This is a genomic window from Aliiroseovarius sediminilitoris (assembly GCF_900109955.1).
Lineage (GTDB): Bacteria > Pseudomonadota > Alphaproteobacteria > Rhodobacterales > Rhodobacteraceae > Aliiroseovarius > Aliiroseovarius sediminilitoris.
Genome location: NZ_FOJB01000001.1, coordinates 1,926,652 through 2,153,014 on the forward strand (window position 1 = coordinate 1,926,652; position 226,363 = coordinate 2,153,014).

Sequence of the window (226,363 nt, forward strand, 5' to 3'; positions counted from 1 at the left end):
GCGATCATATTCATGCTTTGCCCAATAACTATGTTAAACCTGCGTGTAAAATCAGATAATCCACGATTAACAGCCACAAGTCCATTCACAATGACGATTGACAGGTCGGTTCCGGGCAGAGCTGCCCTGCGCCCCATGCCTTGACGTCTTTCTGCCACGGTTTACCACTTTTTCACTGGTTTAAGCAATATTTTGCCGATTTTGCTTGAACACGTTAAGCACCGAAAATCTTTGCTTGGCCCGCGATTCGAGTTGTGCCATAAACTCGACAAGCCTGGGGAAGAGGCTAAAACACTTGTTAACCTGATTGGACAACGATCCATTTCAGGCGCAGAAACAGGCAAGCGACGGGACACGCTGAGACATGACTATCGACAATTCGGTCGGATCCAAATCCATTATCACACGCCGTGGGTTGTTGGGCGCATTTGCCGCCACAGCAGTAACCGCAGCGCCAATGTATGCAAATGCCGCGGGTTTCCTTCGCGGTGGGGGCGATGTCCGAAGGCTCGCCATGTATTCCGGGCGCACAGGCGAAACGCTCAACATGATCTATTGGATCGAAGGCGACTACATCAAAGATGCCTTGAAAGAGATCAATCATTTCATGCGCGACTGGCGCACAGATCAAGCGGTCAATATCGACACCCGCACGGTGGATATCATGGCAGCCGCGCATAGCCTTCTGGACACGAAGGAACCCTATATGATGTTGTCGGGTTATCGGTCGCCGAAAACAAACGCGATGTTGCGGGCCAAGTCCAGAGGTGTGGCGAAAAACTCGCTGCACATGAAAGGTCAGGCGGCTGACCTGCGCCTGAAATCCCGATCGGTCAACCAGATGTTCAAAGCCGCGCGTTCCTTCAGTGGCGGTGGCGTCGGCAAATATTCGGGGTCGAACTTCGTCCATATGGATAGTGGCGTGGTGCGCAGCTGGGGCCGATAGCGCCGCAGGTATTCTGACAAATCCGACCAACATGAAAAAGGCCCCCGTTCCGAGGGCCTTTTCTGTTTCTGTCGTCCAGCCCTACTTTTTCCTGGACAAGAGCCGACCCGGCTCATTGGTTTCCAGATAGGCCTCCTGCTCGGGTGTCAGGTCTATACAGTCATAACCTGTCACCATCGGGCGCACATGGGACCGGAATCCATGCCCAACCGTCAGAAGATAGACGTGGGTGATGACAAAGGCTGCGATCACGTAGGCGGCCAGCAAATGCACATTCGCGATGATGTATAGCGCGAAAGACGACGCCGCATCCGCTGCCCATAAATTATAAGTCAGATACAGTAATCCCGACCCCCAGACCGCCGGAAACACTACGACTTTCAACGCGAAATAGGTCAGTGCCTGAAGCGGATTGTGTTTGCGCCAGAAGACCTTGCGATAGGGCGGCTCTTCCCCACGAAAGACACCATAGGCATAGAAGCGTGCCATCTGAAGCAACCCTTCGAGCTGCGGCACAAACTGCCGCCATGTGCCCGTGGTAAACAGCCAGAACGTCGCGAATATCCAGACCGCCAGCAACACCAATGCGGCAATGGTGTGCAACATCACCGCAGGGCCGAAAGGCAGAAGTGAATGCACCCCGTTCAGACCAAAACCAGTGAACAGGAGAATCACGATCATCACCATCTGGGTCCAGTGCCACAGACGTTCGAAACGGGGGTAAACCTTGACGACGCGTCTAACCATGATCTGTGCCTCCTTGACGGCCACCGATGAGGCGCAGAACGATGTGCAACCCCACACCCAGAATTGTCAACGCCACCAGCGCCATGCCCAACATCCCGATGGCGGATCGCGGATTGGTGCCGGGCATATAGACCGCAGCGATCCCATCCAGCCGCCCGTTCTGCGCGTGACAGGCTGCGCAATCCAGCGCGTCCCTTGCGGGTGCAACCATATGGGTGATCGGCCAATACATCTCGGTATCGACAAAATCGAAACTTCCGGAATAGTCTTGCCCTGCCGCTTTCATGCCAGCCTCGATCGCCTTGGGCCAATCAAAGTTTGTCCAAAACGCAGTGTCAGTGGTCGGCCCCCAGACATGGGAATAAGCCAGTTTGTTGCTGCCTGTATCGTAGGCCTGCCGCCCCTCCATCCGCTTGAAGGGCCAGATTCGGCTGTCCACCCCGCCGGGCGTGCCGTTGATACGGTTCACTTCGACAATGGTCTTTGGGTTGATCTCTTCCCCGGTCGCGTATTCCACATGGCCGTTGAACCATGCGTAATACGGCACAACATTTTCACCCCATTTGAAATCACCCTTGGTGGACAGATAGGTGTCCAGCTCTTTGCCATCCGACTGGATGAAATTCGCCTCGTGCATCGGTTTGCCATCGGCGCCCATGCGGCCTGCGGTCGACCAGTCCCAATAGGTCTTGGTGGCGACACCTCCGCGCGCAAATTCGGGGATGTGACAGCTTTGGCACGCGAGCTTGTCTGTGTGATCGTTCAGCTTCACGCCCTTGATGTTCAGCGGATGCGGATCGCTGTCATGGCAGCTTTCACAGGTCGCGGCAGTGCGCACAGCCCCCGGCTTTCCACGCCCGGTGGCGTCCTTGGCCACCGTATCATAGCGCGACCCGGCCCAGTTGTGCCTGTCCTCGACATGACAGGTAGAGCACGTGAAGTTCAGACCGTCGGGCGACATGTGGACATCAACCTCGGTCGATGGGGCATAAAGCGCCGAACTCAGATCGCCGTGTTTCACGTTGTCCCCGCCCCCGCCATAGAAATGGCAGTTGCCGCAATTGTCGCGCCCCGGCATCCCGACGGACTGCGCAGCTTTTGCCAGATCAACCGGCCAGGCCGCGGCGCCTGTAATGGTGCTGGTGCCAGGCTTCACCGGGTCCAAGGGCGGGTGCCCGGCCCCGGTGGCCGATTTGGTGTATTGACCCGAGCGGTCGTGGCACACCAGACAATCGGGCACTGCGCCCGCCTCTACGGATGTCGTTGACATATCATCCCAACCGTAGCCCGCATGACACGAGGTGCAGCGCGGCTCGTTCCCGGCCACGTTGCCACAGAATGCGTTGATCACCTTGGATTTCCCCTGCGTTTGCCCGCTGTCGCTTTCATAGGTCCATTCAAAATGGATTGAATGCATGATCTGGTTGTCAGCTTCCGTATGGCAACTGACACAGGCCTCGGTCACCTCCGGCCCCGAGCTGAAAGATTTTTTCAGGATGTCGAACTTCATGTGATCCGCCGTCGCGCTGGAAATCGACCTGGCCGGTGCGGGTGGCGGAGTTGGCGCTGCGGCCTGATCCTCGGCGGCGGCTGACCCGCCTGTCCCGGCGATCAGCCCAAGCGTAAGGATCGTTGCAAGAAATCTCTTCACGGCTCTGTCCTCCTCTGCTCCGGTTCGCGCGGCGGAGGAATACATTCTGATATTACGATATGTATCTGAGTCGGCGAAACACACCTAATGTCAAAACGCCGCACCGACGACGCCATATGATTGACCCCGACCCCGGGCTTTGCCATCGTCTGTCGACTTGATACAAGGTGTCCATGAAACCCTTTCTGATCCTGCAACTCCGCCCGGAAACCGATGCGTCTGATGATGAATTTCGGGCATTTTTGGCCAAGGGCGGGTTGGAACACGACCAGGTGCGTCGCATACGTTTGGATCAGCAAAACATCCCGGCCGACCTGAACCTTGACGATTTTTCCGGGGTAATTGTCGGTGGTGGGCCGGGTTGCGTATCCGATGCGCCTGACAAGAAAACCCCGGCCGAGGCGCGGATTGAATTCGAATGCCTATCCCTGATGCCGCAGATCACTGCAAAGGACACCCCGTTTCTGGGCTGCTGCTATGGGATTGGCATTCTTGGCCAGCATCTGGAACCGGGTTCCGTGTCAAAAGACAAATACGGCGAACCCGTCAGCGCCAGCACGTGTGACGTGACGAAAGACGGGCGCACCGATCCCCTGCTCGACGGCATTCCAGACAGGTTCGAAGCCTTTGTCGGCCATAAAGAGGCGATGCAACACCTTCCGGAGGGTTGCCGCCAGTTGGTCTCATCCCCTCGCTGCCCGTTTCAGATGATCCGATACGGACAGAGTGTCTATGCCACGCAGTTCCACCCCGAAGCCGACGCGCACAGCTTTGAAACCCGCATCGGCATCTACAAACATCACGGCTATTTCCCCCCCGAAGAAGCCGAGGCCCTGGTGGATATGGTGCACGCAGCCAACGTGCACGCGCCTGCCCAAATCTTGCGAAATTTCGTGACACGATATCGGGCTTGACCCCGTCAACCACATCGTCTGTTTTTCAGGATAAAGAATTGGCGCACCCGAGAGGATTCGAACCTCTGGCCTCTGCCTTCGGAGGGCAGCGCTCTATCCAGCTGAGCTACGGGTGCCAGTGACACAAGGTCTGGGCGGGATATAGGCCATCACCCTGCCCCTCGCAACATGAAAAGGAGCGTGCGCCTCACCATCCAAAGTTGCGCGCCATCATTAGATTGTCGCAAAAACACGAGCCTTTTGCTTTCTTTCAAGCATTACTCCTAAATGCCGATGAGTGCTGAGCACTTGCGCAAGCCTTCCGCGTTTACAGAATAAAATCATAGCCATACAGGACATCAACACCCAGCACCATAACTTCAAAATCTGGCAGCGCATCACCATCGACGTCGGCTCTGACCAAAGAATGTGGGCCTGCATCCTCAACCCAGACCGAGTTTGCCTGTGCGCCGTTCTTTGAGAAAACAAACTTTTGATCGCCAGGTACATTTACTCGGGCGTCTATCTGAGCCAGGTGAAGATCATCTTCGCCACTGTCAAACTGGAGGATCTGGTCACGATCTGACCCTATAGCACTGTCGCTGATGTTTCTGAAAATGAACGTATCTCGGTCAAGATCGACACCGGCATAGAGCAAATCACGTCCTTCACCGCCGTCCAGAACGTCACGACCTTTTTCCCCCTTCAGGATGTCATCGCTCAACCCGCCGAACAGCTTATCGTGCTGTGATCCACCAAAGAGCTTATCGTTGCCATCCCCACCATAGAGTAGGTCGTTGTGAATGCCGCCGAAAAGCTCGTCTTCGTCAGCACCACCCGACAACAAATCATTCTGGTGTCCACCATAGAGTTTATCATTGCCTGATTTCCCGTGCAGGACATCGTTGCCGTTGTTGCCCTTTAGGACATTTCCCTGCTCATTTCCGAACAATGAATCCTTGGCTTTACCACCCGAAACATTCTCTATGCCCGATATCGTGTCCTGGCCAAATCCGGTGTTTTGTGGGCTGCTTTGATCCAATTTCACAAACGCCTTCTTTGCACCGGTGAACATGAGCCAATCAGTCCCGCTGCCGCCGTCTATGCGGTCGTTGCCTGATGAGGCATAGATTATGTCATTCCCCGCGCCTGCGAAGATTCTATCATATCCGGCCTTATCATAGATCTTGTCGTTCCCAGCGTTGCCAGTCAGCGTATTGGATACGTTGTTTCCAATGATCGTATCGTCCCCCTGCCCGCCGATTGCATTCTCGATGACCGTACCGACCGCCAACGTCAGGTTGCCCTTCAATCCACCGACTCCCGAGAATGTCGGCTTTGCTTTAACAGACGAGGAGGGCGTCAAGTTGATGGATTGATCGAAGGACCATCCGGAAAAATCTAGCGTATCTATGCCCCCACCGTCAGCAATCGTATAGGCATTGGTATCCGCATAGATCGACATTCGTGACAGGATCGGATCGTCACTTTGTGAGATCGTCGTATTGAATCCGTAGGTGGTGTTGCCCTTGAACGCGTTTGACGTTCCGAACGATGTCCCATTGTAGGACTGACCGCCATACATGCGATCAAGGGCCAGCAGGTCGGCGGCCATATAGGTTTGCAGATAGGCGAAATCGGCATTTACGTTAAAATTCACGGCCTGCGAGAAATATGACATGACACTGTTTTGCCAACTGTCATTGGTGAACCTGGCGTTCTGAGGATAGGTGCCACCTCCGTTGTACAGGCCCTGATGCCCCAGCCCCAGGGTATGACCAATTTCATGCAGAAACGTCTGCATCACATAATTGTTTTCACTGCTTGATCCGCTGATCCAGTATTTGCTGACATTCACATAACCATAGTCGACGAAACCGCCACCATCGCTGTCCACGGCACCTGCAAAGGCACCGGCGTATTCGTCGCCGAAAACAATATCTGCATTGCCGTAGGAAGAGGTTTCCTGAAAGTTTATTCCTGTTGCATTCGACAAATAGTCAAACGCGTCACGCACCAGCTCTCGTCGCCCGATTGAAATGCCATTGCCGTCGTACCAGTTCGAACCGACCGAATAGGTTATCGTCCCAAACTGAGCATCATTGCCGCCTGACGTCAGGTTCCATTTCTGGGGGGCGAAACCCGATTCACGCCAAAATCCGTTTGATAAAAATCCAGCCAATACACTCAGAGACTTGTAGACCATACCTAACTCATTCTTTTGGTTTTGGTTCAGGTCACGGGGACCTTATCAAGACAGGGAATCGCCCGCAGACAAATCGCGGACCCTTTTGAACACTAAAATTCGTCGAGAATAAGACTTAACCCACCCGCGCCATTCAAGCCAGATCAAAACCGGAAATGGACGACACCATGGCGGTTTGCCTTCGCGTTTATCATTGCGCTGTGTGAAACAACAAAGGCGAAACAAAAAAGCGCCCGCAATTGCAGGCGCTTTTGTCTTCATAAAGCAGAGAAGCCGAATTAACGCTTCGAGAACTGGAAGCTCTTACGGGCCTTGGCTTTACCGTATTTCTTGCGTTCCACAACGCGCGAGTCGCGGGTCAGGAAGCCGGCGGCTTTCAGGGCGCCACGCAGGCTGGGTTCGTAAAGCTGAAGCGCTTTCGAAATCCCGTGCTTTACGGCACCAGCTTGTCCGGACAGGCCACCGCCTTTTACGGTGGCAACCACGTCAAACTCGCCTTCAACACCAGCGATTTGCTCGGGCTGGCGCACGATCAGCTGAAGAACGGGACGCGCGAAATACTTGTCCATGTCCTTGCCGTTCACGGTGACTTTGCCAGACCCCGGCTTGATCCAGACGCGGGCAACCGCGTCTTTACGCTTGCCGGTGGCATAGGAACGGCCAAGGTCGTCACGAACAGGTTCCCGAGGCGCAGCAATCTCGACCACGGCTTCAGTGCCCTCGGCAACTTCGTTCAGGTCTTCGAGTGTTTTGATTTCTTCAGCCATGATCAGCCCTCACGCGTGTTTTTGGAGTTCATGGATTTGACATCCAGCACTTCGGGGCTTTGCGCCTCGTGGGGGTGCTCGGCACCGGCATAGACGCGCAGATTGGTCATCTGCTTGCGGCTCAGCGGACCGCCCGGCAGCATACGCTGCACGGCTTTGGTCAGCAGACGCTCGGGATGGGCACCCTCAAGTATCTGGCCTGCTGTGCGGGATTTGATGCCGCCCGGATAACCGGTGTGCCAGTAGTGCACTTTGTCGGTGCGCTTCTTGCCGGTCATTTGAACTTTATCGGCATTGATCACGATGACATTGTCACCCATGTCCATATGCGGTGTGAACGAGGCTTTGTGTTTGCCACGAAGACGCGTTGCGATGATCGACGCAAGACGACCCAGCACGACGCCTTCAGCGTCGATGATGATCCATTTCTTGTCGATATCTGCAGGCGTTGCAGAGAAGGTTTTCATTGATTCAGCCCTGATTGGGTTTCGGATGGGCTGGTTTTAGTGATTTTAGCCCGGCGGTCAAGCGAAGTTATTCGCTAAAATACACGCCTAAACAAAGGGTTAGAATTATGGTAATATATTACCCCACAAAAAACGCCCCGTTCCCGCCTATTCTGGTCGGCAAACCTCGCCCCGTGCGATTGCTTGCCCTGTGCGCAATACAAGACCAGCGACCATAAGAACCAGAAAAATCAGGATCAAAACCCCCAGGGTTTGGTGTCCACGCGATCCATCCAATTGCGAAAAGCGGAAGGACGCGATCGAGAGCGCGGCCAGCGGAAAGCTCAAGGCCCACCAGCTGAGCGCAAAGGGAAGTTTGGTCAGTTTCGACACCTGTGCGACCACCAGTATTGCAAAGATATAGCCCGCATTCAGCAATATGCGCGCAAAGCCATCGACTGTCCCGGTCATGCTGACATAGGCCAGAAATGCGACGGCGGGCGGTGCGATCAGGATCACCATCGTCGGAAAAAGCCGGGCCGCCATGGGGTCGTGGAAGATCAATCGGTTCATAACCAATGTCAGCAATACGATCCAAAAGATGATACCGCCGGAAAAAAACAGCCACGAAGTTTCGATATACCCGATGCGGGCACCAAGGATGGGCACAATCACGTTGCCGACGGCAGGAATGAACCACGCCGGAGTCAGGTGTCCGACCTGAAAACTGCGATGACTGATCCAGCCCGTCACGACCGCAATGGTCAGAACGCCCTGTCCCGCCACACCGGCGAGCCAGATCCAGGTGGCCAGTGTTTCATCATAGGGAAAGATCGCTGTCGCCACCAAAAGCAGCGATACCGTGATCGTCGGGAAGAAGGCAATTTTCACCGGGTGATGCCATTCCTCGGCGACCATCGCCGGATAACGCAGGGCCTTGGCGACGTAGATCCCCGCAATCACCAGAAAAACCGCGATTGCGATCAGTAAAACAAGGGATGACGCCTGGGCCAGCCACGGTGCCGCCGGGGCGCCCGCATGCAGGGTCAGCGCCAATCCGACCAGCCCCATGACAATCGCAAAGAAGGTAACGGGAAACTGGGCGAGCCGACTGTGTTCGGCTGGAGGCGTGATGGGATCCGGGTCGCTGGAAATATGTTGGGACATAGGGGCCTCGTCGCTTGGGTTCGTTTTTGGTGCGCCAATCCCCGCCGCCGGTCAAGTCCGTTCCGGCGGGATCGAATAGGTCAAGCTGGCGCGGGCAACAGGCGCGTCGTTGCCCTCTGAGTGGATCAACACATCCCCGACCGCCAGAACCCGTCCCAGTTTGTGTAAACGTGCGTGGGCGACAAGACTGGTGTTGGCCGCGGGTTTGCGCATGAAATCAATCGAGCAATTGGTAGTGACGGCCAGCGCCTTTGGTCCGATCATCGCAAGGATCGCCAGATAGATCGACACATCCGCCAATGCAAACATCGTCGGCCCCGACACCGTGCCACCGGGACGCAGATGTTTGTCGCCGATCCGGGTGCGCACTGTGATCTGCATCGGAGCGACATCTGCGATCTCGAAATCCGGCGCGACTTGGGGAAACGCTTCCTCCAGGAAGGATTGAAGCTGGTCGCGCGACATTTTCAACTGCATGGTTTCCCCTCGTGATTTTCCCGCCTATCGTGGGCCAGAATATTGAGGGAGGACAAGATGGCAGACCCACTATTGATCCGTGAGGACGCAGCGTCAGTTGCACGTTTGACCCTGAACAACCCCGGTGCGTTGAACGCGTTGTCGGATGCGATGCTGGCTGCGCTGAAAGCCGAGTTCGAGGCGTTGGCGCAGGACGACACGATCCGCGCCGTGGTGATCGCTGGTGCAGGCAAAGTGTTCTGCGCAGGTCATGACTTGAAAGAGATGACTGCCGGGCGGCAAGCCGAAGACGGTGGGGCTGCCTATTTCAATGACTTGTTCGATCGCTGCGCCGAGGTCATGTGCATGATCCCCCGCCTGCCCCAACCGGTCATTGCCGAGGCCCATGGCATCGCAACAGCGGCCGGTTGTCAGTTGCTGGCGACCTGCGACATGGCCGTGGCGGCCGAGGGCACGCGGTTTGGGGTGAATGGCGTCAATATCGGGCTGTTTTGCTCGACCCCCATGGTGGCGCTGACCCGCAACGTGCCGCGCAAGGTCGCGTTTGAAATGCTGACCACGGGCGAATTCATCGACGCTGCGCGCGCACGCGAGATCGGGCTGGTAAACCGCGTCGTCCCGCACGAAAACTTGCGCGCGGCCACAGATGAACTGGCACAATCCGTGGCTTCGAAGCTGGGCGCTGCGGTCAAGATCGGCAAAGCGGGGTTTTATGATCAGGCCGATATGTCACTGGAGGCGGCCTATGCGTTTGCGGGTGGGGCGATGGTTGAAAACATGATGCTGCGCGACACCGAAGAAGGGATCAGCGCCTTCATCGAAAAACGCAAGCCAGACTGGGACCGGTCCCGCTAGCCCCATTCCACGAGGTCATATCATGCCATACCTGATCCTGTTCTTCGCCGTGCTTGCCGAAACCATCGGCACAACCGCGCTGCAAGCCAGCCAGCAATTCAGCCGGTTCTGGCCATCCGTGACCGTCGTCGTCGCCTATGGCATCAGCTTCGTCCTGTTGGGATGGGCGTTGAAATACATGGCGGTCGGTGTGGCCTATGCGATCTGGTCCGGGTTGGGCATCGTGCTCATCGCCTGTATTGGCTACGCGCTGTTTGGGCAGAGGCTCGACCTGCCTGCGCTGATCGGTCTGGCAATGATCCTTGGTGGTATCCTGATCATCCACCTGTTCTCGCAGTCCGCCCAACATTGACACCGCGCCAGTTGCGGCGAGAAAATTAGCAAGAGTTGCTTTTTTGGTGGCGTTCAAACGCCAACCGGGCTATGCGCGCCCCTAACTTCTCATACGTTTGATACGTTCTCCCCTTAAGGTGGCCCTATGGACCTGCGCAATATCGCGATCATCGCACACGTTGACCACGGCAAGACGACCCTTGTTGACGAGCTTTTGAAACAATCCGGCGCGTTCCGGGAAAATCAGGCCGTGGCGGAACGCGCCATGGATTCAAATGACCTGGAGCGTGAGCGCGGCATCACCATTTTCGCCAAACCCACCTCGGTCGAATGGAAAGGCACGCGGATCAACATCGTTGACACGCCCGGCCACGCCGATTTCGGCGGCGAGGTAGAACGGATCCTGTCCATGGTGGACGGTGTTGTGTTGCTGGTTGACGCCGCCGAAGGCCCAATGCCGCAAACAAAATTCGTGACCTCGAAAGCACTCGCCTTGGGCCTGCGCCCCATCGTGGTTCTGAACAAGGTCGACAAGCCGGATGCCGAACCCGATCGTGCTCTGGATGAATGCTTCGATTTGTTCGCCAATCTGGGTGCCGATGATGACCAGCTCGACTTCCCGCACATGTACGCCTCGGGTCGAAACGGCTGGGCGGATGCCGAGTTGGACGGGCCGCGCAAGGATCTGCACGCGCTCTTTAACCTGATCGTGAACCACGTCCCTGCCCCGCGTCAGCTGGCCCATCAGGACGAAGACTTCACCATGCTCGCCACAACGCTGGGTGCTGACCCGTTCGTCGGTCGATTGCTGACCGGACGTGTGGAAACCGGACGTCTCAAGGTTGGTGCGACCGTGCAAGCCCTGTCGCGCATCGGCCAAAAGATCGAGCAGTTTCGCGTCACCCGTATTCAGGCCTTCCGCGGCCTGGGGCAACAGGACATCGACGAAGCCCTTGCGGGCGACATCGTATCGCTCGCGGGCATGTCAAAGGCCACCGTGGCAGACACGATCTGTGCGCTGGCGGTCGATACACCGCTGGATGCCCAGCCTATCGACCCGCCCACCATTACCGTCACCTTCGGCATCAACGACAGCCCACTGGCGGGCCGCGAAGGCAAGAAGGTGCAATCGCGTGTCATCCGCGAACGCCTGATGAAAGAGGCTGAAAGCAACGTTGCCATCAAGATCGCAGACACCCCCGGCGGTGAAGCCTTCGAAGTCTCGGGCCGTGGCGAATTGCAGATGGGCGTTCTGATCGAAAACATGCGCCGCGAAGGGTTCGAGCTGTCGATCTCGCGCCCGCAGGTGATCATGCGTGAAGTCGATGGTGAGACGATGGAACCCATCGAAGAAGTCACCGTTGACGTGGATGATGAATACTCCGGCGTCGTGATCGAAAAACTGACCGGATCGCGCAAAGGCGAAATGACCGAGATGAAGCCCGCAGGCGCAGGCAAGACCCGGATCATCGCCCATGTGCCGTCGCGTGGTCTGATCGGCTATCACGGCGAGTTTCTGACCGACACGCGCGGCACCGGGGTTCTGAACCGCGTGTTCCACGGCTGGGCGCCCCATAAGGGCTCCATTCCAGGCCGTCGCGCAGGTGTCCTGATCTCGATGGAGAACGGCACATCCGTTGCCTATGCGCTTTGGAACCTTGAAGATCGCGGACGCATGTTCATCGGCGCGCAGGAGAATGTGTATCAGGGCATGATCATCGGCGAACACAGCCGCGAAAACGATCTTGAGGTAAACCCACTGAAAGGCAAGAAGCTGACCAACGTGCGCGCCTCGGGCACGGATGAGGCCGTGCGCCTGACCACCCCGATCACCATGTCGCTGGAAGAAGCCATCGCCTATATCGACAATGATGAATTGGTCGAAGTGACGCCGAACTCGATCCGCCTTCGCAAACGGTATCTGGACCCGCACGAGCGGAAACGGCAGGCGCGGTCGTCAGATCAGTAACGACCAACGTCCCATCCTGAAACCGCCCGGCGAACCCGCCGGACCGCGCCGACCCGCCCCGTCAAACCAAAGGTTTGTGACGACAGGGCGGCGGCGCGATTGCCATCTGCTTCGATAACACTCATAAGCTCGAAGAACCGCTTTCGTCGATCCCACGCCCTTTCCCGGAACTCTTTGACCATCCAAGCGACCGTGCTGCCCGCAATCGCAAAAAGCGGTATGATCAGGGAAATCGATGTTAGAGTTTCATTCGTCCGTTTCAACCACCAACAATTCGCGCTCTGACGCCCCGCGCGCGTGGCTCAACGCCTCTTGATATTCGGGCGAGCGATAGCATCCTTCGGCGGCCTCGACGCTTGGGAATTTCGCCACCACATTGCGTGGACGGTCCTTGCCCTCCAGTTGCACATAGCGCCCGCCGCGCGCGATGAAATGGCCGCCGTGTTTCGCAATCGCAGGCCCGGCAAGGGCGGCGTATTTGCCATAGGCCTCTTCATCCGTAACGGTCACATGGGCAATCCAAAGGGCGGGCATCGTGTCTCTCCTGCAATATAAAAAGGCCGCGTAAGTCAGCAGACGATACGCGGCCGATCAGATTTTGCAATGGGGCCTGTCAGCCCGCGATGGCAGCTTCGGCTGCGGCCACAGCGGCTGCGGCACCCGAGAAGTCCAGCCCCCCGCCCTGCGCCAGTTCTGGGCGACCACCGCCACCCTTGCCGCCAAGTGCAGGCACAGCCGCTTTCACAAGGTCAACCGCCGACACACGGTCAGTCATATCCGGCGTCACCCCTGCGGCCACGGCGACCTTGCCGTCATTGTCCGAAATGATCAGAACTGCACCTGATCCAAGCGCATCTTTCTGTTCATTCACAAGCGTTTGCAGGTCTTTCCCGGCGACACCCGTTATGGTCATTGCAAGGAACTTCACGCCACCGATATCCTTGGCCTCCGCCCCTGCCCCCGCGACCTTCGCCAACTCGCGTTTCAACGCTGAAATCTCATTGTTCAGCGCCTTGCGGTCGTCCAACAACGCCTTGACGCGGTCCACAACCTCGTCCGGCTTGGCTTTCAACATGCCTTGCAGCTCCGAGGCGCGCGCGGCTTCTGCTTCGATATAGGCAACAGCAGCCTTGCCGGTCAGTGCTTCGATCCGGCGAATGCCCGCCGCGCTCGCGCCTTCGGACAGGATCACGCATACGCCAATATCACCGGTCTGGCGGACATGAGTGCCACCGCACAGCTCGATGGAATAGGTCTGGCCATCAGTGCCCTTGCCGGTGGGCGAATGACCCATCGAGACGACGCGCACTTCGTCGCCATATTTCTCGCCAAACAGCGCCTGCGCGCCAATCTCGCGCGCGTCATCCGGCGTCATGATCCGTGTTTCGACAGGCGCGTTCTGGCGAATATAGGTGTTCACCTCGCGGGCGATGTTGCTTAACTCCTGCGCCGAAACCGCCTTGTTGTGGCTGAAATCAAAGCGCAAACGATCCGGCGCATTTAACGACCCGCGTTGCGCAACGTGATCACCCAGCTCGTTTCGCAGGGCTTCATGCAGCAGGTGCGTGGCCGAGTGGTTGGCGCGGATCGCCGTGCGGCGCAGGTGTTCAACCGCCAGTTCGGCGCCCTGCCCCGTGGCAATCTCGCCCTCATCCACCTTGGCGAAATGGATGAACACATCCGCGACCTTTTTGGTCTCGGTGATATGGGCCGACCCGGTGTCAGTGCGGATCAGGCCGGTATCGCCCACCTGACCGCCAGCCTCGGCATAAAACGGCGTCTGGTTCACGACAATCTGAACCTCGTCCCCGGATGTGGCCCGATCCGTCAATGCGCCGTCCGCGACAAGTGCCAGAACCTGCCCCTCGGCATGTTCGGTGTCATAGCCCAGAAATTCAGTCACGCCATGCTGTTCGGCCAGATCAAACCAGATGGTCGCATCCGCTGCTTCACCTGACCCCGACCATGCGGCCCGCGCACGCGCTTTTTGCTCTTCCATCGCGGCGTCAAAACCGGCCTGATCCACGCCACGTCCCTTTTCCCGCAGCGCATCCTGCGTCAGATCCAAGGGGAACCCATAGGTGTCATAGAGTTTGAATGCAGTTTCGCCGGGCAGTTCCGCACCTTCGGGCAGGCCTGACACCTCGTCATCCAGCAGTTTCAAACCGCGGTCGAGTGTCTTCTTGAACCGGGTTTCTTCGTTCAGAAGCGTTTCTTCGATCATTGTCTGGGCGCGGCCAAGTTCGGGATAGGCCTGACCCATCTGCGCCACCAATTCGGGCACAAGACGGTGCATTACCGGGTCTTGCGCGCCCAGCAGATGGGCGTGGCGCATCGCGCGGCGCATGATCCGGCGCAGCACATAGCCACGCCCTTCGTTCGAGGGCATCACACCGTCCGCCATCAAAAATGACGTCGAGCGCAAGTGGTCCGCAATCACCCGATGATGCACATTCTGATCGCCATAGGGGGCCACGTTCGTGACATGTGCCGATGCTTCGATCAGCGCTTTGAACAGGTCGGTGTCATAGTTGTCATGGCTGCCTTGTAGCAGCGCGCCGATCCGTTCCAACCCCATGCCGGTGTCGATGGACTGCATGTCCAGCGCCTTCATTGAGCCATCTTCGAACTGTTCATTCTGCATGAAAACGATGTTCCAGATTTCAATGAACCGGTCGCCGTCTTCTTCTGCGCTGCCCGGAGGGCCACCCCAAATGTGATCGCCGTGATCATAGAAAATTTCGGTGCACGGCCCACAGGGACCGGTCGGCCCCATCTGCCAGAAATTGTCGGCCGTATCGATGCGAATGATCCGGTCCTCGGGCACGCCGACCTTTTTCCAGATCCCAAAGGCCTCATCGTCCGTGTGATAGACCGTGGTCAACAGGCGTTTTGGGTCAATCCCAAATTCCCTTGTGATCAGGTTCCACGCAAAGGGGATCGCTTCATCTTTGAAGTAATCTCCGAAACTGAAATTGCCCAGCATTTCGAAAAACGTGTGGTGGCGGGCTGTGTAACCGACATTGTCCAGATCATTATGTTTGCCGCCTGCGCGCACACATTTCTGTGCCGTAGTGGCGCGGGTATAGTCGCGGGTCTCAAGCCCCGTAAACAGGTTCTTGAACTGCACCATGCCCGAATTGACGAACATCAGCGTCGGATCGTTGCGCGGCACAAGGGGCGAGCTGTCCACAACCGTGTGCCCGTTATCTTCGAAATATTTCAAAAAGGTGGAGCGGATGTCGTTAAGGCTGGCCATGATATCTTATCTCTGAATGGGCGTTCACATTCATTTACCTTTGCCAGCCCCCCCTGTCCACAGCCACCGACGCCCAAAAAGAAAAGGCCGGGTTCAGCCCGGCCTTCCCAATATCATGTAGACGAGATCACGCTTCCAAAAGCCCGTCGTCGTCATCATCTTTTTCCGCTTCCGGCATGTCGAAATCCAACCCGTGGGCGGCGCGGATCTTGTCTTCGATCTCAAGCGCGGTGCGGTTGTTTTCGCGCAGATAGGTCTTGGCGTTTTCCCGCCCCTGACCGATCCGTTCGTCACCATAGCTGAACCAGGCGCCGGACTTCTCGACCACGCCAGCTTTCACCCCAAGATCAAGAAGCTCGCCCATTTTCGAGATGCCTTCGCCATACATGATGTCGAATTCAACCTGCTTGAACGGCGGGGCCACCTTGTTCTTGACGACCTTGACGCGGGTTGCGTTGCCGACCACCTCGTCCCGGTCCTTGATCGCGCCGATCCGGCGGATGTCCAGCCGAACCGAGCTGTAGAATTTCAGTGCGTTGCCGCCCGATGTGGTTTCCGGGCTGCCGAACATGACACCGATCTTCATGCGGATCTGGTTTATGAAGATCACTGTGCATTTCGAACGCGAGATCGAGCCGGTCAGTTTGCGCATCGCCTGGCTCATCAACCGGGCTTGCACGCCGACATTGCTGTCGCCCATATCGCCTTCCAATTCGGACCGGGGCGTCAGCGCGGCGACCGAATCGACGACCACCATGCTCACCGCGCCCGACCGCACAAGCGTGTCGACAATCTCAAGCGCCTGTTCGCCCGTATCGGGTTGGCTGATCAGCAGTTCATCCAGATCAACGCCAAGTTTCTTGGCATATTGCGGGTCCAGAGCGTGCTCGGCATCCACGAAGGCACACACACCACCTTTTTTCTGTTCCTCGGCGACACAATGGAGCGTCAACGTGGTCTTGCCCGAGCTTTCGGGGCCGTAAATCTCGACAATGCGGCCTTTTGGCAGCCCGCCGATCCCCAGCGCAATATCCAGCCCCAGCGATCCGGTCGAGGTTGAAGCGATCTCGGCGACGGGATTGTCCGACCCCAGCTTCATGATCGACCCTTTGCCAAATTGTCGTTCGATCTGCGCCAGCGCGCTGTCGAGCGCCTTCTGTTTGTCACCGTCACGTTTCATATCAAAGATATCCGCCGTTGCCATTTGTTATCATCCCTTATTTCACACCCGCGAACGGGCGGCAATCATGCTCGTGTTCTGCTCTTGTTCTCATATGCCGTTATGAGCACAAAATAAGAACATTTCAAGTTATGTTTTCATTATTAAGTTTGACGGGGAATGGTAAGCAAAGGGTTAACGATCAATTTTCAGGTGCGGACAGAGTTGGACACCCTGTCTGTTATGTCGGCATCAGTGCAGTTGTCTTTGCACCGTCGCGGTCAGATCGGTCAGAGAGAACGGCTTGGGCAAAAACACGGAATTGGGAATGCGTGACTGATGTTCAGATACCGAATCTTCAGCGTAACCTGATACGAACACAACCTTCACACCCGGCCGATCCTCCAGCGCCTTTGCCACCCAAGTCGGGCCATCCATACCGGGCATGATGACATCGGTGACAAAGACATCAACCGACAATGTCGTGTCTTCCAGTGTTTTCAGGGCTTCCTCGGCATTCTCGGCCTCCAGCACCGTGAACCCCCTCATTCGCAAAGCACGCGACGCGAAGGCGCGCACCGGAGCTTCGTCTTCCACCAGCAAGACGATGTTATCTTTTACGTCGTCCAGGTCGTGAGTGGGTTTGGGAATGGATGCGGTCACGGGCGTCGGGGGCTGCTTTATTGATTGACCCAGAAAACCATCGCTGGCTTGGGACGGTCGGATCGGCCCCTTCAGGGTCACGGTCTCAGCAGCCAGAACGATCTGATCATCAACCGTCAGGGCATCCAACGTGGCCTGAATCTGATCGTCGCCCTGATCATCAATGGCATCCACCTGATCTGCTGAAACCTCTTCACCCGGCACGTCTTGCTCGTCGCTCTCCTGACACACCGGGAAATACAGCGTGAAAGTCGATCCGGCACCGGGGATTGAATCGACAAAGATAAACCCGCCCATCTGCTTCACGATGCCATAGGCCATCGACAGCCCAAGACCGGTGCCTTTACCTGCCCCTTTCGTGGTGAAGAACGGCTCGAATATCTTGCTGAGCTTGTCGGCGGGAATGCCCGTGCCCTGGTCGATCACACGGATCGTGACATAATCGCCAGCCGGCACGGTTGCCCGGTCGCGGTGCATCGCCTGCTCCACTGTGACATTTCGGGTTTCGACACGGATTTCGCCACCATCCTGCATGGCGTCGCGGGCGTTGACCACAAGGTTCATGATCACCTGATCCAATTGGCGGCGGTCGGCACGGATCGGCATCAGATTGCGGTCGTGATCCAGATCGAGCGACACTTTCTCGCCGACCAGACGGTTGAGCAGATGTGTCAGATCCGAAAGAGACTCGGTCAGGGCCAATTTTTCGGGGCACAAGGTTTGCTTGCGCGAAAAGGCCAGCAATTGGCGCACAAGTGCCGCGGCGCGATTGGCATTCTGATGGATTTGCGACAGGTCTGAATATTCAGGATCGTTTTCATCGCGACCCAGCAACAGAAGATCACAATGCCCCGAAATGGCCGTCAGCAAATTGTTGAAATCATGCGCCACACCACCAGCCAGCTGTCCGATCGCTTCCATTTTCTGGCTCTGAACGAACTGCGCCTCGAGCGTCTTCAGCTCGGTCGCGTCTTGCAACACGGCGACCAGCGCACGGCCCGCCTCATCCGCGACCTGCCCCAGAGAGATTTGCAGGAACACATCCTCATCCGGTTTCACCGCGCGCACGACCTCAGCCCGCCCGAGATGCCGCCCGGCATGCGCCTCACGCAGCCATTCGGACACCGGGCGCCCCAATCCTTCGACCTGATCTGCCAGTTGCGTGCCGATGGCGTTTTCATCGCCCAAGAGCCCGCGCGCGCGACGATTGGCCATGATGATCGCACCCGTTGTGTCCAACTTGATCAACGGCACTGGCAGGCTTTCGATAAAGGCCCATTCTTCATTGGTAATGGCGGGACCGGCCGGTGGCGGAAGAAGATAGATCTCCCGCCTGCCGGCGCTGATCTCCAACTCGCAAACAAACGCGGGCACAGGACCATTCTTGGCCGAAACCTGCATCACCGCCCCTGCCTTTAGGGGCAATTCCGTAAACACGCGGTCCAGAGTGGTTTCGCGGCCGCCCAACAAGCGGCGAGCGGATTCATTCATAAACAGAATGGTGCCGGATTTCGACACGATCATCATTGGAAGGCTGATATGTTCGCCGGTGCGCCCGCCCTGTCCGCGTTCGCCAAATTCTTCCAACCGCCACAGGAACCCGCTGCCGGCAAGTGTGTGCACCGAAAGCCGCACATGTCCGCGCCTCAAGACGACATCTTCGCAGGCCGCCCCCTTGGCCTGGGCTTTGTTTTGCAACCGAAACAGAACCGAAGCAGGCGCTGCAAACATGTCGTTCACAGTGCTGGCCAAGGTCGCCCCGAGCTGTTGTCCGAAAGCCGCGGTCGCGGCGACATTCTGATAGCGGATCATCCCGTCGGCATCGGTTGCAAAAGTGGCCGCGCCGTCACGATCGGCAAACCGCTTCACGGTTCGAAACATCGTTCTTTGCTGGCGGTGGTGATGCGCAGTCAACACCGTGACGGTCAACGCGAGTGACAGAAAGGTCAGCCCGATCAGCAACAGGGTCAACCCCGCCACCGGCAAGCTAACGAACCAGGCCGCACCGACAGAAAGCACCGCAAGAGAGAGCAAGTATCCGACCCGCTGCGATAAGCGCAGGGCGATTTCGGTCAATGGATTGGACGACAAGTCAGCGTACGACACAGAGATCCCCTTTTTCAGAATCGGCCCCCCGGTTATTGCCCGTGGTCGGTTAAGCGCCGATTAATGAGATCTAGGTTAACAACCTGTGATTGTCTTTGCCAAGCCCTACATTCGCTTTAGTCGCGCAACATAGAACCCATCGCCGCCGTCGAGAGGCGAAAACTGGGCTTCGAGGTCGATGGCGAAGCCGGACTGTTCTGCTATGAACCAATTCACTTGCGCCCGGTTCTCAGCATCCAGTAGCGAACAGGTCGCATAGGCAATCGCCCCGTCGGGTGCAGTTTGGGTCGGAAGCTGCGACAAAACCGTCTGCTGGGTATCCAAGAGGCCGGCGAACCTTTCACGCGTCATCAGCCATTTTCCCTGCGGTGCACGACGCCATGATCCGCTACCGGAACAGGGCGCGTCGGCAAACACCAGATCGAACGTCCCGAAATCACCCAGCCTGTCCGGTGTGGCAATCTGGATTTGGCATCCCGCCCGCTTAGCCCGCGCCGGAATATCCTTCATCCGTGCAGGCGAAATGTCGTGCGCCACGACTTCGGCCCCGAGAGCGGCCAGCGCCAACGCTTTCCCGCCGCCACCCGCGCAGAAATCCAGAACGCGCAGACCCGGTGCGATCTGCAAGGCCTCGACCACGGCTTGCGAGGCGGCGTCCTGAAGCTCTACCAACCCATCAAGGAAGGCGCGTGAGCTATTGATATTGCGGTGATTTTCCAAAACTTCCAACGCCGTCGAAGCAAGCGGGTGCGGGCGCGTCACGATCCCATCCTCCGCCAATTGGCTCTGCGCCTGATCCAAGTTTGCGCGGGCACTGTTGACCCGTAGGAAGACGGGCGCGCGGTGGCGCAGCGCCTCCAGCACGTCATCTGACCTGTCACCAAGACTTTGATCGAAGTGGGGCAGCATCCAGTCCGGACAATCAAGGCGCGCGGCGCGCGAGAGGTCGCCGCCGGACACGCGTTCCTGATCGGCCAGAACTGCGGGGGCGTGGCCTACACCTGTGAACAGCGTGTCGGGGTCGATCCCCTGTCCCCGCAAAAGACCGATCATGACCGCACGACCCGTCATTCCGCCACCCAAACCAGCCGAAGAACGCAACCGCCGAAGCGCGTCAAACACGTGGTCACGGATCGCCGCGCGGTCTTTCGACCCTGCAAAACGATGCCCCCGCGCCCAGCCGGTCAGGGCTTGTTCCGCCGGAGTGCCAGAAAGATGGATATCAAGGATGTCGATGGCCGCTGCGACGCGGGCGCCGGGCGTCACCGCCCTGCTCCGAAAACATTAACAAAGCGCCACAACCTCATGATATTCCTATCCAATACGATAGTTTGGACTTTCGCGAGTGATCTGCACATCATGCACGTGGCTTTCTTTCAGACCTGCCCCGGTGATCTTCACGAATTGACAGTTCTTGCGCATCTCGGCCACGGTGGCGCAACCGGTGTACCCCATCGCCGCCCGCAAACCGCCGACCAATTGGTGAATGACAGCCCCGGCACTACCTTTATACGGCACCTGGCCTTCGATGCCTTCCGGCACCAGCTTGTCGGACGCTGCGTCCTTCTGGAAATAGCGATCGGCCGAGCCGCGCGCCATAGCGCCCAGCGATCCCATCCCGCGATAGGCTTTGAACGAGCGGCCCTGATACAAGATCACCTCGCCGGGGCTTTCATCGGTGCCCGCGATCATCGAACCGACCATCGCGCAGCTTGCGCCCGCGGCGATGGCCTTGGCGAAATCGCCCGAAAACTTGATGCCGCCATCGGCGATCACCGGCACGTCCCCCGCCGCCGCCGCGCAATCCCCGATCGCAGTCAGTTGGGGCACACCGACACCAGCAACCATCCGCGTCGTGCAGATGGACCCCGGACCGATCCCCACCTTCACCGCGTCGGCACCTGCGTCGATCAGGGCGCGGGTGGCCGCCCCGGTTGCGACGTTGCCTGCAATGACCTGAACGCTGTTCGACTGCGCCTTGATCCGCTTCACCGCCTCGATCACCCCTTCGGAATGGCCATGCGCCGTATCCACGACGACGATATCCACGCCTGCGTCAATCAGGGCTTCGGAGCGCGCAAAGCCACTGTCGCCGACCGAACTGGCCGCCGCAACCCGCAAGCGACCAAGGTCATCTTTGCAGGCCGTAGGGTTCAACACCGCTTGCTCGGTGTCTTTCAAGGTCAGAAGCCCGGTCAGCTTGCCTTCGCCATTCGTCACCAACAGCTTTTCGATCCGGCGGGCTTTCATCAGGCTTTTCGCCTCTTCCAACTCGGCTGGTTCTTGCAACATGGCAAGGTTGTCGGACGTCATCATCACCTTTACCGGTGTGTTGTCATCGGTGGCAAAGCGCATGTCGCGATTGGTGACGATCCCCACCACGCGGCCCTTTTCGTCGACCACGGGAAAACCTGTGACGCGATACCGGTCCTGCAACAGTTTGGCGTCGGCCAGCGTCTGGTCGGGCGTCAGCGTGATCGGATTATAGACGATGCCGCTTTCAAACCGCTTCACGCGGCGCACCTGCTCGGCCTGTTGGTCGAGGTCGAGGTTCTTGTGAATGACGCCCATGCCGCCGGCCTGCGCCATGGCGATGGCCATGCGGGCCTCGGTCACGGTGTCCATGGCCGAGCTGAGCAGCGGGATGTTCATGGCAATCGACCGCGTCACGAATGTCGTCGTGTTTGCGGTGGACGGCAGCACATTGCTGGCGGCCGGAACCAGAAGGACGTCGTCGAAAGTGAGCGCCTCGCGAATCTCCATGGGCTTTCTCCTCGGGAGTGTTCGTTTGGCACGTCCCTATCTCATGGAGCGGGCGGTTTGGAAAGGGGAACGCCCGACATTTCTGCGCTTTGCCGGAAAAATCGCGATTGTCCACCAATGAGACAACGTTTGACAACCCAACGCGGGCAAGAAAAGCTTGCTTCAACACTGTCAGCAGGTGGATCGGAGACAGGCCAATGAATGATCAGAACCGCGGGGCTGCGTTTCGCGTCCTGCACCAAAAGGGAAATCCGTTTATTCTGGCCAATGCCTGGGACATTGGCAGCGCCAAAATGCTCGCGGGTTTTGGGGCGCAGGCCATTGGCACCTCGTCCGCCGCGCATGCCTTCACTCTGGGGCGTCCCGATATGGGTCATGTCAGCCGGGAGGAGGCATTGGCCCATGCGCAGGATCTGGTCGCCGCCGTGACCATTCCGGTGTCCGGCGATTTCGAAAACGGCTTTGGCGATGATCCCGACACTTGCGCCGAAACCGTGCGCCTGTCTTACCAGGCGGGACTGGCGGGTATCTCGATCGAGGATACCGCCTTGCCCGCAGCCACGCCATATGATCGCCCGTTTGCCATCGAACGGATCAAGGCCGCCGCCGCCGCCGCCCGCGCCCTGCCCGGCGATTTCATCCTTGTGGCGCGGGCCGATGGGGTGATGAACGGGCAGTATGATCTGGAAGAAGCGCTAGCCCGGATTGCCGGGTACGAAGCTTCTGGGGCGGATTGCGTCTATGTCCCCTTTCCCGGCACGTTGGCGGATCAGGCGCTGGTCTGTGCGGCCACAAAGCTGCCGGTCAATGCGCTGGCGGCAGGACCAATGTCGCAGGCTGGTCGCGCCGATCTGGCACAGGCGGGTGTGGCGCGTATATCGCTTGGATCAGCGCTGGCTCGCGTGACCCACCGTGTCATCCACGACGCGGCGCAGGCCATGTTTGAAACCGGGGATTTTTCGATGTTGGGCACGGGGATGCCGGGCAGCGAGGTCGATGCGCTGTTGCAATCCTGACGGCTGCTAGATCCGCGTCACATCGGCGTCATAGATCCAGCGGAACCGATTGAACACCTGTTGCGGGGCCAGTCGTCCGGCCAGCCGCAATGCCCCGTGCCCCACGCGCCGCGCAAGCGGGTTGGCATAGTGGTAATTGCGGGCGTTCTTGCCCGCCGCCGCCACGATCTTCTCGCAGCGGTCGCGGCGCAGAGACTGATAACGTTGCGGTCCCGCGTCCAGCCCGTCGCGATCCAGACAGGCCGCAAGCACCCACGCATCTTCGATTGCCATAACCGCGCCCTGCGCCATGAAGGGCAAGGTCGGGTGGGCCGCATCCCCCAGAAGTGCGCAATGGCCATAGTGCCAGTTCAACGCCACCGGATGGCGGAACAATCCCCACAGATGCGCCGTCTCGACCCGCTCCAGAAGCGCTTGGGCATCGTCGCAGAAGCCGCTGAACGCCGCACGCAGGTTGTCGGGGTCATCGTGATGGTTCCACCCCTCGTCTGCCCATGCGCTGCGCTCTTCGACTGCGACAAGGTTCACCATCGTGCCATTGCGCAACGGATAAGTCACCAAATGCCGTCCGGGGCCCATGAACACCGTCGCCTCGGCGGGTTCCCTGCCGGTCGCGGGCACAGTCGCGCGCCACGCCACCTGCCCGGTGAAGAAGGGCGCGCGAGCCCCGTTCATTGCGCTGTGGACGACGGATCGCAACCCATCGGCACCGATAAGAAACGCCATCTCCTGCGCCGGTTCGCCTGTGACTTTCACGCGCGCCGTGGTCAGGCTGGGTGTGACGCGCTCGACCCGCGTCCCGCACTGGATTGCCACCCCGGCATCGCGCGCGGCTTCCGCCAGAAGATCAATCAGATCGGCGCGATGAAACAGCAAGAAGCTCGCGCCCGGAGCCACTTTCTCGAAGTTGAAATCAATCACTTCGTGACCCGAGACACCATCGCGCAGCCAGACCCCGGTGCCCCGCACGGCACGGGCACGGGCCGCGTCGCCCAGACCCAGCGCATCCAGAACGCGCACGCCATTGGGACTGATTTGCAGCCCTGCGCCCACCTCGGTTATCTCAGGGGCTTGCTCCAACACGGTGACGTTCGCGCCGCGTTGCGCCAAGGCCACGGCCGCCGTCAGCCCGCCGATCCCTGCTCCAAGGATGGTGACGTTCTGTCCTGCGATCATAGCGTTGTGCTCCTCGGCGGATATTGATCCATTTCACAGTCCGGCTGGTTTGGTGTCATAGCACATGACGACAAGGCAAAAGAAAAGGCGCCGGGTTCTCCAGCGCCTTTTGTCATGGTTCAGGGCGTCATGCCACGCGACAAGTGCGCCCATCCCGTTATTTTCAGCGGTCCGCGGCTTAATCGTCGCGGTGGACTTTTTCGCGACGTTCGTGGCGTTCCTGCGCCTCAAGGCTCAGGGTGGCGATCGGGCGTGCATCCAGACGTTTCAATGAAATCGGCTCGCCCGTTTCCGAACAGTAGCCATATTCGCCTTCTTCAATCCGGCGCAAAGCCTGATCGATCTTGCCAACCAGCTTGCGCGACCGATCCCGTGTACGAAGCTCCAATGCCCGATCTGTTTCTTCCGACGCACGATCCGCGATGTCTGGGATGTTCCGAGTGTTGTCTTGCAAGCCTTCCAGCGTATGGCGGCTTTCGTCCAACAACTCTTCTTTCCAGGCCAGAAGCTTGCGACGGAAATACTCCGTCTGACGCTCATTCATAAACGGTTCGTCTTCGGCAGGACTGTAATCGTCGGGCAGGAAAGTCTCTGCTTTCATACCAACTCCCTCAACTTACCGGACTATAACTACCTAACAACCTTGTTGCCCCACAGGAGTCCGGCTTCTTGTGGCGCTCGTTTACACCCGCTTTTGCCAGATGTCACTAGGCAATGAACGCGATTGGACAAGGTTTTCCCTTATAACGAGCAAGCAACTGAAATATAACAAAAACACTCGGATTAACGTTCTTGCGTGCGACAGGTGTGTGCAGACAGCGTTGGGATCGGCCCGGATCAGGCTTCGGGGAGGTATCCGCACCCTTGCCAAAACCCGACGGTCAAGTTACTTCGCCCGGTAATTGTTCAGACCTGACCGCAAGGGATAGCAGCATGACAAAACGCTTCGAAGGCACCGAAAGCTATGTGGCGACCGACGATCTGAAGGTCGCTGTGAATGCTGCCGTCACGTTGCAACGCCCGCTTCTGGTCAAGGGCGAACCCGGCACCGGCAAGACGGAACTGGCGATGCAAGTCGCAGGCGCACTTGGCGCACGGATGATCGAATGGAACATCAAGTCCACCACCAAGGCTCAGCAGGGTTTGTATGAATACGATGCCGTCAGCCGGTTGCGTGACAGCCAGCTGGGTGATGAGCGTGTGCATGACGTGCGCAACTACATCAAACGCGGCAAGTTGTGGGAGGCGTTCGACGCCGATGAACGCGTTGTCCTTCTGATTGACGAGATTGACAAGGCCGATATCGAGTTTCCCAACGACCTTCTGCAAGAGCTTGATAAGATGGAGTTTCACGTCTATGAGACGGGTGAAACGATCCGCGCCAGGCATCGCCCGATCATCATCATCACCTCGAACAACGAAAAGGAACTGCCGGACGCCTTCCTGCGCCGCTGCTTTTTTCATTATATCCGGTTCCCGGACGCCGACACGCTGGCGAAAATCGTCGAAGTGCACCACCCCGGCATCAAACCCCGCCTGCTGACCGAAGCGCTGACTCAGTTTTATGAAATTCGCGAGCAACCGGGGCTGAAGAAGAAGCCTTCGACCTCGGAAGTGTTGGACTGGCTGAAACTGCTCTTGGCCGAGGATATTGATCCCGAAACGCTGAAACGCGATGGGGCGTCCGCGCTACCGACGTTGCACGGCGCGCTGTTGAAGAACGAACAGGACGTGCATCTGTTTGAACGGCTGGCTTTCATGGCCCGTCGCGACGGGCGTGGCGGACGTCAATAAGGCCACATGATCTTGACATTCAGTCCATATGGTCCTATCTTCTGATCAACACGACAGGAGATGCACCATGCACGCCGCCCCACAACCCATCACCCCGCCTCCGGCCCGTCCGACCTCGGACCATGCGGCTGTGGCGTTGAAGGCCTTTGGCCGCATTGCCGAGGCTTGGGATTTGAAACTGGATGACGCCGCCGCGCTGGCGGATATGTCCACATCCACATGGAAGCGCGCGCGCAATCCCGGTTTCAAGGGCGACCTGACGCGCGACCAGATGCTGCGCTTGTCGGCCCTCGTGGGCATCTACAAATCCCTGCACCTCTATTTCGACGAGACGATTGCCGATCAGTGGATCACCCTTGCCAACACCGGTCCTCTGTTTGACGGCGCCCGTCCCATCGACACAATGATCGCCGATGGGCTGCCGCAATTCCTGCGCGTGCGAAACTATGTCGATGCACTGCGGGGTGGAATGTGAGCGACCCCCTTCCGCTGCGATCGGTCAGCGACCGCGCACTGGTCCGTCTGATCCCCGCCACCTATCACAAACCGCCGGTTTTGCGCGGATTGGTCGATGGCGACGACGAAATGACCCTGTTGGCCGAAGTCGAAGCCATGACCTCGGCCCGCCACATCGCCGAGCGCGGGCGCGATATGGGCGTCAACCGGTTGGAACTGGCATGGGAACGCCGCGCCGCCGATCTTCGCATCTATGGCCTGAGCCATGTGAACGCGGCGTTCACCTATCGCCGGGCGGGGGGCAATCGGTTCAACGACGAGACCCGCGGTGCATGGTATTGCAGTTGGAGCGCGATGACCTCGTTGGCCGAGGTCGGTTATCACTATACCCGCGAGCTGACCCATATCGGCCTGTTCGATACCAAAGTGCGCTATGTCGAGCTGCTGGCTGACTTCATCGGCGACTTCCCTGATCTGACCGGCCAGCCCGGCCACCCCGCCCTGCATGAAGACCCGGCGCGGGGCTATCCGCGTGGGCAGGAGCTGGCCAATCACCTGCGCGCCGACGGGCATCGGGCATTGGTCTATCCGTCCGTGCGTCATCCCGGCGGCACTTGCCTTGTCGCATTCGATGCAGCCGCCGTGCAAAACGTCCGCCCCGGCGCCAAGTGGGAGATTACGTGGTCCGGCAGCCCGGATTTCGACGTGATCGGGCTATAGCGAACGATTCGCGACCCTCACGCATTTTCACCAGATTCTCCTAGTGCCGGATGAGATGCACCGCACAAGATATTGTTTTTCCTCATGGTCATGCAGTAAAACCGCCCCAATTCACGCCATTTCCCTTGGTCAAACCATGACCGCCCCATAAACTCTGACCCTTGCCTGGGGGGGCATAAATGCGGGTGTGATGGTGTTGTTATGGGAGACAATGCGCACATTTCCGTTCGGCCATTGACGCCGTCTGATAGGAACGCGTGGGCACGCCTGTGGGAAGGCTACCTGCGCTACTATGAGACCGAAGTCGCCCCGGAGGTTTATGAAATCACCTTCGCCCGGCTTCTGTCAGAGGATCCGAACGAGTTCCACGGGCTGTTGGCCTGCGTGGGGAACCAGCCCGTGGGTCTGGTGCATTACCTGTTCCATCGTCACGCGTGGAAAATTGAAAACGTCTGTTACCTGCAAGACCTCTATGCCGACCCGTCGGTTCGCGGCACGGGCGTCGGGCGCGCATTGATCGAAGCGGTCTATGCCGACGCCGATCAGGCCGGTGCGCCATCCGTCTATTGGCTGACGCAAGATTTCAACCACACGGCCCGCAAGCTGTATGACCGGATTGGCGTCAAAACGCCCTTCATCCGATATGGGAGGGCGTAAAAATGAGATTGATGACCCTTGCGTCCATGCTGGCCGCGCTCACCTTCAGCGGTTGCTCGGTTCCAATGTCCCCGAACACCCCGCAGGAGGAGGTCGCAACCCGCCGGGTCGCGCTGCCCCCGGCCCTGCCGCCGATGAAAGCCTTCGGCAGCACCCATATCACCCGTCCCACCCGTGCCAACAGCGTGATCGCCGGTGATTTTCTGGACCTGTCTTTCCAGTTGGAAAGCGGGCGGCCCCTGCCTGTGCTGACAAGGTTTGAAGGACCTGTCACCCTGCGGGTCACGGGCGATGCCCCTTCCTACATGATGGCGGACCTCAGCCGCTTGCTGGCCCGGCTGCGGATCGAGGCGGGGATCAATATTCATCAGGTGATGGCCGGTGATGCGGCCTCGATCACGCTTGAGGTCATTCCGAAACGGCAATTGCAGCGCCTTGTACCGCATGCCGCATGCTTTGTGGCACCCAATGTGTCTGGCTGGCAGGAATACAAAGCAGCGCGTGGCACCGCAAAGCTGGACTGGGCAAAACTGCGCAGCCGCACCCGAATGGCCGTGTTCCTGCCAGGCGATGTCAGCCCGCAAGAACTGCGCGACTGCCTGCATGAAGAGGTCGCACAGGCGCTCGGGCCGGTGAACGACTTGTATCGCCTGCATGACAGCGTCTTCAACGACGACAATTTCCAGACCGTCCTGACCGGGTTCGATATGCTGATCCTACGCGCCTATTACGCCCCCGAACTGGCGTCAGGGATGAGCCGAGGGGACGTGGCCGCCCGTTTGCCGGCCATTCTGGCCCGGCTGAACCCTGCGGGTGGGTCCGGTATGCCGCGCATCGGCGGCCAGTCGCCTGCGGCATGGAAAGATGCCATTGAGACGGCGCTGGGCAAAGGACAATCAACAACCCGCCGACGTGACGCGGCCATCACTGCCGTCGCCATCGCCCGCAAAATGGGCTGGCGCGACACCCGGTTGGCGTTCAGCTTGTTCGCCTATGGTCGCCTGCACATGCGCCAAAGCAGCAAGGACGCGTTTGCTGCATTTCGCGAGGCCGAAGCGATCTATCGTGCCAATCCCGAAACTGCGCTTCAAGCTGCCCATATGGGGGTGCAACTGGCTGCCTATGCCTTGTCCGCCGGACAGGCGGACGAGGCGATCACCATTGTGAACACCCATATCGCTCCTGTGAAACAAGCCGAAAACGCCGCCCTTCTGGCCACCTTGATGATGATCAAGGCCGAAGCGCTTGACCTTGCGGGCCGCCCCCGCGAGGCACAGCTTGTCAGGCTCGACAGTCTGGGCTGGGCGCGTTATGGCTTCGGCTCGAACGAGCAGGTCGGCGCGCGGCTCAGCGAAATCGCTGCCATATCGCCGGGCTAGATGGAATGGGGGCACTCACCGACGGCCCTTCGCAAGGGATAAACGCTTATGCTGGTCATCGCAGCACTTCTTCTTGGGGCATTGATTGGCGGTTTGCGCGCCCGCAAACGTGGCGGCAATCGGATGGACATCGCGCAATATGCGACCGTGTATGCCATCGCCTTTGGCTTAATCGCGCTATTCGCCTCGATCATCATCAGCCGCTAGGTCTGCGCGATGTTCCTGCCCTTCTTTGAAAACCTCCGCGCCAACAAGGTGCCGGTCTCTCTGCGCGAGTTTCTTGCGTTTTTAGAGGCGATGAAAGCCGGGCTTGTCACCTATGACATCGAAGGGTTTTATTACCTCGCCCGCGTCGCGATGGTGAAGGACGAACGCAACCTTGACAAGTTTGATCTCGCTTTTTCACAAACATTCGAAGGGCTTGAAGCGATCTCTTCAGAGGAAATTCTGGAAGCCGTCAACATCCCGCAGGAATGGCTTGAAAAAATGGCCGAGAAATTCCTGACCGATGAAGAAAAGGCCCAGATCGAGGCTCTGGGCGGGTTCGACAAGTTGATGGAGACGCTGAAAGAGCGTCTGAAGGAACAGGAAGGGCGCCATCAGGGTGGTAACAAGTGGATCGGCACCGCCGGCACCTCGCCTTACGGGGCCTATGGTTACAACCCGGAAGGCGTGCGCATCGGGCAGGACAAATCCCGCCACCAACGCGCAGTGAAGGTCTGGGACAAGCGCGAGTTTCGCAATCTGGACGATTCTGTTGAACTGGGCACACGCAACATCAAGGTTGCCTTGAAACGCCTGCGCAACTGGGCGCGCGACGGGGCACATGAAGAACTTGACCTTGACGGCACCATTCGCGCCACCGCCGAACACGGCTATCTTGACGTGAAAACCCGGCCCGAACGACACAATGCGGTGAAGGTCCTTCTGTTTCTGGATGTTGGCGGATCAATGGACCCGCATATCAAGGTCGTCGAGGAGCTTTTCTCTGCCGCCCGCGCCGAATTCAAGCATCTGGAATATTACTATTTCCACAACTGCCTTTATGAAGGTGTGTGGCGCGACAATGCGCGGCGTTGGACCGATCAGATCCCGACATGGGAGGTGCTGCGCACCTATGGTTCGGACTACAAATGCATTTTCGTCGGTGATGCCTCGATGAGCCCGTATGAGATTGCCTATCGTGGCGGGGCAAACGAGCATTGGAATGATGAACCCGGTCAGGTCTGGCTGGAACGCGCCCGCGAGCAATGGCCCGAAAATCTGTGGATCAATCCGCTGCCCGAGCATCACTGGCGCTATACCCAGTCGGTGCAGATGATCAGTCAGGTTTTCGAGGGCCGCATGGTCCCAATGACGCTTGAGGGAATTGAGCGCGGGATGAAAGAATTGGGCCGCTAAGCGACGGAAGTCCTGCGCCCACGCGTTCAAGACCCAACCGGCAAGGAAACCGCAATGTTTTCATTTATCAAACGCATCTGGGGCGCGGCCCCAATTGCGACGCTTATTCTGGCGGTCGCTTTGGTCATGAGCGTCTTTTTTGCCGTCCGAACAACCGCCAGCTGGATTTACTGGAACGATCCCGCCCATATCGACCAACCGATCGAAGGATGGATGACCGCCAGATACGTTGCCTATTCGTGGGATGTTCCGCGAAAGGTGATGTTTGAGGCATTGCAACTGGGCCAGCCGGGTGATGGCCCAAGCAGTCTGCGCCGACTTGCGGAGGCGCGCGGTATCCCGTTGGACGTTATGATCGCCGATCTGGAAGCCGCCATTGCCGCGCACCGCGCATCCCAAGCTGACAGCGCAACCGGTGGCCGCCAATGATCACCACCGACGCCATCTTTGCCCTGCTGTTGGACTATGGCCCTGTCGTGGTCTTCCTCTCGGCCTTTCTGTCATGTCTCGCGCTTCCCATCCCCACCTCTCTGATGATGCTGGCAGGCGGCGCGTTTGCGGCGGCGGGGGATCTTTCGCTGGTATATGTCATGCTTTCTGCCTTTGTGGGCGCGGTCATAGGGGATCAGACAGGCTATGCGATTGGGCGATATGGTGGGGCAAGCGCTTTGCAGTGGCTGGCACGCACGCCTGCAAAACGAACCATATTGGAAAGGGCGCGCGCCTTCGTGGACAAATACGGCGGCACTGGCGTTTTTCTGTCGACATGGGCCGTTGCGCCCTTGGGGCCCTGGGTCAATTTCGTGGCTGGCGCAACCGGACTGGGTTGGGTGCGATTTGCCGTTTGGGATATTCTCGGGGAAACGATCTGGGTCAGCCTTTATGTCGGGCTGGGCTATGGGTTTGCATCCCGCATCGAAAGTCTGGCTGCCCTTCTTGGCAATATCGCTGGGCTTTTGGTCGCTGTGATCGTCGCGGTGGTGATGTTGGTCTGGATTCGCGCTGTCCTGAAAGCGAAAGACGCGCAAGAGGCGCTGAAATCTGACGCGTTGTCGCGTTAATCCCTTTCCAGCGGATAAAACAGCACCCATATAAAGCCTATGTTGAAGCTGATCCCCATTCTTCTGCCCATTGCATATGGCCTGCTGCTCTACCACTTCTCGGTCTGGCGCACGCATCGCGAGTTGGACGCACAATCCACGCGGTTGGCGGACCCAAAGCTGAAAGCGTTGACCGACCGAATGGCCGCCGCGTTGGATATCGCGGACATCCCGGTTCACATCTATGAGATTGATCCGGTCAACGGATTGGCCGCGCCGGACGGGCGAATTTTCATCACGCGCGGGTTCTTCAACGAGTATCGGCAGGGGCGAGTCAGTGCCGAGGAAATGGCCAGCGTGATCGCCCATGAGCTGGGTCATGTGGCGCTGGGACACGCGCGCAAGCGGATGATCGATTTTTCCGGCCAGAACGCCTTGCGCACCGTGTTGTCGATGATGATCTCGCGGTTCCTGCCCGGCGCCGGGGTTTATATCGCACGGTTTCTGACACGGCTGGTGGCGGCGGGCCTGAGCCGGGGCGATGAATACGAGGCGGACGCCTATGCGACCGCGCTGTTGATCAAGGCCGGGATCGGGTCGGAGCCTCAGAAGACCTTGTTTGGCAAGCTGGATGCGCTGACCAAAAACCGTGCGGGCGTCATGCCGGCGTGGTTGATGAGCCACCCGAAAACCGCCGAACGGATCGCCGCGATTGAAAAGAACGAAGCAAAATGGGTGCGGTGAGGCAGTAAGGGGCGTCGCCCCTCTGCGCGTGCGCGCATTCACCCCAGGATATTTTTGGCCAGAAGAAACGCCGGTCAGAGCCGTGTTTCGAGCGCTTTGCCCAATCTTGGCAGACGTGCTTTTTTCATTAGCCGACGGATTGTCCAGTCTTCGCCGGACAGGGTGCAGGCTTGTGTCAGTACACGTGCGGCCACGCGGCAAATCCCATCTGGGTTTTCATCAAGAAACGCGCACAGAAAAGGGTCGGGGCTTTCGCGTCGCAGGCCTTCTTCAGCCAGCGTGTGTCGTGGAAAATCGGCATTGTTCGTGGTCAGAAGCACGTCGGCATGCCCTGCGATGGCGGCGGCCAGCACATGGATGTCGTTTTCGTCGGGCAGCCACAGGCGTCTGAGATCGCCATCATTGGGAAGGACACTGGCGTTCGGCCAACGGTCGCGCAACAGCGCGATTTCAGCGCGGGCGACGGTGTCCTGATCGGGGCCGAGTTTGCCAGCGGCGCGCGCCCACTCTTCCAGGATGCGCGGTGACCAGAGCGGGGTGAAGAACCCCTCTTTCGCCGCACCAATCACCATTTCGCGCATCACGGTCGGGTACAGCACGCAGGCGTCGATCAGCACTTTCATGGCAAGAGGCGGAAAAACAGCGCCTTGAGGTAGCCGCTTTCGGCCAGGTGCGGGTGCATCGGGTGATCAGCCCCTGCAAAGCCGGTGTGGATCAACTGGCTGTTGCGCCCTGCCCGGCCGATGCCCCGGATCGACGCGGCACGGAACTTGTCGATCGTCGCGGCGTGCGAGCAAGAACAGAGGCCAAGATAGCCACCGGGAGCCACCAAGGGGGCTGCAAGACGTGCCAATCGTTCATAGGCGCGCAGGCCAGGTTCCAGAGCTTTCCTTGAAGGCGCAAAGGCGGGCGGGTCGCAGATCACAACATCAAACTGCTGATCTTCTTCGGCCAGTGCGGCCAACATTTCGAAGGCGTCGCCCTGCGCCGTTGTAAAACGATCCTCGGCGCCCATCTGGCGCGCGCCCTCTTCCGCCAGGGCCAGCGCGGGTGCAGATCCATCGACCGCCACGGCTTGTGTCGCCCCTGCCGCAAGCGCGGCCAGTGAAAACCCGCCAACATGCGAGAACACATCCAACACCCGAGCTTCGCGGGACAGGCCAGCCGCGAAGGCGTGATTGGGGCGCTGGTCAAAGAACAGCCCGGTTTTCTGTCCGCCGGTCAGATCGGCCATATAGATCGCCCCGTTCATCGGCACCGCCACCGGGGCATCGGGCACCCGCCCCAGCAGCACGACATTCTGGTCATCCAAACCTTCCAGCCCGCGCGCCCGGCCAGAGGCGTTTTTCAGGATGGTCGTCACCCCAGTCACCTGCGCCATTGCGGCGGCCAGGTCGTCCAGCAGAACCTCGGCCCAGGCGGCATTGGGTTGGATCACGGCGATGTCGCCAAAACGGTCGATGATCACACCCGGCAGCCCGTCGGCCTCGGCATGGATCAGGCGATAGAAAGGGGCGTCAAAAAGGGTTTTGCGGTGGGCCAAGGCCGCCGCCAGACGCGCTGCCAGCCATGTGCGGTCAATCACCGCGCCCGGGTCGCGGTCGAGCATTCGGGCGATGATCCGCGAGTTGGTGTTTACAGCAACGGTACCGAGCGGGTCGCGGGCTGCGTCTTCCAATCGTGCGATCGCGCCTGCTTCGATCTTTTTCGTCCGCCGATCCGTCACCAATTCATTGTCAAACACCCACGGCGCACCGTGGCGAATGGCACGTGCGTTGGCTTTGGGTTTCAAACGGATCGTGACGCGATCTGCGCCGTCGGTGGCATCTGCCATGGATCGGTCTTTCAGTTGGTCAGTTTTGCCCTGACTAGCCCCTGCGTTCACGCTTTGAAAGCCTCAAAGCCGATGCGTGCATCAAATCGCACCGGATAAAGGTTGTTAGCGCTATCATTTCCTGTTAGAAGCCCCTGAACCCAACCATCTGTGCCATACTGCAAAGATGAGGAACAGGAACGCAGCCATGACCCTGAACAGCGATCTTCTAAAGGTAACCGAGCGGATCATCACCCGATCCAACGACACGCGGCAAGCTTATCTGGATAAAATCAACCGCGCGGCTGAGGACGGACCCCGGCGCGCGCATCTGAGTTGTTCCGGGCAGGCGCACGCCTATGCCGGGGCCGGACCTGACCAGGATCGACTGGCCGAGGGTCGCGCGCCCAATCTTGGCATCGTCACGGCCTATAATGACATGCTGTCCGCTCACGCGCCTTTCGCGACCTATCCTGACCTGATCAAACAGATCGCGCGCGACGAAGGTGCGACGGCGCAGGTCGCCGGCGGCGTACCTGCCATGTGCGATGGCGTCACGCAGGGCGAAACCGGGATGGAGTTGAGCCTGTTTTCACGTGATGTGATCGCGCTGGCCTCGTCCGTGGCGCTGAGTCACAACACTTTCGATGCGGCCCTCTTCCTTGGCGTCTGTGACAAGATCGTCCCGGGACTGGTCATTGCCGCGGCGAGTTTCGGGCATATCCCGGCGGTGTTCCTGCCGGCCGGGCCGATGACATCAGGCCTGTCAAACGACGAAAAGGCCAAGGTGCGCACACAATTCGCCACCGGCGAGGTCGGACGCAAGGAACTGATGGCGGCCGAGATGGCGGCCTATCACGGCCCCGGCACTTGCACCTTTTATGGCACCGCCAACACCAACCAGATGCTGATGGAGTTCATGGGGCTGCACCTGCCAGGCGCGTCCTTTGTCACGCCGCATACCGACCTGCGGGACGCGTTGACCGCCGAAGGCACACGCCGGGCGCTGGCGATCAGCAAGGACGGAAGCGCAGGCTTTACCCCTGCGGGTCACGTTCTGGATGAAAAGGCGTTCGTAAACGGGCTTGTTGGGCTGATGGCAACCGGCGGCTCAACCAACCTTGTCCTACACCTGCCTGCCATGGCGCGGGCGGCGGGCATTATTCTGACACTTGAAGACTTCGCCGATATCTCGGCCATTGTTCCCCTGATGGCGCGGGTCTATCCGAACGGGCTGGCCGATGTGAACCATTTCCACGCCGCGGGTGGCCTTGGTTACATGATTGGCGAGTTGCTGGAGGCCGGGCTGTTGCACCCCGATGCCAAGACCATCATGGGCGATCTGACCGCCTATACGCAGGACCCGAAACTGGATGGCAACCGGGTCCGTTGGGAACCCGGCCCGCGTGAAAGCCTGAACGACAAGATCCTGCGCCCGGCCTCCGACCCGTTCCAGAAAACCGGTGGGTTGGTGCAATTGTCCGGCAATATGGGTCAGGGCGTGATCAAGGTATCGGCGGTCGATCCGAAACACCACCTGATCGAAGCGCCTGCCCGCGTGTTCCACGATCAGGACAGCGTCAAAGCCGCCTTCAAGGCAGGCGAGCTTGAGGGCGACATGATCGTGGTCGTCCGCTTCCAAGGGCCGCGCGCCAACGGCATGCCGGAACTGCACGGGCTGACCCCGACCCTGTCGGTCTTGCAGCAGCGCGGCCAACGGGTGGCGCTTGTCACGGATGGCCGGATGTCTGGTGCGTCTGGCAAGGTGCCTGCCGCCATTCACGTGGCCCCGGAGGCCGCCGATGGTGGTCCGATCGCGCGTATTCGCGATGGCGATATCATCCGTCTGGACGCGGACAAGGGCACGCTTGAAGTTATCACCGAAGGTGCCATGGACCGGCCCGCCGTTCAGGTCGATCTAAGCGCCAACACAGACGGCATGGGCCGTGAACTTTTTGAAACCTTCCGTCGCGCGGCGCGGCCCGCAACCGAAGGTGCCAGCACCCTGTCCTGGAGGAGACAACCATGACCCCGCAAGAGGCAAGCATTGCCGCCGAAAAAATTTGCCGTTTGGCCCCGGTTGTGCCGGTTCTGGTCGTCGATCAGGTCGCCCATGCCGCGCCCTTGGCGCAAGCTCTGGTCGCAGGCGGGTTGCCCGCGCTTGAGGTGACATTGCGCACCGATGCCGCCCTTGAGGTGATCGCGGAAATGTCCCGCGTCGACGGTGGCGCTGTTGGCGCAGGTACGCTGCTGACGTCGAAAGATGTGGAAAACGCCAAGGCAGCGGGCGCGACTTTCGGCGTATCCCCCGGCGCGACGGACCGTTTGCTGGATGCGTGTGAGGCCAACGACCTGCCGCTTCTGCCCGGTGCAGCATCGGCGTCTGAAGCCATGCGCCTTTTGGAACGTGGCTATACGGTGCAGAAATTCTTTCCCGCTGAAGCTGCGGGTGGCGCGCCGTTTCTGAAATCGCTTGCCTCGCCTCTGCCCCAGATCCGGTTTTGCCCCACCGGGGGGGTCAGTCTGAAAAATGCTATGGATTACCTGTCGCTTCCCAATACGCTCTGCGTCGGCGGGTCATGGGTGGCGCCCGGTGATCTGGTGATGGTGGGCGACTGGGACCGGATCACTGAACTGGCGAAAGAAGCCGCGCAACTTGGTGCCTGAGACATGCGGCGAGCCGAGGTGCAGATACATGCGCCTCGGTTGCCAAACATCTAAAGCCATTTCAGGTATCTGAACATCGCGATCTCGACGACCAGAAGCACTGCGATTGCTCCGCTGAAGATCCAGAACGCATTGTCGTTCGCGACCCCCGGCATGCCGCCGACATTGATGCCCAGCAACCCGGTCAGAAAGGACAGAGGCAGAAAGACTGCCGAAATCACCGCCAGCACGTAGAGGGTGCGATTGGTTTTCTCGGCAAATTCGTTGGCAATGTCATCCTTGATGACAAGCGCGCGTTCTTTGACTTGATCCAGCTCTTCGACATAACCGATCACGCGATCCGTGGTCTCGCGAAAACTCGTGCGCCAGGTATCCCCCGCCCAGACTGGCGGGTCAGACAACAACTCGCCCATCGCGGTGCGCTGTGGGGCAAGATACCTGCGCAGGATCACGGTCCTTTGGCGCAGATCAGCAACGGATTTGCGTGTAGCAGACGTGTCATAGGTCTCCAGGTTGCTTTCGATATCGTCGATCTGGTCCTCGATTGCATCAATGGTCGGCCCGATGCGTTCATTCACACGCGCGATCAGCCGCAAATAGGTCTCGGCGATGGTCGCGGGTCCGGTGCCGTGATCCACAAGTGCTGCCAGAACGTCGCGAACGCTTTGCAGCCGTTGATCGCGCAACGTGATCACCCGCGTCCCATCGGACCAAATGCGAAGCGCAATCATGTCCTCGGACCTTTGTCCGGCGTTCAGGTTCATTCCCCGAATGACGGTGGTCAGACCGGTTTTTCCACGAAACACGCGCGGCCGGGTTTCTTCCGCCAACAATGCCTCGGCGGTGGCCGGGGACAAGCCACTTTGGTCACGCAACCAGGCCTGCGCCCTGTCACTGGCGCGATCCAGATGGATCCAGATCACGTCGTCTTCGGGGGTCCAGCTTTCAACCGTCTGCCAATCCGCGAAGGTCCCACTGCCGTCACCACGCAGAGTGACGGCGAAAACCAGCCCGTCTTCTTCGGGCGCGTCGGTGGTTTGGATTTCATATTCACTCATGTCTCATTACCCGTGCTCCGTCCGCGTCAGATGATTTCATCCTCGTCGAATAATGGATCATCCTCAAGCTGGGCGGAAATGGCTGTCATCTTGTCATCCGCATCCTTGCTGTCTTCGAACCGGGCAACATGGAACAACGCGTCGCCTTCATTCACAATCGGCAGCACGGCACGCCCGACAATGATGCCCGGCAAGGTCGCGACAACATCGGCTTCCACTTCGCCAAACGGGTCCGAGACAACCGCCAGAACATCACCTTGATTGACCGTGTCGCCCTCGGATTTATAGGTGCGCAAAAGCCCGCCCTGCCCGGCCCGTATCCAGCGGCTTGAGGTGCAAAAGGCCGGATCGGCCTTGGTTTTCGAAACGCCTCGTCGGCTGATCATCCCCTGATCCAGAAGCACACGCAGTATGCCCATCACACCAGCGCGGACCGACATTTCGTCAAAACGCAAGGCCTCGCCCGCTTCATACAGCAATACATCGACGCCCGTCTCTTTCGCTGCCGCCCGCAAAGACCCGTCGCGCAAAGGGGACCGGAGCACAACCGGGGCACCGAACAGACGGGCCAAGCGACGCGTCTCGGAATTGTCGGGCGAAATACGGATTTGCGGCAAGTTGGTCCGATGCGCCGCGGCCGAGTGCAGATCAATCCCAAGGTCGCAGCGCGACACGATCTTGCGCAGGAATATATCTGCCAGCCGCGATGCCAGCGACCCGGTGTCAGACCCCGGAAAGCTGCGGTTCAGGTCACGCCGATCCGGCAGATACCGGGATCGGATCAGAAAACCGGGGGCGTTCACAATCGGGACGCAGATCAGGGTGCCGCGCAAGGTTTGCAGGTTCTTGATCGTCAAAAGGCGGCGCACAATCTCAACGCCTATCACCTCGTCGCCATGAATGCCCGCGCTGACAAAGATCGTGGGGCCGGGTTTGCGGCCATGGATGACATGGGCCGACATCGTGACCGGCGTGTGATCCGACAAGACGCTGACCGGCAGGTCGATGGTCCGGCGGCTGCCCGGTGCCACATCAACCCCGCCCAGACGAAACGGTTCGCGGCCCGGCATTAGCCTTTGCCCTTGGTCCGGGTCGAGCCGCGCTTGATGTCTTTCTCAAGAAACTCGATGATCTTTCCTGCCACGTCGATGCCGGTGGCCTTCTCGACCCCTTCCAGACCGGGGGTGGAGTTTACTTCCATCACCACCGCCCCGTGATTGGCGCGCAGCATATCGACGCCACAGACATTCAGCCCCATCGACTTTGCCGCCCGCACCGCGGTTGATCGTTCCTCGGGCGAGATCTTGATCGCCTCGGCGCTGCCGCCGCGGTGCAAGTTCGACCGGAAATCATCGGCAGCACCCGTGCGCTTCATCGCGGCTATCACCCGACCGCCGACCACCAGCGCCCGAATATCCGTGCCACCGGCTTCCTTGATGAACTCCTGCACCAAGATATTCACCTTGGCACCGCGAAACGCCTCGATCACGGATTTGGCCGAGCGGTTGGTGTCGGCCAGAACCACACCGATACCCTGCGTGCCTTCCAGCAGTTTCACAACCAGCGGCGCGCCTCCGGCCAGTTTCAACACCTCGTCCGTCTGTTTCGGGTCATGGGCAAAGGTCGTGACCGGCAGGCCGATCCCGTCCCGCGCCAAAAGCTGCATCGAGCGCAGCTTGTCGCGCGACCGCCCAATCGCCACGGATTCGTTCAGGGGGTAGACGCCCATCATCTCGAACTGGCGCAGCACGGCCAGCCCGTAGAACGTCACGGACGCGCCGATCCTTGGGATCACCGCATCATAGTGGCGCAGCTTTTCGCCGTTGTAATACACTTCAGGCCGCCGCGATGCGATGTTCATGTAACAGCGAAGCGTGTCGATGATATCCAACTCGTGCCCGCGCTGCTCGGCGGCCTCTTTCAAGCGCTGGTGGGAATACAAACCTGCATTGCGGGCCAACATGGCAATTTTCATTCTTCTTCTCCTGTGTGCAGGTCGGGGATGGGCACCGGTCCGGGTGTTACTTCGCGCGGAAGTGCGGCCATGACGGCAATCGGCGCACCGGCCAGATAGGACCGCCGCGGATCCACCAGCATTCTGTGCCTGCGGATCGCGCTGCGCCCAAGGATCACATCAAACTCCATCTTCTCACGATTGGCCAGCGAAACGTCGATCAGCCAGTGCCGCTTGCCGATCACCAGCGTCGTGCGCACGACCAGCCGCCGTTCGGGCACGCCCCCGGTGTTCTTGATATCACGCTCTTCCAGAATGGGCGCACAGATACGGCGTGTGGTGCGGCGGTTTTTCAACGGGATCATGAACTCGACCCACGGGGCACCATCACGGTCAAACACATTCTGATCCACCGCGTGAAGCGCCGATGTGCGCGCGCCGGTGTCCACCTTGGCGGGCAGATCAAAGATACCGAATTGAGGGAGTGAGATATGTTCGCGCCAGCCAATGATCTGCTGCGGGTGAGCCGTTCTAGGCTTTGTCATGCGTGTTGTCCAAGCGTGTCATCATTGGCCCGCCGATAATTGGTGAAAGAGTTCGTGCCCATGACCACAAAGAATACATCCATGTCAATCAACACATAGCCTTTTTCGAACAGACACCTCGACAGGTGCCGAATGTCATTTTCATACAGCCTGCGCCGTCTGGCCATTTGACGCAGCAACTTGGCCGATATGCGATACCGCCCGCCGGGTTTGCCCCCGAATTGGCGACTATAGAGATCGGCCAATTGGGTGGCCGTCTCGTCAATCCAATCTGCCTGATCCATTATATTGCCCTATCAAGGCAAATAATACTTGTCTATGGAAAGATTTCTTTGGCCTTAGACACCATATTGACCAGCGTCGATTTGCAAGGACATGCTTGCGCCCTGCCCTTGCAAATCAGATATTCGCGCTATCCCAACACCGAGGTCACGGCGCGCAGGGTCGCGGCAACCACCGTGTCTGCCTCGTCACGGGTCAGGCAGAAGGGCGGAGCAAAGCCCAAGATGTCACCCTGCGGCATGGCGCGGGCAATGACCTTGCTCTGCTCTAGCAGCTTGGCTGAGATTTGCGGGCCGATCTTGTCGGCGGCGTCAAAGAAGTTGCGGCTGTCCTTGTCTTCGACAAATTCGACCGCGCAGAGCATCCCCTCGCCCCGAATATCGCCCACATGGGCATGATCCGACAGGGCGTCTTTCATCCCTTGCTGCAAATACTTGCCCACCTTACCCGCGTTCTCAATCAGGTTCAGATCATCAATCAGCTTCAGGTTCGCAACCCCCGCCGCCGCGCCGATCGGATGGGCGGAATAAGTCCAGCCATGGCCGATCGGGCCGTTCTCGTCCGTGCCTTGCTCCAGCACTTTCCAAACCCGGTCGGACACGATGGACCCGGACAGCGGCGCATAGGCCGATGTCAGCCCTTTCGCGATGGTGATGATGTCCGGCGTCATGCCGTAATGGTCCGACCCGAACATGGTGCCCAGCCGTCCAAACCCGGTCACGACCTCGTCGGCGATCAACAGGATGTCGTGTTTTTTCAAAACCGCCTGAATGGCCGCCCAATAGCCTTCGGGTGGCGGGACGATGCCGCCCGTGCCCAGAACCGGTTCGCCGATGAAACCGGCGATGGTGCCCGCTCCTTCGCGGTCGATCAGCGCCTCAAGCTCGGCCACGCAATGGGCGACGAAATCGGCCTCGCTCTGGTCCAAGTCATCGCGACGGAAATAATACGGCGCTTCGGTATGAATCACCTGCGCCAGCGGCAGGTCGAATTTTTTGTGAAACAGTTCAAGCCCTGTCAACGATCCGGTAACGAGCCCTGACCCGTGATAGCCCCGCCAGCGCGAAATGATCTTCTTCTTCTCGGGCCGTCCAAGGATATTGTTGTAATACCACAGCAATTTCACGTTGGTCTCGTTTGCATCCGAGCCGCCCAGCCCGAAATAGACCTTCGACATATTTGCAGGCGCGCGGTCCAGGATCATCTTGGCCAGCGTGATCGACGCCTCGGTGCCGTGACCCACATAGGAGTGGTAATAGGCCAGCTCGCGCGCCTGATCAGCGATGGCATCCGCGATCTCGGGCCGGCCATAGCCGGCATTCACACAATACAGACCGGCAAACGCGTCCAGCAGCTTGTGGCCGTCACGATCCTCGATATGGACGCCAGATGCGGTGCGAATTACGCGGGTCGGGCTTTCGCCGCGCGCGTGTTGGGCCAGATGGGTCGAGGGATGGAAGAAGTTTTCGCGATCCCACGCGTCAAGTTGGTCATTGTGAAGCATCGCTTACCTCAATCGTTCAGGCGGCGCGCCGCCGGGTTTACAGACGATAGGAGCTTTGGCGCATGGACCCTTGGCGTCTTGCGGCGTTGGGTCGGGCGGGTCAGCTCCGCTCAGCCCCAGCAGCAGCGCGCAATGCCTTTATTGCTTGGGTCAGAATCGGAATACCGCAAGACCGGTGCGAAATCCAGTGCTCTCAGCGGTCGGCCACACCGATCACAGCAACGCAATCCCCGGACTTGACCAGACCCGGATGATGGCGGCTGATCAATATGCCGTCACGTCGGGCGTGGTAGTCAACCGGCAACTGGCCGGTGCGGTCCAGCGACCAGCGGCGGGCCACGACATCACCCTTTCGAACCGGATCGCCCAGGTCGATCATCGCTTCGTAAAGTCCATCGCCTTCACTGAACAGGAAGCAATTATCATCTGGCATCGTCAGGGTCACGGTGTCGTCAATCTGCATCTCGCCTTGCAGAATGCCGCAATGGATCAACACGTTACGCACGCCCTTTTTGGCAATGGCATTGGAGCGCGCGGTGGAGGTGCCCCCGCCGCCCAGTTCCGTCGTGACCAGAACCTTGCCCATATCCTCGACCGCGGTGTCATACATGCCGACATTGTCAATTTCGAGCAATTGAACCGAATATGGCGCGTTGAACGCCTGCATGGCACGCACGCAGTCGGCCTCAAGCACCTTGTCGTCCAGAATATGCACCGCAGCGAAGGGCAGGAAATCCAGCGTCTTGCCGCCGGAGTGGAAATCAACCGCGATATCGGCCATCGGCAGCAGAACGCGCTGGAAATAATCGGCAATCTTCTCGGTGGGCGTGCCGTCCGGGCGGCCGGGGAAAGACCGGTTCATGTTGCCCTTGTCGATGGGCGACGTGCGGGTGCCGGCGCGAAAGGCAGGATAATTGAAGGCAGGCACGATGATCACCCGCCCCGTGATTTCTTCAGCTTTCAGGGTCACGGTCAGTTCTTGCAAAGCAATCGGCCCTTCATATTCGTCGCCATGATTGGCCCCGGTCAAAAGCGCCGTGGGACCGGGGCCGTTCTGAATGACCGTGATCGGGATCATGATCGACCCCCAGGCGCTGTCATCGCGGCTGTAAGGCAGTCTGAGAAATCCGTGATGTTCGCCGTCCTGATCCAGCGGAATGGTGGGCGTGATCGGGTTCTTGATCATGGCCTAATCCTTCACAAACATCTTGCGCGGCACATTGGACAGGCATTCAGGTCCGTCCATACCAATGCGTATGCTTTCGGTGATTTCGAACCCCCAATCGTCCATCCACAGTCCGGTCATGAAGTGGAACGTCATGTTTTCCTCAAGCACCGTCTTGTCGCCGGGGCGCAGCGACATGGTGCGTTCGCCCCAGTCGGGCGGATAGGACAGACCGATGGGATAGCCGGTGCGGTTGTCCTTTTCGATCCCGTATGTCTTCAGCACATCAAAGAAAGCCAGCGCGATATCTTCACAGGTATTTCCGGCGCGCGCCTTCTCCAAACCGGCCTCCATCCCCTCAAGCACTGCCTTCTCGGCGTCAAGAAATATCTGCGTGGGTTTGCCCAGAAACACGGTGCGCGACAGCGGGCAGTGATAGCGGTGGACGACGCCTGCGATCTCGAAAAACGTGCCTTCGCCGGATTTCATCGGCTGATCGTCCCAGGTCAGATGCGGGGCGGCTGCATCCGCGCCGGACGGCAGCAGAGGCACGATGGCCGGATAATCGCCCCCATACCCCAGCGTATCGTCATGGCGCAGCCCGGCGTCATAGATCTCGGCCACCAGATCGCATTTGCGCAGACCGGGTTCGACCTTGTCGAATATCCGCTGGTGCATCTTTCCAACGATCTGCCCGGCCTGGCGCATAAAGGTGATCTCGGCCTCGGACTTCACCGCGCGTTGCCAGTTCACCAAGGCTGTGGCGTCGGTGAATTGCGCGTTGGGCAGGTGCATTTGCAGTGACGCAAAGGCGGCGGCGGTGAACCAGTAATTGTCCATCTCGACCCCGATGCGGCCGTGGCCAAGCCCGCGATCCGCCAGTTGGGCGGAAAGGTAGTCCATCGGATGACGCTCGGTGGATTGCACGTAATGATCGGGGTATCCGATGATATTGTCCGGCGACATATGGCAGGTGCGCAGCGCGCCTGCTGCGTCCTGACCACGTCCGAACCAGATCGGCGCGCCGTCCATCGTGACAATCACGCATTGGTGGACATAGAACGACCAGCCATCATAACCCGTCAGCCAGTTCATATTCGACGGATCGGTGACGATCAACAGATCAAGCTCACGTCGCGCCATCTCGCGTCGCGTCTTTGCCAGCCGGTCCTGATATTCGTCCCGCGTGAAAAAGAGTTTCGGTGCCACCATCCCGTTCATCCCCGGCAATTGCTTCAAGGCAGTCCTGCCTACCTGACGCAAGGATGTGATTCTTGGCAAGCGTTGTGATGAAGGATCTGTGCCGCAGGTGCCCGAGGTCGCGCTGGTGACGGGCTACCACCGCCCAGACAGGCTGCACCACAGCAAAGCGCCGCGGCGGGAAAATTCGGACTGGCCCAATGTTCCGTCCAAGACCGAATGAGGGGATTTCTGCGCCTGACGCAAGATCGCAGGACTTCGCCACGCGCTGCGCAACGCGGCGTTGCCGCCCTTGCCCAGCACGGTATGCGCGTGTTCAAGCGCTTGAAGCCCGGTCTCGGACAATTCGCGGATCGTGTCCACGTCAGGCAGGACATGCCCCCGGCCCGCCGCCTTCAGCGCCGGTTGAGACATCAGCCAATTGGCAATGCCCAATGCCTCGCCCAACCCCTCCAATGCATGATCCTTTGCGTGATTACCTTCGAAATCGGTCAACCCTGTGGCTTGTCCTGCCGCCAGCATCAACGCCCCCGAGGTGCTGCGCGAATAAGCGCGGATCTGGTCGGTGTGGCGACGCGGCTCGCCCTGCGCATCGCCTTCGCGCGCCTCAAGCATCGTCAGCAAAGGCGCTGCGCGCACATCGCCCCAAATGACCAGCTGCGACAGCGGCGTTGCAACATCGTGTTTCGGTGCCTCGCGCCCCTCAACCGCCGCTTCGATCACGTCGCGCCAGAATTGCAGACGGATCATTGCGACCATCGGCTCCTGCGACATGTAAGGCGCGCGCGCGATCTCCAGATTGAACGCATAGAGTGGAAACAGGCGTTTGCGTTCCTTTACATCGCCCGTCATTGTGGCCATGAACCGGTCGGGGTCGCCCTTCTGCACCATTTCGGCGCAGGCGGCGATGGGATCGTGCGGGGCATCGGTCATGCAGGCTTGGCCCCGTCACGCAAGAGCTTCCAGGTGATGGCATCCAACAGCGCCTGGAACGACGCATCGACGATGTTAGGGCTGACCCCCACGGTCGACCAGCGGTGGCCGTCACGGTCTTCGCTGTCTATGATCACGCGTGTCTGCGCCTCGGTCCCGCCCTGAGTGATGCGCACCTTGAAATCAACCAGATGCAGGTCGTCGATGATGTCCTGATAGGGGCCAAGATCCTTCGCCAGCGCCTTTGCCAGCGCGTTCACCGGGCCGCGATCGGTGCCGGACGCGTCCATGCTTTCCGACACGGACAGCTTCTTTTCATCGCCGATTTTTACCACCACGATAGCCTCAGACAGGCTGACCGTCTGGTTGCGTTTGTTCTTGCGCCGCTCGATCGTGACCTTGTAGCGCTTCACTTCGAAAAATCTCGGCAACTGTCCCAGCACGTCGCGCGCGACCAGCTCGAACGAGGCTTGTGCACTGTCATAGGCATAACCCTGATCTTCACGTTCCTTCACCCGGTTCAGGATGTCGCCCAAGCGCGGGTCGTCCGGCGCGACGTCAATCCCGGCATCGGCCAGCCGCGCGCGCAGGTTCGATTGGCCCGCTTGGTTGGACATCGGCACGATACGGGCATTGCCGACGGTTTCTGGCGGGATGTGTTCATAGGTCGTCGGGTCTTTCAGAATGGCAGACGCGTGCAACCCCGCCTTATGTGCAAAGGCGGACGAGCCGACAAAGGGCGACGCTTTATTCGGGACGCGGTTCAGGATGTCATCCAGCTTGCGAGATATGCGGGTCAGGCCTTGAAGGGCATCCCGTTTGACGCCGGTTTCAAACTGGCTGGCATAGGGTTCTTTCAGCAAGAGCACCGGGATCAGCGTCGTCAGATTGGCGTTGCCGCAACGCTCGCCCAGCCCGTTCAGCGTGCCTTGAACCTGCCGTGCGCCCGCGTCGATGGCGGCCAGAGAGCATGCCACCGCGTTGCCGGTGTCGTCATGGGTGTGGATGCCCAGATGATCGCCGGGAAGACCTGCCGCGATCACCGCTTTGGTGATCTGGTGCACTTCGTGCGGCAGCGTGCCGCCATTGGTGTCACACAGCACGATCCAGCGCGCGCCTGCGTCAAAAGCGGCTTTCAGGCACTTCAACGCATAGTCGGGGTTGGCCTTGTAGCCGTCAAAGAAATGTTCCGCATCGTAAAGCGCCTCGCGCCCCTGCGCGACCAGATGAGCGACCGAAGCGCGGATGTTTTCCACGTTCTCGTCCAGTTCGATCCCCAACGCGGTGGTGACGTGGAAATCATGGCTTTTGCCCACCAGACAGACCGCAGGCGTGCCCGCGTTCATCACGCCCGCCAGCACCTCGTCATTCTCGGCCGAGCGCCCTGCCCGTTTGGTCATCCCAAACGCGGTGAAGGTCGCACGGGTCTTGGGGGCGGCGGCGAAAAAGTCACTGTCAGTCGGGTTCGCGCCGGGCCAGCCGCCTTCGATATAGTCGACGCCAAGGCTGTCCAACGCGGTTGCGATCTGCTGTTTCTCAGTGAGCGAGAACTGCACGCCTTGGGTTTGCTGGCCGTCACGAAGCGTGGTGTCGTAGAGGTAGAGGCGTTCGGTCATAGTCCTGCCCCCCCGGCCGTGGCGCTTGCGGCACGGCCAGCGCCCGATTGCATTTGACACACCGGGTCGCCTGCGGCCCGGTTCGCCCCCGCCCCGCCCCCCAGGGCGGGGGCGAAGACACCCCCACCCTCGGGTCGTGGGCGAACCTGTGTTTTGCTTTGAAGTGAAGGCATCACAGGCCCTCCAGCTTGGAGGGGTCGAAGTCGGCGGTGAATTCGTAGTCGACCTTGTCCGGCCCGATCATGATCTTAACGCCGGCTGCTTCTAGATTAGCCTTGATGGAATCCGCTTTCGCCCAGTCTTTTGCGGTGCGAGCGGATTGCAACTCAGCAATCATACTGTTCAGCAGGACCTCGTCGACTGCCTCCTTGATGTATGCCATTGTGTTCAATCGGCCTACGTCGAGATCAGTAAATCCCATGAAGCGGACATTCGCGAAGAAGCGCCGCATTGCCTCCGAGTCCTTCTCGGCAAACATTTCCGCTTCCTTGCGGAGTTGCTTCAAGCGCAGCATGGCCTCATGCGTGTTCAGATCATCGCCAAGGGCGTCAAGTAACTGCTGATCGACAAGATCGGCTATTTCGTCGTCTTCAAGTTTTTTGCTTAACCCTTGTCGCTCTAGTTTGTGCCAATGGCGCAAATGGGACTCCGCCTCCGCCCGCTTCTTTTCCGTCCAATCCATCGGCTTGCGATAATGCGTGCCAAGGAACACAAACCGGATCACCTCGCCCGGCACGCCTTGTTCCAACAGATCATGCACGGTGAAGAAATTGCCCAACGACTTGGACATCTTCTTGCCCTCGACCTGCAACATCTCGTTGTGCAGCCAGTAGTTCGCAAACCCGGCGTCGGGATGGGCGCATTTCGACTGGGCAATCTCGTTCTCATGGTGCGGGAACTGCAAATCGTTGCCGCCGCCGTGGATGTCGAAGGTCGCCCCCAACAATTCATAGCTCATGGCCGAGCATTCGATATGCCAACCCGGACGGCCCCGACCCCAGGGGCTGTCCCACCCCGGCAGATCATCGGTCGAGGGCTTCCACAGCACGAAATCCATCGGGTTGCGCTTATAGGGTGCAACCTCGACCCGAGCACCGGCGATCATGTCATCGACGGACCGGCCAGACAGACGACCATAGTTCTTGTAGCTCTCGACCGCGAACAGCACATGCCCTTCGGCCTCATAAGCGTGGCCCTTGGCGATCAGATCCTCGATCATGGCGATCATCGGCCCGATGAACTCGGTCGCGCGAGGCATTTCGTCCGGGTCCAGCGCGCCCAACGCCCGCATATCGTTCAGATACCAGCCGATGGTCTCATCCGACCGCTCGTGCACCAGCTCTTCCAAGCTGCCTTCGGCACCCGCTTCCTTGCGGGCCAGTGCGGTTGCGTTGATCTTGTCATCCACGTCGGTGAAGTTGCGCACATAGGTCACGTGATCCGGCCCATAGACATGGCGCAGCAGGCGATAGAGCACATCAAACACCACCACGGGGCGCGCATTGCCCAGATGGGCGCGGTCATAGACGGTCGGCCCGCAGACATACATGCGGACATCATCGCGGTTGATCGGCTCGAAGGGCCGCTTCTTCCGTTGCATTGTATCGTGGAGTTGAATTTTAACTTCCATTATGTCCTCGTGCGTCCGCGCAAGCGTCATCCCGCGGCGGGCTTAGCAACTTCCTGACATGTATGGAATAGAAGAACGGCCCGCCTGTGTGTCTCAGCAGGGAATGCAGCAGATAATGTTGATGCTTTTCCGTTTCATGCGACACACGCTAACACCCTTCCCCGCGCCTGCCAAGCGGGTTATCGTGCGCCCATGACACGTGACGCTGTGAACAACATCTGCAAGACCCTGCCCGGCGCGGACTGGTCCGAACCGTTCGGACCCGGCCATGACGTGTGGAAAGTGGGCGGCAAGATCTTCGCGGCCATGGGGGCTGTGACCGAAGGTGTGTCGGTCAAGACCCCTGATATTGAGACCGCCGCGATGCTGATCGAGGCCGGAGTGGGCATCAAAGCCCCTTATTTCCATCGGTCTTGGGTGCTGTTGCCATTGGATGTGGGGCAGGACGAGCTGACCCACCGCATTCACCGATCCTATGCGCTGATCCGGGCGAGCCTGACCAAGAAAACCCAGGCCGCTCTCGCGCCGTTTGATCCTGACACCTAGGCCGTTGCGGCGTTGGTTTTCGCTGCCAACACGCCTTGGGTCCACATCTGAATGATCTTATAAATGATCGGCAATATGATGAGTGTGGCGGCGACCAGACTTGCACCCGCAACAATCCGCAAGATGTCGCTGCTTGTGACCACGGCACCCAGTTGCATGAGGCTGGAAAATGCTGCCAGAGGGAAGGTGAACGCGCCCCAAAGCGGGCTGAACCCGGCCTTCAACAGCCAACGCGCACACCCGATCAACCCGCTCAGGATGATTATGGACATAACGCTGAACACCAAGGCCATCTGCGTCTCTCCCAACAGATAAGCGCCGGTGCCCAACACGCTTGCCGGGACCAGGTGGATGGCCAACAGCGGACGCAGCGGGCCGGGGATGCGGGTGCGCAGAAACTGGGCGGCACTGGCACCCCAGACAATCGCGGCGACAAAGAACCCGCCCCAGAACGCAATGGTGGCAAAACCGGTCCAGCCAAGCGGCACGGCGGCCAGCGGGATCAGCACGAAACCGGCAAAGATCAGGTGCCAGACGGGCGTTACAATCCGTGTCTCGACCGGTCCGGTGATCAGCTTGTAGATGACCCGGCCGGCAAGCATTACATGCGCCGCAAAGGTCAAAAGAAGCATCGCCCCCGCCAAAACCAGCGAGAACGGTTCAATGGTGGCAGCAAGCAGATAACCGGTCAACACCATGGCCGCCAGACCCGCACGGCCCGGCAACACACGCAGATCCTCGGAAAAAATGCCGGTGCGCTGCATGAATTTCATGGCATAAGCCGCTAGGCTGAAAAGATAAAGCAAGGTCAGGGCACCCAGCATAATCTCTCCGATCGCGGCGGGAGCAGCCAGTATATCGGCGGCACGCCGCCACGCCAAACCAAGCCCGAATGCCCCCATGATCGGAGTGAACACCGCAGGCGGCATCCGTTGAAACATCCGGGTCTTCGGCGGCAGGGGCGGAGGTGGCGGAAAATACGGGGCTTTGGCCATCGGGGAATCCTTGAAGCGCAATCCTTGAACACAACTTGGCTCATTTAACCCGAGTGGCCACACAACGAAAGCCCTGCTGTCTTGTCGGATTGCCGCATGTCGCGACGTTGGTCGCGATCCGCCCAGAACTTTCGGGATCAGGCGGTGGTTGCCGCGCGCGCGGTCCGCAGGTTTTCAGCCAGTGCAAGACGCAGAAGCGAGGCCTCGGACCCTACCCCAAGAAATGTCACACCAAGATCAGCGTAATAGCCGAAATTGGCGTGGTCATAATGCAGAATACCCGCCGCTTTACCGGCCGCTTGGATGCGCTCCACCGTATGTGCAATCGCCTCTTTCACGTCCGTGTGGCCGGGATTGCCGCGATGGCCCATGTCAGCCGACAGATCAGCCGGTCCGATAAAGACGCAGTCAACCCCGTCCGTGCCTGCGATTTCATCAATATTTTCAACGGCAAGGCGGGTTTCGGCCTGCACGATCAGACATGTTTCGTCATTCGCGTTTGTCAGATATTCGTCGACCTGCCCAAAACGTGCAACCCGTGCGACCCCCGACCCCATGCCGCGTCGCCCCTCTGGCGCATAGCGTGTGGCTGCCACCAGACTTGCCGCTTGCTCGCCGGTGTCGACCAACGGCACCAGAAGGCTTTGCGCGCCCAGATCCATCACCTGCTTGATCACCCAGTCTTCCCCAATCGGCACCCTCACGATAGGCGAGATGTCGAACTGCCCAAGCACGCGCAATTGCGTTTGAATAAGGACGGGATCATAAGGCGCATGTTCACCGTCGATCAGCGCCCAATCATAACCGGTGCCGCCAACAAGCTCTGTCGCAGACGGACTGCCGAGGTTCAGCCAAAGACCAACCTGCATGTTGCCCGCGCCAAGCGCGCGTTTCAGCTTGTTTTCAGGCGCTTTCATCGCGACCTCCAATTGCTTAACATGTAAACAACCAGAGATTAGTCGACCGGTTGACGCCAATCAAGCAATAGGATGCGCACAGTGGTGCCAATCCCACTGCGTCCACCATTTAATTAAGATAGTCAGATCGTTGCAGCCCGTATTTTGCCATCTTCTCGTTCAGGGTCCGGCGGGGCAGGCACAGCTCGTCCATCACCCCGACGATCGAGCCTTTATGGCGGCGCATCGTGTTGTCGATCAGCATCCGCTCAAACGCTTCAACGTATTCTTTCAACGGCTTGCCCTCGGTCGTCATGACCGGCTGCACCTCGTCATGGTCCGACATCAGAAGCGACGAGATCGTGCCAGTGCCGCGCCGCGACTGCAACACGGCCCGTTCGGCGATGTTGATCAACTGACGGATATTGCCGGGCCATGGCGCTTGCAGAAGCTGGGCGGCTTCCTGGGCGCTGACCGTCGGGGCAGCGCATCCGTATTCGTCGGCGAACTGGTCCGCAAAGCCGGTGAAAAGCATCAGGATATCTTCGCCCCGTTGCCGCAGGGGTGGCAGGGTGATCTTCATCGCCGCCAGACGATAGAACAGATCCGGGCGCAGGCAATCCTCGCAGGTCTTACCCTGTTCTTGCAGATTGCAGATCGCGACAACACGCGTTTCAGCGGGCGTCCCCTGATCGTTCATCCATGTTAAAAGGCGGGCCTGTAGACCCATCGGCAATGCCTCGATGTCTTCGAGAACGAGAGTGCCACCGCGCGCTTCCTCGACCAAGGGCTGCGGGCCGCCGTCTTCCATCGGGCCGAACAGGCGACGGGTCAGATCGTCTTCTTCCTGCCCTGCGCAAGTGGCAACGACAAATTTCTTGCCGGCCTTCGCGCCGACAGCGTGCAGCGCATGGGCCACCAATGTCTTGCCGGTGCCGGTTTCGCCTTCGATCAGCACATGACCGTCCGACTGCCCGATATCCAGAATATCCTCGCGCAAACGCGACATGACCGGCGATGCGCCGATCAGCTTTTTCATGATGGTCGAACCATCGGACAATTCCCGGCGCAGCGCGCGGGCATCCATGGCCAACCGGCGCTTATGCGTGGCCTTCTTGGCCAGGTTGGTCAGTTGATCCGGGTTGAATGGTTTTTCAAGGAAATCGAAGGCCCCCACCCGCATCGCTTCGACCGCCATCGGCACATCACCATGACCGGTGATCATGATCACGGGCAACGAGCTGTCGAGGCTCATCAGTTTTTTCAGGAACCCCATGCCGTCAATGCCGGGCATCTTGATGTCCGAAATGATGACCCCGGGATAATCTTGCCCGATCACCTTCAAGGCGTCCTCGGCAGACGGAAAGGTCTCCGTCTCGAAACCGGACAGGGACAACCATTGGGAGATGGATTGTCTCATGTCCTGTTCGTCGTCGACGATCGCGATTTTCATTGCCTGCGCCATGGCAGCCTCCTGATACATTCTCGGCACTGTCGCCCCTATTCGGCGGCTTCAACGTCCATTTCTTCGTCATCCAGAACCGGCAGTTCAACCTCGAAAACGGCGCCGCCATCCTGGCCGTTGCGTGCCGTCAGACGACCGCCCAGATCGGTCACGATGCCGGACGAAATCGCCAGTCCAAGCCCGACGCCGTCGCCCGGCGCCTTGGTGGTATAGAAAGGCTCGAACAGGTTATCCAGGTCTTCCACTCCGTTTCCGTTATCGCGCACCGTGATCAACACATAATCGCCCCGGCTGACGATGATATCAACCTGCGGCAAATCAACGGTTTTTGTTGCGTCCAGCGCATTGCGCAGCAAATTGATCAACACTTGCTCCAGACGCAAGCGATCTCCCATTACCATAACAGGTTCGCGCGGAATATTGCGCGTGATGCGCACTTCGCGGCTTTTTAGCTGTGGCTCCATCATCGACAGGGCTGTCGAGACACTGTCGCGCACGTCCATCGGCTCGAACGCGTCGCCGCCCTTGCGGGCATAGCTTTTCAGCTGCCGCGTGATGGCGCCCATCCGCTCGATCAGGTCATCAATACGCTGGAAACTGGACAAGGCTTCATCAGGGCGTTTGCGTTGCAGCAAAAGTTTCGCCCCGGCCAGATAGGTCTTCATGGCTGCCAGTGGCTGGTTCAACTCGTGGCTGACGGCCGCTGACATCTCGCCCAAAGCGGCCAGCTTCGAGCTTTGTGCCAGCGTCTGTTCGGCCACTTGCAGGTTTTCCTCGGCGCGTTTGCGTTCGGCGATCTCGCGTTGCAAGGCAAGGTTCAACTGCCGCAAATCCGCCGATTCCTGCGCAAACAGCACCGAACGGAACTGTGCACGGCGGCTGATCAGGTAAAACAACAGCGACAGAAGCATCGCAAAGGCCATGATTTCAAGCGCCAGAACTGCGTTCACCTTCTCGCGCACCGACGCGTAGGACGTGAAAGAAGCGATCCGCCATCCCTGAAAGGGCACCCGGCTCTCATGGCGCATCACCTCTTCGCCCAGAAACAGGACGTCCGATGGTAGACCCGACCAGTCCGCCGCGTCGCGCACGCTGCGCCGGATCGCGTCGGTGGCGGATACGGTGGCCAGCGCTTCGCCTTCCGGTTTGCCGCGCCAGCGGGGTTCCGTGGCCAGGATCACGTTGCCTTCGCTGTCGGTGACAAGCACCGCATCCGAGATGCCCGACCAACTGCTTTCGAACTTGCGCAGGTCCACATTCACGACAATCACCCCGATCACGCCATCGCTGTCTTCGATCTTGCGGGAATAGGAAAACTCATACGACCCGGCCTCGGTCTGCACCGTTGTAAAGACAGTTTCCGAGCTTCTGAGTGCCTCAACAAAATAAGGGTTTGTGCGGTGTTGCGACCCCAGTGCTTCGCGTGTGGTGGCGGCAACGGCGCGCCCGCCACCGTCCAACAGCATCAGCGACGCGGCCTCGATTTCGTCGCGATAGGAAATCAGTCGGGCGGTGCTTTGCGAATAATCGGCGGAATTCAAAGCATTGATCAGCGCCGGATCACGCGACAGCAACAGAGGCACGACCGAGTTGCGCTGCAATTCGCTGAGCAGGTTGCCCGAATACAGCGCCACCCGAAGCTCAGCCCGGTTTCGCGTCGTTTCCGTGTAACGCTCGGTCAGCAGACGGTTTGAAAAGAAGACCACAAAAACAGCAAGCGAAATCAACGCAACAAGCACAAGGCGCGCGCGAAGACTGACCCCCGGACGCGGGGGCGGGACTGGACGTTTCTTAAGATCGACCATGGGTCAAAGATAGGTCCGCAAGACCGGCTTCGCAATCACGCAGCGACGACGCTGTCCACCAACGAGCGGAACATCGCCACGCCATCGGTGCCGCCGTGTTTTTCGTCCACGCAGCGTTCCGGGTGCGGCATCATGCCAAGCACGCGACGGTTCTTGGACATCACCCCGGCTATATCCCCGGTCGAACCGTTGGGGTTGTCGACATAGGTAAACGCAATCCGGTCTTCATCCCGCAACTGTGCCAGCTTTTCATCCGTGACGTTGTAATTGCCATCATGGTGGGCGATCGGAACGGTGATTTCCTGCCCTTTTTCATAGCCCGACAGGAAGTCGCAATTCGTGGTTTCCACTTTCAAACCAATGGGTTTGCAGATGAATTTGAGGTTTCCATTGCGCATCAGTGCACCGGGCAGAATACCAGTTTCGGTCAGCACCTGAAAGCCGTTGCAAATGCCGACGGCATAGCCGCCACGCTCGGTATGTTTGATCAGAGACCGCGTGATGGGTGATTGCGCCGCAATCGCACCGCAACGCAGGTAATCTCCGAAGGAAAACCCACCGGGAATGCCCACTATATCCAGATCACCCGGCAGGTCCGTTTCCTTGTGCCAGATCATCGACACCTTTGCGCCCGCCCGCTCAAACGCCACCGCCAGATCGCGGTCGCAGTTGGAACCCGGAAAAACGATGACGCCCGCCTTCATCACAGCACCTTGATAGCGTAATTTTCGATGACTGTGTTGGCCAGCAGTTTTTCGCACATCTTCCTGACATCCTCTTCCGAGGCGCCATCGGCCAGGTCCAACTCGATCACCTTGCCCTGGCGCACGCTTTCCACGCCCGAAAAGCCCAGATTGCCAAGCGCGTGGCGCACGGCCTCGCCCTGCGGGTCCAGAACGCCGGTTTTCAGCATCACATCAACACGTACTTTCATCGGGGCTAATCCTCAGTTGATCAGGGTCGGTTTGGTGGGGGTGTGGGTCACGTTGGACGGCATGACACCCAGGCGACGCGCCACTTCGGTATAGGCGTCAGCCAGGTTGCCAAGGTCGCGCCGGAACACGTCCTTGTCCAGCTTCTGACCGGTTTCCATGTCCCAAAGGCGGCAACTGTCGGGGCTGATTTCATCGGCCACGATCAAACGCGGAAAATCACCCTCGTAAACGCGGCCCATCTCGATCTTGAAATCGACCAGTTTGATGCCGACGCCATACATGACGCCCGACAGATAATCATTCACGCGCAGCGCCATCGAGACGATCTCGTCCATCTCCTGCTGGCTGGCCCAACCAAACGCGGCGATGTATTCCTCGGGGACCAGCGGATCACCCAAGCTGTCATCTTTATAGGAGAACTCGACGATCGGTCGGGGCAGCGGTGTGCCCTCTTCCAGCCCCAGACGTTTGGCCATGGACCCTGCGGCGACGTTGCGCACGATGATCTCAAGCGGCACGATTTCGACGGCGCGCACAAGCTGTTCGCGCATGTTCAGCCGTTTGATGAAGTGATTGGGAATGCCAAGCTGCGTCAGCCCGGTCATGAAGAACTCGGACAGGCGGTTGTTCAGGACACCCTTGCCGTCGATCACGTCTTTCTTTTCGGCATTGAACGCGGTCGCATCGTCTTTGAAATATTGCACGATTGTGCCCGGCTCGGTGCCCTCATACAGGATCTTTGCCTTGCCTTCATAGAGTTTCTTGCGCCGTGCCATAAGACCTCCGTCGGTCAGTGCGGGATGCAGCCATTGGCGGACCCCCTGCCCGCGCGACTCCCGCTGATGCCCGCCCTATACGTGAAAGCCCGACGCTGGGCAAGAATATCGCCGATATGGTACAATTTCCCGGATTTGAGAGCGCTAGCGGGGTTGCGATAACGGCTTCTCGTTGGCATATCAGTATCGACAAGCGCCATTCGGCCTGCCGAGGGCACAGGACCATGAACAAGGGAACGCCATGACCACCTTTGATGACCGCGAGAACGCCTTCGAAGCCAAATTTGCCCATGATGAAGAGATGATTTTCAAGGCAGAAGCGCGGGCGAACAAAAAGCTGGGCCTGTGGGCCGCCGAGAAAATGGGCAAAACCGGCGATGAAGCCGACGCCTATGCCCGCGAAGTGATCAAGTCAGATTTCGAAGAAGCCGGCCACGAAGATGTGGTGCGCAAGGTCACGGGTGATCTGAGCACGGTCAGCGCCGATGAAGTCCGCGCCAAACGGGCCGAGCTTCTGGCCATCGCCAAAGCCGAGTTGGTCACTGAGGTCTGATCGCCGCTTTCAGACGACAAAAGACCCAAGATTACAGGCGCAGCTTTTCCGGCTGCGCTTTTTTTCACGATGACGGGGTGCGGATCAAAGGATTGCCATCGACCCACTGCGGAAACGACGCAAGATTGATGCCTTTCGCCACGCATTGGGTTTGCGCCTGAACGCAATCCGTGGCAGGTAGCGGCAATACTATTTTTTCTATCTCCGGAGCCCCCGATGACGGACCTGCTGACCCAACTGATGACGGAACGCGATTGGCTGATGGCCGATGGCGCGACCGGAACCACTCTGTTCAACATGGGCCTGACCTCCGGCGATGCGCCCGAGTTGTGGAATGTCGACAAACCCGACAATATTCGCGCGCTTTATAAAGGCGCAGTGGATGCGGGGTCGGACATTTTCCTGACCAACTCGTTTGGTGGCAATGCCTCACGGCTGAAACTGCACGATGCCCAAAGCCGGGTGCGCGAACTGAACCGCGCCGCCGCCGAACTGGGCCGCGAGGTCGCCGACGCCTCGGGCCGCAAGGTGGTCGTGGCCGGGTCCGTTGGCCCGACCGGTGATATCATGGAGCCGATGGGCAGCCTGACCTTCGACAGCGCGGTCGAGATGTTTCATGAACAGGCCGAAGGCCTGAAAGAAGGCGGCGCGGATGTGCTTTGGGTCGAAACCATCTCGGCGCCCGAGGAATACAAGGCCGCCGCCCGTGCCGCCGAACTGGCCGACATGCCATGGTGCGGCACGATGAGCTTCGACACCGCTGGGCGCACCATGATGGGCATCACGTCGGCTGATCTGGCGAAAATGGTGGAAACACTCGGCAAGCCGCCGCTGGCTTTTGGGGCGAACTGCGGTGTCGGCGCGGCAGACTTGCTGCGCACCGTTTTGGGCTTTGCCGCGCAAGGCAGCGAACGACCGATCATCGCCAAGGGCAATGCGGGCATCCCGAAATATGTGGACGGCCATATTCACTATGATGGCACCCCGGAATTGATGGCGGATTATGCAGTTCTGGCCCGCGATTGTGGCGCCACGATCATTGGCGGATGCTGTGGCACAACGCCCGATCACCTGCGCGCCATGCGCGACGCGTTGGAGACCCGCCCGCGAAGCGACAGCCGCCCGACGCTGGAACAGATCGCAGCCGCGCTTGGCGGGTTCTCGTCTGCCTCTGATGGCACTGGCGACGACGCGGGACCGAAACGCGACCGCCGGTCTCGTCGCCGCCGCAGTTAAGCATATCTGGCTAGATCGTCCCGAAAACGAGGGTGCAACCGCCCTCGTTTTCTGTTGGCCATCTGGGTGCATCCTGTCAGAACAGAGACAGTTGATCCCCGGCTTTCGGCGGCACCGAAAACAGATCACAGCGCAGCTTTTGCAAGTCTTTGGACAGATCAAGCCGCCTGCGTGCAATGTCGAACCGACAGCGCAACAGATCAGAAAATGTGCCCTTCCCAACCATCCGAGAACCAAATTCCGAATCATAGTCATCACCGCCGCGCATCTCGCGCATCCGGCCCATCACGCGGGCGGCGCGGTCTGGCACCTGCTCAGTCAGCCAATCCTGAAACAGTTCTGACACCTCACCGGGCAGACGCAGCAGAATATAGCTTGCCGCCCCTGCACCCGCGTCCTTTGCCGCGCTCAGAATCGCTTCAAGTTCGTGGTCTGTCAGGCCGGGCACAACCGGCGCGACCATGACGCGCACAGGAATCCCGGCGGCAGACAAGCGTTCGATCATCTGCAACCGTCTTTTCGGGCTGGGCACCCGTGGTTCCATCTTGCGCGACAGCGCCGCATCCATCGTGGTGACGGAAACGCCCACATGGGTCAGCCCGGCCTGCGCCAGTTCTGCCAGCAAATCAATGTCGCGTTCGATCAGGGTGCCCTTGGTGACGATTGTAACCGGATGGCGAAACCGCGACAGAACCTCCAACACCCCGCGCATGATGCGATACCGCGCCTCAATCGGTTGATAGGGATCGGTATTGGTCCCAATCGCGATCGGGGCCACGTCATAACGCCGGCGTGACAATTCCTGCTCCAGCTGTCTTGGCGCATTTGGGCGGGCGATCAGGTGTGTTTCAAAATCCAGCCCGGCGGAATACCCCAGATAGGCGTGGGTTGGCCGGGCGAAGCAATAGATGCACCCATGTTCGCAGCCGCGATACGGGTTGATCGACCGGTCAAAGCTGATATCGGGCGATGTGTTGCGGGTGATCACACTGCGCGGGTTTTCGATGGCCACATGGGTCTGGATCGTGCGCGGCACCTCTTGCTGCCACCCGTCATCCACACCCACACGCTGATACGGCTCGAACCTGCCGGTGTCGTTGCTGACCGCGCCCCGCCCGCGCCTTGCCTCGGCCCTGATTTTGTTATCGCCGTCTGAAACCATGCCTCATCATAAGAACATATCGGGAACATATGAAGCAGATTCACCATTTCGTCGCGGATTATTCATTTGCCATCAGGTCGGTCAAAGGGCACTCAGTGTCGCAATCGGTCCAGACCAAACGTGCGAAATCGTCGCATGTGGGATTTGAAGACCACGAGTTTTAGCTAGGGAACGGCAGACATGTCCGACCAAGAAGACGATATCATCCTGAGCGAGTTGAACGACGAAGAGCTTGTCCAGCAGATGCATGACGACCTGTATGACGGTCTTGCGGAAGAAATCACCGAAGGCGTCAACATCCTGCTCGAGCGCGGTTGGGAACCCTACAAGGTTCTGACCGAAGCATTGGTGGCAGGCATGACCATTGTCGGGCATGACTTCCGCGATGGCATCCTGTTTGTGCCCGAAGTGCTTCTGGCCGCCAACGCGATGAAGGCTGGCATGGCCATTCTGAAACCTCTTTTGATCGCCACCGGCGCGCCGCGCATGGGCAAGATGGTCATCGGCACCGTGAAGGGCGACATCCACGACATCGGCAAGAACCTTGTGTCGATGATGATGGAAGGCGCTGGCTTCGAGGTTGTCGATCTGGGCATCAACAATGCGGTCGAAAGCTATCTTGAGGCGCTGGAAGCCGAACAGGCAGACATCCTTGGCATGTCGGCCCTGCTGACCACCACGATGCCTTATATGAAGGTCGTGATCGACACGATGATCGAAAAAGGCATTCGCGACGACTATACCATTCTGGTCGGTGGTGCGCCCCTGAACGAGGAATTCGGCAAGGCGATTGGTGCGGACAGCTATTGCCGTGATGCCGCAGTCGCGGTCGAGACGGCCAAAGACTATATGCTGCGCAAACATAACCAGCTTGCTGCGGGCTGACCTTGTCCGATAAATTCTAACAAGGCCCTGCCCCAACGGCGGGGCCTTTTCATTTGCCACACCAGCCCCCAGATATGAGAGCATGAGTAAAACACGGTTCTTTTTCCTGATCGCCTTGGTGATCCTGTCTGGCGGGTTGACGATCTTGGTCGGCAGCCTGGCGGTGACATCCGGCAAACTGGATGGGCAGGTGGCCATGGCAGTGTTGCCGCTGGTCATGCTGGCCTCGATCGGGATCCGTGCCTTGTCGGGACGGAACGGATCATGAAGCCAAGCGACGAAGAACTCACCCGCAACGGGTTGGCGCCCACGGATGCCTCGGCCAAGGTCCTGATCCTGGCCTGCGGTGCGCTGGCGAACGAAATTCTGGCCCTGATCCGCCTGAACGGCTGGGATCATATGAGCCTGACCTGCCTGCCCGCGATCCTGCACAACACGCCGGATAAAATCCCTGGCGCTGTGCGCGCCGCGGTCGAAAAACACGGCGCTGATTTCGACCAGATCTTTCTGGCCTATGCCGATTGCGGCACCGGCGGCGAATTGGCCACCCTGTGTGACGAAATGGGGATCGAGATGATCCGGGGGCCGCATTGCTATAGCTTCTTTGAAGGCAATGATGCTTTTGCGGCCCGCGCCGAGGATGAAATCGACGTGTTTTACCTGACCGATTTTCTGGCGCGCGGGTTTGAGAGTTTCGTGATCAAACCGCTGGGTCTGGACCGCCACCCGGAACTGCGGGACATGTATTTTGGGCATTACACGCGGCTGATTTATCTGGCGCAAACCGACAATCCCGATCTTGACCGTATGGCCGAAGCGGCAGCGGAACGGATTGGCTTGAAATATGAACGAAAGTTCACCGGATTTGGCGATCTGGCCGCGGCCCTGAAGCCCCTGGCGTGATCAGACCGCGTCGGCGGCTTGCATCCGAATACGCTCGACCATCGCGCGCAGACCGTTTGAACGCTGCGATGACAGGTGTTCGTTCAGGCCCAACCGCGCAAGTTCGGCAGGCGCGTCGACCTTGCCGACCTCGGTCACGGGCAAACCATTGTAAAGCGCTGCCAGAACCGCGATCAGGCCCTTTACGATCATCGCATCGCTGTCGCCGTGGAAACGGTAAATGCCGCCATCAATTTCAGGATGCAACCAGACCTGACTGGCGCAACCTTCGACCTTGGTGGACGGTGCTTTCAGCGCGTCCTCCATCGGCGGCAGTGCTTTTCCCATGTCGATGACCATCGCATAGCGGTCTTCCCACTCGTCCAGAAACGCAAAATCCTCGACAATTTCTTCAAAGGCGGGGCTGGCCATAGGGTTGGTCCTTCTTCTTCGTTGTCCATCAGTTAGGGCGATCTGCGTCAAAGGTCCAGACCCCCACAGGGTTCGCAGTGTTCTCTTTTCAAAACCCTGCACATGGGCTAACCCTTTGGACAGAAGAAGAGGAGCGACCATGACCCTGCGCCGTTTTGCCCTGCCCGCCGTGACGACCAGCCTTGTTCTGGGGCTGACCGCCTGTGGCAGCACATCGAACCTGAACCCTGTCAACTGGTTCCGGTCGGATGGCGTCAAGGCTGTGGCCGTCATCCCGGAAGGCGGGTTCCTTGAGGATCAGGAGTATCGCGGTTTGGTGACTGACGTGGTGGAACTGCAAGTGCTGCGCAGCACCGGCGGCGCCATCATTCAGGCCAAAGGTCTGCCCCCCCGACTTGGCTATTGGGATGCAGAATTGGTGCCGGAGAATTTCGAGCGTCCGGTCGATGGCGTCCTGACCTATATGTTCCGCATCAGCGAGCCGCCATATCGCACGAATACCGGACGCCCCAAACAGCGCGAAGTGCTGGTCGGACAGTTTGTGTCCAATACCAAGCTGCAAGGGGTCCGCATGATCCGTGTGGTCGGTGAACGCAACAGCCGGTCTTCCAGCCGCTAGGCCAGAATGACAGGGTGACGAGGTCGCTCAGACCTCGAACACCTCGACCCGTTGACCTTTGGCGGCCAGCGCCAGCTTGCCCTCGCACAGGCGCAGCGCGTCGTTGCCAAACACGTCTGCCCGCCAGCCGCGCAGCGCTTGGACATCGCGTCTACCGGCCGCCAGTGCATCCAGATCAGCCGCCGACGCGATAAGTTTCTGCGCCACTTTTTCCTGCTCGCAACGCGCTTTCAGCAGCACGCGCAATAAGTCGGCCAACGCCGGGTTCACTTGCAGCTTGTCGCGGGCCTTGTCGGACGCTTTCGGCAAATCTTCCTGCGCCATTTCAAGCCCAGCGGTGACTGCCTGCAATATCCCCTCGGCAATCTCGCCCTTGCGGGCTTCGCGCAAAAGCAAACGTGACCGCCCCAGATCCTGCATGTTGCGCGGCTTGGTCGAGGCCAGTTCAAGCAACGCATCATCCTTCATCACTCGATTACGGGGGACGTTGCGGGACTGGGCATAAGCCTCGCGAAAGCGGGCAAGTTCCTTGGCAATACCCAGAAAGCGTGAAGAATTGGTGCGGGTTTTCAGGCGCATCCACGCCTCTTCCGGGTGGATCGTATAGGTCGCGGGGTCTGTCAATATGGCCAATTCCTCTTCGACCCACGGCCCGCGCCCGCTTTTCTTCAGCTCTGCGGCCAGGTATTCGTAAATCTGGCGCAGGTGCGTGACATCCCCGATGGCATAGTTCTTCTGTGCATCTGTCAGAGGGCGGCGGGACCAGTCGGTGAAGCGGCTGGATTTGTCCATTGGCGCGCGCGCGATCTTGCGCACCAATGTTTCATACCCCGCCTGATCGCCGAAGCCGCAGACCATTGCGGCCACCTGCGTGTCAAACAGCGGTTTGGGAAACACGCCCGCCTCGACAAAGAAAATCTCAAGATCCTGCCGGGCAGCATGAAACACCTTCACCACATTTTCGTCGCGGAAGAGGTCGTAGAGCGGTTCGAGCGACAACCCCTCGACCAGCGGATCCACCAGCACGGCATCTTCGTCCGCATCGCCGGGAACTGCCAGTTGCACAAGACAAAGCTTCGAATAATAGGTGCGTTCGCGCAGAAATTCCGTATCGACCGTGACGTAAGCGTGTTTGGCGGCGCGGATGCAGAACTCGGCCAGCGCCTCGGTCGTTGTAATCGTAATCATACAGAGTCTTTCTGCTCGTTTCCGTGTGCCGTCCGGCATTTTGACGGGTTTACGGTGAAACCGTGAAAAAGGGAAGCCTTGGGCGACAAGGGCGCATCAGGGCAGGATGATCGGCGTGCGGTCGTCACATGCGAAGCGGCGCAGGACGGCTGGATAAAGCAGGTGTTCCTGCACCAGAACCCGAGCGGCCAACGTATCAGCAGTGTCATCGGGTTCGATGGGGACGCGGGCTTGCCCAAGGATCGGTCCGCCATCCAGTTCTGCCGTCACTTCATGCACCGAACAACCCGCTTCGGTATCGCCTGCGCCAATCGCGCGCTGATGGGTGTGAAGCCCCCTGTATTTGGGCAAAAGCGAGGGGTGGATGTTCAGACAGCGCCCGGACCATTTGTCGGTAAAACCCGCAGTCAGAATACGCATGAACCCGGCCAGACAGATGATGTCCGGGTGCGCCTGTTCCAAGACATTGTTCAGCGCGGTTTCGAAACCTTCGCGGTCGCCCTTGAAGTTTCGGTGGTCCACCACGGCGGTTGGAATGCCAAGCGCACGCGCTTTTTCAAGCCCGCCAGCTTCAACCACGTTCGACAAAACCAGACAGGGACGCGCCGGGTGATCGCCGGTCATCGAATTCGCCAATGTGACCATATTTGATCCACTGCCGGAAATCAGAATTGCGACCCGCTTATGCGCCCCGTCTTTCATGGTCACAGAAGCGACCCAATATAGCTGACACCCGTGCCCGACCGGATGCGGCCCAATTGGGTGACACGCTCGCCCGCGTTTGTCAGCCGCTCGGTCACGGCGGCGGCCTGTGTTGCGTCAACGACCAGCACCATGCCCTGCCCCGAATTGAAGGTCTTGAGCAGTTCTGCCTGATCCATCCCGCCGGTTGCCGCCAGCCATTTGAAGACGGGCGGCAAGTCCCATGTATCCAGATCGACCAGCGCGCCCAGCCCATCGGGTAGAATGCGCGGCAGGTTTTCAGTCAAGCCGCCGCCGGTGATGTGGGCCAGCGCATGAACGCCCCCTGCCCGCACGGCCTCCAACGCCTGACGCACGTAAAGGCGCGTGGGGGCCAGCAAGGCCTCGCCCAGCGTGACCGAGCTGTCCCACGGGCAGTCCGCCTCCCAACCAAGGCCCGAGACCTCGACCAGCTTGCGCACCAGCGAATAACCGTTCGAATGCACCCCATCCGACGCCAAGCCCAGCAACACGTCACCTTCCTTGACGCCTTTCGGTAAGTCCTCACCGCGCTCCATCGCACCGACCGAAAAGCCGGCCAAATCAAAATCGCCATCTTCATACATGCCGGGCATTTCAGCGGTTTCGCCCCCGATCAGGGCACAACCGGACAACTCGCACCCCTTGGCGATGCCTTCGATGATCCGCGCGGCCTTGTCGGTTTCCAGACGTCCTGTCGCAAAGTAATCAAGGAAGAACAGCGGCTCAGCGCCCTGACACACAAGGTCATTCACGCACATGGCGACCAGATCAATCCCGATCGTGTCCACATTGCCGGTGTCAATCGCGATGCGCAGCTTGGTGCCTACCCCGTCGGTGGCGGACACCAGAACCGGGTCTGTGAACCCAGCGCCCTTCAGGTCAAACAGCGCGCCAAATCCGCCCAGCCCGGCCATGACGCCCGGACGATTGGTGCGTTTGGCAGCCGGTTTGATCCGTTCGACCAGCGCGTTGCCCGCGTCAATATCCACGCCTGCGTCCGCGTATGTAATACCTTTGGATGCGTCGCTCATCTGGTCCCCCGATTGACCTGCATAAAAACTGCGCTTGCGATAGCTCAAGGGGGGCAAAGAGTCCACGCCTCGCTTGACGCCGCGCACCAGTTTGCTAGCAAGGGCGCACGATGAGAATACAGTGGGCCTGTAGCTCAACGGTTAGAGCAGAGCGCTCATAACGCTTTGGTTGGGGGTTCAAATCCCTCCGGGCCTACCACAACACCGGATCGATGCGATTGCGCATGAAAGGATTTCTTCATGCCCCAGCCAAAGAGCAATGATTGTTCGATCAACACCGCTCTCTGGCAGTTGCATTGCAGCCGTATGGCGCAGCACATGGGGTGTGACGCGCTTCAATCTGAATGTTGAACGGTAGTGTCCAGAGTCTTTCAAACTTTTGGCTCATGCGAAGACGACTCCTTGAGTTTGATCCGCGAATAGCAGTGTCATGTTCATGTACTTTCGGGTTGCCCATTATGTTCCGGCGATATGGCGCAGGCGGGCGGCGGCCAAGTTTAGGCAGAGGCCTTCCTGGTATTTGGTGACGTAGTTGAGTGCCTCGCCCAAAGGTGCGTTGGTGAAGCGTGGGCACGGTGGGCTGTCCGCCAGACTTCAAACGCCGCGATCAATGGGGCTGATCGGTCTTGCCGTGCGACCAGACGTTCCTCGGCGGTCAGACCCCGGATATCCATCATCTGTCACATCGCGATTGTAGAACGTCGCGCAGTTCTGGCCGATGGGTGGCGTATTGCTGTCTGCAAACGATGCCAATACTGTTGCGTGGATCGAATGCACATGCATCGCGCAACGTGCTTGTAAGCACAATCGATGGATCGCCCCATGCAGTCCCCACGCGGTTGGGCCGGGCGCGTGCGGACGGTGCTACGCTGTTGGGTCTCCAGCATCCAGAAGAGGAAGGTCAGAGGCACGGATGCACGCGACATGCACCGGTTGGGGGTCATCTGAAATTGGGTGCTCGCAGTGTTCACGGCCAGACTGAAGTGATTTGCCACGCCTCCGTGCATGTTCAAACGCTCAGTCCAACGAAATGCCGCCGCCACGTCCACGCGCTGTTGCCAGCGCTCGATATCTGGAACGGGTTTGGGGTGCCCACGGGCCATGCTTCAGTTCACTTCTTGGTCCTTGTTGCAGGTCATCGGACAGAACGGGACTTGTCGTGCCTGTTTGCAACATCTGAAGACGGCTATCGCGGCAAGACGAACTCCACCTTCAACCCCCCCAGATCAGCGCTGTCACCCAATCGAAGGTGGCCGCCGTGACCCCGTGCAATGTCACTGGCGATGGCCAACCCCAATCCGACGCCCGACCCTTTGTCCTGATTGCGCGCCTTGTCCAGGCGGGCAAAGGGTTTCAGGGCTTCCTCGCGCGCTTGGGGCGGAATACCTGGCCCGTCATCTTCGATCACGAACCGCAAATCGCCGCGCCCGGTGACAAGTGACAACCGCACCTGCGACCCGTAGCGTGTGGCGTTGCCCAGCAGGTTTTCCAACGCCCGCTCAAGCGCAGCGCGACGTACGGGATAGGTTCCGGGATCGGCCAACTCGCCCAACACGACATTCTGTCCTGCGCGCGCCGCGTTGTCGGCCAGATGCCGGGTCAGCGCCGCCAGATCAACCGGTTCCGGATCATCCTCCAGCGCATCGGAGCGCGCGAAGCTCAGGAATCGGTCAACCAGACGTTCCATGTCTTCGACATCCCGCTCCAGATCCTCGCGGCTTTCATCGTCGATCATTGCCAGCCCAAGTCGCAGCCGGGTCAGAGGGGTGCGCAGATCGTGGCTGACGCCAGACAGCATCAGCGTGCGCTGTTCGATCTGTCGCTCGATGCGCGACCGCATATCCAGAAACGCCTTACCCGCCGATCGCACCTCGGTTGCGCCTGCCAGCTTATAGGGCACCACCTGGCCCTTGCCGAACGCCTCGGCGACCTTGGCCAGTTGACGGATCGGGCGCAGCTGGTTGCGCAGGAAAAGATAGGCAATCAGCGTCATCAGAATGCCGGTCGCCACCATCAACACCAACAACTGGTGCGGGTTCGACGCCGACACCCGGTCGCGCGAAAACCCGACCCGCATCGGCCCATGATCGGTGATGACGCCGACAATCACCCCAGCATGTTCGGATGCCAAATCCACGCCCGTCAGGTCCGGCACGCCTGCATGCAGCGTCTTTGCCACCCAAGGCCCGGTGAAGTCTGTCAGCCGGATTGTCGTATCCACCGGCGCGCCGGGAAGCTCGATCCACATCGCCAGCGGGTCAATCACCCTCTCGACACTCTGACGCGCCGCTTTTGGCGTAGTGGCCCGGTTTACTTCGGTCAAAAGATAATCCAGCTCCAGCACCAGCGCCGATGTCATTTGCACCGTGATCCGATTGAAATGCCGCTGAATGAAGACCACGGACACCACCAGTTGCAATGTCACAATTGGCACGATCAGGATCAGCGCTGCCCGCCCATACAGTCCGCGCGGCATGAATTGCTTCAGCCAGCCGAAATCGAGAAATCTGTTCTTGGGCAATTGAACCATAGCCAGACCCTATGACGCAGCGACCTGCTTGCCAAGCAACCACCGCGCGGCATTACTTTCGGTGAGGATTCGCGAGATACGGAGGCCCCCTTGGCAAACAGGATCGACGCGTCAGACCGTCCGCCCGCAGGTGTGATGATCCCACTGGACCCCGGCATCCGGCGCATCATCGCGCCGAACCCGTCGCCGATGACCTATTGGGGCACCAACAGCTTTGTGCTGGGCGAAGGCGATGTCGCGGTGATAGATCCCGGCCCCGCCGACCCTGAACATATGGAGGCGCTGCTCTCCAGCCTCCAGCGTGGCGAACGGATCACGCAGATACTCGTGACCCATGCGCATCTGGACCATTCGCCCTTGGCACGCCCCCTGTCCGAGGCCACCGGCGCCCCCGTCATCGCGTTTGGAGATGCACAAGCGGGGCGAAGCGCGGTCATGCAAGACCTCGTCGCACGCGGCCTGACCTCGGGCGGAGAAGGTGTTGACGCAACGTTCAAACCCGACATCACTGTGGAAGATGGCGAGCTGTTCCAAGCAGGCGGGATGGAAATCGAAGCCATCTGGACCCCCGGCCACTTTGCCAATCACCTGAGCTTTGCATGGCAAGATGCTGTTTTTACAGGGGATCACGTAATGGGTTGGGCCAGCTCTCTGGTTTCACCCCCAGATGGCGACCTGACGGCCTTCATGGCATCCTGCACCAAACTCGCCGCGCGGGATGACCGCATCCTCTACCCGGCACATGGCGCGGTCATCACCGACCCCGCCGCGCGCCTGGCCTGGCTGATCGCGCACAGACAATCGCGTGAAACGGAAATCCTGGCCGCCCTGTCTGACGGACGACCGGCGACAGTCGCCACACTGACCCGCGCGATCTATGTGGAGACCCCCCCGGCCCTGATCCCAGCCGCTGAGCGCAACGTTTTCGCCCACCTGATAGACCTTGCGACCCGCGAAATCGTCGAGGCAGAACCCCGCCTTGAAGCCAACGCGGTATTTCGGCGAATTGGCTGAAAAAAACACTAATCCCTCTTGCGGCCCTGAATCGCACTTGCTATATCGCCCCTCGTGTTCCGGCGTAGCTCAGCGGTAGAGCAGTTGACTGTTAATCAATTGGTCGTAGGTTCGATCCCTACCGCCGGAGCCAATTAAACCAATAAAAGCAGCTACTTACCGAGACCGCCAATGGCGGTCTTTGTAGTTCATGAATGCTGCGTAAGTTGGGCGTAAGACCTCCCGATAGGTCCGCAACTGCGTAAGCTCCTGATTCATCATGCAAACAAAAAGCGACCCGCTGCACATGCACCCGGGCCGCTCTACAGGTCACGGGGAAAGGAGTTACCCCGCCCTGACTGCGGTTGTTGCGCTTAACGAGGAACTGAACCGCTATGCCTCGGGCGGCTGGCGAGACCGCTCCCCGTGCGCCACTCCAGCCACGGGGGTTATGGGTTTTCACCGCCGCCTGTCAGGCGGCTTTTTGCAGTTCTCGCACATGCGGACTCCTATTACGTCTTCACTCCAGAAGGGACTGGCGCAACTCATGCAGACACGCCAGCCGACTCGACGGACGATGCGCGGCGGGTCGTGGTCATGGTCGAGCACGGGTTCCCGCCGTTTGCCGCCGTCCCACTTCCAAGGTGTCGGTTCTTCAAGCCGCTCCCCCATCAGCACCACCTTGGCGCGCTGCTTACGCTCGCGCTTGCCGGTGCTACCCCCTTGGCTCGGTGCGGCCTGCGGCTGTAGCGGCGGCTTTTCGGGGGCTACGGGCTGCTTTGCCTGCCATGCCACCAGCCATGTTGGTGCCTCATCCGTCACCGTCCCGCCTGCCAAGTTCCGTCTCGTTCCCACTTGGCCAGACAATCGATGGGGAAGTCCTTCGCCAGCACCCCGTCAGCCATCTCATCAAGGCACTTCGCCTCGAAGGTCGCGAACGAACCGAACAGGCGGACGAATGGCGAGGGTCGCGGCAGTCGAGCCTCTTCCAGACGCCGAACCCGGCCAAGGAGACCCCGGACGCTCACGCCTCGCCCCGCAGCACTTTCAGCGCCGCGCCCAACTCCAAGGCGCGGGCGAAGTTCGCGTCACTGCGGGCTTGCCGATCTTCCGCTTCCTCCGCGCTCCGCTCCCGCATCGCCGTCAGGTCGTCCGCCTTCACCGAATAGTCGGGGTCGCGGATGGTGCTTTCGTTGCGGAAGTATCGCCCCGCATGGAAGGTGAGGTTGCGGTAGTCATCGTGGTCATAGCTCCGCACCCGTCGCGGCGGTGGATCGTCCCACGAGCGGCCACTAAACGGCAGTTCTGCGGGGTCGCGTCTCATCGCACCTCCAACTTCGCTAGGAGCGCGTCGACCTCGGGCCAGAAGTCGCGGTTCGCCTCGTCGTTGCGCAAGCCGGTCAAGACAGCGAGGGCACGACTGACCACGGCAGCGGCATCGGCAGGGTCGGCCCCGTCCAAGCGCTCGGTCAGCGCCTTGTCGAACAGTGCGACGAACTCGGCGCCGCTGTAGGTCATCAGGTAGGGCGTGCCGACCTCGGGCGGGTTGCGTAGCAGGGTGTCAACGGCCTCGCGATAAAGCTCGCTGGTGGTCACGCAGACCATTCGCCCGTTGAGCGTCACCATGCAGAACGCGGCCTCGTCGCGCAGCGGGCCGATGGCAGCATATCGCCCGTCACCTGTGGAAACGATCTCCATCAGTTCACCGCCTTCGCTTCGAGTTGAATAATGCGTTGCTCCAATTCCTCGGTGGCTCGCACCGAGGACAGGGTGCCAATGGCGGAGACGATTTGCTGCGCCACCTCCGGGCTGACCTTCCCTGTGGCTACCGCATCCAGCACCTTCTCGACCTGGGCGCTAATCGGCAACGAGGGGTCGAAGTCGAACTTGACCCGTCCGCTGTCGGCACGGAGCGGGGCGACGACCCGCGAAAGGACGAGCTGGGCGGCAGCGCTGTCACCGTCCCTCGCCTTGGCGATCATCACGTCCAAAATCTCGCCCGCGCTGTCTTGAAGCATCTTGGCGATCTTGGTGCGCGCGGTGCCAAACTCAGCCTTCCGACCTGAGGGGTTGGGACTCGCCATCCCTTTGTGCCAGTTCGGGTTGCCCATCTTCGGCTTGGCGGGAACATGGTTCTTCAACCAGTCCGGTTGCTCCGCATCGGTCTTCTGGTCACTTTGTTGGCTCATGGATCAATGTGCCTCTCTGACGGTTCACGCGTGTTTCTTGTAGACAGCGGCGCTGGCATTGCGCGCGGCGCGAACCTCGCGGGGCGTGACCTTTCCGACGATGCGGGAGACGCCCGCTTTGTCCTGCTTGATGATCGGCACGGTGCCGACCGCGCGTTCCATCTCACGAAGGATCAGCCCACCCCGGTTCTCGAGGTGCGTCCGGGCGGCCGTGAGCGCCTTCAGCCGCTTGCTGGCCTCCGGTTTCCGCTGCTCGTTGTAGGCGCGGAGGAAGACGGCGTGCAGCTCGCGCGTCAAGCCCGAGAGCATGGGCGGTGCGCCCAGCACCGCGGACAAAACTTCGTCGTCCTTCTCCGCCAGCGCCTGCTCCATCAGCTTCACGCGGTCCTTGCTTGCCTTCATGTGCGCCCGCACCTCGCCGCTGACCGCCTTGCTTGCCTGCTCCTTCACGGACGCGGACAGGTCGCTTTCCAGCGACTTGATGGTCGTGGTGAACCGGGCAATGGTGCTGTCGAACCGCTGCGTCACAGCGGCCAGCTTGCCCGCCGCATGGTCGTCGGTGCGGAGCAATGCAGCTTCCGGGGTCAGCGTCGGGTCGGCAAACGCCGCCGCGCGCACCTCGTGGATGCTGGTAAGGTAGGAATACGCGCCCTCAAACGCCTCGACCGCCGGGGCGATGAAAGGCGCGGTGTCGGCGTCCACGCCATCCAGCTTCATCACGGTTTCGGGGTGAAGGTCGATGGAGACGCGGGTGTCAATCTCGGTTGCCATTTTGTCCTCGGATAGAGAGTGAAACTTATGCTTGCAGTTTCAGGGTAGGACTTTCGCAAATAGGTCCGCTAGGATTTTGTTTTGCGATCAATTAGTTGCATCAAGTCTGCGCCGCACAGACGGGCTGACCGCACATCAAGCGTTCGTCCTTGCGCGGTCGTTCTGAACTATCGTATGGGTTGTGTAGGGGCTTTGGACAAAAGGTGAACGAAATGGATATGGTGCAAGAGCTGCTGGCAGAGATTGACGAGGGCAACACGCTGCTGGCGACCTTTGAGGATGGCGAATACGCGGTATGGGTGGACTATGGCCACAAGACCAGCACAGCGCCCTACGAGGGCGTGACGCAGGATGAGCTTGACGCTGTGGTTAAGCAGTTCCCCGACAAGGTGACGATCCGCCACCTAGCGGGCTGACAGGTCCAGCAATTCGCGCAAAGGCGGGCCATTGGTCCGCCTTTTTGCTGGCCGGGGGCAGTTTGCCGTTGCGCTGCCCCCGAGACGTGTCGTGCTTAGGGGGTCGTTCAGAACATAGGGGGAACCGATGAACGACATGACAATGACCACACGGCAGGCCCGCCGCGTCCGTCCTGCCGGACCGAAACCGCTGCCGCTCTACCTGCGCACCGAGTGGCGCAGCGACATGCCAGCACCGGCCCCGGTGGATGGTGCTGCGCTGCTGGCGCAGGCACGGGCCGGGCGCATACGCGCGCTGGCCGCGTGCAAGCCCGCCCGCAGGTTGGCGGCGCTCAAGCCAGTGGAGGCGGTATGGGCAAGCCCGAGCTTCCGGGCGCGGATCGAGGCCATACAGGCGCGGCGCGCACTAGCAGCGTAGCGCGGCTGTCCTGGCGCTGTAGCAAGGGGGGCGGGGCAACTCGCCCCCTTTGCATTGGCGGGGTGTTGGTGCCACTGTAGCGGCGGCTCTGTGTGCGCACTACATCGTGTTATTAGGCATGGAAAATTGCGCACATATGGACTACTTATTGATCGATGTGCAATTTCGGACCTTTCGATGACAGAAGACGCATTGGTGACAACGGACCGCAAGCCGGTGGGCTGGTATGAAGAGGTAATACCTGTCCGCGGCTGTCGGCTCTCGTTGGAGAACATTAAGGACGTCTATCGCGACCTTCACGCCATCAACAGGAAGTTTGGCGAGCAGGTAATTTCGACATTACCGCGCGAACCGGACTTGACCGATGAGCAGTGGGAGGCGCGGAAGGCTTTTCTCCTTGATGATGCGTTTTGCCTCACCATCACTGTGAACGGCTTGCGGGATCAGCAGCTATATGGCGAATCCGCAGCGGTCTTTGACGACCCGAACCTTCCGAAGCCCATTAAGTCCATCTTCTTCACCAACGCCACCGCCTTCAAACGACACGCCAGCGGCAACGAGCCAGTAAACCGTATCTCGGTCTTTTTGGACTTCGGCAAACCGGAGGTGTTTGACCCGAACCCGCTGGTATCAGCAGCCACAGCCAACGAGGGCAACGTAACGGTCATTGCGCAGGACATTACCTTCTTCAACGCGGTTCAGAAGGCCGTTGAGAAGAAGGTGACTACGCACAAAACTTGGTATGGCGCGATTCACCGGAACTTCGCGTATGACATTGGCATGTGGCTCATCGCGCTGCCGGTGTCGCTCTACTTCTCTGCCTACTACATGGATCAGCTAATACCGATTGGCGGGAAGTTTGAGCTGTTTCGCTGGCCGCTGTTCATCTACTTTGTGGGCCTCTCGCTAATCCTCTACCGGGCACTGACGGCCTACGCGAAGTGGGCTTTTCCCGTGAACGTTCTCGAGGAGAATAAGGATCGCGCGCTAAAGCACCGCCTCGCCTTGGGCGGGTTTGCGTCATGGCTGTTCTACAAGGTCGCCAGCACGGTCTATGGCATCATTGTGGGGTAGTTCTTACGCACGCCGTGCCGCTCGGTATAACCACATACCAGACCCATGCAGTTCCCGCCGCTTCCGCCAGATGCGCCCTTGAGTGTTGGTAAAGCGTAAGGCGGGCTGGCCCCGGCGTAAGGCACCAATACCCGCATAGGGGGCCTTTCTCACGGCGAGGACAGCTTAAAGCCGGGAATCGTAGCCTATCGTAGCCGCGAGAAATCGGGCTTTTGCCCCAATTGTAGCCACATGATACCTAATAAAAACAGCCACTTGCCGGAATCGTAGCCATTGTAGCCGTAGCCGCAGGGGCGTTTGCGAAAATGGTAGCGATTGTAGCGTAGCCCCCAAACACACTTAATCGGATGTATTTTTAGTAAGAGCTAATTGCGCTACCGAGGTAAACAGACGTTTAATCGCGGCTGCGTGGCGAGATGCGGGAAAGTGGCTACAGTGGCTACGTTTCCCGAAAGCGGCCCGTAACCCCTTGGCGCATATAGAAATGCACCGTAGCCAGCAAACGGCTACGGTGCGGCTACAGTTGCTACGGTTGGCGGGCCTTTGCGCTGCCCGTGGTCATGCCCATTCCTTCATCACCTGCGGCGCGACCATAATGAAGCGCTTTTTGCTGCCGATGGCTTGGATAACCCGGATGCGTCCATGGTCCTCCAACAGCTCCACCGCCGCGTCCAGTTTGGCGCGAACCCTCAGCGGACCCGGACCCTTCTGCTGAACCGTGCGGACGGTGATGCCGGAATCCACCAAGCTCTTGTCCATCCGCAATTGCTGCGTCAGGTATTCTTCCAACTTCTCCGCGTTCCGCACCTCCTCGGTCATTTCAGCCACCTGTCCAAAGCGCACCGCCTCGTCCAGATACCAGCGCATCAGGGCGCAGGCATCGACCATTGCTTCCTCGGTGATTGCCGGTTCAGGGGCACCGCTGAAGGTGTGGTAACAGCAGGCCAGCCGCGCCGCGTTCTCCGCCGCCTTGCTCGCCACGTCTGGAATCCGCGCGTATTCCTCGTCACCGCCCATCCGTTCCTCCACCTCGTCGTGAAAGAACATCCATGTCCGGTGCGCCCTCTCATCGAGGGAGATGTATTGCGTCACCAGTCGGTCAAACTCGTCAAACACCGCTGGCGCGGCAAGGAGTGCGGTGACGCGGGCGTGGAAGGCACGGAGGGCGGGCATGTCGCTTGGCGGGTCGCTGTAGAACCGCGTGCCGCGTGTGGAGGTGGGCTGGCTGAACAGGAACCGGGCGAAATACCCGATGCCCCGCGCGAGGCCCCCGGCGCGCTGGACAAAGTGATCCAGAACGGCGGGTTGGACTTGCAGACCCATCGTGGCGCACAAGCGTTCAACGTGAATGCTGTCGCGCCCAATCCGGTCCTGGCTGATTGGTCCGCCATCCCACATCACGTTCACCTGCGCCAAGTTGCCCTGCACGCTCTCAGCTTTCATGCTGTGGGAACCGAAGATCACTCCGGCCTCAGACGTGATGACAGCGGCGATGGGATAGCTCTGCAATGCCCTGCTCAGTGCCTCCGGGGTATCGTCGCCCCGGAGCATCCGGGCCACCCGAGGCTCGGTGGGCTTGTCCAGCGGGTTCTTCCCCGCCGCCTCCCAAGCCTCAAGCGCCGCCTCGAAAAGCACCTTCTCGTCACGAGCCTCGCGCATCTGCTGGGCTTCCCATTCCCGCAGCGGTTCCATGAACAGCTTGTCGATCAGGGTTTTGCGCTCACCCGACTCTGCGACGGTGAGCAGGTAGAGCGAAGCTGGACCGCGAAGCACGGCGTCACGCTGGACCCCGAAGCGCGTTTGCACGGCGGCTGACACCACCGACAAGGCGCAGGCCGCAACCATCGCCATAGGCGCTTGCGCGTATGCCTGCACCTCGCGCACGGCGTCCGCAATGACGGGCGGCAAGCGGTGAACCGGGTATTCCTCCGGTTGCACCCCCTTCCACAGAGGCCGGGGGTTCCAGCCAATGCCGTTCTTCATAAAGTCGTTCATCGCCTCAGGGGTCAACTTAACCATGTCGCACCCCCGGCATATCCATGTGCATGGCGTCGTTGCCGATACCGGCGTTATTTCCCATACTCATTGCATGAGCTCCTTATCCTGCTCGGTGGGGTTCATTGTCCACTGTCTTTTCAGCGGTCGGGTGCCCCCAGCATCCGGCCGCTTTTCATGGTGGTTCTTACGCATGTCTTTTCGCGTGGCGGGCGCACGCAAACGCGCCCGCAGTTTGAGTCCGTTAGGGTTGCTGAACATTGTATGCACCCTCAGACGGTCGGCCGAAGCCACGGCGGGGTGACATGCGAGGTGCGCGCGGGGATGCTGGTGCGCGCACGGCTCTGCGAATGGCGCGCCACGGCGCTGTATTCAGCGGTCGAGGCGAATGTGCGCTCCGTCAGCCATGCGTCAATGTCACCGCGACGGTAACGCACAGCGGCATTCTTGCCGTCTCCGAGCTTGATGAACTTGGGTCCGCGTTTAAGGTGACGGTTGAGCTTCATGGTGCTCTCCGCGTAGCCGCAGAGGGGCGCAGCTTCCGCCGTCGTCAGCATATCGTCGGGGTGAGAAGCGGACGCAGGTTTTTCACCGCCGTTGGGTTTTGAGTGGGACATTTCTGTATCTCCCGCGAATGTCGATCCGCGGAGAACCCAGAGCGGTGGTGGGGTGCCCAGCTCCCAATTCGGGAGCCTGTTGAGTGGACAACCCGCACCATATTGATTAGCGCGGGCCGTTAATTTTAGTTAGCACGCTTTCGCGCGGCAATGTTGGATAATTTACTCGGCGGCGTGCCTCGCAATATCGCGGTCCTCAACCAACTTGCAAATGGCCTGATATGCCGCGTTCAAGCAACGCGTCAGGTCCATGTAATTGTAGGTCTTGTTCCCGCCGGGAACGTCAAAGCCATACTCACCAGTCGTGAGGGTTGCTTTGAAAAGGTCTGCAAGTTCCTCGGCTTGATCGTCATTAAGAATGTACACGGGGTTCATAACCCATCTCCTTGCGATAAATGCTGGAGCGCACGATAAATCGCTGTGTCAGAGATGATGCGTCTTGTGGGGACCAGCGGGAACCTAGAGACACGGACCGCGCAGGGCGGAGAGCTTCAGCGTGCATGTCCGAAAATACATCGGTCGATGGCTGCGTCAAGCCACAGAATTCGCTGCATCGAAATTCGGGCTAGACCGATCTTTCGCTAAGTGACTGATTCATTGAAGTGAAAATTTTACTATCGGGGGGCACAGGCCGCGCTACAGGGGCAAGCCGCGCACGCCGCCACCCTACCCCTGGCAGGCCCCGAGCCATGCACACAGCCGGCATTTTTTGGGGGTATACGGGGCGACTATGCGCGCTGCATGTCCACCACGTTCTCGCTCGCCGCCTTAGCCGCCGCAATCCGCCCCTGCTCTTCAATCCAGCCCGCCACCTGTTGAACCTCGGGGTAAAGCCATCGAAGATCGGTCAGGTCCAAATAGCTATTTGCGCCAACATCCCGTTGGTCGGGCTTGTGACCGATCAACAGGTCACCGCGAAACCGCTCTATGCGACAGGCTTTGACCGAGGTTTCGCTAAAGGTGCGACGCATGTCATGGAGTGAAAGGTGAAGCCCCGCCACCTCGCTCACCTTTTTCATCGTCGCGCGAGGGTCCGTCACGTGACCGGTCCTACCCCGGCTCGGGAATACAAAGTCGCCATTCGTCATCCGCCGCCGCTCTTTCAGCAGTGCAATCGCCTGCGTCGGCATCGGCAGATTAATCGGCTTGCCCTGTTTCCGGTCCTTGAGGTGCCAGTAGCACCGCGCCGGGTCGCTTTCGAAATGCACTCTATCCCAAGTCAATCCCGCCCCCTCGTTCTTCCTTCCTCCGCATAGGAGGCTGAAAATTACCAGATCAACTGCGGACAGCGTGTCGCTATGCGTCGTCTTCTGCCGCAGCTCTTGCAACATGTTCCAGACCGCTCCAAGGCGATCCACCGGGATATACCGATCCGTCCTGTCGCCCTCGGGTGCCCAACGCTTATTCTTGCCGCGACCATTCAAGACCTGCACCGGGTTTGTGGTAATCAACTGCGTCCCGTCCGGCAGCGTATAGTCCTCGATGGCGAAGTTGATGAGGGTGCGCAAAACGACCATCGCGGCATTGGCGGTAGATGGCGCGGGCTTCTTGCCGTGCAGGCCACCCCGCTTCAACTCGGCGTGACGCTCTTTCACCATGTCGCGGTTGATGGAGGCAATGGGCTTGTCCGCCCAATCAGCAAATACCTTGGTGACGTAGTAGTTGATCCACTTGACCGTGGTGGGTTTCAGGTTGCCGATGGCCAGATATTCCTTGGCCACAGCGCCAAGTGTCACCATCTCAACCTCGTGCTTCTTCTTCAGTTCGTTCGGGTCAACGCCGTCTTGGAAGAGCTTGCGGTAGTCATCCGCGCGTATCTGCGCTTCTTCCAATGTCAGGCCGCCCTTAACCCCATAGTTCCCGATGGTGACGCGCCTGTCCTTCGTGGTCCCGCGCACCCGGCCCTGGCAGATGTAGCTGTATACCCCGCCTTTCGTGATCCGCAGGCCAAGGCCGCGCGTGCTGGTATCCCAATACAACGTGTCCCGCTCGGGGTCGGGTCGCAGCTTCTCAAGGGCAGTTCTGGTGAATTTCATTTTGGGCATCGTTGAACCTCGCGTAAGACTGACGTAAGACTTTTCAGCTAACTTGCGCTAACCTACGCTAACGTCCAATTGATGTAAACGAGCTTCAAGCACCTGTTTTTAAAGGAACTTGTATACTTACGCAAACCACCGATAACCACTGCTAACCACAATTACGCTTTCCTGTTAATCAATTGGTCGTAGGTTCGATCCCTACCGCCGGAGCCATTTTCCCCTTGAAAGTGGTGAAATATTAATAAAATAGGCGGCATGACCCTCCTCTCGGTACACATCTGAGTACACAAGGAGCACACATGGGGCTAATCTTGAAGTATGTAAGGCAACTAAAATCAGGCAGTTGGGAATATCGACGATGAGTTCCCAAGGCGGCAGCAGGGGTTATCACCCAGCGTGAGTTCAAACGCGTTCTCGGAGATTGCGAACGGGAAGCTCTCAAGGCCTATCCTGAGTTTCGTCCACAGGTCGAACGGGTGATTGAGCAGGCTCAGCGTCAATCGCGTAAAAAACAGCCGCAGACCGTGGTGAACTGACAGCGCGAGCGGCACTTGAAGTGGCCGATGAAAGAGTTGCCTCCCTAGTGGAACGAGCTTACGCCTCCGACGAGCTGGGTGTACGGGACGCTGTCGCCCGTCGACTTCGAAAACAGACAACAAAACGTCAACAAAGAAGGTGTCTGGAAAACTAGGGGCACCTCACCTCTTCCTCACCTCGACGCGGCAACCGGAAAAGGGCATACATCGTCACTGCAAAGCGAATGATTTCCGGAAGCTTCTTGAAATAACTGACCAGGGCAACGAATGTGACATTCAGAACGGTGAAATGACCGCCCTGCCCGGCACGGGTAGATTTTCGTTTACGATGCCCGACAGCAGCCTCAGTCGCTCAGTCTTACATTTTCCGATGATGCTGTAACGGCACTCGACGAAAAGTCGCTGTTCACCAAGATCTGATTTGCGCCGACGGTGATCACCACGAGGGCGAATAATGCTGCCAAAAACGCTTTCATCCTACGCCTCCTTGCCCTGCTGGATTTCGGCCTCGCGCACCTCGTCGACCCACAGACTGTGGTGTTCGCGGGCCCATTGCTCTTCAACGTCGCCGCTGCCCATGGCGTCAAATGCACCCTCCATCCCGATCGAACCGATATAGATATGAGCAAAAATGATGGAGAGCAGCACGAAGCTGACGACCGCGTGCCAAAGCTGAGCGTATTGCATTTCTTCTTGAGGCGTCAGCGGATAGGGTAGACGGTCCTGCCCGAACCAGTTGGGAACACCCCAATCGTTCAGCTTTGCAAAGGTAGCGCCGAACAAATTGAACTCGAACGGAAACAGCAGCGATAGACCTGAAAGCGAAATCGATGCACCCAAGATGATCGTGGACCAGAAGATCAGCTTTTGCCCCGCATTGAATTTCTTGGCCGGAGGATGTCCGCCGCCGACGATGCCACCCCCTTCCGCCATCCATTTCAGATCGGTGCGGTCCGGCAGATTGTGGGCCACCCAGAAGACAAAGATGATGACCAGCGCCGCGATGAACGCCCAAGATATATTGTTATGCACCCATTTGGTGCCAATCGCGAGGGTCGAGAACGCGTCGTGCCCGAAGGCTGGTATCAACACTTTGCGCCCGAACAGAGAGATCAGGCCAGTCAAACCAAGGATGAGGAAAGAACCCGCCAGCAGCCAATGCCCGAACCGCTCAACACCGGAAAACCGGGTGATCGTGCGGCCGCTCTTTTCGCCGTCAATTCGGATACGTCCACGAAACAGGTAGAACAGCGCCAGCAGCAGCAGCGTGACCCCCAAAAGGCCCGCGCCATAGGTTAACAGCGGCCCTTCGCGAAACTTCAGCCACCACATGCCGCCATCCTGAATCAGAGTCTTTGCGGCAGGTCCGCGTGTCTGTGTCGTTATGTCCGCCGTGCTATAGCGCAGCGCGCGCCACAGGTCAGGGTCAGATTGCCCACCGAGCGTCCCAAGCGGGGCGGTGATCGGCGCGGCAGAGTCCGGGTCACCCGTGACGGAACGGCGGAATGTGTCGTCCACCTTCTGGTCGGCCTGACGGCGCAGGATGTCGGCCAATGTCTGCGCCCCGCCTGTTTCGGCGCGCGGATTGTCCACAGCCTCTTGTGCCGACACGGGCGTCAGCAGGCCAAAAACCAGGACAAAAACGGCGAATAGACGAAGCATTTGGACGATCCTTACCTTGTGTCGCAAAAGACAGGCGGCCCGGTCAGGACCGCCCGTTCAACGCAGGGAATGCGGGCGGGTTTATCCGCCGCTTCCCAATCGTGGTCCGGCCTGACCTTTCCTGCCATAGGCCGTACCCCAACCCCAGGCGCCTGCGCCAAAACCACGGGCGACGATCCGTTCGCGATAGATGCTGGACACGGTGTCACCATCGCCCGCCAGCAGGGCCTTGGTGGAACACATCTCGGCGCAGATCGGCAATTTGCCTTCAGCGATCCGGTTGCGGCCATATTTGGCGAACTCGGCAGCCGAGTTATTTTCCTCGGGGCCACCGGCGCAGAAGGTGCATTTGTCCATCTTGCCCCGCGACCCGAAATTCCCCGCTTGGGGGAACTGCGGTGCGCCGAACGGGCATGCATAGAAACAATAACCGCAACCGATGCACAGATCTTTGGAATGCAGCACGATCCCGTCTTCCGTCTGATAGAACACATCAACCGGACAAACTGCCATGCAGGGCGCGTCCGAGCAGTGCATGCAGGCCACGGAAATCGAGCGTTCGCCCGGCTTGCCGTCGTTGATCGTGACCACCTTGCGGCGATTGATACCCCACGGCACTTCGTTTTCGTTCTTGCAGGCGGTGACACAGGCGTTGCATTCGATGCAGCGTTCGGCGTCAACGAGGAACTTTGCTCTTGCCATTTCTCTTCTCCCTTACGCTGACCAGATTTTGCAGAGGGTCGCTTTGGTCTCTTGCATCTGGGTTACGCTGTCATAGCCATAGGTCTGGGCGACGTTGGTGGATTCCCCCAAAACATAAGGATCGGCCCCCTCGGGGTATTTGTCGCGCAGATCCTTGCCCTCTAGATGGCCACCAAAATGGAACGGCATAAAGGCGACGCCTTCTCCGACCCGTTCAGTGACCATTGCCATCACCTTGACTTTGCCGCCCTCGGGCCCTTCGACCCAGACTTGTTCGCCATCACGGACGCCCAGATTGTTGGCATCGCGGAGGTTGATTTCGACGAACATATCCTGCTGCAATTCCGCCAACCACCGGTTCGAACGGGATTCGTCGCCCCCGCCCTCGTATTCGACCAAACGGCCCGACGTCAGGATGATCGGATAATCCTGCGAGAAATCGTTCTTCTGGATCGATTCGTACATCGTCGGCACGCGCCAGAATTTCTTGTCCTCATATGTCGGATAGTCGGCCACCAGATCGCGGCGGTTGGTATACAACGGTTCGCGGTGCAGTGGCACCGGATCGGGGAAGGTCCAGACCACGGTGCGGGCCTTGGCGTTGCCGAAGGGCGCACAGCCATGCTTGATGGCCACCCGCTGGATGCCGCCCGACAGGTCGGTTTTCCAGTTCACGCCACCGGATTTGGACTGGTAATCCGACGGCATATCGCCCTGCTGAGATGTCTCGCCAACTTCCTCGGTAGTGCCGCCGTCATCCGCCGGTTCCGCCGCCAATGGTGCCCCGTCCGGGAAGCCGGCAACCCGGTCGATGCTGGCGCGTTCCACGTCCGTCAGATCGCCGTCCCAGCCCAGATCACGCAGCATCTGCATGGTGAACTCGGGATAGCCGTCCTTGATTTCGGACCCCGCGGAATAGACGCCTTCTGCCAGAAGGTTGTCGCCGTCACGTTCCACCCCGAACCGGGCGCGGAAGGTCAGGCCGCCTTCGGCCACCGGGATCGACATATCGTACAGAACCGGCGTGCCGGGATGGTTCATCTCGGCGGTGCCCCAGCAGGGCCAAGGCAGTCCATAGACATCACCATCCGCTGGGCCGCCCACGGCGCGCAGCGAGGTTTTGTCGAACGTGTGCTGATTGGCCATGTGCATCTTCAACCGCTCGGGGCTTTGACCGGTATAGCCGATGGTCCACATGCCGCGGTTGAACTCGCGGGTGATGTCCTCGACATTAGGCTCGCCTCCGTCGTCAATCGCGATATTTCGGAACATCCTGTCATGGAAACCGAATTTCTCGGCAAACTTCGCGAGGATCGTATGATCGGGCAGCGATTCAAACAGTGGCGCAACTGTCTGTTCACGCCATTGCAGCGATCGGTTGGAGGCCGTCACCGAGCCACGCGTCTCGAATTGCGTGCTGGCTGGCAGCAGATAGACGCCATCGGTGCGGTCATGCAACACGGCCGAGACGGTCGGATACGGATCGACGACGACAAGCATGTCAAGCTTCTCCATCGCGGTCTTCATCTCTTTCATGCGAGTCTGCGAGTTCGGCGCATGGCCCCAAAGCACCATCGCGCGGGTATTGTCGGGCTGGTCAAGGTTGGCCTTGTCCTCCAGCACCCCGTCGATCCAACGGCTGACAGGAATGCCCGTCAGGTTCATCATCTTGGTGTCGCCGAACGTCGCATCGGAAAACTGTCCCTTGAGCCAGTCAAGATCTTCTTCCCAAACACGTGCCCAATGCGCCCACGAGCCATCCGACAAGCCGTAATAGCCTGGCAGTGTATCAGCCAGAACCCCAAGATCCGTGGCCCCCTGCACATTGTCATGGCCGCGGAAAATATTGGTGCCACCACCCGGGCGGCCCATATTTCCAAGGGCCAGTTGCAGGATACAATAGGCGCGGGTGTTGTTATTGCCGTTGCTGTGCTGCGTGCCACCCATGCACCAGATCACGGTGCCGGGACGGTTGTTGGCCAAGGTGCGCGCAACCCGCTCCAACTGCTCACCGGGAGCGCCAGTTACACGCTCGACCTCTTCCGGTGTCCAGCGTTTCACTTCGTCGCGGATCTGGTCCATGCCCCAGGCACGGGTGCGAATGAATTCCTGATCCTCCCATTTGTTCTCGAAGATATGCCACAGAATGCCCCAGATCAGCGCCACGTCGGAGCCGGGCCGGAAGCGCACATATTCGTCGGCATGTGCCGCCGTGCGGGTAAAGCGCGGATCACACACGATCACCGGCGCGTTGTTTTCCTCTTTCGCCTTGAGGATATGCAGAAGCGAAACGGGATGCGCCTCGGCAGGGTTGCTGCCGATCAGAAAGATTGCCTTGGAGTTATGAATGTCATTATAGCTGTTGGTCATGGCGCCGTAGCCCCATGTGTTCGCCACACCGGCCACCGTGGTCGAATGGCAGATCCGCGCCTGGTGATCGACGTTGTTGGTGCCCCAGTAGGCGGCGAACTTGCGAAACAGATAGGCTTGTTCGTTGCTGTGCTTGGCAGACCCCAGCCAATACACCGAATCCGGCCCGCTTTCTTCGCGGATCTTCATCATGCCATCGCCGATTTCATTGATCGCCTGTTCCCAACTCAGCCGGACCCATTCGCCATTTTCTTTCTTCATGGGGTATTTCAGGCGACGTTCACCATGGGCATGTTCGCGCACCGATGCGCCCTTGGCGCAATGCGCGCCGAGATTGAACGGGCTGTCGAAGCCGGGCTCCTGCCCGATCCAGACGCCATTATCCACCTCGGCAATGACCGTGCATCCGACCGAGCAATGGGTGCAGACTGTTTTCTTGATCTCAATCGCCCGTTCCGCTGCGGTTTGTGCCGTAGCCTGCGTGACGGTGCCGCCAGTTGCAGCAACAGCCGCCAGCCCGCCAATTGCAAGTCCCGAGCCGCGCAAGAAAGTGCGGCGGTCAACGGTGGTGGTTGCAGCACGTGTGATTGACGGTCTTGCGGAACGCCGCGCGCTGCCATTTGTTTTTTTTCTAAGCATCATTGTTCTCCCTGGTTCTGCGCTGCAGACGTCTTGGTCCCAGTCTCATTCGCCCTGCCAAGTGGTGGCGGGGCGGGTCGCGCGGCTTTAGAAGCGGGTGCTTTTCAGATACGCGCGGGTATGTTCGGTGTCCTGCATCACTTGCGATGACAGATCGACTTCGGCAGGCGCTGCCTGCGCGGCGGTGGTGCCGCTGGCGACGGCGACCGCCCCCGGCACGGCGGTGCCGGCAATCTTCAGGAAATTCCGACGCGTTGTGCCTTGCTTTGTATCAGCCATTTGAATGTGTTCCCTCCCTGTTGTCGTCTCAAGGCAGCCCCCGGCCACCCTTATATCGACAGGCCGTCAGCCTGCCATCATGCGAAATGCTTCCTGCTCTATGCTCAGAAACTCTGAACCGACGGCTCCAATCGAAGCATAAAACACCGACCCCTTGGCACCTTGTAAATCCGCAAAGAAATACGTGGCCCATGGCCCGATATGTGTGTTGTAGAAATCTTTCTGGCGCTGCAATGGTGTCGCATTGCCGAAGCGCCCGACGATCATGCCACCCATCATCTCCATCAACGAGGCGATGTTGTCTTCCGGCTCAAACGTGTTCTGTGCCCGGGTGATCCCAAGGGCAGCCATGTCGGCGCGCAGATTGGCGAGTGGTTTCTCGTTCAGAAAACCGGTCATGTAATAACTGGCATAAGGCAACAGCTCACCACGCCCAAGGCCGATGAACAACGCGTTGTATTCCCTGCTTGCCGCTTTGGGTTTCGTAACTTTCGCAACCCGCGCAAGCCCCTCAATCGCCTGACCCAGTGGGGACGCATCCCCTGTCAGCCCCGCAGTCTGCTCCAACAGCATCTCATCCGGCGGGCCCGCCAACATAACGCCGAGATAATTGTAGAGGTCAGCGCGCAACCGGTCCTCTTCGATTGTCTCGGGATGAGTTTGTGCCAGGGTCATACGTCATGTCCGTCGAAATGAAATACCATTCTGCGCGGCGTGGGGTGGTCAGTCTTCTGTCCCTGATCTTCCGCAACGTCTGGGGCCGTAGCTTCAACCCCATCTGCCAGAACGTCCTTGCCAATATCTTCGGCCAGTTTGTCTTCTTTGCCAAGTGGTTTCACGTCGTCTTCTGCCGCGTCCCCCTCAGCTTCGTCCTGACGCGCCGCGTCAAGCACATGCGCAAGCAGTCCTTTACCCACCTGATATGTGGTCTGAAGCGGTGCGCTGCCGTAGCTTCCGGTCAGATAATCATCGTCGTAGTCATTCAGCCCGTCCACGCAAGCCAGCACCGGATTGCTACGCCACAGCTTGCGCAGTGCGCGCTTGCGGATACGTTCAGGGACGGCCTTGGCCATAAAGGCGGCAAAGTCGTCGCCCTCGGACATAGTGTCGGGATCAGGCAGACCCAACTCCAACAGAATATCCTCGTCGCTTTTCTCTTCCAAGGCGCTGCGCTGCTCGGCCTCAATCGCTGCCTGCCTCTCGGCCGCGATGGCTTCCGCCTCAGCCTCGACAGCGGCGCGGCGACGGTCCCAGAATGTCGCGTTTCGGCTCAATTCATGGACTCCCTTCGGCGGCGTGGCGAGCGGTAGACATCGCTGTCCTGCACGATGCGCGGATCACCGATGCCGTCCTGATCACCATCCACGTTCATATTCTTGCGCTTGCGTTTCACAAATTCTTCTTCTTCGTGGTGGCGGTTCACGAAATCTGCGACCCAGGCCAACATGCCTTCGGGCATAGGCACTTTTTCCACCAGAACCTCAGAGGAATCACAATAATCCTGCGCCTCATAGGGCGATGCCGTGGCAAGCGACAGCTTCCACGGGGTCTCCGGCGATGTCTCATCCGGGCTAAGTATCACGTAGATGGAGGGTTGGCGCGCTTGCAATTCATGCACGTAAGCCTCGGTATCCGAAACAAAAAGCTCCAGCGGCACGGTTGCGGCGTGATAGTCTGTCACCTGACCTTCGGTGCGCAGAACCTTCCACCGCGCAGGCCCTGCACCCGGCAACACATCAACCGCCCGCCAGGCCCATTTCGCCCACCGCGTCACACCGGGCGTTTTCCGCATCACAACCCCAAGCGGGATGGATTGGGAATTGGGAAAGATGAAGGACAAACTGGCACCTGTTGATTACGACGTTATCTCGAGTCTCAATCAGTCTACTGAAACGACGAGAAAAATAAAGTACGTTGTCGGCTTTGGGCAGCCACGCAACCTTGTTTCGGCCAACGCTCTGACCAAGACCAACTGCGCCGACACATCGCTGTTACGGTCCTTTCCCACCGATCTTCGGAAATGATCGCCGAATTTGGTCACACCGCCTTTCATCCGGCGCCGTTCCATCCTACCAATACATGGGTGAGGGGTCGAAATGAAAAAAACACTGCTGATCTGTGATTGTCTGGGCACGCAAAATATTGACGGCGACGCATTGGGCGCGGCGACGGGATTAGAATGCTCGCGCATGCACACTGCACTGTGTCAGGCGCAAGCCGACCTGGCCGCCAAGGCGATGGCCAAGGGCGGTGTGATGATTGCCTGCCAGCAGGAAGCCAGCCGCTTCGCAGACCTGGCCGAAGATATTGGTGCGCCCATCCCCGACTTTGTCGATATACGCGACCGAGCGGGCTGGACCGCAGACGCCGCGCACACGACCGCAAAAATGGCAGCCCTTGTGGCCGACGCAGCACTCGTGATGCCCCAGCCCAAGACCGTCGATGTCGTCTCGCAGGGCACTTGCCTTATATTGGGCGCACCGGATGCGGCCTTTGGTGCCGCTGAGAAACTGGCCGATATTCTGGCGGTGACGGTGCTTGTCTCGCAACCGGCGGACATGCCCGTGACGACCCGCTATGACAGTTGCGTCGGGCAGTTGCGCCGGGTCGCAGGCACGCTGGGCCAGTTTGAGGTGACGATTGACGCGTTCCAGCAGGTCTTGCCGGGCGGGCGCGGTACACCCGCGCTGACGGCACCACGCGACGGCGCGCAGTCAGGCTGTGACCTGATTCTTGACCTGACTGGTGATACGCCCCTGTTTCCCGCCCCGGACAAGCGCGATGGCTATGTGCGCGCCGACCCGGACAGCCTGCCGGCGGTCGCCGATGCCATTCTTGCCGCCAGCCAGATGGTCGGCACGTTTGAAAAACCGCTCCATGTACGACTGGAGCCGTCTCTTTGCGCGCATTCCCGCGCCGAGAAACCTGCCTGCTCCAACTGTTTGAATGTCTGCCCCACGGGTGCAATCCTGCCTGCCGGCGAACATGTAAGCGTCGATCCGTTGATCTGCGCCGGTTGTGGCGCTTGTTCAGCGGTCTGTCCCTCCGGGGCGATCACCTATGACGCGCCGCCGCTTGATCATGTGTTTCGCCGCATCTACACGCTGGCCACGACCTACCGTAAGGCTGGCGGGCAGACCGGAACGCTTCTCGTGCACGACGGCCACGGTGCCGAAATGATCCGCCTTGCCGCTCGGTTTGGCAAGGGGCTGCCCGCCCATGTGATCCCGCTGGAAATCGACGCTTTGGCGATGTTCGGTCATGCCGAGATGCTCGCGGCCCTGGCCAGCGGTTTTGCCGGGGTGGATATCCTGCTGGCCCCGAAAAGCGATCGCGATGTATTGCAGACGCAGGTCGATCTGACCGCAGCCATCTGGTCAGGCGATCACGTCGCACTGCTGGATATCACAGACCCCGATAGGCTGTCGGATCACCTGTTTGACCGCAATGTCCCCACCACACAGCTTGCCGCGCCGATCCTGCCGCAAGGATCACGCCGCCAGATTACCCGGCTGGCCGCAAAGACGCTGCAACCCCAAGCAGAAATCACCCCCCTGCCCGCCCACGCACCTTATGGCGCTGTGATCGTTGACACCGATGCCTGCACACTGTGTCTGGCGTGCGCCTCGCTCTGCCCATCCGGCGCATTGGTGGACAACCCAGACAAGCCACAATTGCGCTTTCAGGAAGATGCCTGCCTGCAATGCGGTCTGTGCGCCAATGTTTGCCCCGAAAACGCCATCACTTTGCAACCGCAGCTTAACCTGACCGACGCGGCGCTATCGCAGGTGGTCTTGCACGAGGAAGAGCCGTTCGCCTGCGTCGAATGCGGTAGCCTGTTCGGCGTCAAATCCACTGTTGAGCGGATCGTTGAAAAGCTGGCGGGCAACCACGCAATGTTTGCCAACCCCGCCGCTGCGCGGATGATCCAGATGTGCGAAAATTGCCGCGTGCAGGCACAATTCCATTCGCAAGACAATCCATTCACTGGCGGCGAACGACCTGCCGTGCGCACGACCGAAGACTACTTTTCCAAACGCAAGGATCACTAGACCGGACAGGCGCGGCGGTGATGAACAACCCTGAAAAGGAGATGAAGATGAGCGAAGATTTCAACATGTCGATGCGCAAATTCCTGAAACAGGTCGGCGTGACCTCGCAGCAGGCCATCGAAGAAGCGGCCCGCAAGGCGGGTGGCACGGACGGCAAAACCTTCGAAGCGCGGATGGTGCTGACAATCGACGGTCTGGATCTGGAACACGTCGTCACCGGCACGATCAAGGGGTGAGCCGAACATGACGCTTTGTCGTGAGGATGTGTTGGCTGCGCTGAACACGCTGACCGATCCGGTCAGTGGTGGCTCGCTGGTCGAGGCCGGGTTGATCAAGGCACTGACTGTCGAAGACGGCGTGGTGCGCTTTGTGCTGGAGGTAAGCGGCAGCCATGCCGCCGCCTATACAAAAGTGAAGGACCAGGCCGAAGCGAAGGTGCAAGCCCTGCCCGGAGTTGAAAAACTATCCGTTGTGATGACGGCGCATAGCGCACCCGCTGCTCCGCCCGATCTGGGTCTTGGGCGACGTTCTGAGCCAACAGGACCTGAGAAAGTACCGGGTGTGGACCGGATCATCGCAATCGCATCCGGCAAGGGCGGCGTGGGCAAGTCCACCGTTGCCGCCAACCTGGCCTGTGCGCTGGCGGCAGAAGGGCGACGCGTCGGTCTGCTGGATGCTGATGTCTATGGCCCCTCGCAACCGCGGATGCTGGGGGTGTCGGGACGTCCGTCTTCACCCGATGGCAAGACCATTCTGCCAATGCGCAATTTCGGCGTCACGATGATGTCCATCGGACTGATGACAAACGACGATCAGGCTGTGGTCTGGCGTGGACCGATGCTGATGGGCGCGCTTCAGCAGATGCTGACGCAAGTTCAATGGGGTGCATTGGATGTGCTGATTGTCGATTTGCCGCCCGGCACTGGCGATGTGCAGATGACACTGGCACAAAAGGCGCAGCTTGACGGCGCGATCATCGTTTCGACCCCGCAGGATGTGGCGCTGCTGGATGCGCGCAAGGGAATTGATATGTTCAACCAGTTGGGCACATCCATCATCGGGATGATCGAAAACATGTCGACCCATATCTGTTCGAAATGCGGCCATGAAGAACACACGTTCGGCCATGGCGGGGTTGCAACCGAAGCGGCCAAACTTGGCGTGCCATTGCTGGCGGAAATTCCACTGCATCTGGATATCAGGCTGGCCGCAGATGGCGGCGCGCCGATCGTGGTGTCCAAGCCGGACAGCCCGCAGGCGGCGGCGTTCCGCGAGGTTGCGCAGAAGCTGGTCGCAGCCGGTCACGCATGACACGGCCTGTCTTTCCCCCCTTGTTCTCTGGCGTTGATGCAGATGGTTCAGACCCGTTCGCACTGGCCTGCGCGCAGGCGGTTGGGGTGTGCGACGCGGGGTTGGTTACGTATGATCTGGCCCATGACCGCCTGCGCGCGGCGATGGTTTTCGCGCCCGAGGTTCCGCTGGGCAACGCAGCCTGCATGTTGCCGCTTTGCGGGATCGGGTTCCAGAACGCCCTTGGCGCGCTTGCCCCACCCGAAGTCGCAGTGCATCTGGGCTGGAGCGGGGAGATATACCTGAATGGCGCGCGCTGTGGCGCGCTGAACATGGCGGCGTCCGCACCGGACCCCGATGCGGTGCCCGACTGGCTGGTGGTCGGGCTGTCACTGGACCTTTGGCCCGCGTCGGAGGAAACCGGGCTGACACCGGACATCACCGCGCTTTATGCCGAGGGCTGCACCGATGTGGACGCCGTGACCCTGCTTGAGGCATGGGTGCGCCATACGTTGGTGGCGTTGAATACCTGGGCCGAAGATGGTCCCGCGCGCCTGCATCAGGACTGGATTGGCGTGGCCTATGGGCGCAACACCGAAATATCCGTCGCCGGGCAACGCGGCACGTTCGTCGGCCTTGACGAAAACCTCGGCCTGCTGTTGAAAACCGACGGCCAATCCCATCTGATCCCCCTGACCGCCCTGTTAACGGAGCCCGCATGAAACTTGCCCGCGCAATCCATTTTGACGAAAGCGATACCCGTGTTTTCCATAATCCCGCCAGGACCGGCGAATGGTGCATCTCCGGCGGGTTCGAATTTTCCAACTGGTCCGAGGCTGATCTAGTCGGCAAGGCCCGTCAGGCGTTTGCCAATGGCTGGTTGGGGTGCGAAACATTTGGCCGCGTCAGCTTTGTCGCTGTCACCCAGATCGAGTCCGGCGAACGCGACACCCTGGCCGACCGTCTGGCCCAGCACTTTGTCGATGTTTACGGCGCACCGTCGCTTGAGACCGCACGCGAAGTCGCCATCGAAGAACTTTCACAGATGGCGGATCTGTGTGACGAACATGCGGCCAACACCTTGCTGACCGTTGCGCGCGATTTGACGGAAGCGGGCGTGCGCGAAACCTATCGTGTGATTGAAGCTCAGGACGCCGGGCTTGAGCAATTTGCGATCCACGGCGCACTGGACGATCCGCAATCCTAGACCGTTCGGCGCCCGAAACCGGGCAGTCCCTTACCGATCATTCCCACGCCACCAAAGCTGTTTCATTTGCCTTCCGCGCAGTGGCCTGGATGATCGACCTTTTGTTCGGGGCCGTGGTTTGCGCGCGCGGCTTTCGGTTGCGCACTGGCGTGATCGTCATGTGACAACGATAATGTGGGATGGTGTGGGATGGTGTGGGATATGCGTTGCCGCCCGCTGACCGCAGGTCATCTGTGTGACACTGACGCCACAATGTTTCAACAGACAACACAATTGTGAAATATTTATTCGCCACTCATCGTTCATAATCTGTTAACATGTGAATACCGAAAGGTCTCTGGTGGGAAAAATGGTGCGTCATATTCAGGCGCAAACCTCAGCAACTGGAGTGGGGAAATGGTATATAAGTCACAGAATAAACAGATTAAAACACCAAAACGTGTCGTTCGTTATCTTCGACAGCAAACACCGCCGAAAACCGACAGAACAAAGACCGAGGAACCGGAAACGCCCGCCGTGGTGTTTACGGACTGGGCCAGTATCTGACGTATTTTCACGGTCGAGCTACACGCTTAAGTTGGGATCATGACTGATCCTGTTTCGTCCATACGCAATCTTGGGCCCGCGTCGGATGCGTCCTTCGCGCGTGCCGGTATCCACTCGGCGGATGAATTGCGGGAGTTGGGCGCGGATGAGGCCTATCGCCGCCTTCTGGCTGCGGGCTCTCGTCCACATTTCATCGGATATTACGCCATGGTCATGGGGTTGCAGGGGCGTCCCTGGAATGATTGCAAGGGCAAGGAAAAGTCTGAATTGCGCGCGCGGTTTGATGCGCTGAAGGCTGAAGCGAGCGCAAACACGCCTTCGGAAGACAAGATGGAAGCGATCTTGGATGAAATTGGAATTCCAAGACAGTCGGGCGTCTGATCGGGTGGCTCACGATGTGAGCCTGAGGGGCGCTGCCCCTCGCGGCGAGGCCGCTCACCCCGGGATATTTTCAAGCCAGAAGAAAGCGGCAGACATGGAAAAGGCCGCCCGAGTTCCCTCGCGCGGCCTTTCATTCGTCCGACAAACCTGCTTAGCCCACCAGTTCCAGACCTGAGAAGAAGTAGGCGATTTCTTCGGCGGCGGTTTCCGGCGCATCCGAGCCGTGCACCGAGTTTTCGCCAACCGACTGGGCGAACTCTTTGCGGATGGTGCCTTCATCAGCGTCAGCCGGGTTGGTGGCGCCCATCACGGTGCGGTAGGTTTTGATCGCGTCTTCGCCTTCCAGAACCTGCACGACGACGGGTTCCGAGATCATGAATTCGACCAGTTCACCGAAGAAGGGGCGCTCTTTATGGACGCCATAGAAGGTTTCGGCTTGTTTCTGCGTCATGTGGATGCGCTTTTGCGCGATGATGCGCAGGCCAGCGGCTTCGATCTTGGCGTTGATGGCGCCTGTCAGGTTGCGTTTCGTGGCATCGGGTTTGATGATCGAGAATGTGCGTTGAATGGCCATGTCGGTCCCTTTTGCGTTTGGGCAACGGGACCCCTGCCCCGATGCATATGTGATTGGCGCGTCCCGTAACATGGGATCAAGGATTTGGGAAGCGGCGATTGTGACCTGTTCTGACCGTGCGTGACAGCGATTGACGCCCGCGCGCGGCTCAGGCACATGAGACAACATGCTAAAGATTTCAGATATAACCTACGCCGTTGAGGGCCGCCCCCTGTTTGACGGTGCCACCGCAGCGATCCCCGATGGTCACAAAGTGGGCCTTGTCGGGCGCAATGGCACGGGCAAGACGACGCTGTTTCGCCTGATCCGGGGTGAGCTGGCGTTGGAATCCGGCGAGATTTCAGTTCCCAAAGGCGCGCGGATTGGCGGGGTGGCGCAGGAAGTGCCCGCCTCGCAAACCTCATTGCTGGACACCGTGCTGGCGGCGGATACTGAACGGGCGGCGTTGATGGAGGAGGCCGAAACCGCCACCGACCCCCACCGGATTGCGGACATCCAGACCCGGCTGGCCGATATTGATGCCTGGAGCGCCGAGGCGCGCGCCTCGGCGATTTTGAAAGGGCTGGGGTTTGACGACCACGAGCACGCCCTGCCCTGCGCGGATTTCTCGGGCGGCTGGCGGATGCGCGTGGCGTTGGCGGCGGTATTGTTTTCCGAACCGGATCTGCTGTTGCTTGATGAACCGACCAACTATCTGGACCTTGAGGGCGCGCTTTGGCTGGAGCAGTACCTGACGAAATATCCTCATACGGTTCTGATTATCAGCCACGACCGGGGGCTGCTGAACCGGTCCGTCGGCGCAATCCTGCATTTGGAAGACCGTAAGCTGACGCTGTATCAGGGTGCCTATGACCGGTTTGCCGAGACCCGTGCGGCGCGTCTGGCCGTTGCCGAGAGCGAAAACAAGAAGGTCGAAGCGCGGCGCGCACATCTTCAAAGTTTCGTGGATCGGTTCCGGGCGAAGGCGTCAAAAGCTGTGCAGGCGCAGTCGCGGCTGAAGATGATCGAGAAACTCAAAACCATCACCACCCCGCAAGAAGCAGCTTTGAAGGCGTTCAGCTTCCCGGAACCTGAAGAGCTGTCGCCCCCGATCATCAACATGGAGGGCGCATCCTGCGGCTATGGCGACACGACGGTTCTGTCGCGGATGGATTTGCGCATCGATCAGGATGACCGGATCGCGCTTCTGGGCAAGAACGGTCAGGGCAAATCGACCCTGTCGAAACTGCTGTCGGATCGTCTGCCGCTGATGACGGGGAAGATGACCAAATCATCGAAGCTGCGCATCGGGTATTTCGCGCAGCATCAGATGGACGAGCTGTATGAGGATGAAACCCCCATCGAACACCTGCGTCGCCTGCGCCCCAACGAGCTTCCCGGTCGCCATCGGGCGCGGCTGGCAGGCTTCGGGCTGGGCGCGGATCAGGCGGAAACCATCGTTGCGCGGCTGTCTGGCGGGCAGAAGGCGCGGTTGACGCTGCTACTGGCCACGTTGGATGCGCCGCATCTGCTGATCCTTGATGAACCGACCAACCACCTTGATATCGAAAGCCGCGAGGCCCTGGTCGAGGCGCTGACCGCCTATTCCGGTGCGGTCGTTTTGGTCAGCCACGACATGCATTTGCTGGGGCTGGTGGCCGACCGGCTTTGGCTGGTCAATGACGGGGGCGTCGCGCCCTTCGAGGGCGATCTTGAAGATTATCGCAAAATGTTGCTGTCATCAGAGGACGACAAGAAATCCGCCAAGGCGAAACCTGCGCCTGCGAAACCGAAACGCGCCGACCGGGACACGATCCTTGCCCTGCGCGCCGAGTTGAGAAAAGCAGAAGCGCGGGTCGAAAAACTGGAAGCGATGCGCGACAGGCTGGACGCCAAACTGGGCGATCCGGGGATATATGAACCAGAGCGCAAGGACGAGGTCGTGGTCTGGCAAAAGAAACATGCCGAGGTTCACGAAGCCCTGGACCGCGCCGAGGAACTGTGGCTGCGTGCGCAGGATAAACTTGAAAAAGCCGAGGGTTAGAGATGGATCTTGATCTGTTCATTCCCGCCTTTGTCACGCTTTTTGTGGTGATGGACCCGATTGGGATCTCGCCCTTGTTCATGGCATTGACTCAAGGCAGGACGGCGCGGGAAAGGCGGGGCATTGCACTTCGGGCCTGCGGAACCGCCGGTCTGTTGCTGATCCTGTTCGCCTTTCTGGGCGAAAATGTTCTGAATTTCCTTGGCATCTCGATGCCCGCGTTCCGAATTTCGGGCGGTATCCTGCTGTTGCTGTTGGCTTTGGACATGGTATTTGAACGCCGCACAGCACGTCGCAAGGATCAATCCGAGGACGGCGTTGACAGCCACGACGACCCGTCGGTGTTTCCATTGGCAATCCCGATCATGGCCGGTCCGGGGTCGATTGCGACGGTGATCCTGTTGTCGGGACAGGGCGACGGCTTTTCCGGTGTCGTGCTGGCGGTGGCGGTGATGGTGGTGGTGCTGTTGATCGCTTTCATTCTGTTCAACGCATCCTCACTGCTGGAACATGTCTTGCGCGAAACGGGGATCAAGGTCGTAACCCGGCTATTGGGTATGCTTCTGTCTGCTTTGGCCGTTCAGTTCATTCTGGAAGGGCTGCGCGACTTTGGGCTAATGGGCTGACACGCGGCGCCCTGCCCCGATGACAAATGCGCCTGCCCTTCCTATATCTTTCGGGTAAGGGTTTCGGAGACCAGTATGACAGGCGACGACTATGCACGTGCGATATATCTTACGCTGCTGCTGGCAGCGATCGGCGGGTATTTCATTGCCGAGAATCGAAAAAATATCGGTCAGACCTTCCGCCACGCCCTGATTTGGGGCTTGATTTTCATCGGCGCGATGGCGGGTGTCGGGCTTTGGCAGGATATCAGAAACGACATTACACCGCGTCAGAGCGTGGTGCAGGAAACAGGTCAGATCGAGCTGCCGCGGGCACGCGACGGCCATTTCTATGCCACCCTTTTGATGAACGGGCAGCCGATTGATTTTGTTGTCGACACCGGAGCCAGCCAAATCGTTCTGACCAAAGAAGATGCCGAACGGGCAGGGGTGCAGATGGAGGCGCTGCGCTTTTTCGGTCGCGCGATGAGCGCAAATGGCCCGGTCCGCACCGCCCCCGCCCGCATTGCGCGCGTCGAATTTCTGGGCGTCGAGGATTTCGGCGTCGAGGTCTGGGTAAACGATGGCGAAATGCCGGGGTCGCTGCTTGGAAACGACTATTTGCAGCGGTTTGAAAAGATCGAGATCGAGCGGGATAGATTGATCCTGACGCGCGGAAACTAGGCGTTCAAAACTAATTGCTATCAACTACTTACGAGCTTGCCTTCATCTCCCACCGCCCACTTTCCTGGCTCCAGTATTTCGCGGTCAGACCTGCGGCCGCCACCTCTTTCCACTGGGAGCGCGCGTGGACCACCGCATCTGGGTCATTGCCGTCAAACAGAATGCTGACCCGTGTCAGACCCGCCAATTCTTCAGCATCTACCGCCGCACCATCGACCGCAATCAACGCATTGGCCTGATTGGGAATGGTTGTGTCCGTGGTCAGCAGCACCGGCTGATCCGCATCATGCGGTCCACCCGATTGGCCATGCGGCAGGAACCCATCATCCGATGTTGTCCAGAGACGCTCGTCCAACCACGCCATGCGCTTGGGATCGGTGCCGCGCAGGCAGATTTTCCAACCTGCCTCCAATGACCTTTGCAAAAGAACCGGCAATGTTGCCTCAAGCGGGCTGCGCGTCATGTGATAGAAAAAGACCTCGCCGGTCTTGTCGTGCAACGCACCCTGCCCGTCTTGGGTCCCTGTTGCCGGGTCGGACATGCTATTCAGCCTCGAACATGTCGTGCACCAGACGGTTCAACGCCAGAACCCCCCACCCGGTCGCGCCTTTCGGCGCAAGTGGTCCGTCCTGCGCCACTTGCGCGGTGCCCGCGATATCCAGGTGAATCCAGGGTTGGCCTTCCTTTACGAAGCGGCCAAGGAACTGCGCGGCAGTCACCGACCCAGCGGCGCGACCGCCGACATTCTTCATGTCCGCCTTGTTCGACTTGATCAACTGATCATAGCCCGGTCCCATCGGCATTCGCCACGCGCCTTCACCTTCGGCTTTTGCCGCGTCCAGCAAACCGTCGCACAACGTGTCGTCATTGGAAAAGACGCCCGTGTTCTCATGCCCCAGCCCGATGATGATCGCGCCGGTCAGGGTTGCCAGATCGATCATCCCGGCGGGTTTGTATTCCTCCTGAGCATACCACATCACGTCACACAAAACGAGCCGTCCCTCGGCGTCGGTGTTGATCACCTCGATCGTGTCGCCTTTCATCGAGGTAACAATGTCGCCGGGACGCTGCGCGCGGCCATCGGGCATGTTTTCAACCAGCCCGACCAGCCCGACCACGTTGGCTTTGGCATTGCGGGTGGCCAATGTTTTCATTACGCCCGCGACGGTGCCCGCTCCACCCATGTCCATGGTCATGTCTTCCATGCCGGCGGCGGGCTTGATGCTGATGCCGCCGGTGTCGAACACGACCCCTTTGCCGACCAAAGCCAGCGGCGCCATATCCTTTTCGCCGCCCAACCATTCCATGACGACCACTTTTGACGGGGCTTCCGACCCTTGCCCCACGGCCAGAAGCGCGCGCATCCCAAGTTTTTCAAGCGCGTCTTCTTCCAGCACCTTGACCTTGACCCCAAGTTTTTTCAGCGCAACCAGTCGGTCCGCAAACTCGGTGGTGGTCAGAACATTCGCAGGCTCGTTCACCAGATCGCGGGTGAAGAACACCCCATCGCTTTGCGCATTGATGCGGTCCGTCGCGCCTTCGAACTGGTCAACCCGCGACACCATCACGGTCAGGCTGCCCGGCTTGACCTGGGCGTCTTTGCCTGTCTTGTGATCGGTGAACGCATAGGCCCGCAACACCGCCCCCAGCGCCAGATCATCGGCATGTTTGACCGGTCCGGCCAGAACCAGAACATCCTTTCCTGCCATGGACTTACCAATCGCCCCGCCCGCTTTGCGTGCGGTGTTCATATCGGCACGCGGCGCAAGACGAATGACCTGCACCGCCTCGGCGTTCATACCCGTAGGAAAAGCCAATTCATGCGCGTCGCCGTCTTTCATCTTGTCGAATGCCTCGCTTTCCGCGAAACGCAGAAGCGCACCACGGGTCAGCTTGTTGACCCGCCGCGCCGCCGGATGCAGCTTGCCCGGTTCGGACAAAACGACCACAACGCGGCCTTCATGTTCGCCGATGGGATCAAGGTTGACTTCGCTGAAAACGGGCTGGATCGGGGTCGTCATGGGACATTCCTTTCAGGCAATCTTTTGCCATTCCTAGCCAGCCACACACCGATTGACCAGATAGCAGTTTTCCCCGGCGGTGGGATGGGCTAGAAAATGACCCACAACATGTTGGGGTTCACCGGGGGTATCGTGGCCAGATTCGACCGCTATATGCTGTCGCAGCTTATTTTGCTGTTTGGCTTTTACGGGCTGGTGCTTGTTTTGCTCTTTTGGGTGAACCGGGCGGTCAGGCTGTTCGATCAGCTGATCGCCAATGGTCAGACCGCCATGGTGTTCCTTGAATTCTCGGCGATGATCGTACCCGGTGTCATTGTGTTCATCATCCCGATTGCGTCCTTTGCGGCGGCCGTATCAGTGACGAACCGGCTGAATTCTGAAAGCGAACTGGTCGTGGCGCAAGCCGCCGGGTTCGGCCCGTTCCGTCTGGCGCGACCGGTTCTGGTGTTTGGGGTTTTCACCGCGCTGTTCATGCTGGTGTTGACCCATGTTTTGGTGCCGATGAGCCAGCTGCGCTTTGCCGAACGGCAGGCCGAGATTTCCGAAAACATCACCGCGCGGTTCCTGACCGAAGGCAGTTTCGTCCATCCGGTGGACGGCGTTACCCTCTATATTCGCGAGATCAGCCCGGCTGGCGAACTGCTGGACATCTTCTTGTCCGATGAACGCAATGCGGCGCAGAAATATACATATACCGCCAAGAAAGCGCTGATCCTGCGCACCGATGCGGGGCCGCGGCTGATCATGTTTGACGGGTTGGCACAGGTCTTGAATGCCAAATCGCAACGGCTGTCGACCACAGGGTTCAAGAATTTCACCTATGACATTTCAGCCCTTCTGTCGGGGCCGATCGGCGGCAATCGCACCGTCACCCAGATTTATACGCCCGAGCTTCTGGATCCACCTGTCGCCACCCTGTCTGAGACAGGTGAGACACGCGCGGCCTTGCGCGCCGAGGGACATTTCCGCAATGCGCAGGCGCTCTATTCCGTGGTCACGGCGATGACCGGGTTCTCGATGCTGATCGTCGCGGGGTTCAGCCGCTTCGGGCTTTGGCGGCAGGTCGTGTTGGCGCTTGGCGCTGTTGCGCTGCTTCAAACGCTGGACAACACGATGCTGGATATGGCACGCCGGGACGCAAACTATTTATGGCTGGTTTATGTCGCAACAGGCGTCGGGGTCGTGTTGAACATCGTTGTCCTGATCATGGCAAGCCGCCCATCGCCACGCGATATGCGGCGGCGGCGGCGCACCTTGCGCGAGATGTCCAGGATACCGGCGGCGGGGGCTGCATGAAACTACACCTCTATATCGCACGCCGGTTTCTGTTTGCCTTTCTGACCATGCTGGTTGTGTTGGCGATGATCTTCGTGCTTCTGGACATGGTGGAAAGCATGCGCCGGTTTGACAGTGCCGCGGTCGGCTTCGGAAATGTTCTTGGCCTGACTCTGTTGAACGCGCCGGTCTGGATGTACCGCATTCTGCCATTGATCGTCATATTGGCAACGCTTTGGATGTTCCTCAGCCTTGCACGCAGTTCCGAGATGGTCGTGACCCGTGCCGCCGGACGGTCTGCTCTGAATACACTCGTCTCGCCCGCATTGACGGTATTCCTGTTCGGCCTGATCGCGGTGGCTGTCGGCAACCCGATCGCGGCGGCAACGTCCAAGAAATACGAGCGCATCGCGGCCCAGTATAAAGGCACCGGCGGGTCGGTCTTGTCAATCTCGACCGACGGGGTGTGGCTGCGGCAAGGAAACGAGGATGGGCAGACCGTGATCCGCGCGACAAAATCCGATCTGGAAGGCACCAGCCTGTCGGGCGTTACCTTCTTTTCCTTCGCACCGGACGGTCTTCCCACCCTTCGGATCGAGGCCAAAACGGCCAGTCTTGAACCCGGCCAATGGATGTTGACCAGCGCCAAGGTCTGGGATCTTGAGAACGCCGACAATCCCGAGATGGAGGCCGTGTCCTATGACGAATATATAGTGGATTCGAACCTGACACAGGAACAGATCAGGGACAGTTTCGGCAAACCAAGTTCGATCTCGATCTGGGACATGCCACGCTTTATCAACCAGTTGGAAACCGCCGGTTTCTCAGCCCGTGCGCATCGTGTCTGGTTTCATATGGAGCTTGCCACTCCGTTCTTTCTGGTCGCGATGGTGCTGATTGGCGCAGGCTTTACCATGCGCCATACCCGTTTCGGCCGCACCGGCATCATGGTCTTGCTGGCGCTGATGATGGGCTTCGGGGCGTATTTCATTCGTAATTTCGCACAAATTCTGGGTGAAAACGGCCAGATCCCCGTGCTCCTGGCAGCATGGGTGCCCCCCATCGCTGCAATCATGATGCCTATGGGGCTTCTCTTGCATTTGGAGGACGGGTGATGGGCGTTCGCTCAAGATTACGCACTGGCCTTCTGGCAGCTTGGCTGGGATCTGCCGTCGCTGCCATTGCTGTCATCACCCCCATGCGACCTGCAATGGCAGGTCAGGCCAGCCTGATCGCGGATCTCGTTCGTGTCGATGGCAACACCGCGTTGATCGCACAGGGCAATGTGGTCGTCTTGTATGAAGGCACGCGGCTAACCGCTTCCCGCGTGGTCTATGACAAGGTCACGGACAATCTGAGCATCGAAGGACCGATCACGATCAGCCGTGCAGACGGCACGGTCCTGATTGCCGATGCGGCCGAATTGTCGTCAGACCTGCGCAACGGCATCCTGAAAAGCGCGCGACTTGTGCTGAACGAACAGTTGCAGATCGCAGCCGCCCAGATCAATCGCGTGAATGACCGGTATACGCAAATGACGCGCGTTGCAGCCTCGTCCTGCCAGGTGTGTAAAGCCAACCCGGTGCCGCTATGGCAGATCCGGGCTGACCGCGTGGTGCATGACGAGAAGGCGCGACAATTATATTTTCACGGCGCACAGTTCCTGGTGGCGGACGTGCCGATCTTCTATCTGCCGCGCCTGCGCCTTCCCGATCCCACTCTGAAACGCGCGACCGGGTTCTTACCGCCAAGAATTCGCACCACGTCAACGCTGGGCGTGGGTTTGGTTGCCCCGTTCTTTCTGAGATTGGGCGATCACGCCGATCTTACCCTGTCGCCGTTTCTGGCAGCCAAGACCACCACGCTTGAGCTGCGCTATCGTCAGGCGTTCCGGGCGGGCGATATCGAGTTTTCCGGTGCGTTCAGCCGCGACAGCGTTCTGCCCGACCAGACGCGGTATTACGTCTTTGGCGAGGGTGAGTTTGCCCTGCCCCGCGACTACACGCTCAGCTTTGAGCTGCAAGAGGTCTCGGACCCCGCTTACTTGCTGGATTACGGTTATTCCGATCAGGACCGGTTGCGCAACGCGATCAATGTGATGCGGGCGCGTCGGGACGAGTTCGTGTTCGGCGGCATCACCCGCTATGACACATTGCGAGAATCCGAACTGCCGATATCTGACCAATTGCCCTTTGCCCAGATCGACACATTCTATGAGCGCCGTTTCTTCCCGACCTGGCTGGGCGGCGAGGTGCGCGGCAACCTGTCATGGCAGGCGCATTTCCGCGAAAGCAACGAAGATATCCTTGGCCGTGACATGGCGCGTCTGGGGGCCGGGCTGGGCTGGACCCGCAGTTGGATCGGCCCCTCCGGTCTGGTGATCGAAGCAGAGGCGGGCGTTGACGCAAACGTCTACTGGATCGAACAGGACAGCCGTTTCGAGTCCGAACAAAGTTTCGCCGCACCATCGGCCGGTGTGACACTCAGATGGCCCATGTCGCGCGTGGCCGCATCGGGCGCGGTGGATATTCTGGAACCCGTCGCCCATGTGGCGTGGTCCAAGCAAGTCGGCGCCGATATTCCCAACGAAGACAGCGTGTTTGTCGAATTTGACGAAGCCAATCTGTTCGATCTGAACCGCTTTCCCGGCTATGATCGGCGCGAAGATGGCGCGCGCGCGGCGGTCGGGATGAGCTGGACACGGCATTCGCCGTCTGGCTGGGCCTTCACGCTGGCCGCCGGTCGGGTGTTCCGCGAAAGCGGGTTTGACCAGTTCACCGATGCGTCCGGGCTGGCCGGAGATCGTTCGGATTGGCTTCTGGGCGCGCATGTGAATTTCGGCGGACGCTTCGCCTTGCAGGGCCGCGCGTTGCTGGACGATGATTTCGGGATAACCAAATCCGAAACGCGCGCCGCCTATCTGGCCGACGATTTCGAGTTCAGCGCGGCCCATATCTGGGTCATCGAAGACAGTGCCGAAAACCGCCCCGACCCGACCCATGAATTGCGGCTGGACGGGGCCTATCAGATCAGCGACTTCTGGCGCGTGTCGGCAGATGGCAGCTTTGATCTTGAGGCCCAGCAGGCCACACGGGCCGGATTGGGGCTGCGCTATCAAAATGAATGCATTTTTGTGGACCTTTCCCTCTCGCGTCGTTTCACATCCTCCATTAATGTGACGCCAACAACGGATTTCGGCTTCAAGGTCGAACTGACGGGGTTTGGCGGTGCGCGGGGCAAAACGTCCAACAAATGCAGCGGCTGATCGAAACCGATGATTGAGATGACAGGTTGAGATGACGATGAGCAGATCGGACAGAACTATGGTGAAACGCATGAACAACAGCCGCGCCTGCACGTTGCCGGAACCCCGGTGGATCCAGCGCCTTGCGGCAATCTTGATGACCGGACTGTTTGTCTTGGCACCGTTCAGCGCGGGACCAGCAATGGCCCAGGATCTGTTCGCACCGGTAAAGAAGATCAACGACCGGGTCATCACCGCCTATGAGTTGTCGCAGCGCATGGCATTTCTGACCATCCTGAAGGCCCCCGGCAACCTTCGGCAACTGGCCTTGGAGCAACTGACGAACGAAGCCCTGCAACGCCAGGCCGCCGAGAATGCGGATGTGAAACCGACCGCAGAAGAAATTCTTGCCGGGATGGAGGAATTCACGGGCCGGTTCAATCTGGATGTCGAAGCCTTCAACAATATCATTTCGCAGGCCGGTATCGCACCTGAAACATTTCGTGACTTCGTGTCGGGCGGGATCGCCTGGCGTGGCGTGGTGCGGGCCCGCTGGGCTGGTCGCGTTCAGGTCTCAGACGATGAGGTGGATCGCCAATTGGCCCTGACCCGCCCTGGCCAGGGTGTGCGTGTGCTTTTATCCGAGATAATACTACCCGCCCAGACCCCAGCGCAATTGCAGGCGTCGAACGCGCAGGCCTCGGAACTCAGCGAGATCACCACCCTGCCCGCTTTTGCCGCCGCAGCACGGCAGTATTCCGTGGCCCCGTCACGCGAACGCTCGGGTCGGTTGCAGTGGATGGATCTGTCCAACCTGCCCCCAGCAGTCGCCGCGCAGATCCTGCCGCTGGCCCCCGGACATGTCAGTGACCCGATCCCCGTCAATAACGGCGTGGCGGTGTTTCAGATGCGCGCCATTGAAGAGATCGAGACCCCGCAGCCGACGGATGTGACGGTGGACTATGCCACGCTGCTGCTGCCCGGTGGGCGGACCGAAGCCGCCCTTGGCGAGGCTGCAAATATTCGCGCGAAAGCAGATACTTGCGACGATCTCTACGGCATCATCAGGGATGCTTCGCCCGAGCAGTTGCAACGTGAAACGCTCTCCATTGGTGAGATTCCCACCAACTATGCGCTGGAATTGGCCAAGCTGGACGAAGGCGAGGTGTCGACCAACCTGACCTCGGCCTCGGGCCAGAATCTTGTGTTCCTTATGCTATGCTCGCGCACCCGCGACCTGCCGGAAGAGGTCAGCCGCGACGACATCAAGCTGCGATTACAAAACCAGCGTCTGCAAAGTTTCGCCAATGCCTATCTGGACGAGTTGAAGGCAGCGGCCCATATCGAAGATTACAGCGATCAATGACCACTGGCGCGCCGTCCGCGGACAGTTTGCCGCCGGTGGCTTTAACCATGGGCGAACCGGCAGGGATTGGCCCCGATATTGTCGGTCCTGCCTTTGACGCATTGAAGGGTGAGGTGCCGTTTTTTCTGATCGGTGATCCATCACACCTGCCGGACGGCGTCGCCTTCGCTGAAATCTCCGCACCCTCCGAGGCGCTGATGGCTGACCACCTTCCGGTTCTGCCTCACGGCTTCGGCAGCCCCCGCCGCCCCGGCCTGTCCCAAGCGGACCATGCGCAACATGTGATCGCGGCAATCGAACGCGCTGTGGAACTGACCGGATCTGGCGAAGCGTTGGCGGTTTGCACCAACCCGATCCACAAGAAGGCGCTGAAAGACGGCGCAGGCTTCGCCTTTCCCGGTCACACAGAATTTCTGGCCCATCTTGCAGGCGGCGCTGAGGTCGTGATGATGCTGGCCTGTGATGGGCTACGGGTCGTACCCGCCACCATCCATATCCCCATCGCCGAAGTGCCATCCACGCTGACCCGTGATCTTCTGGCACAGGTCATTCGCACGACACATGCAGCATTGATCCATGATTTTGCCAAACCGTTCCCGCGTATCGCCGTGGCGGGGTTGAACCCCCATGCAGGCGAAGGCGGCGCGATGGGGTATGAAGAGATCGAGATGATCACCCCCGTGCTGGACGGTCTGCGCGCCGAAGGGCTGGACCTGATCGGGCCGCAATCTGCCGACACGATGTTCCACGCCGCAGCCCGCGCAGGCTATGACGCGGCGATCTGCATGTATCACGATCAGGCCCTGATCCCGATCAAGACCATCGACTTTGCCGGCGGCGTGAACGTCACCCTTGGCCTGCCCTTCGTGCGCACTTCGCCCGATCACGGCACCGCGTTTGATATCGCGGGCACTGGCAAGGCCGACCCAAGCTCGTTGGTCGCGGCGTTGCGCATGGCGCATCAGATGGGCCGCATCCGACAGAAGCGTCGGACATGAGCCAGATCGACGGCCTCCCCCCCTTGCGCGACGTCATTGCGGCCCATGGGTTGATCGCCAAGAAGTCGCTCGGGCAGAACTTCTTGCTCGATCTGAACCTGACCGCCAAAATCGCGCGGCAGGCGGGTGATTTGGCGAACTCTGACATTCTGGAAATCGGCCCCGGACCCGGAGGGCTGACGCGCGGGCTTCTGGTCGAAGGGGCACGCAAGGTGCTGGCAGTGGAAAAAGACAGCCGCGCCATGGCGCCGCTGGCCGAGATACAGGCGGTCTATCCCGACCGGCTTGAAGTGATCAATGCCGATGCTTTGGACCTTGATCCGCTGGAGCACCTGACCCCGCCCATCCGTATCGTGGCAAACCTGCCCTATAACGTCGGGACCGAGCTTCTGGTACGATGGCTGACCCCTCTGTCTTGGCCGCCGGTCTGGGCCAGCCTGACCCTGATGTTCCAGAAAGAGGTCGCCGAACGGATTGTCGCCCAGCCGGGATCGAAGAAATATGGCCGTCTGGCGGTGCTGTCGCAATGGCGCACCACCCCGCGCGTGGTAATGGAACTACCGCCCGAAGCGTTCACCCCGCCGCCCAAAATTCATTCCGCCGTAGTGCATTTTGACGCCCTGCCTGCGCCCCGGTTCGAAGCCGACCCGGACAAGCTGCAAGCCCTTGTGGCGAAGGCGTTCGGGCAGCGCCGCAAAATGCTGCGCGCGTCTTTGAAAGGGTTGCGACCCGATATCGAGGATGTGCTGACCTCGGTCGGAATCAAGCCGACGTCGCGCGCCGAAGAAATCGGCATCGAAGAGTTCTGCGCCCTCAGCCGCGCGCTGGCGAGTTGATCCGTTCAAGAATCAACTATGTTCCTCGGCCGCCGTTTCCGCCAGTGCCCGGTTGAAAGCCTTCAACGCGTCCACCTGGAACACCGCTCCCCAAAGTTCGGGCGGATCCCCCTCGCCGCCCAACGTGACCACAGGTATGAACCGCGCGGCAGAGGTTTCGAACATGGGCATCACGGCCTCCAGCGTCGCGTTCCCGTCAATATACACGCCCTGTTCGATCAGATCCCAACACTGTTCTTCATTCGCCGCCCTGTCGTGATTACTTGCCCGCATGATCGACGCCACGCGCACTGTGGATAGCAGATAAGCTTGAGGGCCAGCGGCAAGGTGAACACCTCGTCTTTCCAACTGGGTCAGGAAGAACGACCGATCCACCCAGCGGCTGGCCAGCGCCGTGGACAGCGACACCGCGGCCATCACTGCGATCCCGGTTTGCCAGTCGCCCGTCAGCTCAAACACAATCAATGTGGTCGAAATCGGTGCGCCCAGCACCGCCGCCGCGACAGCACCCATGCCCGCCAGCGCATAGAGTGTCTCGGACCCTGATACGTCGGGAAACACAGCGGTCGCCACGATCCCGAAGGCCAGCCCGGTCAAAGCCCCGACCATCAAGGCCGGTGAGAACACCCCGCCGCCCATGCGTCCGGCCATGGTGATTGCGACTGCGGCAACCTTGACGACGACAAAGGTGATCGCCAGTTGCAGCCCCATCCCGCCGGTCAGGGCAACCGATGTGGTTTCATAGCCCACGCCGATGATATGTGGATACCAGATGGCTATGGCACCAAGGATCAGCCCAGCACCGGCCGGTCGCAACACCCGAGGCAGTCGCGTGGCAGTCTGGATGGTGTCGCCCACATCCTCGGCCCAGAAGATGGACCGCATCAAGATGACAGCGACCACTCCGCAGACAAGCCCCAGCAGCAAAAAGGCAGGCAGTTCGACATAGAAAGCAAGCGATCCTTCGGCGGGCAGGACAAACTCGGTCACATCGCCATATTCAAGGCGGTTGATCACGGTTCCAGCGACCGACGCGATGGCAATCGGCGCAAAAGCGTGCACAGCGAAATGACGCAGCACGACTTCCAATGCGAACAAAGCCCCCGCGATCGGGGCGTTGAAACTGGCCGACACCGCCGCCGCGACCGCACAGCCCAACAGATCACGCCCGGTCACGCCATTGGCGTTGATCCGCGCCGAAACCCAGCTTGAGATCACAGCGGCAAGATGCACAACCGGGCCTTCGCGCCCCGACGACCCACCGGTCGACAGCGTGATCAGCGAGGCCAGCGCCGATCCCAGTCCGGCGCGTTTCTCGACACGCCCGTCCCACAAGGCGGCGCCTTCGATCACGTCGGCCACCGCGCGCACCCGGCCGTCATGGGTGAACCAGTTCAGGATGATCCCGACAACCAATCCGCCGAACGCGGGCAGCAGAAGCACCCAATACCATGGCAAGGTGCCCGCAAAACTGTGCAGATGGGCCAGATCGTCAGTGCCATACAGCGCCGCCTGAAGCGTCTCGATTCCCTTTCGGAATCCCAATGCCGCAAAACCCGACGCGATCCCGATCATCAGCGCAATCAGCCAGAATTGCACTTGGCTTGGTCCTTTCTCGATCAAGATATGCCAACCGGTAGAGGACCGATCCTGCAAATCCCGCCAAGCGCGATCTAAGAACAATTTTAGCCGATTAGGCATCGTCCTCCGCCCGCGCGGCCCTTCCCAAGATCACGCATTTACCATAAGTTGTTCCGGCTTTGCTGGGGAGGATGGGATGACCATCGACACCGTGTTTACCGAGCTTTCGTCCATGCTAGGCGATCGGCTCAGCCGCTCCAAGTCCGATCTGTCGCATCATGGCGGTTCCGAAACTCATTTCGCCCCGGCCCCTCCCGATGCGGTGGCATGGCCCGAAACCACGGACGAGGTCAGCCGCATTCTGCACCTGTGCCATGCGGCCAGTGTGCCGGTCATTCCCTATGGCGCGGGCACGTCGTTGGAAGGTCACACCAGCGCGCCGATGGGGGGGCTATGTATCGACATGTCGCGTATGAACCGTGTTGTTTCCGCCGATCCGGGCGACATGATCGCAGTCGTTCAGCCCGGCGTGACACGCGAAGAACTGAACCATGAACTGCGCGCGTTGGGCGTGTTCTTTCCGGTCGATCCGGGTGCCAATGCCTCGATTGGCGGAATGGCGGCGACGCGGGCCTCGGGCACCACAACAGTGCGTTATGGGTCGATGCGTGACAATGTGCTGGGCCTGACGGTGGTGCTGGCAGACGGGCGGATCATCAAGACAGGATCGCGCGCGGCGAAATCCGCCTCTGGCTATGACCTGACCGCGCTGTTTCTGGGATCGGAAGGCACGCTGGGCATTATGACCGAACTGACCCTGCGCCTGCACGGTGTGCCAGAACAGATCAGCGCGGGCATCTGCGCCTTTCCCGACATGGCGTCTGCCGTGGGGGCCGTGCAGCAGGTGATCCAGATGGGGATCCCAATGGCGCGGATCGAGTTTGTGGACGCCGACACCGCACGCGCCTTCAACGGCTATGCCGGGACCGACATGCCTGAATGCCCGCATTTGCTGGTCGAATTTCACGGAAGCCCCACCGCCGTTGCCGAAGCCAGCGAAGCCTTTGGCGAAATTGCCACGGATTTCGGCGCCACCGGATACGAACACGCCACCCGGACCGAAGATCGCAATGCGCTGTGGAAGATCCGCCACCACGCATATTACGCGGTGCTGTCCCTGCGCCCCGGCGCAAAGGCCGTGGTCACGGATATCTGCGTGCCGATTTCAAAACTGGCCGAGGCCATCACCGAGACGCAGGCGGACATCGCAGCATCGGGCCTTATGGGACCGATCCTGGGTCATGTGGGGGACGGCAATTTTCACGCCGCCCTGCTGATCGAAGACGGCAACGAGCCCGAGAAAGCGGCGGCCAAGGACTTGGCCGCCCGAATGAGCACCCGCGCCCTTGCGATGGGTGGCACAATCACTGGCGAACATGGGATCGGTATGGGGAAACTGGGCTTGATGGGCGCGGAACATGGCCCGGCCTGGTCGGTCATGGGCGACATCAAGACCGCGCTCGACCCCAAGGGCATTCTGAACCCCGGCAAACTTGTGCCGCAAGGGTGATCGCCCCTAACCGTCCAGAAGTTCTTGCGCGGCGGCCCGTCCGGCATCGGTGATCGTGTCGCCGGAAATCATGCGCGCCACCTCGTCCACGCGGGCGGGCGCATCCAGCGGTGTCACATTGGTCAGCGTCATGCCTTGCGACACGGTTTTCTGCACCTGCCAATGATGATCGCCCAAGGCGGCCACCTGCGGGCTGTGGGTCACAACAAGCACCTGCCCACCCAGGGACAAAGCCGCCAGACGTCGCCCAACCGCGTCGGCCGTCGCCCCACCCACACCGCGATCAATCTCGTCAAAGATCATGGTCAAGCCGTCAGCTTCACGCGTCAGGCACACTTTCAACGCCAACAGGAACCGGCTGAGTTCGCCACCCGATGCGATCCTGTTCAATGGACCTGACGGCGCTCCGGGGTTGGTCGCGACGGTGAATGTAACCTGATCACACCCATCCGGACCCGCATCCATCGGGGTGATTTCTGTGGTGAATACCGCGCGCTCCATTTTCAATGGCGCCAATTCGCCCGACATGGCCTTATCCAGCGCCTTGGCGGCCGTGACGCGCGCTTGAGTCAGCAAGGCGGCGGCACTGTTGTAGTGCGTCAGCGCCTTGGCGACATCCTTCTCAAGCCCGGCAATCGCATCCACGCCCGCGTCCAGCGCGTCAAGCCGCGCACGCAGGTCTTCAGCGAAACCGCCCAGATCATCGGGGGCCACCTGATGCTTGCGGGCCATGGCGCGGATCGCAAACAGACGCTCTTCAACCACTTCCAATTCGTGCGGATTGAAAGACAGGGTATCAAGCGCAGCCTCGACCCCCTGCACCGCGTCGCCCAATTCTGCCAAAGCCCGCCCAAGGGCCGAGATCGGCGGATCCAGCGCCTCGCCCGCCTGATCGGCCACCGCTTCCAGCCACCTGAGCGCATCACCCATCCGCGCCTCGGCCCCCTCGCCAGATGAGAGCGCCTGATGGGCTTTGGTGATGTCCTCGCCAATGCGTTCTGCGGCCTGCATCAATCGGCGGCGGCTGTCCAGCTCGGCGTCTTCACCTGGTGCCGGGGCAAGCGCATCCAACTCGGCCACCGCGTGGCGCAGGAAATCTTCCTCGGCCTGCGCGGCGGTCAGATCGGCGCGGGCCTGATCCAACGCCTTCGTCGCGCGGGACAGGTCGCGCCATGCCGCGCGGGTCGCGCCAACTTGGGGACCAAGCGCGCCAAATTCATCCAACAATTGCCGATGCACACGCGGGTTCAGTAGCCCGCGATCATCCTGCTGGCCGTGCAGCTCGACCAGCGTATCGGACAGCGCGCGCAACACATCGCCCGACACGCGGCGATCATTCACCCACGCCGTCTTGCGCCCATCCGCACGGTTTATGCGCCGCAATACCAACTCGTCCTCGGCCGGGATCCCCGCTTCATCCAGCACCGCGCGGGCGGGGTGACCATCCGCAAGATCGAACACCGCCGTGACCTCGCCCTGTTCGGCCCCGGCACGCACAAGATCGGCGCGTCCGCGCCAGCCCAGCACAAAACCAAGACTGTCCAGCAAAATGGATTTTCCCGCACCGGTTTCCCCGGTCAGAACATTCAGCCCCGGCTGAAACTCAAGCTCCAGCCGGTCAATAATCAGAAGGTCGCGGATATCAAGACCACGCAGCATGATGCCCTCGGTCAGTCGTCGCCCCGCCCCGGTGAGGGATCAGAGCCATTCGCCCTTGATCAGTTGGCGGTAGACCGCGCTGAGCCAGTTGTTGCCCTTTACCTCGGGTTTCAGCCCGGACTTGGTCAGCAAACGATAACTGCTTTGATACCATTCGCTCGACTGGAAATTATACCCCAGAATGGCCCCTGCGGTCTGGGCTTCCTCGACCAATCCAAGCGACAGATAGCTTTCCACAAGACGATGCAACGCTTCGGCGACGTGCGTTGTGGTCTGGAACTGCTCGACGACCACGCGGAACCGGTTGATCGCCGATGAATAATGTTTGCGTTTCAGGTAATACCGTCCGATTTCCATCTCTTTCGCGGCAAGATGGTCGAAGGCGAGGTCAAATTTCAGGATCGCCGACTTTGCATATTCGGTGTCAGGATAGCGTTCGATCACGGTGCGCAAAGCTTGCAACGCCTGATATGTCAGGCCTTGGTCGCGGCCGATTTTGTCAATCTGGTCATAATAGCTGAGCGCCAGAAGATATTGGGCATAGGCCGCATCTTCCGAAGCGGGGTAAAAGTCGATGTAACGCTGTGCGCTGGCGCGCGCCTGTTCATAGTCCTTGTCTTTGTGGAACGCGAAAGCCTGCATGATCAACGCACGTTTCGCCCATTCCGAATACGGATACAGGCGTTCAACTTCGCCAAACCACTTGGCCGCTTCCGAGGGGTCTCCGCGGTCAAGATCGTATTCACCGCGCTTATAGATTTCTTCCGCGGTCCACTGATCGATCGGCTTTTTTTCTACCGGTTGGGAAAACGCGCCAAACAATCCGCGCCCACCGCCGCCTGAACTGCCTCCAAGGCTGCCAAACCCCAAACTGCCAGACCCACCACCGCATGATGACAGAACGATGCCGGACGCCAGCATCACACTGATTAAGCGTTTCGTTTTGAAGCTGCGGCATTCATTTGAAGCGAAACGTGCGCAACGCTCAGATGTCGCGCCGCGTTTCGCAAAAAGCTGTGCGACAGGTTCTTCGCGAAACGCTTTAGCTTTGCCAAATTTCACACGGATCATGACCGGTGCCACCCCAAAAAATTGTCATTCGACCGACTGGTCTGAATTGTTCCCGCCTGTCCTAGCACAGAAATTTTCGAGGCAAAATGGTTTGCTCGGCAATTTTCGCGCCTCTGGGTCACTTGGCGCATGTTCGCCCCACCCACACGGTCCGAAAAACGCAGAAACCACGCCTGAAAAGCGTGGTATCCGATTTGAAATCAACAGGTTCCGGCCGCGATCATGCCGTCATGGGCAGATCAGAGCGGCGCACCCCCACGCCCGGCAACCGACGCGCGGTTGCGGCGTCACATTCGACCATGCGCCACGCATCAGGTTTGTCGAACAGGGCGCGCAGCAGTTTGTTGGTCATCGCATGGCCCGCCCGATGCCCGACATAGCGTGCTTTCAGCGGCGCGCCCGCCAATGCAAGGTCGCCCACCGCATCCAGCATCTTGTGGCGCACGGCCTCGTCGATGCGGCGCAGACCACCGGGCGACAGAACATCATCGCCGTCAACGACGACAGCGTTGTCATAGGTGCCCCCCAGCGCAAGCCCCGCCTCGTGCATCGCTTCCACGTCGGCACGACGGCAGAAGGTGCGGCAATCGCTGAGTTCGCGCACGAAATTGCCGTTCGACAGGTCCAGACGCTTGTTTTGCGTGCCAATCACACGGTCCGGGAACGAAATGTGAAAATCGATCTCAAATCCGTCGGATGGCTCTAACCGGGCCCATATGGCGTGTTCGCCGTCGTCTTCCCGGTATTCGACGGGTTTCAGTATCTCAATCACCCGCACAGGTGCGGACAATTCGCGCACGCCGGTCTTCACCAGACCATCGACGAACCGCGCCGCACTGCCGTCCATGATCGGCACTTCCGGGCCATCCAGTTCAACCAAAGCGTTATGAATACCACATCCTGCAAGTGCGGCCATGATATGTTCGATGGTTTTGACCTCGACCCCCGCATCGTTGCGGATCAGGGTGCATAACGGTGTGGGAACACCCGAGGCCCAATGGGCGGGGACAAGATTGTCCCGGTCCAGAACGTCGATGCGTTTGAACCAGATGCCGTGTTCTGCCGAAGCAGGTCGCACGCGCATACGTGCCGGTCGCCCGGAGTGAAGTCCGGTGCCGGTAAATGTCACACTGCTTGCAACTGTGGTTTGCACGTGTTGCCTCTTTATTTGCCTCAGTTCGGATCGCGCCGCCTTGGGGTCATGCTTGATGATCCAGCATCCGGTTCGATCCACATTCTTCGCCGCGCCAGGAGCCGCAGACAACAAGGTTCTGTGTGGAGTGGCACAGGTCCTTAGCGTCTTGGGTCTGTGTGGCGTCCGGTTCTATCCGTTCACCACTGCCAGTCTCCGTGCGTAAAAAGGTGTTTGAAACCGTTCCATGCAGCGGCAGGTCTGACGCGCTCCAAGCATGTATGGCTTGGTGACACAGAGGTAAATCCTGCCCGGTGCAATAACAATTCAAACCTCTGTAACGGTCTGTAACATCAGGACTCGCTCGGGCGGGAGGTTGCCGAAGCGCCTATCCCCGAGCCACAAAGGGTTGTTTCCAAAAGAAAAAGACCCACCACATGGCAGGTCTCTTTTGGTGATTTAGTGAACGGTGAAACAGTGTCTCGGCACAGAAGTCGTCCTGCTGTGGACCTGGTGCAACATCAGGATCACGCGAAGCTGCTGTCGCGCGATCCTGTTTGTCACAAACCTAGTTCGCCTGACGTCGCAGGAAGGCCGGAATTTCAACCTTGTCGTGTTCTGGGTCGGCTGCCGGCGCCTGCGGTTGGGCGGGCCGTTCGGATTGCACCGGCGGTTGGCTGCGAGCCTGATCTTCGGCGCCTGCGGCCCCTGATCCGGTCATCCGATTGATCAACGAGTTGATGCCAAAGCGCGGTTTGTCATGCGCGGCGGCGTCGGAGTGGGCCGGGGCTTCGCGATGCGGCGCGGGCTGTTGCGCGCGCGGCTGATTGTGCACGGCGGCTTGCAAACGGGCCAAAGCCTCGGGCGATGGGGTGCCCGGTGTTGGCGCCCGCGGGGCCACAAATGTTGCCACATCCGGTTGCTCGTCATAACCCGTGGGCGCGGCTTCCTGTTCGCGCGGCTGATAAGCCGGTGGTGGAATATCACCGCCGGCCTGATCGGCGTGGAACACGTTTTCGGTCGGCGCTTTCGGGGCGACTTCTTCCCGCTCCAGATCGCCAAACAATGTTGGTTCACTGGCGGCAACCTCAGCCGAGGGAGCTTTCGGCGCAGGCGAATTTTCAATCGCAGCCGCTGCGGCAACCGCATCAGGTGCTTCGGCTTCCATCTTCTGCTCGACTTCAAGCGGCGCTTGCAGCGGTGAAGCAAGGCTGCGACGCGGCAACGGCATTTCGGTGTTCACATCCACCGCGTCGATGCCGGTGGCCACCACGGACACACGCATCGCGCCTTCCATGTCGGTGTCCAGCGTCGAACCGACGATGATATTGGCGTCCTGATCCACTTCCTCGCGGATACGGTTGGCCGCTTCGTCCAGTTCGAACAGGGTCAGGTCGTAACCGCCGGTGATGTTGATCAACACACCTTTCGCGCCGCGCAGGCTGATTTCATCCAGCAGCGGGTTGGCAATGGCTTTCTCGGCGGCCTGAACGGCGCGATCTTCGCCATTTGCTTCGCCTGTGCCCATCATGGCTTTGCCCATCTCGTCCATCACGGCGCGGACATCCGCGAAGTCGAGGTTGATGAGGCCGGGGCGAACCATCAGGTCCGTAACACCCTTAACGCCTTGATAAAGCACGTCATCCGCCATCGAGAACGCCTCGGTAAAGGTCGTTTTCTCATTGGCCAGACGGAACAGGTTCTGGTTCGGGATGATGATCAGCGTATCGACCATCTTTTGCAAAGCTTCCACACCGTCTTCCGCCTGACGCATCCGTTTTGCGCCTTCGAATTGGAAGGGTTTGGTCACAACACCAACGGTCAGAACACCCAATTCACGCGCGGCTTGCGCGATGATCGGGGCTGCACCTGTCCCGGTGCCACCACCCATACCGGCGGTGATAAAGCACATATGCGCACCAGCAAGGTGATCGACGATCTGTTCAATCGATTCCTCGGCTGCGGCTGCACCGACCGACGCGCGGGCACCTGCGCCCAACCCCTCGGTCACTTTCACACCCATCTGGATGCGGTCTTTCGATCGCGAATGCTGCAAAGCCTGCGCGTCTGTATTTGCTACAACGAATTCAACGCCCTCGAGTTCCTTCTCGATCATGTTGTTGACAGCGTTGCCACCGGCACCGCCTACACCAAACACCGTGATACGAGGTTTCAACTCTTCCTGACCGGGCAAGGTAAGGTTCAAAGTCATGATTTGTCCGCCTGTCTATGTCCGCGCCGCACCGATGTCCCCCGATGGCGGCCAATATGGTCTTTTAATTCCGACTGAATCGCCGGTTACTGCCTCATTTGGTCCATGTTAACCCATAAAACAGCCTTCCGTCACGCCCTAAAGGGTCGGAAAGCCGCAAAATATTGAGGGATTATCGAAGATTTCAGCAGGATTTCGCCGAAGCCACCGCATGTTGCTGCCCGGACGACCCATTCACCAATTGTCTTTGAACCACCGGAAGGCGCGCCGCAGGCTGCGGGCGGGGTAGCTTTCCGCAGGAATGTCGAAATCCCACCATTCGTCCTGCGGGTGAGCGGCGAACAGGCACAGCCCGACGGACGAGGCAAACCCAGCCCCCGTGGCGGCCTGTGGCAAACCCTGCACGCGCAAAGGCCGACCGATCCGCACTTGCTGGCCCAGAATTTTCGGGGCGAGCCCGTCCAATCCGGGAATTTGGCTGCCGCCGCCGGTCAGCACGATCTGCTGGCTGCGCAAATGCTCAAACCCAGACGCATCAAGACAGGCCCGGACCTCCTCCAGGATTTCCTCGACCCTCGGTCGCATGATGCCGATCAGTTCGGCCCGGCTGACGGTGCGGCGGTCATGTTCCCAATCACCCGTGTCGCCGCCGATCTCGATCATCTCGCGATCATCCATGCCGGTGGCAACGACGCCGCCATAGAAAGTCTTGATGCGTTCCGCCGTCGACAAGGGCACTTGAAGCCCCTTCGAGATGTCCGAGGTCACGTGATCCCCGCCCAATCGCACACTGTCAGAATAAATCATGTGCTTTTTCATGAAGATGGACAGACCAGTTGAACCACCACCCAAATCGATACAGGCCGCGCCCAGCTCCTGTTCGTCTTCCACCAAGGCGGAAATGCCGGACACATAGGCCGAGCTGGCCAGCCCCGCCAGTTCAAGATCGCAACGTTTGATGCAATAGAGCAGGTTCTGAATGACCGCTGAATCGACGGTCAGAACATGCATGTCCACCGCAAGCCGGTTGCCGATCTGCCCGCGCGGGTCGCTCAGTCCCGACCGGTGATCCAGCGCGAAATTGACCGGCTGGGCGTGCAACACTTCGCGCCCGTCGCCGATATCCGGCATGTCGCACGCAGCCAGCACCCGCGCGACGTCATCTTCCGTCACGGCCGAGTCGTTCAGCTCCACGACACCATCCAGCCCATAGCTGCGCGGGTTTGCACCCGAGAAACATGCAATCACGTGGTCAACACGGATGTTTGCCATTTTCTGCGCGGCCTGGATGGCGGTGCGAATGGCGCGTTCGGTTTCCTGCATCGCATCAATCTCGCCGAAGCGCACGCCGCGTGACCGCGTGGTCGCCGCCCCGATGATACGAAACGCGCTTTGCCCGGCCAGGCTGCCCACCCCATCGCTTTCCCGAAACTGGTCCGGCCCGTCGAAGCGCAGGATCAGACAGGCGATCTTCGAGCTGCCGATATCCAGAATTGCGATCACACCTCGCTGCATGGCGGCTTCGCGCATCGAGCGCATGGCGCGCTGCTGGCTGTAAATATCGGTCATTGGTCTTCTACTCCAAACTCAATCGCACGAATGCGGCGCAATTCTTCGACGGCAGGCTCGCCCAATCGAAGCGTCGGTCTCAGGGGATTTCTCATGTCAACTACGGTCAAATCGCGCGCCATCACCTCTTGCGCCTGATCCAGCGCGATCACTTGCTCCAGGGCTGCGACGGGGTCGTTTTCCGGCAACAGGATGCGCTGCTTGGTGGCCAGCACCACGTCCCAGCGGCGTTCGCCCACTCGAACGAGGCCGCGCAATTGCGGGCCAAACGGATGCGCCGTCTCGATCAGGTCCAGGGCTTCTTTTACAGCCTTGTCAGCCCCGACACCGGCAATCAGCGGCAGGTCCGACCGACCATCGCGCGCCAACAGGCTTGCGACGCGGTGGCCGGTGCGATCCAGCAGATCAAGGATGCCGTCGTGGCGCCAGATGATGACCGGCTGGCGTTCGGTGATGGCGACTTCCAACACCCCGCCAGGCCGCACCCGCAGATCGGCCTTTTCAACCACGTCCAACTGGGTGATTTCCTGTCGCATCGCTTCCAGATCCAGATCAAAGCTGGAAATGGGGAAGTCGACCGGTAGCATTTGCCGCACCGCGTCGGCAACCACCGGTGTCGCACCTTCGACCGCCATCAGTTTGACCATAAATTCAGGCCGCTCCTGCACAGACCTCTGTATCTGGGTGTATTTTTCAGCAAGGGCTTCGCGATTGTCGGGGATTGAGAAATACCATCCGACCGTCAAAAGCACGGCAAAGACGGGAAGCCCGACCCGCAGGAATGACCGAAACGCCGGGGTCAGCCAGAGCCGATGCACCTTATAGGCCATGCGTGACGGTGCCGGATCACGATGAAGGGTCTCGCCCCCTCGCGCGGTGCCATTTGAACCCGTCGGGCGTGGCGCGGCAACGGAATGATACGGGCCCGAAGGGCGTGATTTTCGCATCAACGATCGCATGAGGCGTCCTCCACCATCCATGCGCAGAATTGTCCGAAAGTGATCCCGTGATGCGCCGCTTGTTCAGGGGCCAGAGATGTGGGCGTCATGCCCGGCTGCGTGTTTGTCTCAAGCAGGATCAATCCGTCCAAACCGCGCGCCTCGTCCCAACGGAAATCCGTGCGGCTGACACCGCGGCAGCCCAACACCGCGTGGGCGCGCAAGGCGTAATCCAGACAGGCGGCTTCGATGTCAGCAGGGATGTCGGCGGGCATGATGTGGCGCGACCCACCTTCGGCATATTTCGCGTCATAGTCATACCAGCCATCGGTCAGAATGTCGGTCACGCCAAGCGCCCGATCCCCCATGACAGTGGTCGTCATTTCGCGCCCCGGCGCATAGGTTTCTACCATCACCGTTTCGGGCATGGTCGGGGCAAGTTGTGGGGGCGTGTTCGCCCCGTCCTGAACAATGTAGATACCGACCGAGCTGCCCTCGTTATACGGCTTCACCACATAAGGCGGCTCCATCACATGACGTGCGCGCACCTCGTGGGCGGGCGCCAGCACGCTATCGACAACCGGTAGACCAGCGACGCGGAATGCGTCCTTCGCGCGCTCCTTGTCCATCGCAAGCGAGGACGCCAACACGCCGGAATGGGTATAGGGGATTTGCAGCCACTCAAGCAGACCCTGCACACAGCCATCTTCGCCCCAGCGGCCGTGTAATGCGTTGAACACCACGTCGGGGGCCTCTGCGCGCAAACGCTCGGAAAGATCGGAACCGGCGTCAATCGCGACCACGTCATAGCCCTCGCCCTTCAGTGCCGCAACGCATTCGCGCCCGGAACTCAGCGAGACCTCCCGTTCAGCCGAATGGCCGCCCAGAAGAACCACAACTTTCGAGACTGTCTTGCCCGACATGCCTGCTCTTTTGCCTCGTCCTTGATCGCGAGAACGCGACCAACTGCCCAGCCGTTTCCGGCGCCTATCCGCACTTTGCGCGCGGCGTTTATCTTTATCGGAGGCTGTACCGCCCCTTTGCTCAGGGCTTTATGCCCCTTGTTTGCAAGGGCGTTTGCCCCTTGTCGCCGGTTCATTTCGACCGGATCTGAAGGGCCTGCCCGACCCCGGTATCTGCGCGCATACGTTGGCTTATTTATCTGCCAATTCACCCACGCGCATGATTTCCCATACTAGCTCTATGCCACTGTGTTCGTAAACCTTTTTTCTGACCTCTTCGCCTAATCCTTCAAGTTCTGCGGCACTGGCGTCGCCGGTGTTTGTCAGAAAATTGGCGTGCATCGGGTTCATCTGCGCCCCGCCAAGGGTCGCGCCGCGCATCCCCGCGGCCTCGATCACCTTCCACGCCTTCAACTCGTGACTGTCATCGGCGCGCCCGGTCGAACTGAAACCGACCGGGTTGCGGAAGGTCGATCCGGCGGTGCGGTCCTTGGTGGGTTGGGTCTCGTCGCGCTTGGCCAGTTGCGCCTCCATCCGGGCGACAAGCCGGGCAGGATCGCCCATCGGGCCTTCAAATGTTGCGCTGGTGATCACGCAACCGTCCGGAAGATCGGTCTGGCGGTATTGAAAATTGAGGTCGTCAGCAGTCAGTGTCACCCGCTCGCCTGATCGCGTGATGGCCTGCGCTTCGACGAAAACATCAGCGACATAAGAGCCATAGCACCCGGCGTTCATCCGAACCGCGCCACCGATGGCACCCGGAATTGTGCGCAGAAAGGTCAGGTCGACACCCGCGTCCGCAGCTTTGCGCGCCACATGGGCGTCCAGTGCGGCGACGCCAGCGGTGACGCGGTTGCCATCAACCGCAATCCGGTTGAAGCTTCGCCCCAACCGGATCACCACGCCACGAATACCGCCGTCGCGCACGATCAGGTTCGACCCGACCCCCATCGGAAAAACCGGCACATCCGGGTCAAGCGCGGCCAGAAACTGCGCCAGATCACTGTCATCGGCAGGCATGAAGAACCAGTCGGCGGGGCCGCCCACGCGCAGCCAAGTCAGGGTGGACAAGTCCTTGTCAGACACCAGCGCCCCGCGCGTTTCGATCTTGCTTGGATGGGTCACTTCAACCTCGTATCTTGCGCAGCCAGCGGATCAGGTAAATCACTGGCCAGCGCAGTATGGACATTGCTGCGATCATGACCAGCCCACCAACCAGCGGCCCGTTTTGATAAACCACGTAACCCAATAGCGGAATGCCCATGGCGATCAAGACGTAAGCCACGCGCCAATGATGATCCCGCGATGGAAACAGCGCGATGACCTGCGCAAGGACGGCCCAGAAACAGGCAAGGATCAGCGACAGCGTCATACCCGCCCCGACGCCTTGCGAGTCAGATACCAAAGGGGTCGACGAAACATCGAAAGGAAGGCCGCAAGACCAAGCCCGGCCCACAGCCAGCCATGGTTAGCCCCGATCCAAAGGATCAAGAACGGCGCGGCCACCAGAAGCACCAGACCTGGCACAAACTGACGTCGCATGGGCAGAAACGCTACAGCGGTGGCGGCAATCACCCACAGGGCGGCGGCGATCAGCGGCGCGCTCATCCAGCACCCGAGGTCAGGAATGAAGCCCCAAGCGCCAGCAGCGCCGCGATCAGACCCAGCCACGGCACCCAGTTTGCGGTGCGAAACGGCGCTTTGGGGTCTTTGCGTTTCAACGCAATCAGGGCGACATTTACGACCGCGAACACGATCAGAAGGACGGTCGAGGTGACTTCCGCCAGGTCCGAGACAGGCAATGCCAGCGCCGCTGCCACCACGCCGAGACCCAAAAGCACCGTCGCCAGCACGGGCGTGCCGAACCGGGGATGCGCGCGATAAAAGATCGACAGCCGCTTTTCCCGCCGTCCCAATCCAAACAGAACCCGTGCAGCCATGATGATCTGCGCCAGCACACCGTTTAACGCGGCGACAACCGCGATGGCACCCAGCATGGCCGGGGACATTAGAAACGCGGCCTCCCAGACCAGAACCAAGGGTCGGTCAGAGCCAGCCAGTTCGTCCACCGGAACGGCCCTGATCGCCGCCAGCGAGACCATTGCGTAAAGCGCAGTCGTCACAACCAGCGCAATCAAGATTGCTCTTGGCACGGTGCGGGTGGGGTCGCGGGCTTCTTCGGCCATGTTCACCATGTCCTCGAACCCGATAAATGCAAAGAAGGCAAGAGCGGCGGCACCTGCCACGCCGGGCCAATAGATAGATGGCAGATCGGTAAACTCGGCCACTGGCGGGGCGGTGAACCCGGCCCAGATCACGGTGGCCAGACCCAACACCTCGATGATGGTAAACAGGGCCACAAGGGCAAGGCTTTCCAGAACTCCTGCCACAGCGACAAGGGTCAGGGCAACGCCAAACCCGATGATCGCCCAAGTTGCGGGAATGTCGATCAGTGACAGCAGATAGCCGACCCCGCCCCGCAGGACTGCCGCGGCTGACACCGTGCCCGCAAGCACGATGGCCAGACCGATCAACACCGCCAGCAAGTGGCTGTTCAGCCCTTTCTCGACATAAGCCGCCTCGCCCGAGGCTTCGGGGATGCGCGAACTGAGTTCGGCATATGACAGGGCTGACGGGGCGGCGACGATCCCGGCCAGAACGAAAGCCATTGGCGCCCAGATGCCTGCCTCGGCTGCGACGGCACCCACAAGCACGTAGATGCCCGCGCCGACCATGACGCCGATACCATACATGGTCAGAAGGCCAAGGCCGAGATTGCGTTTTAACGGGGCTGGTTCCATGTACCCATCTTCTATCAAACGGCGCTTGTCCGCGCGTGTTTCGTCAAATGTGCACCTCTGCCACCCGAAAGACAGACGGTGCGACGTCTGTTGCGACGAAAGACCTCAACCCAACCGCTTCGGCAGGTTGTTGGCCCAGGTCGAGATTGTGCCAGCCCCAAGACACACCACCATGTCGCCGGACCTGGCATGGTCTTTGACAAGCGCAGTCAGGGCGTCTTCGTCCGGGATCGCAAGGGCGTGGCGATGACCGTGGCGAACAAGCCCTGCGACCAGGTCGTCCCGGCTGGCCCCTTCGATCGGGTCTTCGCCCGCGGCATAAACATCGGCGATGCCCACAACGTCGGCTTCGTTAAAACAGGCACAGAAATCTTCAAACAAACCATGCAGGCGCGAGTAACGGTGCGGCTGATGCACGGCGATCACGCGACCCTCGGTGGCATGGCGCGCAGCCTTCAGGACAGCGGCGATTTCCACCGGGTGGTGGCCGTAATCGTCAATGATGGTGACACCATTGACCTCGCCCACGCGGGTGAAACGCCGGTTCACACCGCCGAAGTCTTCCAGCGCTGCGCGGATTTCGTCGCGCTTCATGCCCAGATGGCGGGCCACTGCCACCGCCGACAGCGCGTTCGAGACATTGTGGTCCCCTGGCATCGGCAGGGTGCAGCCGTCGATTCTTGTGCCTTCATTGTGCAGTTCGATATCGAAATGCGCGACGCCGCCTTTGTAGGTCAGATTGACCGCCCGCACATCAGCCTGCGCATTGAAGCCGTAAGTCACGACGCGGCGGTCGGTGATCTTGCCCACCAGCGCCTGCACTTCGGGGTGGTCAGTGCAGCATACGGCCAGCCCGTAGAATGGAATGTTGGACACGAAGTCGAGGAAACCCTGTCGCAGCGTGTCGAAATCGCCCCAATGTTCCATATGCTCGGGGTCGATATTGGTGACGATGGCAATGGTAGCGGGCAAGCGGTTAAAGGTGCCGTCGCTTTCATCGGCCTCGACCACCATCCATTCGCCCTGCCCCATCCGTGCGTTCGAGCCATAGGCGTGAATGATTCCGCCATTGATCACAGTCGGGTCGATCCCGCCCTTGACCAGAAGTTCCGCCACCATCGTGGTCGTGGTGGTTTTCCCATGTGTGCCCGCGACCGCAATGTTGGATTTCAGCCGCATCAGTTCGGCCAGCATCTCGGCCCGGCGCACCACCGGCAGGCCGCGCGCCCGCGCCGCATCCAGTTCCGGGTTGCCCGGCTTGATCGCGGACGAGATCACAACGACCTCGACATTCGCCAGGTTCTCGGCCCGCTGGCCCACGAAGATTTCAGCACCCAGATCGGCAAGACGGTCGGTGATTTTCGAAGTTTTCAGATCCGACCCCTGCACACGATAGCCATGGTTCAGCAAGACTTCGGCGATACCGGACATCCCGATCCCGCCGATCCCGACAAAATGGATCATCCCCATTTCGGTGGGAAGTTTGGTCGCTGCTGCGTTCATGCGGTTGCCTTTCTGCTCATGCGATAGTCCAGGACCAGCCACGCTGGATCAGGATGTCGGGACAACGCCCGTCAAGTGTTCGACCAGTTCCACCAAGGCTTCAGTCGCGTCAGGCCGGGCCTGCCCCTGCGCGGCGCGCGACATTCGCATGGCGCCTTCGGGATTGTCCAGAACCGTTCTGATCTGTTCGGACAGCGTGTCCACATCCAACCGGCTTTCAGGGATCAAGATCGCCGCGCCAGCTTCCACCAGCCCACGCGCATTTGCCGTTTGATGGTCGTCCGTCGCGTGCGGATAGGGCACAAGGATCGAGGGGCGACCGATGACCGAGATATCCGCCACCGACGACGCGCCCGCCCGGCTGATCACCAGTTGGGCCTCGGACATGCGGCGCGGGATGTCGTTGAAAAAGGGCTGCACATCCGCGCGGATGCCATGTTCGGTGTAATAGGCGCTGACGCGCGCCATATCCTCATCGCGGGCCTGATGGCTGACCGAGATATGCTTCAACAGTTCCGTCGGCAAAGCGGCAATCGCGGGCGGCACCGTGTCCGACAAGGCGCGCGCACCTTGCGATCCGCCGATGACCAGGATCGACATCGGATAATCGCCAGGCGCAATATAGCCCGAAGTTTCGCGGGCCAGCACCTCTGCCCGAACCGGGTTGCCAGTGTAGAAAGGGTTCGCACCGTCCGGCAGCGCGGTGGGCCAGGTGCCACAGGCAACAGCGTTCACACGGGTCGCAAAAATCCTGTTCACCCGTCCCAACACGCCGTTCTGTTCATGGATCATCCGTGGCAGGTTCAATACCTTGGCCGCGGCCAATGCCGGAATGGTGGGATACCCCCCGAACCCGACAACCGCTTTGGGTCGGTCGCGGCGCATTTGCAGGATCGCCCCCATGATGCCCGCACCGATACGGACGGGCACCATAGCCTTGGCCAACACGCCCCCGCGCGCGAAGGTCGCCGAGGACACTTCTTCGATCTCGACCACATGGGGAAAGCCGCCGGTATAGCGCGCGCCGCGCGCATCGGTTGACAGTTTCACCCGCCAGCCCTTGCGTAACATCGCCTCTGCCACTGCCTGCGCAGGAAACATGTGGCCACCGGTGCCGCCTGCGGCGATGACAAGAAGAGGTTTGGGCTCGTTCATCGCCCCTTCCTGTTTGCGAATACGTCCTGCATCCGGCCTTGTGGTCGGGAGCGGGTAAAGGCCAAAAGCATACCAAGTGTGATCCCTCCCGCGATCAGGGACGATCCACCATAGCTGACGAACGGCAAGGTCATTCCCTTGGCGGGCAGCAGCCGCACGGCCACCCCCATATTGATCAACGCCTGAATACCGAACATCGCCGCCAGTCCCGAGCCCGCCAATCGCGTGAACGTGTCGCGTTCGCGGATCAGGCGCAGAAAGCTGCGCACGACGATGGTGGCGTAAAGCGCGATGATGATCAGGACCAGGATCAGGCCATATTCCTCGGCGGCAACGGCAATGATGAAATCGGTATGCGCGTCCGGCAGCGACCATTTTACCTGCCCTTCACCCACACCCACGCCGAAAAACCCACCTTCGCGGATGGCGTTGGTGGCATAGCCAAGCTGGGTGGTGGGATCCACGTCAGGGGTCAGAAACCCGTCAATGCGGCGCGCGAAGTGCTCGGAGTTGCTATAGGCGAACATCCCGCCCAGAACGACCACACCTGCGGCCGCGGCCAGAAACAGGATCGGCGCACCGGCCAGGAAATACATCACGCCCCAGCCAAACAGCACCAGAGCGGCCTGTCCAAAATCCGGTTGCAGCGCGAGGAAACCGACGATCACCAGAACCAGCGCCAGTGACATCGACCGCCCGGGTGGGCCGCTAATTTCCTGACTGGCGGCCATCAGCCATGCAGCGACCACAACAAAACCGGGTTTCAGAAACTCGGACGGCTGAACCGAGGCAAAGCCCAGCGAATACCATCGCACGGCACCTTTGCCGTAATCCGTGCCCAGAACCGGCAACAGCATGACCGCCACCAAAGCGACCAGAAATCCCAGCACACCAAGGCGGCGAACCATTTGGGGGCTCATCAGCGTGGTGGCAAACAGAGTGATCAATGCCATCACGCCAAAGACCAACTGACGTTCAACATAGTAAAAATTTGCCAAACCGTTGCGTTCCGCCAGAGGAGGCGACGCAGCCAGCCCAAGCAAAATGCCGATCCCGAACAGGATCAGAATGCACGATACCGACCATTTGTCGATTGTGCGCCACCACCGGGGAAGAATGGGGTCGCCGTCACGCGCGGGAACCGCGCCATATACCATCTCTGTCATGAGAAAATGCCTGCCACTTGTCTGTACCGCTCGTATCTACCAACGGCAGGCCCCGGTAGTTCGGGTTATATCTGCCATTGATCCTCATTCGCCCATCTTATGCGGGTCGTTGCGCGAAGATTAGCGGGGTTTTCGCCACTTTTCCAGAGAATTCGCGCCCATACACTGTGCGATGGGCAATCAGCTGCCCGGTGGGCCGACAGCGCGCGACTTGGACCGATCTCGACCCAATTGGCTTTCACGCCAGATGATCACCAGACCTGCGAAAACGACGACTCCTGCGCCAAGCAGCGTTTGCAGCGTCGGCAACTCGCTGAAGAAGATGTAACCGAAGGCGAGCGCAAACAACATCGACGAATAATCAAACGGCGCGATGGTCGAGGCATCTGCATGCGTATAGGCCGTGGTCAACATCAACTGACCAACCCCACCAAACAGCCCGGCCCCCAGCAAAAGTGCGAACTCCCACCTGGTAGGCCAGACCCAGCCAAAAGGCATCGTCAGGGCAGACAGGCATACAGCTGTCAACGACGCATAGATGACAACAGTTGAGGGCGGATCAATCCCCACCAGCTTGCGCACCAGGATCTTCGCCACTGCCATGCAGCAGGCCGCAACAAGCGCCAGAACGGCACCGAAGGCCCGAAGTGCATCATCTTCTCCCGTCCCTCCAAAGCCTTCGAGACGCGGCCAGAGGATCACCAGCACGCCAGCCAGCCCCGCCAGCACTGCCCCGATACGCACCATGCGCACCTGTTCGCCCAGAAAGATCGCCGCAAGGGCCACAGTGATAATCGGAGCCGCATAGAATATGGCGGTGACTTCGGGTAGTGGAAGATAACCAAGAGCCGCGAAGCTGAGCGTCATTGCCAGCACACCGATCGTGCCCCTGCTGATATGCCCCCATGGATTCTTGGTGCGAAGGGCAGAGTGCAACCGCCCCTCATACGCCAACCAGCCAAGGATCACCGGCAGCGCAAAAAGCGAGCGGAAAAACACCGCCTCGCCCACAGGCACATGGACCGTGACCGCTTTCACCATCGTCTGAAGCGAGATAAAGAAGGCGACCGATCCGAGTTTCAGAGCTATGCCACGCGAAGGGTTCATCCCTTTGCGTAGCCCACGTGCCGCGCCGTTGGAAGTCAAGAAATTGCGCGCGTCTGCGCAATTCACAACGCCTTGGAACCGTTGAGACGAAAAACGCCCCCGACCTGCGGGGGCGTTTGACTTGGTTTCCGGTTCACCTAGTTGATCAGTGTCAGCAACGTGTCCAGCGACTGTTTCGCGTCACCATAGAACATGCGCGTGTTTTCCTTGAAGAACAACGGGTTCTCGATGCCCGAATAGCCGGTGCCCTGCCCACGTTTCGACACGAAGACCTGTTTTGCTTTCCAGCATTCCAGCACCGGCATACCCGCGATGGGGCTGTTGGGATCTTCCTGTGCCGCCGGATTCACGATGTCGTTCGAGCCGATGACGATGGCGACATCCGTATCGGGGAAGTCGTCGTTGATCTCGTCCATTTCCAGCACGATATCGTAAGGCACTTTGGCCTCGGCCAGCAGCACGTTCATGTGACCCGGCAGACGACCCGCGACGGGGTGAATGGCGAAGCGCACATTCTTGCCCTTGGCGCGCAAACGGCGGGTCAGTTCGGCCACGTTCTGCTGGGCTTGCGCCACAGCCATGCCGTAGCCCGGGATGATGACCACGCTGTCGGCGTCCTCAAGCGCTGCCGCCACACCATCGGCGTCGATGGCGATCTGTTCGCCTTCGATTTCCATGGCAGGACCAGACGAGCCGCCGAAGCCGCCCAGGATCACACTGATGAACGACCGGTTCATCGCCTTGCACATGATATAGGACAGGATCGCACCGGACGAGCCAACCAGAGCACCGACAACGATCAGAAGGTCATTGCCAAGCGAGAAACCAATCGCCGCCGCGGCCCAGCCGGAATAGCTGTTCAGCATCGACACAACGACCGGCATGTCAGCACCGCCGATGCCCATGATCAGGTGATAGCCGATGAAGAACGCCGCCAATGTCATCACGAACAGCGGCAGGAAGCCACCGGTGTTGAAATACCAGATCAGACAGATCAACGACAGGATCGCGGCACCGGCGTTCAGCGCATGGCCACCGGGCAGCTTTTCCGCCGCCGAGCTGACTTTGCCCGCGAGTTTTCCATAGGCAATGACCGACCCGGTGAAGGTCACGGCACCGATGAAGACACCCAGGAACAGCTCAACACGCAGGATGTTCTGCTCAACCGGTGTCTTATGCGCCAGCAGGGCCGCGAAGCCCTGAAGTCCCTGACGAGCCTCGTCACTCATCGCCAGCACATTGCCCAGTTCGATATGGGCGTTGTAGCCCACGAACACCGCTGCCAGACCGACCAGCGAATGCATCGCGGCGACCAGTTGCGGCATTTCGGTCATCTGGACCCGCTGGGCGACATAGGTGCCGATGACACCGCCACCCGCGATCAGAACGATCGACAGCAACCACAGGCCCGATCCGGGGCCGACCAGCGTGGCGAACACCGCCAGCGCCATGCCGACAATGCCATACCAAACAGCGCGTTTCGCGCTTTCCTGTCCCGACAGACCGCCAAGAGAGAGGATGAACAGAACTGCCGCAACAACATATGCGGCCGTGGTGAAACCAAAATCCATGATCCCTACCCCCTTAAGATTTCTGGAACATGGCAAGCATGCGCCGTGTTACGAGGAAGCCACCGAAGATGTTGATCCCGGCCATGAAGATCGACAGAGCCGCCAACAAGATAACCAGGAACGATCCCGACCCGATTTGCATCAGCGCACCAAGTATGATGATCGACGAAATCGCGTTGGTCACAGCCATCAACGGCGTGTGGAGCGAATGCGAGACATTCCAGATCACCTGAAATCCCACGAACACCGCCAGGACGAAGACGATGAAGTGCTGCATGAAACTGGCGGGAGTATACAGACCCGCAAGCAGCATCAGCGCGCCACCGACACCCAGGAGGGTGAATTGTTGTTTGGTTTGTGCTTTGAATGCGGCAACCTCGGCGGCGCGTTTTTCTTCCGGGGTCAGTTCCGGCACCACCGCTTTCGGTTTGGCCGCAATGGCCGGCACTTTCGGGGGTGGTGGTGGGAATGTGATCTCGCCCTGATGGGTCACAGTCGCGCCGCGGATGACGTCATCTTCCATGTTGTGATTGATCTTGCCGTCCTTTTCAGGCGTCAGGTCAGACATCATGTGGCGAATGTTATTGGCATAAAGCGACGACGCTTGCGATGCCATACGCGACGGGAAATCGGTATAGCCGATGATGGTCACGCCATTGTCGGTCACGATCTTCTCATCCGGGACCGTCAGTTTGCAGTTGCCGCCCTTCTCGGCCGCAAGGTCCACGATGACACTGCCCGGCTTCATGGCTTTCACCATGTCCTCGGTCCACAACTCGGGTGCTTCGCGGTTGGGGATCAGCGCGGTGGTGATCACGATGTCCACTTCTGGCGCCAACTCACGGAACTTGGCAAGTTGGGCTTCGCGGAATTCGGGGCTTGAGACAGAGGCGTAACCACCCGTGGCAGCCCCGTCCTGCTGGTCTTCCTCGAAATCCAGATAGACGAATTCGGCACCCATACTTTCAACCTGCTCGGCCACTTCCGGGCGCACGTCGAACGCATAGGTGATCGCACCCAGAGAGGTCGAGGTGCCAATGGCGGCCAGACCCGCCACGCCGGCACCGACCACCAGAACCTTGGCGGGCGGCACTTTACCTGCCGCCGTCACCTGACCGGTGAAGAAACGACCGAAATTGTTACCCGCTTCGATCACCGCACGGTAGCCCGCGATATTGGCCATCGACGACAGCGCGTCCATCTTCTGCGCGCGCGAAATCCGCGGCACCATCTCCATGGCGATGACGTTCGCGCCCGACGCCTTGGCCTTTTCCATGCCCGCTTCGTTGCCGCCCGGATTGAAGAAACTGATCAGCGTCTTGTCCGCCGACAGCCGCTTCAGTTCAGCGTCATTTGGCGGGCGCACCTTGGCGATGATATCTGCCGCTTTCCAAAGCGCGGCGGCGGTCTTTACGACCTCGACGCCAGCCTCTTTGTAAGCCGCGTCCGAGAAGCCCGCAGCGTTACCTGCCTTGGTCTCGATCACGCATTCATAGCCCAGCTTTTGCAGCATCTGAGCGCTTTCCGGGGTCATTGCGACCCGGTTCTCGCCCTCGTAAACTTCTTTGGGTACACCGATCTTCACAGTCTCTTCCTTCTCCCGTCGTCTGCCGAACGAGGGTCAATCCCTCGGCCCCGGCGGTTTCCTGCGCATCCTATACGCGGCTCAGGCGCAAGATGCTATCGTTACGGAGCGCATTGCGACAATAATGTTTCAATACGCGACTCCCCTTCACAGGGCAATGCTGCTGTGCAGCGGGGCAATCATATCCAACGACGCACCTGTCCCGCCCAATCGCTGAATGCGGGGCCGAATTTGGCCGAAAGCGTCGCTTCTTCCCATAAAATGAACCGCTTGGTGATGATGGTGGTGAATACGGGCACCAACAGAAGGGCTGGCAGCACGTCCCACCTAAGTATAAGACCTGTCAGGATCATCGCATCGCCCAGATAGATCGGATTTCGCGTCCAGCGGTAGATGCCACGCTTTAACAGAACCGTCGGCTGCTCACCCGGGATGACAGTGGTGCGGGCACGCCTGAATTCCCACATCGCGACACCCAGCAGACCAAGCCCAAGCACAATCAGCAGGTTGCCAAGCCCAAAGGTCACGCCCAGCCCGAAGCCCAACCCCGGCACAACCCGGTCCAACCCATAGGCCAGCGCGATCATCGTCAACAGCCAGACCGGCGGCATATCAAGCCAACGGGTGAATTGTGTCATAGGGGTGCCGCCTTCCGGTCGTTTCATGTTGCGAAAGTTGTAATGGATCGGGTGTGATGTGCAACGCCGATTGCACGGATATGACCTTGCCGTCAGCAAGGAAACCCATACTCTGCCACCGAACCGCGACCGGAGCATCACATGACCGATTTCAGCGCCACCAAACGGCTTTTTACCCTGCCAGATGGCGTGACCTATCTGGACGGCAACTCGCTTGGTCCTCTGCCGGTTGCCGCGCGGGATCGGGTGGTGTCCTGCCTGCGCGATGAATGGGGCGAGTTGCTGATCACCGGGTGGAACAAGGCCGGCTGGATGGCGCAGCCGCGCGCCCTGGGCGACCGGATCGGTCGGTTGATCGGGGCCGCGCCGGGCACGACGGTGGTGGGCGACACCCTGTCGATCAAGGTCTATCAGGCGCTGGCCTCGGCGTTGACACTGCGACCCGGTCGCCGCGTGATCCTGTCGGACAGCGGCAATTTCCCCACCGATCTCTATATGGCCGAGGGGCTGGTGCGGTCGCTGGATCAAGGACACCGGATCGAAACCCCTGCCCCGGAAGACGTTGGCGACCGCATCACATCGATCGGTGACGACCTTGCCGTTCTGATGTTGACCGAAGTGGATTACCGCACCGGGCGGCGACACGACATGGCCGCGCTGATCAAGGCGGCACACAAGGTCGGCGCGCTGGTGATCTGGGATCTGGCCCATTCGGCCGGTGCTTTCCCGGTCGATGTGGCGGGCGCGGATGCGGATTTCGCTGTTGGCTGCACCTATAAATACCTCAATGGCGGCCCCGGCGCGCCCGCGTTCATCCATGTGGCACCACGCCTTGCCGATCGGGTGCAGCCCGCGCTGTCAGGATGGCTGGGTCACGACGCGCCCTTTGCCTTCGACCCTGACTATCGCCCCGGCCCCGGCATCGAGCGGATGCGCGTCGGCACACCGCCGGTTCTGCAAATGGCGGCACTGGAGGCAGCGTTGGATATCTGGGATCAGGTGGACATGGACGCCCTGCGCGCCCAGTCGGTTGCGCTGTGCGAGCGGTTCATTGAGGGGGTCGAGGCCAGTTGCCCTGACCTGACCCTTGCCAGCCCACGCGAGGCCGCGATGCGCGGCTCACAGGTGAGTTTTCGATTTGAACATGGCTATGCCGCCATGCAGGCGCTGATCGCGCGCAGCGTGATCGGAGATTTCCGCGCCCCGGACATCATACGCTTCGGCTTCACGCCGCTTTATATTGACAACGGGGATGTCGACCGGGCCGTGGCCACGCTGTCAGACATCATGGCGACCCGCCAATGGGACCGGCCCGAGTATCACACCCGGGCCGCCGTGACCTGAGCGTCAGTGCGCAGGCTGAATGAACGTCCCGTTGCGCAGATCGGCCATCGCCTGCCGCAGTTCGTCTTTGGTGTTCATCACGATGGGACCGTGCCACGCCACGGGCTCGCGGATCGGCGCACCGGCGACCAGCAAGAACCGAACGCCTTCGGGTCCGGCCTGCACGCGCACGTCGTCACCCGCACCAAAGCGCACCACGGTGCGGTTGCCCGACAGGTCGCGAATGTTGACCTCCTGCCCCATGACCTCTTTTTCCAACAGCACACCCTGCGGCGCAGCAGCATCCGTGAAGGCACCGGCCCCTTCGAACACATAGGCAAATGCCTGGCGACGCGTGTCGATCGGGAAGGTCTTGGTTATGCCCGCCGGGACGCTCACATCCAGATAAAGCGGATCGGCGGCAATCCCATCAACGGGACCGGACTTGCCCCAGAAATCCCCCACGACCACGCGCACCTTGGTGCCGTCGTCTTCCTCGATCACCGGAATTTCGACCGATGGCACGTCCTGATACTTCGGCGCGGTCATCTTCAGATCGCGCGGCAGGTTGGCCCAAAGCTGGAACCCGTGCATCTGCCCCTTGGTGTTTGCGTGCGGCATTTCCTGATGCATGATCCCCGACCCTGCGGTCATCCACTGAATATCGCCCGCGCCAAGACGCCCTGCGTTGCCAAGGCTGTCCTCGTGCTCGACCTCACCGGCCAGAACATAGGTGATCGTTTCGATCCCCCGGTGCGGATGCCAGGGAAAGCCCTTTTCGGACAGACGCGGATCGTCGTTGCGGAAATCGTCAAACAACAGGAATGGGTCATAGGCTTCCGGCTCGTGAAAGCCAAAGGCACGATGCAGGTGAACACCCGCGCCTTCCAGCGTGGGTTTCGACTGGGTGGCCGACAAAACGGGACGAATGGACATGGTATCCCCCTTTCAGAAGGTCATGTGGCGTTTGCTTTTATCTAGGGACGACCCGTTCATTCTACAATTGCGCGCAGTTTAACAGTGGTCGCGCATTATTGCACAATTCGCGCGTGGGGAAGCGCGCGCAGTCCATTCGTGCTATGCTTGCAGAATTACTGTATCGATTGAGGCAACGATGGCCCAAAAATTCTCCGACGTCGAATGGCTTGAGATCGAGGCGCATCTGGACGCGGCCCTTGCCCAAGACCCCGAAGCCTATGGCCTGCCAGAGAGGCGCGACGGGTCGGTCATCCTGATGTCATGGAACATCCGCAAATTTGGCGCGGTGGCAGATCGCGACGGGCCAAAGAAAAGCCCCGGCGCAACACGGATGATTGAACGGATCGCCGCACAGGCCGACCTGCTTTCGATACAGGAACAACAAGACGATACCGGCGCACTGGACGCACTGGTCGCCGCGCTTAACCCCAACTATGGCGTAATTTACAGCGACGTGACCGGGCGCAGTCCCGGCTATAAGGGTATGTCGGAACGCTTTGCCTATCTGTTTCGTCATGACCGCGTCCGGCTCGGTCATCTGGCCTCGGACCTGTCCTATGACCGCACGGCGATCGCCGCGAACATGAACGAGGCGCTGAAAGCGTCCTTTGATACCAGCGTGCCGGGTCAGGACGACCCCGGCTATCTGGAGCAGTTGATGACCTGGGTTCAAAACACCACGCGCCTCATGGGGTCGCAGTTTTCCAAATTCGTGCAGTTTATCCGCAGCCCTTATCTGGTCGAATTTCGGATCGACGGACCGGATGGGCAGTATGAAATCTATGCGGTCAACGCGCATCTGGTTTCTGGCAAGAAGACCGAGCGCGAGCAGGAGTTCTTCGCCCTGCTGGAGTGGTTGCTGCATGACAGCCGCAAGACGGTCAGCGAACGCGGCAAGATCATCATGATCATGGGCGATCTGAACCTGGATTTTGACAGTTCAAACGAAGACAGGCGTTTGGGAATCGAAAACTACGTCACCGGGATCAACGCGAAACGGCGGCTGGATGCCAAGGTGAACTTCCCGTTCCTTGATGGCGCGTTCAACACCAACGCCCGACGCACCCAGACTTATGACCATATCGCGTGGCTTGCCGACGACACGCGCCTGCCACGTGGGCGTCATAACGCCCTGGCGGGCACGCTTGGCCCGGATCAGTTCGATTATGGCATGTTTGATTTCACACAATTGTTCATGGATGCCGGCCCCGGTCTTTTGCCCGATGGAACCCCCGATTACGCGCGGTTTGCGCACGACCTGTCAGACCATATGCCGATCTGGGTCAGACTGCCCCGACCGAACGCGGGGCAGCACCGGTTTACGGTGTGACAGGTACCGGGCACGGGTTCGCCGCCGTATCATAACAGAGTGTCTGATACTCGCGCGGGCTTGTGACGACCACATGTTCTGTGTTGCGCGGATATATCCCGGTCCAGAACCCGGCAAATGGCGGTTCATATTTCGCGACGGTTTCCACAACGATCAGTTCTTCACCATCATACATCTTGGGAATATGTGGTCCCAGATACTGTCGCATCGTTGCTTGCGTATGGCCTGTGATACCGCTGTTATAACTGGCCTGAGAATCGCCAGGGTCCAGGGTCAGCTTACGCGGGATCGCGTCATTGCATTCCGCAGAAGTGAGTTCACATTTCACGACCGTCACACGCACCCAGCTTTCTTCTTTCGAACGCGACATATATTCAAACAGTTCGTCCAGCCCTTCCAATATGGTGCGGTCATATTTATCAATTCGGGACAAATAATCCGAGATCGCATAGTTCGCTTTCAGCGCAAGGCTTTGATGGCGATAAGCATCGAAATAGGTGTGCAACGCTTGCAGGCCGAACAGAAGCAGCGGCAAAATGATGACGCTTTCGACTGTCACCGTGCCGCGCTCGGTCCGGGCAAACAGGGATAGACGCCGACCCGCGGCAGAACGCATTTTATCAAGGAATGTGTTTGTCATGCTCATCCCTATGGTTCGTTCACAAAGGTTGACACCGCGACAATCGACACCCCACCCGACGGGTCTCGCGGCAAGCCCATAACATACGGCGTCGTTGCAAAGAACGGATCACGGATAAGACAGGCACGCACCAGCATCAAATCGCCCCCACCACCGGGTGAATAGCTGGTCAGGGGTTTGATATTCTCGGCGCGATCGACGCAGGGGATTGGTCCCGTCGGCAGGGACCAACTGCCTTGATCAACCAGTCGCAGATCGACCGATATCTCTTCTTCGCAGTTCCTGAACAGGATCGTGTCTTGGCAAATCGCCTTTTTCAGATCGGCAAGATTGGCAGGGCGGCTGATACCCAGCCGTAAATCGCGCACATTCAAATCCAGCGCGCGTTCCAGCATCATGGAGCGCATCCCGTAAAAGCTCAGCTCGAACGATGTCAGGAACAAGGTCATGAACAAGGGGAACCAGATCACGAATTCGACGGTCGAGCTGCCATCGGACGCGCGCAGCCGCCGCCAATATGCCTGCAATACCTGTTTCATTCGTTACATTCCGTTCTACGTTTCGCCACGATCCGGGCGCAAAAGAAAACACGTGGTTGTTTTGGGCCGCACTTCACACGCACGGCCCTGCCGTGTCAGTTGATCAACCGCAGCTTGTTGATGTCCGCAGCGATTTTCGAGAACACTTGCGACAGGTTCACGCTGCTATCACCCTTCGTCACCTTGTAGTGCAGGCGCTTGCCACCTTTCACAGATGCACAGGATTCCAGCGAGCTTGTGTCCGTCGACGAGCTTGTCTCCATCTCGATCGTATAGATCGTCATCCCGGCGTTCTTCGCAGCGGTGCATTGATCCCTCAAGCGTTCATCAATATCGCCGATATTGGCCGCATCACCGTCCGAGTTGTTGCTGTTCGAGATCAAGCGCCCAGGGTCTCCCAGCCAGCTAAACCGTTCGACATAGCCCCAGACATAATCCCTTTTCCAGAAGTTCTGCCAGGACAGGCGGGTCGGTTCAGCGACGCGTGGCTCTTCCCACCAGCTGGTCCCCGTTTCGGTTGCGCAGACATCGTCATAGGGATAGCCAAAACAATCGTTGGGATCATCTCCGAACGGTTTGTCATGCCATTCTGTCCGTGGGGTGCTTCTTGACCCACGATAATAGAACCATTGGTACTGATCTGTGCTGGCCCTATAGACCGACATGATTTCGCGTTCTTTGTCCCGGCCCTTGCTGTCCTTGTAAGGTGCCATGGTCAGCCAGAAGGGCGAAGGCCCGGTGCGATACCCGTCATAAACATAGTGGTGGTTGGTGTTCTGACCATCTGTCATCAACACCAGAAACTTTGACGAAGACGTCGTGGCCGGATTATAGGGGCGTCCGGCGAAATTGCTGTTCACCACGCCGTCACCGATCAGGCTGGTGATCGCCGGTTGTGCCTCTTGATGCAGAAGGGCCGCGCCCCATTTCACACCGATGTCAATCGCGGTGTCGCCCTCCGCTTGCAACGCCTGGATCTTGGTTTTCATTACCGTTGGCGAAACCTCAAACGGTACGACTTCGCGCCAGGAATCCGTATGGCAGGACAGATAAGCATCAGAGTTGGTGTTCTTGTAGCTTCCGCCATACCGATAGAATTTCGCCGCCTGGCGAATAATCCGATTCGGATCCAGAATCGGATCGGCATCCGACTTTATGCCCGCTTGGTTGAATTGTTCATCCAGAAATGTTGCACAATAGGCATCGGTCTGTGCATCCAGACGGTTGAATTTGGTCAGCAAGGTCTGCCCCACATTCACCTGCGTCGAATATGGCACCAGAGAGATTGACGTCTTGAAGTTGTCAATCGTGCAATCTGTCGACGTGCTGCCGTCATTGGGGTTACACAGCAGCAGGTTCGAAAACTCTGTCGCGGCCTTACGCAATTCATAGATCTTCGAATTCCCTGTTGTCGCATTGTCTTTCATCGAACCAGAGACATCCACGACCAGCGAAATCTCGGTCAGCTGGTTGATCTTGGCGGCCCCACCGCTGGCAGGTGCGTTCATGTAATCGACACCGACAGCACCCAGAAACGGCATGCCGACATTCATATTGGCGGTGGCCGTCACCATCGTGCCGTCAGACGCGACTGTGACCTTCACATCTTCTTTCTTGATATAGTTCCCCAGCCCGGACCGGGCGAAGTAATCCATCACGACATCTTTTCGGTCGTTTTCCTGATCGGGATGGGCGGCGGCCAGAAGCGCGCGATCCATCGTTGCCTGAAGGCGGGTGCGCTGAAGCTCGTATCGCATCAGATCGACGGACAGGCCGGACACGATCAGCAGCGTGATGAACAGAAACATAGCAAGGATGAACATCGCGCCATCCTCGTCATCCGCAAATTTGCCGATCCGTCCCAAGCGAGCTTGCCTGGCCAGCCTAGATTTCATAATCCCCAAGCGGTCACTATGTCGCGCCATTTCGAACTCCCTTCCCATGCCCCCGCACGGTAAAACTCGTAAACCAGAACACGGTTTAACCTTTTGGTAGATTATCAATGGCTGTGGCGAAACTAAGGCATTTTTATAGCAAATGTGATTTTGTCAGTGGAAAGACACAATATTGTTCGCATTGACGCGACAGAAGCGGCAAGCGGCGACTTCTGACCCGACTTTCGCACCAATTGCCGGGCGATTGCGGGGGTGGCTTTGGTGGCAATTAAGCCTAACCTGTTCCAAGAAGCGTCGCAGAAGGTTGATTCTGCGGCAGTGCAGAAAAGACCGCAGAGGTGCAAAAAGATGGCTGATATGGCTAATATCAAAGAGCCGAGTTTCCGCGATTCCGTAAACCTGATGTTCGACCGCGCGGTCGCATTGATGGATATTCCCACAGGGTTGAAAGAGAAAATCCGCGTGTGCAATTCGACCTATACGGTTCGGTTTGGCGTGCGGCTAAGGGGGGAAATTCGCACCTTCACCGGATACAGATCCGTCCATTCCGAACATATGGAACCGGTCAAGGGCGGCATTCGCTATGCCTCGGCCGTGAACCAGGACGAGGTCGAGGCGCTGGCCGCCCTGATGACGTTCAAATGTGCGCTTGTGGAAACACCCTTTGGCGGATCGAAAGGTGGGTTATGCATCGAGCCGCGCGATTATGAAGAGCACGAGTTGGAGTTGATCACGCGTCGCTTCGCCTATGAGCTGGCCAAGCGCGACCTGATCAACCCGTCGCAGAACGTCCCTGCCCCCGATATGGGCACGGGCGAGCGCGAAATGGCGTGGATCGCCGACCAATACGCGCGCATGAATACAACCGACATCAACGCACGCGCCTGCGTCACCGGCAAACCCACCCATGCCGGCGGGATTGCGGGCCGGGTCGAGGCCACCGGGCGCGGCGTGCAATACGCCCTGCGCGAGTTTTTCCGCCATCCCGAGGATGTCGCGATCGCAAACCTGTCCGGCAAGCTGGAAGGCAAACGCATCGTTGTGCAAGGGTTGGGGAATGTGGGCTATCACGCCGCCAAGTTTCTGTCAGAAGCGGACGGAGCGAAAATCGTCGGGATCATTGAACGCGACGGTGCCCTGGTCAATGACGAGGGTCTGGATGTCGAAGCCGTTCACCAGTGGATCGTGCAGCACGGCTGCGTGAAAGGGTTTGGTGACGCCAAATACCTTGAGGACGGTGCAAAAGTTCTTGAAACCGATTGCGACATCCTGATCCCTGCGGCGCTTGAGGGCGTGATCAACCTGTCCAATGCGGACCGCATTCAAGCACCTTTGATCATCGAAGCAGCCAACGGCCCGCTGACCTCGGGTGCGGATGAGGTTCTGCGCAAAAAAGGCACGGTAATCATTCCTGACCTGTATGCCAACGCAGGCGGTGTGACCGTCAGTTACTTTGAATGGGTCAAGAACCTGAGCCATATCCGGTTTGGCCGGATGCAGCGGCGTCAGGAAGAAGCCCGTCACCAACTGGTGGTGGACGAGTTGGAACGGCTGGACCGTTACCTTGGCGATGCGTGGTCGATGACACCGCAATTCAAGGAAAAATACCTGCGCGGCGCGGATGAACTGGAGCTGGTCCGCTCGGGTCTGGATGACACGATGCGCACCGCCTATCAGGACATGCGCGAGGTCTGGCATGCCCGCGATGATGTTGATGATCTGCGCATGGCGGCCTATATCGTGGCGATCAAGCGTGTGGCGGCAAGCTATCGCGCGAAGGGTCTGTAATCATACGTCGCCCTCTTTGCAAAACTGTAAAGAAGGCGGCGTATCCACCTGATATATAATGTTTTACTGCCGCAGCCGCTGAGCCTTCGACGCGTCTTGCAACGACCAGTATTGCAGGGCATCGCGAATGCCCTCAGCCGCCTGTCTGCGCCAGTTTTCGTCCTGCAACAGCTTGCGATCACGAGGCGAGGACAGAAACCCCAGTTCGATCAGGGCCGATGGAATGTCCGGCGCTTTCAGCACCGAAAATCCTGCCTTCATGCGCGGGGATTTGTAACTGGAGCCAGTGGCGGAATAGATCCCTTCGACCAGAGCATCGGCCAGTGCCTCGGCCCTCGGGGTGGTTTCGGTGCGCGCCAGATCCATCAGGACCAACGCCACCTCGTCCGACTGACGGGTCAGATCGACGCCCGCCAGAATGTCGCCCCGGTCGTGCCGCTCGGCGAGCGATTGCGAGGCCGCATCGGTTGCGTCTTCGGACAGGGTATAGACCGTGGCCCCGGTCGCGCGACCCTGAGCCAAGGCATCTGCATGCAGTGACAGGAATACATCGGCACCGGCCCGGCGGGCGATGGTCACGCGTTCTTCCAACGGGACGAACATATCGCGGTCACGGGTCATCACGACCTTGAAGCCCCCCGTCCGCAGCAGGGTTTCTTTCAGTTGGCGCGCGAAGGTCAGCATCAGGTCGGCTTCAACCACATCTTCGCGTTCCGCACCGGGATCAATGCCACCATGGCCAGGATCAAGCACCACCACCAGATCGCCAAACCCGGTCTGGCGGGTTTTGGGCGACGGCATGGGGCGCGGCGTGACGGGGGTGAATACGGCGCTGTCCGGCGCGCCGGTGGTTGCGGCGAACGCCTGCGGCGTCGATTGCGCAAGGTCCAGCCGCATCAGTGCTGTGCTGTCTGCGGTGTCTGTGCTGGTCATCCATGCGTTTTCCACCACCATCGGGGCGGCAAGCGTCAGGACAAGCCGGGTCCAGCCGGGACGAAACAGCCCTGCCCGCATCTCGACGATACGGTCCGAAGCCGCGAGCACAGCTTGCGGATCAAGCCCTGCCCAGTCCAGCTCCGAGAAGTCCACCACGACACGCTGCGGATCATCGAGTGTAAAGACCCGCCACGGCACCGCGCGGGACATCTCGATCTCAAGCGCAGCGCCGCGCCATCGATCGGTGATCGTGACCCCTGCGCCCTTCAGCCGCGCCAGCCCGGTCAGCGTTTGAGCAGCGGTGTCCGGCGCGCGTGAAGGGGGGGCGATAGTCACTGCGGCAGAAACATCGGGCATGCCGATGGCATACTGCGCTGGCCGGGGCTCCGGCGGCACGGATGTGATCGGCGCCGCCGTCTCCTGCCCGAAGCCTGCCCCTGCCATCAGGGCAGAGAAACACGCCGCCCGCAGGATCGTCCCCGCCCCGCGTTTCGTCCGTCTTGTCATCGTGGTTTGACCTTGTGGTTTGACCTTGCCCGAGCTGTGTTCTGACCGGAGCTTATCAAGCCCCGCCCGGAAGGTCAGCCGCTAATGGATGTGGTTTCAGCTTTCTTCGCGTATAGTGGCGATGATCTGTTCAATCTGCTCCAGCGGCATTTAGCCACGCGCCATGCAGTCCTGCATCACGAAAGCAGGGATTCCGGTGATCTGCGACCGTTGCCCCAACGCCCGGTTCTCGGCCAGAACGGTGTCAACATTGGGGGTGTTCATCCCATCTGCAATCGCCTGCCCGTCCAGCCCCAGATCGTCGCCCAGCCTGATCAGGCGTTCGGTCGTTACATTGCCCCGCACCGTGATCAGAGCGTCATGCAGCGCGGCGTACGCCTCTTCCCCAAACTGGCTCTTGGCCGAGATCGCAAAACGCGCCGAAAGCATGCTGGCTTCGCTGAGAATCGGGAATTCCCTCAGGATCAGGCGCACGCCCTTGTCCTTTTCCAGAAGCTCTTGCAGAACGTCATAGGATTTACGGCAGTATCCACATTGGTCGTCGGCTTGACGTTTCTCCAACTCGCCGATGGCCTCCATCAGCACTTCGGGGTTATCCAGAAGACAGGCGCGGACCTCGTCACGAAAGCCGTTGCGTTCATCATCCGTCATGCTGGTCAGATCAAGCGCGGTGCCCGGCAGGGCCGTGGCCAATGTCAGCGCGGTGGTCATGGCCAGGGTCCGTGTGAATGTCATGTCGTTTGTCCGTTCTTGTTGGGCCGCACCACCTGGGCGCACAAATACTCTGGCAATCGGGCGCGCCATGTAACAGCACTGGCCTGCGACAATATCCGCGACAGCGCAGCATTGACTTTGTTACGCGCCAAGGGCACCCACACGGGCGCGCAGCATGATGAGGACGCCATGAAAAACTCCACCCGCGGCATTGTCGATCCGTTTATTGTCATGGATGTGATGGAAGCCGCCCGCGCCGCCGAGGCATCCGGGCGTGACATCATTCACATGGAGGTGGGCCAGCCCTCGACCCCGGCGCCGGACAAGGCCCGCGCAGCACTGGTGGATGCCATGGGTGGTGACGCGCTGGGGTACACCGTTTCCCTTGGCCTTCCGGCACTTCGGGAAGGCATCGCAAGCCTATATAAAGATTGGTATAATCTTGAGATCGAGCCAGCGCGCGTGGTGGTCACACCCGGCAGTTCGGGCGCGTTCATTCTGGCCTTCACCGCACTGTTTGACGCGGGCGAAAAGGTGGGGTTGGGCGAACCGGGCTACCCGTCCTATCGGCAAATTCTGAAAGCTCTGAACCTGACACCGGTGGGCATTCCGACCCGCGCGGATAACCGCCTGCAACCTGTCCCCTCTGAAATCCCCGGCGATCTGGCCGGGTTGATCACCGCCTCGCCCGCCAACCCGTCAGGCACGATGCTGGATCACGCGGCGCTGGAAGGGTTGATCAGCACCTGCCACGCGCAAGGCACCAGCTTCATTGCTGATGAAATCTATCACGGTCTGCAATACGAAGGCCGTGCCATATCGGCACTGGAAGTGTCGGACGACATCTATGTGATCAACAGTTTCTCGAAATATTTCTCGATGACCGGTTGGCGCGTTGGCTGGATGATCGTGCCCAAGGATCATGTGCGGCTGATCGAGCGGCTGGCCCAGAACATGTTCATCTGTCCGTCGCACGCCAGCCAGATTGCAGCCCTTGGTGCGCTGGATGCGCGGGACGAGTTGGACGCGAACCTTGCCACATACGCCGCCAATCGTCAGATGATGATCGAGGAACTGCCCAAGATCGGCTTTGGCAATTTCGCCCCACCCGATGGCGCGTTCTATATCTATGCCGATGTCAGCGGTCTGACCGACGACAGCCGGGCCCTTGCTGCTGAAATTCTGGACAAGGCCGGGGTCGCCGTGACCCCCGGCATGGATTTCGATCCTGTGCGTGGTCATCAGACCCTGCGGTTTTCTTATGCCCGGTCGACGGATGAGATCCGGGAGGGGCTGACACGGCTGGCTACGTTTATGGCGACCCGTTCCTGTGATAAGCGCTGACACACGAAGCGAATCGGCTAAGCTGCGCGCCTTTGATCGACCTACAAGAAAACTGGCATTTTCCACGATCGGTGGACAATGGATCGCTCATTGCCAGTTTAGTGTGTCCCTCCCCTAAAATAGTGAGGTGCAGTATTTCAAATTCTTGAAATATGGCGCTTTTTTCTATATTTTGTCTTTTCTTTGCCCGGTTGACGTTTAAGTAATGGAACTATCGGAAGGTGGAACTTCCAATAGTGTTAACGAATGTATGAGTATTTAAATGCCCCAGGGTTATCTGGTTCAACTTGGCGACTATTCGCTGGATGCAGGCGACAGCATCGGCGGCCCACTGGCAACCTTCACGACCACTTCGACTATTGGTGCGGGCGAATGGGTTTGGTCTGGGACCTATAATGGCACCACCTACACAAACACCACCGAACCCGGCGTGTACTACGAAGCATCGGACGGAAACGTCTATTTCGTACCCGATTACGGCCCCGTATCCACGATTTCATCATCTTCGGTGGTCTCAGCACCCGCCTATGCAACAGATGATGGGGTTCTGACCGGAACGTCGGGTGACGACGTCATTGATGGCAGCTTCACCGATGAAGACGGCGATGTGGTCGATGGTGGCGATGGCACCGGCGTCGGCGGCAATGACGATGTGATTTTCGGCTACGCTGGCAACGACACAATCGCGTCCGGTGCGGCAAATGACACGATCGAAGGTGGCGAAGGCAACGACACGATTGATGGCGGCGCAGGTGATGATGTCATCTATGGCGACGACAAACCGCCGGTTGACACAACTGAAGTTCTGGACTGGAGTGCGCAAGGCGGTGATGGCACGAATCTGAGTGCGGGTTTCACCCAGAACACCGGCGAGATGGATGTAACGGTCAGCTTTTCGAGCGACGGAACCAACAGCCCGGTCTACCGCGTCGAGACAAGCGACACGACCTATGTTGCCTCGGGTGAGGATTTTGACAGCAACTCAAGCCTTTACCTTTATGGTAACGGCGATGGCACGACGTCGACGACGACGATTGACTTCGCTGCCGCCACAGGCGCCGCTTCTTTGGATGACGTCGAAAACGTATCTTTCCGCATCAATGATGTGGATTGGGGGTCAGGCAACCACACCGATGTGGTGACAGTAAACGCGATTGACGCAAACGGCGATCCGGTCACAGTCACGCTGACACCGGGAGGTGGAGACACTGTATCCGGCAACACTGTCACGGCAAATAATGTGGGCGAAAGCCAATCCGATCTGGGTGGCTCGGTTCTGGTCGAGATCGCGGGTCCGGTCAGCGAGATCGAGATCATCTATGGCAACGCTCAATCCGGCACGCAAGCGATCTGGGTCTCGGATGTCCATTTTGACACAATCCCCGATCCATCCCAAGGCGGTGACGACACCATTGACGGCGGCGGCGGCGACGATGTTATTTATGGCCAAGGTGGCAATGACTCGCTGACCGGTGGGCTGGGTGCCGACACGCTGGACGGCGGCGCAGGCGGTGACACGCTGAACGTTGCGGCAGGCGATACAGCATCGGGTGGCACCGGCTCGGACACGTTCAATCTGGATGCCGCGACGGCACTGGACGGTTCAGGTCCGACCATCACCATCGACGGCGGCGAAGACGATGATGATAGCGACACGGATACGCTCTATCTGAACCACCTTGTCGACGATTGGGACGACGTGGTTTTTGATCCGGGCAACTCGGAAAACGGGACCGCGACGCTGTCCGACGGCACCACGCTGACCTTCTCAAATATCGAAAGCGTCATTATCTGCTTTACCACGGATACCCTGATCCAGACCGACCGCGGTGAACGCCCCATTCAGGATCTGCGGCCCGGTGACTTGGTTGTGACGCGAGATAACGGCCTGCAACCCATTCGCTGGATGGGTCAGAAAACCGTGTCGGGTAAAGGTAAACTGGCCCCGATCCAGATTGCTCAGGGCCGGTTTGGGAACGATAAGCCTTTGTTGGTCTCGCCACAGCACCGTATGGTATATGCCGGACACGAAGCGACCCTGTTATTTGCAGAACGTGAAGTGCTGGTGCCCGCCAAACACCTGCTGGACGGCAAAAGCGTGGTGGTCAAGCCAACGGATCAAGTGACCTATTTCCACATGATGTTTGACCGGCACGAGGTTGTTTTTGCCAACAAAGCCGCCACTGAAAGTTTTCACCCGGGGCATGAAGGTCTGGGTGCCGTCGACGCCGCCGCCCGGGAAGAACTGTTCACCCTGTTCCCCGATCTGCGCGCGGACCCGCGCCACTATGGTAATACTGCCCGGATCGTTCTGCGCGCGTTCGAGGCTCGCGCGTTGCCCCGCGTCGCCTAGGACGGATTGTCCCTCACGGCAAAAGATTTCGGCACCTTGCTTTATTCGTCGACGCGGCTGATACCGTTTTCCGGCGGTAGCGCGCGATTGAAGACAATGCCATTTGCAAACTCGGCATGGCCGCTCTCATCGACAGGTGCCATATCGCCAATCTTTCAGTGATACACCCAAGGGTCCACCTCGTTTGCCCCAACAAAGGCGATGCCGGCGTGATACGAGGCTCTTGAATCTTCTGGATCAGGGGTGGTCCTGCCCGGTTACGAACACCAGAGGTGTCGCCGTGGTTCGCAGCACAAGTCGCCGCCAACACCTTGTGGCTGTTCTGTTGTCCATGGGTTTGTTCGGGCATCCCAATCGAAACATGCAGACCCTTTTGCCCCCTTGGCAGAACATCGGTTCCGCTTGTGCAACACTTACATCGCATTGCAGGGCGGGTCGCCCACCTGATTTCGGTTGGCCAGTCAGAACGCCAACAGCACAAGACCACTTAGATCAACTTCGGGTTTGATCACATCATGAGACCCGCTTTCCAGACCGCCACCACAGGCGTTACAGCAACAAGAAGGTCAACACCGAACCGCGCGGATCAGGCCACGGATGGCCGCACGGGACGGCGTGCGCCCAACCGAGCGGCCCAATCGCGCGCTGCATCACCAAAGGCGCGGAACAGGATTTGTGACACGGGATCCTGGGTGGCGTTGTATTCCGGATGCCACTGCACCGAAAGGGTGAAGCCAGGGGCATCCTTGATCATGATGGCTTCCGGTGTGCCATCATCGGCGTGACCCTCTATCACGATGCGCGACCCGGCGGTCTTGATCCCTTGCCCGTGCAATGTGTTGGTGCGCACGCAGGTGGCCCCCAGCAACTGGTGAAACACACCGCCCTCCTGCAAATGAACATCGTGTCTGATGGCGAACTTTTCCTCCAACGAGCCATCAGGCGGCATTCGGTGGTTCATACGCCCCGGCAGATCTCGAATTTCGGGATAGAGCGTGCCGCCCATGGCAACGTTGACTTCCTGAAACCCACGACAGATGCCAAAGAACGGCTGACCACGATCAACACAGGCCCGGATCAGTGGCAGGGTGATGGCGTCGCGGCAGCGATCAAATTCGCCATGCGCCTCGGTTTCATCCTCGCCATATTCGGCGGGGTGGACATTGGGTCGCCCCCCGGTGAACAGAAAGCCATCGCAGGTGTCCAGCAGCTCATCCACCGTCACAAAGCGCGGATCGGAAGGCACGATCAGCGGCAGACAGCCCGAAACCAGCGAAATGGCTTCGGAATTCATCGTTCCGCCCGCATGGGACGGATACTGGTCATTGATCAGATAGGTGTTGCCAATGATACCGATGATGGGCCGTGTCATACCTGCTCCGGGAACTCAGTTCGGTTGCAGAGGATACTGGAACCATAGCAGCGATACAACGGGCGGCGCTACCATTTACCCCTCGGCCACAAGCCCGGCCGCGACAATCCCGGCTTCGCCCGCGGCCATATCGTTTTCCGACGTATCCCCCGTGACGCCAACACCGCCAACGACATCGCCCGCAGCGTTCCGGACCACAAAGCCGCCCGGAACTGGCACCAGCTTACCACTATAGGCAGCATTGGCCGCAGCGATGAAATAGGCTTGCGCCTCTGCACGGTCGCGCTGCGCGGTTCCGCCAATGCCCAGCATGACCGAGCCATGGGCCTTGCCAAACGCCAGTTCGAACCGGCCCACCGGCGCGCCGTCGGAGCGTTCAAAGGCGATCAGATGCCCGCCCGCATCCACCACCGCGACCGACAGGGGTTTCATCCTGGCCTTGACGCCATGGTCCAGAGCTTCGCGGACAATGATCCGCGCGGCGTCCAGTGTGATCTTGTTCATCTCAATCCTCCTTCCGAGGGTGGCTTACCCCGCCATCTGTGCTTTCTTGGCCAGCCGATGCGCGTGAAGCATGGGTTCAGTATAGCCTGAAGGTTGCGCGCGTCCCTTGAAAACAAGATCGCACGCCGCTTTGAAGGCTTCGCCATCGTACCCCGGTGCCATCGGGTCATAGGACGGATCATCCGCGTTCTGTGCGTCCACCTTCGCGGCCATCGCGCGCATCGCATCCATCACCTCGGCTTCGGAGACGACGCCGTGATGCAGCCAGTTGGCCAGAGCCTGACTGGAAATCCGGCAGGTCGCGCGGTCTTCCATCAGCCCCACATCATGAATGTCCGGCACTTTCGAGCAGCCGATACCGGCGTCCACCCAGCGAACCACATAGCCCAGAATGCCCTGGGCGTTGTTCTCGACCTCGTCGCGAATTTCGGCGTCGGACCAGTTCACGCCTTGCGCGACAGGAATGGTCAAAAGTTCGCCCAGAGTGCTGCGCGCACCTTGGGCGGCGATCTCGTCCTGGCGGGCCAGCACATCGACACGGTGGTAATGGGTTGCGTGCAGCGTGGCCGCCGTGGGGCTTGGCACCCAGGCGCAGTTGGCGCCCGCTTCGGGGTGTGCGATCTTCTGCTCCAGCATATCCGCCATCCGGTCCGGCATCGCCCACATGCCCTTGCCGATCTGGGCGCGCCCGCGCAGCCCGCAGGCCAGACCGACATCGACGTTGCGATCTTCATAGGCGCTGATCCAGGCGGCGTCTTTCATATCGCCTTTGCGCACCATCGGCCCTGCTTCCATCGAGGTGTGAATCTCGTCGCCCGTGCGATCAAGGAAACCTGTATTGATGAAGGCCACGCGGTGCTTGGCGGCGCGGATACACTCCTTGAGGTTCGCGCTGGTGCGCCGTTCCTCGTCCATGATCCCCAGCTTGACGGTGTATTGCGGCAGGCCCAGCAAGGCCTCGACACGGGTGAAAATCTCATCCGCAAAAGCGACCTCTTCTGGCCCGTGCATCTTGGGTTTCACCACATAGATCGAGCCTTTGACCGAATTGCCATCATCGCGCATCAGGTCATGCATCGCACAAAGCGTGGTGACGACGGCATCCATGATGCCTTCGGGCACTTCCTGTCCGTCTTTGTCCAGAATGGCGGGATTGGTCATCAGGTGGCCGACGTTGCGCACCAGCATCAAGACACGCCCTTTATGGGTTGCTTGCGTGCCATCAGGCGCGGTGTAGTGAATGTCACCCGACAGCTTGCGGGTGATGGTCTTGTCGCCCTTCGTGACCTCTTCGGTCAGCGTGCGGTCCATCAGACCCAGCCAGTTGGAATAGGCCAGCACCTTGTCTTCGGCATCCACGGCGGCCACGCTGTCTTCGCAATCCATGATTGCCGACATGGCGCTTTCCAGACGGATGTCCGAGATGCCCGCGCGGTCCTGCTGACCAACGGGTGTCTCGGCATCCAGTCGAAGCTCGATCATCAAGCCATTGTTTTTAAGATAAATTCGATCCTCGGCATGACCCGCGAATTGCGCCGGATCGGCCAGCGCGGGGGTCAGAGCGCCTTCCTTGACCGATACGGCATTGACATCCGCCCAGCTTCCAGCCGCCAGTTGCACCGCCTGATCCAGGAATGCACGCCCCCACGCGATCGCGCGCGCGCCATGTTCGGGGTCATAGCCGCCCGGTTTGGGGGTCGTGCCAAGCGCATCGGTGCCATAAAGCGCGTCATACAGGCTACCCCACCGCGCATTCGCCGCGTTCAGGGCAAAGCGGGCATTCATGATCGGCACCACCAGCTGCGGGCCGGGTATCTCGGCAATTTCGGGGTCCACATTGGCAGTTTCAATCTGAAAATCGGGGCCTTCGGGGACAAGATATCCGATTTCGCTCAGAAACGTGCGATAGGCCTCGGCGTCATGCGGCTTGCCAGCACGGGCTTTGTGCCAGTCGTCCACCTGCTGCTGGATCGTTTCGCGCTTTTCCAGAAGGGCGCGGTTCTTTGGGCCAAGCTCGTGAATGATATCGGCAAATCCGCGCCAGAAGTCGTCATAGTTCAGGCCAGTCTTGGCAAGCGCTCGCGTTTCAAGAAAACGCCCCAGCTCGCGATGCACTGATAATCCTTTGCGGTCGATATAGTCGCTCATCCCCTGTCCCTTTGCCCGGCAGTGTCGAATTTACGGTAGACTCTCGCATACAGCCCGAAATCGCAAGCGGGATTTCTTGCCCGAACAGATAAGTAAAACTTAATCGTCAACCGAGCATCGCTCTTGCCTTGCGGCCCCCGTTTGGCACGTCTAACCTGCCGACTTGCACGCGAGCCGAAAGGACTTCTGATGACCGACACCGCCCCCCAGCCCATTTACCTTGCCGACTACACGCCGCCCAATTGGTTGGTCGAAGAGGTGTCGCTGACCTTTGTGCTGGACCCACGGGCGACGCGCGTGCGATCAACGATTCGGTTTACGCCAAATCCGGCAACGACATCACGTGATTTCTTCTTGCATGGTGAGCAGCTTAAGCTGATCCGCGCGGCCATTGACGGGGCCGGGATCACGCCAGAGTTGGTCGATGGCGGGCTGAAAGCAGAGGTGCCCGGCACCGCTTTCACATGGGAGTCCGAGGTTGAAATCAGCCCGCAAACCAACACCGCGCTGGAAGGGCTTTACATGTCGAACGGCATGTATTGCACCCAATGCGAGGCCGAGGGTTTTCGCCGCATCACCTTCTATCCCGACCGCCCCGACGTGATGGCACCATTCAAGGTGCGGATCGAAGGCGACCTGCCGGTGCTTTTGTCCAACGGCAATCCAACCGGATCCGGCGATGGCTGGGCCGAATGGCACGACCCGTGGCCCAAACCCGCATATCTGTTCGCTTTGGTTGCGGGCGAGTTGATCGCGCGCGAAGACAGTTTCACCACCATGTCGGGCAAAGAGGTGGATCTGAAGCTGTGGGTGCGTCCCGGTGACGAGGGCAAAACGGCCTTTGGGATGGAGGCGCTGAAGGCGTCCATGAAATGGGACGAACAGGTGTATGGCCGTGAATATGATCTGGACATTTTCCAGATTGTTGCGGTGTCCGATTTCAACATGGGCGCGATGGAAAACAAAGGGTTGAACATCTTCAACACCTCGGCCGTGCTGGCCAGTTCCAAGACCTCCACGGACGCGAATTTCGAGCGGATCGAAGCGATCATCGCGCATGAGTATTTCCACAATTGGACCGGCAACCGGATCACCTGCCGCGACTGGTTCCAACTGTCGCTGAAAGAGGGGCTGACCGTGTTCCGCGACCAGCAATTCTCGGGCGACATGCGATCAAAGGCCGTGTGCCGGATCAACGACGTGATCGCCCTGCGCGGGCGGCAGTTCCGCGAAGACAACGGCCCGCTGGCCCACCAGGTGCAGCCTGACAGCTTTGTCGAGATCAACAATTTCTATACCGCGACCATCTATGAAAAGGGCGCAGAGCTGATCGGCATGATGAAAACGCTGGTCGGGGAGGAAGAATACTATAAGGCGCTGGACCTCTATTTCACCCGCCATGATGGTGAGGCCGCCACGATCGAAGACTGGGTGCGCGTTTTTGAGGACAGCACAGGCCGCGATCTGACCCAATTCCGCCGTTGGTATAAACAGGCCGGCACGCCGCGCCTGAAGGTGATGGAGGACTTCAAGGATGGCACCTATACGCTTCATTTTGAACAGGAAACACCACCTACACCCGGGCAGGATAAAAAACAGCCGCAGCACATTCCCATCGCCGTCGGCCTGATCGGTCCGAACGGGGACGAGGTGGTGCCGACGCGGGTGCTTGAAATGACCGAAACCAAGCAGAGCTTCACCTTCGACGGGCTGGGGGCCAAGCCCACGCCGTCCATCCTGCGCCATTTCTCGGCCCCGGTGATCGTGCAACGTGACAGTTCACCTGCCGAGCGCGCGTTCCTGTTGGCCCATGACACCGATCCGTTCAACAAATGGGAAGCTGGACGCACCTTGGCCAAGGACGTCTTGATCGCGATGGTGACGGGCGAAGATGCACCGCTGTCCAACTATCTTGAGGCGCTGGCGGTGATGCTCCGCGATGACAGCCTCGACCCCGCCTTCCGCGCGTTGGCGTTGGGGTTGCCGGGGCAGGATGATCTGGCCCAAACCCTGTTTGACGCCGGCGTCACCCCGGATCCGCAGAAGATCCATCGCGCCGGCGAAACACTGAAACAGGCGACGGCAGAACATCTGCACGACCTGTTGCCGCGCCTGTCAGCCGAGATGGAGGTGAATGCACCCTTCAAACCCAACGCAGAACAGGCGGGCAAACGGGCGCTGGGGCTGGAGCTTTTGAAGCTGACCAACCGCATGGATGGCGGCGCGGCCGCGCAGGCGCTGTATGACAAAGCGGACAATATGACCCATCGCCTCGGGGCGCTGGGGTGCTTGCTGGATGTCGAAAAGGGCGCAGACGCCCTGGCCGATTTCCGCAGCCGGTTCGACGGGGACGCGTTGGTTATGGACAAGTGGTTCGCGATGCAGGTGGCTCATGCTGCCCCCGAGAAAGCCGCCGACGTAACCGCAACCCTTACCCAAGACCCCGCGTTCAACTGGAAGAACCCCAACCGCTTCCGGGCGGTCTTTGGGGCGCTTGCGATGAACCAGGCGGGGTTCCACCACGTGTCCGGCAAAGCCTATGCGCTGACGGCGGATTGGCTGATCAAGTTGGACCCGGTGAATCATCAGATCGCGGCGCGAATGACAACCGCGTTCGAGACATGGCGGCGTTACGATGCGGACCGGCAGGACATGATCACATCCGCCCTAAGGCGCATTCTGGCAACCGACGGGCTGAGCCGCGACAGTCAGGAAATGGTCAGGCGTATGTTGGGCGACTGACACACGAATAACAGAGGGGGGCCGAACGGCCCGCCCTTGCCAATCTGTTTCCAATCAGTCTGATGCCGCAGATCAACTGACCGCGCAGTAGTTCTGGTCCTTGATCCATGCACGCATGGCTTCGCGTTTGGGCTTGGAATGGAACGGACCCCAATCCGCCGCAACGCCGCGCATGCCTTGGGAAACCACATTGTCGCGCGGCACGGTCACAGACATGATACGGACCGCGCAGCTCAGGTTCAGTTCGCCTTTTTTCAGATCCGATCCTGACCGTGCCTCGCAGCCATAACCGCGCGCCGTGGCCGGAAGGATCTGCACAAGTCCATACCATTTGCCGCCACCGCCCACGGCGGTCTGACGCCATGTGCTTTCATAAAACGACAAGGTGGACAGAAGGCCCGTCCAGAATGCGTTGCGACCGACCTTGTCCTGCGTCTCATACGCCGGACACCAGGCTTTGATGTCCTCAGGCACGGTTTCTGACAGGATTGCCCCGTGAGATTCCAGCGCCTTCATCGTGGCATCCGTCCAGGCCGGCGCTTGCGGCTTGTCATCCCATTTCATTGTCAATTCCGACGCGCGCGTCCCGCGCGAACCAAGAATTTCGTTGGCCTGTGCAGTTGGGGCAATCATCATCGCCGCCGCCAGGCCCAAAATCAGTCGTTTCATCGTCCCTCGCTCAGGTCCGGTTGCTGTCTCACTTAATTCATCCCGGCGTCCTAAGGGGGGTGATTGCATTAAGCAACTTTGCAGATGCGGCATCGCAGCAATTGGCAAAGTCTCGCTGATATGTGTTGTTTACAAGGCTGGTATGCGCGCATCAATTTCTACCATCGCCAGAAAATCACCGCTATGCTGCGATGCGGCACAATCTGGGGGTGAAGCAGGGGTGCCGTGGACAGAACGACCCCACGCGCCTTCGACCCGCCCGCAGCCTCTTGCCCCGCGCCTGCACCTGCCCTAGAAGGCCAGAAGATCACGAAACACGGGAAATGAGCACATGCTGGATCATCTCGCCTATGAACCCCCTGCACCAAAAGTCATCGCCGGGGCCAAGGACGATTGGGAACTGGTTATCGGGATGGAAATCCACGCGCAGGTCAGCTCGAATTCCAAACTGTTTTCCGGTGCATCGACCACATTCGGCGCCGAACCAAACTCGAATGTCGCCTTCGTGGATGCCGCCATGCCCGGCATGTTGCCCGTGATCAATGAATATTGCGTGGAACAAGCGGTGCGCACCGGGCTGGGCCTTAAGGCGGAAATCAACCTGTTTTCCGCATTTGACCGCAAAAACTATTTCTATCCCGATCTGCCGCAAGGCTATCAGATCAGCCAGCTTTATCACCCGATCGTGGGTGAAGGCGAAGTGATCGTCGACATGGCACCCGGCGTTGCGCGCCGCGTGCGGATCGAACGCATTCACCTTGAACAGGACGCTGGCAAATCCGTGCACGACATGGATCCAAACATGTCCTTCGTGGACCTGAACCGCACTGGCGTCGCCCTGATGGAGATCGTCAGCCGCCCCGACATTCGTGGCCCGGAAGAAGCCGCCGCCTATGTTACCAAGCTGCGCCAGATCCTGCGTTATCTGGGCACCTGTGATGGCAACATGCAAAGCGGAAGCATGCGCGCCGATGTGAACGTGTCGGTCTGTCGTCCGGGACAATACGAGAAATACATGGAAACGCAGGATTTCGGACATCTGGGCACGCGCTGCGAGATCAAGAACATGAACTCCATGCGCTTCATTCAGGCCGCCATCGACTTTGAAGCCCGCCGCCAGATCGCCATTCTGGAAGATGGAGGCGAGATCACGCAGGAAACCCGCCTGTATGACGCCGACAAGAACGAGACACGGTCGATGCGGTCCAAGGAAGAAGCACATGACTATCGCTACTTCCCCTGCCCCGACCTGCTGCCGCTGGAGATCGAACAGGGCTGGGTCGATGACATCGCCAAAACTCTGCCTGAGCTACCGGACGAGAAGAAGGCGCGCTTCGTCACCAGCTTCGGCCTGTCCGAATATGACGCCAGCGTTCTGACCGCTGACGCGGAAAGCGCGACGTTCTTTGAAGCCGTCGCCGAAGGGCGCGACGGCAAGCTGGCCGCCAACTGGGTCATCAACGAGTTGTTCGGCCGTTTGAAGAAAGAGGATCACGCGATCACCGACAGCCCGGTCGGCCCGGCGCAACTGGGCGCGATCATCGAGCTGATCACCAAGGGCGAGATTTCCGGCAAGATCGCGAAGGACCTGTTTGAGATCGTCTATACCGAAGGCGGCGACCCGGCGGAAATCGTCGAGGCGCGCGGCATGAAACAAGTCACTGACACCGGCGCCATCGAAGCCGCCGTGGACGAGGTGATCGCGGCCAACCCCGCACAGGTCGAAAAGGCCAAACAGAATCCGAAACTGGTCGGGTTCTTCGTCGGGCAGGTGATGAAAGCCACTGGCGGCAAGGCCAACCCGAAAGCGGTGAACGAGATCGTGACCGCGAAATTGGGGCTATAGATCAGCCCCGCCAAGGGCAGCCAGCCTGCCCTCAGGCGGATTTCCGCAAGCCGTTCAATCCTCTTTGGTAGCCCGGGCGCCGATCGTCTAGGGTGCGCCAGCCAGTTTTAAGGGAAACACGCCATGACCCAGTTCGAATACGAAGCCATCCCCGCCCCGCGCAAGGGCAAGAAGGCCCGCGGGATCAAAACCAGCGAAGACCGGTTTGCCAATGCAGTGACCGAACTGCTGAACGACATGGCCGCCGACGGCTGGGAGTATCTGCGCGCCGACACCCTGCCCAGCGAAGAGCGGTCCGGCTTCACCGGGCGCACGACGGTGTACCAGAACATCCTGGTGTTTCGTCGCGCGCTGGTGCTGGACGAAACCGTAGAGGCCGAGATTGCGGAAGCGCAGGGCACACCGGTTCGCCGCGCGCCGTCCATCGCCGCCCCCATCGATGCTGCGGACAGTCACAAGGCGCCGTCCCTGCCATCGGCGGAAGAAGCAAACACAGTCAGCGAACGCGCGCCGGCAATTTCGCGTCAGGAAACCTGATCGGGCGCGGCGGCTCAGCCCGCCACGTCCAGCGCCAGAGCGTGTATCTGCCCCACCAACTCGGCCCCCAGCGCGGCGTGAATCGCCCGGTGACGGGCCACGCGCGACATCTCGCTGAAAATCGGCGCGCGGATCACGACACGGAAATGGCTTTGCCCACCATCCTGATAGCCTGCGTGCCCCCTGTGACTTTCGCTTTCATCAATGACTTCAAGATGTTGTGGTGAAAATGCCGTGTCCAACGCCTCGGAAATCTGCTCTGCCCTGTTCATTTCCTGCCCTTTTCCTCTTCAATCGTCTTGAAAATGCAGTAAACTCTCGGGTCCGAGTCGGAAAGAGTATTCCCATGCCCAACAACGATCCTTTTGGTTTTGATATGTCGGTTTCGGCCGCCAAGAAAAAGAACCCGCGCGGCAAGCGTGGGATGTCTGGCGCGTTCGAAACCTCGAAACGGGTGTGTGAACACGACGGGTGCCAGGAACAGGGCCAATACCGCGCGCCGCGCTCGCCCGATCATCTGGACGAATTCAAGTGGTTCTGCAAAGACCACGTGCGGGAATATAATCTGAAGTGGAACTTCTTCGAGGGTGCCCCCGAAAATGAAGTCCATGAACAGTTCGAGAAGGATCGGGTGTGGGAGCGCGAAACCAAGCCGTTCGGCTCGAAGGATGAACAACGGGCCTGGGCGCGCCTGGGCGTCGATGACCCGCATCAGGTGCTGGGCGAGAACGCCACGCGCAACCCCGGCAAGTCGATCACAGGCACCCGAAAACTGCCCCCGACCGAACGTCGTGCGGTCGACATTCTGGAGGCCAAGGATCACTGGACCAAGGCCGAGATTCGCAAAGCCTATAAGAAGCTGATCAAGGTGTTGCACCCTGACATGAACGGCGGCGACCGGTCGCAGGAAGAACAGTTGCAGCAGGTCGTCTGGGCGTGGGATCAGATCAAGGAAAGCCGCAGCTTCAAGTAGGGCACCGCCGAACTAGGTTGCACGAGGGGTAAAGGGGCGTTGCCCCTCTGCGCGTTGCGCATTCACCCCAGGATATTTTGGGCCAGAAGAAACAACGGGAGGTGGTCGAACCAGTTCCGGGATGTTTCTATGGCCAGCGTGTTCTGACGCCGCGAATCTCGGCCACTTCCCCTTGCACCCCTTTCATACATCGGGCATCAAAGTCGGGTTGCGACGCGCGAGGCAGAAGGAACTACGCAGATGGCTGACGGCACACAGGATATGAACGCAAAACCCACCGAAGAAATCTCGGTCCGCGAGGTCTTCGGGATCGACAGCGACATGCATGTCAAAGCGTTCGCGGATCGCACCAGCCGCGTGCCTGAAATTGACTCGACCTACAAGTTTGATCCCGACACGACGTTGGCAATTCTTGCAGGGTTTTCACACAATCGTCGCGTGATGATCCAAGGCTATCACGGCACCGGGAAATCGACCCATATCGAACAGGTTGCCGCCCGTCTGAACTGGCCCGCCGTGCGCGTGAACCTTGACAGTCACATCAGCCGGATCGACCTGATCGGCAAGGATGCGATCAAACTGAGAGACGGGATGCAAGTCACCGAGTTTCAGGAAGGCATCCTGCCCTGGGCGCTGCGCAACCCGACCGCGATTGTGTTCGACGAATATGATGCCGGCCGTGCGGACGTGATGTTCGTCATTCAGCGAGTGTTGGAGCATGACGGTAAGCTGACGCTGCTGGACCAGAACGAGGTGATCACCCCGCACCCGTCCTTCCGGCTGTTTGCGACCGCGAACACCGTGGGTCTGGGCGACACGACCGGTCTGTATCACGGCGTGCAACAGATCAACCAGGCGCAGATGGACCGTTGGTCACTGGTGGCCACGTTGAACTATCTGAGCCATGACGCGGAAACCAACATCGTGCTTGCGAAGAACCCGCTTTTGAACACCGAGAAGGGCCGCAAGACCGTCAGCCAGATGGTGACGGTCGCTGACCTGACCCGCACGGCCTTCATGAACGGCGATCTGTCGACAGTGATGAGCCCCCGCACCGTGATCAACTGGGCGCAAAACGCGCATATTTTCCGTTCGGTCGGCTATGCGTTCCGCCTGTCCTTCCTGAACAAATGTGACGAGCTTGAACGCCAGATCGTGGCCGAGTTCTATCAGCGGTGTTTTGACGAGGAACTGCCGGAAAGCGCAGTGAGCATGAGCTTGGGGTGATCGTCAGCCGACCAATATCACATTGCCAGTCCGGTCGCGTATCCGAGCAGCTTCATTTCGTGGATCTGTGCAGTCCCAAGCGTAACAAAGCAGCAACCAGATGAAAAAACCCACCGACAACCCTGCTGATCCGTTCAAGAAAGCGCTGGCCGAGGCGACGAAGACGCTTGCAGATGAGCCGGAACTGTCGGTCAGCTTTACGGTGGACCCGTCGGGGGTGACGAAAGACGCGATGCGGCTGCCACAGGTCACGCGGCGGATGACGCGGGACGAGGTGTTGTTGGCACGCGGCACGGCGGATGCCTATGCGATGAAGCTGCGCTATCACAACGAGGCGACCCATGCGAAATACGCGCCCGCCAGCGGTATGGCTCGTGAAATCTATGAGGCGATGGAAACCGCCCGTTGCGAGGCGATGGGCGCGCGCGATATGCCGGGCACGGCGGGCAATATCGACGCCAAGATCGAAACCGACGCGATGCGCGCGGGCTTTGACCAGATCACTGCCACTGCTGATGCTCCGCTGGCGACGGCAGCGGGATACCTCATGCGGCACTTGGCGACGGGGCGCGATATGCCCCCTGCTGCGTCCAATGTGATGAACCTGTGGCGCGACTTCATCGAAGGTCAGGCAGGCGATCATCTGGACGATCTGGGTGAAAAACTGAACGATCAGACGGCTTTTGCCCGCTTCGCTCGTCAGATCATCGAAGATCTGGGCTATGGCGATCAGTTGGGCGACGACCCGGACAACGAAGACGACCAGTCCGAGGATGACGCCGAGCCGGACGAGGATCAGGCCGAGGACGACGAACAGAACGAGCAATCCCAAGAGGATGAAGAGGCCGAGGCCGACCCCGAACGCTCGCAAGACGATCAGATGGATCAGTCCGAGGCGCAGGTGTCTTTGGATGACATGGCCGAGGACGAGTTAAGCGACGAGGCGGAGATGCCCGAAGCGGATGCCCCGCTGGAACCACCCTCGCCGCCGCCTGCATCCGATGCGGACCCGAACTACCTTGTCTACAACAACGAACATGATGAAGAGATCATGGCCGAGGATCTGGCCGAACCGGCCGAGTTGGAACGGCTGCGTGCCTATCTGGATCAGCAGTTGGAACCACTCAAGGGCGCGGTCAGCCGGTTGGCCAACAAGTTGCAGCGGCGCCTGCAAGCGCAGCAAAACCGGTCGTGGTTGTTTGATCTGGAAGAGGGCATTCTTGACGCAGGGCGCTTGGCGCGCGTCGTCGCCAACCCCACAACTCCCCTGTCGTTCAAGCAGGAAAAGGACACCGAGTTCCGCGATACCGTGGTCACATTGCTGCTGGACAACTCCGGCTCGATGCGGGGGCGTCCGATTTCCATTGCGGCGATCTGTGCCGACGTCTTGGCGCGCACGCTGGAACGCTGCCAGGTGAAGGTCGAGGTGCTGGGCTTCACAACACGTGCCTGGAAGGGCGGGCTGGCGCGTGAGAAATGGTTGGCCGATGGTCGTCCGCAACAACCCGGTCGTCTGAACGATCTTCGCCACATCATCTACAAGAAGGCTGACGCGCCGATGCGGCGGACGCGTGACAATCTGGGCCTGATGATGAAGGAAGGTCTGCTCAAGGAAAATATCGACGGTGAGGCGCTGGAATGGGCGCATCGTCGGATTACCGCCCGGCCCGAACAGCGAAAGATCCTGATGGTGATTTCCGACGGGGCGCCGGTCGACGATTCAACCTTGTCGGTCAACCCCGCGAATTATCTGGAAAAACACCTGCGCGACGTGATCGCCATGGTCGAGAAACGCAAACAGGTCGAACTGTTGGCAATCGGGATCGGCCATGACGTGACACGATATTATGACCGCGCTGTCACCATCACGGATGTCGAGCAACTGGCCGGTGCGATGACCGAGCAGCTCGCGTCATTGTTTGATTCCGATCCGCGCGCGCGGGCACGTCTGCTGGGCATAAAGAAGGTCAGCTGACCCCCTTTCCACTGGCTGCATTTCACGGCATGTTGCGCGCATTGTCGGCCATCAGGTCGCGCGCGCCCTTTCCTGATCACCCCGGAAATCGGAGAATGTTCATGTTTCAATCGTTTGACACCACCGCTGATCCATCGCATGGGCCAGTTCGGTTGGAGCGTTTGCGCCGTGCGATGGCCATGAAGGGGCTGGACGGTTTCATCATTCCGCGTGCCGACGCCCATCAAGGCGAATATGTCGCCGCCTGCGATGCACGTTTGCGCTGGTTGACGGGCTTCACCGGATCGGCCGGGTTCTGTATTGCGTTGAAAGATCACGCAGCAATTTTCGTGGATGGACGCTATCGCACTCAGGTGCGCGCGCAGGCCGATATGGAGGCGTTTACCCCGGTTCACTGGCCTGAAACTCTGCCCGGACCGTGGCTGAAGGACACGCTGGCGGGCAAGGCCGCTAAGGTCGGATTTGACCCGTGGTTACACACCAAATCTGAGATAGAGACAATCGAGAAAGCGTTGGACGGCACGCGGGTCGCGCTTGTCCCGACCGATAATCTGGTTGATCGGATATGGGATGATCGCCCCCCTGCGCCCAATGGCAAGATCATCGATCAACCTATTGAATTTGCAGGGATGACCAGTGCCGACAAGCGCTCGGAACTGGCCGATGGGCTGTTGTCGGCGGGGCAGAAATCCTGCGTGATGACCCTGTCAGACAGCATCGCATGGATGTTGAATATCCGCGGCGATGACCTGCCCTGCATTCCCGTGGTGCAGGGGTTCGCGATCTTGGGTGACGACGGCTCGGTCGCGTTTTTCACCACCGAGGGGCGCGCGGTCGAGGCGCAATTGGACAAGGATGTTTCGCTGCACCCGGTCAAAGATTTCGCAAGCCACCTGAAAACCCTCGATGGCCCCGTTCGCGTGGACAAGGCGACCGCCCCGCTGGCTGTCTCGCAAATTCTTGACAAGGCAGGCATCGCTGTCGATTGGGGTGGCGATCCGGCGATCTTGCCCAAGGCGCAGAAGAACCCGACAGAGTTGAAAGGCGCGCGCGAGGCGCATTTGCGCGATGCCGCAGCCGTCGTTGAATTCCTTGCCTGGTATGACACCGAGGACAAAACCTCGTTGACCGAGATTGATCTGGTCAAGACACTGGAGGAAAAACGCCGCGCGTCAAACGCGCTGTTGGATATTTCGTTCGAGACGATAGCCGGGGCCGGTCCGAACGGGGCCATCATGCACTACCGTGTGACCGACGAGACCAACCGCCCCCTTGCCCCCGGCGATCTGGTGGTGCTGGACAGCGGCGGGCAGTATCGCGACGGGACCACTGACATCACCCGAACCTTGCGTGTCGGTGATGTAGGAGAAGAGGAAAAGCGCTGTTATACCCGTGTCTTGCAGGGCATGATTGCCTTGTCACGCGTCTATTTCCCCAAGGGGCGGACCGGGCGCGATCTGGACCCGATCGCACGCTATCCGCTGTTCGCAGCGCATCAGGATTTCAACCATGGCACCGGGCACGGCGTAGGTGCCAATCTGTCTGTGCATGAAGGACCGCAACGGTTCAACGCGATCTCGGATGTCGAGCTGTTGCCTGGGATGATCTTGTCGAATGAACCGGGGTATTACCGCGAAGGGGCGTTTGGTATTCGGCTGGAAAACCTGATCGTCGTGGAAAAGGCAACCTGCCCCACCGGTGGTGACGCCGAGCGTGACATGCTGTCGTTCGAGACATTGACCTTCGTCCCTGTCGACCGTCACCTTGTGATCCCCGAGATGTTGTCGGGCGAAGAACGTGCCTGGCTCAACGACTACCACGCGACTTGCGTCGAAAAGCTGACGCCGTGGCTTGATGACGCTGCGTTGCGGTGGCTGAAATCGACCTGTGCGCCGATTTGACACGCGACCTTTAGATAATTTCTGATATTGTTCCGCGCGAGGAACCTGCAAATCGAGGATGACCATGGCTGACCAAATCAAGATCCGCCCCGCCGAGGGGAAATGGACCGTTCGTGCAGGTGGGGCGGTGCTGGGCGAAAGCCAATCCGCGCTTGAAGTGATCGAGGGCAATCGTGCCCCGGTTATCTACTTCCCAAAGAGTGACGTGGCGATGGCGTTTCTGGACAAAAGCGACACGATCACCACCTGCCCCTATCGCGGCGAAGCGCGGCATTACTCGATCCAGACGAAATCGACGGTGATCGAGGATGCAGGCTATATGTATGATGCCCCGGTAGAGGGGTTGTCCGAGTTGAAAGACCATCTTGCCTTTTACGCCGACAAAGCAACCATTGCCCGCACCTGACTGTCAGATCGCAGCGGCCTGCTTAGTCCTCCGTCGGGATCGAGACAATGCCCCCACCCACGGCGGCAGCGACTCCTGTTGTGGTCGGCGCTGACGTGGTCAGCCCCCGTGCCACCCGCACAGCAAGATAGGCAAAGGCTTGCGCTTCCAGCATGTCACCATCCAACCCGGTGGTGTCGATATCTTCGACCGGCATGGGCAATCGAGCGCGAAGTTCAGCCATCAACGCCGCATTGCGACGCCCACCACCTGTCACCAACACACGCGCAGGCGGGGTTGGACAATGCTCCATCCCGCGCGCGACAGCGGCTGCGGCGCAGGCAGTCAGCGTGCGCAGGGCGTCGGCGTCCGACAAATCTTCAACCATCGCGGAAAGATCCGGAAAGTCATTTCTGTCCAGTGACTTGGGGGGCATACGGTGGAAATAGCGGTGGCCGAGAAACAGATCGACAACCTCAGTTTTTGTCGCACCCGACAGTGCCAGTCGCCCGCCCTCGTCATGTGATTTGCCACGCCTTTTCTGCATCAGATCATCCATTGGCGCATTGGCGGGGCCCGTGTCAAAGGCAAGACAGGCACCTGCGGCATCGGGTGCGCGACGCGACGGATCGACCCATGTCACATTGCCAACGCCACCCAAATTCAGAAAAACCAAAGGCGCGTCCGCCTTGATGAACCGCGCGCAGGCGTGGTGAAAAAACGGCGCAAGCGGCGCGCCTTCGCCGCCCAGCTTCACGTCGGCACTGCGGAAATCCCACACCACCGGCAGCCCGACGGACTGCGCCAGTGCCTGCCCGTCTCCCGCCTGATGGGTGCCCTGGCCTTGCGGGTCATGGGCGAAGGTTTGGCCGTGAAAGCCCAGAAGCACGGGGGCCGGGTCGTTCTGCATCAATTCGGTGATAGCAGCCCTGTGAACGGTTTCAACGATATCAGCTGCGGCGGGCACCTCGGGCGCGTACTGCCATTTGCCCAAAGCGCGTCGCAAGATATTGCGTTCAGCATCGGAATAGGGATGAAACGTGGTTGGACCAAACCGTGTAATCACATCGCCATCGGTCTCGACCAGTGCAGCATCAACCCCATCCAAAGACGTGCCGGACATGCAGCCCATCGCCCAGGCCGGTCCATGCCCCAAACATGCGCGCAACGCGCCCTTGTCGATGGTTTTCAACACGCTCTTTTCCTTTTCCCGCCCCCCGTCTATATGGGGGGTTCAACGATCAGGATGGACCAAAAGAACATGACCTACCACCCAAAATCCGACTTCATGCGTGTGATGATCGAGCGCGGCTTTCTGGCCGACTGCACCGATTATCAGGCGCTGGATGATGCGCTGATTGCGGGGGTTATTCCGGCCTATATCGGTTATGACGCGACAGCGCAGTCGTTGCATGTGGGTCATTTGATGAACATCATGGTGTTGCGGTGGTTGCAAAAATGCGGCCACAAGCCGATCACCCTGATGGGTGGCGGTACGACCAAGGTGGGCGACCCATCGTTTCGGTCGGACGAACGCCCTCTGCTCGGTCCTGACCAAATCGCGTCCAATATCGCGGGCATGAAGCAGGTATTTGTGAAGTATCTGACCTATGGCGACGGAGAAACCGACGCGATCATGCTGGACAATGCCGAATGGCTGGACGGGCTGAATTACCTCGATTTCCTGCGCGATATCGGGCGTCATTTCTCGGTCAACCGGATGTTGTCGTTTGAAAGCGTGAAGTCGCGTCTGGACCGCGAGCAGAGCCTGTCTTTCCTCGAGTTCAACTACATGATCCTGCAAGCCTATGATTTCCTTGAGCTGAACCGCCGCTATGGCTGTCTGTTGCAGATGGGCGGATCGGACCAGTGGGGCAATATCGTGAACGGGATCGACCTGACCCGCCGGGTGCTGGACCAAGAGATTTACGGTATGACGACGCCGCTTTTGACCACCTCGGACGGGCGGAAGATGGGCAAAAGCCAGGGCGGTGCGATCTGGTTGAATCGTGACATGCTTAGCCCTTACGAATTCTGGCAATTCTGGCGCAACACGACCGATGCGGACACCGGCAAGTTCCTGAAAATCTTCACCGAATTGCCGGTCGAAGAATGCGACCGCCTGGGCGCGCTGGAAGGGGCCGAGATCAACGAGGCAAAGATCATCCTGGCCAATGAGGTCACGACCTTGCTGCACGGCGCGGATGCTGCCAAGGCCGCCGAGGCTACGGCGCGCGAAGTGTTCGAGAAAGGGGGCGCAGGTGATGATCTGCCGACCCTGACGCTGAGCCCGATCGATTTGGGCGACGGGATGTCGATTGTCCAGTTGTTCGTCAAATCCGGGCTGGCGAAATCCGGCAAGGACGCGAAGCGCCTGATTTCCGAGAACGGGGCCAGAGTAAACGACGAAGCGCTGACAGATGCCGGGCGGATGGTTGTTGCCGGTGATCTGGGCCAACCAATGAAACTGTCGGCGGGCAAGAAACGCCACGCGCTTGTGGTGCTTGAGGGCTGACCCTGCGACGGCCTTTGCCCTGTGCGTTCGGTCTGACGGGATGCGCGCCCGCCTTTCGACGACCTGCGTCCGTGCGCCAAACGATTTCCTGATCTGACGCGAATATGCTATTCTTCCTCCGTTCAGTTCCGGGGGAGGGACGGGATGTCGACGTTCAAAAGGGTGATGGCCCGTTGGGCATGGGCAGCGGCACTTGGTCTGGCGGGGAGTGCCTTCGCCGGGGTCGTCACTGCCCAAGACCGCATCGCCGAGCCGTTCCTGCGCACCTATGCCGCGGCCCGATCAGCGCCCACCATCGCCGAGGAGGGCGGCTGGCGCACGATCCGGGTGGAATACTGGAGCAAGGCAATCTTTTCCTTCACCTTTAACGTCGAAAAGGAAGTCTGCCAGTTCCTGATCTGGCTATCCGATGCCGAGGACGATTTTCCCAACAAGATCATTGATTTCGATTGCGATGGAACGGCGGACAGGATCAAGACCTTCGCGGACAAAGAGTTTCAGAGCCGTCCCCTGACCGATTTCGAAACCCGCGTCTATGCCTATTTCCTGCCCCGTGCCGCCGCGAGCTTCGAGGCGGCAAGCCTGATCAAGTCCTACAACCCGCAACCTAAACTGGCGCTGGTTCCGGACCCGAAGATCATGCAGGAGAACCGGGGGTTGTTGCAGGAAATCGCGGATGCCGCCACAAGCAGTTCCCTGATGGGCAACCCGGAACACTCCAAGACCCTGAAACCGAACGACCGGCTGTTCAAGATCTTCGTCAATAGCGGGGCCAAGGAAGGTGGAGCGACGCTGAGTTTCTTCGCGGAAAAGACATCGGGACGGTCGCTGCGGTCCTGCACCGTTGATTACGAAGATCCGACCAATGACGTGATTTTTTTGGACAAGACCTGTGACAGCATTTTCGAATATGCGTCGGAGAACGGCAAGGGGCGAAAGCTGGCCGTCGCGGGCATGGAGGGCGTGATCAAGGGCGTGTTGCTGGATATCGCGCGGTTTGCGCGCGTGGCCAACGAGTATTTCAGCCTGAACTGAGCGCAGGGGCAGTTTGCCGGCGGGTTGGGTCGGCTTTCGGTGGCGTTCGGTGGCTCACGATGTGAGCCTGAGGGGCGCTGCCCCTTCGGTCCAAATCGTGGATTTGGCCCTACCCCGGGATATTTCGCGCCAGAAGAAGCACTTAAAAAGCCGGGGGGGTGGTCAAGGTGAATTGTCGTTTGCCCGGGTGGCGGCTAGGTTGTGGCAAAACACAGGACCGATGTGCCATGACGCCGTTCAATCCCCATCTTGCCGCCACCGTTTCCCCCCCTGTCATGGACGCACGGCGTTGGGTCGCGGGCAAGGTGTTCAGCGCGGACAAGCCGCTGATCAATGTCAGTCAGGCCGCGCCCGTCGACCCTCCGCCAGACGCGATGCGGCAGGCCATGGCCGACGCCGTCTTGCGACAGACCGATGTGCACCTATACGGCCCGGTGTTGGGATTGCCGGCGCTTCGGTCGGAACTGGCCTTTAACATCACGCGCCATTACGGCGGTCGTGTAGAGGGCGATAATATCGCCATCACCTCGGGTTGCAATCAGGCGTTCTGCGCGGCGATTTCCACGTTGGCGGCACCGGGGGATGAGATCATCGTGCCGACGCCATGGTATTTCAACCATAAAATGTGGCTTGATATGGCGGGAATCAACGCGGTTCCGCTGGCGACGGGGGGCGATTTGGTGCCCGATGCAGAAGCCGCCGAGACTCGGATCACCGCGCGCACCCGCGCCATCGTTCTGGTCACGCCCAACAATCCGACCGGGGTTGAATATCCGCCATCGGTGATTTCAGCGTTTCGCGATCTGTCCCGTCGCCGCGGGATCGCCCTGATCATCGACGAAACCTATCGCGATTTTCATTCTCAACCCGGCGCGCCGCATGATCTGTTTGTCGATCCCGACTGGGACGATACGGTGATCCACCTTTACAGCTTCTCGAAATCCTATCGGCTGACGGGGCATCGCGTCGGGGCGATTGTGACCGCGCCCAAGCGGTTGGCGGAGGTCGAGAAATTTCTGGACACCGTCACCATCTGCCCTGCGCAGCTTGGCCAACATGCCGCCCTGTGGGGATTGCGCAATCTGGACGATTGGCTTGGGGCGGAGCGTGAAAAGATACTCGCACGGGCCGCCGCGATGCGCGCGGGTTTTGTGCCCCTGACCGAGCATGGCTGGCGCCTGATGGGCTGCGGTGCTTATTTTGCCTATCTGCACCACCCGTTTGACCTGCCGTCGGACAAACTGGCGCGGGCGTTGGTGGACCAGTGCGCCATCCTTGCCCTGCCCGGCACCATGTTCACACCTGTGGGGGACGCCGACGGCGCAAAGCAGATGCGCGTGGCCTTTGCAAATATCGACGAGGCCGGCATCGCAGAGGTGCAAAAGCGGCTGGCCGCTTTCCGTCCTTGACCGAGTCGCATCAACAGATATTGGCATTCCCGGCTGGCTCACCTAAAACCCTTGCAAACAGGTGGTAAAAGGAACACGCGCATGGCAACCGGCAAGACATCCCGCACTTTCGGCTGGATCCTGATGGGTCTGGTGATGGTGGGGCTCGTGGGGTTTGGCTCGACCAATTTCGGCGGCTCGGTCCGCACGGTTGCTACCGTGGGCGACACCGAAGTGGATGCCAACCGGTATCTGCGCGAGTTGCAATCGGAAATGAATGCCTTTCAGGCTGAAACCGGACAGCGTCTGACCATGGAAATGGCGCGCGGCTTTGGGCTGGATCAGCAAGTGTTGGCGCGTGTCATCGCCACAGCCGCGCTGGAGAATGAAACTGCACGGTTGGGTATTTCGGTCGGCGATGCGCAGTTGCGCGACCGGATCGTCGATATTCCGGCCTTCAAAGGCGTCGATGGAAAGTTTGACCGCGAGGGCTATACATTCGCGTTGGAGCAATCGGGGCTGACCGCGTCCGAGTTCGAAAAAAGTCTGCGCGACGAGGTCAGTCGCCAGATTTTACAAGCCGCAGTGGTCAATGGTGTGGCGACCCAGCCTGTCTATGTGGATACGCTTTATGGATATGCACGCGAGACACGTGATTTCACTTGGGCGACGCTTCCGATGGATCAGCTGACCACCCCGGTGCCGATCCCGACCGAGGACGAGTTGACCGCCTATTACGACGCACGCCCACAGGATTTCACGCTGCCGGAAACCAAGGTTATCACCTATGCATGGATGAACCCGGAAGATGTCATCCCGACAATCACGGTGGACGAAGCGCAAATTCGCGCGCTGTATGACGAGCGTGCTTCTGAATATCTGGTGCCGGAACGCAGGATGGTCGAGCGGTTGGTGTTCGGCACCACCGAGGACGCTCAGGCTGCCGCTGATGCGATCGCAGCGGGTGAAAAAACATTCGAAGACCTTGTGGCCGAACGCAATCTGCAACTGTCCGATATTGATCTTGGCGACCTGCCGAAAGACGAACTCGACGCGGCTGGCGACGCGGTGTTTGCGCTGACCGAGCCAGGCGTAACGGGGCCGCATGACAGCGACTTTGGCCCTGCCCTGTTTCGCATGAACGCAATTCTTGAAGCGCGCGAGACGAGCTATGAGGAGGTGCGCGAAGACCTGCATGGCGAATTGGCCGCAGATGCGGCACGTCGTCTGATCAGCAACATGGTGACTGAGCTTGACGACCAGATCGCCGGTGGCGCAACGATTGAGGAGATTGCGAAAAGCAACAATATGCGTGTGGGCACGTTGAATTGGACCGCCGGGGACAGCGAAGGCATTGCCGCCTATGACGCCTTCCGCGAGGCTGCTGAGGCGGTCACGACGGACGATTTTCCCGCGATCACGCTTTTGGAGGATGGCGGCGTCTTTGCGCTGCGACTGGACGCGCTTCAGGCCCCTCGCTTGCAAGAGCAGTCGGAAGTGGCCGAGGCTGTTCGGGCGGGGTGGGAAGCTGAAAAGAAGCTGACACTTTTGGCAGAACAGGCACGTGGGCTTATCCCACAGCTTGAGGGAGGGGAAACTCTGTCCTCGCTCGGCCTGACCGAAGTGATTGAAGAAGGGCAGACGCGCGACGCCTTTGTCGAAGGCACACCTGCGGATTTCATGGCTGTCGTGTTCGAGATGGAACAGGGCGACTGGCGCGTGCTGGAATCGGATGACAGCGTGGTTTTGGTCCGATTGGACGCGGTGCAAGCCGCTGATCAGGATAGCGAAGATGCAAAGGCACTGAAAGCGAGTTTCGCCGCCAGCACAGCGCAGGAAATCGCCTTGGATGTGGAAAACGCCTTTGCCCGCGCCGTTCAGGCCCGCGCCGGGATCGAGTTGAATCGCGCCGTCATCAACGCTGTAAACGCACAGTTCCAGTGACCCGCAAACAAGCGACCGGAAAGGAAACCTGATGGCTCTGACACCCTCGTTTGAGGATTTCGAAGCCGGTTGGAACGCCGGACGGAACCAAGTGCTCTACACCCGTCTGGCGGCCGATCTGGACACGCCGGTCAGCCTGATGTTGAAACTGACCGAGGCGCGGCGGGACAGTTTCATGTTGGAAAGCGTGACCGGAGGTGAAGTCCGGGGGCGGTATTCCATCGTCGGGATGAAGCCGGATCTGATCTGGGAGTGCCGGGGCGATCGCGCGCGGATCAACCGGCAGGCGCGGTTTGACGCCGAGGCGTTTGAGGATATGGCTGGCGACCCGCTGGACGCGTTGCGCGCGGTATTGGCGGAAAGCCGGGTTGACCTGCCCGCCGACCTGCCCGCCGCATCCGCCGGCCTGTTTGGCTATCTGGGCTATGACATGATCCGACTTGTCGAGCATCTGCCAGACGTGAACCCCGACCCGCTTGGCCTGCCCGATGCGATGATGATGCGTCCGTCGGTGGTGGCCGTGCTGGATGGGGTCAAAGGCGACGTCACGCTTGTGTCGCCTGCCTTTGTGGACAGCGGCCTGTCGGCCAAGGCGGCCTATGCTCAGGCCGCCGAACGGGTGATGGACGCGTTGCGCGATCTGGACCGGGCCGCCCCCGCCGAAACACGCAATCTGGGCGAGGCGCGCGAACTTGGGCCCTTGGTGTCAAATTTCTCTAAGGCCGATTATCTGGCAGCGGTGGAAACAGCCAAGGATTATATCCGCGCCGGTGATATTTTTCAGGTTGTGCCCAGCCAGCGCTGGACACAGAATTTTCCCTTGCCCCCGTTTGCGCTCTATCGCAGCCTGCGCCGCACGAACCCGTCGCCTTTCATGTTCTATTTCAACTTTGGCGGCTTTCAGGTGGTGGGTGCGTCGCCGGAAATTCTGGTGCGCGTCTTTGACCGCGAAGTGACAATCCGCCCGATCGCCGGCACCCGCCCGCGCGGCACCACACCCGAGGAAGACAAGGCCTATGAGTCCGATCTGATGGCCGATCAGAAAGAGCTGGCCGAGCATCTGATGCTCTTGGATCTGGGGCGCAATGATGTGGGGCGTGTGGCCAAGATCGGCACGGTGCGCCCGACCGAAGAGTTCATCATCGAACGCTACAGCCACGTGATGCATATCGTGTCCAACGTGGTGGGCGAATTGCACGAGGATCAGGACGCATTGTCGGCGTTTTTCGCCGGAATGCCCGCCGGGACGGTTTCCGGAGCGCCAAAGGTGCGCGCGATGGAGATCATCGACGAATTGGAGCCGGAAAAGCGCGGCGTCTATGGCGGCGGCGTGGGGTATTTCAGCGCGGGTGGTGACATGGATATGTGTATCGCCTTGCGCACCGCCGTAGTGAAGGATGAGAAGCTCTATATTCAGGCCGGGGGGGGCGTCGTCTATGACAGCGACCCGATGGCGGAGTATGTAGAGACGGTGAACAAATCAAAAGCCATCCGGCGGGCGGCGGAAGATGCCGCGATGTTCACGGGTGGGGGAAACGGGTAAGGGCTGAGGGAAAGGGGCGTTGCCCCTCTGCGCGATGCGCATTCACCCCAGGATATTTGTTGCCAGAAGAAACAACAGCTCAGTTGCCCAGCATCCATGTGCCATCGGGCCAGAAGGCGTGAAAGGCAAAGGCGAACAGCACGTCATGGGGTACATCGCGACCCTGTGAGTCCCGCACGCGAATGGTGCCGACATCGCGGCCTTTGGCAATGCGCGCCGTGTCCAAAGCCGACGCTTGACCAGAGGTCCAGCTGATCGTCAGCCCGGCCTCGTCGATCCGGCCTGCCTTGGACAGGCGCGCCACTGGCCACGCGCGTTCACCAACACGAACGACGCGAGCCAGTGCAGGCACACCGTGAGGGGGGTTTTCGCCTGAAAAGAATGGGTATGGGCGGCTTCGGCTGTCATAGCCTGCATATGGGTTCTGGCCATATGGACGGCTTGCCGCGGGCTGATCCATGACCAATCCATCGGGGTTGCGCTTGGCGAATTCGGCCCAGCTTTCCATCCAGGCCGGAAGCTGTTCCAGCTGCGATCCGGTGTGTAGTCCTACGATTCCTTCCCCAATGGCTTGTTGCCACCAGCTTTCGGTCTGGTGGTCATACATCACCATGTCCGAGTTTCTGAGCTTGCCCGTCACGCCGAAAGTCAGGGTCTGGCCCGCCACGCGGCGATCGAACACCAAGCCCGAGTTGCACAAGGGGCAAAAGGTCACGGCCACCGGAACCCCGCCGACGCGGTCATTCACGATCTCGTGCCAGGTCAGGTATCGCAGTGGATAGGCGCGGGGCGCGGCACCCTTCAATTCAAGCGTCAGCACTGGTTCGCGCGCACCCAGGCGCGTTTCGTCCCCGACATTCACGAATTTCGGGTCAGTCAACGCCGGGATGCCGTCGCGACCGGGCCCGCCGGACAGAATCTCGGACCAATCGTCGACATTTGTTCGGGTGAAATCGGTTTTTGGAAACTCGGAGACCCAGTTTTTCGGTTCGGCGCGCAATTCATGCGCCCAAAGACCAAGACTGATGGTGAGCACCGTCAGGATGATACGCATGGGGCCTCTCTTTCATGGGACTGTCCGAAGCTATCCTGACAGAGAAAGATGAGGCCCCATAGCCCCCTTCACAGGGGTTTGAGCGATCGTGCGCTGCGGTCAGTCGACCACGCGCGCTTCGGTGATCACATCGGGCTGGCTGGTGACAGCGCCATTCTGCCCCTCGCCACGTTTGATGGCATGGACCACATCCATGCCTTGGGTCACTTGGCCCACGACCGTATACTTTCCGTCGAGAAAGGGCCCAGGGGCGAACATGATGAAGAACTGACTGTTGGCAGAGTTCGGATTTTGCGACCGGGCCATGCCGACGGTGCCTTCCACGAAAGGAACCTCCGAGAACTCGGCCGGCAGATCGGGATAGCGCGATCCCCCCATCCCGGCACGGCTGGCATCATTGGTATCGACACGGCCAAATTCCACGTCGCCGGTCTGAGCCATGAAACCGTCGATCACCCGGTGAAACACCACATCGTCGTAAGCGCCTTCACGGGCCAGTTGGGCGATCCGTTCAACATGTTTCGGGGCCAGGTCGGGACGCAGCGTGATCACCACTGTGCCCTGTGCCTGCCCTGCGATGGACAGCTCCAGTTTGGGGGCATCACTCAACGCCGACAAATCAACTTCGGCCGGTTCACGTGGCCAGAGGGTATAGATCGCGTAGCCCACGACCATCGTAACGCCGGCGAGGAATGCGATCCAGAAGATCGTCCTGTCACGTTTGCCGTAGTCTTCAGACATCTGCCGCCACCTTGACCGAGATCATAACATCAGGCTCTGCTGGTGGCTCTCCACGGGTGATGGCGTCCACATGTTCCATGCCCGATGTAACGCGGCCATAGACAGTGTATTGTCCGTTCAGGAAATGGTTGTCCTTGAAGTTGATGAAAAACTGGCTGTTGGCCGAATTGGGGTTTTGCGATCTGGCGGCACCCAATGTCCCACGATCATGGGGCAGTTTCGAAAACTCGGCAGGCAGGTCGGGAAGCGACGAGCCGCCAGTGCCCGCACGGCGCAGGGTCATGGGGTCTTTGCCATTGGCCACGTCACCGGTTTGGGCCATGAAGCCTTCGATCACGCGGTGAAAGACAACGCCGTCATATTCGCCGGCACGGGCCAGTTCCTTCATCCGCTCGCTGTGTTTTGGGGCCACATCGGGCAGAAGTTCGATCACCACTGTGCCGCCTTTCAGCTCCATCACGATGGTGTTTTCGGGGTCTTTGTAATCGGCCATCTGGGCCTCCTTCCGGTTCGTCTGTTGGGTCTGCATTCGCGGGCCAACCTATGCCCCCACGGGGCAAGATGAAAGAGGCGACAGGCGCATTTTCATCACCATACCCGTTGACCCCGACCGGCTTTTGATGTGCAACTGCCCCGTAGCTGATGGAGGGACCAATGGCCTGGAAAACACTCGACGATATGGATCTGGACGGCAAGGTTGTGCTGACGCGCGTGGATATCAACGTGCCGGTCGAGGATGGGAAGGTCACGGATGACACCCGCATCCAACGTATCCTGCCGACGATACGCGATATTCTGGACGCTGGCGGCAAACCGGTCCTGCTGGCGCATTTCGGACGTCCCAAAGGTCAACGCGTGCCGGAAATGTCTTTGTCCGTGGTGCAACCGGCGCTGGAGGCTGCTTTGGGCAGCCCGGTCAAATTCGCCGAGGACTGCATCGGTGGCCCGGCCAAAAAGGCCGTCGCGGCGTTGCAGAGCGGCGAGGTTCTGTTGCTTGAGAATACGCGATTCCACGAGGGCGAAACCAAGAATGACGGTCTTTTCGCGGCATCACTGGCTGCACTTGGGAATGTCTATTGCAACGACGCGTTCTCGGCAGCGCACCGGGCGCACGCCTCGACCGAGGCATTGGCCCATTTGCTACCGTCTTGTGCAGGCCGGCTGATGCAGGCCGAACTGTCGGCGCTTGAATCCGCTTTGGGCGATCCCGAACGCCCACTGGTCGCAGTTGTTGGTGGGGCCAAAGTTTCCACGAAACTCGACCTGTTGGGCAATCTGGTGGGCAAGGTGAACCAATTGATCATCGGGGGGGGCATGGCCAACACGTTCCTTGCCGCGCAAGGGATTGATGTGGGCAAATCGTTGGCCGAACATGACATGGCCGATACCGCACGCGACATTCTTGCAAAAGCCGAGGATGAAGGCTGCGAAATCATCCTGCCTTCGGATGTTGTCGTGGCCCGTGAATTTGCGGCGGGTGCGGCAAATGAAACGGTTGCCGCGGATGCCTGCCCGCAGGATGCGATGATTCTTGACGCGGGGCCGGACACAGTGGCCCGCATCGCCGAAGTGTTTGACGCCGCAAAAACGCTGCTCTGGAACGGCCCGCTTGGCGCGTTCGAGATCGAACCGTTTGATGCCGCCACCAATGCGGCCGCCAAGAAAGCCGCCGAACTATCGGCTGCGGGGCATCTTGTATCAGTCGCAGGAGGCGGCGACACGGTCGCCGCGCTGAACAAAGCCGATGCCGCCAAGGATTTCACCTATATCTCGACCGCAGGCGGTGCATTTCTGGAGTGGATGGAAGGCAAAGAGCTTCCTGGCGTGGCGGCTCTTTCCGAATAAACCGCTGAATTAACTTAGTTTTGAACCCCGCGCCACCACTGGCGGCGGGGTTTTCTTTTGCCTGATTTCTTGGCTTGACTATATTCTGAGTGTTTTAGTAGGTTATGGATATCAGCCAGTTGCCAACGCGACCAGCCGGAGAACTGCGAGCGACAAATGCTCATCCGACAGGAGCGCAACAATGACCACCCCTTTCGAAGGCCCGCAACTGGCTCGAACCGACATTCCAACCCCGCTGCCCATCCTGCCAGGCCTGCGATCGCTGGCCACATGGATCGAAGCCTGCCTTGAAGGAGACCACAGATGACCGCCCCCCTGCCCGCCTCGGCTTTTGACACGGCAAGCCAGACCACGCCGCCCAAGCACGACGCATTGGACCTGACCGGATATGGCAAGAAGGCTCAAATCGTGCTGAACAACATGGTCTATACCCTGACGATCACGCGTGCGGGCAAGTTGATTTTGACGAAATAACCTGTGCAATGGCGCGTGCCTGGCTGCGATCCCGCGCGCCTCATTCCCTGCGCGCCAAAGCTGGGGGCAAGGTCCACGACCGTTTCATTCCGCCTTGCCCCCAACCTGATCTGACCGCCGCAATGTGAATTCTTCTTGTCTTCGTTAGCGCCAGCACAATTGCATGGTCCGGGCCAGTCCCCTAGAACAGGGGATACTCACCGGATTGAGACAGGACCGACATGCCAAACCAAGCACAAATGAATAAGATCAAAGCCAGACAGGGCTTTATTGCAGCACTTGACCAGTCGGGCGGCTCGACGCCGAAGGCTTTGCGCCTTTATGGCATCGAGGAAGATGCCTACTCCAGTGAGGCCGAGATGTTTGACCTGATCCACGCCATGCGCACACGTATCGCGCAGGCCCCGGCTTTCTCCGGTGACAAGGTGATTGGCGCGATCCTGTTTGAAATGACAATGGACCGCGAGATCGCAGGGAAACCCACCGCAACCTATATGTGGGAAGAGCGCGGCGTTGTGCCCTTCCTGAAGGTCGACAAGGGGCTGGCTAACGAAGAAAACGGCGTGCAACTGATGAAACCGATGCCCGATCTGGATGCGCTTTGCGCGCGCGCCGTGAAGGCGGGCGTGTTCGGCACCAAGATGCGCTCGGTCATCAATGCGGCCAACGCCGATGGCATCAGGGCCAATGTCGCGCAGCAATTCGACGTCGCAAAACAAATCATGACCCACGGTCTGGTGCCGATCATCGAGCCCGAGATCAACATCTCGATCTCGGACAAGGCGGCAGCGGAGGATCTGTTGCTGACCGAGTTGAAATCGCAACTCGACGCGCTTTCAGATGATCAAACTGTGATGCTGAAGCTGACCCTGCCCGAGACGCCGAACCAATACAGATCACTTGTGGATCACCCGCGCATTGCTGCCGTCGTGGCCCTGTCGGGCGGTTACAGCCGGGCCGAAGCCAATGCGCGGCTGAGCCAGAACACCGGTATGATCGCCAGTTTCTCACGCGCCCTGACCGAAGGACTGTCGGTCCAACAATCAGACGCAGAGTTCAACGCGACCATCGCGGACACGATCGACAGCATCTATCAGGCCTCGATCGCGGGCTGATCCAGCGACAAGTCGTGCATTGCGCCCGTGGCTCACGCTGCGGGCGTTTGCGTTTGAAATCCACCAGACCAGGTGCCGCCCGACCGCGTTCTGCATTTTCCGTAAAACCCTGCATACGCGTTTGGGAAGTGTAAGAGTAAGTGAACCGGTGAAAAGGCGCGTTCCATGGCCAGCACCCTTCTTGGCGGTGTCTCGATCAACGAGGTTCAAATTGATCGCGGGAGAGCCGGCCATCAAAGCCGCTTTTGATCTCGCGCCAGCATCGCATTCTGTTTGAGGGAAAGATCGCCCAACGCATGTTCGGCACAAGTCAGATACTGGCCGCCGCAAAAGACCTTGCGGGATGCGAGGGCATCAGGGTGCTTCGCCCGGACACCGGCTTTTGCTATCTCCACGTTCTGTTGGATGATCACCAAATCCTGAACGCAAACCGTATCGCAGCCGAAAGCCTGTATCTGGGATCGGAAGCCATGACGACCCTGCCCTTGCCCAAAAAAACCGCACGGTGATTCGATTTGGGATTCACAACACGAATCACCTGTGTCATAGTGCCTTTGCACCGTCCGAAAAGAGACGGGCAAGAGGCAGTACATACAGACAGGAAGCCTATGGGCGCACCTCGTGCACAAGCTGGTTTTGGTGGGGCGATCTACTTCATAGTGATCGTGGGTCTTGGCCTTTACTTCACCTTTGCCAGTGTGCAGGGCGACTTTGGACTGTTCCGTCGCGTGCAAATCGAGGCTGAGACGCAAGCGCTTGTCAAAGAGCGTGATGTGCTCTCGGCCGAGATTGCTGCCCTGTCCAACAAGACACATCGTTTGTCCGACGACTATCTGGATCTGGATTTGCTGGACGAGCAGGCCCGGTCGGTGCTGGGTATGGTGCGCGGGGACGAGGTTGTTCTGCGCTGAACGTCGTTAACCGGAATGGCAATCACTGTCGATCTTTCAACTCCACTACTGGAAAGCTGAACGGGTTTGCGGCCATGCGCGTGGTGCAAGGCTGCCATCCTGTCGCAACGTCAAGTTTTTGTCGACCGGAAAGCGCAGTTTCTGTATAAGATAGTTTAATACTAAACTACCGCCCATGCACCAGTTGACGCCAAGAGGAGGACGCCAAATGGCAGCCCGCAAAAGCGCCCAGAAAAAACCCGCAAAATCAAATACATCTAAAGAAGATCTTCTGAATCACTATCGCGAGATGCTGCTGATCCGTCGATTCGAGGAAAAAGCCGGCCAGTTATACGGCATGGGTCTGATTGGCGGGTTCTGTCACTTGTATATTGGTCAGGAAGCCGTTGTCGTCGGTTTGGAAGCGGCCGCGAAGGAAGGCGACAAGCGTCTGACCTCCTATCGCGACCACGGCCACATGCTGGCCTGCGGGATGGACCCCAAGGGCGTGATGGCCGAGCTGACAGGCCGCGAAGGTGGCTATTCCAAGGGCAAGGGCGGGTCGATGCACATGTTTTCGACCGAAAAGCACTTCTATGGCGGCCACGGCATTGTGGGGGCGCAAGTGCCGATTGGCACAGGCCTGGCCTTTGCTGACAAATACATGGAAAACGGCGGTGTGACCTTCACCTATTTCGGCGATGGGGCAGCCAACCAGGGGCAGGTTTACGAAAGCTTCAACATGGCGTCGCTGTGGCAGTTGCCTGTGGTCTATGTTGTTGAAAACAACCAATATGCCATGGGCACGTCGATGCAGCGGTCCAGTTCGACCCCTGACATCTATAAACGCGGTGAAGCGTTCGGCATCCCTGGTGAAGCGGTCGATGGGATGGACGTGCTGGCGGTGAAAGAGGCCGGACTGCGCGCCACCGAACACTGCCGCTCTGGCAATGGTCCCTATATCCTTGAGATGAAGACCTACCGCTATCGCGGCCACTCGATGTCTGACCCGGCCAAGTATCGCACCCGCGAAGAAGTGCAGAAAATCCGCGAAGAACGCGATGCGATCGAACATGTTCGCGAATTGCTTTTGCAGGGCAAACACGCATCCGAGGACGAGTTGAAGGCGATCGACAAGGAAATCAAGAACATCGTCAACGAATCCGCCGAGTTCGCCAAGAACAGCCCGGAACCCGCTCTGGAAGAGCTGTGGACCGACATTTACGCCTGACCCGGACAGAGGAGAGAAAAGAATGGCCACTGAAGTATTGATGCCCGCCCTGTCCCCCACGATGGAAGAGGGAACATTGGCAAAATGGCTCGTAAAAGAGGGGGATGAGGTCGCATCGGGTGACATCATCGCCGAGATTGAAACCGACAAGGCCACGATGGAATTCGAAGCCGTGGACGAAGGCATCATCGGCAAGATCCTTGTCGAAGAAGGCACCGAGGGCGTGAAAGTGAACACCCCGATCGCCGTCCTGATCGAAGAGGGTGAAAGCGCGGATGACATTGCCGCCCCTGCTGCGGATGATGACGCGACGGACGGCGCTCCGAAAGAGACGAGCGCTTCTGACCATGACAAGGCTGCCGCGCAGCCGATCAAGCGAAGTGCGCCACCCGAAACGGACATTCCCGAAGGCACGGAAATGCGCGCGACCACCGTGCGCGAAGCGTTGCGTGACGCGATGGCCGAGGAAATGCGCGCGGACGACACCGTGTTCCTGATGGGCGAAGAAGTGGCCGAGTATCAGGGGGCTTACAAGATCAGCCAGGGCCTGTTGGACGAGTTCGGTGCCAAGCGCGTGATTGACACCCCGATCACCGAGCATGGCTTTACCGGGCTTGCGACTGGCGCTGCGATGGGTGGGTTGAAACCGATTGTCGAATTCATGACTTTCAACTTCGCCATGCAGGCCATCGACCACATCATCAATACAGCCGCGAAAACGCGTTATATGTCGGGTGGACAGATGTCTTGCCCGATCGTGTTCCGTGGCGCCAACGGGGCCGCCGCCCGTGTGGCCGCCCAGCACAGCCAGGATTACGCCGCATGGTATGCACAGATTCCCGGCCTGCATGTGGCGATGCCCTATTCGGCAGCGGACGCCAAGGGGCTGCTGAAATCCGCGATCCGTGATGAAAACCCGGTGGTCTTCCTGGAGAACGAACTGCTCTATGGGCAGAGCTTTGACGTGCCGATGATGGATGACTACACCGTGCCCTTCGGCAAGGCACGGATCTGGCGCGAGGGCGATGACGTGACCATTGTCAGCTTCGGCATCGGCATGAAATACGCACTCGAAGCCGCAGACGCGCTGGCCGAAGACGGCATCTCTGCCGAGGTGATCGACCTGCGCACGCTGCGTCCGCTGGACTATGACACGGTGATCAACTCGGTCATGAAAACCAACCGTTGCATCACGGTGGAAGAAGGCTGGCCGGTCTGCTCGATCGGCAACCACCTGTCGGCAACCATCATGGAACGCGCGTTCGATTATCTGGATGCGCCCGTGATCAACCTGACCGGCAAGGACGTGCCCATGCCCTATGCCGCCAACCTTGAAAAGCTCGCGCTTGTGACCACGAAAGAGGTCATTGATGCCGCCAAAGCCGTAACCTATCGTTAAGGAGACACTGTCATGGCAACCGAAATTCTGATGCCCGCCCTGTCCCCCACGATGGAGGAAGGCACCCTGGCCAAATGGCTGGTCAAGGAGGGCGACGAGGTCGCGTCGGGCGATCTTCTGGCCGAGATTGAAACCGACAAGGCGACGATGGAGTTCGAAGCCGTTGATGAAGGCATCATCGGCAAGATCCTTGTGGCAGAAGGGACCGAAGGCGTGAAGGTGAACACTGCCATCGCGATCCTTGTTGAAGAAGGTGAAGAGGTCGGCGATGTCGCCGAAAGCACACCTGCGGCATCGAAGGCGACCGAGGCTGAAGCCACCCCGGTGAAGGAGGAAGCATCGGCACCTGCCGCTGCGACTCCCGCCGTCCCTGCCCCGCAAGCCGCTGATGGAACACGCATCTTTGCCTCACCTTTGGCACGACGGATCGCGGCGGACAAGGGGTTGGACCTGACGCAGATCAAAGGCTCCGGTCCCAAGGGACGGATCATCAAGGCTGATGTAGAGGTCGCGACCGCCGCGCCCAAAGTCGCCGCTGCTCCTGCAAGTGCACCCGCCGCGGCGGCTCCCGCCCCGTCCGTGTCGTCGGATACTGTGGTCGCAATGTATGAAGGCCGCGAATTTGAAGAGGTCAAGCTGGACGGGATGCGCAAAATCATCGCCACCCGCCTGACGGAAGCCAAACAGACCATCCCGCACTTCTATCTGCGGCGCGATATCCAGTTGGATGCGCTGCTGGCTTTCCGCAGTCAGTTGAACAAGCAGTTGGAAGCGCGTGGCGTGAAGCTGTCTGTCAATGATTTCATCATCAAGGCCTGCGCGATAGCGCTGCAACAGGTCCCAGACGCGAACGCAGTTTGGGCCGGTGATCGGGTTCTGAAGATGAAAGCTTCGGACGTGGCGGTTGCCGTCGCGATCGAAGGCGGCCTGTTCACGCCTGTGCTGCAAGATGCGGAACAGCGGTCCCTGTCAAGCCTGTCGAGCCAGATGAAAGACCTGGCTGCCCGTGCGCGCGACCGTAAACTTGCGCCGCATGAGTATCAAGGCGGCAGCTTCGCCATCTCGAACCTTGGGATGTTTGGCACCGACAATTTCGACGCCGTGATCAACCCCCCGCATGGCGCGATCCTTGCGGTAGGAGCTGGTGTGAAAAAGCCTGTCGTGAATTCTGAAGGAGCGCTTGATGTGGCGACCGTGATGTCGGTCACGTTGAGCGTTGACCACCGGGTCATTGACGGGGCGCTTGGGGCAGAGCTTCTGAACGCCATCAAGGATAACCTTGAAAATCCGATATCAATGTTGGCCTGACAAGTATTCGGAAAAAGGCATCTATTGACATGGCTCAAGGCGAACCCCACCGCCTTGGGCCATTTGCTTTTCCAGCGCTTTGGAAAAATTGGGAGACGCAATTGGATTTCAGAACTTTGCTCGACGACACATCGGCCAATACGGACAACTTCCGTGCCAGTCAGCCGGATGCGGCCAAGGGGTTCGTCGGGATGCATCGCGCTGCGATGGGAAACGGCGCGCTATCAACAAAAGATAAGGAGTTGCAATGCATCGCCATCGGCATTGCCAAGCAGTGTAATGACTGCATCGGCTTTCACGTCCGCGCGGCCATCAAGGCAGGTGCCACCCGCGATGAGATCGCGGAAACCGTATCGGTTGCCATCATGATGGGGGGTGGTCCGGGCTACATGTATGGTGCGCGCGCATTGCAGGCATATGATCAGTTGTCACGATAAGACGAACTGCAAAGCAAAAGGGCGGCGCAATCGCGTCGCCCTTGTCATATCGGGGTATACTACCCAGCTTTTGCGGGTCGGTTAACCGGCAACGGCGACCAGAAAAAGGGTCGAAAACCCTACCACTGCCGCAAACCAAATCTGTTTCATCTCGGATCTCCGATCATTGTCCACGGCTCCGTATAGATGAAGTCGGCAGATCAAAACATTGATTTATCGCAAACTTGCGGATTTCCGCCGATTGTCACTGAATCAGTCGCTGATCCATGTTGATCGACGGGCAATCACAGCCAGCCTCGCCCACGATCCGGGCCGGAACGCCTGCAACGGTCTTGTGGCTTGGCACGTCTTCCAACACGACCGATCCAGCGGCGATGCGCGAGCAGGTGCCGACTTTGATATTGCCGAGCACCTTCGCGCCCGCGCCGATCAGCACACCATCCGCGATCTTGGGGTGACGATCTTCGTCTTCCTTGCCAGTGCCGCCCAGCGTCACGGAATGCAGCATCGACACGTTGTCCCCCACGACGGCGGTTTCACCGATCACGATGGAATGGGCGTGATCAATCATGATCCCGCGTCCGATCCGCGCGCCGGGATGGATGTCGATGCCATACACTTCGGAGCAGCGCATCTGGATAAAATACGCCAGATCCTTACGCCCCTGTTTCCACAGGTAGTGGCCGACACGATAGGCCTGCATCGCTTGGAAGCCCTTGAAATACAGCACCGGCTGCAACATGCGATGGCAGGCCGGGTCACGATCAAGCACGGCGGTGATGTCAGCGCGCGCGGCTTCAGCCAGATCCGGGCAATCGGCATAGGCTTCGTCTGCGATCTCGCGCAAAAGCACCATGCTCATCTCATTCGAGTTGAGTTTGGCGGCAAACCGATAGGACAACGCCTTCTCCAGCGTGCGGTGATGCAGCACACAGGCATGGATCAGCCCGCCCATCAGCGGCTCGTCCGCGACCGCCTGACGGGCTTCGCTGGTAATCCGGTCCCAGACAGGTTCGATTTCGGTGACGATTGCGCGCTTCTCTGCCATGGTCTTTCCTCGTGTTGAAGCCATTCCCTACACCAGATAGAGTCAGAGTTCAAAATGCAAACCCATGATATCACAGATATCTGACATGAATGAAAACCAGATCACTGCCTATCGCGCACAGTTGACCGAGGCGCTGCGCGCGCTCGATCGCAGCGATGCACGTGGGGCGTCGGGACAAAAGACGGTCGAGTTGGATCAACAAGCGGTGGGACGGCTCAGCCGAATGGATGCTTTGCAAAATCAAGCCATGGCCAGGGCGACGGGTGCGCGCCGTGCCGCCCAGCGCACACGCATTCACGCCGCGCTTGCCCGTCTGGACGCGAGCGAGTTCGGATATTGCGAAGATTGCGGGGAGGATATTCCAATTGGTCGGCTTGATCTGGACCCTTGCGTGACGAAATGCATCAATTGCGCGAGCGGGTAGGCATGGAACGTCGGTCATTTCGGGCTTTCAGCGCGGCAAACACAGTCAACATGCAGTCGACATAGTCGGGGTCGTTAAGGAACGGCTCAGCCGCGCGCGGCAAGCACATCGCGACCGATCCAAGGCTGCCATTGCCCCATGAGGGGTGCGCGTGGCCCAATGCCCGCCGGTATCTGTCAGCCGCCTCGGCGCGATGCAGCATTTCCAGCATGGCACCGGGGCGCTTGCGGGCCGGAAGCACAAGAAGCGCGCATCCGGCCGCTGCGATATCTCCGGGCAGAACGGGACGCATGGGTTACAGCGCCACATCCAGCCGGGCATAGGGTCCGGGGCCGAACCGATCCGAGATTTGCGCCACCTCGACCATATAGGCACCGCCGACCAAGTCAGCACTTCGCATCATGGCGTCGTAGCTCCATTCCGGCATTGCCAGTTCCACTTCGCGTTTGACTGACCCGCCGTCGATCACACGCAGGCGATAGCGCTCGACCGCCTCGCCCAACGGCACGTCACCCTCGCCCCAAGTGTCACCGTCAATGCGGCTGCGTCTGATCCAGCGGATCACGTGGTCGCCCGACGACAGGTCGGCAGACAGATGCACCGGGGCATATGGGCGCAGACCTATCCCCTTGAAGGCATGGATCTGATGCAGGAATGACGGGTCAGACAGCGGCTTGCGCGCCGGGCCAATCCGGTAATGCCGGTTCAACCCACGCGCCGAGGACGCCAGTCGAACCTGCGACTGATGGCCGCCCAACAGCACGAAATAGCTGCCCACCGGCCATGTCTGCGGTGCAGTCGCATCGGTGCCCGCCTGTCCCCGCAACCGCATGGTCAGATCATAAGTGCGTTCATCCACCAACGCGGCACCGGCAAACTGAAACACCTCCCAATTGTCCGGGCTGCCGTCGCCAATGACCGCAACGTTGGCACCGTTCAGCATGTCATCAACAGAGCAGGAAGCCAAAGTGCCGTCAGTCAGCGTAATCCGCAAGGCCGGACCCCGGTCAATCACACCTGACGGCGCGCGTTCCAGATCCGTCCGTGTCACTCCGACGATCGATGGGTCGGTGATCATGCGATTGACAGCATAGCCGTTATCCGTGACCGAGCTGTAGAGCGCCACGCGCCCCGGCCAAGGTTTGGCCGCAACAGCAATACGCGGTTGGTGCGGCACCTCGTCCCCGGTCAGGAACGGCAAATCCATGAACAGCGGAAACACAGGTGCGGGTGGGATGTAGGGCTTCACCGCAGGGGCCGGTTCGACACTGTCCGAGGGTTGAAACAATCCTGGCTCAACGCGTACGGCACGCAACGTCTGAACCTCTGTGTGATCCACGTAGTCAATCCGGTATTGTTCGGTGCCCGCATCCGTCGTCAGTTCAATCACATCGCCCGCCCCTTTCGACAGCTCCGACGGCGGCAGCGCAAATGTCGCCTTGTCACGTGCCACGCGGGCCTCGGATAGCCAACGTTCGACGATTGCACGCGCCTCCACACGGGTCAGGATCAGGGGGATTTCGGATGCGGCAACCGTGCGGCTGCTTTCATCCGGGAAAGTCGCTTCGACCGACCGTACGTCATAATCCCCTGCCCCCTCGACATAGGTCAACCTGACGCGCCCCGCAATCTCGGCTTCCGGGTCACGCACGCGTTCCAGCGTGGTATCGCGATCAGGCGACAGCGCCATCTTGTCAGGATCAAGCCTGTGATCTGACCGCCCGGTACGTGTCTTGAAGATAAGCACGCCTTCGCGTTCCGTCACCTCGAACCCATAGGCGAGCATCAGGGGCTGCAATGCAGCGCGCGCGCCACCGATCTGATCGACGATATAGCCGCGCACGAGGCCATAGAGCTTCGAGACATCGTATCGCACGACACCCGACCGCTCGCATATCTCAGCCACGACAGATGCCAGCGAACGCGCCGACACCCGCCCGTTCAGCCAATGGCCGCGATCATAATTCGCCCCGTCGCTCCACAACCCCTTGCGGTTGGGAAACTGCGGAAAGGGTCGTGCATCCCACGCCCAGACATGCGCGCGGGACATGTCCAGCATTTGCACGCCGGTCGCGCTGTGGGTCGGGTTGTTGTCAACTCGCCCCCAATAGTCGTAGATCGCCCGCAGGTATTGCGCCTGGATCAGATCGTCCCGCCGCCCGTTCGAATAGCGCGGCCTGGAGCTTTCCGAGCTTTTGGGGTCCAGGAACTTGTTGGGCTGGTTGGTGCCTTTGTCGATGGCCGCACAGCCAAGCTCGGTGAACCAGAAGGGCTTCGATCCCGGCAACCAACCGGTCGGATCACTGTCGCGCACGCCGGCGACACGATTGTGATGCGACCGCTCCCACCAATTGCGCAGGTCCTTGTAGCGATAAACCCACGGCTCTCCATGTGCGCCATCGGTGATCGGGGTGCGGATCTGGAGCGTCCGGGCATCGGGTGTCTTGTAATACCAATCATACCCCTCGCCGCCCTCGATGTTGGATTGAAGATAGTCGAGATCATATATTGATCCGTGATGTGCATCAGCATGGTCAAACCCATCGCGCCAATCAGACAGCGGCATATAGTTGTCGATGCCGATGAAGTCGATCTGCGGGTGACTCCAAAGCGGGTCGAGGTGGTAAAACACGTCGCCAGACCCATCTTGAGGGTGATAGCCGAAATATTCTGACCAGTCGGCAGCATAGGAAATCTTGGTCTCGGCCCCCAGGATCGCCCGCACATCCTGCGCCAGCGCAATCAACTGTTCGACCACCGGAAAGCTGTTGCCTGGGCCGCGAATTTGGGTCAGCGCGCGCAGCTCCGATCCGATCAGGAAGGCATCTACGCCGCCCGCAGCCGCACATAAATGGGCGTAATGCAGGATAAAGCGGCGATAGGAAAAGCCAGCCGGGCCTGAATAGCTGACCCCGTTGCCCGTCACCGAGAAATCACCTGGCTGGGCGTTGCCAAAGAACGCGGCCACCTGCGCCACCGCCCCGGCAGTGCCGTCAGGCGAGGCCACATGGCCCGGCGCATAGGATGTCGTGATCCGCCCGCGCCAGGGCAGCACCGGTTGCCCCAGATTGCCGGTCCAGGGGTCGGGCAGCGCGTTGCCCTTCATCTGCTCCATCAGGATAAACGGATAGAAGGTCGCTTTGCGCCCGTTGGACGACGCCAGCGCAATCGCTTCCATCACGGCGCGATCAGACGGGGTGCCGCCGTAAACGGGGCGACCTTCGTCATCCTTCGGCACCAGTCCGGCTTGCCCGCGGCTCACGCCCGAGACGCTCCACGCCATGCTGTCGCCATCTACAGCATTCTGCTCAACGCGTGGTCGTATTCCGCAATTTCCGCATCGCAGATCGTCACCAAACCACGACACTACCAAGGCCGTGTTGAGACAGTTGGGCATTTCCTGCTGCATCATACGATAGGACGTCTTGAAATCGGTCCATCCTGACGGCGTGTTCATGTTGGATCCGTCAACCGCTCCTGGCGCGCTTTTGTAAAACACAGGCGTTGTGGCCAAAGAGTATTCGCCCGTGCCGGGAATCAACGCCACCGCACGGGTGCCGCGTGCCACTTCCTTGGGTTGGTTGCGCTGTTCGGGGCGGAAAACCTCGAAGCTGAACTGTGGCACACGGTTGCCAAACTGTCCCAGAGGCAAGTCCTCGATCACCACATAGGCGATACCGCGATAGGCGGGCGCCTTTCCCGCGCCCTTCACAGCCTCGATTTTCGGGTCCGGCAGTTGTGTTTCTGTGCCAGGATAGACTCGCATGTTCAGATCGGTGCGCGACACCTCGTTCCCGTCGGCCCAAATCCTGCCAACACGGGTGATTTCGCCCTCGCACAGCGCAATTGCAAGGCTGATCGAATAGCTGTAGGTCGTCACCTCGGGTTCAGGCGGGGATGGCATCCCCTTGCCGCCCCCACCACCGGTCGTCGTGACCGATTCCCTGAAGCGTGTTGCCCAGATCACTTGACCACCCAAACGGGCGCGACCAAAGACCATGGGGATCGCCGCCCCTTCAGAGGCCCCCGTCAAACGCATCCGGTCCACTTTGCCGGTTTCGACCGGTTCGGATCCTTCGCCCAAAATTCGATTGTCGATCACCTGACCGACGGTGGCCCCGATGGCCTTGCCAATCACCACCGATGACAGACCAAGAACACCACCACCGATCGAGGCCCCGGCGGCTGCACCGACTGCGGATAATAAGATCGTTGCCATCAGTTGGTCCTTTCAGGAAATGCAAAACTCGCCACGATGCGGCGGGCCCATGGGGCAGAAAGTGAGTTCTCGACCACGCCGTGGCTCGCGTAGGCGTGGATAAATGTCGGTGAGGCATCAGTGCCCGTCAGAATGCCCAAATGCTTTGCGACGGCGCCGCCTTGCATTCGAAACAGCAGCACGTCTCCGGGTCGGGCTGCCCGGATCGGGCATTCGACCAAATGCTGGCGGGCAGCATCCCATAGAACCTCCGCCCGGGCGGCTTCGGACCAGTCAGCGGTATAGGCAGGCACCAAGGCAGGCTCACCGCCCAGCACGGCACGCCAGATACCGCGGATCAACCCAAGACAATCACACCCGCAACCCCGGCACGACGCCTGATGCACATAAGGCGTGCCGATCCAGCGCCGTGCCTCTGACACGACCTGTTGCTGCAATCGGGACATATCAATCACCCGAGTTGGGGACGAATGGGTTGGTCTCGTCCCCGCCCAGAACCGACCAATCGGGCAGTTCATTCGTTTCGCGCGCGTCTCCGCCATCATTCTTTCCATGCCCAACGGGATAGGACATCAACCAATCCTCACCGGGAATGTCGGGAAAGCCGCGAAAGTTGCGGAAGTTGTTGAACTTGACCCGGCAAGTCGTCGGCAGCTTGTCACACCCCGCTTCCAGACGGACCATGTCACCCGACACCATACGCTCGCGAATGGACTCCCACAGTTCGATTGTCCGCGCACCATTCGCGCCTGTGCGATCATTCTTGATAAGACCGGTCAGATCCTTGGCAGCACCGGTCAGCACGGTGAACCTGCCTCGTTCGAACCAGCGATTTGGGTAAAGGGACATGTCGGCAAACTGAAAAGTGGTTTCGCTCGTGTTATCAACCACCGGCAATTCCAACTGGTATCCTGACTGGCTCAGATTGAACCGGCACGCGCCGTCGCCAAGCACCGCGGAACAAGGCATCTGATAGACGCGACCTTGCGGCTGGTTCAGCTTTTCGGACAACCCGTTCAACTCGGCACGAAACCCACCTGCCTCGCGGGCCAGTTCACCTACGGTGCCGCGAAACCGCAAAAACCGCTGGCTTGTATCGCTCCAATTGACCAGCCATGCTTCCACCTCGGCCCCGTCATACCGCCCAGCGCGAATGTCTTTTTCGGTGATTGACGCGTCATTCAGCACGCCCAACGCCTCCGTATTGTCAACGGACAGACCGGTCGTCTGGCTCAGTGCTTGGGCGGTCATGCCAGTATCGGCGCGGTAGCTTAGATTGTCGATCACCAGATCAAGATCATGATCGGTAAACCCGTGAACCACCCCGTCGCGCCGCGTGACTTTCCAACACCGCGCAATTGTGGTGACACCCTGACCCAGATGGGCCTCAAGCTCAGGAGACAACGCCATCAGACCCGCACCTCCACCACCGGCACATTGGGAGCATCGCCCGCCTGGAACGACGCAACCGACGTATGGATGCGGTCCGTGTCGAAGCGAACCGGCACGTCAAATTCATAGCCCGCCGTGACTTCGGCCCCGGTTTCGGGGGCGGTCATGAAGGTGACGCGTCCCGTGGTGTAATCAACGGTGAAATGCGTGCCTTCGCTCAGGGGATCCCCTTTCAGCCCCAGCTTGACCGTGCCTTCAACCGGTTTCTGAATGGGGCGCGCGTAAGTTTCCTCGCCCGACCGATAGGTCTTGAGCAACGGGAATTCCACCGTTTCACCATCCCCCCAAGCGATGATCTGATCGGTATATTCCGGGGGTTTTGACGGCAGGCCGCTCTTATAGTCCGACCAGTCTTTCCAGCGAAATCCAGTAAGCTGACCGCGCCGTGCCTCGAAGAACGAGATCAGCGTTTCCACATCATCAAGAGAGCGCATTCCAATGCCCGCGTCATAGCGGCGACGCGAATGTTCCCACGGCGTGTTGCGTTCTTCGAACCCGTTCGCCAGGGTCACTACCTCGGTGCGCCGTTCCGGGCCGCCAACGGACCCAAAGCTCAGATTTGCCGGAAACCGGACCTCGTGAAAAGACATGGGCGAAACCCTCCTCGGTTGGAAATGACTGCGAATTAGCGGTGGCGCTGGCCACGCGACAGTGCGCGTGACATCTGCGCGGCGATCTGGCTTTGCGATCGCCGGAACCCCTCAACGTCTGGGGTTGAGATGTTCATCGTGATGTTGACCGGGCGACCACCGCCGCCGGTTTGCACGCCCAAGCGACCGTCAGCACCGCGTGCCAGTGGCATGATCGCCTCTGGCCCCGCTTCGCCCATCAATCCTGTTGCTCCGCGCATGGGAAATGTCGTCGCGCTTGAAACAACGCCACCCTTTGCGAAGGGCACAACACGTCCCTGCGCAAACGCCCCGCCCTTCTCAAAGGGCCAGAAAGCGTTGGTAACAGCCCCCACTGCCTGCCCCAAAATGTCGCCGAAATGTCCGGCCACGGGTTTGATCGCGGCATTATAGGCGGCCTGCGACATCGATTGCGCCACATCCTTCAGCGCGTCCGACAGCTTCATGCCGTCAAACACCAACCCATCAAATGCCTTTCGAAGGCCCGAGGAAATACCAGACGACAAAGTGTTCACATCCGCGCTCAGATCCGAAACAGTCGAGTGCATGCCCTTCAGTTCGAAGACGAACCCGGCGGTCATCGCCTGTGCCCCACCCAGCGCTGTTTCCAGCGCATCCAACTGTTCATCAAAGCTGTCCAGTCCCGTCATCAATCAACTCCTTCCATTGGGCTTTTCCGCACATCCGGAAACGCTTTTGCCAATTCTTCCAGCCGCGCGCGCAGGCATGGCGCGGGTTGACCATCAAGCCCAGCCATCACGATCAGTTCGATCGGTGTCAGCGCCCAGAACTGATCCGGGCGCAACCCCAGCCGCCCCAACCCCAGCCGCATCAGGCCGCACCAGTCGAAGGCGAAACCAGAGGTCACGAATGCGACTCGCCAGCGGTGGGAGTGGCGAAGGCGCGGCTAAGAAGCTGTCCTGCGGCCTGCGCGGCACGAACAGGACCACCCGCAATTTCAGCGGCTAAAAGATCCTGCGCCCGCCCCTGCCAGCCCCCGCCCCGAAGACCGGCGACGATCAGGGACAGCACATCCCGGCTTGAAAATGCGCCGCGCTCAAACCGTTCCACCAACCCGATGATCGTGTCTTCGCCCAGTTGCGTTTCCAATTCAGCCAGTGCCCCAAGCGTCAGCTTCATCACATGCGGCGTGCCGTCTATTTCCAGCGTGACCTCACCTGTCCATGGGTTCGCCATGATCACAACGCCGTAAAGCTGAGTTCACCGGCCGAGGCCATTGACAGTTCATATGTCGCCTCGCCATTGTGCGACCCGGCATATTCGACCGAGGTGATCATGAACGGGCCTTCGACGACGCCGAAATCGGGCACAATCACCTGGAAATCCGGCACCTCGTTGTCAAAGAAGATCTGACGCGCCCGTTCGTCTGTGGTGGCATCCTTGAACACGCCCGAGCCCGAGATCGAGGCGGATTTCACACCGGCCCCGCCCAGTAATTCACGCCAGCCGCCGGTGCTTTCCAGACTGGTCACATCAACACTTTCCGCGTTGAAGCTCAGGCGTGTGGCCCGAAGGCCTGCAATAGTCTCGAACACACCGCTGCCGGTCATGTCGAGCTTGATCAAAAGGTCCTTGCCGTTTTGCGCAGCCATGGGATCACTCCGTAGTTAAGGGTTAGTCGTCTTGAACGCGCGCGCGGAAAAACAGATCGATCCGACGGATATCGGCGTCTTCGACCCGCCGCGCCCGCGCGCGATGGAAATTCAGGTAAACAAGCTGGCCCCGTGCCAGTGTCAGCGTCGCATCCACCAAAGCATCGTTGACGGCGGCGGCCACCTCTTTGGCGGTTTGAAAGCCTGCTTCATCCGTGACCACACTGACCGTGATCTCGTGCAGGGCACCGTATCCGGTCATGTCCGACCGTTCACGCACGTCTTCAGGGCCAAGGCTGACATAGGTTCCGGTGATGATCCCTGCCGGCACCGCATCATAGATCGCACCGGTCACAAGCGTCGACAGGATCGCATCCGCAGTCAGCTGCTGGTACACGGCCTCTTGCAAGGCCGCTGAGACTCCATAACTCATGCCGACACCTCCTCTTGTGCGAAACAGGTCAGGTAATGTGCGCCCACGTCGGCCTCGGTCACAGCCAGGATGCGAAACAGGCGCGATCCAGCTCGGAACCGTTGATCCGGCTCGGGACGTGACGGGGCGCCATCCGGTGCGGCCCGCACAGTGATGCGAAACGCGATGGTTGATACCGTGGCAAGACCTGCCGCACGTTCACGACCGGTGCGCGGCTTGATCTCCGCCCAAAGCTCCCCTACAGCCTGCCAGCTTTGGGTGAAGCCACCCGCACCATCCGGTGTGCGCACCGGTGCCTCAAGGGTCAGCTTGCGGTTCAGAACCGGCCGCTTCATCGGGCACCTCCGCCGCCAAACAAGCGCACTGTGCGATAGCGTTGGATCAACGCGGCAACGGCGGACGGCCATTGGCTTTGCCCCAGCCCAGCGCCGCCGGTATCCGTGCGATTCTCATAATAGGTCGCAGCCAGAAGCATCACGGCCTGTGCCAAATCGCCGGGCATATCCGCCCAATCCGCGCCGAACCCGGCCTCGAACCCGATCACCACCTGCCCTCCGACGGGGATGGCCGGCAAGCACAGCCCGGTCGACACTAGCCGGGGCCGGTGCATATCGGGTTCCAACACATAGCGGGTGGTGTTGATCACCTCTTCGCCAGCAAGGCGGTCAATAATCTTCAGACTGGTGATTTGGCTGACTGGGGCCACCGGCAGCGCCTGTGTGGCCAGATCGCGCCAGGCGCTCAACGTCCAGGTAAAGCTGCGGGACAAAAGGATCTTTCCGGTGCGCGCCTCAATGGCGGCGACAGCCGCCCTCAGGTAGCTTTCCAGCACGGCATCCTGCACCCCGTCATCGGCAAACCCGGTGCCCAGCCGCAAGTGGTCCTTGAATTGGGCGACCGGAAGGACCGCGCCCGGCACAGTGGTCTGCTCGACTAACATCATGGATCATCTCCGAAATTCGGGCCCCTCACGTCACTTGAAATAGGGTGGGCGCGCACCGTCCGCGTTGCTCGGACGGAGGGGGAGCAGCTAGACAACACGGGGTGAGGCCGGCGCGCGCCCGGTCCCGCACCCGCCCGTAAGGCGTTGTGCGGGTCTCGGGTTCAGGCTCTTACGAGACCGAGAACTTCAACAGCTTGATCGCTGCAAAGTCACTGACATCGCCGCCGACTCGCTTGGTCGCATAGAACAGCACATGCGGCTTGGCCGAGAACGGATCACGCAGGATGCGAGTGTCAGGACGTTCGGCGATCGTATAACCCGATCCGAAGTCGCCAAACGCAATCGGTGTCGCATCGGTGCCGATGTCCGGCATATCTTCGGCAATCAGGACCGGATAGCCCAGCAAACGCGCCGGTTCACCAGCAGCAAGCCCATCCGACCACAAGAAACGGCCGTCCATATCCTTCATCTTGCGCACCGCACCGGCGGTTTTCGAGTTCATGACGAACTTCGCACCTGCGCGGTATTCAGCATCCAGCGCATAGACCAGATCAATGATCGCATCCGCCGGGTTCGAAGCGTCGAAATCGCCTGATGTGCCTGTCACGACATAGCCCAGGTTGCCCCAGCTCCAGATGTCGTTGTCCACCGACGGGTGGGCAAGGATGCCCTTGGGCTTGTCGATGCCATCACCCGAGATAAACGCCCCAGCTTCAGCGCGCGCAAACTTGTCTGCAATCCGGCCTGCCAACCAGGTTTCGATCTCGAACGCACTGTCATCCAGCAGACGTTGCGATGCCTTGGGCAGCGCCGACAACTCGTGCAGCGGGATGGTGATACGCTCAATCGACGGCGTGCCAGTTTCCACCGAGGCGTCCGTTTCAGTGGCCCAGCCCGAGCCAACATCGGAATGGTCGATCAGAACGTCATAGGACGTCGCCTCGACATTCACCACATTCGCAACGGCTCGCAAGGATGCGGTCGATTTCAGCACGCTTTGGATGGTTGCAGCCGTTTGTGGGTCCACCAAATAACCGCCGTCCCCAGCGACCGCGGTCGACATGGCCTTGCCTTCCAGGTCCAGCCCGCGCAGCCCGTCGTCGTCACCCGAACGCAGATACGCTTCGAACGCTTTCTGATGCGGTGCTTCCAGATCGGCAGCGGCGGCAAGATGCGGTCGCGCCGCGGTGATGTTTGATTTGCGATCCAGCATGGTCAGTCGCTCTTCCTGTTGTTGAAGTTTGGTCGTAATGTCGTCATGAAAGGCATTGATATCACTCATGAAGCCAGCCAGTGCGGTCTTCACCTCGGCAGCCGGTGTCACGCCAGTCGCGGCCGACTGGCCCTGAGCTTTCGTCTCATTCTTGCTCATCTATGGGTCCTTTTCAGGGGTTCAGATCGCTGGCTCAGCGGTGTCGGGCCAGCATGTGGCGGGCCTCGATGATCGAAGCTGCCAGTTCACGCAAAGTGGTATCGTCAGCATCAGGTGTGTCGCCCTTTGCCCCCACCCGCGCCGTCGGAAGCATCGGGAACGTGACAAGCGACACCTCCCACAGCTCCAACTCGGTCAAAAGCCGTTGGCCCTTGTCGTTCTTTGTTGCCCGCTTGGTGCGATAGCCGATCGACAACCCGTCAATCGCGCCTGCTTCGATCAGCGCCGCGGCTTCGCGCCCCTTGGCGACGTCGGTCAGAATGCGCCCCTTGACGTAAAGCCCACGGGCGTCCTCGCGCACCTCGTCCCAGACGCCGATGGGCTGGGCCGGGTCGTGCTGCCACAGCATCTTCACGCCGCGATCTGCTTTTTTCAGTGCGCGCAGGGATTTGCCATAGGCGCCGGGGGCAACAATATCGCCACCCGTGTCGCACTGATCAAAAAAGCTGGCGTAGCCCTCAATCAGAATGCCTTCATCCACTTCAGACGTGTCGCCCAGCTTGACGAATTTATGCTCAAGCCCCAGATCGGGCTGAAAATCACTCATGTGCTTTTCCTCGTTGATTAAACATCGTCTGATGCCAGAGGCGGCAAACCCAGCAGGCTGCGTTTTTCGGCATCTGTTAGAAAGCTGGCCTCAGCCACGCGGCGCCATTGCTGGTCACGCTCGGCAGAGAGTGCCGGCACTTGATCCAGGTCGGGCTTCAGGGCCACGCTTTCGCCAGTGAACCCTGCCAGCCAATGGCCAACACTCGCCGTCACACGCGACACCAAAGGCACCACAGTCAGACGATAGAACGCGCGGCTGGCCTCTTGGTAATTCGCATAGGTCGCATCGCCCGGAATACCGATCAGCATCGGCGGCACACCAAAGGCCTGAGCAATCTCGCGCGCGGCGGCTTCCTTGGTTTTCTGAAATTCCATGTCCGAGGGGCTGAACCCCATCGGCTTCCAATCCAGCCCCCCTTCCAACAACATGGGCCGTCCAGCATTACGCGCGCCCACATGGTGGCTTTCCATCTCGGACAGCAGGCGGTCATACTGATCGGCGCTCAGCTGCGCTTGCCCATCGGCCCCGTTGTAAACAATCGCGCCCGAGGGTCGAGCGGCGTTGTCCAGCAGGGCTTTCGACCAGCGGCTCGCCGCGTTGTGCACATCAATTGCCGTGGCTGCCGCCTGCAAAGGGGACAAGCCATAATGGTCATCCTGTGGGTGAAATGCTTTGACGTGACAGATCGGAGATGCGCCCTCGCCCACATGAAACCGGTGTTTGCGCGCGCCGACGGTATAATCATACGCCACCGGCCAGCCGTCTGCCCCCGGCACCAAGTTCATCCGATCCGAGCGCAGCACATGCAGCTCTGATACAGACCCATTTTCGTCTTGCACCGCTTCGAAATATCCGTTTCCGGTCAGCAAAAGCTGCCCGAAAAAGGCTTCAAAAAGCTCGGCTCGTCCTTGCGCCGCATTGGGACGCGCCAACAGATCGATAAGCGGATGCACCTCGAACCGTTGTGCATCATCCTGCAACACCAGGGGCAGCGCGGCGGCAGCCTCGGCGATCAACTTCACGGACCGAAACCCAACCGGGTTGGCGGCAAAACCCGCCTTGGTCAGGCTGACCGCATCGCGCGGGCTCCAGGCCACGCGACCGGCACCACCATAGGCGATAACCGGCCCGGTCGCAGACGCTTTTGTCTCGGTCGGCTGGGCCGCCATTTGCGTTGCGTCGCCCCGCTTGAGAAAGTCAAATACCATGGGCTGGTGCTCCTCGCGTTCTGTCTTTTTGGGGTGTGACCCCCGGCAAATCTTTCCCGCCCGGCAAACTGTGTATCGCAGCGCCGGTCGTTGAAACTTTCGTCTCGGTGATGGTCAGGTCAGGGTCCGTGAACGAAGAAGGCTCAGGACCCCGCCTTTCGATGTTTTGCACTCTGCCATCCGAGGTTAAAAAACTCTTTAACCAAGCGTACGCACCTGCGGTCTGCGCCATTTGGCGACGGGTTCGATGATCAATTCGTGCAACGCCCAGACCAGCGCATCAACGCGGTCGGGACTGCCTTTGCCGTCGTATCCCTGCACCGTCATACGGCACATCTGATCTTCCAGGATGGGCATTCCGCCTACATGGGACACCCGGCCCTGCTCATACAAAGCTGCAACAGGCTCGGCCCGCGCGCTTTTGCCCCGCGTGGCGCGCACGGCGCGAAACGGCACTGTGGGGTCAATCTGTCGAATGACAGACTCCACCAGATCGCCACCTTGGTTGACCTCGGCCACCAAACGATCCGCGCCATGGCGCTGCATCGCGGCAATCGCCGCTTCCGCCCATTGGGATGGTCTGGCGGCAGACACGCTGGCGTCTTCCAACACCACAGCACGCCAGTCGCCCGGTGCCCCTTGCGCCACGACCCCTGCCACGATGATCCCGCAATCATCCGACCCTTTGTGACCAGTGACCGGAGGATCAACAGCAACGACAATACGATCAAAGTCTGGCAGGTCGCCCGTGACGCGCGCATCGTCCAGCGCCGCCATGGTCCACAAGGCGCCTTCGGTATCCTCCAGCAAGACACCATCCAATTCCTGCCGCCCAAGCCGGGTATCCGCATAGCGGCTGCGCACCTCTTCAAGGAAACTTTTCGCCAGATAAGCCCGGTTGGCTTCCGTGGGTGCCTGCGTTGTCGCGGTCGAAGGGTTCCTCAGAATTGCCTTCAACACCCCGACATTGCGTGGCGTGGTGGTCACGCATTGCCTTGGATGGCCGCCCAACCGCAGCCCGAACTGAAGCATGTCCCACGTTTCCTCGGCCTTTTTCCACTTTGCCAACTCATCCACCCATGCGGCATCAAACTGTGGACCGCGCAGGCTCTCCGGCTCATGCGCAGAAAACACCTGCGCCACTGCCCCGTTGGGCCAGACAAGACGCCGCCGGCCGGCCTGCCAGTCCGGGCGACGATCCGGTGGTGAACAAGCCAGAATGCCGCTTTCGCCGAAGATCATCACCTCCCGCACTTGGTCTATGGTTTCACCAACCAGCGCCACCCTGTGTGAACGACCGGGATCAAGGGGGCCAGCCCCCTCTACCTCGGCGCGCACCCATTCGGACCCGGCGCGGGTCTTCCCCGCGCCGCGCCCGCCCATGATCACCCATGTGCGCCAATCACCGTCTGGCGGCAGTTGGTGATCCAGGGCCCAGAACGCAAAAAGATACGGAAGGGCGAACAATGCACCATCACTCAGGCTGTTCAGAAACGCCGCCCGCTCCTCTTGCGTCGCGCAGGCAAGCCAGTCTGCGCCCGATTTCATCTCGGGCCTGAGCAAGGTCGAGTGCGACCGCTCCGGCCCCGCCAAAGGCGTAACTACCGTTTTGTTCAAGACGTTTCCTTTCCTCAAATACTGTTTGCATGGCACGGCGCACCTCGGTCACGGCTTTCGCCAATCCCGGTGTGGTCTCGCAATCGGCCAGTTCCGCCGCGCTCAACTGGCGGTCCAGCTCTTTCAAAACGCGCAGAAAAAACGCGTCCGCGATCTTCAGATAATCTTCCGAAGCCGCGTCCTTCCCCAAGGGCGTGATCATTGTCATTATTGTGTCTGCCTCTCATGCTCATCTCCGCACGAGCGACATGAAAAAACGGCCCAGGGTGGAAACCCAAGGCCGTTACAGTCACGTCTTCTAGCGTATGTCAGAACCTACGGGCGACCGTGCGTTCTGTCAAACCACCCCGCCGCAACAGCGTGCGGCAAAGTAATGATTTGTTTACGAAATCACTGATTTGCGCGTTCTGCCTCAATCTCTCGCCATTTGGCGACATTGCGATTGTGCTCGTCCAACGTCTCTGCAAAGGCATGTCCGCCGGTGCCATCAGCGACGAAGAAGATGAAATCCGTGCTGTCGGGGTTCAATGCCGCCTCAATCGCGGCTTTGCCGGGATTGGCAATGGGCGTGGGCGGCAATCCGTCGATGATATAGGTGTTGTAAGGTGTTTCAGACCGCAGCTCACTTTGCCGCAATCCACGACCCAAGGCGCCCTGCCCCTTAGTGACGCCATAGATCACTGTCGGGTCCGTTTGCAGGCGCATCCCCTGGTTCAGACGGTTGACGAACACGCTGGCCACCCGACGCCGCTCTTCGGCCACGCCGGTTTCCTTTTCCACAATCGAAGCCATGATCAGCGCTTCTTCCGGGCTGTCATACGGCAGATCGGGCGCGCGCGTATCCCACGCTTCGGTCAGAATGGCAGACTGCGCGGTCTGCATGTCTGCCAGCAATGTGGCGCGGTCCGCGCCTACCTTCACCTCATAGCTGTCCGGAGCCAGAGTGCCTTCAGCCGGCACGTCCCCAACCTCACCAGCAAGGAAGTCCGCGCGGTTCAGGCTGTCAACGATCTGCCAACTTGTAACGCCCTCGGCCAAGGCAATGCGATAGCGTGTGTCGCTCTCATTGCGCACTTTGGTGTAGGTTTCAGGCGCAGCGCCTTCCAACTCAGCAGGTTTGAATTCGGCCGTGATTTCATATTCCTGTGTGGCGGGGTCCAACTCCCGCACCTGCACCTCGGCCGCCAAAACACCAATCCGATAGACAACTTCGGTGCCACAGGTGGACGCGCCGCCGCGTGTGACCACATCGACGATCTCTTCCATCGAGGCCCCTTCGTTCACCAAAAACGACCCTGCTTTCAGCGCGGACTTCTTGTCGGAATACTCGACCCCCAACCGAAAAATCGTCGCGTTCGAAATGGCACCCTGCTCGGTCAGCTTATTGGCCACCCGAGAAAAATTCGACCCTTTTTCAACCCGCAAACAGATCGCTTCGGCCAACGGGCCGGGGCTGGTGTATTGGCTCTTTCCCCAGGCTATCATCCCAATCGCGACGACCATGATGACGACGAACAGGCTCAGCGCATTCGAGGCGATGTTGCGCCACATCAGTCAGAGACCTTGCCCATGATCAGGCTGGCATTGGTGCCGCCGAAACCAAAACTGTTGGACAGAACCGTGTTGATTTCGCGTGGTTCGGCCTTGTTTGCCGCAAGGCTCAGGCGCGGCTCGACCGCTGGATTGTCCAGGTTGATGGTCGGCGGCGCGATTTGGTCACGCAGGGCAAGGATACAGAAGATCGCCTCCACCGCTCCAGCGGCACCCAGCAGGTGGCCGATAGAGCTTTTGGTCGAACTCATCGTGGCTTTCTCAGCCGCATCACCCAACAGGCGCTCAACCGCGCCCAGTTCGATCGTATCGGCCATGGTCGATGTCCCATGGGCATTGATGTAATCAATCGTCGACGGTTCCAGCCCGGCTCTCGAAAGGGCGGCCTGCATGGCGCGGAATCCGCCATCACCATCCTCAGACGGGGCGGTGATGTGATACGCGTCTCCCGACAGACCATAGCCCAGCACCTCGGCATAGATTTTCGCTCCGCGTGCCTTGGCATGTTCATATTCTTCCAGAACGACAATCCCGGCGCCTTCGCCCATCACGAAACCATCGCGATCTACATCATACGGGCGGCTTGCTGTCTGCGGGTTGCCTTCAGCCTTGGTGGAAAGCGCTTTGCAAGCATTGAACCCGGCGATACCCAGCTCGCAAATCGCGGCCTCAGCCCCGCCGGCAATCATCACATCGGCATCCCCGATCTGGATCAGTCGCGACGCATCGCCAATCGCGTGCGCACCGGTTGAACAGGCCGTGACCACAGAATGGTTCGGACCCTTGAAGCCGAACTTGATCGACACCTGACCAGAGATCAGGTTGATCAGAGACCCGGGAATGAAGAAGGGCGAGACCCGGCGCGGTCCGCGCTCATGCAACGTGATTGAGGTTTCGGCAATCGTGGCCAGACCACCAATCCCCGACCCGATCATCACGCCCGTGCGCAGCAGACTTTCCTCGTCGTCGGGCATCCAGCCTGCGTCTTTGACAGCCATCTCAGATGCTGCCAGCCCGTACAGGATGAAGTCGTCAACCTTGCGACGCTCTTTCGGCTCCATCCAGTCATCAGGATTAAACGTGCCGTCCGAACCATCGCCCAGCGGCACTTCACAGGCATATTTGGTTGCGACACGCGACGCATCGAACTTGGTGATTGGACCTGCACCCGATTGCCCGTCCAAAATACGGGCCCAGGTTTCCTCGACCCCACACGCAAGAGGCGAAACCATACCCAGACCTGTAACAACCACTCGACGCATTTTGCTGCCCCTTTCCAGGTTTTCAAATGTCACAGGGTGATAGCGCGGCTGGGCATGTCGGGGCAAGACGAATTACATCTGATCGGTAAAAGCCCACCGATGCCTTGGCTTTCAGCAATGCGATGTTGAAGATTGGTCGGAGACACGAGGAACACATCCGCGCGTCACCGACCGACTTCTTGTTTTCGAGCACGTCAGATGAACTCTGCCTTGGCCTCGGGTTCGGGTCGTGCGACTGCAAGCGCCTCGGCCAAATCCACATCTTTCGAGAAAAGCGCACGCCCTATCAGCGTGCCCGCGATATTAGGGATGTATTTCAATCGCGCGACGTCGTCCAGCTCATGCACCGTCCCGGCGGCAATGACCTGATGGCGGGTTTGTCCGGCCAGTTTGCTCATAAGCCCCAGCTGCGCGTCCGGCTGGTCAATGTCACTGTCAATATCGGTGATCAACACGCTGGCCAGGGGCACATCCGCATAGGATGCCAGGAAATCCTCGGGCGTGATGGCCACCGGATTGCGCCACCCATCGGTCATCAACTGGCCCTGCCAGATATCCGCAGCCAGAACGACCTGATCAGGATAACGGTTGGCAAGTTCTTTCACCATGTCAGGGTCGCGCGCGGCAATGGTTCCCAGCACGACACGTCCGACCCCTTTCTCGATCCAGTCTTCAACCCGGTCGCGGGTGCGGATACCGCCCGCGACCTGAACCGAGCAACCAGTGTGCTTGATAATATCTTCAATCAGTGCGGTATTTTCACCTGTGCCATCAACTGCATCGAAATCGGTGACATGTATCCATTCTGCTCCGGCCTCAGCGAAGCTTTGTGCGGTCTCCAACGGGTCCACATGCCAGATCGAGGGTTCTTCAAGACGCCCCCGGCGCAGCGTTACGCAACGCCCGTTCTGCAATTCAAGTGTCGGATAGATGATCATGGATCGCTTCCTTCGCTAAACCAACGGTGGTTCAGTCAAACAGTATCACACCGTAAGAAGCGTGATCAAATTCGGCTTAATGCAATCAGAAAGCGGCGTGGTTTACGAATTCGAAACAAAAAAGAAACGGCCCGCCGATTGGCAGGCCGTTTCGAGAATTGGATAATCCTGAAAACTTACACAGCTTCCGAGATGAATTTCACGGCGTCGCCGAAGGTCTGAATGGTCTCGGCAGCGTCATCCGGGATCTCGATACCGAACTCTTCTTCAAAAGCCATGACCAGTTCAACGGTGTCCAGGCTGTCAGCGCCAAGGTCGTCGATGAACGAGGCCGATTCCGTGACCTTGTCCTCTTCCACACCCAGGTGCTCAACAACGATTTTTTTCACGCGATCTGCGACGTCGCTCATGATAAATCCTCACGTTTTTTCAGGCACATGGCCTTTTTCGATAGACCCGGGATGGGCCACTTAGTTTTCAGCGTGTTCCGCTAATATCCCCCACCCCGAAAGGTATGTTGGAGAAAAACATGCGCCGCCTATAGCACATCGCATTAGATAGGCAAACGCTTTAGACCTTCTATAGGTCAGGTGGACAAGCGCGTCCAGCCCGGCCAATTCCGTTACAACATTGCCATCCCGCCATTTACATGGATTGTGGCCCCCGTGGTATATCCAGCCTCAGACGACGCAAGGTATAGCACCGCCGCTGCAATCTCCTCGGGTGTGCCCATCCGGGCTGCGGGAATTTGCGCATTGATCTTGTCTTTCTGATCATCCGTCAGCTTGTCTGTCATCGCCGTTGCGATAAAACCGGGTGCCACGCAATTCGCGGTAATCCCGCGGCTTGCCACTTCGTAGGCTATCGACTTGGTCAGACCAACCATACCCGCCTTTGACGCGGCATAGTTCACCTGCCCCGGATTGCCGGTGGCACCGACGATCGAGCTGATGTTGATGATCCGACCCCAACGCGCCTTCATCATCGGTCGCATGACACCGCGACACAGACGCATGGTCGAGGTCAGATTGACGTTGATGACGCTATCCCATTCCTCATCCGACATACGCATGAAAATCTGATCGCGGGTGATCCCCGCATTGTTCACCAGAATATCGACCGACCCCATCGCTTTGACGGCCTGTTTGGGCAGGGCATCCACGGCGTCCCCGTCCGACAGGTTGCACGGCAACACATGCGCACGCTCACCCAATTCAGCGGCCAGCGCCTCAAGCGGCTCAACCCGCGTACCGGACAACGCCACCGTCGCACCCGCTGCGTGAAGCGCCTTCGCAATAGCACCTCCAATACCGCCAGACGCTCCCGTCACCAACGCATTCTTTTCAGTCAGATCAAACATTTATCATCCCTTCTTCACAACTCGTCCGATCCCATTCCGTTCGAATGGATTGGCAGGAATTTTGACAAGCCTTGGCCCCGCTCAAACCTTCAACGCCTCAGCTGCCGCGGTCACATCGTCGGGTGTGCCAACAGCGCGCGTCTCAATGTCTTTCGCGATGCGCCGGATCATGCCTGACAACGCCTTCCCGGCACCGATTTCCCAGATCTCGGTCACGCCCTGTTCTGCCATCCACGCCACGCTTTCGCGCCAGCGGACCGCGCCCGTGACCTGTTCGACCAGCAGCGACCTGATTGTGGTTGAATCGGATATGGCTCGTGCTCGCACGTTGGACACCAGAGGTACCACAGGCGATTTCATCTCGACATGTGACAATGCCTCGGCCATCGCTTCGGCGGCTGGTTGCATCAAGGCACAATGAAAAGGAGCACTGACAGGCAACAGAACCGCGCGGCGCGCGCCCTTTGCTTTCGCAATTTCGACGGCCCGCTCGACGGCTTCCTTGTGGCCGGACACAACCACCTGTGTCGGATCATTGTCGTTTGCCGCCTGACAGACCTGATCATGGGCAGCTTCCAGCGCCACCGCCTCCGCCGTCTCGAAATCCAGCCCCAACAGCGCCGCCATAGCCCCGACCCCTACGGGAACAGCCTCCTGCATCGCTTTGCCGCGCGCGCGCAGCAAGCGGGCCGCATCTGCAATCGAAAAAGTTCCAGCCGCAGCCAGGGCCGAGTATTCGCCCAGCGAATGGCCTGCCACATAGGATGCTGCTTCGACCGTCACACCTTCGGCCTCGAGCGCCCGCATCGCCGCCAGGGACGTTGCCATCAACGCGGGTTGGGCGTTCTGCGTCAACGTCAAAGCGTCTTGTTCGCCCTCCCATATCAGCGTCGAGAGCTTCTCACCAAGTGCCTCGTCAACCTCGTCAAACACGGCTTTTGCTGATGGGTATGCATCAGCAAGGGCTTTGCCCATCCCGACGCTCTGGGCCCCCTGCCCGGGAAATACAAATGCACGGCTCATGGGCACTCCTGTTGCTATACCTTTACCAATGGGCATAGCGCGCAGGGGCGTTTGGCGCAATCCGCTTTGCCAGAAATGAAAATCGGCGCGCGCCAATCAAGACAAGCACCGATCAATTCAATGTTGAGACTGGGCTGGTTCAGGGAGCAGATACCCGCGCCAGCGATATCGCGTTACCCGTAACCCGCGAAATCCGGCGGTTCTTTGGGTCGCGTCTGCGACGTTCGCCGGTCAGATCTGTCACCAGCCGCGCTTGTATCGGTTCCAGCGCCGCCTCGGTTCCCTCGATCACCTCGTAAGCGTCCATGCCGCTGCCGATCCGTGCATAAAGTGCCGCGTTGCAAGGGTCATCATTGGTGCGAAGGATTAGAAACGACCCGATATCACTGAAGGGAATACGCGTTTCCTGCCGAAACCGGTTCAAGCCGTCCCGGTGCCCGATCCGCAATTCACAACCATCAAGGTCGACCTGCGCTTCAACCTGTCGCGCATCGCGGCCATACCAGAACAGCATCCATCCCACCACGAACAACAGGCCGGTCAGACCCAGCTTCATCGCCATGATCAATGGGTCGGCAAAAGCGTTGGCCGAGAACGACCAAACGCCCGCAATAATCAGAAGCAGGACCAGACCGACAAACCGGCCCACCGCATGCGTGATCCGCAACAAACCCGCCTCTGCACCGACGGCGCTTAGCCTATACCCCCACGGGGTCTGAACAAGTGCCGGCCCCCCACGATCCTGAGGGATCGCTTCAGAATGTTTGGTGTTTTGAATATTGCCCTGCATCATTGTGCCGCCCTTTTCAGTTCAATACCACCGGGACCGACAGCGAAATCGCTACTTTTCCCTTGCCTATCTGGCTCTCATGCAACTGTGACGGGATTAGGGCGCATCTCTGGTCTTTCGCGGGCAATCGCAATATCAAGACCTTCGGTCTGCGCACCGCATCGCATATCAAGCAGACCACGGGGAAACGGCCTTGCACCGTTGGCCCAAACCTGTATAAGGCACCGTCCTTTCCGTGTGTTTATGAACCGCGTGGCCTCTCGTGGATGGGGGCGGGAAGGTAAATGCCCCATCCTTTGAAGCGCGCTTGAAAAAGAACTGGAGCTCACATGCCTCTCTACGAGCATGTCTTCATCTCGCGTCAGGACCTGTCCAATACGCAAGCTGAAAACCTCATTGAACATTTTGGCACCGTGCTGGGTGACAACGGCGGTAAAGTCGTTGACAGCGAGTACTGGGGCGTCAAAACGATGGCCTACAAGATCAACAAGAACCGCAAGGGTCACTATGCCTTCCTGCGCACCGATGCACCTGCACCGGCGGTTCAGGAGATGGAGCGCCTGATGCGCCTGCATGACGACGTTATGCGCATTCTGACCATCAAGGTTGACGATCACGCCGAAGGTCCGTCGATCCAAATGCAAAAGCGTGACGAGCGTGGCGACCGCCGCCCCCGTGACCGCTAAGTTCGAAAGGATCTAAACCATGGCAGCCAAACCATTTTTCCGCCGTCGCAAAGTATGCCCCTTCTCGGGCGACAATGCGCCGAAGATCGACTATAAAGACACACGCCTTCTGCAGCGTTACATCTCGGAGCGTGGCAAGATTGTCCCCTCGCGGATCACCGCTGTGTCGGCCAAGAAGCAACGCGAACTGTCGCGCGCCATCAAACGCGCACGCTTCCTCGCCCTGCTTCCCTACGCCGTGAAGTAAGGAGATCTGAACATGCAAGTTATCCTTCTGGAACGTGTGGCCAAGCTGGGTCAGATGGGCGACGTCGTCGACGTCAAGCCGGGCTTTGCCCGCAACTTCCTTCTGCCTCAAGGCAAGGCGCTCAGCGCGTCGCAAGCCAACATCGACAATTTCGAAGCCCAGAAAGCGCAACTGGAAGCGCACAATCTGGAGACCAAGAAAGAAGCCGAAACTCTGGGCGAGAAGCTCGGTGGACAACAGTTCATCGTGATTCGGTCTGCATCGGACGCTGGTGCCCTTTACGGATCCGTCACCCCGCGCGACGCCGCAGATGTCGCCACCGAAGCCGGCTTCACCGTTGACAAGAAACAGGTCGCGCTGAAAGCTCCGATCAAATATCTGGGCCTGCACACCGTTCACGTGATCCTGCACCCCGAAGTCGAGGTCGAGATCGAACTGAACGTCGCCCGCTCGCAAGAAGAAGCCGAGCTGCAAGCGTCGGGCAAGTCGATCCAGGAACTGGCCGCCGAAGCGGAAGCTGAAGCCGATTTCGAGATCGCCGAACTGTTCGACGACATTGGCGCAGCTGCGTCGGAAGACGAAGATCTGGCAGAAGCCGTCGAAGAAGAAGCGGTTGACGCTGAAGAGGCCGAGAAAGAGGACTGATCTCTTTTACAGTCGCATACATGAAAGGCCACCCTCGGTCGGGGGTGGCCTTTTTTATTGACGATCACCAGTAGGTCGTCCGCACGATTAGGATCAACCGGCCATCCAGATCCCCAGCATCCAGACCCCCATGCCCACCATCACCAGGTTCTCGGAAAGAGAAATCGCCCCCAGCGGCACGTTCGATCCTCCGCCCACACAGGCACAAGTCAATTCGCGCTGATCGACATACACGGCTTTGATAACGCTGATCGCGCCAATCACGCCGATGACCATCCCAACCGGCGCCACCAGCCAGATCAGCGCGTTGCCGGTTCCGATCAATGCCATCATGCCAATGCCTGTGTAAAGCTCGGCAAAGGGATATACATAGCCGTATGGCACATAGCGGCGCGCCAACAGATCATAGCCCAGAAATCCGTTCACGAACCCCTCAACGTCGCGCAACTTCTGAATGGCCAGCACCACGATCGACATTGCAAAGAACCACTTGACCCATGTCAGGACGGAAAAGCCTTCATAAAGATTCACGACAATCGCCAGTGCCATCAGAACCGTTGCGGCAAAGATGGCAATGACCGGCTGATATGTAACATCCCCCTCCTCCAAGACGCGATAGCCGAAAAGTCGCTTCAAGTCGGAATAGCCCCCTATCCGCTCGCCATTGATGAAGGCTTGCGGCGTCTCATCGACCTTGTTTTTCTCTTGGAAGGCGTCCACCTCCTTGCGTGTGGTCAACAGGTTGTCGTCAACGACATATCCCTTTCGCTCCAGCAAGGACTTCGCTTTCAACCCGAAGGGGCACAGATGTCCAGGCATTGCCATCCGGTACAGGGTCGCGCGCAAACCTGAACTCTGGCTTTCGGCCTGCGCTGTTTCAGGGTTATTTGTTTCGGCTGCAAGGGTCATACCGGCCTCTCCTCTCCGCGTGTGGATCAGTCAGTTTGTGTCGCGCGCGGTGTTCCCGCAGGGGCATCACCGTTTGCCTCGATATCTTCGATATAGCGCTTCATCTCTTCAATCTCGGCGCGTTGCGCCTCGATAATCGCGTCGGCAAGGGCGCGCACACGGGGGTCAGAAATGTTCGCCCGTTCGCTGGTCAGAACCGCAATCGAGTGGTGCGGGATCATGGCCTTCATCCATGCCACATCCCCGATCGTCGCCTGCGAACGGACGAGGCCCACGCCCAGCAGGAACGCGATTGCCGCGCCGATAAAAATAGCGATATTGGCGGCCCTGTTAGTGTACATACCTACCATGAATGCCAGCATCACGGCCGCCATCACACCGCCCATGTAAAGGGCCATCCACATCCGCGTTTGCGAGAAAAAAACGTGATCCATGGCATAAGTGTTCAGATACATTAGACCGAACATCACAACGGTCGATGTGGCAATCATCGCCAGAAAACGCCCGTATCCACCTTGCATTTCGCTGTTGTTGTCGTGCGATCGACTCGCCTGAGCCGAGCCGCTTGAGGGGTCGCCCAGTGTCGCCTTGATTGATGGTTTCTGATGATCTTTCATCGGTTTCCTCCTTTATGGTCTTGAATGACCAACGCAGGCGCAGGTCATAAGTTCCGAAACTCCGAAGAAAGATCACACAGACCGGACTATTCTGGATCAGCGGCGAGTCGCCGAGCCCGGGTGTTTGCTCTTTGCTGCTTTTGCCAAGCCGCATATAGATTTCGTCATGAAAAAGTATTCCCGTCGCGCCCTCCTCGCCCTCCTGCCCAGTTTTGCCCTAACCGCTTGTTCTGGTCGCGGCGCGTCCGAAACCGAAAAGGTGGCGCGTCGTGGGAATCGTGGTTTTAGCCCACCGCTCTATCCCAACGAAACACCTGAACTGCGCGCCCTGATCAACAAATGGGCCGACCATTATCAGATCCCGCGCGAGCTGGTGCACCGTCAGGCGGTGCGGGAAAGCACGCACCGTCCATGGGCCCGCAACGGCCCCTATTGGGGGCTGTTGCAGATCTTGCCACAGACCGCCCGCACGATGGGGCATCGCGGCCCTGCCAAGGAACTTCTGAACCCGGATGTGAACCTGAAATACGCAGGCAAATACTTGCGCGGCGCCTATATTGTGTCCGGCGGCAGCATCGAAGGCGCCATGAAGTGGTATGCCAAGGGATATTATTACGAGGCCAAACGGCAAGGCGTTCTGGTCGAAACCGGTCTGCGACCGGGTTGAACACGCAGCCAAACAAAGAAAGGCCGCCCCAATCAGAGCGACCTTTCTGGTACAGCGGCAATTCCAGCCTTATTCGTCTTCCAGCGCCTCAACGGCCTTTTGCAGGTCGTCTTTTGACACTTCTCTTTCTTCCACTTCAGCCAATTCAAAGACATAGTCGATGACTTTGTCTTCAAACAAAGGCGCCTGGATTTGCTGGCGCATTTGCGGGTTTTGCTGAACAAACTCAAAGAACTGGCGTTCCTGACCCGGATATTGGCGTGCCTGGTTCATGACTGCCTGCGTCATCTCGGCATCACTGACTTCGATCTCGGCCTTCTGACCCAATTCGGCCAGCAGCAGACCCAGACGCACACGGCGGCCAGCCAGTTTGACATGCTCATCCGTCGGCTCGACCTCGGGGTGGTCGTGGCCTTCCACATCCGGGTTCTCTTCGTGCCACAACTGATGTGCAATCTGCTTGGCTTCCGCATCCAACAGCGACGGCGGCAGATCGAAATCAACCAATTTGTCCAACGCATCCAGCAGGCCACGCTTCATCACGGCGCGCGCGGCACCCGAGAACTCGGCCTCGAGACGTTCGCTGATCTGACCCTTCAGTGCTGCCAGATCCTCGGCTCCGAATTTCTTGGCCAACTCGTCGTCAAGCTCCGCTGCAACAGGTTCCTTGACCTCTTTCACCTTGCATTCAAAAACGGCGTCTTTGCCCGCAAGGTTCTCGGCACCATATTCAGCAGGGAACGAGACTTTGACTTCAACGTCATCGCCCGCTTTCGCGCCGACCAGTTGCTCTTCAAAGCCCGGAATGAACGACGCTGATCCCAGCACCAGCGGGTAATCTTCCGCCGCACCACCGTCAAAGGCTTCGCCGTCAACTTTGCCCAGGAAGTCAATCACAACCTGATCGCCATCCTTGGCTTTTGACCCTTTCTTGCGGTCTTTGAAATCCTGAGCGGTCTCGGCAAGGCTGCCCAGCGCCTCTTCGATATCGGCATCCCCGGCCTTTACCACCAGCTTCTCAAGTTTGATCTTTTTCAGGTCAACTTCGGGGATCTCAGGCAGAGCTTCATAGCTCATCTCGATCTCGACGTCGTCGCCTTCTTTCCAATCTTCATTGGTCATCTTTACGTCAGGCTGCATGGCCGGACGGTCGCCGCTGTCTTCGAAATGCTTGCTCATCGCACCATCGACAGCTTCCTGCATGGCTTCACCCATCAGTCGTTGACCGAACTGCTTTTTCAGCAGCGCCATCGGCACTTTACCCTTACGGAAGCCTTTCATTTCGACTTCGGGCTGCGCTTCAACCAGCTTTTCGTTGACTTTAGCGTCCAGATCAGCGGCCGGAACCACAATCTTATAGCCGCGTTTCAGACCTTCGTTCAGGGTCTCGGTGACCTGCATCATTTCGTCCTTTTCCGTCTTTTGGTGCGGGTGGAGGGACTTGAACCCCCACGCCTCGCGGCGCCAGAACCTAAATCTGGTGCGTCTACCAATTTCGCCACACCCGCAAAAACCGTGGGCAGCCCGCACTGGTTTCGCAGGGGCCGCCCAAATTCGCGCCCTTCTAACACCAGTATAGTCGGGATGCGAGAGGAAAAACGCGCCTGATCACCCCGGATCAGCGGCAAAACGCGCTGTATTGGTCACAGGCGTGCCATGATTGTCCCGACCCCGCCGCCAGAGATCAGAAAACGGATGCTTTTATCAACGACATTGCTAGCGTGCGAAGAATAAGCAGAGCCCGGATACCGGGCCACAGACGAAGGCAGGACGAACATGACACCCAACCCCTTTTCGGGCGGCGTGGTGGCAGGGGATGTGCGCAGCACGCCCTTACCCGCTGGTATTGGCCCCGGCGCATTGGTGCGCACATTCCATGGCGAACGTGTGATCGAAACCCTCGCCCCCGGCGATCGCATCCTGACCGCTGATGGCACCCGCGCACGCCTTGGGTCAGTCAGTTGTCACGTCGTGCCTGCCCATGGCCTGTGCCGCATCTCTCCGAAAGCATTGGCAGAGGGGCGCACGGGGAAATGCGCCGCGCCCATCGTGGTGTCGGATCAGCAGCATATCGTTGTGAAGGGTTGGTTGGCACAGGCAATGTTCGGACGCGACCGGGCGCTCGTTCCGGTTTCCGCGATCATCGACCAAGAATTGGTGCGGCGCATTAACATCAACGCCGAACTGCCGCTGTTCCAGTTGCATTTCGACGAGCCGAAGCTGCTGCGTGTCGGGGGATTGGACCTCCTTGCCACACCCATCAGGCAGCCAGCCCTTGAACCGGCTAAACGCCCAGCTTTCTGAATACGTTCGGCAACATTTCGGACAAGTCTTCGGCGATCAGACCCGGACCAAATTCCAGCGCGCATTCGACATGCATCCAAGCGGCGGTTTCGGCGGCTTGTATCGGCTTAAAACCGCGCGCAAGCAGCCCCGTGACAAAGCCCGCCAGCACGTCGCCAGTCCCAGCACTAGCGAGCCAGGGCGCTGACCGCTCATACGCGGCCGAGTTGATCGAACACCGCCCATCCGGCGCTGCAATCACTGTATCCGGCCCTTTGAACAGCACCACGCACCCTGCCCGCGCGGCGGCCTCTCGCGTCGCGTCCACTTTGGAATATGCCGGACCTTGGGTGGCTGGGGCGTTCAGCTTTTCGGCAATGTCTGGGAAAAGCCGCGCGAACTCGCCCGCATGGGGCGTCAGCACACAGTTTTCGTGCAGCATGTCGAACAGTCCGGCGGGATTGTCCGCAAAAGCCGTCAACGCATCTGCATCCAGCACCGTCGCCCGCTCGGCCGCCAGCGCCACCGGCACCAACTCCCGCGCCCGTTCCTGCCCCAATCCGGGACCAAGGCACAATGCGTTGAACCGTTCGTCCGCCAAAACGGTTTCAAGTGTCGGAGCATCACCGACCGGAGACAACATAATCGCATCCAACCGCGCCGCGTTTTCCTGAAGCGCGCCGGGCGTGGGGGCGACAGTGACAAGCCCTGCCCCAATGCGCAAAGCGCCGCGCGCCGCAAGACGTGCCGCGCCGCCTTTGCCCGATTGTCCTGAGAGGATGAGAGCATGGCCGTGGGTGTATTTGTGGCTTTGCGCTCCCCTCCTCTTATCAAGATCGTTTCCGGGCCATGCACGTTTGGATCGACCCTTTGGAACGTCGAAATCCAGCAAGCGTACCACGTCATTCGAATGCGGCCAGAGCAAGTGCGCCGGATGGCGATCCTCTTTGCCCAATCCGATGTCACATACCACCACTTTTCGACTGACATCCGACAGAACATGCCCCAGCCTGCGACGATGAAACGAAATTGTCAGATCAGGGAGAAGAAGCCGCATTGACGCGTCATTCTGCCACCACTCCCAGTAACTCTCCCAATCCTCTTCATCGTCTGCGTCCCCGCTGAACTCGGGTAAAAGGAACTTGCCGCTATCGGTATCCAGCCCAGAAGGGGTGTCTATCGCAACCCGATGGTAAGGCACCAGCCAGGGATGCCTATCGCCAACATCTCTTTTTTCAATCGCGTGAAATGCAAGCGCGCAATCAAGAGGAATCGCACGTGTAAGGCCCGTCCCGAACATTGCATCAATCAGCAACGTTGGCCGCGGCCCGGAAGTAACCGCATCGACTTCTAATTTCTTCACTGCCCCCATCGAGCACCAAACGTCGTAATTTGTCCGTGCATCAGGCGGCAATTTATCCGGGTCGCCAAACAGAAACACCTCGACGTCCCAACCTTTGTCCAAAAGCCGACGCGCCACAACAAACCCGTCACCGCCATTGTTCCCCGGCCCGCACAACACAACGGCCCGCCGTCTCGCCGCCCGTGTTTCTCGTGGCCCCAAATATCCCGGGGAGCCCGAGGGGCTGGCCCCTCGGTTCGGCTTTGCCAGCTCCGGCCATTCCTCAAAAATCGCCTCGACCACACCCCTGCCCGCGCGCTCCATCAGTTCAAGCCCGGTCACGTCGCCTGAGTCGATTGCGGCTTGCTCGATGGCCCTCATCTGGGCCGCTGTCAGCAATTCAGTCATGGATCGCCCTTCATCACTTGCCTAAATCCTATACCATCTGCCTAAATTTTGTGCATCTGCCCGGTATTTGGCCACCACGCCCCCCTTGGCATCAGCCTAGCCAATTGTCGCGCCCATGCGAAAGTGGTCTTTGGGTCGCAACGCGAGCAACCACATGAGGGATGCAGATGAAAAAGATCGAAGCCATCATCAAGCCGTTCAAGCTGGATGAAGTCAAAGAAGCGCTTCAGGACATCGGGGTGCAGGGCCTGTCGGTCATCGAGGTAAAGGGGTTTGGCCGTCAGAAAGGCCATACCGAGCTTTATCGCGGGGCAGAATATGTCGTGGACTTCCTGCCTAAAGTGAAAATCGAAGTCGTGCTGCCCGCGGATCAGGTGGACGAGGCCATCGAGGCCATCGTTGAAGCAGCCAAGACAGACAAAATCGGTGACGGCAAGATTTTCGTCACCCCCGTCGAACAAGCGATCCGCATCCGAACCGGTGAATCCGGCCACGACGCGATCTGACCTAACACCACATAAGATTCGAACCAGAGGATAAGTGAAATGAGCGTTAAAGACGTACTCTCAATGATCAAGGACGACGACATTGCCTATGTCGACATCCGCTTCACCGACGTGCGCGGCAAGTTGCAGCACGTCACCGTGGACTGCGACCTTGTTAACGAAGACTTCCTGGAAGAAGGCTTCATGTTCGACGGCTCGTCCATCGCGGGCTGGAAGTCGATTGAAAATTCGGACATGAAACTGATGCCGGACGTGAACAGCGCTTATGTCGATCCGTTCTATGCCGAAAAAACCCTGTGCCTGCACTGCTCGATCGTTGAACCGGACACAGGCGAGGCCTATGGTCGTGACCCACGCGGAACGGCCGAGAAAGCCGAAGCCTACCTGAAAGCTTCCGGCATCGGTGACGTGGCCTATATGGGTCCCGAAGCTGAGTTCTTTCTGTTTGACGATGTGCGTTTCTCGAACACCATGAACAAAGTGTCGTTTGAAGTGGACGCGGTTGACGCGGCCTGGAACTCGGACACCGAATACGAAATGGGCAACACCGGCCACCGTCCGGGCGTCAAGGGCGGTTATTTCCCCGTGAACCCGATTGATGACGCACAGGACCTGCGGTCCGAAATGCTGACCACGATGAAGCAAATCGGCATGAAGACCGACAAGCATCACCACGAGGTGGCGTCGTGCCAACACGAGCTTGGTTTGATTTTCGACAGCCTGACCAAACAGGCCGATGAGCTTCAGAAATACAAATATGTGATCCACAACGTGGCGCACGCTTATGGCAAGACGGCGACCTTCATGCCGAAGCCCATCGCAGGTGATAACGGCACCGGGATGCACGTCAACATGTCGATCTGGAAAGACGGCAAGCCTCTGTTTGCCGGCGACAAATATGCCGATCTTAGCCAGGAAGCGATCTGGTTCATCGGCGGCATCCTGAAGCACGCCAAAACCCTGAACGCCTTTACCAACCCGTCGACCAACAGCTACAAGCGCCTGATCCCCGGCTTTGAAGCACCTGTTCTGCGTGCCTATTCGGCTCGCAACCGGTCGGGTTGTGTCCGTATTCCGTGGACCGAAAGCCCGAAGGCCAAGCGCGTCGAAGCCCGTTTCCCCGATCCTGCCGCGAACCCCTATCTGGCATTTGCTGCCCTTCTTATGGCCGGTCTTGACGGCATCAAGAACAAGATCGACCCGGGTCCCGCGCAGGACAAGAACCTGTATGATCTGCCTGCGGAAGAACTGGAAGGCATTGACACGGTTTGCGCATCCTTGCGTGAAGCACTGGACAGTCTGAAAGCCGACCACGACTTCCTGCTGGCTGGTGACGTATTTACCAAGGACCAGATTGAAGGCTACCTGGACCTGAAATGGGAAGAGGTGTACGCCTACGAACACACACCGCACCCGATCGAGTATCAGCTGTATTACAGCTGCTGATACAGATGCAGAACAAAAAGGAAAGGGCGCCGAGATCGGCGCCCTTTTCCGTTACCTGACGGTGGTTATCAAAAGCGCTGGCCGAGGCAGCGACCTGTCCCGCTCGACATCCCGCTTTCGTCGTTAACCGGCGCGATATGCTTTCAGCTGTTCAGCACCTTTACCGATACAAATGCGATCAGCTTCCCGCTGGCTCATGCTTTCAGGCTTGGCAATCGCCTCATCCCACTGCACGCGATCGGGGGTGTATAATTGGCACGTCACTTTCCCCTTCGGCGTGTTCACCTCAACAGGTGTGCTTTCATAGCTGGCGCGCACGCAGCCTGACAACACGACTGCCGCACCTAAAACCACCAGACCAGTCCGGATCATTTCCTCAACCTTTCAAACCAAGTTACCGACCAAAGAAGCCGCCACATGTTGCAGCCTCCGCTATTCATATTGATCAACGATTAAAGTCCACCCAAGCGATAGCCAAAAGCTGCTGTTTTTCAAGCCAAATTGCGGAATCACGGTCTAAAAGGCAGATTTTCGCACCGAATGATGGCATCCGTCACGCTCACTCAACCGATCAGAGATCAAGCGCCATTGTCTCGCCAGATCTTTGTCAGCTTATCGTCGAATGTCTTAATAAGTTTCTGCTCAAGAATCACCTTCCGGTCGTCGAACCACATAGGTATGGATCGAAAATATCACCGCGTCGGTCATTGGAAGCCGTCGCATCCCCTGACGTTCGACCCTGATCCATTTTGGGCCGTTCTGCGATGTTTGGCGCCGGTCATCCTCGCGTCGGGGCTGATGCAGTTCGGGATCATCATAGGTCAGGCAATTTGCGCGCCACATCGGGCGCTCGACCTGTATGCCATCAAACAACCGTTGCACACGCTTTGCGATGTCAGGTGTGTAATCCGCGACCGGCTTGTGAATGCGGACCAACGGTTTCATGTATTTCTCGTCCAGTGACCAACTGGCGGGGAAACAAAGAATGGCGGCGGTCAACACATGCTCGTCACCCTGCTTCTGCATCACGACAAGGTCTTCCTGAACCAATTGTCCGCAGGTTAGCAACGGGGCGGTATGGTCGATCTGAACAACGCGCCCATCGGGGCAGGTCACGGTGCGATCACCGACCACAAAGCCGGTAGAGGCGACAAGTTCGCGCAGGACCAGATCGAGCAGTTCGCCCGCCGCTGGTCGTGCGGCTTCGCTCAGCTTGTGGACGATGTCAGGCCTGTTTTTGATCAGGGCGACCCGGTGGGCCATTTGCGCAGTGTAAGCATCGTCCTGCACCAACCATTCGCCCGGCGTAATCGGCTGCAAGCCCGGAAGTCGCTTCAGGCGATCGTCTTCCCAGGGGCGTATCGGCAGGTCGGCTTGGCAGATTTCAACCATTAAGAAACTCCGAACGATACTGATGCCAACACTCCGCCGACCCCGCGCGAATGGCAAGAGACGACCTGGCTATGTTCCAAATGGCAATGCGAAGCGCGCAAACAGGCCAAAATGATCGGATCCCAACCGGTCAATACGTTGCACGCTGCCATCCCCACCACTGATCAGCACGTGATCAATCGGCACACGCATCCAGCCTTTCATCTTTGTCAGGGTCACATGCGGCGGCCCGATCCGTTCTGTATTGCTGATCTTGGTCAGACGGCTCATGGCAAAACTCCAAGGAACCATATTGAAGTCGCCACCGATCACCAGCGGCGCTCCCGTCTCGTCACTTCCAAGCCTTTCCAGAATCGGGGACAGCCGCGCAATATGGGCTGGTTGGCTTTTCGGCCATGGCCAATGCAGATGTATCGACACAACCCAGACAGGGCCTTTTGGGGTCGTCACTTTCATCGCCGCCAACCCGTCCGCTTCGGCACAAAACCCTGACCCCGGCACCATGGGCCAACGCGATGCCACGGCGACCCCGCCAACGGTTGCAAATGGACAAAACTGACGCGCCTGATACGTGGCGTCCAGCGGGTCAAACACCGCCATATTGGCGCCGCTTACCTCTTGCAGCGTCACGAAATCGGGGCGACGCGCCAATATATCCGCCGACAAAAGCCCTGGATCCTCCACCCGAAACCGCATGTTCTTTTGATAAAGGCTAAACCCGGTGCCACCTGACGCACTTAGCGCACCGCTCATCCAGAAGATCGGGCCGAATGCGACGCCTGCCGCCGCGATGCCCAGCGCCGCCCATTTCCGCGCCCTCGCGATCCACAAAAGGATCGCCAGCAGCAAAATCACCAGCGCGATCTGAGGACGGAAAACCGCAAGACTATCACCCGCCGGATGATATTGGCCCAAATAGCCAGCGCCCAGCGCAATAAGTGCCAGCAATAGCAGGTTTCTCAAACCGCGTTTAATCATGCGCCCCTGTTTCCCAGATCAACTTCGAAAGGAACATTCAATCACCACTGCGTGAGCAATGCTCCGCTGATCTTGTGAGCTAAGCGTTGGATGACCAATCTGCAAGCACGCATCAAGGGGAGTTGCCAATGACCACCGAGAAATTCACGTTCACCGGCCACGGCGGGCACGCACTGGCCGCGCGGCTTGATATGCCCGACGGGCCACATTTGGCAACGGCCTTGTTTGCCCATTGCTTCACATGCAGCAAAGATATTATTGCCGCTCGTCGCATCGCGGCCCGGTTGGCAGGGCTTGGGATCGCCGTGCTGCGGTTCGATTTCACTGGGTTAGGTCATTCCGAAGGCGAGTTCGAGAACACCCATTTCTCGTCCAATGTCGAAGATATCGTGCAGGCCGCGAAGGCCCTGAACAAGCGCGGCATGTCACCCACCCTGCTGATCGGACACTCGCTGGGCGGAGCAGCCATCCTCAAAGCCGCCAGCCTGTTGCCTGACACCAAAGCGGTCGTGACCATCGGTGCCCCGGCCGATCCTGCCCATGTGATCGAGAGCTTCCGCGAAGATCTGCCCCGCATTCGCGCCGAAGGCAGCGCCGAGGTGTCGCTGGGCGGTCGGTCCTTCCGGGTCAGCGAGGATTTCATCGAAGATGTGAACGCCAGCAAGTTGGAAACGATCCTGAACAAGCTGAAACCCGCCCTTTTGGTGCTGCACGCCCCGCGGGACGAGGTGGTTTCGATTGACAACGCCGCCCGCATCTTCATGGCTGCAAAACATCCGAAAAGCTTCGTGACACTGGACGACGCCGATCACCTGATCTCACGCCCGGACGACGCCGAATACGTGGCCGAAGTCATCGCGACATGGGCGGCAAGATATGTCGAACTGACCCCGCCCGCGCCACCGCCCGGTGCCCCTGAGGGCATTGTGCGCGCCAGCGAAGCAGACCCACGAGGGTTTTTGCAAGACATCCAGTCCGGGCCGTCCCACCACACATTTGCGGATGAACCACTGGCTTATGGTGGCACCAACAAGGGCATGTCGCCCTATGGGTTTCTGTCGGCGGGGTTGGCGGCCTGCACCGCGATGACCATCCGCATGTATGCCCGACGCAAGGGCTGGCCATTGGATCATGTGTACGTGGATGTCAGCCATGACAAGGTGCACGCGCAGGATGCCGAGACCGGCACCCGCGACCGGGTCGATAAGTTCCAACGCGAAATTTGCCTTGAGGGCGATCTGGATGCCGATCAAAAGGCCCGCCTGCTGGAGATTGCCGACCGCTGCCCGGTGCACCGCACGCTGGAAGGGTCCAGCAAGGTTGTGACCAAATTGATCGACTGATCCCGGTTTTCGCGCGGTTCTTGACAACACTCGGCGGGGAAATATGCGCAGGGTCAGACCGGATCGGCTTTTGGCCTTGACCTGCGCCACCCACAGGTCAAAAACCCCCACATGAGCACAGGCAGACTTACCATTGATCTGGACGCCGTGACCGCCAACTGGCGGGCGCTGGACGCAAAATCCGACCCCGAGGTTCAAACCGCCGCGGTGGTCAAGGCTGACGCCTATGGGCTGGGTGTGGGAAAGGTGGCGCGGGCCTTGGCTGCCGCTGGGGCGCGACGCTTTTTTGTCGCCGTGGCTGAAGAAGGCGCAGCCTTGCGCGAAGCGCTTGGCCCTGGACCCGAGATCAGCATCTTCGCCGGGCACATGGCTGGCGACACCGACATGATTCATGATCTGGGTCTTGTTCCCATGCTCAATTCAGTCGACCAACTGACACGTCATTTCGAAGCCCTGCCCGGCCACCCGTTCGGCATCCAGCTTGACACCGGTATGAACCGTTTGGGGATGGAACCGCCCGAATGGGCTGCCCTGCGCGATCTGATTGTGGCGCAGAGCCCGCGCCTGATCATGAGCCATCTGGCCTGCGCCGACGAACCAACCCACCTTATGAACCGCCAACAGCTTGACACATTCCATGAAATGACCGAGGGCGTGGACGTGCCGCGCAGCCTGTCCGCGACGGGTGGCATCCTGATGGGGTCGGATTATCATTTCGATCTGACACGGCCCGGCATCGGCCTTTATGGCGGCCTGCCCTTCGACAACGCCGAACCCGTTGTGACGCTTGATCTTCCGGTCGTGCAGATCCGCGATCTGGTAGCCGGCGAAAGCGTCGGCTATTCAAATACCTGGGTCGCTGAACAAGCAACACGCGTTGCGACCGTAAGCGGCGGTTATGCGGATGGGATCACACGCCACATCTCGAACAAGGCGGTGTTGTTTCATCAGGACACGCCCTGCCCGATCCTGGGCCGCGTGTCGATGGACCTGATCACCGTGGATGTCAGCCACTTGAAGGAAGAGCCCAAAGCACTAACCCTTTTGGGCGCACACCAGACCCCGGACGATTTGGCTGACGTGGGCGGAACGATCGGCTATGAAGTGCTGACACAGCTTGGCGCGCGCTATGCGCGATACTATGCACGAGGTCGCGGATGAAGCCGATCACATACCCTCTGGCGGCTCTTGGCCGTGCCACGCTGGGTTTTCTGGCTATGGTGGGTCGTGTGGCGATCTTCGCTGGTCAGTCACTCAGCCATATCGTGCGCCCACCTTTCTATCCGCGCGAATTTCTGAACGCGCTTTTGAACATAGGCTATTTCAGCCTGCCGGTGGTGGGCCTGACCGCGATCTTCACCGGCGCGGCGCTCGCCCTGCAAATCTATTCCGGCGGGCAACGGTTTTCCGCCGAGGCCGTGGTGCCGCAGATCGTCGCCATTGGCATGGTGCGCGAACTTGGGCCGGTGTTGGTCGGCCTGATGATTGCCGCCCGTGTTACCTCATCCATCGCCGCCGAGATCGCGACGATGAAAGTGACCGAGCAGATTGACGCGCTTGTCACCCTGTCCACACATCCGATGAAATACCTGACCGCGCCGCGCGTGCTGGCCGCGATCCTTGTTGTGCCTATGCTTGTGGGGATCGGCGATATTATCGGCATCATGGGCGGCTATATCGTCGGCACCAAGCAGCTTGGGTTCGCGCCGGGCGCCTATATCAACAACACGTGGAACTTCCTTGAAACCGCTGACATCGTGTCGTCCCTTGTGAAAGGCGCGGTTTTCGGGTTCATTGCCGCTGTGATGGGCTGTTATCACGGAATGAATTCCGGACGCGGTGCACAGGGTGTGGGCCGGGCCACCAAAACCTCGGTCGAGGCGGCCGCGATCCTGATCCTTGCCGCCAACTTCCTTCTCACCAGCTTCTTCTTTACCTCATGATTGAACTGACAGACGTCCATAAGAGCTTCGGCCCCAAACAGGTGCTGGCAGGTGTAAACCTGACCATCCCACGTGGCGAAAGCATGGTGGTGATCGGTGGCTCTGGCACCGGCAAATCGGTGCTTTTGAAATGTGTTCTGGGCCTGATGACGCAGGACAGCGGCACGATCACGCTGGACGGCGAAGACACATTGAAAGCCGAACGCGACGCGTTCCTGGCCCGCTTCGGCATGCTTTTTCAGGGCGGCGCGCTGTTTGACAGCCTGCCGGTCTGGCAAAACGTCGCGTTCCGCCTGCTGCGCGGCTCACTGGCCCGCCCGTGGGACGAAGCACGCGAGATTGCGGTCGAGAAATTGCGCCGCGTCGGCCTGACCCCGGATGTGGCCGACCTGTTCCCCGCCGAGCTGTCCGGCGGCATGCAAAAACGCGTAGGCCTTGCCCGCGCCATCGCCGCCGAGCCTGAAATCATCTTCTTTGACGAACCCACCACCGGCCTTGACCCCATCATGTCCGGCGTCATCAACGACCTGATCCGCGAAATCGTCGTCGAAATGGGCGCCACCGCCATGACCATCACCCACGATATGTCCTCGGTCCGCGTGATCGCCGACAAAGTGGCGATGCTGCACGGGGGAAAGGTGCAGTGGACCGGGCCGGTTTCGGATATGGATGCCTCGGGCGACCCTTACCTGACGCAGTTCATTTCGGGCAGTGCCGAGGGGCCGATCGAGGCGGTGCGTTAAGGAAGAACGCCCGACTCCCCTCTGTCATTCCTTAAAGCTCGCCAAACCGGACGCCGAATCGCCATGCTCAAATACCTGAACCTCGCCCTGCTGATCGTCTTCCCCATCGCGTGGTTCGCTCCCCTTATGCGCGCCGGCATCAACCTGCCGCTCTTTGGTCTCAGGGAAGTCAGCGTGATCTCGGGCCTGCAAGCGCTGTGGGACACGGACGTGATCCTTGCCCTGCTCGTCACCTTCTTCGCGGTCTTTGCGCCGATCATGAAGGTGTTGGGCTTGGCGCTGATCCAGTTCGGCATGATGCGCCGCAAGATGCTGCCCATCTTCAACATCCTCGGCAAACTGGCGATGGCAGACATCTTCCTGATTGCACTTTACATCGTGATCGTGAAGGGCGTCGGCATGGCGAAGATCGAGACCGGATGGGGCCTTTATCTGTTCACCGCCTGCATCCTGACCTCCATCGCGATCAGCTTCGCAACGGGCAAACGCCAGAGGGCCTGAAACACCTCCTCGTCGCCTCTTGCACCCCCCAGCAGCGTCAGGCAAAAAGCCCCATGGCAAAAGCTCAGAAAACCTTCACTTGCAACGCCTGCGGCGCGTCCTCTTCCAAATGGTCGGGACGGTGCGAAGCCTGTGGGGAGTGGAATTCGATCGTTGAAGAGGTGCCGCTAAGTGCCGGTCCTGCTTCAAAATCCTTGGGCGGCAAGCGTGGCTCGGCGATCAAACTGACAGACCTGTCCACCGAAGAAGCCCCGCCGCCCCGCACCGAATGCGGCATGGCCGAGCTTGACCGCGTGCTGGGCGGCGGCCTGGTGCCCGGATCGGCCATTCTGGTCGGCGGCGACCCCGGCATCGGCAAATCGACCTTGCTTCTGCAAGCCGCTGCGAAATTTGCACGTGCTGGCCTGCCGACGATCTATGTCTCGGGCGAAGAAGCCTCGGCCCAGGTGCGAATGCGTGCGCAACGTCTGGGGCTGACCGATGCCCCGGTAAGGCTGGCCGCCGAAACCAATCTGCGCGACATCATGACGACGCTGGACACCGAGCGCCCGGCGCTCGCGATCATCGATTCCATCCAGACCATGTGGGCCGATCATGTGGACAGCGCGCCGGGATCGGTCAGTCAAGTGCGCACCGCCGCGCATGAGCTGACCACATTCGCCAAGAAACGCGGCATTTCGGTCGTTCTGGTTGGCCATGTCACAAAGGACGGCCAGATCGCAGGCCCTCGCGTGGTCGAACACATGGTTGACACGGTGCTGTATTTCGAAGGCGAACGCGGCCACCAGTTCCGCATCCTGCGCGCCGTCAAGAATCGCTTCGGCCCGGCAGATGAGATCGGCGTGTTCGAGATGACCGGCAAAGGCCTGGCCGAAGTGCTCAACCCGTCGGCTCTGTTCCTGTCCGACCGCGAAGACCCTGCCCCCGGCTCGGTGGTTTTCGCAGGCATCGAAGGCACGCGGCCCGTACTGGTCGAATTTCAGGCGCTTGTCGCACCCTCCTCCCTCAGCCAACCGCGCCGGTCGGTTTTGGGTTGGGACAGCGGGCGTCTGGCGATGATCCTGGCGGTTCTGGAAGCCCGTTGCGGCATCCCGTTCGCAGGGCTGGACGTCTATCTTAACGTCGCAGGCGGCATGAAGATTTCCGAACCGGCTGCCGACCTTGCTGTGGCGGCGGCGCTACTTTCCGCGCGCGAGGACGCCGCAATCCCGAAAGAGACTGTGGTTTTCGGGGAAATCAGTTTATCAGGGGCGTTGCGCCCCGTGGGACAGACCGAAAACCGGTTGAAAGAAGCGCAAAAACTTGGTTTTACAGCCGCAATTGCGCCCACACGCAGCAAGACAGGCTCGGGGTCCGGGCTGAAGATTCAGAAAATGGCGGACCTGACCGGGTTCGTTGGTGAGATTTTCGGGGCCGGTTAGCCCCACAGACAGGGACGGTCGCAAGCAGTGCTTGAGCCGAAGTGAGACGACATGGAAGGCTTTACCTTGATTGACGGGATCGTTGCGGCGGTCATCCTGATTTCGGCCATTCTGGCCTATTCGCGCGGGTTTGTGCGCGAAGGCATGTCCATCCTCGGGTGGATCGCGGCCGCCATTCTGGCCTATATATTTGCGCCGCGCGCCTTGCCGCTGGTCAAGGAAATCCCGGTTCTGAAAGACTTCATCGCTGACAGTTGCGAACTGTCGATGATCGCGGCGTTTGCAGGGGTCTTTGCACTGGCGCTGGTGATCGTGTCGATCTTCACGCCGCTCTTCTCCTCTGCCGTGCAACGTTCCGCACTTGGGGGCTTGGATCAGGCACTTGGCTTCATTTTCGGCGTGGCGCGCGGCTTGCTTCTGGTTGCCATTGCGCTGGTTGTCTATGACCGCATCGTGACCACGGACACGATTGCCATGGTCGATGACAGCCGCACCGCGAAAATCTTTGCCCGCACGCAGGACAAGATCAACGAACAGATCCCCGAGGACGCGCCCGGTTGGATCGTCGGCAAATACGAAGAACTTGTGGGCGCGTGTTCGTCAACGTCGCTTTGAGCGGATAGATGTAGATGGTCGCAAAAGCGGCCAGCACCTTTGCTGCTAATCTGACAAGAACCTCATGATATGCTCTAACGCGCGCGCCCATTCAGGGTCACGTGGCAGCGGAATATGATTTGCACTGTCCAGTATCATCATCTGGCTGACGGGAATGTGCGCCGCGATGTCCTGAGCTTCGGATAATGGATTCACGGCATCCTTTTGTGCATGGACAATCAAGACGGGCGCATCGACAAGGCTCGCCAGTTTTGTGACATCGAACGAAGCGATTGCACGTCGATAAGCAACCGCCATTTCGGCACTGGCCGACGCAAACTGGATCTCCGCCAAGCTCTCGCGTTCCACGCGTGTCGATTCAGGCATATAGAACGCATAGAATGATTGCATGAATGGACTGCCTGGATCTCCCCAGCCATTGTGAAGCAGCGCAAGAAAGGCATCTGTCATGGATGGTGCGCTGTCTCTGCGCCGATCAGCACCTCGCAAGAAACCCGACAAAAGCACCATTCGCCGCACCCGTTCTGGATAGCGGACAGCAAAAGCGATCGAGACCGGCACATTTTGCGACGCGGCAACAATGTCGACCTGTTGCTCGCCGCTGGCGTGAAGAACCGCAAGCATGTCTTCGACAAAGCGGTCAAGGCTCAGGTCACTTACACTGCGGGTCGAAAGCCCCGTGCCACGCACATCATATCGCAGCAATCGCCGCCCCTGATTTAAGTGGGCCAACAGCGGTGCCCAAACATGGTTCTTCAGGTCAAGTTCCAGATGGGTCAACCAATGACCCCCACGTAGCAAAGCGGGTTGCCCATCATGGGAAACCCCCGACGATGCCCACGCCAGACCCGTTCCATCAAGGCTTTTGGTCATGTGAACGTCCTGCTCGATTGCAGGGACATCAAGCTCAACCGTATCCGGTCTGCCGCTGCGCACCGTCTGCGCCAATTGAAATCCGACACCCGTCACCGTTCGAATGACGCTCTGTGCGCGACCATCATCGCCAACAGCCTGCCGCGCGGCATGAACACGGGCACTGATTGCGGAATCCGATACAATCCGCCCGTTCCACACGGCGTCGATGATGGCGTCGCGATCAAGCACCCTGCCCTTGGCAGCTGCCAATGCCACAAGAAGACTAAACACTTGTGGCTCGACATGCACAATACGACCTGCCCGGCGCAGAATTCGCCGTTCAACATCCAGGTCGCAGTCCGAAAAGGCAAGGTGCATGCGTATAGCAGACGTCAGCACAGCGCCAATCTCAAGAAATTTCTGCCGGTCTTTAGAAGTCTCAAGACAATCACAAGCCGCCCTTCAAGCATACCATCGTCTTGCGCGGCAAGATCATTGAAAGGCACACACGAAGAGGAGGCTATGATGGACGAACCCGTCAAACGCATTGCAAACGGCGCAATCGACACAGATCACTACATCCGCAAAGCGCACGAAATTCGGGCAACCGAAACCATTTCGAAGCTTGCCGCGATACGTCGCTGGGCGACATCTTCCATACATCGACGCTCGGACCGATTTCATCGGTCGTATCGCCCCAAGTGGCGCTTTGGCTGAGAAATCCCACCTTGTTCTGTGATAGTTTAATGACAGATCGGCACGCTTAGATTAAGAGGGGGCCAACGCCACGGAATCGGAGCCGCTGCCCATGTCCGACACCTCGTCTGCCGCTGCCAAATCCCTGCCTCCGGCACATCCTTTCGATGATGACAAGCTCAAGGAAGAATGTGGTGTCTTTGGGGTCATTGGACTTGCCGAAGCGGCGAATTTCGTGGCGTTGGGCCTGCACGCGCTGCAACACCGAGGTCAGGAGGCGGGCGGGATTGTCTGCCACGATCCGGAACACGGGTTCAACTCGGCGCGCCGTTTTGGCTATGTCCGCGATAACTTCACCAAGACCAGTGTAATGGAGACGCTGCCCGGCCCACTGGCCATCGGGCATGTGCGTTATTCCACCGCCGGATCGAAAGGCGCCGTGATCCGCGACGTGCAGCCGTTCTTTGGCGAATTTTCGATGGGCGGCGCGGCGATTGCCCATAATGGCAACATCACCAACGCAGATGCGCTTCGCAAGGAATTGATCGAGCGTGGGTCGATCTTTCAAAGTTCGTCGGACAGCGAATGTATCATCCACCTGATGGCGCGGTCCCTGCAACGCAACATCCCCGAACGGATGGAAGACGCGTTGCGGCGTGTCGAAGGCGCGTTTTCCGTCGTCGCCATGACCCGCACCAAGCTGATGGGCGTGCGCGACCCGCATGGGGTGCGCCCGCTGGTGCTGGGCCGTCTAGGTGACGGCTGGGTGCTTAGCTCGGAAAGCTGCGCACTGGATATCATCGGTGCAGAACTGGTGCGCGAAATCGAACCGGGCGAGATGGTCGTCATCTCGGATGGCAAGGTAGAAAGCAGTTTCCCCTTCCGCCCGCGCCCGTCCAAATTCTGCATCTTCGAACATGTCTATTTCTCGCGCCCCGACAGTATCATCGGCGGCAAATCGGTCTATGAGACCCGCCGCCAGATCGGTGTGGAACTGGCCCGCGAAAACCCCGTGGATGCAGATATGGTCTGCCCGGTGCCTGACAGCGGCACGCCTGCGGCCATCGGTTATAGCCAGGAAAGCGGAATTCCCTATGCGATGGGGATCATCCGCAATCAATATATGGGCCGGACCTTTATTGAGCCGACCGAGCAGATCCGCGATATGGGCGTGCGGCTGAAGTTGAACGTCAATCGCGCGCTGATCAAAGGCAAGCGGGTCATTCTGGTCGATGACAGCGTGGTGCGCGGCACAACAACGCGCAAGATCAAGGACATGTTTCTGGATGCGGGCGCAGCCGAAGTGCATTTCCGCATCGCCTCGCCGCCCACAGCATGGCCCTGTTTCTATGGTGTCGATACGCCCGAACGCGAAAAGCTGCTGGCCGCCACGATGAGCGAAGACGAGATGTGCGAGCACCTGAAGGTCGACAGCCTGAAATTCATCTCGCTTGATGGGCTATACCGCGCCGTTGGCGAGGCGACGGGCCGCAAAAAAGACTGCCCGCAATATTGCGACGCCTGCTTCTCGGGGGAATACCCTGTGACACCGTCCGACCAGGTTGAAAAAGGGTTTGAATTGAAGGCGGCAGAGTGACGCGGCACCCGCTTGCACCAGCTTTCAGCTTGCCTCAGCCACAAACGAATGCGAAGACGCGGCCATGACTGACACACAGAAAATCGCCCTTGTCACCGGAGCATCGCGCGGTCTTGGGGCTGCCCTTGCACTTGAACTGTCCAGAACGCACCACGTCGTCGCCGTGGGCCGCACCACAGGTGCGCTTGAGGAACTGGACGACCGGATCAAGGCTCAAGGTGGATCCGCCACGCTGGCCCCCATGGACATCACCAACCGCGACGCGATGGCGCATCTGTGCCGATCAATCCATGACCGGTGGGGTCCGATTGATGTCTGGGCGCATACGGCGATCTATGGTCCCGCTCTGATGCCCACGCCCGATCTGGACGACAAGGGCTGGACACAGGCGCTGAACACCAATGTGGAAGCCACCCGCAACCTGGTCTTCATGGTGAACGCCTTGATGACCGATGACAGCACGGCCTTGTTCTTCGCCGATGATCATGCCGGGCAGAAGTTCTTTGCGGGCTACGGTGCGACCAAGGCCGCCCAAATGGCTTTGGTGCGCAGTTGGGCCGCCGAAAACGCCAAGCTGGGTCCACGGATCGTGATCGCAGAGCCCAAGCCGTTGGCCACCTCGATGCGCGCGCGGTTCTTTCCGGGCGAAGATCGCAGCAAACTTGCCCCGGTCGAAGACGAAGCCAAGCGCATTTTGTCCGAAGCCGGGCTGGCTTAAGCCACCTTCCCGAATATGCACGTCCCAAAGGATGCGCTGCGCTTGCCGCGCGCGCCAAGCTGCCTTATTGAGAAGGCAATACCGCGCCGATCCAAGGCCGGACTGACGGGCAAAAGGGCCAGACTATGCGCATTCTCATCACCAATGACGACGGGATCAACGCGCCGGGTCTGAAAATCGCCGAAGCCATCGCGCAAGAGGTCGCGCAAGAGCTTGCAGGTGAACGGGCCGAGATCTGGACCGTCGCCCCGGCCTTCGAACAATCGGGCGTCGGGCATTGCATTTCGTACACGCACCCCTTCATGATTGCCGAACACGGTCCGCGCCGGTTTGCCGCCGAAGGCAGCCCCGCCGATTGCGTCATCGCGGCCCTCTATGACGTGATGCCCGAACGTCCCGATCTGGTGATCTCGGGCGTGAACCGGGGCAACAACTCGGCTGAAAATGCGCTCTATTCCGGCACTCTGGGCGCTGCGATGGAGGCCGCACTGCAAGGCCTGCCCGCCATCGCCTTGTCGCAATATATGGGTCGCGGCACCAAGGGGCTCGTCAATATATTCGATGCGGCGGCAAGTTTCGGCGGCGATGTCGTGCGTCGGCTGTTGTCTGATGCGCCCTGGGATCACGGGGCGGATTACCGTCTGTTCTACAATGTGAACTTCCCGCCTGTAGGATCAGATCAGGTCAAGGGCATCAAAGCCGCGCCGCAAGGATGGCGCAACGATGCGTTCTTCAAGATCGAAGCACAGAACAGCCCCTCGGGTCGCAAGTTTCTATGGATCAAGGGCGGCCCGCAAGCGAACCGTTCCGCACCCGGCATGGATGTGACCCGCAATCTGGACGGCTATATCTCGGTGACCCCGATGCGCGCGGATCTGACCGCCTATGACCATCTGGACAGCTTGGGGGCACTGTTTGAATGAGTAACGCGGGCGCAACAGACGCGGAACGCAAGATGCAATTCCTGTTCGCTCTGCGGTCGAAGGGCGTAACAAACCCGCGCGTCTTGTCCGCCATGGAAGAAATTGATCGCGGCCCCTTCGTGCGCGGCTTGTTCTCTGAACGCGCATACGAGGATATGCCGCTGCCGATTTCCTGCGGGCAGACGATCTCGCAACCCTCGGTCGTGGGTCTGATGACGCAGGCCGCTCAAATCAGCCCGCGAGACAAGGTGCTCGAAGTCGGCACCGGGTCGGGTTATCAGGCGGCGATCCTGTCGCGGCTCGCGCGCCGGGTCTATACGGTCGACCGGCACCAAAAGCTCGTGCGCGAGGCCCGCGAGCTGTTCGAAGCGATGGATCTGCATAATATCACCACCATCACGGGTGACGGATCGCGTGGTTTACCCGATCAGGCACCGTTTGACCGCATAATCGTGACCGCCGCAGCCGAGGATCCGCCCGGACCCCTCTTGGCGCAGCTTGCTATAGGCGGTATCATGATTGTACCGGTGGGCCAGTCCGATGCTGTCCAAAGCCTGATCAAGGTGACGCGCAGCGAAGATGGGTTCGACTATGATGAGCTTCTGCCGGTGCGTTTCGTGCCCCTTTTGGAAGGGTTGGGGCAGGATTGACGCGAGCAAGATTTGCCGGGACGCCGGAGACATGGGGCCAAGCCCCGCACAGCAGTGAAAAGGCCCGACAACGGGGTCGCAACCAGAGCCTGACAACAGGCCAATGGATTGAGGAACGAGCAATGCCACTTTCATGCACGACCGAAACGCGTGCGCTCCGCACAATGCGGGGGCGCCATATGCGCTCTGCCGCCCTGATCGGGCTTCTGGTGGGGCTGACCGCCTGCGACAGCACTTTTGACATGGACATGCGGCGCTTTGCGCCCGGCGGCCTGTCGACCACCGAAGCCGCACAGGGGGCCACGACAGCGGCGCGACCCAAAGCGGACGCGCGTGGCGTGATTTCGTATCCCAGTT

222 protein-coding genes, 4 tRNA genes and 2 pseudogenes (2 of these 228 running past the window's edge) are annotated in these 226,363 nt (G+C 59.5%); 96 read left to right on the forward strand and 132 right to left on the reverse strand.

Annotated elements, in window-relative coordinates; translation table 11 throughout:
- Positions 1–8, reverse strand: the 5' portion of a protein-coding gene (locus tag BMY55_RS09510) for a L,D-transpeptidase family protein (RefSeq protein ID WP_091432285.1). The gene continues 1,612 nt to the left of window position 1, outside the view; only the first 8 of its 1,620 coding nucleotides appear in the window; its start codon is at positions 6–8; its stop codon lies off the left edge, out of view.
- 356 nt (positions 9–364) lie between these two features.
- On the opposite strand from BMY55_RS09510, the gene BMY55_RS09515 reads away from it, so the two are divergent.
- Positions 365–946, forward strand: a complete 582-nt coding sequence (locus BMY55_RS09515) for a YcbK family protein (protein ID WP_091430207.1) — start codon at positions 365–367, stop codon at positions 944–946.
- A gap of 81 nt (positions 947–1,027) precedes the next feature.
- Here BMY55_RS09515 and BMY55_RS09520 read toward each other — a convergent pair whose 3' ends face one another.
- Together BMY55_RS09520 and BMY55_RS09525 are read right to left on the reverse strand one after the other, a co-directional pair.
- Entirely contained in the window at positions 1,028–1,693 is a 666-nt protein-coding gene (locus tag BMY55_RS09520) for a cytochrome b/b6 domain-containing protein (protein ID WP_091432287.1), read from the reverse strand.
- On the reverse strand, positions 1,686–3,344 hold the full coding sequence (locus BMY55_RS09525) for a tetrathionate reductase family octaheme c-type cytochrome (protein WP_218142238.1): 1,659 nt from the start codon (positions 3,342–3,344) through the stop codon (positions 1,686–1,688). The genes BMY55_RS09520 and BMY55_RS09525 overlap by 8 nt, the downstream gene beginning before the upstream one ends.
- A gap of 173 nt (positions 3,345–3,517) precedes the next feature.
- Here BMY55_RS09525 and BMY55_RS09530 point away from each other — a divergent pair, with 173 nt between their 5' ends.
- Positions 3,518–4,258, forward strand: a complete 741-nt coding sequence (locus BMY55_RS09530; RefSeq protein WP_091430211.1) for a glutamine amidotransferase — start codon at positions 3,518–3,520, stop codon at positions 4,256–4,258.
- Positions 4,259–4,297: 39 nt separating this feature from the next.
- Here the strand turns inward: BMY55_RS09530 and BMY55_RS09535 are convergent.
- The 6 genes from BMY55_RS09535 to BMY55_RS09560 form a co-directional block, all read right to left on the reverse strand.
- Positions 4,298–4,374 (reverse strand) — tRNA-Arg (locus tag BMY55_RS09535).
- A 191-nt stretch (positions 4,375–4,565) separates the two neighbouring features.
- The gene (locus BMY55_RS09540; protein ID WP_091430213.1) at positions 4,566–6,443 is read right to left on the reverse strand and encodes a M10 family metallopeptidase C-terminal domain-containing protein; all 1,878 of its coding nucleotides are present in this window, start codon (positions 6,441–6,443) and stop codon (positions 4,566–4,568) included.
- A gap of 278 nt (positions 6,444–6,721) precedes the next feature.
- Entirely contained in the window at positions 6,722–7,210 is a 489-nt protein-coding gene (gene rpsI / locus BMY55_RS09545) for a 30S ribosomal protein S9 (RefSeq protein ID WP_091430215.1), read from the reverse strand.
- A 2-nt stretch (positions 7,211–7,212) separates the two neighbouring features.
- Positions 7,213–7,677 carry a 50S ribosomal protein L13 gene (gene rplM, locus BMY55_RS09550; protein ID WP_091430218.1) on the reverse strand — a complete coding sequence of 155 codons (465 nt, stop codon included), beginning with the start codon at positions 7,675–7,677 and terminating at the stop codon, positions 7,213–7,215.
- Between the two features lie 147 nt (positions 7,678–7,824).
- Positions 7,825–8,823 (reverse strand): SLAC1 anion channel family protein, encoded by a 999-nt coding sequence (locus BMY55_RS09555; RefSeq protein WP_091430221.1) that lies wholly within the window; start codon positions 8,821–8,823, stop codon positions 7,825–7,827.
- Positions 8,824–8,874: 51 nt separating this feature from the next.
- Positions 8,875–9,300, reverse strand: coding sequence for a PaaI family thioesterase (locus BMY55_RS09560; protein WP_091430223.1), 426 nt, complete (start codon positions 9,298–9,300; stop codon positions 8,875–8,877).
- A gap of 57 nt (positions 9,301–9,357) precedes the next feature.
- Between BMY55_RS09560 and BMY55_RS09565 the strand changes: the two genes are divergently transcribed.
- The 3 genes from BMY55_RS09565 (at position 9,358) to typA (ending at position 12,457) form a co-directional block, all read left to right on the forward strand.
- Positions 9,358–10,155 carry an enoyl-CoA hydratase gene (locus tag BMY55_RS09565; RefSeq protein ID WP_091430225.1) on the forward strand — a complete coding sequence of 266 codons (798 nt, stop codon included), beginning with the start codon at positions 9,358–9,360 and terminating at the stop codon, positions 10,153–10,155.
- 22 nt (positions 10,156–10,177) lie between these two features.
- Complete coding sequence (locus BMY55_RS09570) at positions 10,178–10,507, forward strand: DMT family transporter (RefSeq protein WP_091430227.1); 330 nt, start codon at positions 10,178–10,180, stop codon at positions 10,505–10,507.
- Between the two features lie 126 nt (positions 10,508–10,633).
- Complete coding sequence (typA, locus tag BMY55_RS09575; RefSeq protein ID WP_091430229.1) at positions 10,634–12,457, forward strand: translational GTPase TypA; 1,824 nt, start codon at positions 10,634–10,636, stop codon at positions 12,455–12,457.
- A gap of 246 nt (positions 12,458–12,703) precedes the next feature.
- Here typA and BMY55_RS09580 read toward each other — a convergent pair whose 3' ends face one another.
- The 6 genes from BMY55_RS09580 to guaB all read right to left on the reverse strand — a co-directional run bounded on the left by BMY55_RS09580 (position 12,704) and on the right by guaB (position 22,407).
- The gene (locus tag BMY55_RS09580) at positions 12,704–12,991 is read right to left on the reverse strand and encodes a DUF1330 domain-containing protein (RefSeq protein ID WP_091430231.1); all 288 of its coding nucleotides are present in this window, start codon (positions 12,989–12,991) and stop codon (positions 12,704–12,706) included.
- 79 nt (positions 12,992–13,070) lie between these two features.
- The gene (alaS, locus tag BMY55_RS09585; RefSeq protein WP_091430233.1) at positions 13,071–15,716 is read right to left on the reverse strand and encodes an alanine--tRNA ligase; all 2,646 of its coding nucleotides are present in this window, start codon (positions 15,714–15,716) and stop codon (positions 13,071–13,073) included.
- 127 nt (positions 15,717–15,843) lie between these two features.
- Positions 15,844–16,920: a recombinase RecA gene (gene recA, locus BMY55_RS09590; RefSeq protein ID WP_091430235.1), complete on the reverse strand. Its 1,077-nt coding sequence runs from the start codon at positions 16,918–16,920 to the stop codon at positions 15,844–15,846.
- Positions 16,921–17,127: 207 nt separating this feature from the next.
- Positions 17,128–19,644, reverse strand: coding sequence for a hybrid sensor histidine kinase/response regulator (locus tag BMY55_RS09595; protein WP_245744703.1), 2,517 nt, complete (start codon positions 19,642–19,644; stop codon positions 17,128–17,130).
- A gap of 105 nt (positions 19,645–19,749) precedes the next feature.
- The gene (locus BMY55_RS09600; protein WP_091430237.1) at positions 19,750–20,910 is read right to left on the reverse strand and encodes an RsmB/NOP family class I SAM-dependent RNA methyltransferase; all 1,161 of its coding nucleotides are present in this window, start codon (positions 20,908–20,910) and stop codon (positions 19,750–19,752) included.
- Between the two features lie 48 nt (positions 20,911–20,958).
- Positions 20,959–22,407: an IMP dehydrogenase gene (gene guaB / locus BMY55_RS09605; RefSeq protein WP_091430238.1), complete on the reverse strand. Its 1,449-nt coding sequence runs from the start codon at positions 22,405–22,407 to the stop codon at positions 20,959–20,961.
- Positions 22,408–22,604: 197 nt separating this feature from the next.
- Here guaB and BMY55_RS09610 point away from each other — a divergent pair, with 197 nt between their 5' ends.
- Positions 22,605–23,423 carry an isocitrate lyase/PEP mutase family protein gene (locus tag BMY55_RS09610; RefSeq protein WP_091430239.1) on the forward strand — a complete coding sequence of 273 codons (819 nt, stop codon included), beginning with the start codon at positions 22,605–22,607 and terminating at the stop codon, positions 23,421–23,423.
- 6 nt (positions 23,424–23,429) lie between these two features.
- On the opposite strand, the gene BMY55_RS09615 is transcribed toward BMY55_RS09610, so the two are convergent.
- Together BMY55_RS09615 and dksA are read right to left on the reverse strand one after the other, a co-directional pair.
- A complete protein-coding gene (locus BMY55_RS09615; protein ID WP_091430240.1) occupies positions 23,430–24,599 on the reverse strand; it encodes an FAD-dependent monooxygenase in 1,170 nt (389 codons plus the stop codon).
- Positions 24,600–24,777: 178 nt separating this feature from the next.
- Complete coding sequence (gene dksA / locus BMY55_RS09620) at positions 24,778–25,200, reverse strand: RNA polymerase-binding protein DksA (RefSeq protein ID WP_091430241.1); 423 nt, start codon at positions 25,198–25,200, stop codon at positions 24,778–24,780.
- A 332-nt stretch (positions 25,201–25,532) separates the two neighbouring features.
- Between dksA and BMY55_RS09625 the strand changes: the two genes are divergently transcribed.
- The 10 genes from BMY55_RS09625 (at position 25,533) to BMY55_RS09670 (ending at position 32,790) form a co-directional block, all read left to right on the forward strand.
- The gene (locus BMY55_RS09625; RefSeq protein WP_091430243.1) at positions 25,533–26,393 is read left to right on the forward strand and encodes an AAA family ATPase; all 861 of its coding nucleotides are present in this window, start codon (positions 25,533–25,535) and stop codon (positions 26,391–26,393) included.
- Between the two features lie 67 nt (positions 26,394–26,460).
- On the forward strand, positions 26,461–26,868 hold the full coding sequence (locus BMY55_RS09630) for an antitoxin Xre-like helix-turn-helix domain-containing protein (protein ID WP_091430244.1): 408 nt from the start codon (positions 26,461–26,463) through the stop codon (positions 26,866–26,868).
- Complete coding sequence (locus BMY55_RS09635) at positions 26,865–27,569, forward strand: RES family NAD+ phosphorylase (protein WP_245744704.1); 705 nt, start codon at positions 26,865–26,867, stop codon at positions 27,567–27,569. Before BMY55_RS09630 ends, BMY55_RS09635 begins: the two co-directional genes overlap by 4 nt.
- Before the next feature lie 201 nt (positions 27,570–27,770).
- Positions 27,771–28,226, forward strand: coding sequence for a GNAT family N-acetyltransferase (locus BMY55_RS09640; RefSeq protein WP_091430246.1), 456 nt, complete (start codon positions 27,771–27,773; stop codon positions 28,224–28,226).
- Positions 28,227–28,228: 2 nt separating this feature from the next.
- Positions 28,229–29,605, forward strand: a complete 1,377-nt coding sequence (locus BMY55_RS09645; protein WP_091430248.1) for a DUF2927 domain-containing protein — start codon at positions 28,229–28,231, stop codon at positions 29,603–29,605.
- Positions 29,606–29,653: 48 nt separating this feature from the next.
- Positions 29,654–29,812, forward strand: a complete 159-nt coding sequence (locus BMY55_RS16930) for a hypothetical protein (protein ID WP_091430249.1) — start codon at positions 29,654–29,656, stop codon at positions 29,810–29,812.
- A gap of 9 nt (positions 29,813–29,821) precedes the next feature.
- Positions 29,822–31,006 carry a vWA domain-containing protein gene (locus BMY55_RS09655; RefSeq protein WP_091430251.1) on the forward strand — a complete coding sequence of 395 codons (1,185 nt, stop codon included), beginning with the start codon at positions 29,822–29,824 and terminating at the stop codon, positions 31,004–31,006.
- A 54-nt stretch (positions 31,007–31,060) separates the two neighbouring features.
- Positions 31,061–31,435, forward strand: coding sequence for a hypothetical protein (locus tag BMY55_RS09660; RefSeq protein ID WP_091430253.1), 375 nt, complete (start codon positions 31,061–31,063; stop codon positions 31,433–31,435).
- Entirely contained in the window at positions 31,432–32,067 is a 636-nt protein-coding gene (locus BMY55_RS09665; protein WP_091430255.1) for a DedA family protein, read from the forward strand. The genes BMY55_RS09660 and BMY55_RS09665 overlap by 4 nt, the downstream gene beginning before the upstream one ends.
- Before the next feature lie 39 nt (positions 32,068–32,106).
- Entirely contained in the window at positions 32,107–32,790 is a 684-nt protein-coding gene (locus BMY55_RS09670) for a M48 family metallopeptidase (RefSeq protein ID WP_091430256.1), read from the forward strand.
- 74 nt (positions 32,791–32,864) lie between these two features.
- Here BMY55_RS09670 and BMY55_RS09675 read toward each other — a convergent pair whose 3' ends face one another.
- Together BMY55_RS09675 and BMY55_RS09680 are read right to left on the reverse strand one after the other, a co-directional pair.
- Positions 32,865–33,413, reverse strand: a complete 549-nt coding sequence (locus BMY55_RS09675) for an RSP_2648 family PIN domain-containing protein (RefSeq protein ID WP_091430258.1) — start codon at positions 33,411–33,413, stop codon at positions 32,865–32,867.
- Complete coding sequence (locus BMY55_RS09680) at positions 33,410–34,624, reverse strand: RSP_2647 family RNA methyltransferase (RefSeq protein ID WP_091430260.1); 1,215 nt, start codon at positions 34,622–34,624, stop codon at positions 33,410–33,412. The genes BMY55_RS09675 and BMY55_RS09680 overlap by 4 nt, the downstream gene beginning before the upstream one ends.
- 187 nt (positions 34,625–34,811) lie before the next feature.
- Here BMY55_RS09680 and edd point away from each other — a divergent pair, with 187 nt between their 5' ends.
- Both edd and eda read left to right on the forward strand, forming a co-directional pair.
- Entirely contained in the window at positions 34,812–36,632 is a 1,821-nt protein-coding gene (gene edd / locus BMY55_RS09685) for a phosphogluconate dehydratase (protein WP_091430261.1), read from the forward strand.
- Complete coding sequence (gene eda, locus BMY55_RS09690) at positions 36,629–37,270, forward strand: bifunctional 4-hydroxy-2-oxoglutarate aldolase/2-dehydro-3-deoxy-phosphogluconate aldolase (protein ID WP_091430263.1); 642 nt, start codon at positions 36,629–36,631, stop codon at positions 37,268–37,270. Before edd ends, eda begins: the two co-directional genes overlap by 4 nt.
- A 50-nt stretch (positions 37,271–37,320) precedes the next feature.
- Here eda and BMY55_RS09695 read toward each other — a convergent pair whose 3' ends face one another.
- The 11 genes from BMY55_RS09695 to cysS all read right to left on the reverse strand — a co-directional run bounded on the left by BMY55_RS09695 (position 37,321) and on the right by cysS (position 49,127).
- On the reverse strand, positions 37,321–38,328 hold the full coding sequence (locus BMY55_RS09695; RefSeq protein WP_091430264.1) for a zinc transporter ZntB: 1,008 nt from the start codon (positions 38,326–38,328) through the stop codon (positions 37,321–37,323).
- Between the two features lie 26 nt (positions 38,329–38,354).
- Positions 38,355–39,398, reverse strand: a complete 1,044-nt coding sequence (locus BMY55_RS09700) for a succinylglutamate desuccinylase/aspartoacylase family protein (RefSeq protein WP_091430266.1) — start codon at positions 39,396–39,398, stop codon at positions 38,355–38,357.
- Entirely contained in the window at positions 39,398–40,303 is a 906-nt protein-coding gene (rimK, locus tag BMY55_RS09705; RefSeq protein WP_091430268.1) for a 30S ribosomal protein S6--L-glutamate ligase, read from the reverse strand. The genes BMY55_RS09700 and rimK overlap by 1 nt, the downstream gene beginning before the upstream one ends.
- Complete coding sequence (locus BMY55_RS09710; RefSeq protein WP_091430269.1) at positions 40,300–40,827, reverse strand: ATP-dependent zinc protease family protein; 528 nt, start codon at positions 40,825–40,827, stop codon at positions 40,300–40,302. The genes rimK and BMY55_RS09710 overlap by 4 nt, the downstream gene beginning before the upstream one ends.
- Positions 40,824–41,111, reverse strand: a complete 288-nt coding sequence (locus BMY55_RS09715; protein ID WP_091430272.1) for a hypothetical protein — start codon at positions 41,109–41,111, stop codon at positions 40,824–40,826. The genes BMY55_RS09710 and BMY55_RS09715 overlap by 4 nt, the downstream gene beginning before the upstream one ends.
- 128 nt (positions 41,112–41,239) lie before the next feature.
- Positions 41,240–42,613: an aspartate aminotransferase family protein gene (locus BMY55_RS09720; RefSeq protein WP_091430273.1), complete on the reverse strand. Its 1,374-nt coding sequence runs from the start codon at positions 42,611–42,613 to the stop codon at positions 41,240–41,242.
- A 193-nt stretch (positions 42,614–42,806) separates the two neighbouring features.
- On the reverse strand, positions 42,807–43,799 hold the full coding sequence (gene doeB / locus BMY55_RS09725; protein ID WP_091430275.1) for a N(2)-acetyl-L-2,4-diaminobutanoate deacetylase DoeB: 993 nt from the start codon (positions 43,797–43,799) through the stop codon (positions 42,807–42,809).
- A 3-nt stretch (positions 43,800–43,802) separates the two neighbouring features.
- Positions 43,803–44,990, reverse strand: coding sequence for an ectoine hydrolase DoeA (gene doeA, locus BMY55_RS09730; RefSeq protein WP_091432292.1), 1,188 nt, complete (start codon positions 44,988–44,990; stop codon positions 43,803–43,805).
- 123 nt (positions 44,991–45,113) lie between these two features.
- Positions 45,114–45,911 carry a squalene/phytoene synthase family protein gene (locus BMY55_RS09735; RefSeq protein ID WP_091430277.1) on the reverse strand — a complete coding sequence of 266 codons (798 nt, stop codon included), beginning with the start codon at positions 45,909–45,911 and terminating at the stop codon, positions 45,114–45,116.
- Positions 45,908–47,527, reverse strand: coding sequence for a citramalate synthase (gene cimA, locus BMY55_RS09740; RefSeq protein WP_091430279.1), 1,620 nt, complete (start codon positions 47,525–47,527; stop codon positions 45,908–45,910). Before cimA ends, BMY55_RS09735 begins: the two co-directional genes overlap by 4 nt.
- 172 nt (positions 47,528–47,699) lie before the next feature.
- Entirely contained in the window at positions 47,700–49,127 is a 1,428-nt protein-coding gene (gene cysS, locus BMY55_RS09745; protein ID WP_245744705.1) for a cysteine--tRNA ligase, read from the reverse strand.
- A gap of 222 nt (positions 49,128–49,349) precedes the next feature.
- On the opposite strand from cysS, the gene BMY55_RS09750 reads away from it, so the two are divergent.
- Complete coding sequence (locus tag BMY55_RS09750; protein WP_091430280.1) at positions 49,350–49,703, forward strand: MmcQ/YjbR family DNA-binding protein; 354 nt, start codon at positions 49,350–49,352, stop codon at positions 49,701–49,703.
- Here the strand turns inward: BMY55_RS09750 and BMY55_RS09755 are convergent.
- The 7 genes from BMY55_RS09755 to purC form a co-directional block, all read right to left on the reverse strand.
- A complete protein-coding gene (locus tag BMY55_RS09755; protein WP_091430282.1) occupies positions 49,700–50,698 on the reverse strand; it encodes a TDT family transporter in 999 nt (332 codons plus the stop codon). The two genes, BMY55_RS09750 and BMY55_RS09755, sit on opposite strands and share 4 nt — an antisense overlap.
- 137 nt (positions 50,699–50,835) lie before the next feature.
- Positions 50,836–51,615, reverse strand: a complete 780-nt coding sequence (locus BMY55_RS09760; RefSeq protein ID WP_218142239.1) for an HpcH/HpaI aldolase family protein — start codon at positions 51,613–51,615, stop codon at positions 50,836–50,838.
- 109 nt (positions 51,616–51,724) lie between these two features.
- Positions 51,725–53,059, reverse strand: coding sequence for a sigma-54-dependent transcriptional regulator (locus BMY55_RS09765; RefSeq protein WP_091432299.1), 1,335 nt, complete (start codon positions 53,057–53,059; stop codon positions 51,725–51,727).
- A gap of 35 nt (positions 53,060–53,094) precedes the next feature.
- Complete coding sequence (locus tag BMY55_RS09770) at positions 53,095–54,864, reverse strand: sensor histidine kinase (protein ID WP_091430284.1); 1,770 nt, start codon at positions 54,862–54,864, stop codon at positions 53,095–53,097.
- Positions 54,865–54,899: 35 nt separating this feature from the next.
- The gene (gene purQ, locus BMY55_RS09775; RefSeq protein ID WP_091430287.1) at positions 54,900–55,568 is read right to left on the reverse strand and encodes a phosphoribosylformylglycinamidine synthase subunit PurQ; all 669 of its coding nucleotides are present in this window, start codon (positions 55,566–55,568) and stop codon (positions 54,900–54,902) included.
- Positions 55,568–55,798, reverse strand: coding sequence for a phosphoribosylformylglycinamidine synthase subunit PurS (purS, locus tag BMY55_RS09780; protein WP_091430289.1), 231 nt, complete (start codon positions 55,796–55,798; stop codon positions 55,568–55,570). Before purS ends, purQ begins: the two co-directional genes overlap by 1 nt.
- Positions 55,799–55,810: 12 nt before the next feature.
- The gene (purC, locus tag BMY55_RS09785) at positions 55,811–56,575 is read right to left on the reverse strand and encodes a phosphoribosylaminoimidazolesuccinocarboxamide synthase (RefSeq protein ID WP_091430291.1); all 765 of its coding nucleotides are present in this window, start codon (positions 56,573–56,575) and stop codon (positions 55,811–55,813) included.
- Positions 56,576–56,816: 241 nt separating this feature from the next.
- On the opposite strand from purC, the gene BMY55_RS09790 reads away from it, so the two are divergent.
- Positions 56,817–57,128: a DUF1476 domain-containing protein gene (locus BMY55_RS09790; RefSeq protein WP_091430293.1), complete on the forward strand. Its 312-nt coding sequence runs from the start codon at positions 56,817–56,819 to the stop codon at positions 57,126–57,128.
- A gap of 216 nt (positions 57,129–57,344) precedes the next feature.
- Complete coding sequence (bmt, locus tag BMY55_RS09795) at positions 57,345–58,364, forward strand: betaine--homocysteine S-methyltransferase (protein ID WP_091430295.1); 1,020 nt, start codon at positions 57,345–57,347, stop codon at positions 58,362–58,364.
- A 76-nt stretch (positions 58,365–58,440) separates the two neighbouring features.
- Here bmt and BMY55_RS09800 read toward each other — a convergent pair whose 3' ends face one another.
- Positions 58,441–59,526: a PA0069 family radical SAM protein gene (locus BMY55_RS09800; RefSeq protein ID WP_091430297.1), complete on the reverse strand. Its 1,086-nt coding sequence runs from the start codon at positions 59,524–59,526 to the stop codon at positions 58,441–58,443.
- 180 nt (positions 59,527–59,706) lie between these two features.
- Between BMY55_RS09800 and BMY55_RS09805 the strand changes: the two genes are divergently transcribed.
- From BMY55_RS09805 to BMY55_RS09815, 3 genes are all read left to right on the forward strand, one after another.
- On the forward strand, positions 59,707–60,411 hold the full coding sequence (locus tag BMY55_RS09805; protein ID WP_091430300.1) for a corrinoid protein: 705 nt from the start codon (positions 59,707–59,709) through the stop codon (positions 60,409–60,411).
- A gap of 82 nt (positions 60,412–60,493) precedes the next feature.
- Positions 60,494–60,679 (forward strand): hypothetical protein, encoded by a 186-nt coding sequence (locus BMY55_RS09810; protein ID WP_091430302.1) that lies wholly within the window; start codon positions 60,494–60,496, stop codon positions 60,677–60,679.
- Positions 60,676–61,314, forward strand: a complete 639-nt coding sequence (locus BMY55_RS09815) for a DUF1638 domain-containing protein (RefSeq protein ID WP_091430303.1) — start codon at positions 60,676–60,678, stop codon at positions 61,312–61,314. The genes BMY55_RS09810 and BMY55_RS09815 overlap by 4 nt, the downstream gene beginning before the upstream one ends.
- Here BMY55_RS09815 and BMY55_RS09820 read toward each other — a convergent pair whose 3' ends face one another.
- Positions 61,315–61,725: a SufE family protein gene (locus tag BMY55_RS09820; RefSeq protein ID WP_091430305.1), complete on the reverse strand. Its 411-nt coding sequence runs from the start codon at positions 61,723–61,725 to the stop codon at positions 61,315–61,317.
- A 139-nt stretch (positions 61,726–61,864) separates the two neighbouring features.
- On the opposite strand from BMY55_RS09820, the gene BMY55_RS09825 reads away from it, so the two are divergent.
- Entirely contained in the window at positions 61,865–62,344 is a 480-nt protein-coding gene (locus BMY55_RS09825) for a hypothetical protein (protein WP_091430307.1), read from the forward strand.
- Between the two features lie 27 nt (positions 62,345–62,371).
- On the opposite strand, the gene rnd is transcribed toward BMY55_RS09825, so the two are convergent.
- The 3 genes from rnd to purM form a co-directional block, all read right to left on the reverse strand.
- Positions 62,372–63,532, reverse strand: a complete 1,161-nt coding sequence (rnd, locus tag BMY55_RS09830; protein ID WP_091430309.1) for a ribonuclease D — start codon at positions 63,530–63,532, stop codon at positions 62,372–62,374.
- A 96-nt stretch (positions 63,533–63,628) separates the two neighbouring features.
- Positions 63,629–64,234, reverse strand: coding sequence for a phosphoribosylglycinamide formyltransferase (gene purN, locus BMY55_RS09835; protein WP_091430311.1), 606 nt, complete (start codon positions 64,232–64,234; stop codon positions 63,629–63,631).
- Between the two features lie 2 nt (positions 64,235–64,236).
- A complete protein-coding gene (gene purM, locus BMY55_RS09840) occupies positions 64,237–65,286 on the reverse strand; it encodes a phosphoribosylformylglycinamidine cyclo-ligase (protein ID WP_091432302.1) in 1,050 nt (349 codons plus the stop codon).
- 123 nt (positions 65,287–65,409) lie between these two features.
- Here purM and BMY55_RS09845 point away from each other — a divergent pair.
- A tRNA-Ile gene (locus BMY55_RS09845) sits at positions 65,410–65,485 on the forward strand.
- Here the strand turns inward: BMY55_RS09845 and BMY55_RS17060 are convergent.
- From BMY55_RS17060 to BMY55_RS09860, 3 genes and pseudogenes are all read right to left on the reverse strand, one after another.
- Positions 65,464–65,661 (reverse strand): tyrosine-type recombinase/integrase, encoded by a 198-nt coding sequence (locus BMY55_RS17060; RefSeq protein ID WP_091430313.1) that lies wholly within the window; start codon positions 65,659–65,661, stop codon positions 65,464–65,466. The two genes, BMY55_RS09845 and BMY55_RS17060, sit on opposite strands and share 22 nt — an antisense overlap.
- A gap of 285 nt (positions 65,662–65,946) precedes the next feature.
- Positions 65,947–66,389: pseudogene (locus tag BMY55_RS09855) on the reverse strand (class II aldolase/adducin family protein); the annotation flags it as partial.
- Between the two features lie 83 nt (positions 66,390–66,472).
- The gene (locus BMY55_RS09860) at positions 66,473–67,816 is read right to left on the reverse strand and encodes an ATP-binding protein (protein WP_245744706.1); all 1,344 of its coding nucleotides are present in this window, start codon (positions 67,814–67,816) and stop codon (positions 66,473–66,475) included.
- Positions 67,817–67,951: 135 nt separating this feature from the next.
- Here BMY55_RS09860 and BMY55_RS09865 point away from each other — a divergent pair, with 135 nt between their 5' ends.
- The gene (locus BMY55_RS09865) at positions 67,952–68,830 is read left to right on the forward strand and encodes an MBL fold metallo-hydrolase (RefSeq protein ID WP_091432308.1); all 879 of its coding nucleotides are present in this window, start codon (positions 67,952–67,954) and stop codon (positions 68,828–68,830) included.
- 58 nt (positions 68,831–68,888) lie between these two features.
- Positions 68,889–68,963, forward strand: a tRNA-Asn gene (locus BMY55_RS09870).
- Between the two features lie 870 nt (positions 68,964–69,833).
- On the opposite strand, the gene BMY55_RS09885 is transcribed toward BMY55_RS09870, so the two are convergent.
- The 4 genes from BMY55_RS09885 to BMY55_RS09900 are packed head-to-tail and all read right to left on the reverse strand — an operon-like array spanning position 69,834 to position 71,769.
- Positions 69,834–70,133: a hypothetical protein gene (locus BMY55_RS09885; RefSeq protein ID WP_143064320.1), complete on the reverse strand. Its 300-nt coding sequence runs from the start codon at positions 70,131–70,133 to the stop codon at positions 69,834–69,836.
- The gene (locus BMY55_RS09890; protein ID WP_091430320.1) at positions 70,130–70,507 is read right to left on the reverse strand and encodes a hypothetical protein; all 378 of its coding nucleotides are present in this window, start codon (positions 70,505–70,507) and stop codon (positions 70,130–70,132) included. The genes BMY55_RS09885 and BMY55_RS09890 overlap by 4 nt, the downstream gene beginning before the upstream one ends.
- Positions 70,507–70,998: a hypothetical protein gene (locus BMY55_RS09895; protein WP_091430322.1), complete on the reverse strand. Its 492-nt coding sequence runs from the start codon at positions 70,996–70,998 to the stop codon at positions 70,507–70,509. The genes BMY55_RS09890 and BMY55_RS09895 overlap by 1 nt, the downstream gene beginning before the upstream one ends.
- Positions 70,999–71,022: 24 nt before the next feature.
- Complete coding sequence (locus tag BMY55_RS09900) at positions 71,023–71,769, reverse strand: hypothetical protein (RefSeq protein WP_091430325.1); 747 nt, start codon at positions 71,767–71,769, stop codon at positions 71,023–71,025.
- A gap of 203 nt (positions 71,770–71,972) precedes the next feature.
- Here BMY55_RS09900 and BMY55_RS09905 point away from each other — a divergent pair, with 203 nt between their 5' ends.
- The 3 genes from BMY55_RS09905 (at position 71,973) to BMY55_RS09915 (ending at position 73,677) form a co-directional block, all read left to right on the forward strand.
- The gene (locus BMY55_RS09905; RefSeq protein WP_143064321.1) at positions 71,973–72,185 is read left to right on the forward strand and encodes a hypothetical protein; all 213 of its coding nucleotides are present in this window, start codon (positions 71,973–71,975) and stop codon (positions 72,183–72,185) included.
- A gap of 127 nt (positions 72,186–72,312) precedes the next feature.
- Entirely contained in the window at positions 72,313–72,603 is a 291-nt protein-coding gene (locus BMY55_RS09910) for a hypothetical protein (RefSeq protein WP_091430327.1), read from the forward strand.
- Positions 72,604–72,780: 177 nt separating this feature from the next.
- Positions 72,781–73,677: a hypothetical protein gene (locus tag BMY55_RS09915; RefSeq protein ID WP_091430329.1), complete on the forward strand. Its 897-nt coding sequence runs from the start codon at positions 72,781–72,783 to the stop codon at positions 73,675–73,677.
- Between the two features lie 558 nt (positions 73,678–74,235).
- On the opposite strand, the gene BMY55_RS09920 is transcribed toward BMY55_RS09915, so the two are convergent.
- From BMY55_RS09920 to BMY55_RS09970, 12 genes are all read right to left on the reverse strand, one after another.
- On the reverse strand, positions 74,236–75,696 hold the full coding sequence (locus BMY55_RS09920) for a YfjI family protein (RefSeq protein ID WP_091430331.1): 1,461 nt from the start codon (positions 75,694–75,696) through the stop codon (positions 74,236–74,238).
- A 248-nt stretch (positions 75,697–75,944) separates the two neighbouring features.
- On the reverse strand, positions 75,945–76,178 hold the full coding sequence (locus BMY55_RS09925; RefSeq protein ID WP_143064322.1) for a hypothetical protein: 234 nt from the start codon (positions 76,176–76,178) through the stop codon (positions 75,945–75,947).
- Between the two features lie 273 nt (positions 76,179–76,451).
- The gene (locus tag BMY55_RS09930) at positions 76,452–76,664 is read right to left on the reverse strand and encodes a hypothetical protein (protein WP_091430334.1); all 213 of its coding nucleotides are present in this window, start codon (positions 76,662–76,664) and stop codon (positions 76,452–76,454) included.
- A 353-nt stretch (positions 76,665–77,017) separates the two neighbouring features.
- Entirely contained in the window at positions 77,018–78,325 is a 1,308-nt protein-coding gene (locus BMY55_RS09935; RefSeq protein ID WP_091432310.1) for a tyrosine-type recombinase/integrase, read from the reverse strand.
- Between the two features lie 883 nt (positions 78,326–79,208).
- Positions 79,209–79,340, reverse strand: a complete 132-nt coding sequence (locus tag BMY55_RS17155; protein WP_281242446.1) for a hypothetical protein — start codon at positions 79,338–79,340, stop codon at positions 79,209–79,211.
- A 1-nt stretch (position 79,341) separates the two neighbouring features.
- Positions 79,342–80,526: a formate dehydrogenase subunit gamma gene (locus BMY55_RS09940; RefSeq protein ID WP_091430335.1), complete on the reverse strand. Its 1,185-nt coding sequence runs from the start codon at positions 80,524–80,526 to the stop codon at positions 79,342–79,344.
- A gap of 81 nt (positions 80,527–80,607) precedes the next feature.
- On the reverse strand, positions 80,608–81,228 hold the full coding sequence (gene fdh3B, locus BMY55_RS09945) for a formate dehydrogenase FDH3 subunit beta (RefSeq protein WP_091430337.1): 621 nt from the start codon (positions 81,226–81,228) through the stop codon (positions 80,608–80,610).
- A gap of 12 nt (positions 81,229–81,240) precedes the next feature.
- Positions 81,241–84,237 carry a formate dehydrogenase subunit alpha gene (locus tag BMY55_RS09950; RefSeq protein WP_091432313.1) on the reverse strand — a complete coding sequence of 999 codons (2,997 nt, stop codon included), beginning with the start codon at positions 84,235–84,237 and terminating at the stop codon, positions 81,241–81,243.
- 87 nt (positions 84,238–84,324) lie between these two features.
- A complete protein-coding gene (locus BMY55_RS09955) occupies positions 84,325–84,516 on the reverse strand; it encodes a twin-arginine translocation pathway signal protein (RefSeq protein ID WP_091430339.1) in 192 nt (63 codons plus the stop codon).
- A 66-nt stretch (positions 84,517–84,582) separates the two neighbouring features.
- Positions 84,583–85,191: a TorD/DmsD family molecular chaperone gene (locus BMY55_RS09960; protein WP_091430341.1), complete on the reverse strand. Its 609-nt coding sequence runs from the start codon at positions 85,189–85,191 to the stop codon at positions 84,583–84,585.
- A complete protein-coding gene (locus BMY55_RS09965) occupies positions 85,188–85,790 on the reverse strand; it encodes a DUF3306 domain-containing protein (protein ID WP_091430342.1) in 603 nt (200 codons plus the stop codon). The genes BMY55_RS09960 and BMY55_RS09965 overlap by 4 nt, the downstream gene beginning before the upstream one ends.
- The gene (locus tag BMY55_RS09970; protein ID WP_322787735.1) at positions 85,787–86,311 is read right to left on the reverse strand and encodes a DUF3305 domain-containing protein; all 525 of its coding nucleotides are present in this window, start codon (positions 86,309–86,311) and stop codon (positions 85,787–85,789) included. The genes BMY55_RS09965 and BMY55_RS09970 overlap by 4 nt, the downstream gene beginning before the upstream one ends.
- A 301-nt stretch (positions 86,312–86,612) precedes the next feature.
- On the opposite strand from BMY55_RS09970, the gene BMY55_RS09975 reads away from it, so the two are divergent.
- The 6 genes from BMY55_RS09975 to BMY55_RS10005 all read left to right on the forward strand — a co-directional run bounded on the left by BMY55_RS09975 (position 86,613) and on the right by BMY55_RS10005 (position 91,992).
- Positions 86,613–88,568 carry a 4Fe-4S binding protein gene (locus BMY55_RS09975; RefSeq protein ID WP_091430344.1) on the forward strand — a complete coding sequence of 652 codons (1,956 nt, stop codon included), beginning with the start codon at positions 86,613–86,615 and terminating at the stop codon, positions 88,566–88,568.
- Positions 88,569–88,615: 47 nt separating this feature from the next.
- Positions 88,616–88,804 carry a DUF6494 family protein gene (locus tag BMY55_RS09980; protein WP_091432317.1) on the forward strand — a complete coding sequence of 63 codons (189 nt, stop codon included), beginning with the start codon at positions 88,616–88,618 and terminating at the stop codon, positions 88,802–88,804.
- Positions 88,805–88,811: 7 nt separating this feature from the next.
- Positions 88,812–89,879: an Mrp/NBP35 family ATP-binding protein gene (locus BMY55_RS09985; protein WP_091430346.1), complete on the forward strand. Its 1,068-nt coding sequence runs from the start codon at positions 88,812–88,814 to the stop codon at positions 89,877–89,879.
- Positions 89,876–90,580 (forward strand): biotin/lipoate--protein ligase family protein, encoded by a 705-nt coding sequence (locus BMY55_RS09990; protein WP_091430347.1) that lies wholly within the window; start codon positions 89,876–89,878, stop codon positions 90,578–90,580. The genes BMY55_RS09985 and BMY55_RS09990 overlap by 4 nt, the downstream gene beginning before the upstream one ends.
- Positions 90,577–91,065, forward strand: coding sequence for a DUF6505 family protein (locus tag BMY55_RS09995; protein ID WP_091430349.1), 489 nt, complete (start codon positions 90,577–90,579; stop codon positions 91,063–91,065). The genes BMY55_RS09990 and BMY55_RS09995 overlap by 4 nt, the downstream gene beginning before the upstream one ends.
- Before the next feature lie 585 nt (positions 91,066–91,650).
- Positions 91,651–91,992 (forward strand): TfoX/Sxy family protein, encoded by a 342-nt coding sequence (locus BMY55_RS10005; RefSeq protein ID WP_091430353.1) that lies wholly within the window; start codon positions 91,651–91,653, stop codon positions 91,990–91,992.
- A 151-nt stretch (positions 91,993–92,143) separates the two neighbouring features.
- Here the strand turns inward: BMY55_RS10005 and ndk are convergent, their stop codons facing one another.
- Entirely contained in the window at positions 92,144–92,566 is a 423-nt protein-coding gene (gene ndk, locus BMY55_RS10010; protein ID WP_091432320.1) for a nucleoside-diphosphate kinase, read from the reverse strand.
- 166 nt (positions 92,567–92,732) lie between these two features.
- Here ndk and BMY55_RS10015 point away from each other — a divergent pair, with 166 nt between their 5' ends.
- The 3 genes from BMY55_RS10015 (at position 92,733) to BMY55_RS10025 (ending at position 95,878) form a co-directional block, all read left to right on the forward strand.
- Entirely contained in the window at positions 92,733–94,589 is a 1,857-nt protein-coding gene (locus BMY55_RS10015; RefSeq protein ID WP_091430355.1) for an ABC-F family ATP-binding cassette domain-containing protein, read from the forward strand.
- Positions 94,590–94,591: 2 nt separating this feature from the next.
- On the forward strand, positions 94,592–95,215 hold the full coding sequence (locus BMY55_RS10020; protein WP_091430356.1) for a MarC family protein: 624 nt from the start codon (positions 94,592–94,594) through the stop codon (positions 95,213–95,215).
- 75 nt (positions 95,216–95,290) lie between these two features.
- Positions 95,291–95,878, forward strand: coding sequence for a retropepsin-like aspartic protease family protein (locus BMY55_RS10025; RefSeq protein WP_091430358.1), 588 nt, complete (start codon positions 95,291–95,293; stop codon positions 95,876–95,878).
- A 28-nt stretch (positions 95,879–95,906) separates the two neighbouring features.
- On the opposite strand, the gene BMY55_RS10030 is transcribed toward BMY55_RS10025, so the two are convergent.
- Both BMY55_RS10030 and BMY55_RS10035 read right to left on the reverse strand, forming a co-directional pair.
- Positions 95,907–96,419 carry a DNA polymerase III subunit chi gene (locus BMY55_RS10030; protein WP_091430359.1) on the reverse strand — a complete coding sequence of 171 codons (513 nt, stop codon included), beginning with the start codon at positions 96,417–96,419 and terminating at the stop codon, positions 95,907–95,909.
- A gap of 1 nt (position 96,420) precedes the next feature.
- Entirely contained in the window at positions 96,421–97,899 is a 1,479-nt protein-coding gene (locus BMY55_RS10035) for a leucyl aminopeptidase (RefSeq protein ID WP_091430360.1), read from the reverse strand.
- A gap of 96 nt (positions 97,900–97,995) precedes the next feature.
- Here BMY55_RS10035 and BMY55_RS10040 point away from each other — a divergent pair, with 96 nt between their 5' ends.
- The 6 genes from BMY55_RS10040 (at position 97,996) to rsmA (ending at position 105,618) form a co-directional block, all read left to right on the forward strand.
- Complete coding sequence (locus BMY55_RS10040; protein ID WP_245744707.1) at positions 97,996–99,195, forward strand: LptF/LptG family permease; 1,200 nt, start codon at positions 97,996–97,998, stop codon at positions 99,193–99,195.
- Positions 99,192–100,289 carry an LPS export ABC transporter permease LptG gene (lptG, locus tag BMY55_RS10045; RefSeq protein WP_091430362.1) on the forward strand — a complete coding sequence of 366 codons (1,098 nt, stop codon included), beginning with the start codon at positions 99,192–99,194 and terminating at the stop codon, positions 100,287–100,289. The genes BMY55_RS10040 and lptG overlap by 4 nt, the downstream gene beginning before the upstream one ends.
- Positions 100,289–102,439: an LPS-assembly protein LptD gene (locus tag BMY55_RS10050; protein ID WP_177179323.1), complete on the forward strand. Its 2,151-nt coding sequence runs from the start codon at positions 100,289–100,291 to the stop codon at positions 102,437–102,439. The genes lptG and BMY55_RS10050 overlap by 1 nt, the downstream gene beginning before the upstream one ends.
- 70 nt (positions 102,440–102,509) lie before the next feature.
- Positions 102,510–103,784, forward strand: a complete 1,275-nt coding sequence (locus tag BMY55_RS10055; protein ID WP_177179324.1) for a peptidylprolyl isomerase — start codon at positions 102,510–102,512, stop codon at positions 103,782–103,784.
- Positions 103,781–104,782: a 4-hydroxythreonine-4-phosphate dehydrogenase PdxA gene (gene pdxA, locus BMY55_RS10060; protein WP_091430367.1), complete on the forward strand. Its 1,002-nt coding sequence runs from the start codon at positions 103,781–103,783 to the stop codon at positions 104,780–104,782. Before BMY55_RS10055 ends, pdxA begins: the two co-directional genes overlap by 4 nt.
- Positions 104,779–105,618: a 16S rRNA (adenine(1518)-N(6)/adenine(1519)-N(6))-dimethyltransferase RsmA gene (rsmA, locus tag BMY55_RS10065; protein ID WP_091430368.1), complete on the forward strand. Its 840-nt coding sequence runs from the start codon at positions 104,779–104,781 to the stop codon at positions 105,616–105,618. The genes pdxA and rsmA overlap by 4 nt, the downstream gene beginning before the upstream one ends.
- A gap of 12 nt (positions 105,619–105,630) precedes the next feature.
- Here the strand turns inward: rsmA and BMY55_RS10070 are convergent, their stop codons facing one another.
- Complete coding sequence (locus tag BMY55_RS10070) at positions 105,631–107,319, reverse strand: chloride channel protein (protein WP_091430370.1); 1,689 nt, start codon at positions 107,317–107,319, stop codon at positions 105,631–105,633.
- Positions 107,320–107,395: 76 nt separating this feature from the next.
- Here BMY55_RS10070 and BMY55_RS10075 point away from each other — a divergent pair, with 76 nt between their 5' ends.
- Entirely contained in the window at positions 107,396–108,769 is a 1,374-nt protein-coding gene (locus BMY55_RS10075; protein ID WP_091430372.1) for an FAD-binding oxidoreductase, read from the forward strand.
- Positions 108,770–108,775: 6 nt separating this feature from the next.
- On the opposite strand, the gene recN is transcribed toward BMY55_RS10075, so the two are convergent.
- From recN to BMY55_RS10165, 18 genes are all read right to left on the reverse strand, one after another.
- Positions 108,776–110,428, reverse strand: coding sequence for a DNA repair protein RecN (recN, locus tag BMY55_RS10080; protein ID WP_091430374.1), 1,653 nt, complete (start codon positions 110,426–110,428; stop codon positions 108,776–108,778).
- A 39-nt stretch (positions 110,429–110,467) separates the two neighbouring features.
- Positions 110,468–111,349: an outer membrane protein assembly factor BamD gene (locus BMY55_RS10085; RefSeq protein WP_091432326.1), complete on the reverse strand. Its 882-nt coding sequence runs from the start codon at positions 111,347–111,349 to the stop codon at positions 110,468–110,470.
- A gap of 370 nt (positions 111,350–111,719) precedes the next feature.
- Positions 111,720–112,652: a UDP-3-O-acyl-N-acetylglucosamine deacetylase gene (lpxC, locus tag BMY55_RS10090; protein WP_091432328.1), complete on the reverse strand. Its 933-nt coding sequence runs from the start codon at positions 112,650–112,652 to the stop codon at positions 111,720–111,722.
- Between the two features lie 547 nt (positions 112,653–113,199).
- On the reverse strand, positions 113,200–114,843 hold the full coding sequence (gene ftsZ, locus BMY55_RS10095; RefSeq protein WP_091430376.1) for a cell division protein FtsZ: 1,644 nt from the start codon (positions 114,841–114,843) through the stop codon (positions 113,200–113,202).
- 234 nt (positions 114,844–115,077) lie between these two features.
- Positions 115,078–116,412 carry a cell division protein FtsA gene (gene ftsA, locus BMY55_RS10100; RefSeq protein WP_091430378.1) on the reverse strand — a complete coding sequence of 445 codons (1,335 nt, stop codon included), beginning with the start codon at positions 116,410–116,412 and terminating at the stop codon, positions 115,078–115,080.
- A complete protein-coding gene (locus BMY55_RS10105) occupies positions 116,409–117,371 on the reverse strand; it encodes a cell division protein FtsQ/DivIB (RefSeq protein ID WP_245744708.1) in 963 nt (320 codons plus the stop codon). The genes ftsA and BMY55_RS10105 overlap by 4 nt, the downstream gene beginning before the upstream one ends.
- A complete protein-coding gene (locus BMY55_RS10110; RefSeq protein WP_091430380.1) occupies positions 117,359–118,273 on the reverse strand; it encodes a D-alanine--D-alanine ligase in 915 nt (304 codons plus the stop codon). Before BMY55_RS10110 ends, BMY55_RS10105 begins: the two co-directional genes overlap by 13 nt.
- 231 nt (positions 118,274–118,504) lie before the next feature.
- Positions 118,505–119,437, reverse strand: coding sequence for a UDP-N-acetylmuramate dehydrogenase (gene murB / locus BMY55_RS10115; protein ID WP_091430382.1), 933 nt, complete (start codon positions 119,435–119,437; stop codon positions 118,505–118,507).
- A gap of 1 nt (position 119,438) precedes the next feature.
- Complete coding sequence (locus BMY55_RS10120) at positions 119,439–119,684, reverse strand: DUF2484 family protein (RefSeq protein ID WP_091430384.1); 246 nt, start codon at positions 119,682–119,684, stop codon at positions 119,439–119,441.
- On the reverse strand, positions 119,681–119,920 hold the full coding sequence (locus BMY55_RS10125; RefSeq protein WP_091430386.1) for a DUF2484 family protein: 240 nt from the start codon (positions 119,918–119,920) through the stop codon (positions 119,681–119,683). The genes BMY55_RS10120 and BMY55_RS10125 overlap by 4 nt, the downstream gene beginning before the upstream one ends.
- Positions 119,917–121,113: an APC family permease gene (locus BMY55_RS10130; RefSeq protein WP_091430388.1), complete on the reverse strand. Its 1,197-nt coding sequence runs from the start codon at positions 121,111–121,113 to the stop codon at positions 119,917–119,919. The genes BMY55_RS10125 and BMY55_RS10130 overlap by 4 nt, the downstream gene beginning before the upstream one ends.
- Positions 121,114–121,218: 105 nt before the next feature.
- Entirely contained in the window at positions 121,219–122,616 is a 1,398-nt protein-coding gene (murC, locus tag BMY55_RS10135; RefSeq protein WP_091430390.1) for a UDP-N-acetylmuramate--L-alanine ligase, read from the reverse strand.
- Between the two features lie 48 nt (positions 122,617–122,664).
- Complete coding sequence (gene murG, locus BMY55_RS10140) at positions 122,665–123,771, reverse strand: undecaprenyldiphospho-muramoylpentapeptide beta-N-acetylglucosaminyltransferase (protein WP_091430392.1); 1,107 nt, start codon at positions 123,769–123,771, stop codon at positions 122,665–122,667.
- Positions 123,768–124,937 carry a putative lipid II flippase FtsW gene (gene ftsW, locus BMY55_RS10145; protein ID WP_091430394.1) on the reverse strand — a complete coding sequence of 390 codons (1,170 nt, stop codon included), beginning with the start codon at positions 124,935–124,937 and terminating at the stop codon, positions 123,768–123,770. Before ftsW ends, murG begins: the two co-directional genes overlap by 4 nt.
- A gap of 180 nt (positions 124,938–125,117) precedes the next feature.
- Positions 125,118–126,044, reverse strand: a complete 927-nt coding sequence (locus BMY55_RS10150) for a DMT family transporter (protein WP_091430397.1) — start codon at positions 126,042–126,044, stop codon at positions 125,118–125,120.
- Positions 126,045–126,181: 137 nt separating this feature from the next.
- Positions 126,182–127,615, reverse strand: a complete 1,434-nt coding sequence (locus BMY55_RS10155; RefSeq protein ID WP_091430399.1) for an NAD(P)(+) transhydrogenase (Re/Si-specific) subunit beta — start codon at positions 127,613–127,615, stop codon at positions 126,182–126,184.
- Positions 127,616–127,628: 13 nt separating this feature from the next.
- Positions 127,629–129,200: a Re/Si-specific NAD(P)(+) transhydrogenase subunit alpha gene (locus BMY55_RS10160; RefSeq protein WP_091430401.1), complete on the reverse strand. Its 1,572-nt coding sequence runs from the start codon at positions 129,198–129,200 to the stop codon at positions 127,629–127,631.
- Between the two features lie 179 nt (positions 129,201–129,379).
- Positions 129,380–129,865, reverse strand: coding sequence for a methyltransferase family protein (locus BMY55_RS10165; protein WP_245744709.1), 486 nt, complete (start codon positions 129,863–129,865; stop codon positions 129,380–129,382).
- 114 nt (positions 129,866–129,979) lie between these two features.
- On the opposite strand from BMY55_RS10165, the gene kynU reads away from it, so the two are divergent.
- The gene (gene kynU, locus BMY55_RS10170) at positions 129,980–131,182 is read left to right on the forward strand and encodes a kynureninase (RefSeq protein ID WP_091430403.1); all 1,203 of its coding nucleotides are present in this window, start codon (positions 129,980–129,982) and stop codon (positions 131,180–131,182) included.
- A gap of 3 nt (positions 131,183–131,185) precedes the next feature.
- On the opposite strand, the gene BMY55_RS10175 is transcribed toward kynU, so the two are convergent.
- Complete coding sequence (locus tag BMY55_RS10175) at positions 131,186–132,097, reverse strand: pirin family protein (RefSeq protein WP_091430405.1); 912 nt, start codon at positions 132,095–132,097, stop codon at positions 131,186–131,188.
- Between the two features lie 178 nt (positions 132,098–132,275).
- On the opposite strand from BMY55_RS10175, the gene BMY55_RS10180 reads away from it, so the two are divergent.
- Positions 132,276–133,469 carry an exonuclease/endonuclease/phosphatase family protein gene (locus BMY55_RS10180; protein ID WP_091430407.1) on the forward strand — a complete coding sequence of 398 codons (1,194 nt, stop codon included), beginning with the start codon at positions 132,276–132,278 and terminating at the stop codon, positions 133,467–133,469.
- Here the strand turns inward: BMY55_RS10180 and BMY55_RS10185 are convergent.
- The 3 genes from BMY55_RS10185 to BMY55_RS10195 all read right to left on the reverse strand — a co-directional run bounded on the left by BMY55_RS10185 (position 133,459) and on the right by BMY55_RS10195 (position 136,543).
- Complete coding sequence (locus BMY55_RS10185; RefSeq protein ID WP_143064323.1) at positions 133,459–134,109, reverse strand: TadE/TadG family type IV pilus assembly protein; 651 nt, start codon at positions 134,107–134,109, stop codon at positions 133,459–133,461. The genes BMY55_RS10180 and BMY55_RS10185 overlap by 11 nt on opposite strands.
- A gap of 8 nt (positions 134,110–134,117) precedes the next feature.
- Positions 134,118–134,648, reverse strand: a complete 531-nt coding sequence (locus BMY55_RS10190; RefSeq protein ID WP_091430412.1) for a TadE/TadG family type IV pilus assembly protein — start codon at positions 134,646–134,648, stop codon at positions 134,118–134,120.
- A gap of 95 nt (positions 134,649–134,743) precedes the next feature.
- The gene (locus BMY55_RS10195) at positions 134,744–136,543 is read right to left on the reverse strand and encodes a pilus assembly protein (protein WP_177179325.1); all 1,800 of its coding nucleotides are present in this window, start codon (positions 136,541–136,543) and stop codon (positions 134,744–134,746) included.
- Positions 136,544–136,900: 357 nt separating this feature from the next.
- On the opposite strand from BMY55_RS10195, the gene BMY55_RS10200 reads away from it, so the two are divergent.
- On the forward strand, positions 136,901–138,331 hold the full coding sequence (locus BMY55_RS10200) for a Glu/Leu/Phe/Val family dehydrogenase (protein ID WP_091432337.1): 1,431 nt from the start codon (positions 136,901–136,903) through the stop codon (positions 138,329–138,331).
- A gap of 63 nt (positions 138,332–138,394) precedes the next feature.
- Here the strand turns inward: BMY55_RS10200 and BMY55_RS10205 are convergent, their stop codons facing one another.
- On the reverse strand, positions 138,395–139,774 hold the full coding sequence (locus BMY55_RS10205) for an N-acetylmuramoyl-L-alanine amidase (protein ID WP_245744710.1): 1,380 nt from the start codon (positions 139,772–139,774) through the stop codon (positions 138,395–138,397).
- A gap of 150 nt (positions 139,775–139,924) precedes the next feature.
- Positions 139,925–140,509, reverse strand: coding sequence for a DsbA family protein (locus BMY55_RS10210; protein WP_091432343.1), 585 nt, complete (start codon positions 140,507–140,509; stop codon positions 139,925–139,927).
- Positions 140,510–140,677: 168 nt separating this feature from the next.
- Between BMY55_RS10210 and BMY55_RS10215 the strand changes: the two genes are divergently transcribed.
- Entirely contained in the window at positions 140,678–141,832 is a 1,155-nt protein-coding gene (locus BMY55_RS10215) for a pyridoxal phosphate-dependent aminotransferase (RefSeq protein WP_091432347.1), read from the forward strand.
- A 262-nt stretch (positions 141,833–142,094) separates the two neighbouring features.
- The gene (locus BMY55_RS17160; RefSeq protein ID WP_091430415.1) at positions 142,095–144,185 is read left to right on the forward strand and encodes a Hint domain-containing protein; all 2,091 of its coding nucleotides are present in this window, start codon (positions 142,095–142,097) and stop codon (positions 144,183–144,185) included.
- A gap of 586 nt (positions 144,186–144,771) precedes the next feature.
- Here the strand turns inward: BMY55_RS17160 and BMY55_RS10225 are convergent.
- From BMY55_RS10225 to BMY55_RS10235, 3 genes are all read right to left on the reverse strand, one after another.
- Entirely contained in the window at positions 144,772–145,557 is a 786-nt protein-coding gene (locus tag BMY55_RS10225; protein WP_091430416.1) for a gamma-glutamyl-gamma-aminobutyrate hydrolase family protein, read from the reverse strand.
- 75 nt (positions 145,558–145,632) lie between these two features.
- Complete coding sequence (locus tag BMY55_RS10230; protein WP_091430418.1) at positions 145,633–146,061, reverse strand: GlcG/HbpS family heme-binding protein; 429 nt, start codon at positions 146,059–146,061, stop codon at positions 145,633–145,635.
- Positions 146,062–146,085: 24 nt separating this feature from the next.
- A complete protein-coding gene (locus BMY55_RS10235; RefSeq protein WP_091430420.1) occupies positions 146,086–148,209 on the reverse strand; it encodes a malate synthase G in 2,124 nt (707 codons plus the stop codon).
- A gap of 189 nt (positions 148,210–148,398) precedes the next feature.
- On the opposite strand from BMY55_RS10235, the gene pepN reads away from it, so the two are divergent.
- Positions 148,399–150,951: an aminopeptidase N gene (gene pepN / locus BMY55_RS10240; RefSeq protein ID WP_091430421.1), complete on the forward strand. Its 2,553-nt coding sequence runs from the start codon at positions 148,399–148,401 to the stop codon at positions 150,949–150,951.
- Positions 150,952–151,023: 72 nt separating this feature from the next.
- On the opposite strand, the gene BMY55_RS10245 is transcribed toward pepN, so the two are convergent.
- On the reverse strand, positions 151,024–151,620 hold the full coding sequence (locus BMY55_RS10245) for a transglycosylase SLT domain-containing protein (RefSeq protein ID WP_245744711.1): 597 nt from the start codon (positions 151,618–151,620) through the stop codon (positions 151,024–151,026).
- A gap of 331 nt (positions 151,621–151,951) precedes the next feature.
- On the opposite strand from BMY55_RS10245, the gene gatB reads away from it, so the two are divergent.
- Together gatB and BMY55_RS10255 are read left to right on the forward strand one after the other, a co-directional pair.
- On the forward strand, positions 151,952–153,466 hold the full coding sequence (gene gatB / locus BMY55_RS10250; protein WP_091430422.1) for an Asp-tRNA(Asn)/Glu-tRNA(Gln) amidotransferase subunit GatB: 1,515 nt from the start codon (positions 151,952–151,954) through the stop codon (positions 153,464–153,466).
- Positions 153,467–153,589: 123 nt separating this feature from the next.
- The gene (locus BMY55_RS10255) at positions 153,590–154,003 is read left to right on the forward strand and encodes a hypothetical protein (protein ID WP_091430423.1); all 414 of its coding nucleotides are present in this window, start codon (positions 153,590–153,592) and stop codon (positions 154,001–154,003) included.
- A 14-nt stretch (positions 154,004–154,017) separates the two neighbouring features.
- Here the strand turns inward: BMY55_RS10255 and BMY55_RS10260 are convergent, their stop codons facing one another.
- Positions 154,018–154,275: a BolA family protein gene (locus tag BMY55_RS10260; protein WP_091430425.1), complete on the reverse strand. Its 258-nt coding sequence runs from the start codon at positions 154,273–154,275 to the stop codon at positions 154,018–154,020.
- Between the two features lie 74 nt (positions 154,276–154,349).
- On the opposite strand from BMY55_RS10260, the gene BMY55_RS10265 reads away from it, so the two are divergent.
- From BMY55_RS10265 to BMY55_RS10285, 5 genes are all read left to right on the forward strand, one after another.
- The gene (locus BMY55_RS10265; RefSeq protein WP_091430427.1) at positions 154,350–154,976 is read left to right on the forward strand and encodes a J domain-containing protein; all 627 of its coding nucleotides are present in this window, start codon (positions 154,350–154,352) and stop codon (positions 154,974–154,976) included.
- A gap of 240 nt (positions 154,977–155,216) precedes the next feature.
- Complete coding sequence (gene cobS, locus BMY55_RS10270) at positions 155,217–156,203, forward strand: cobaltochelatase subunit CobS (RefSeq protein ID WP_091430428.1); 987 nt, start codon at positions 155,217–155,219, stop codon at positions 156,201–156,203.
- A gap of 100 nt (positions 156,204–156,303) precedes the next feature.
- Positions 156,304–158,178: a cobaltochelatase subunit CobT gene (gene cobT / locus BMY55_RS10275; RefSeq protein ID WP_091430429.1), complete on the forward strand. Its 1,875-nt coding sequence runs from the start codon at positions 156,304–156,306 to the stop codon at positions 158,176–158,178.
- Positions 158,179–158,279: 101 nt separating this feature from the next.
- Complete coding sequence (locus BMY55_RS10280; protein ID WP_091432352.1) at positions 158,280–160,079, forward strand: aminopeptidase P family protein; 1,800 nt, start codon at positions 158,280–158,282, stop codon at positions 160,077–160,079.
- 64 nt (positions 160,080–160,143) lie between these two features.
- On the forward strand, positions 160,144–160,485 hold the full coding sequence (locus BMY55_RS10285; protein WP_091432357.1) for a DUF427 domain-containing protein: 342 nt from the start codon (positions 160,144–160,146) through the stop codon (positions 160,483–160,485).
- A 22-nt stretch (positions 160,486–160,507) separates the two neighbouring features.
- Here BMY55_RS10285 and BMY55_RS10290 read toward each other — a convergent pair whose 3' ends face one another.
- Positions 160,508–161,596, reverse strand: a complete 1,089-nt coding sequence (locus BMY55_RS10290; RefSeq protein ID WP_091430431.1) for an anhydro-N-acetylmuramic acid kinase — start codon at positions 161,594–161,596, stop codon at positions 160,508–160,510.
- A gap of 129 nt (positions 161,597–161,725) precedes the next feature.
- Between BMY55_RS10290 and tyrS the strand changes: the two genes are divergently transcribed.
- The 5 genes from tyrS to trpE all read left to right on the forward strand — a co-directional run bounded on the left by tyrS (position 161,726) and on the right by trpE (position 168,889).
- Positions 161,726–162,979, forward strand: a complete 1,254-nt coding sequence (gene tyrS, locus BMY55_RS10295; protein ID WP_091432360.1) for a tyrosine--tRNA ligase — start codon at positions 161,726–161,728, stop codon at positions 162,977–162,979.
- Between the two features lie 144 nt (positions 162,980–163,123).
- The gene (locus tag BMY55_RS10300; RefSeq protein WP_091430433.1) at positions 163,124–164,014 is read left to right on the forward strand and encodes a hypothetical protein; all 891 of its coding nucleotides are present in this window, start codon (positions 163,124–163,126) and stop codon (positions 164,012–164,014) included.
- Between the two features lie 227 nt (positions 164,015–164,241).
- Positions 164,242–165,423, forward strand: coding sequence for an aminotransferase (locus BMY55_RS10305; protein WP_091430434.1), 1,182 nt, complete (start codon positions 164,242–164,244; stop codon positions 165,421–165,423).
- Between the two features lie 81 nt (positions 165,424–165,504).
- On the forward strand, positions 165,505–167,346 hold the full coding sequence (locus BMY55_RS10310; RefSeq protein ID WP_091430436.1) for a SurA N-terminal domain-containing protein: 1,842 nt from the start codon (positions 165,505–165,507) through the stop codon (positions 167,344–167,346).
- Between the two features lie 31 nt (positions 167,347–167,377).
- Positions 167,378–168,889: an anthranilate synthase component I gene (gene trpE, locus BMY55_RS10315; RefSeq protein ID WP_091430438.1), complete on the forward strand. Its 1,512-nt coding sequence runs from the start codon at positions 167,378–167,380 to the stop codon at positions 168,887–168,889.
- Positions 168,890–168,968: 79 nt separating this feature from the next.
- Here trpE and BMY55_RS10320 read toward each other — a convergent pair whose 3' ends face one another.
- The 3 genes from BMY55_RS10320 to BMY55_RS10330 all read right to left on the reverse strand — a co-directional run bounded on the left by BMY55_RS10320 (position 168,969) and on the right by BMY55_RS10330 (position 171,177).
- Entirely contained in the window at positions 168,969–169,943 is a 975-nt protein-coding gene (locus BMY55_RS10320; RefSeq protein WP_091430440.1) for a DUF3179 domain-containing protein, read from the reverse strand.
- A gap of 99 nt (positions 169,944–170,042) precedes the next feature.
- A complete protein-coding gene (locus BMY55_RS10325; protein ID WP_245744712.1) occupies positions 170,043–170,684 on the reverse strand; it encodes a peptidylprolyl isomerase in 642 nt (213 codons plus the stop codon).
- Positions 170,677–171,177 carry a peptidylprolyl isomerase gene (locus BMY55_RS10330; RefSeq protein ID WP_091432366.1) on the reverse strand — a complete coding sequence of 167 codons (501 nt, stop codon included), beginning with the start codon at positions 171,175–171,177 and terminating at the stop codon, positions 170,677–170,679. Before BMY55_RS10330 ends, BMY55_RS10325 begins: the two co-directional genes overlap by 8 nt.
- Positions 171,178–171,338: 161 nt before the next feature.
- Between BMY55_RS10330 and BMY55_RS10335 the strand changes: the two genes are divergently transcribed.
- The 10 genes and pseudogenes from BMY55_RS10335 to BMY55_RS10375 all read left to right on the forward strand — a co-directional run bounded on the left by BMY55_RS10335 (position 171,339) and on the right by BMY55_RS10375 (position 179,383).
- Positions 171,339–172,529 carry a phosphoglycerate kinase gene (locus tag BMY55_RS10335; RefSeq protein ID WP_091430441.1) on the forward strand — a complete coding sequence of 397 codons (1,191 nt, stop codon included), beginning with the start codon at positions 171,339–171,341 and terminating at the stop codon, positions 172,527–172,529.
- 181 nt (positions 172,530–172,710) lie between these two features.
- Positions 172,711–172,836, forward strand: coding sequence for a hypothetical protein (locus BMY55_RS17165; protein ID WP_281242449.1), 126 nt, complete (start codon positions 172,711–172,713; stop codon positions 172,834–172,836).
- Entirely contained in the window at positions 172,833–173,003 is a 171-nt protein-coding gene (gene hemP / locus BMY55_RS10340) for a hemin uptake protein HemP (RefSeq protein ID WP_091430443.1), read from the forward strand. The genes BMY55_RS17165 and hemP overlap by 4 nt, the downstream gene beginning before the upstream one ends.
- A 239-nt stretch (positions 173,004–173,242) precedes the next feature.
- Positions 173,243–174,118, forward strand: coding sequence for a fructose bisphosphate aldolase (locus tag BMY55_RS10345; RefSeq protein WP_245744713.1), 876 nt, complete (start codon positions 173,243–173,245; stop codon positions 174,116–174,118).
- A 236-nt stretch (positions 174,119–174,354) separates the two neighbouring features.
- Positions 174,355–174,627: pseudogene (locus BMY55_RS10350) on the forward strand (Hint domain-containing protein); the annotation flags it as partial.
- Positions 174,628–174,726: 99 nt separating this feature from the next.
- Positions 174,727–175,029, forward strand: a complete 303-nt coding sequence (locus BMY55_RS10355) for an FtsB family cell division protein (RefSeq protein WP_091430448.1) — start codon at positions 174,727–174,729, stop codon at positions 175,027–175,029.
- 208 nt (positions 175,030–175,237) lie between these two features.
- Positions 175,238–176,239, forward strand: a complete 1,002-nt coding sequence (gene pdhA / locus BMY55_RS10360; protein WP_091430450.1) for a pyruvate dehydrogenase (acetyl-transferring) E1 component subunit alpha — start codon at positions 175,238–175,240, stop codon at positions 176,237–176,239.
- A gap of 22 nt (positions 176,240–176,261) precedes the next feature.
- Positions 176,262–177,638, forward strand: coding sequence for a pyruvate dehydrogenase complex E1 component subunit beta (locus BMY55_RS10365; protein WP_091430452.1), 1,377 nt, complete (start codon positions 176,262–176,264; stop codon positions 177,636–177,638).
- A 12-nt stretch (positions 177,639–177,650) separates the two neighbouring features.
- Positions 177,651–178,946 carry a pyruvate dehydrogenase complex dihydrolipoamide acetyltransferase gene (locus BMY55_RS10370; protein WP_091430453.1) on the forward strand — a complete coding sequence of 432 codons (1,296 nt, stop codon included), beginning with the start codon at positions 177,651–177,653 and terminating at the stop codon, positions 178,944–178,946.
- Between the two features lie 101 nt (positions 178,947–179,047).
- Positions 179,048–179,383: a carboxymuconolactone decarboxylase family protein gene (locus tag BMY55_RS10375; RefSeq protein ID WP_218142240.1), complete on the forward strand. Its 336-nt coding sequence runs from the start codon at positions 179,048–179,050 to the stop codon at positions 179,381–179,383.
- A 244-nt stretch (positions 179,384–179,627) separates the two neighbouring features.
- On the opposite strand, the gene cysE is transcribed toward BMY55_RS10375, so the two are convergent.
- Positions 179,628–180,431, reverse strand: coding sequence for a serine O-acetyltransferase (gene cysE / locus BMY55_RS10380; RefSeq protein WP_091430457.1), 804 nt, complete (start codon positions 180,429–180,431; stop codon positions 179,628–179,630).
- An 85-nt stretch (positions 180,432–180,516) separates the two neighbouring features.
- On the opposite strand from cysE, the gene BMY55_RS10385 reads away from it, so the two are divergent.
- Entirely contained in the window at positions 180,517–180,855 is a 339-nt protein-coding gene (locus BMY55_RS10385; RefSeq protein ID WP_245744714.1) for a TraR/DksA family transcriptional regulator, read from the forward strand.
- Here BMY55_RS10385 and BMY55_RS10390 read toward each other — a convergent pair.
- The 24 genes from BMY55_RS10390 to BMY55_RS10505 form a co-directional block, all read right to left on the reverse strand.
- On the reverse strand, positions 180,836–181,147 hold the full coding sequence (locus tag BMY55_RS10390) for a DUF7742 family protein (protein WP_091430463.1): 312 nt from the start codon (positions 181,145–181,147) through the stop codon (positions 180,836–180,838). The two genes, BMY55_RS10385 and BMY55_RS10390, sit on opposite strands and share 20 nt — an antisense overlap.
- Positions 181,148–181,150: 3 nt before the next feature.
- Positions 181,151–185,074: a baseplate multidomain protein megatron gene (locus tag BMY55_RS10395; RefSeq protein WP_091430465.1), complete on the reverse strand. Its 3,924-nt coding sequence runs from the start codon at positions 185,072–185,074 to the stop codon at positions 181,151–181,153.
- A complete protein-coding gene (locus BMY55_RS10400; RefSeq protein WP_091430467.1) occupies positions 185,074–185,520 on the reverse strand; it encodes an NlpC/P60 family protein in 447 nt (148 codons plus the stop codon). The genes BMY55_RS10395 and BMY55_RS10400 overlap by 1 nt, the downstream gene beginning before the upstream one ends.
- Position 185,521: 1 nt before the next feature.
- Positions 185,522–186,484, reverse strand: a complete 963-nt coding sequence (locus tag BMY55_RS10405) for a DUF2163 domain-containing protein (RefSeq protein ID WP_091430469.1) — start codon at positions 186,482–186,484, stop codon at positions 185,522–185,524.
- Positions 186,484–187,116, reverse strand: a complete 633-nt coding sequence (locus BMY55_RS10410) for a DUF2460 domain-containing protein (RefSeq protein WP_091430470.1) — start codon at positions 187,114–187,116, stop codon at positions 186,484–186,486. Before BMY55_RS10410 ends, BMY55_RS10405 begins: the two co-directional genes overlap by 1 nt.
- Before the next feature lie 35 nt (positions 187,117–187,151).
- Positions 187,152–187,805 carry a phage tail tape measure protein gene (locus tag BMY55_RS10415; RefSeq protein ID WP_091430472.1) on the reverse strand — a complete coding sequence of 218 codons (654 nt, stop codon included), beginning with the start codon at positions 187,803–187,805 and terminating at the stop codon, positions 187,152–187,154.
- Positions 187,805–188,023 carry a rcc01693 family protein gene (locus tag BMY55_RS10420; RefSeq protein ID WP_281242450.1) on the reverse strand — a complete coding sequence of 73 codons (219 nt, stop codon included), beginning with the start codon at positions 188,021–188,023 and terminating at the stop codon, positions 187,805–187,807. Before BMY55_RS10420 ends, BMY55_RS10415 begins: the two co-directional genes overlap by 1 nt.
- Positions 188,020–188,352 carry a gene transfer agent family protein gene (locus tag BMY55_RS10425; protein ID WP_091430475.1) on the reverse strand — a complete coding sequence of 111 codons (333 nt, stop codon included), beginning with the start codon at positions 188,350–188,352 and terminating at the stop codon, positions 188,020–188,022. The genes BMY55_RS10420 and BMY55_RS10425 overlap by 4 nt, the downstream gene beginning before the upstream one ends.
- A 2-nt stretch (positions 188,353–188,354) precedes the next feature.
- On the reverse strand, positions 188,355–188,768 hold the full coding sequence (locus tag BMY55_RS10430) for a phage major tail protein, TP901-1 family (RefSeq protein ID WP_091430477.1): 414 nt from the start codon (positions 188,766–188,768) through the stop codon (positions 188,355–188,357).
- 22 nt (positions 188,769–188,790) lie between these two features.
- The gene (locus BMY55_RS10435) at positions 188,791–189,201 is read right to left on the reverse strand and encodes a DUF3168 domain-containing protein (RefSeq protein ID WP_091430479.1); all 411 of its coding nucleotides are present in this window, start codon (positions 189,199–189,201) and stop codon (positions 188,791–188,793) included.
- A complete protein-coding gene (locus tag BMY55_RS10440) occupies positions 189,198–189,536 on the reverse strand; it encodes a phage head closure protein (protein ID WP_091430482.1) in 339 nt (112 codons plus the stop codon). Before BMY55_RS10440 ends, BMY55_RS10435 begins: the two co-directional genes overlap by 4 nt.
- Positions 189,533–190,144: a head-tail connector protein gene (locus BMY55_RS10445; RefSeq protein ID WP_091430483.1), complete on the reverse strand. Its 612-nt coding sequence runs from the start codon at positions 190,142–190,144 to the stop codon at positions 189,533–189,535. Before BMY55_RS10445 ends, BMY55_RS10440 begins: the two co-directional genes overlap by 4 nt.
- 169 nt (positions 190,145–190,313) lie before the next feature.
- Positions 190,314–191,516: a phage major capsid protein gene (locus tag BMY55_RS10450; protein WP_091430485.1), complete on the reverse strand. Its 1,203-nt coding sequence runs from the start codon at positions 191,514–191,516 to the stop codon at positions 190,314–190,316.
- Positions 191,517–191,550: 34 nt separating this feature from the next.
- Positions 191,551–192,123, reverse strand: a complete 573-nt coding sequence (locus tag BMY55_RS10455) for an HK97 family phage prohead protease (protein ID WP_091430487.1) — start codon at positions 192,121–192,123, stop codon at positions 191,551–191,553.
- 17 nt (positions 192,124–192,140) lie between these two features.
- A complete protein-coding gene (locus BMY55_RS10460) occupies positions 192,141–193,334 on the reverse strand; it encodes a phage portal protein (RefSeq protein ID WP_091430488.1) in 1,194 nt (397 codons plus the stop codon).
- Between the two features lie 198 nt (positions 193,335–193,532).
- Positions 193,533–194,882: a DNA-packaging protein gene (locus BMY55_RS10465; protein ID WP_091430490.1), complete on the reverse strand. Its 1,350-nt coding sequence runs from the start codon at positions 194,880–194,882 to the stop codon at positions 193,533–193,535.
- Positions 194,809–195,159 carry a permease gene (locus BMY55_RS10470; protein WP_143064325.1) on the reverse strand — a complete coding sequence of 117 codons (351 nt, stop codon included), beginning with the start codon at positions 195,157–195,159 and terminating at the stop codon, positions 194,809–194,811. Before BMY55_RS10470 ends, BMY55_RS10465 begins: the two co-directional genes overlap by 74 nt.
- A 182-nt stretch (positions 195,160–195,341) precedes the next feature.
- On the reverse strand, positions 195,342–196,502 hold the full coding sequence (gene mltG, locus BMY55_RS10475; RefSeq protein WP_091430493.1) for an endolytic transglycosylase MltG: 1,161 nt from the start codon (positions 196,500–196,502) through the stop codon (positions 195,342–195,344).
- Positions 196,502–197,764, reverse strand: coding sequence for a beta-ketoacyl-ACP synthase II (gene fabF, locus BMY55_RS10480; RefSeq protein ID WP_091432373.1), 1,263 nt, complete (start codon positions 197,762–197,764; stop codon positions 196,502–196,504). Before fabF ends, mltG begins: the two co-directional genes overlap by 1 nt.
- 194 nt (positions 197,765–197,958) lie before the next feature.
- On the reverse strand, positions 197,959–198,702 hold the full coding sequence (locus tag BMY55_RS10485) for a 1-(5-phosphoribosyl)-5-[(5-phosphoribosylamino)methylideneamino]imidazole-4-carboxamide isomerase (protein WP_091430494.1): 744 nt from the start codon (positions 198,700–198,702) through the stop codon (positions 197,959–197,961).
- Between the two features lie 176 nt (positions 198,703–198,878).
- Positions 198,879–199,112 (reverse strand): acyl carrier protein, encoded by a 234-nt coding sequence (locus BMY55_RS10490; RefSeq protein ID WP_091430496.1) that lies wholly within the window; start codon positions 199,110–199,112, stop codon positions 198,879–198,881.
- Positions 199,113–199,324: 212 nt separating this feature from the next.
- Complete coding sequence (gene fabG / locus BMY55_RS10495) at positions 199,325–200,062, reverse strand: 3-oxoacyl-[acyl-carrier-protein] reductase (RefSeq protein WP_091430497.1); 738 nt, start codon at positions 200,060–200,062, stop codon at positions 199,325–199,327.
- A gap of 81 nt (positions 200,063–200,143) precedes the next feature.
- The gene (fabD, locus tag BMY55_RS10500) at positions 200,144–201,085 is read right to left on the reverse strand and encodes an ACP S-malonyltransferase (RefSeq protein ID WP_091430499.1); all 942 of its coding nucleotides are present in this window, start codon (positions 201,083–201,085) and stop codon (positions 200,144–200,146) included.
- Between the two features lie 139 nt (positions 201,086–201,224).
- Positions 201,225–201,878 carry a hypothetical protein gene (locus BMY55_RS10505; protein WP_091430500.1) on the reverse strand — a complete coding sequence of 218 codons (654 nt, stop codon included), beginning with the start codon at positions 201,876–201,878 and terminating at the stop codon, positions 201,225–201,227.
- 326 nt (positions 201,879–202,204) lie between these two features.
- On the opposite strand from BMY55_RS10505, the gene rpsF reads away from it, so the two are divergent.
- From rpsF to rplI, 3 genes are read left to right on the forward strand one after another with little or no spacing between them, the layout of a single operon-like run.
- Positions 202,205–202,561: a 30S ribosomal protein S6 gene (gene rpsF, locus BMY55_RS10510; protein ID WP_091430502.1), complete on the forward strand. Its 357-nt coding sequence runs from the start codon at positions 202,205–202,207 to the stop codon at positions 202,559–202,561.
- A 19-nt stretch (positions 202,562–202,580) separates the two neighbouring features.
- Positions 202,581–202,808 carry a 30S ribosomal protein S18 gene (rpsR, locus tag BMY55_RS10515; RefSeq protein WP_068246410.1) on the forward strand — a complete coding sequence of 76 codons (228 nt, stop codon included), beginning with the start codon at positions 202,581–202,583 and terminating at the stop codon, positions 202,806–202,808.
- 12 nt (positions 202,809–202,820) lie between these two features.
- Positions 202,821–203,453, forward strand: a complete 633-nt coding sequence (gene rplI, locus BMY55_RS10520) for a 50S ribosomal protein L9 (protein ID WP_091430503.1) — start codon at positions 202,821–202,823, stop codon at positions 203,451–203,453.
- A 93-nt stretch (positions 203,454–203,546) separates the two neighbouring features.
- Here the strand turns inward: rplI and BMY55_RS10525 are convergent, their stop codons facing one another.
- The gene (locus tag BMY55_RS10525) at positions 203,547–204,362 is read right to left on the reverse strand and encodes a MauE/DoxX family redox-associated membrane protein (RefSeq protein WP_143064327.1); all 816 of its coding nucleotides are present in this window, start codon (positions 204,360–204,362) and stop codon (positions 203,547–203,549) included.
- A 26-nt stretch (positions 204,363–204,388) separates the two neighbouring features.
- Positions 204,389–204,979 (reverse strand): DUF305 domain-containing protein, encoded by a 591-nt coding sequence (locus BMY55_RS10530; protein WP_245744715.1) that lies wholly within the window; start codon positions 204,977–204,979, stop codon positions 204,389–204,391.
- A 166-nt stretch (positions 204,980–205,145) separates the two neighbouring features.
- On the opposite strand from BMY55_RS10530, the gene BMY55_RS10535 reads away from it, so the two are divergent.
- Positions 205,146–205,646, forward strand: coding sequence for a transglycosylase SLT domain-containing protein (locus BMY55_RS10535; RefSeq protein ID WP_091430505.1), 501 nt, complete (start codon positions 205,146–205,148; stop codon positions 205,644–205,646).
- A 69-nt stretch (positions 205,647–205,715) separates the two neighbouring features.
- Here BMY55_RS10535 and tig read toward each other — a convergent pair whose 3' ends face one another.
- Together tig and BMY55_RS10545 are read right to left on the reverse strand one after the other, a co-directional pair.
- Entirely contained in the window at positions 205,716–207,047 is a 1,332-nt protein-coding gene (gene tig, locus BMY55_RS10540) for a trigger factor (protein WP_091432381.1), read from the reverse strand.
- 22 nt (positions 207,048–207,069) lie between these two features.
- Positions 207,070–207,154: transfer RNA gene (locus BMY55_RS10545), tRNA-Leu, on the reverse strand.
- A 268-nt stretch (positions 207,155–207,422) separates the two neighbouring features.
- On the opposite strand from BMY55_RS10545, the gene BMY55_RS10550 reads away from it, so the two are divergent.
- Positions 207,423–207,950 (forward strand): Hint domain-containing protein, encoded by a 528-nt coding sequence (locus BMY55_RS10550; RefSeq protein WP_091430507.1) that lies wholly within the window; start codon positions 207,423–207,425, stop codon positions 207,948–207,950.
- On the opposite strand, the gene BMY55_RS10555 is transcribed toward BMY55_RS10550, so the two are convergent.
- Positions 207,931–209,679 (reverse strand): NAD(P)H-hydrate dehydratase, encoded by a 1,749-nt coding sequence (locus BMY55_RS10555; protein WP_091430508.1) that lies wholly within the window; start codon positions 209,677–209,679, stop codon positions 207,931–207,933. The genes BMY55_RS10550 and BMY55_RS10555 overlap by 20 nt on opposite strands.
- Positions 209,680–209,846: 167 nt before the next feature.
- On the opposite strand from BMY55_RS10555, the gene BMY55_RS10560 reads away from it, so the two are divergent.
- Both BMY55_RS10560 and glnA read left to right on the forward strand, forming a co-directional pair.
- Positions 209,847–210,185: a P-II family nitrogen regulator gene (locus BMY55_RS10560; protein ID WP_091432384.1), complete on the forward strand. Its 339-nt coding sequence runs from the start codon at positions 209,847–209,849 to the stop codon at positions 210,183–210,185.
- 39 nt (positions 210,186–210,224) lie between these two features.
- Entirely contained in the window at positions 210,225–211,631 is a 1,407-nt protein-coding gene (gene glnA, locus BMY55_RS10565) for a type I glutamate--ammonia ligase (protein WP_091430510.1), read from the forward strand.
- Positions 211,632–211,754: 123 nt separating this feature from the next.
- On the opposite strand, the gene BMY55_RS10570 is transcribed toward glnA, so the two are convergent.
- The 3 genes from BMY55_RS10570 to BMY55_RS10580 all read right to left on the reverse strand — a co-directional run bounded on the left by BMY55_RS10570 (position 211,755) and on the right by BMY55_RS10580 (position 214,001).
- The gene (locus BMY55_RS10570; protein ID WP_091430511.1) at positions 211,755–212,003 is read right to left on the reverse strand and encodes a hypothetical protein; all 249 of its coding nucleotides are present in this window, start codon (positions 212,001–212,003) and stop codon (positions 211,755–211,757) included.
- A 270-nt stretch (positions 212,004–212,273) separates the two neighbouring features.
- Complete coding sequence (locus tag BMY55_RS10575; RefSeq protein ID WP_091430513.1) at positions 212,274–213,023, reverse strand: heme-dependent oxidative N-demethylase family protein; 750 nt, start codon at positions 213,021–213,023, stop codon at positions 212,274–212,276.
- Between the two features lie 69 nt (positions 213,024–213,092).
- Positions 213,093–214,001: an endonuclease/exonuclease/phosphatase family protein gene (locus tag BMY55_RS10580; RefSeq protein ID WP_091430515.1), complete on the reverse strand. Its 909-nt coding sequence runs from the start codon at positions 213,999–214,001 to the stop codon at positions 213,093–213,095.
- A gap of 128 nt (positions 214,002–214,129) precedes the next feature.
- Here BMY55_RS10580 and BMY55_RS10585 point away from each other — a divergent pair, with 128 nt between their 5' ends.
- The 7 genes from BMY55_RS10585 (at position 214,130) to BMY55_RS10615 (ending at position 220,567) form a co-directional block, all read left to right on the forward strand.
- Positions 214,130–215,344 carry a bifunctional alpha/beta hydrolase/OsmC family protein gene (locus BMY55_RS10585; protein WP_091430517.1) on the forward strand — a complete coding sequence of 405 codons (1,215 nt, stop codon included), beginning with the start codon at positions 214,130–214,132 and terminating at the stop codon, positions 215,342–215,344.
- Positions 215,345–215,455: 111 nt separating this feature from the next.
- Positions 215,456–216,505, forward strand: coding sequence for an alanine racemase (gene alr / locus BMY55_RS10590; RefSeq protein ID WP_091430518.1), 1,050 nt, complete (start codon positions 215,456–215,458; stop codon positions 216,503–216,505).
- Positions 216,502–217,287: an MlaE family ABC transporter permease gene (locus tag BMY55_RS10595; RefSeq protein WP_091430520.1), complete on the forward strand. Its 786-nt coding sequence runs from the start codon at positions 216,502–216,504 to the stop codon at positions 217,285–217,287. The genes alr and BMY55_RS10595 overlap by 4 nt, the downstream gene beginning before the upstream one ends.
- Positions 217,284–218,030, forward strand: a complete 747-nt coding sequence (locus tag BMY55_RS10600; protein ID WP_091430522.1) for an ABC transporter ATP-binding protein — start codon at positions 217,284–217,286, stop codon at positions 218,028–218,030. Before BMY55_RS10595 ends, BMY55_RS10600 begins: the two co-directional genes overlap by 4 nt.
- Positions 218,031–218,093: 63 nt before the next feature.
- Positions 218,094–218,531 (forward strand): paraquat-inducible protein A, encoded by a 438-nt coding sequence (locus BMY55_RS10605; RefSeq protein ID WP_091430524.1) that lies wholly within the window; start codon positions 218,094–218,096, stop codon positions 218,529–218,531.
- A gap of 53 nt (positions 218,532–218,584) precedes the next feature.
- Positions 218,585–219,952, forward strand: a complete 1,368-nt coding sequence (gene radA, locus BMY55_RS10610) for a DNA repair protein RadA (protein WP_091430526.1) — start codon at positions 218,585–218,587, stop codon at positions 219,950–219,952.
- A gap of 51 nt (positions 219,953–220,003) precedes the next feature.
- Complete coding sequence (locus BMY55_RS10615; RefSeq protein ID WP_091430527.1) at positions 220,004–220,567, forward strand: CvpA family protein; 564 nt, start codon at positions 220,004–220,006, stop codon at positions 220,565–220,567.
- Positions 220,568–220,612: 45 nt separating this feature from the next.
- Here BMY55_RS10615 and BMY55_RS10620 read toward each other — a convergent pair whose 3' ends face one another.
- Entirely contained in the window at positions 220,613–221,800 is a 1,188-nt protein-coding gene (locus tag BMY55_RS10620; protein ID WP_091430529.1) for an alpha/beta fold hydrolase, read from the reverse strand.
- A gap of 147 nt (positions 221,801–221,947) precedes the next feature.
- On the opposite strand from BMY55_RS10620, the gene BMY55_RS10625 reads away from it, so the two are divergent.
- The 6 genes from BMY55_RS10625 to BMY55_RS10650 all read left to right on the forward strand — a co-directional run.
- Positions 221,948–222,139, forward strand: a complete 192-nt coding sequence (locus BMY55_RS10625; RefSeq protein WP_143064328.1) for a hypothetical protein — start codon at positions 221,948–221,950, stop codon at positions 222,137–222,139.
- A gap of 91 nt (positions 222,140–222,230) precedes the next feature.
- Positions 222,231–223,715 carry an amidophosphoribosyltransferase gene (purF, locus tag BMY55_RS10630; protein ID WP_091430532.1) on the forward strand — a complete coding sequence of 495 codons (1,485 nt, stop codon included), beginning with the start codon at positions 222,231–222,233 and terminating at the stop codon, positions 223,713–223,715.
- Positions 223,716–223,779: 64 nt separating this feature from the next.
- Complete coding sequence (locus BMY55_RS10635) at positions 223,780–224,433, forward strand: SDR family NAD(P)-dependent oxidoreductase (RefSeq protein WP_091430534.1); 654 nt, start codon at positions 223,780–223,782, stop codon at positions 224,431–224,433.
- Between the two features lie 125 nt (positions 224,434–224,558).
- Positions 224,559–225,356, forward strand: coding sequence for a 5'/3'-nucleotidase SurE (gene surE / locus BMY55_RS10640; protein ID WP_091430536.1), 798 nt, complete (start codon positions 224,559–224,561; stop codon positions 225,354–225,356).
- Entirely contained in the window at positions 225,353–226,006 is a 654-nt protein-coding gene (locus tag BMY55_RS10645) for a protein-L-isoaspartate(D-aspartate) O-methyltransferase (RefSeq protein WP_091430539.1), read from the forward strand. Before surE ends, BMY55_RS10645 begins: the two co-directional genes overlap by 4 nt.
- Before the next feature lie 122 nt (positions 226,007–226,128).
- Positions 226,129–226,363, forward strand: the start of a protein-coding gene (locus BMY55_RS10650) for a LysM peptidoglycan-binding domain-containing protein (RefSeq protein WP_245744716.1). It continues 941 nt past the right edge of the window; 235 of the gene's 1,176 nt are visible here — the first part of the coding sequence; its start codon is at positions 226,129–226,131; its stop codon lies beyond the right edge, outside the window.

Excerpts from the sequence above, each read along its gene's own strand:
- BMY55_RS09720 (WP_091430273.1), bottom strand. The coding sequence starts at position 42,613 with ATGCTTCACAATGACCAACTTGACGCGTGGGATCGCGAAAACTTCTTC.
- BMY55_RS10425 (WP_091430475.1), bottom strand. The coding sequence starts at position 188,352 with ATGGCGAACCCATGGACAGGTGAGGTCACGCTGGAAATAGACGGCACG.
- BMY55_RS09520 (WP_091432287.1), bottom strand. The coding sequence starts at position 1,693 with ATGGTTAGACGCGTCGTCAAGGTTTACCCCCGTTTCGAACGTCTGTGG.
- pdxA (WP_091430367.1), top strand. The coding sequence starts at position 103,781 with ATGACCACTGGCGCGCCGTCCGCGGACAGTTTGCCGCCGGTGGCTTTA.
- rplM (WP_091430218.1), bottom strand. The coding sequence starts at position 7,677 with ATGAAAACCTTCTCTGCAACGCCTGCAGATATCGACAAGAAATGGATC.
- BMY55_RS10005 (WP_091430353.1), top strand. The coding sequence starts at position 91,651 with ATGACTGATCCTGTTTCGTCCATACGCAATCTTGGGCCCGCGTCGGAT.
- BMY55_RS10225 (WP_091430416.1), bottom strand. The coding sequence starts at position 145,557 with ATGACACGGCCCATCATCGGTATCATTGGCAACACCTATCTGATCAAT.
- BMY55_RS09680 (WP_091430260.1), bottom strand. The coding sequence starts at position 34,624 with ATGGCAGATGCCACCGACGGCGCAGATCGCGTCACGATCCGTTTGAAA.
- BMY55_RS09985 (WP_091430346.1), top strand. The coding sequence starts at position 88,812 with ATGACGCTTTGTCGTGAGGATGTGTTGGCTGCGCTGAACACGCTGACC.
- BMY55_RS09665 (WP_091430255.1), top strand. The coding sequence starts at position 31,432 with ATGATCACCACCGACGCCATCTTTGCCCTGCTGTTGGACTATGGCCCT.
- recN (WP_091430374.1), bottom strand. The coding sequence starts at position 110,428 with ATGCTGCGTGGTCTTGATATCCGCGACCTTCTGATTATTGACCGGCTG.
- purQ (WP_091430287.1), bottom strand. The coding sequence starts at position 55,568 with ATGAAGGCGGGCGTCATCGTTTTTCCGGGTTCCAACTGCGACCGCGAT.
- BMY55_RS10015 (WP_091430355.1), top strand. The coding sequence starts at position 92,733 with ATGCTAAAGATTTCAGATATAACCTACGCCGTTGAGGGCCGCCCCCTG.
- BMY55_RS10395 (WP_091430465.1), bottom strand. The coding sequence starts at position 185,074 with ATGGCAACGATCTTATTATCCGCAGTCGGTGCAGCCGCCGGGGCCTCG.
- BMY55_RS10050 (WP_177179323.1), top strand. The coding sequence starts at position 100,289 with ATGGGCGTTCGCTCAAGATTACGCACTGGCCTTCTGGCAGCTTGGCTG.
- BMY55_RS10175 (WP_091430405.1), bottom strand. The coding sequence starts at position 132,097 with ATGTCCATTCGTCCCGTTTTGTCGGCCACCCAGTCGAAACCCACGCTG.
- BMY55_RS09645 (WP_091430248.1), top strand. The coding sequence starts at position 28,229 with ATGAGATTGATGACCCTTGCGTCCATGCTGGCCGCGCTCACCTTCAGC.
- BMY55_RS10085 (WP_091432326.1), bottom strand. The coding sequence starts at position 111,349 with ATGCTGGCGTCCGGCATCGTTCTGTCATCATGCGGTGGTGGGTCTGGC.
- BMY55_RS10620 (WP_091430529.1), bottom strand. The coding sequence starts at position 221,800 with ATGCACCTTGCCTTTTCGGACTGCGACCTGGATGTTGAACGGCGAATT.
- murC (WP_091430390.1), bottom strand. The coding sequence starts at position 122,616 with ATGAACGCAGCAGCGACCAAACTTCCCACCGAAATGGGGATGATCCAT.
- BMY55_RS10645 (WP_091430539.1), top strand. The coding sequence starts at position 225,353 with ATGAGTAACGCGGGCGCAACAGACGCGGAACGCAAGATGCAATTCCTG.
- BMY55_RS09940 (WP_091430335.1), bottom strand. The coding sequence starts at position 80,526 with ATGCTTCGTCTATTCGCCGTTTTTGTCCTGGTTTTTGGCCTGCTGACG.
- BMY55_RS10555 (WP_091430508.1), bottom strand. The coding sequence starts at position 209,679 with ATGACTGAATTGCTGACAGCGGCCCAGATGAGGGCCATCGAGCAAGCC.
- BMY55_RS10310 (WP_091430436.1), top strand. The coding sequence starts at position 165,505 with ATGGCAACCGGCAAGACATCCCGCACTTTCGGCTGGATCCTGATGGGT.
- BMY55_RS10020 (WP_091430356.1), top strand. The coding sequence starts at position 94,592 with ATGGATCTTGATCTGTTCATTCCCGCCTTTGTCACGCTTTTTGTGGTG.
- BMY55_RS10625 (WP_143064328.1), top strand. The coding sequence starts at position 221,948 with ATGGACGAACCCGTCAAACGCATTGCAAACGGCGCAATCGACACAGAT.
- BMY55_RS10150 (WP_091430397.1), bottom strand. The coding sequence starts at position 126,044 with ATGAACCCTTCGCGTGGCATAGCTCTGAAACTCGGATCGGTCGCCTTC.
- BMY55_RS09770 (WP_091430284.1), bottom strand. The coding sequence starts at position 54,864 with ATGGTCGATCTTAAGAAACGTCCAGTCCCGCCCCCGCGTCCGGGGGTC.
- BMY55_RS10345 (WP_245744713.1), top strand. The coding sequence starts at position 173,243 with ATGAATAAGATCAAAGCCAGACAGGGCTTTATTGCAGCACTTGACCAG.
- BMY55_RS09580 (WP_091430231.1), bottom strand. The coding sequence starts at position 12,991 with ATGCCCGCCCTTTGGATTGCCCATGTGACCGTTACGGATGAAGAGGCC.
- cobS (WP_091430428.1), top strand. The coding sequence starts at position 155,217 with ATGGCTGACGGCACACAGGATATGAACGCAAAACCCACCGAAGAAATC.
- BMY55_RS09760 (WP_218142239.1), bottom strand. The coding sequence starts at position 51,615 with ATGAAAGCGCCTGAAAACAAGCTGAAACGCGCGCTTGGCGCGGGCAAC.
- edd (WP_091430261.1), top strand. The coding sequence starts at position 34,812 with ATGACCCTGAACAGCGATCTTCTAAAGGTAACCGAGCGGATCATCACC.
- ftsW (WP_091430394.1), bottom strand. The coding sequence starts at position 124,937 with ATGACAGAGATGGTATATGGCGCGGTTCCCGCGCGTGACGGCGACCCC.
- BMY55_RS09670 (WP_091430256.1), top strand. The coding sequence starts at position 32,107 with ATGTTGAAGCTGATCCCCATTCTTCTGCCCATTGCATATGGCCTGCTG.
- BMY55_RS10215 (WP_091432347.1), top strand. The coding sequence starts at position 140,678 with ATGAAAAACTCCACCCGCGGCATTGTCGATCCGTTTATTGTCATGGAT.
- BMY55_RS10445 (WP_091430483.1), bottom strand. The coding sequence starts at position 190,144 with ATGATGTTAGTCGAGCAGACCACTGTGCCGGGCGCGGTCCTTCCGGTC.
- cimA (WP_091430279.1), bottom strand. The coding sequence starts at position 47,527 with ATGACCGAACGCCTCTACCTCTACGACACCACGCTTCGTGACGGCCAG.
- BMY55_RS10615 (WP_091430527.1), top strand. The coding sequence starts at position 220,004 with ATGGAAGGCTTTACCTTGATTGACGGGATCGTTGCGGCGGTCATCCTG.
- BMY55_RS09610 (WP_091430239.1), top strand. The coding sequence starts at position 22,605 with ATGAATGATCAGAACCGCGGGGCTGCGTTTCGCGTCCTGCACCAAAAG.
- BMY55_RS10470 (WP_143064325.1), bottom strand. The coding sequence starts at position 195,159 with ATGACAATGATCACGCCCTTGGGGAAGGACGCGGCTTCGGAAGATTAT.
- BMY55_RS10405 (WP_091430469.1), bottom strand. The coding sequence starts at position 186,484 with ATGGCGTTGTCTCCTGAGCTTGAGGCCCATCTGGGTCAGGGTGTCACC.
- purS (WP_091430289.1), bottom strand. The coding sequence starts at position 55,798 with ATGAAAGTACGTGTTGATGTGATGCTGAAAACCGGCGTTCTGGACCCG.
- BMY55_RS09715 (WP_091430272.1), bottom strand. The coding sequence starts at position 41,111 with ATGGATCAGGCAGATTGGATTGACGAGACGGCCACCCAATTGGCCGAT.
- purM (WP_091432302.1), bottom strand. The coding sequence starts at position 65,286 with ATGAGCGACGCATCCAAAGGTATTACATACGCGGACGCAGGCGTGGAT.
- BMY55_RS16930 (WP_091430249.1), top strand. The coding sequence starts at position 29,654 with ATGCTGGTCATCGCAGCACTTCTTCTTGGGGCATTGATTGGCGGTTTG.
- BMY55_RS10585 (WP_091430517.1), top strand. The coding sequence starts at position 214,130 with ATGACCACCGAGAAATTCACGTTCACCGGCCACGGCGGGCACGCACTG.
- BMY55_RS10185 (WP_143064323.1), bottom strand. The coding sequence starts at position 134,109 with ATGACAAACACATTCCTTGATAAAATGCGTTCTGCCGCGGGTCGGCGT.
- BMY55_RS09530 (WP_091430211.1), top strand. The coding sequence starts at position 3,518 with ATGAAACCCTTTCTGATCCTGCAACTCCGCCCGGAAACCGATGCGTCT.
- BMY55_RS09750 (WP_091430280.1), top strand. The coding sequence starts at position 49,350 with ATGACACGTGACGCTGTGAACAACATCTGCAAGACCCTGCCCGGCGCG.
- BMY55_RS09890 (WP_091430320.1), bottom strand. The coding sequence starts at position 70,507 with ATGGAGATCGTTTCCACAGGTGACGGGCGATATGCTGCCATCGGCCCG.
- BMY55_RS10525 (WP_143064327.1), bottom strand. The coding sequence starts at position 204,362 with ATGACCCTTGCAGCCGAAACAAATAACCCTGAAACAGCGCAGGCCGAA.
- BMY55_RS10030 (WP_091430359.1), bottom strand. The coding sequence starts at position 96,419 with ATGTCCGACCCGGCAACAGGGACCCAAGACGGGCAGGGTGCGTTGCAC.
- BMY55_RS10190 (WP_091430412.1), bottom strand. The coding sequence starts at position 134,648 with ATGAAACAGGTATTGCAGGCATATTGGCGGCGGCTGCGCGCGTCCGAT.
- BMY55_RS17155 (WP_281242446.1), bottom strand. The coding sequence starts at position 79,340 with ATGAAAGCGTTTTTGGCAGCATTATTCGCCCTCGTGGTGATCACCGTC.
- ftsA (WP_091430378.1), bottom strand. The coding sequence starts at position 116,412 with ATGACCGATATTTACAGCCAGCAGCGCGCCATGCGCTCGATGCGCGAA.
- BMY55_RS10530 (WP_245744715.1), bottom strand. The coding sequence starts at position 204,979 with ATGAAAGATCATCAGAAACCATCAATCAAGGCGACACTGGGCGACCCC.
- BMY55_RS09555 (WP_091430221.1), bottom strand. The coding sequence starts at position 8,823 with ATGTCCCAACATATTTCCAGCGACCCGGATCCCATCACGCCTCCAGCC.
- BMY55_RS09630 (WP_091430244.1), top strand. The coding sequence starts at position 26,461 with ATGCACGCCGCCCCACAACCCATCACCCCGCCTCCGGCCCGTCCGACC.
- alaS (WP_091430233.1), bottom strand. The coding sequence starts at position 15,716 with ATGGCCAGCCTTAACGACATCCGCTCCACCTTTTTGAAATATTTCGAA.
- BMY55_RS10120 (WP_091430384.1), bottom strand. The coding sequence starts at position 119,684 with ATGACGCTGTCGCTGATCCTTGCCTGTTTCTGGGCCGTCCTTGCGCAG.
- BMY55_RS10245 (WP_245744711.1), bottom strand. The coding sequence starts at position 151,620 with ATGAAACGACTGATTTTGGGCCTGGCGGCGGCGATGATGATTGCCCCA.
- BMY55_RS17160 (WP_091430415.1), top strand. The coding sequence starts at position 142,095 with ATGCCCCAGGGTTATCTGGTTCAACTTGGCGACTATTCGCTGGATGCA.
- BMY55_RS10300 (WP_091430433.1), top strand. The coding sequence starts at position 163,124 with ATGTCGACGTTCAAAAGGGTGATGGCCCGTTGGGCATGGGCAGCGGCA.
- BMY55_RS17165 (WP_281242449.1), top strand. The coding sequence starts at position 172,711 with ATGACCACCCCTTTCGAAGGCCCGCAACTGGCTCGAACCGACATTCCA.
- pdhA (WP_091430450.1), top strand. The coding sequence starts at position 175,238 with ATGGCAGCCCGCAAAAGCGCCCAGAAAAAACCCGCAAAATCAAATACA.
- BMY55_RS09860 (WP_245744706.1), bottom strand. The coding sequence starts at position 67,816 with ATGGTTCAATTGCCCAAGAACAGATTTCTCGATTTCGGCTGGCTGAAG.
- BMY55_RS10025 (WP_091430358.1), top strand. The coding sequence starts at position 95,291 with ATGACAGGCGACGACTATGCACGTGCGATATATCTTACGCTGCTGCTG.
- fdh3B (WP_091430337.1), bottom strand. The coding sequence starts at position 81,228 with ATGGCAAGAGCAAAGTTCCTCGTTGACGCCGAACGCTGCATCGAATGC.
- BMY55_RS10580 (WP_091430515.1), bottom strand. The coding sequence starts at position 214,001 with ATGATTAAACGCGGTTTGAGAAACCTGCTATTGCTGGCACTTATTGCG.
- recA (WP_091430235.1), bottom strand. The coding sequence starts at position 16,920 with ATGGCAACGGCGGATATCTTTGATATGAAACGTGACGGTGACAAACAG.
- BMY55_RS09995 (WP_091430349.1), top strand. The coding sequence starts at position 90,577 with ATGAAACTTGCCCGCGCAATCCATTTTGACGAAAGCGATACCCGTGTT.
- BMY55_RS10465 (WP_091430490.1), bottom strand. The coding sequence starts at position 194,882 with ATGAAATCGGGCGCAGACTGGCTTGCCTGCGCGACGCAAGAGGAGCGG.
- cysS (WP_245744705.1), bottom strand. The coding sequence starts at position 49,127 with ATGCAACGGAAGAAGCGGCCCTTCGAGCCGATCAACCGCGATGATGTC.
- BMY55_RS10490 (WP_091430496.1), bottom strand. The coding sequence starts at position 199,112 with ATGAGCGACGTCGCAGATCGCGTGAAAAAAATCGTTGTTGAGCACCTG.
- BMY55_RS10355 (WP_091430448.1), top strand. The coding sequence starts at position 174,727 with ATGGGCGCACCTCGTGCACAAGCTGGTTTTGGTGGGGCGATCTACTTC.
- BMY55_RS10390 (WP_091430463.1), bottom strand. The coding sequence starts at position 181,147 with ATGCGTCCCGTTCTGCCCGGAGATATCGCAGCGGCCGGATGCGCGCTT.
- rpsI (WP_091430215.1), bottom strand. The coding sequence starts at position 7,210 with ATGGCTGAAGAAATCAAAACACTCGAAGACCTGAACGAAGTTGCCGAG.
- fabF (WP_091432373.1), bottom strand. The coding sequence starts at position 197,764 with ATGCGTCGAGTGGTTGTTACAGGTCTGGGTATGGTTTCGCCTCTTGCG.
- BMY55_RS09955 (WP_091430339.1), bottom strand. The coding sequence starts at position 84,516 with ATGGCTGATACAAAGCAAGGCACAACGCGTCGGAATTTCCTGAAGATT.
- BMY55_RS09800 (WP_091430297.1), bottom strand. The coding sequence starts at position 59,526 with ATGGTTTCAGACGGCGATAACAAAATCAGGGCCGAGGCAAGGCGCGGG.
- BMY55_RS09790 (WP_091430293.1), top strand. The coding sequence starts at position 56,817 with ATGACCACCTTTGATGACCGCGAGAACGCCTTCGAAGCCAAATTTGCC.
- cobT (WP_091430429.1), top strand. The coding sequence starts at position 156,304 with ATGAAAAAACCCACCGACAACCCTGCTGATCCGTTCAAGAAAGCGCTG.
- BMY55_RS10325 (WP_245744712.1), bottom strand. The coding sequence starts at position 170,684 with ATGTCTGAAGACTACGGCAAACGTGACAGGACGATCTTCTGGATCGCA.
- BMY55_RS09990 (WP_091430347.1), top strand. The coding sequence starts at position 89,876 with ATGACACGGCCTGTCTTTCCCCCCTTGTTCTCTGGCGTTGATGCAGAT.
- typA (WP_091430229.1), top strand. The coding sequence starts at position 10,634 with ATGGACCTGCGCAATATCGCGATCATCGCACACGTTGACCACGGCAAG.
- BMY55_RS10460 (WP_091430488.1), bottom strand. The coding sequence starts at position 193,334 with ATGGTATTTGACTTTCTCAAGCGGGGCGACGCAACGCAAATGGCGGCC.
- BMY55_RS09820 (WP_091430305.1), bottom strand. The coding sequence starts at position 61,725 with ATGGCCAGCCCCGCCTTTGAAGAAATTGTCGAGGATTTTGCGTTTCTG.
- BMY55_RS10330 (WP_091432366.1), bottom strand. The coding sequence starts at position 171,177 with ATGGCCGATTACAAAGACCCCGAAAACACCATCGTGATGGAGCTGAAA.
- rpsR (WP_068246410.1), top strand. The coding sequence starts at position 202,581 with ATGGCAGCCAAACCATTTTTCCGCCGTCGCAAAGTATGCCCCTTCTCG.
- BMY55_RS10600 (WP_091430522.1), top strand. The coding sequence starts at position 217,284 with ATGATTGAACTGACAGACGTCCATAAGAGCTTCGGCCCCAAACAGGTG.
- kynU (WP_091430403.1), top strand. The coding sequence starts at position 129,980 with ATGACCGATTTCAGCGCCACCAAACGGCTTTTTACCCTGCCAGATGGC.
- BMY55_RS10125 (WP_091430386.1), bottom strand. The coding sequence starts at position 119,920 with ATGAGCGCGCCGCTGATCGCCGCCGCCCTGTGGGTGATTGCCGCCACC.
- BMY55_RS10385 (WP_245744714.1), top strand. The coding sequence starts at position 180,517 with ATGAATGAAAACCAGATCACTGCCTATCGCGCACAGTTGACCGAGGCG.
- BMY55_RS09655 (WP_091430251.1), top strand. The coding sequence starts at position 29,822 with ATGTTCCTGCCCTTCTTTGAAAACCTCCGCGCCAACAAGGTGCCGGTC.
- BMY55_RS10210 (WP_091432343.1), bottom strand. The coding sequence starts at position 140,509 with ATGACATTCACACGGACCCTGGCCATGACCACCGCGCTGACATTGGCC.
- purC (WP_091430291.1), bottom strand. The coding sequence starts at position 56,575 with ATGGCACGGCGCAAGAAACTCTATGAAGGCAAGGCAAAGATCCTGTAT.
- BMY55_RS10290 (WP_091430431.1), bottom strand. The coding sequence starts at position 161,596 with ATGGGCTGCATGTCCGGCACGTCTTTGGATGGGGTTGATGCTGCACTG.
- BMY55_RS10280 (WP_091432352.1), top strand. The coding sequence starts at position 158,280 with ATGTTTCAATCGTTTGACACCACCGCTGATCCATCGCATGGGCCAGTT.
- BMY55_RS10550 (WP_091430507.1), top strand. The coding sequence starts at position 207,423 with ATGACACCCAACCCCTTTTCGGGCGGCGTGGTGGCAGGGGATGTGCGC.
- ndk (WP_091432320.1), bottom strand. The coding sequence starts at position 92,566 with ATGGCCATTCAACGCACATTCTCGATCATCAAACCCGATGCCACGAAA.
- BMY55_RS09515 (WP_091430207.1), top strand. The coding sequence starts at position 365 with ATGACTATCGACAATTCGGTCGGATCCAAATCCATTATCACACGCCGT.
- BMY55_RS09675 (WP_091430258.1), bottom strand. The coding sequence starts at position 33,413 with ATGAAAGTGCTGATCGACGCCTGCGTGCTGTACCCGACCGTGATGCGC.
- guaB (WP_091430238.1), bottom strand. The coding sequence starts at position 22,407 with ATGGAGATTCGCGAGGCGCTCACTTTCGACGACGTCCTTCTGGTTCCG.
- rplI (WP_091430503.1), top strand. The coding sequence starts at position 202,821 with ATGCAAGTTATCCTTCTGGAACGTGTGGCCAAGCTGGGTCAGATGGGC.
- rnd (WP_091430309.1), bottom strand. The coding sequence starts at position 63,532 with ATGATTACGATTACAACGACCGAGGCGCTGGCCGAGTTCTGCATCCGC.
- BMY55_RS09895 (WP_091430322.1), bottom strand. The coding sequence starts at position 70,998 with ATGAGCCAACAAAGTGACCAGAAGACCGATGCGGAGCAACCGGACTGG.
- BMY55_RS10195 (WP_177179325.1), bottom strand. The coding sequence starts at position 136,543 with ATGAAATCTAGGCTGGCCAGGCAAGCTCGCTTGGGACGGATCGGCAAA.
- dksA (WP_091430241.1), bottom strand. The coding sequence starts at position 25,200 with ATGAAAGCAGAGACTTTCCTGCCCGACGATTACAGTCCTGCCGAAGAC.
- ftsZ (WP_091430376.1), bottom strand. The coding sequence starts at position 114,843 with ATGACTTTGAACCTTACCTTGCCCGGTCAGGAAGAGTTGAAACCTCGT.
- mltG (WP_091430493.1), bottom strand. The coding sequence starts at position 196,502 with ATGTGGCGCAACATCGCCTCGAATGCGCTGAGCCTGTTCGTCGTCATC.
- BMY55_RS10165 (WP_245744709.1), bottom strand. The coding sequence starts at position 129,865 with ATGAAACGACCGGAAGGCGGCACCCCTATGACACAATTCACCCGTTGG.
- BMY55_RS10205 (WP_245744710.1), bottom strand. The coding sequence starts at position 139,774 with ATGACAAGACGGACGAAACGCGGGGCGGGGACGATCCTGCGGGCGGCG.
- BMY55_RS09700 (WP_091430266.1), bottom strand. The coding sequence starts at position 39,398 with ATGCCGGGCCGCGAACCGTTTCGTCTGGGCGGGGTTGATGTGGCACCG.
- BMY55_RS10430 (WP_091430477.1), bottom strand. The coding sequence starts at position 188,768 with ATGGCTGCGCAAAACGGCAAGGACCTTTTGATCAAGCTCGACATGACC.
- radA (WP_091430526.1), top strand. The coding sequence starts at position 218,585 with ATGGCAAAAGCTCAGAAAACCTTCACTTGCAACGCCTGCGGCGCGTCC.
- BMY55_RS10450 (WP_091430485.1), bottom strand. The coding sequence starts at position 191,516 with ATGAGCAAGAATGAGACGAAAGCTCAGGGCCAGTCGGCCGCGACTGGC.
- BMY55_RS10635 (WP_091430534.1), top strand. The coding sequence starts at position 223,780 with ATGACTGACACACAGAAAATCGCCCTTGTCACCGGAGCATCGCGCGGT.
- BMY55_RS10075 (WP_091430372.1), top strand. The coding sequence starts at position 107,396 with ATGACCATCGACACCGTGTTTACCGAGCTTTCGTCCATGCTAGGCGAT.
- BMY55_RS09930 (WP_091430334.1), bottom strand. The coding sequence starts at position 76,664 with ATGAACCCCGTGTACATTCTTAATGACGATCAAGCCGAGGAACTTGCA.
- BMY55_RS09960 (WP_091430341.1), bottom strand. The coding sequence starts at position 85,191 with ATGACCCTGGCACAAACTCATCCCGAGACAATCGAAGAGGACCGGTTG.
- BMY55_RS10605 (WP_091430524.1), top strand. The coding sequence starts at position 218,094 with ATGCTCAAATACCTGAACCTCGCCCTGCTGATCGTCTTCCCCATCGCG.
- BMY55_RS10415 (WP_091430472.1), bottom strand. The coding sequence starts at position 187,805 with ATGACGGGACTGGACAGCTTTGATGAACAGTTGGATGCGCTGGAAACA.
- BMY55_RS10035 (WP_091430360.1), bottom strand. The coding sequence starts at position 97,899 with ATGACGACCCCGATCCAGCCCGTTTTCAGCGAAGTCAACCTTGATCCC.
- BMY55_RS09570 (WP_091430227.1), top strand. The coding sequence starts at position 10,178 with ATGCCATACCTGATCCTGTTCTTCGCCGTGCTTGCCGAAACCATCGGC.
- purN (WP_091430311.1), bottom strand. The coding sequence starts at position 64,234 with ATGAAAGACGGGGCGCATAAGCGGGTCGCAATTCTGATTTCCGGCAGT.
- BMY55_RS10370 (WP_091430453.1), top strand. The coding sequence starts at position 177,651 with ATGGCAACCGAAATTCTGATGCCCGCCCTGTCCCCCACGATGGAGGAA.
- BMY55_RS09815 (WP_091430303.1), top strand. The coding sequence starts at position 60,676 with ATGAAGCCAAGCGACGAAGAACTCACCCGCAACGGGTTGGCGCCCACG.
- BMY55_RS09765 (WP_091432299.1), bottom strand. The coding sequence starts at position 53,059 with ATGGCGCAGGCAATGAAAATCGCGATCGTCGACGACGAACAGGACATG.
- BMY55_RS10400 (WP_091430467.1), bottom strand. The coding sequence starts at position 185,520 with ATGTCCCGATTGCAGCAACAGGTCGTGTCAGAGGCACGGCGCTGGATC.
- BMY55_RS09900 (WP_091430325.1), bottom strand. The coding sequence starts at position 71,769 with ATGGCAACCGAGATTGACACCCGCGTCTCCATCGACCTTCACCCCGAA.
- trpE (WP_091430438.1), top strand. The coding sequence starts at position 167,378 with ATGGCTCTGACACCCTCGTTTGAGGATTTCGAAGCCGGTTGGAACGCC.
- BMY55_RS10110 (WP_091430380.1), bottom strand. The coding sequence starts at position 118,273 with ATGTCGGGCAAGACAGTCTCGAAAGTTGTGGTTCTTCTGGGCGGCCAT.
- rpsF (WP_091430502.1), top strand. The coding sequence starts at position 202,205 with ATGCCTCTCTACGAGCATGTCTTCATCTCGCGTCAGGACCTGTCCAAT.
- surE (WP_091430536.1), top strand. The coding sequence starts at position 224,559 with ATGCGCATTCTCATCACCAATGACGACGGGATCAACGCGCCGGGTCTG.
- glnA (WP_091430510.1), top strand. The coding sequence starts at position 210,225 with ATGAGCGTTAAAGACGTACTCTCAATGATCAAGGACGACGACATTGCC.
- eda (WP_091430263.1), top strand. The coding sequence starts at position 36,629 with ATGACCCCGCAAGAGGCAAGCATTGCCGCCGAAAAAATTTGCCGTTTG.
- BMY55_RS09805 (WP_091430300.1), top strand. The coding sequence starts at position 59,707 with ATGTCCGACCAAGAAGACGATATCATCCTGAGCGAGTTGAACGACGAA.
- BMY55_RS10560 (WP_091432384.1), top strand. The coding sequence starts at position 209,847 with ATGAAAAAGATCGAAGCCATCATCAAGCCGTTCAAGCTGGATGAAGTC.
- lptG (WP_091430362.1), top strand. The coding sequence starts at position 99,192 with ATGAAACTACACCTCTATATCGCACGCCGGTTTCTGTTTGCCTTTCTG.
- BMY55_RS10040 (WP_245744707.1), top strand. The coding sequence starts at position 97,996 with ATGACCCACAACATGTTGGGGTTCACCGGGGGTATCGTGGCCAGATTC.
- rsmA (WP_091430368.1), top strand. The coding sequence starts at position 104,779 with ATGAGCCAGATCGACGGCCTCCCCCCCTTGCGCGACGTCATTGCGGCC.
- BMY55_RS10335 (WP_091430441.1), top strand. The coding sequence starts at position 171,339 with ATGGCCTGGAAAACACTCGACGATATGGATCTGGACGGCAAGGTTGTG.
- BMY55_RS10180 (WP_091430407.1), top strand. The coding sequence starts at position 132,276 with ATGGCCCAAAAATTCTCCGACGTCGAATGGCTTGAGATCGAGGCGCAT.
- fabG (WP_091430497.1), bottom strand. The coding sequence starts at position 200,062 with ATGTTTGATCTGACTGAAAAGAATGCGTTGGTGACGGGAGCGTCTGGC.
- BMY55_RS09865 (WP_091432308.1), top strand. The coding sequence starts at position 67,952 with ATGATCCCACTGGACCCCGGCATCCGGCGCATCATCGCGCCGAACCCG.
- BMY55_RS10070 (WP_091430370.1), bottom strand. The coding sequence starts at position 107,319 with ATGCCTAATCGGCTAAAATTGTTCTTAGATCGCGCTTGGCGGGATTTG.
- BMY55_RS09920 (WP_091430331.1), bottom strand. The coding sequence starts at position 75,696 with ATGGTTAAGTTGACCCCTGAGGCGATGAACGACTTTATGAAGAACGGC.
- BMY55_RS10455 (WP_091430487.1), bottom strand. The coding sequence starts at position 192,123 with ATGAGTGATTTTCAGCCCGATCTGGGGCTTGAGCATAAATTCGTCAAG.
- gatB (WP_091430422.1), top strand. The coding sequence starts at position 151,952 with ATGCTGGATCATCTCGCCTATGAACCCCCTGCACCAAAAGTCATCGCC.
- BMY55_RS10305 (WP_091430434.1), top strand. The coding sequence starts at position 164,242 with ATGACGCCGTTCAATCCCCATCTTGCCGCCACCGTTTCCCCCCCTGTC.
- BMY55_RS10265 (WP_091430427.1), top strand. The coding sequence starts at position 154,350 with ATGCCCAACAACGATCCTTTTGGTTTTGATATGTCGGTTTCGGCCGCC.
- BMY55_RS09695 (WP_091430264.1), bottom strand. The coding sequence starts at position 38,328 with ATGAGTGAATATGAAATCCAAACCACCGACGCGCCCGAAGAAGACGGG.
- BMY55_RS09560 (WP_091430223.1), bottom strand. The coding sequence starts at position 9,300 with ATGCAGTTGAAAATGTCGCGCGACCAGCTTCAATCCTTCCTGGAGGAA.
- BMY55_RS10320 (WP_091430440.1), bottom strand. The coding sequence starts at position 169,943 with ATGCGTATCATCCTGACGGTGCTCACCATCAGTCTTGGTCTTTGGGCG.
- BMY55_RS09735 (WP_091430277.1), bottom strand. The coding sequence starts at position 45,911 with ATGACCGATGCCCCGCACGATCCCATCGCCGCCTGCGCCGAAATGGTG.
- BMY55_RS09625 (WP_091430243.1), top strand. The coding sequence starts at position 25,533 with ATGACAAAACGCTTCGAAGGCACCGAAAGCTATGTGGCGACCGACGAT.
- BMY55_RS10535 (WP_091430505.1), top strand. The coding sequence starts at position 205,146 with ATGAAAAAGTATTCCCGTCGCGCCCTCCTCGCCCTCCTGCCCAGTTTT.
- BMY55_RS10255 (WP_091430423.1), top strand. The coding sequence starts at position 153,590 with ATGACCCAGTTCGAATACGAAGCCATCCCCGCCCCGCGCAAGGGCAAG.
- BMY55_RS10575 (WP_091430513.1), bottom strand. The coding sequence starts at position 213,023 with ATGGTTGAAATCTGCCAAGCCGACCTGCCGATACGCCCCTGGGAAGAC.
- BMY55_RS09540 (WP_091430213.1), bottom strand. The coding sequence starts at position 6,443 with ATGGTCTACAAGTCTCTGAGTGTATTGGCTGGATTTTTATCAAACGGA.
- purF (WP_091430532.1), top strand. The coding sequence starts at position 222,231 with ATGTCCGACACCTCGTCTGCCGCTGCCAAATCCCTGCCTCCGGCACAT.
- BMY55_RS09950 (WP_091432313.1), bottom strand. The coding sequence starts at position 84,237 with ATGCTTAGAAAAAAAACAAATGGCAGCGCGCGGCGTTCCGCAAGACCG.
- BMY55_RS10055 (WP_177179324.1), top strand. The coding sequence starts at position 102,510 with ATGAACAACAGCCGCGCCTGCACGTTGCCGGAACCCCGGTGGATCCAG.
- doeB (WP_091430275.1), bottom strand. The coding sequence starts at position 43,799 with ATGATCAAGAACCCGATCACGCCCACCATTCCGCTGGATCAGGACGGC.
- BMY55_RS09885 (WP_143064320.1), bottom strand. The coding sequence starts at position 70,133 with ATGAGACGCGACCCCGCAGAACTGCCGTTTAGTGGCCGCTCGTGGGAC.
- BMY55_RS10155 (WP_091430399.1), bottom strand. The coding sequence starts at position 127,615 with ATGGATTTTGGTTTCACCACGGCCGCATATGTTGTTGCGGCAGTTCTG.
- BMY55_RS10485 (WP_091430494.1), bottom strand. The coding sequence starts at position 198,702 with ATGATCATCTATCCGACACTTGAATTGCAGAACGGGCGTTGCGTAACG.
- doeA (WP_091432292.1), bottom strand. The coding sequence starts at position 44,990 with ATGGTGGCACCGAAACTCTTTTTCACGCGGGACGAATATCAGGACCGG.
- BMY55_RS10570 (WP_091430511.1), bottom strand. The coding sequence starts at position 212,003 with ATGATCCGGACTGGTCTGGTGGTTTTAGGTGCGGCAGTCGTGTTGTCA.
- BMY55_RS09660 (WP_091430253.1), top strand. The coding sequence starts at position 31,061 with ATGTTTTCATTTATCAAACGCATCTGGGGCGCGGCCCCAATTGCGACG.
- fabD (WP_091430499.1), bottom strand. The coding sequence starts at position 201,085 with ATGAGCCGTGCATTTGTATTTCCCGGGCAGGGGGCCCAGAGCGTCGGG.
- BMY55_RS09980 (WP_091432317.1), top strand. The coding sequence starts at position 88,616 with ATGAGCGAAGATTTCAACATGTCGATGCGCAAATTCCTGAAACAGGTC.
- murG (WP_091430392.1), bottom strand. The coding sequence starts at position 123,771 with ATGAACGAGCCCAAACCTCTTCTTGTCATCGCCGCAGGCGGCACCGGT.
- BMY55_RS09640 (WP_091430246.1), top strand. The coding sequence starts at position 27,771 with ATGGGAGACAATGCGCACATTTCCGTTCGGCCATTGACGCCGTCTGAT.
- BMY55_RS10505 (WP_091430500.1), bottom strand. The coding sequence starts at position 201,878 with ATGATGCAGGGCAATATTCAAAACACCAAACATTCTGAAGCGATCCCT.
- tyrS (WP_091432360.1), top strand. The coding sequence starts at position 161,726 with ATGACCTACCACCCAAAATCCGACTTCATGCGTGTGATGATCGAGCGC.
- BMY55_RS10285 (WP_091432357.1), top strand. The coding sequence starts at position 160,144 with ATGGCTGACCAAATCAAGATCCGCCCCGCCGAGGGGAAATGGACCGTT.
- BMY55_RS10105 (WP_245744708.1), bottom strand. The coding sequence starts at position 117,371 with ATGCGATCGTTGATGCGAAAATCACGCCCTTCGGGCCCGTATCATTCC.
- BMY55_RS09925 (WP_143064322.1), bottom strand. The coding sequence starts at position 76,178 with ATGAAGCTCAACCGTCACCTTAAACGCGGACCCAAGTTCATCAAGCTC.
- alr (WP_091430518.1), top strand. The coding sequence starts at position 215,456 with ATGAGCACAGGCAGACTTACCATTGATCTGGACGCCGTGACCGCCAAC.
- BMY55_RS10230 (WP_091430418.1), bottom strand. The coding sequence starts at position 146,061 with ATGAACAAGATCACACTGGACGCCGCGCGGATCATTGTCCGCGAAGCT.
- BMY55_RS09915 (WP_091430329.1), top strand. The coding sequence starts at position 72,781 with ATGACAGAAGACGCATTGGTGACAACGGACCGCAAGCCGGTGGGCTGG.
- BMY55_RS09565 (WP_091430225.1), top strand. The coding sequence starts at position 9,358 with ATGGCAGACCCACTATTGATCCGTGAGGACGCAGCGTCAGTTGCACGT.
- BMY55_RS09935 (WP_091432310.1), bottom strand. The coding sequence starts at position 78,325 with ATGAAATTCACCAGAACTGCCCTTGAGAAGCTGCGACCCGACCCCGAG.
- pepN (WP_091430421.1), top strand. The coding sequence starts at position 148,399 with ATGACCGACACCGCCCCCCAGCCCATTTACCTTGCCGACTACACGCCG.
- BMY55_RS09810 (WP_091430302.1), top strand. The coding sequence starts at position 60,494 with ATGAGTAAAACACGGTTCTTTTTCCTGATCGCCTTGGTGATCCTGTCT.
- BMY55_RS09615 (WP_091430240.1), bottom strand. The coding sequence starts at position 24,599 with ATGATCGCAGGACAGAACGTCACCATCCTTGGAGCAGGGATCGGCGGG.
- BMY55_RS10260 (WP_091430425.1), bottom strand. The coding sequence starts at position 154,275 with ATGAACAGGGCAGAGCAGATTTCCGAGGCGTTGGACACGGCATTTTCA.
- BMY55_RS09910 (WP_091430327.1), top strand. The coding sequence starts at position 72,313 with ATGAACGACATGACAATGACCACACGGCAGGCCCGCCGCGTCCGTCCT.
- BMY55_RS10200 (WP_091432337.1), top strand. The coding sequence starts at position 136,901 with ATGGCTAATATCAAAGAGCCGAGTTTCCGCGATTCCGTAAACCTGATG.
- rimK (WP_091430268.1), bottom strand. The coding sequence starts at position 40,303 with ATGAAAATTGCCATGTTGGCCCGCAATGCAGGTTTGTATTCCCACCAG.
- tig (WP_091432381.1), bottom strand. The coding sequence starts at position 207,047 with ATGCAGGTCACCGAGACCCTGAACGAAGGTCTGAAACGCGGCTATAAG.
- BMY55_RS09710 (WP_091430269.1), bottom strand. The coding sequence starts at position 40,827 with ATGACAAAGCCTAGAACGGCTCACCCGCAGCAGATCATTGGCTGGCGC.
- BMY55_RS10130 (WP_091430388.1), bottom strand. The coding sequence starts at position 121,113 with ATGGAACCAGCCCCGTTAAAACGCAATCTCGGCCTTGGCCTTCTGACC.
- cysE (WP_091430457.1), bottom strand. The coding sequence starts at position 180,431 with ATGGCAGAGAAGCGCGCAATCGTCACCGAAATCGAACCTGTCTGGGAC.
- BMY55_RS09755 (WP_091430282.1), bottom strand. The coding sequence starts at position 50,698 with ATGGCCAAAGCCCCGTATTTTCCGCCACCTCCGCCCCTGCCGCCGAAG.
- BMY55_RS10435 (WP_091430479.1), bottom strand. The coding sequence starts at position 189,201 with ATGAGTTATGGAGTCTCAGCGGCCTTGCAAGAGGCCGTGTACCAGCAG.
- bmt (WP_091430295.1), top strand. The coding sequence starts at position 57,345 with ATGACGGACCTGCTGACCCAACTGATGACGGAACGCGATTGGCTGATG.
- BMY55_RS10595 (WP_091430520.1), top strand. The coding sequence starts at position 216,502 with ATGAAGCCGATCACATACCCTCTGGCGGCTCTTGGCCGTGCCACGCTG.
- BMY55_RS10440 (WP_091430482.1), bottom strand. The coding sequence starts at position 189,536 with ATGAAGCGGCCGGTTCTGAACCGCAAGCTGACCCTTGAGGCACCGGTG.
- BMY55_RS10410 (WP_091430470.1), bottom strand. The coding sequence starts at position 187,116 with ATGTCTTTTCACGAGGTCCGGTTTCCGGCAAATCTGAGCTTTGGGTCC.
- BMY55_RS10365 (WP_091430452.1), top strand. The coding sequence starts at position 176,262 with ATGGCCACTGAAGTATTGATGCCCGCCCTGTCCCCCACGATGGAAGAG.
- BMY55_RS09975 (WP_091430344.1), top strand. The coding sequence starts at position 86,613 with ATGAAAAAAACACTGCTGATCTGTGATTGTCTGGGCACGCAAAATATT.
- BMY55_RS10235 (WP_091430420.1), bottom strand. The coding sequence starts at position 148,209 with ATGAGCGACTATATCGACCGCAAAGGATTATCAGTGCATCGCGAGCTG.
- hemP (WP_091430443.1), top strand. The coding sequence starts at position 172,833 with ATGACCGCCCCCCTGCCCGCCTCGGCTTTTGACACGGCAAGCCAGACC.
- BMY55_RS09825 (WP_091430307.1), top strand. The coding sequence starts at position 61,865 with ATGACCCTGCGCCGTTTTGCCCTGCCCGCCGTGACGACCAGCCTTGTT.